Source organism: Microbacterium gorillae, assembly GCF_050990725.1.
Lineage (GTDB): Bacteria > Actinomycetota > Actinomycetes > Actinomycetales > Microbacteriaceae > Microbacterium > Microbacterium gorillae_A.
Map to the genome: position 1 here is coordinate 1,031,624 of NZ_CP158844.1, position 230,686 is coordinate 1,262,309.

General features: G+C 67.9%; 199 protein-coding genes, 1 tRNA gene, 3 pseudogenes and 1 riboswitch (2 of these 204 cut by a window edge). Of the genes and pseudogenes, 110 read left to right on the forward strand and 93 right to left on the reverse strand.

Features of this window, described 5'->3' with window-relative positions:
• The 4 genes in view from ABTV68_RS04510 to ABTV68_RS04525 are tightly spaced (at most 29 nt apart) and all read right to left on the reverse strand, a layout consistent with a single transcriptional unit that may run on beyond the window.
• On the reverse strand, positions 1–296 hold the beginning of the coding sequence (locus ABTV68_RS04510; RefSeq protein WP_433677543.1) for an ABC transporter ATP-binding protein. It extends 415 nt beyond the left edge of the window; the window shows 296 of its 711 coding nt (coding positions 1–296); it begins with the start codon at positions 294–296; its stop codon lies off the left edge, out of view.
• A 29-nt stretch (positions 297–325) separates the two neighbouring features.
• Positions 326–1,336, reverse strand: coding sequence for an ABC transporter ATP-binding protein (locus tag ABTV68_RS04515; RefSeq protein ID WP_433676427.1), 1,011 nt, complete (start codon positions 1,334–1,336; stop codon positions 326–328).
• Positions 1,326–2,315: a branched-chain amino acid ABC transporter permease gene (locus ABTV68_RS04520; protein ID WP_433676428.1), complete on the reverse strand. Its 990-nt coding sequence runs from the start codon at positions 2,313–2,315 to the stop codon at positions 1,326–1,328. The genes ABTV68_RS04515 and ABTV68_RS04520 overlap by 11 nt, the downstream gene beginning before the upstream one ends.
• A 3-nt stretch (positions 2,316–2,318) precedes the next feature.
• Complete coding sequence (locus ABTV68_RS04525; protein ID WP_433677544.1) at positions 2,319–3,623, reverse strand: ABC transporter permease subunit; 1,305 nt, start codon at positions 3,621–3,623, stop codon at positions 2,319–2,321.
• A 319-nt stretch (positions 3,624–3,942) separates the two neighbouring features.
• Here ABTV68_RS04525 and guaB point away from each other — a divergent pair, with 319 nt between their 5' ends.
• The gene (gene guaB, locus ABTV68_RS04530; RefSeq protein WP_433676429.1) at positions 3,943–5,439 is read left to right on the forward strand and encodes an IMP dehydrogenase; all 1,497 of its coding nucleotides are present in this window, start codon (positions 3,943–3,945) and stop codon (positions 5,437–5,439) included.
• A 52-nt stretch (positions 5,440–5,491) separates the two neighbouring features.
• Here the strand turns inward: guaB and ABTV68_RS04535 are convergent, their stop codons facing one another.
• Complete coding sequence (locus tag ABTV68_RS04535; protein WP_433676430.1) at positions 5,492–6,586, reverse strand: FAD-dependent oxidoreductase; 1,095 nt, start codon at positions 6,584–6,586, stop codon at positions 5,492–5,494.
• 109 nt (positions 6,587–6,695) lie between these two features.
• On the opposite strand from ABTV68_RS04535, the gene ABTV68_RS04540 reads away from it, so the two are divergent.
• On the forward strand, positions 6,696–7,280 hold the full coding sequence (locus tag ABTV68_RS04540) for a GNAT family N-acetyltransferase (protein WP_433676431.1): 585 nt from the start codon (positions 6,696–6,698) through the stop codon (positions 7,278–7,280).
• Here ABTV68_RS04540 and ABTV68_RS04545 read toward each other — a convergent pair.
• Positions 7,277–8,773, reverse strand: coding sequence for a SulP family inorganic anion transporter (locus ABTV68_RS04545; RefSeq protein ID WP_433676432.1), 1,497 nt, complete (start codon positions 8,771–8,773; stop codon positions 7,277–7,279). The genes ABTV68_RS04540 and ABTV68_RS04545 overlap by 4 nt on opposite strands.
• A 315-nt stretch (positions 8,774–9,088) precedes the next feature.
• On the opposite strand from ABTV68_RS04545, the gene ABTV68_RS04550 reads away from it, so the two are divergent.
• Positions 9,089–10,597, forward strand: a complete 1,509-nt coding sequence (locus ABTV68_RS04550; protein ID WP_433676433.1) for an MATE family efflux transporter — start codon at positions 9,089–9,091, stop codon at positions 10,595–10,597.
• 319 nt (positions 10,598–10,916) lie between these two features.
• Here the strand turns inward: ABTV68_RS04550 and ABTV68_RS04555 are convergent, their stop codons facing one another.
• Positions 10,917–12,011: an ROK family protein gene (locus ABTV68_RS04555; RefSeq protein WP_433676434.1), complete on the reverse strand. Its 1,095-nt coding sequence runs from the start codon at positions 12,009–12,011 to the stop codon at positions 10,917–10,919.
• Positions 12,012–12,116: 105 nt separating this feature from the next.
• Here ABTV68_RS04555 and xylA point away from each other — a divergent pair, with 105 nt between their 5' ends.
• From xylA to ABTV68_RS04580, 5 genes are all read left to right on the forward strand, one after another.
• Positions 12,117–13,310, forward strand: coding sequence for a xylose isomerase (gene xylA, locus ABTV68_RS04560; protein ID WP_433676435.1), 1,194 nt, complete (start codon positions 12,117–12,119; stop codon positions 13,308–13,310).
• A complete protein-coding gene (gene xylB / locus ABTV68_RS04565; protein WP_433676436.1) occupies positions 13,303–14,646 on the forward strand; it encodes a xylulokinase in 1,344 nt (447 codons plus the stop codon). The genes xylA and xylB overlap by 8 nt, the downstream gene beginning before the upstream one ends.
• A 252-nt stretch (positions 14,647–14,898) precedes the next feature.
• Positions 14,899–15,387 (forward strand): DUF3817 domain-containing protein, encoded by a 489-nt coding sequence (locus ABTV68_RS04570; RefSeq protein ID WP_433676437.1) that lies wholly within the window; start codon positions 14,899–14,901, stop codon positions 15,385–15,387.
• Entirely contained in the window at positions 15,384–16,964 is a 1,581-nt protein-coding gene (gene guaA / locus ABTV68_RS04575; protein ID WP_433676438.1) for a glutamine-hydrolyzing GMP synthase, read from the forward strand. The genes ABTV68_RS04570 and guaA overlap by 4 nt, the downstream gene beginning before the upstream one ends.
• Entirely contained in the window at positions 16,964–18,325 is a 1,362-nt protein-coding gene (locus ABTV68_RS04580) for a glycosyltransferase (RefSeq protein WP_433676439.1), read from the forward strand. Before guaA ends, ABTV68_RS04580 begins: the two co-directional genes overlap by 1 nt.
• A 33-nt stretch (positions 18,326–18,358) precedes the next feature.
• Here ABTV68_RS04580 and ABTV68_RS04585 read toward each other — a convergent pair whose 3' ends face one another.
• Positions 18,359–18,646 (reverse strand): hypothetical protein, encoded by a 288-nt coding sequence (locus tag ABTV68_RS04585; RefSeq protein WP_433676440.1) that lies wholly within the window; start codon positions 18,644–18,646, stop codon positions 18,359–18,361.
• An 80-nt stretch (positions 18,647–18,726) separates the two neighbouring features.
• Positions 18,727–19,728, reverse strand: coding sequence for a Bax inhibitor-1/YccA family protein (locus ABTV68_RS04590; RefSeq protein WP_433676441.1), 1,002 nt, complete (start codon positions 19,726–19,728; stop codon positions 18,727–18,729).
• Between the two features lie 192 nt (positions 19,729–19,920).
• Here ABTV68_RS04590 and ABTV68_RS04595 point away from each other — a divergent pair, with 192 nt between their 5' ends.
• Both ABTV68_RS04595 and ABTV68_RS04600 read left to right on the forward strand, forming a co-directional pair.
• Positions 19,921–20,943: a glycerophosphodiester phosphodiesterase family protein gene (locus ABTV68_RS04595; protein ID WP_433676442.1), complete on the forward strand. Its 1,023-nt coding sequence runs from the start codon at positions 19,921–19,923 to the stop codon at positions 20,941–20,943.
• Between the two features lie 110 nt (positions 20,944–21,053).
• Positions 21,054–23,420 carry an ATP-binding cassette domain-containing protein gene (locus tag ABTV68_RS04600; protein WP_433676443.1) on the forward strand — a complete coding sequence of 789 codons (2,367 nt, stop codon included), beginning with the start codon at positions 21,054–21,056 and terminating at the stop codon, positions 23,418–23,420.
• Positions 23,421–23,441: 21 nt separating this feature from the next.
• On the opposite strand, the gene ABTV68_RS04605 is transcribed toward ABTV68_RS04600, so the two are convergent.
• A complete protein-coding gene (locus tag ABTV68_RS04605; protein WP_433676444.1) occupies positions 23,442–24,176 on the reverse strand; it encodes a hypothetical protein in 735 nt (244 codons plus the stop codon).
• A gap of 223 nt (positions 24,177–24,399) precedes the next feature.
• On the opposite strand from ABTV68_RS04605, the gene ABTV68_RS04610 reads away from it, so the two are divergent.
• The gene (locus ABTV68_RS04610; RefSeq protein WP_433676445.1) at positions 24,400–25,266 is read left to right on the forward strand and encodes an EamA family transporter; all 867 of its coding nucleotides are present in this window, start codon (positions 24,400–24,402) and stop codon (positions 25,264–25,266) included.
• Between the two features lie 159 nt (positions 25,267–25,425).
• Positions 25,426–25,626, forward strand: a complete 201-nt coding sequence (locus tag ABTV68_RS04615) for a hypothetical protein (RefSeq protein ID WP_433676446.1) — start codon at positions 25,426–25,428, stop codon at positions 25,624–25,626.
• 7 nt (positions 25,627–25,633) lie between these two features.
• Here ABTV68_RS04615 and ABTV68_RS04620 read toward each other — a convergent pair whose 3' ends face one another.
• The 4 genes from ABTV68_RS04620 to ABTV68_RS04635 form a co-directional block, all read right to left on the reverse strand.
• Entirely contained in the window at positions 25,634–26,587 is a 954-nt protein-coding gene (locus tag ABTV68_RS04620) for an AraC family transcriptional regulator (RefSeq protein ID WP_433676447.1), read from the reverse strand.
• A 154-nt stretch (positions 26,588–26,741) separates the two neighbouring features.
• A tRNA-Met gene (locus tag ABTV68_RS04625) sits at positions 26,742–26,814 on the reverse strand.
• Between the two features lie 137 nt (positions 26,815–26,951).
• A complete protein-coding gene (locus ABTV68_RS04630) occupies positions 26,952–27,458 on the reverse strand; it encodes a hypothetical protein (protein WP_433676448.1) in 507 nt (168 codons plus the stop codon).
• Entirely contained in the window at positions 27,458–29,671 is a 2,214-nt protein-coding gene (locus ABTV68_RS04635; protein WP_433676449.1) for a PspC domain-containing protein, read from the reverse strand. Before ABTV68_RS04635 ends, ABTV68_RS04630 begins: the two co-directional genes overlap by 1 nt.
• A gap of 116 nt (positions 29,672–29,787) precedes the next feature.
• Between ABTV68_RS04635 and ABTV68_RS04640 the strand changes: the two genes are divergently transcribed.
• Genes ABTV68_RS04640 through ABTV68_RS04650 form a run of 3 tightly spaced genes read left to right on the forward strand, consistent with a single transcriptional unit; the run spans position 29,788 to position 32,797 of the window.
• Positions 29,788–31,155 carry a PspC domain-containing protein gene (locus tag ABTV68_RS04640; RefSeq protein WP_433676450.1) on the forward strand — a complete coding sequence of 456 codons (1,368 nt, stop codon included), beginning with the start codon at positions 29,788–29,790 and terminating at the stop codon, positions 31,153–31,155.
• Positions 31,152–31,814, forward strand: a complete 663-nt coding sequence (locus tag ABTV68_RS04645) for a LuxR C-terminal-related transcriptional regulator (RefSeq protein WP_433676451.1) — start codon at positions 31,152–31,154, stop codon at positions 31,812–31,814. Before ABTV68_RS04640 ends, ABTV68_RS04645 begins: the two co-directional genes overlap by 4 nt.
• A 59-nt stretch (positions 31,815–31,873) precedes the next feature.
• Positions 31,874–32,797: a hypothetical protein gene (locus tag ABTV68_RS04650; protein ID WP_433676452.1), complete on the forward strand. Its 924-nt coding sequence runs from the start codon at positions 31,874–31,876 to the stop codon at positions 32,795–32,797.
• Here ABTV68_RS04650 and ABTV68_RS04655 read toward each other — a convergent pair whose 3' ends face one another.
• Positions 32,798–34,027: an MFS transporter gene (locus ABTV68_RS04655; protein ID WP_433676453.1), complete on the reverse strand. Its 1,230-nt coding sequence runs from the start codon at positions 34,025–34,027 to the stop codon at positions 32,798–32,800. It lies immediately after the preceding gene.
• A gap of 89 nt (positions 34,028–34,116) precedes the next feature.
• Between ABTV68_RS04655 and ABTV68_RS04660 the strand changes: the two genes are divergently transcribed.
• From ABTV68_RS04660 to ABTV68_RS04690, 7 genes are all read left to right on the forward strand, one after another.
• Positions 34,117–36,531: an ATP-dependent helicase gene (locus tag ABTV68_RS04660; protein WP_433676454.1), complete on the forward strand. Its 2,415-nt coding sequence runs from the start codon at positions 34,117–34,119 to the stop codon at positions 36,529–36,531.
• 421 nt (positions 36,532–36,952) lie between these two features.
• The gene (locus tag ABTV68_RS04665; RefSeq protein ID WP_433676455.1) at positions 36,953–38,044 is read left to right on the forward strand and encodes an SseB family protein; all 1,092 of its coding nucleotides are present in this window, start codon (positions 36,953–36,955) and stop codon (positions 38,042–38,044) included.
• A gap of 83 nt (positions 38,045–38,127) precedes the next feature.
• Positions 38,128–38,463: a transposase gene (locus tag ABTV68_RS04670; protein WP_433674139.1), complete on the forward strand. Its 336-nt coding sequence runs from the start codon at positions 38,128–38,130 to the stop codon at positions 38,461–38,463.
• An 8-nt stretch (positions 38,464–38,471) separates the two neighbouring features.
• Positions 38,472–39,317 (forward strand): IS3 family transposase, encoded by an 846-nt coding sequence (locus ABTV68_RS04675; RefSeq protein ID WP_433674138.1) that lies wholly within the window; start codon positions 38,472–38,474, stop codon positions 39,315–39,317.
• Between the two features lie 115 nt (positions 39,318–39,432).
• Entirely contained in the window at positions 39,433–40,455 is a 1,023-nt protein-coding gene (gene ligD, locus ABTV68_RS04680) for a non-homologous end-joining DNA ligase (protein ID WP_433676456.1), read from the forward strand.
• Positions 40,456–40,517: 62 nt separating this feature from the next.
• Positions 40,518–42,122: an amino acid permease gene (locus tag ABTV68_RS04685; RefSeq protein WP_433676457.1), complete on the forward strand. Its 1,605-nt coding sequence runs from the start codon at positions 40,518–40,520 to the stop codon at positions 42,120–42,122.
• Between the two features lie 36 nt (positions 42,123–42,158).
• A complete protein-coding gene (locus tag ABTV68_RS04690) occupies positions 42,159–43,370 on the forward strand; it encodes a saccharopine dehydrogenase family protein (RefSeq protein WP_433676458.1) in 1,212 nt (403 codons plus the stop codon).
• Positions 43,371–43,373: 3 nt separating this feature from the next.
• On the opposite strand, the gene ABTV68_RS04695 is transcribed toward ABTV68_RS04690, so the two are convergent.
• On the reverse strand, positions 43,374–44,420 hold the full coding sequence (locus tag ABTV68_RS04695; protein WP_433676459.1) for an ATP-dependent DNA ligase: 1,047 nt from the start codon (positions 44,418–44,420) through the stop codon (positions 43,374–43,376).
• 162 nt (positions 44,421–44,582) lie between these two features.
• Between ABTV68_RS04695 and ABTV68_RS04700 the strand changes: the two are divergent.
• The 3 genes and pseudogenes from ABTV68_RS04700 to ABTV68_RS04710 all read left to right on the forward strand — a co-directional run.
• Positions 44,583–44,702 (forward strand): annotated as a pseudogene (locus ABTV68_RS04700) (YchJ family metal-binding protein); the annotation flags it as partial.
• A gap of 31 nt (positions 44,703–44,733) precedes the next feature.
• A complete protein-coding gene (locus ABTV68_RS04705; RefSeq protein WP_433676460.1) occupies positions 44,734–44,868 on the forward strand; it encodes a YchJ family metal-binding protein in 135 nt (44 codons plus the stop codon).
• 21 nt (positions 44,869–44,889) lie between these two features.
• A complete protein-coding gene (locus ABTV68_RS04710; RefSeq protein WP_433676461.1) occupies positions 44,890–45,351 on the forward strand; it encodes a hypothetical protein in 462 nt (153 codons plus the stop codon).
• Between the two features lie 12 nt (positions 45,352–45,363).
• Here ABTV68_RS04710 and ABTV68_RS04715 read toward each other — a convergent pair whose 3' ends face one another.
• Positions 45,364–46,233, reverse strand: coding sequence for a MurR/RpiR family transcriptional regulator (locus tag ABTV68_RS04715; RefSeq protein WP_433676462.1), 870 nt, complete (start codon positions 46,231–46,233; stop codon positions 45,364–45,366).
• 157 nt (positions 46,234–46,390) lie between these two features.
• Between ABTV68_RS04715 and murQ the strand changes: the two genes are divergently transcribed.
• From murQ to ABTV68_RS04735, 4 genes are read left to right on the forward strand one after another with little or no spacing between them, the layout of a single operon-like run.
• Complete coding sequence (gene murQ, locus ABTV68_RS04720) at positions 46,391–47,311, forward strand: N-acetylmuramic acid 6-phosphate etherase (RefSeq protein ID WP_433676463.1); 921 nt, start codon at positions 46,391–46,393, stop codon at positions 47,309–47,311.
• A gap of 11 nt (positions 47,312–47,322) precedes the next feature.
• Positions 47,323–48,246 (forward strand): N-acetylglucosamine kinase, encoded by a 924-nt coding sequence (locus tag ABTV68_RS04725; RefSeq protein ID WP_433676464.1) that lies wholly within the window; start codon positions 47,323–47,325, stop codon positions 48,244–48,246.
• A gap of 15 nt (positions 48,247–48,261) precedes the next feature.
• Entirely contained in the window at positions 48,262–49,167 is a 906-nt protein-coding gene (locus ABTV68_RS04730; protein ID WP_433677546.1) for a rhodanese-related sulfurtransferase, read from the forward strand.
• Positions 49,168–49,171: 4 nt separating this feature from the next.
• Positions 49,172–49,606, forward strand: a complete 435-nt coding sequence (locus tag ABTV68_RS04735) for a TY-Chap domain-containing protein (RefSeq protein WP_433676465.1) — start codon at positions 49,172–49,174, stop codon at positions 49,604–49,606.
• A 102-nt stretch (positions 49,607–49,708) separates the two neighbouring features.
• Here the strand turns inward: ABTV68_RS04735 and ABTV68_RS04740 are convergent, their stop codons facing one another.
• Together ABTV68_RS04740 and ABTV68_RS04745 are read right to left on the reverse strand one after the other, a co-directional pair.
• Positions 49,709–51,346, reverse strand: a complete 1,638-nt coding sequence (locus ABTV68_RS04740; RefSeq protein ID WP_433676466.1) for an MDR family MFS transporter — start codon at positions 51,344–51,346, stop codon at positions 49,709–49,711.
• Positions 51,347–51,955, reverse strand: a complete 609-nt coding sequence (locus tag ABTV68_RS04745) for a TetR/AcrR family transcriptional regulator (protein ID WP_433676467.1) — start codon at positions 51,953–51,955, stop codon at positions 51,347–51,349. It abuts the gene before it with no gap.
• An 82-nt stretch (positions 51,956–52,037) separates the two neighbouring features.
• Here ABTV68_RS04745 and ABTV68_RS04750 point away from each other — a divergent pair, with 82 nt between their 5' ends.
• From ABTV68_RS04750 to ABTV68_RS04765, 4 genes are all read left to right on the forward strand, one after another.
• Entirely contained in the window at positions 52,038–53,135 is a 1,098-nt protein-coding gene (locus ABTV68_RS04750) for an NAD(P)-binding domain-containing protein (protein ID WP_433676468.1), read from the forward strand.
• Between the two features lie 14 nt (positions 53,136–53,149).
• Positions 53,150–53,629, forward strand: a complete 480-nt coding sequence (locus ABTV68_RS04755) for a hypothetical protein (RefSeq protein ID WP_433676469.1) — start codon at positions 53,150–53,152, stop codon at positions 53,627–53,629.
• Between the two features lie 100 nt (positions 53,630–53,729).
• On the forward strand, positions 53,730–54,122 hold the full coding sequence (locus tag ABTV68_RS04760; RefSeq protein WP_433676470.1) for a DUF6508 domain-containing protein: 393 nt from the start codon (positions 53,730–53,732) through the stop codon (positions 54,120–54,122).
• A gap of 258 nt (positions 54,123–54,380) precedes the next feature.
• Entirely contained in the window at positions 54,381–56,174 is a 1,794-nt protein-coding gene (locus ABTV68_RS04765) for a DUF222 domain-containing protein (protein WP_433676471.1), read from the forward strand.
• Between the two features lie 408 nt (positions 56,175–56,582).
• On the opposite strand, the gene ABTV68_RS04770 is transcribed toward ABTV68_RS04765, so the two are convergent.
• Both ABTV68_RS04770 and ABTV68_RS04775 read right to left on the reverse strand, forming a co-directional pair.
• Entirely contained in the window at positions 56,583–57,644 is a 1,062-nt protein-coding gene (locus ABTV68_RS04770) for a class I SAM-dependent methyltransferase (protein ID WP_433676472.1), read from the reverse strand.
• 46 nt (positions 57,645–57,690) lie between these two features.
• A complete protein-coding gene (locus tag ABTV68_RS04775; RefSeq protein WP_433676473.1) occupies positions 57,691–58,686 on the reverse strand; it encodes a LacI family DNA-binding transcriptional regulator in 996 nt (331 codons plus the stop codon).
• A gap of 163 nt (positions 58,687–58,849) precedes the next feature.
• Between ABTV68_RS04775 and ABTV68_RS04780 the strand changes: the two genes are divergently transcribed.
• From ABTV68_RS04780 to ABTV68_RS04790, 3 genes are read left to right on the forward strand one after another with little or no spacing between them, the layout of a single operon-like run.
• Positions 58,850–60,139 (forward strand): extracellular solute-binding protein, encoded by a 1,290-nt coding sequence (locus ABTV68_RS04780; protein ID WP_433676474.1) that lies wholly within the window; start codon positions 58,850–58,852, stop codon positions 60,137–60,139.
• Positions 60,133–61,056, forward strand: coding sequence for a carbohydrate ABC transporter permease (locus ABTV68_RS04785; RefSeq protein WP_433676475.1), 924 nt, complete (start codon positions 60,133–60,135; stop codon positions 61,054–61,056). The genes ABTV68_RS04780 and ABTV68_RS04785 overlap by 7 nt, the downstream gene beginning before the upstream one ends.
• A gap of 1 nt (position 61,057) precedes the next feature.
• Positions 61,058–61,951: a carbohydrate ABC transporter permease gene (locus ABTV68_RS04790; protein ID WP_433676476.1), complete on the forward strand. Its 894-nt coding sequence runs from the start codon at positions 61,058–61,060 to the stop codon at positions 61,949–61,951.
• Positions 61,952–62,010: 59 nt separating this feature from the next.
• Here ABTV68_RS04790 and ABTV68_RS04795 read toward each other — a convergent pair whose 3' ends face one another.
• Positions 62,011–62,679 carry a TetR/AcrR family transcriptional regulator gene (locus tag ABTV68_RS04795; RefSeq protein WP_433676477.1) on the reverse strand — a complete coding sequence of 223 codons (669 nt, stop codon included), beginning with the start codon at positions 62,677–62,679 and terminating at the stop codon, positions 62,011–62,013.
• 49 nt (positions 62,680–62,728) lie between these two features.
• Positions 62,729–63,172: a hypothetical protein gene (locus tag ABTV68_RS04800; RefSeq protein WP_433676478.1), complete on the reverse strand. Its 444-nt coding sequence runs from the start codon at positions 63,170–63,172 to the stop codon at positions 62,729–62,731.
• 168 nt (positions 63,173–63,340) lie between these two features.
• Between ABTV68_RS04800 and sucC the strand changes: the two genes are divergently transcribed.
• The 3 genes from sucC to ABTV68_RS04815 all read left to right on the forward strand — a co-directional run bounded on the left by sucC (position 63,341) and on the right by ABTV68_RS04815 (position 66,486).
• Positions 63,341–64,510 (forward strand): ADP-forming succinate--CoA ligase subunit beta, encoded by a 1,170-nt coding sequence (gene sucC / locus ABTV68_RS04805; RefSeq protein WP_433676479.1) that lies wholly within the window; start codon positions 63,341–63,343, stop codon positions 64,508–64,510.
• A gap of 33 nt (positions 64,511–64,543) precedes the next feature.
• Entirely contained in the window at positions 64,544–65,446 is a 903-nt protein-coding gene (gene sucD / locus ABTV68_RS04810) for a succinate--CoA ligase subunit alpha (RefSeq protein WP_433676480.1), read from the forward strand.
• Between the two features lie 71 nt (positions 65,447–65,517).
• Positions 65,518–66,486 (forward strand): squalene cyclase, encoded by a 969-nt coding sequence (locus ABTV68_RS04815; protein ID WP_433676481.1) that lies wholly within the window; start codon positions 65,518–65,520, stop codon positions 66,484–66,486.
• A 4-nt stretch (positions 66,487–66,490) separates the two neighbouring features.
• Here the strand turns inward: ABTV68_RS04815 and ABTV68_RS04820 are convergent, their stop codons facing one another.
• The 3 genes from ABTV68_RS04820 to ABTV68_RS04830 all read right to left on the reverse strand — a co-directional run bounded on the left by ABTV68_RS04820 (position 66,491) and on the right by ABTV68_RS04830 (position 69,158).
• The gene (locus tag ABTV68_RS04820; RefSeq protein ID WP_433676482.1) at positions 66,491–67,450 is read right to left on the reverse strand and encodes an epimerase; all 960 of its coding nucleotides are present in this window, start codon (positions 67,448–67,450) and stop codon (positions 66,491–66,493) included.
• Positions 67,447–68,055 carry a DUF4166 domain-containing protein gene (locus ABTV68_RS04825; RefSeq protein ID WP_433676483.1) on the reverse strand — a complete coding sequence of 203 codons (609 nt, stop codon included), beginning with the start codon at positions 68,053–68,055 and terminating at the stop codon, positions 67,447–67,449. Before ABTV68_RS04825 ends, ABTV68_RS04820 begins: the two co-directional genes overlap by 4 nt.
• Before the next feature lie 68 nt (positions 68,056–68,123).
• The gene (locus ABTV68_RS04830; protein WP_433676484.1) at positions 68,124–69,158 is read right to left on the reverse strand and encodes a LacI family DNA-binding transcriptional regulator; all 1,035 of its coding nucleotides are present in this window, start codon (positions 69,156–69,158) and stop codon (positions 68,124–68,126) included.
• 199 nt (positions 69,159–69,357) lie between these two features.
• Here ABTV68_RS04830 and ABTV68_RS04835 point away from each other — a divergent pair, with 199 nt between their 5' ends.
• The 5 genes from ABTV68_RS04835 to ABTV68_RS04855 are packed head-to-tail and all read left to right on the forward strand — an operon-like array spanning position 69,358 to position 74,310.
• A complete protein-coding gene (locus ABTV68_RS04835; protein ID WP_433676485.1) occupies positions 69,358–70,701 on the forward strand; it encodes an extracellular solute-binding protein in 1,344 nt (447 codons plus the stop codon).
• 46 nt (positions 70,702–70,747) lie between these two features.
• Positions 70,748–71,620, forward strand: a complete 873-nt coding sequence (locus ABTV68_RS04840; RefSeq protein ID WP_433677547.1) for a carbohydrate ABC transporter permease — start codon at positions 70,748–70,750, stop codon at positions 71,618–71,620.
• Position 71,621: 1 nt separating this feature from the next.
• Positions 71,622–72,503: a carbohydrate ABC transporter permease gene (locus ABTV68_RS04845; RefSeq protein ID WP_433676486.1), complete on the forward strand. Its 882-nt coding sequence runs from the start codon at positions 71,622–71,624 to the stop codon at positions 72,501–72,503.
• 41 nt (positions 72,504–72,544) lie between these two features.
• Positions 72,545–73,246, forward strand: a complete 702-nt coding sequence (locus ABTV68_RS04850) for a ThuA domain-containing protein (RefSeq protein WP_433676487.1) — start codon at positions 72,545–72,547, stop codon at positions 73,244–73,246.
• Positions 73,231–74,310, forward strand: a complete 1,080-nt coding sequence (locus ABTV68_RS04855) for a Gfo/Idh/MocA family protein (RefSeq protein ID WP_433676488.1) — start codon at positions 73,231–73,233, stop codon at positions 74,308–74,310. Before ABTV68_RS04850 ends, ABTV68_RS04855 begins: the two co-directional genes overlap by 16 nt.
• 62 nt (positions 74,311–74,372) lie before the next feature.
• Here the strand turns inward: ABTV68_RS04855 and ABTV68_RS04860 are convergent, their stop codons facing one another.
• On the reverse strand, positions 74,373–75,770 hold the full coding sequence (locus tag ABTV68_RS04860; RefSeq protein WP_433676489.1) for an NCS2 family permease: 1,398 nt from the start codon (positions 75,768–75,770) through the stop codon (positions 74,373–74,375).
• Between the two features lie 62 nt (positions 75,771–75,832).
• Between ABTV68_RS04860 and ABTV68_RS04865 the strand changes: the two genes are divergently transcribed.
• The 4 genes from ABTV68_RS04865 to purH all read left to right on the forward strand — a co-directional run bounded on the left by ABTV68_RS04865 (position 75,833) and on the right by purH (position 79,844).
• On the forward strand, positions 75,833–76,276 hold the full coding sequence (locus ABTV68_RS04865; protein WP_433676490.1) for a nitroreductase family deazaflavin-dependent oxidoreductase: 444 nt from the start codon (positions 75,833–75,835) through the stop codon (positions 76,274–76,276).
• A gap of 83 nt (positions 76,277–76,359) precedes the next feature.
• Positions 76,360–77,571: a cell division protein PerM gene (locus tag ABTV68_RS04870; protein ID WP_433676491.1), complete on the forward strand. Its 1,212-nt coding sequence runs from the start codon at positions 76,360–76,362 to the stop codon at positions 77,569–77,571.
• 50 nt (positions 77,572–77,621) lie between these two features.
• The gene (gene purN, locus ABTV68_RS04875; protein ID WP_433676492.1) at positions 77,622–78,215 is read left to right on the forward strand and encodes a phosphoribosylglycinamide formyltransferase; all 594 of its coding nucleotides are present in this window, start codon (positions 77,622–77,624) and stop codon (positions 78,213–78,215) included.
• A 21-nt stretch (positions 78,216–78,236) separates the two neighbouring features.
• Positions 78,237–79,844 (forward strand): bifunctional phosphoribosylaminoimidazolecarboxamide formyltransferase/IMP cyclohydrolase, encoded by a 1,608-nt coding sequence (gene purH / locus ABTV68_RS04880; protein ID WP_433676493.1) that lies wholly within the window; start codon positions 78,237–78,239, stop codon positions 79,842–79,844.
• A 75-nt stretch (positions 79,845–79,919) separates the two neighbouring features.
• Here the strand turns inward: purH and ABTV68_RS04885 are convergent, their stop codons facing one another.
• Positions 79,920–80,684 carry a class I SAM-dependent methyltransferase gene (locus ABTV68_RS04885; RefSeq protein ID WP_433676494.1) on the reverse strand — a complete coding sequence of 255 codons (765 nt, stop codon included), beginning with the start codon at positions 80,682–80,684 and terminating at the stop codon, positions 79,920–79,922.
• Entirely contained in the window at positions 80,681–82,105 is a 1,425-nt protein-coding gene (locus ABTV68_RS04890) for a dihydrolipoyl dehydrogenase family protein (protein WP_433676495.1), read from the reverse strand. Before ABTV68_RS04890 ends, ABTV68_RS04885 begins: the two co-directional genes overlap by 4 nt.
• A gap of 181 nt (positions 82,106–82,286) precedes the next feature.
• Between ABTV68_RS04890 and ABTV68_RS04895 the strand changes: the two genes are divergently transcribed.
• From ABTV68_RS04895 to ABTV68_RS04920, 6 genes are all read left to right on the forward strand, one after another.
• On the forward strand, positions 82,287–83,780 hold the full coding sequence (locus ABTV68_RS04895; RefSeq protein ID WP_433676496.1) for an AlkA N-terminal domain-containing protein: 1,494 nt from the start codon (positions 82,287–82,289) through the stop codon (positions 83,778–83,780).
• Positions 83,777–84,289, forward strand: coding sequence for a methylated-DNA--[protein]-cysteine S-methyltransferase (locus ABTV68_RS04900; RefSeq protein ID WP_433676497.1), 513 nt, complete (start codon positions 83,777–83,779; stop codon positions 84,287–84,289). The genes ABTV68_RS04895 and ABTV68_RS04900 overlap by 4 nt, the downstream gene beginning before the upstream one ends.
• 245 nt (positions 84,290–84,534) lie before the next feature.
• Complete coding sequence (locus ABTV68_RS04905; protein WP_433674139.1) at positions 84,535–84,870, forward strand: transposase; 336 nt, start codon at positions 84,535–84,537, stop codon at positions 84,868–84,870.
• 8 nt (positions 84,871–84,878) lie between these two features.
• Entirely contained in the window at positions 84,879–85,724 is an 846-nt protein-coding gene (locus tag ABTV68_RS04910) for an IS3 family transposase (RefSeq protein ID WP_433674138.1), read from the forward strand.
• 383 nt (positions 85,725–86,107) lie between these two features.
• Positions 86,108–87,973, forward strand: coding sequence for an ABC transporter ATP-binding protein (locus ABTV68_RS04915; RefSeq protein ID WP_433676498.1), 1,866 nt, complete (start codon positions 86,108–86,110; stop codon positions 87,971–87,973).
• The gene (locus ABTV68_RS04920; protein WP_433676499.1) at positions 87,970–89,781 is read left to right on the forward strand and encodes an ABC transporter ATP-binding protein; all 1,812 of its coding nucleotides are present in this window, start codon (positions 87,970–87,972) and stop codon (positions 89,779–89,781) included. The genes ABTV68_RS04915 and ABTV68_RS04920 overlap by 4 nt, the downstream gene beginning before the upstream one ends.
• 60 nt (positions 89,782–89,841) lie before the next feature.
• Here the strand turns inward: ABTV68_RS04920 and ABTV68_RS04925 are convergent, their stop codons facing one another.
• From ABTV68_RS04925 to ABTV68_RS04935, 3 genes are all read right to left on the reverse strand, one after another.
• Positions 89,842–90,294 (reverse strand): GNAT family N-acetyltransferase, encoded by a 453-nt coding sequence (locus tag ABTV68_RS04925; RefSeq protein ID WP_433676500.1) that lies wholly within the window; start codon positions 90,292–90,294, stop codon positions 89,842–89,844.
• Positions 90,295–90,440: 146 nt separating this feature from the next.
• On the reverse strand, positions 90,441–91,994 hold the full coding sequence (locus ABTV68_RS04930) for a L,D-transpeptidase family protein (RefSeq protein ID WP_433676501.1): 1,554 nt from the start codon (positions 91,992–91,994) through the stop codon (positions 90,441–90,443).
• A gap of 166 nt (positions 91,995–92,160) precedes the next feature.
• The gene (locus ABTV68_RS04935; RefSeq protein WP_433676502.1) at positions 92,161–92,568 is read right to left on the reverse strand and encodes a RidA family protein; all 408 of its coding nucleotides are present in this window, start codon (positions 92,566–92,568) and stop codon (positions 92,161–92,163) included.
• 64 nt (positions 92,569–92,632) lie between these two features.
• On the opposite strand from ABTV68_RS04935, the gene ABTV68_RS04940 reads away from it, so the two are divergent.
• From ABTV68_RS04940 to nagB, 8 genes are all read left to right on the forward strand, one after another.
• Positions 92,633–93,838 carry an amino acid deaminase gene (locus ABTV68_RS04940; RefSeq protein ID WP_433677548.1) on the forward strand — a complete coding sequence of 402 codons (1,206 nt, stop codon included), beginning with the start codon at positions 92,633–92,635 and terminating at the stop codon, positions 93,836–93,838.
• A complete protein-coding gene (locus tag ABTV68_RS04945) occupies positions 93,829–97,023 on the forward strand; it encodes a family 20 glycosylhydrolase (RefSeq protein ID WP_433676503.1) in 3,195 nt (1,064 codons plus the stop codon). Before ABTV68_RS04940 ends, ABTV68_RS04945 begins: the two co-directional genes overlap by 10 nt.
• A 272-nt stretch (positions 97,024–97,295) precedes the next feature.
• Positions 97,296–98,480: an ROK family transcriptional regulator gene (locus ABTV68_RS04950; protein WP_433676504.1), complete on the forward strand. Its 1,185-nt coding sequence runs from the start codon at positions 97,296–97,298 to the stop codon at positions 98,478–98,480.
• A gap of 57 nt (positions 98,481–98,537) precedes the next feature.
• Positions 98,538–99,818 (forward strand): extracellular solute-binding protein, encoded by a 1,281-nt coding sequence (locus ABTV68_RS04955; protein ID WP_433676505.1) that lies wholly within the window; start codon positions 98,538–98,540, stop codon positions 99,816–99,818.
• Positions 99,819–99,880: 62 nt separating this feature from the next.
• Positions 99,881–100,849: a carbohydrate ABC transporter permease gene (locus ABTV68_RS04960; RefSeq protein ID WP_433676506.1), complete on the forward strand. Its 969-nt coding sequence runs from the start codon at positions 99,881–99,883 to the stop codon at positions 100,847–100,849.
• Positions 100,850–100,962: 113 nt separating this feature from the next.
• Positions 100,963–101,808: a carbohydrate ABC transporter permease gene (locus tag ABTV68_RS04965; protein ID WP_433677549.1), complete on the forward strand. Its 846-nt coding sequence runs from the start codon at positions 100,963–100,965 to the stop codon at positions 101,806–101,808.
• Between the two features lie 95 nt (positions 101,809–101,903).
• The gene (locus ABTV68_RS04970; RefSeq protein WP_433676507.1) at positions 101,904–102,842 is read left to right on the forward strand and encodes an ROK family protein; all 939 of its coding nucleotides are present in this window, start codon (positions 101,904–101,906) and stop codon (positions 102,840–102,842) included.
• Positions 102,835–103,617: a glucosamine-6-phosphate deaminase gene (gene nagB / locus ABTV68_RS04975; protein WP_433676508.1), complete on the forward strand. Its 783-nt coding sequence runs from the start codon at positions 102,835–102,837 to the stop codon at positions 103,615–103,617. The genes ABTV68_RS04970 and nagB overlap by 8 nt, the downstream gene beginning before the upstream one ends.
• Positions 103,618–103,704: 87 nt before the next feature.
• On the opposite strand, the gene ABTV68_RS04980 is transcribed toward nagB, so the two are convergent.
• From ABTV68_RS04980 to ABTV68_RS04995, 4 genes are all read right to left on the reverse strand, one after another.
• Complete coding sequence (locus ABTV68_RS04980; protein WP_433676509.1) at positions 103,705–104,103, reverse strand: NUDIX hydrolase; 399 nt, start codon at positions 104,101–104,103, stop codon at positions 103,705–103,707.
• Positions 104,100–105,494, reverse strand: coding sequence for an FAD-binding oxidoreductase (locus ABTV68_RS04985; protein WP_433676510.1), 1,395 nt, complete (start codon positions 105,492–105,494; stop codon positions 104,100–104,102). The genes ABTV68_RS04980 and ABTV68_RS04985 overlap by 4 nt, the downstream gene beginning before the upstream one ends.
• Before the next feature lie 53 nt (positions 105,495–105,547).
• The gene (locus ABTV68_RS04990; protein ID WP_433676511.1) at positions 105,548–105,928 is read right to left on the reverse strand and encodes a YrdB family protein; all 381 of its coding nucleotides are present in this window, start codon (positions 105,926–105,928) and stop codon (positions 105,548–105,550) included.
• Between the two features lie 302 nt (positions 105,929–106,230).
• Positions 106,231–106,401: a hypothetical protein gene (locus tag ABTV68_RS04995; protein WP_433676512.1), complete on the reverse strand. Its 171-nt coding sequence runs from the start codon at positions 106,399–106,401 to the stop codon at positions 106,231–106,233.
• Positions 106,402–106,531: 130 nt separating this feature from the next.
• Between ABTV68_RS04995 and ABTV68_RS05000 the strand changes: the two genes are divergently transcribed.
• Both ABTV68_RS05000 and ABTV68_RS05005 read left to right on the forward strand, forming a co-directional pair.
• Entirely contained in the window at positions 106,532–106,933 is a 402-nt protein-coding gene (locus tag ABTV68_RS05000; RefSeq protein WP_433677676.1) for a hypothetical protein, read from the forward strand.
• Positions 106,840–107,775 (forward strand): hypothetical protein, encoded by a 936-nt coding sequence (locus ABTV68_RS05005; protein ID WP_433677677.1) that lies wholly within the window; start codon positions 106,840–106,842, stop codon positions 107,773–107,775. The genes ABTV68_RS05000 and ABTV68_RS05005 overlap by 94 nt, the downstream gene beginning before the upstream one ends.
• A 245-nt stretch (positions 107,776–108,020) precedes the next feature.
• Here the strand turns inward: ABTV68_RS05005 and ABTV68_RS05010 are convergent.
• The 3 genes and pseudogenes from ABTV68_RS05010 to ABTV68_RS05020 form a co-directional block, all read right to left on the reverse strand.
• Positions 108,021–108,536, reverse strand: a pseudogene (locus ABTV68_RS05010) (sigma-70 family RNA polymerase sigma factor); the annotation flags it as partial.
• Between the two features lie 696 nt (positions 108,537–109,232).
• The gene (nagA, locus tag ABTV68_RS05015) at positions 109,233–110,390 is read right to left on the reverse strand and encodes an N-acetylglucosamine-6-phosphate deacetylase (protein WP_433676513.1); all 1,158 of its coding nucleotides are present in this window, start codon (positions 110,388–110,390) and stop codon (positions 109,233–109,235) included.
• Between the two features lie 26 nt (positions 110,391–110,416).
• Positions 110,417–111,949: a family 20 glycosylhydrolase gene (locus ABTV68_RS05020; protein ID WP_433676514.1), complete on the reverse strand. Its 1,533-nt coding sequence runs from the start codon at positions 111,947–111,949 to the stop codon at positions 110,417–110,419.
• Between the two features lie 106 nt (positions 111,950–112,055).
• Positions 112,056–112,138: riboswitch (ZMP/ZTP riboswitch) on the forward strand.
• 35 nt (positions 112,139–112,173) lie between these two features.
• Between ABTV68_RS05020 and glyA the strand changes: the two genes are divergently transcribed.
• The 3 genes from glyA to ABTV68_RS05035 all read left to right on the forward strand — a co-directional run bounded on the left by glyA (position 112,174) and on the right by ABTV68_RS05035 (position 115,613).
• On the forward strand, positions 112,174–113,448 hold the full coding sequence (gene glyA, locus ABTV68_RS05025; protein WP_433676515.1) for a serine hydroxymethyltransferase: 1,275 nt from the start codon (positions 112,174–112,176) through the stop codon (positions 113,446–113,448).
• On the forward strand, positions 113,445–114,326 hold the full coding sequence (locus ABTV68_RS05030) for a bifunctional methylenetetrahydrofolate dehydrogenase/methenyltetrahydrofolate cyclohydrolase (RefSeq protein ID WP_433676516.1): 882 nt from the start codon (positions 113,445–113,447) through the stop codon (positions 114,324–114,326). The genes glyA and ABTV68_RS05030 overlap by 4 nt, the downstream gene beginning before the upstream one ends.
• An 84-nt stretch (positions 114,327–114,410) precedes the next feature.
• Complete coding sequence (locus ABTV68_RS05035; RefSeq protein WP_433676517.1) at positions 114,411–115,613, forward strand: MFS transporter; 1,203 nt, start codon at positions 114,411–114,413, stop codon at positions 115,611–115,613.
• Between the two features lie 12 nt (positions 115,614–115,625).
• Here ABTV68_RS05035 and ABTV68_RS05040 read toward each other — a convergent pair whose 3' ends face one another.
• Together ABTV68_RS05040 and ABTV68_RS05045 are read right to left on the reverse strand one after the other, a co-directional pair.
• A complete protein-coding gene (locus tag ABTV68_RS05040; protein ID WP_433676518.1) occupies positions 115,626–115,760 on the reverse strand; it encodes a methionine/alanine import family NSS transporter small subunit in 135 nt (44 codons plus the stop codon).
• Positions 115,757–117,370: a sodium-dependent transporter gene (locus tag ABTV68_RS05045; protein ID WP_433676519.1), complete on the reverse strand. Its 1,614-nt coding sequence runs from the start codon at positions 117,368–117,370 to the stop codon at positions 115,757–115,759. The genes ABTV68_RS05040 and ABTV68_RS05045 overlap by 4 nt, the downstream gene beginning before the upstream one ends.
• 43 nt (positions 117,371–117,413) lie before the next feature.
• Between ABTV68_RS05045 and ABTV68_RS05050 the strand changes: the two genes are divergently transcribed.
• The 9 genes from ABTV68_RS05050 to ABTV68_RS05090 all read left to right on the forward strand — a co-directional run bounded on the left by ABTV68_RS05050 (position 117,414) and on the right by ABTV68_RS05090 (position 133,654).
• Positions 117,414–118,439, forward strand: a complete 1,026-nt coding sequence (locus tag ABTV68_RS05050; protein WP_433676520.1) for a LacI family DNA-binding transcriptional regulator — start codon at positions 117,414–117,416, stop codon at positions 118,437–118,439.
• Between the two features lie 77 nt (positions 118,440–118,516).
• Positions 118,517–119,122, forward strand: a complete 606-nt coding sequence (locus ABTV68_RS05055) for a DUF4304 domain-containing protein (RefSeq protein WP_433676521.1) — start codon at positions 118,517–118,519, stop codon at positions 119,120–119,122.
• 770 nt (positions 119,123–119,892) lie between these two features.
• On the forward strand, positions 119,893–123,804 hold the full coding sequence (locus ABTV68_RS05060) for a SpaA isopeptide-forming pilin-related protein (protein ID WP_433676522.1): 3,912 nt from the start codon (positions 119,893–119,895) through the stop codon (positions 123,802–123,804).
• A gap of 44 nt (positions 123,805–123,848) precedes the next feature.
• Positions 123,849–125,408 (forward strand): SpaH/EbpB family LPXTG-anchored major pilin, encoded by a 1,560-nt coding sequence (locus ABTV68_RS05065; RefSeq protein ID WP_433676523.1) that lies wholly within the window; start codon positions 123,849–123,851, stop codon positions 125,406–125,408.
• A 93-nt stretch (positions 125,409–125,501) separates the two neighbouring features.
• On the forward strand, positions 125,502–126,425 hold the full coding sequence (locus tag ABTV68_RS05070) for a class C sortase (protein WP_433676524.1): 924 nt from the start codon (positions 125,502–125,504) through the stop codon (positions 126,423–126,425).
• A gap of 272 nt (positions 126,426–126,697) precedes the next feature.
• Positions 126,698–130,192, forward strand: coding sequence for an SdrD B-like domain-containing protein (locus ABTV68_RS05075; protein WP_433676525.1), 3,495 nt, complete (start codon positions 126,698–126,700; stop codon positions 130,190–130,192).
• Positions 130,193–130,286: 94 nt separating this feature from the next.
• Positions 130,287–131,891, forward strand: a complete 1,605-nt coding sequence (locus tag ABTV68_RS05080) for a SpaH/EbpB family LPXTG-anchored major pilin (RefSeq protein ID WP_433676526.1) — start codon at positions 130,287–130,289, stop codon at positions 131,889–131,891.
• 88 nt (positions 131,892–131,979) lie between these two features.
• A complete protein-coding gene (locus ABTV68_RS05085) occupies positions 131,980–132,915 on the forward strand; it encodes a class C sortase (RefSeq protein WP_433676527.1) in 936 nt (311 codons plus the stop codon).
• 28 nt (positions 132,916–132,943) lie between these two features.
• Positions 132,944–133,654: a hypothetical protein gene (locus tag ABTV68_RS05090; RefSeq protein WP_433676528.1), complete on the forward strand. Its 711-nt coding sequence runs from the start codon at positions 132,944–132,946 to the stop codon at positions 133,652–133,654.
• 54 nt (positions 133,655–133,708) lie between these two features.
• On the opposite strand, the gene ABTV68_RS05095 is transcribed toward ABTV68_RS05090, so the two are convergent.
• The 3 genes from ABTV68_RS05095 to ABTV68_RS05105 are packed head-to-tail and all read right to left on the reverse strand — an operon-like array spanning position 133,709 to position 136,933.
• Complete coding sequence (locus tag ABTV68_RS05095) at positions 133,709–134,620, reverse strand: carbohydrate ABC transporter permease (RefSeq protein ID WP_433676529.1); 912 nt, start codon at positions 134,618–134,620, stop codon at positions 133,709–133,711.
• Position 134,621: 1 nt separating this feature from the next.
• Positions 134,622–135,578: a carbohydrate ABC transporter permease gene (locus tag ABTV68_RS05100; protein WP_433676530.1), complete on the reverse strand. Its 957-nt coding sequence runs from the start codon at positions 135,576–135,578 to the stop codon at positions 134,622–134,624.
• A gap of 17 nt (positions 135,579–135,595) precedes the next feature.
• Positions 135,596–136,933 (reverse strand): extracellular solute-binding protein, encoded by a 1,338-nt coding sequence (locus tag ABTV68_RS05105; RefSeq protein ID WP_433676531.1) that lies wholly within the window; start codon positions 136,931–136,933, stop codon positions 135,596–135,598.
• Between the two features lie 283 nt (positions 136,934–137,216).
• Between ABTV68_RS05105 and ABTV68_RS05110 the strand changes: the two genes are divergently transcribed.
• On the forward strand, positions 137,217–138,752 hold the full coding sequence (locus ABTV68_RS05110) for an alpha-N-arabinofuranosidase (RefSeq protein ID WP_433676532.1): 1,536 nt from the start codon (positions 137,217–137,219) through the stop codon (positions 138,750–138,752).
• Between the two features lie 185 nt (positions 138,753–138,937).
• Positions 138,938–140,833, forward strand: a complete 1,896-nt coding sequence (locus ABTV68_RS05115) for a glycoside hydrolase family 127 protein (RefSeq protein WP_433676533.1) — start codon at positions 138,938–138,940, stop codon at positions 140,831–140,833.
• A gap of 91 nt (positions 140,834–140,924) precedes the next feature.
• On the opposite strand, the gene ABTV68_RS05120 is transcribed toward ABTV68_RS05115, so the two are convergent.
• Positions 140,925–141,497, reverse strand: a complete 573-nt coding sequence (locus tag ABTV68_RS05120) for a TetR/AcrR family transcriptional regulator (RefSeq protein WP_433676534.1) — start codon at positions 141,495–141,497, stop codon at positions 140,925–140,927.
• Positions 141,498–141,552: 55 nt separating this feature from the next.
• Here ABTV68_RS05120 and ABTV68_RS05125 point away from each other — a divergent pair, with 55 nt between their 5' ends.
• Positions 141,553–142,059, forward strand: coding sequence for a DUF4188 domain-containing protein (locus ABTV68_RS05125; protein WP_433676536.1), 507 nt, complete (start codon positions 141,553–141,555; stop codon positions 142,057–142,059).
• A 509-nt stretch (positions 142,060–142,568) separates the two neighbouring features.
• On the opposite strand, the gene ABTV68_RS05130 is transcribed toward ABTV68_RS05125, so the two are convergent.
• The 6 genes from ABTV68_RS05130 to ABTV68_RS05155 are packed head-to-tail and all read right to left on the reverse strand — an operon-like array spanning position 142,569 to position 149,077.
• On the reverse strand, positions 142,569–143,339 hold the full coding sequence (locus tag ABTV68_RS05130; RefSeq protein WP_433676538.1) for an HpcH/HpaI aldolase family protein: 771 nt from the start codon (positions 143,337–143,339) through the stop codon (positions 142,569–142,571).
• Between the two features lie 30 nt (positions 143,340–143,369).
• The gene (locus tag ABTV68_RS05135) at positions 143,370–144,155 is read right to left on the reverse strand and encodes a 2-keto-4-pentenoate hydratase (RefSeq protein ID WP_433676539.1); all 786 of its coding nucleotides are present in this window, start codon (positions 144,153–144,155) and stop codon (positions 143,370–143,372) included.
• 27 nt (positions 144,156–144,182) lie between these two features.
• The gene (gene hpaD / locus ABTV68_RS05140) at positions 144,183–145,346 is read right to left on the reverse strand and encodes a 3,4-dihydroxyphenylacetate 2,3-dioxygenase (protein ID WP_433676540.1); all 1,164 of its coding nucleotides are present in this window, start codon (positions 145,344–145,346) and stop codon (positions 144,183–144,185) included.
• Between the two features lie 35 nt (positions 145,347–145,381).
• Complete coding sequence (gene hpaE / locus ABTV68_RS05145; protein WP_433676541.1) at positions 145,382–146,878, reverse strand: 5-carboxymethyl-2-hydroxymuconate semialdehyde dehydrogenase; 1,497 nt, start codon at positions 146,876–146,878, stop codon at positions 145,382–145,384.
• A gap of 32 nt (positions 146,879–146,910) precedes the next feature.
• Positions 146,911–147,612 carry a GntR family transcriptional regulator gene (locus tag ABTV68_RS05150; RefSeq protein WP_433676542.1) on the reverse strand — a complete coding sequence of 234 codons (702 nt, stop codon included), beginning with the start codon at positions 147,610–147,612 and terminating at the stop codon, positions 146,911–146,913.
• Entirely contained in the window at positions 147,605–149,077 is a 1,473-nt protein-coding gene (locus ABTV68_RS05155) for a fumarylacetoacetate hydrolase family protein (protein WP_433676543.1), read from the reverse strand. Before ABTV68_RS05155 ends, ABTV68_RS05150 begins: the two co-directional genes overlap by 8 nt.
• 164 nt (positions 149,078–149,241) lie before the next feature.
• On the opposite strand from ABTV68_RS05155, the gene ABTV68_RS05160 reads away from it, so the two are divergent.
• The gene (locus ABTV68_RS05160; RefSeq protein WP_433676544.1) at positions 149,242–150,624 is read left to right on the forward strand and encodes an MFS transporter; all 1,383 of its coding nucleotides are present in this window, start codon (positions 149,242–149,244) and stop codon (positions 150,622–150,624) included.
• 45 nt (positions 150,625–150,669) lie between these two features.
• Here the strand turns inward: ABTV68_RS05160 and ABTV68_RS05165 are convergent, their stop codons facing one another.
• Complete coding sequence (locus tag ABTV68_RS05165; protein WP_433676545.1) at positions 150,670–152,337, reverse strand: thiamine pyrophosphate-binding protein; 1,668 nt, start codon at positions 152,335–152,337, stop codon at positions 150,670–150,672.
• 218 nt (positions 152,338–152,555) lie between these two features.
• Here ABTV68_RS05165 and ABTV68_RS05170 point away from each other — a divergent pair, with 218 nt between their 5' ends.
• Genes ABTV68_RS05170 through ABTV68_RS05180 form a run of 3 tightly spaced genes read left to right on the forward strand, consistent with a single transcriptional unit; the run spans position 152,556 to position 155,527 of the window.
• Entirely contained in the window at positions 152,556–153,095 is a 540-nt protein-coding gene (locus tag ABTV68_RS05170) for a dihydrofolate reductase family protein (RefSeq protein ID WP_433676546.1), read from the forward strand.
• Between the two features lie 51 nt (positions 153,096–153,146).
• Complete coding sequence (locus ABTV68_RS05175) at positions 153,147–153,737, forward strand: TetR/AcrR family transcriptional regulator (RefSeq protein WP_433676547.1); 591 nt, start codon at positions 153,147–153,149, stop codon at positions 153,735–153,737.
• The gene (locus ABTV68_RS05180) at positions 153,734–155,527 is read left to right on the forward strand and encodes an alpha/beta fold hydrolase (protein ID WP_433676548.1); all 1,794 of its coding nucleotides are present in this window, start codon (positions 153,734–153,736) and stop codon (positions 155,525–155,527) included. The genes ABTV68_RS05175 and ABTV68_RS05180 overlap by 4 nt, the downstream gene beginning before the upstream one ends.
• Positions 155,528–155,602: 75 nt before the next feature.
• Here the strand turns inward: ABTV68_RS05180 and ABTV68_RS05185 are convergent, their stop codons facing one another.
• Both ABTV68_RS05185 and ABTV68_RS05190 read right to left on the reverse strand, forming a co-directional pair.
• Positions 155,603–157,594 carry a DUF5107 domain-containing protein gene (locus ABTV68_RS05185; protein ID WP_433676549.1) on the reverse strand — a complete coding sequence of 664 codons (1,992 nt, stop codon included), beginning with the start codon at positions 157,592–157,594 and terminating at the stop codon, positions 155,603–155,605.
• Positions 157,595–157,633: 39 nt separating this feature from the next.
• Positions 157,634–158,353 (reverse strand): DUF6882 domain-containing protein, encoded by a 720-nt coding sequence (locus tag ABTV68_RS05190; RefSeq protein ID WP_433676550.1) that lies wholly within the window; start codon positions 158,351–158,353, stop codon positions 157,634–157,636.
• A gap of 204 nt (positions 158,354–158,557) precedes the next feature.
• Between ABTV68_RS05190 and ABTV68_RS05195 the strand changes: the two genes are divergently transcribed.
• Positions 158,558–160,009: a glyceraldehyde-3-phosphate dehydrogenase gene (locus tag ABTV68_RS05195; RefSeq protein ID WP_433676551.1), complete on the forward strand. Its 1,452-nt coding sequence runs from the start codon at positions 158,558–158,560 to the stop codon at positions 160,007–160,009.
• A gap of 42 nt (positions 160,010–160,051) precedes the next feature.
• On the opposite strand, the gene ABTV68_RS05200 is transcribed toward ABTV68_RS05195, so the two are convergent.
• Positions 160,052–160,780 (reverse strand): DUF6882 domain-containing protein, encoded by a 729-nt coding sequence (locus tag ABTV68_RS05200; protein WP_433676552.1) that lies wholly within the window; start codon positions 160,778–160,780, stop codon positions 160,052–160,054.
• 275 nt (positions 160,781–161,055) lie between these two features.
• On the opposite strand from ABTV68_RS05200, the gene ABTV68_RS05205 reads away from it, so the two are divergent.
• Together ABTV68_RS05205 and ABTV68_RS05210 are read left to right on the forward strand one after the other, a co-directional pair.
• Complete coding sequence (locus tag ABTV68_RS05205) at positions 161,056–162,123, forward strand: DNA glycosylase AlkZ-like family protein (RefSeq protein ID WP_433676553.1); 1,068 nt, start codon at positions 161,056–161,058, stop codon at positions 162,121–162,123.
• A gap of 74 nt (positions 162,124–162,197) precedes the next feature.
• Positions 162,198–162,371, forward strand: a complete 174-nt coding sequence (locus ABTV68_RS05210) for a hypothetical protein (RefSeq protein WP_433676554.1) — start codon at positions 162,198–162,200, stop codon at positions 162,369–162,371.
• On the opposite strand, the gene ABTV68_RS05215 is transcribed toward ABTV68_RS05210, so the two are convergent.
• Both ABTV68_RS05215 and ABTV68_RS05220 read right to left on the reverse strand, forming a co-directional pair.
• The gene (locus ABTV68_RS05215) at positions 162,361–163,518 is read right to left on the reverse strand and encodes an MFS transporter (protein WP_433676555.1); all 1,158 of its coding nucleotides are present in this window, start codon (positions 163,516–163,518) and stop codon (positions 162,361–162,363) included. The genes ABTV68_RS05210 and ABTV68_RS05215 overlap by 11 nt on opposite strands.
• 52 nt (positions 163,519–163,570) lie before the next feature.
• On the reverse strand, positions 163,571–165,010 hold the full coding sequence (locus tag ABTV68_RS05220) for a helix-turn-helix domain-containing protein (protein ID WP_433676556.1): 1,440 nt from the start codon (positions 165,008–165,010) through the stop codon (positions 163,571–163,573).
• A 112-nt stretch (positions 165,011–165,122) separates the two neighbouring features.
• On the opposite strand from ABTV68_RS05220, the gene ABTV68_RS05225 reads away from it, so the two are divergent.
• The gene (locus ABTV68_RS05225; RefSeq protein ID WP_433676557.1) at positions 165,123–167,024 is read left to right on the forward strand and encodes a phosphoenolpyruvate carboxykinase (GTP); all 1,902 of its coding nucleotides are present in this window, start codon (positions 165,123–165,125) and stop codon (positions 167,022–167,024) included.
• Positions 167,025–167,238: 214 nt separating this feature from the next.
• Entirely contained in the window at positions 167,239–168,105 is an 867-nt protein-coding gene (locus tag ABTV68_RS05230) for a LysM peptidoglycan-binding domain-containing protein (protein WP_433676558.1), read from the forward strand.
• A 42-nt stretch (positions 168,106–168,147) separates the two neighbouring features.
• Here the strand turns inward: ABTV68_RS05230 and ABTV68_RS05235 are convergent, their stop codons facing one another.
• The 5 genes and pseudogenes from ABTV68_RS05235 to ABTV68_RS05255 all read right to left on the reverse strand — a co-directional run bounded on the left by ABTV68_RS05235 (position 168,148) and on the right by ABTV68_RS05255 (position 173,601).
• Positions 168,148–169,530: an MFS transporter gene (locus ABTV68_RS05235; protein WP_433676559.1), complete on the reverse strand. Its 1,383-nt coding sequence runs from the start codon at positions 169,528–169,530 to the stop codon at positions 168,148–168,150.
• Between the two features lie 180 nt (positions 169,531–169,710).
• Positions 169,711–170,343: a GTP cyclohydrolase II gene (gene ribA, locus ABTV68_RS05240; protein WP_433677550.1), complete on the reverse strand. Its 633-nt coding sequence runs from the start codon at positions 170,341–170,343 to the stop codon at positions 169,711–169,713.
• 57 nt (positions 170,344–170,400) lie between these two features.
• A pseudogene (ribD, locus tag ABTV68_RS05245) lies at positions 170,401–171,399 on the reverse strand (bifunctional diaminohydroxyphosphoribosylaminopyrimidine deaminase/5-amino-6-(5-phosphoribosylamino)uracil reductase RibD); the annotation flags it as partial.
• Between the two features lie 200 nt (positions 171,400–171,599).
• Positions 171,600–172,604, reverse strand: coding sequence for an ABC transporter ATP-binding protein (locus tag ABTV68_RS05250; RefSeq protein ID WP_433676560.1), 1,005 nt, complete (start codon positions 172,602–172,604; stop codon positions 171,600–171,602).
• Positions 172,588–173,601 (reverse strand): ABC transporter ATP-binding protein, encoded by a 1,014-nt coding sequence (locus ABTV68_RS05255; RefSeq protein ID WP_433676561.1) that lies wholly within the window; start codon positions 173,599–173,601, stop codon positions 172,588–172,590. The genes ABTV68_RS05250 and ABTV68_RS05255 overlap by 17 nt, the downstream gene beginning before the upstream one ends.
• Before the next feature lie 161 nt (positions 173,602–173,762).
• Between ABTV68_RS05255 and ABTV68_RS05260 the strand changes: the two genes are divergently transcribed.
• The 7 genes from ABTV68_RS05260 to ABTV68_RS05290 are packed head-to-tail and all read left to right on the forward strand — an operon-like array spanning position 173,763 to position 181,752.
• The gene (locus ABTV68_RS05260) at positions 173,763–174,971 is read left to right on the forward strand and encodes a dipeptidase (RefSeq protein ID WP_433676563.1); all 1,209 of its coding nucleotides are present in this window, start codon (positions 173,763–173,765) and stop codon (positions 174,969–174,971) included.
• Positions 174,971–176,614: an ABC transporter substrate-binding protein gene (locus ABTV68_RS05265; protein ID WP_433676564.1), complete on the forward strand. Its 1,644-nt coding sequence runs from the start codon at positions 174,971–174,973 to the stop codon at positions 176,612–176,614. Before ABTV68_RS05260 ends, ABTV68_RS05265 begins: the two co-directional genes overlap by 1 nt.
• 25 nt (positions 176,615–176,639) lie before the next feature.
• Positions 176,640–177,602 carry an ABC transporter permease gene (locus ABTV68_RS05270; RefSeq protein ID WP_433676565.1) on the forward strand — a complete coding sequence of 321 codons (963 nt, stop codon included), beginning with the start codon at positions 176,640–176,642 and terminating at the stop codon, positions 177,600–177,602.
• Positions 177,599–178,552: an ABC transporter permease gene (locus ABTV68_RS05275; RefSeq protein ID WP_433676566.1), complete on the forward strand. Its 954-nt coding sequence runs from the start codon at positions 177,599–177,601 to the stop codon at positions 178,550–178,552. Before ABTV68_RS05270 ends, ABTV68_RS05275 begins: the two co-directional genes overlap by 4 nt.
• 29 nt (positions 178,553–178,581) lie before the next feature.
• The gene (locus tag ABTV68_RS05280) at positions 178,582–179,760 is read left to right on the forward strand and encodes a M24 family metallopeptidase (protein WP_433676567.1); all 1,179 of its coding nucleotides are present in this window, start codon (positions 178,582–178,584) and stop codon (positions 179,758–179,760) included.
• A 22-nt stretch (positions 179,761–179,782) separates the two neighbouring features.
• Positions 179,783–180,676, forward strand: a complete 894-nt coding sequence (locus ABTV68_RS05285) for an alpha/beta fold hydrolase (RefSeq protein WP_433676568.1) — start codon at positions 179,783–179,785, stop codon at positions 180,674–180,676.
• Positions 180,673–181,752, forward strand: coding sequence for an Lrp/AsnC family transcriptional regulator (locus ABTV68_RS05290; protein WP_433676569.1), 1,080 nt, complete (start codon positions 180,673–180,675; stop codon positions 181,750–181,752). The genes ABTV68_RS05285 and ABTV68_RS05290 overlap by 4 nt, the downstream gene beginning before the upstream one ends.
• Before the next feature lie 7 nt (positions 181,753–181,759).
• Here ABTV68_RS05290 and ABTV68_RS05295 read toward each other — a convergent pair whose 3' ends face one another.
• Positions 181,760–182,731 (reverse strand): sugar-binding transcriptional regulator, encoded by a 972-nt coding sequence (locus ABTV68_RS05295; RefSeq protein ID WP_433676570.1) that lies wholly within the window; start codon positions 182,729–182,731, stop codon positions 181,760–181,762.
• Positions 182,732–182,840: 109 nt separating this feature from the next.
• On the opposite strand from ABTV68_RS05295, the gene ABTV68_RS05300 reads away from it, so the two are divergent.
• Both ABTV68_RS05300 and glpK read left to right on the forward strand, forming a co-directional pair.
• Positions 182,841–184,550: a glycerol-3-phosphate dehydrogenase/oxidase gene (locus ABTV68_RS05300; RefSeq protein WP_433676571.1), complete on the forward strand. Its 1,710-nt coding sequence runs from the start codon at positions 182,841–182,843 to the stop codon at positions 184,548–184,550.
• Positions 184,551–184,579: 29 nt separating this feature from the next.
• Positions 184,580–186,097: a glycerol kinase GlpK gene (gene glpK / locus ABTV68_RS05305; protein ID WP_433676572.1), complete on the forward strand. Its 1,518-nt coding sequence runs from the start codon at positions 184,580–184,582 to the stop codon at positions 186,095–186,097.
• 103 nt (positions 186,098–186,200) lie between these two features.
• On the opposite strand, the gene ABTV68_RS05310 is transcribed toward glpK, so the two are convergent.
• From ABTV68_RS05310 to ABTV68_RS05320, 3 genes are read right to left on the reverse strand one after another with little or no spacing between them, the layout of a single operon-like run.
• Complete coding sequence (locus tag ABTV68_RS05310; RefSeq protein ID WP_433676573.1) at positions 186,201–186,692, reverse strand: nuclear transport factor 2 family protein; 492 nt, start codon at positions 186,690–186,692, stop codon at positions 186,201–186,203.
• A gap of 38 nt (positions 186,693–186,730) precedes the next feature.
• A complete protein-coding gene (locus tag ABTV68_RS05315) occupies positions 186,731–188,488 on the reverse strand; it encodes a glycoside hydrolase family 3 protein (RefSeq protein WP_433676574.1) in 1,758 nt (585 codons plus the stop codon).
• A gap of 9 nt (positions 188,489–188,497) precedes the next feature.
• Positions 188,498–189,802 carry an MFS transporter gene (locus tag ABTV68_RS05320; RefSeq protein WP_433676575.1) on the reverse strand — a complete coding sequence of 435 codons (1,305 nt, stop codon included), beginning with the start codon at positions 189,800–189,802 and terminating at the stop codon, positions 188,498–188,500.
• 242 nt (positions 189,803–190,044) lie between these two features.
• Between ABTV68_RS05320 and ABTV68_RS05325 the strand changes: the two genes are divergently transcribed.
• Positions 190,045–190,695, forward strand: coding sequence for a TetR/AcrR family transcriptional regulator (locus ABTV68_RS05325; protein ID WP_433676576.1), 651 nt, complete (start codon positions 190,045–190,047; stop codon positions 190,693–190,695).
• 6 nt (positions 190,696–190,701) lie between these two features.
• On the opposite strand, the gene ABTV68_RS05330 is transcribed toward ABTV68_RS05325, so the two are convergent.
• The 4 genes from ABTV68_RS05330 to trpS form a co-directional block, all read right to left on the reverse strand.
• Positions 190,702–191,577 (reverse strand): Fpg/Nei family DNA glycosylase, encoded by an 876-nt coding sequence (locus ABTV68_RS05330; protein ID WP_433676577.1) that lies wholly within the window; start codon positions 191,575–191,577, stop codon positions 190,702–190,704.
• A 39-nt stretch (positions 191,578–191,616) separates the two neighbouring features.
• Entirely contained in the window at positions 191,617–192,072 is a 456-nt protein-coding gene (locus ABTV68_RS05335; RefSeq protein ID WP_433676578.1) for a hypothetical protein, read from the reverse strand.
• A gap of 41 nt (positions 192,073–192,113) precedes the next feature.
• Positions 192,114–192,692: a GNAT family N-acetyltransferase gene (locus ABTV68_RS05340; RefSeq protein WP_433676579.1), complete on the reverse strand. Its 579-nt coding sequence runs from the start codon at positions 192,690–192,692 to the stop codon at positions 192,114–192,116.
• A gap of 65 nt (positions 192,693–192,757) precedes the next feature.
• Positions 192,758–193,735, reverse strand: coding sequence for a tryptophan--tRNA ligase (trpS, locus tag ABTV68_RS05345; protein ID WP_433677551.1), 978 nt, complete (start codon positions 193,733–193,735; stop codon positions 192,758–192,760).
• Positions 193,736–193,960: 225 nt separating this feature from the next.
• Here trpS and ABTV68_RS05350 point away from each other — a divergent pair, with 225 nt between their 5' ends.
• A complete protein-coding gene (locus ABTV68_RS05350) occupies positions 193,961–194,371 on the forward strand; it encodes a hypothetical protein (RefSeq protein ID WP_433676580.1) in 411 nt (136 codons plus the stop codon).
• Here the strand turns inward: ABTV68_RS05350 and ABTV68_RS05355 are convergent.
• From ABTV68_RS05355 to sdhC, 7 genes are all read right to left on the reverse strand, one after another.
• Complete coding sequence (locus tag ABTV68_RS05355) at positions 194,359–195,201, reverse strand: exodeoxyribonuclease III (protein WP_433676581.1); 843 nt, start codon at positions 195,199–195,201, stop codon at positions 194,359–194,361. The genes ABTV68_RS05350 and ABTV68_RS05355 overlap by 13 nt on opposite strands.
• 41 nt (positions 195,202–195,242) lie before the next feature.
• On the reverse strand, positions 195,243–196,388 hold the full coding sequence (locus tag ABTV68_RS05360) for a YihY/virulence factor BrkB family protein (RefSeq protein ID WP_433676582.1): 1,146 nt from the start codon (positions 196,386–196,388) through the stop codon (positions 195,243–195,245).
• Positions 196,389–196,520: 132 nt separating this feature from the next.
• Complete coding sequence (locus ABTV68_RS05365; RefSeq protein WP_433676583.1) at positions 196,521–197,771, reverse strand: YhjD/YihY/BrkB family envelope integrity protein; 1,251 nt, start codon at positions 197,769–197,771, stop codon at positions 196,521–196,523.
• A gap of 209 nt (positions 197,772–197,980) precedes the next feature.
• Positions 197,981–198,739: a succinate dehydrogenase iron-sulfur subunit gene (locus ABTV68_RS05370; RefSeq protein ID WP_433676584.1), complete on the reverse strand. Its 759-nt coding sequence runs from the start codon at positions 198,737–198,739 to the stop codon at positions 197,981–197,983.
• Complete coding sequence (sdhA, locus tag ABTV68_RS05375) at positions 198,739–200,541, reverse strand: succinate dehydrogenase flavoprotein subunit (RefSeq protein WP_433676585.1); 1,803 nt, start codon at positions 200,539–200,541, stop codon at positions 198,739–198,741. The genes ABTV68_RS05370 and sdhA overlap by 1 nt, the downstream gene beginning before the upstream one ends.
• A 26-nt stretch (positions 200,542–200,567) precedes the next feature.
• Entirely contained in the window at positions 200,568–201,014 is a 447-nt protein-coding gene (locus ABTV68_RS05380) for a succinate dehydrogenase hydrophobic membrane anchor subunit (RefSeq protein ID WP_231092577.1), read from the reverse strand.
• Positions 201,014–201,448: a succinate dehydrogenase, cytochrome b556 subunit gene (gene sdhC / locus ABTV68_RS05385; RefSeq protein ID WP_231092578.1), complete on the reverse strand. Its 435-nt coding sequence runs from the start codon at positions 201,446–201,448 to the stop codon at positions 201,014–201,016. Before sdhC ends, ABTV68_RS05380 begins: the two co-directional genes overlap by 1 nt.
• 215 nt (positions 201,449–201,663) lie before the next feature.
• On the opposite strand from sdhC, the gene ABTV68_RS05390 reads away from it, so the two are divergent.
• From ABTV68_RS05390 to ABTV68_RS05425, 8 genes are all read left to right on the forward strand, one after another.
• Entirely contained in the window at positions 201,664–202,782 is a 1,119-nt protein-coding gene (locus ABTV68_RS05390) for a mannose-1-phosphate guanylyltransferase (RefSeq protein ID WP_433676586.1), read from the forward strand.
• A 207-nt stretch (positions 202,783–202,989) separates the two neighbouring features.
• Entirely contained in the window at positions 202,990–204,123 is a 1,134-nt protein-coding gene (locus tag ABTV68_RS05395; protein WP_433676587.1) for a BMP family lipoprotein, read from the forward strand.
• 129 nt (positions 204,124–204,252) lie between these two features.
• Entirely contained in the window at positions 204,253–205,755 is a 1,503-nt protein-coding gene (locus ABTV68_RS05400; protein ID WP_433676588.1) for an ABC transporter ATP-binding protein, read from the forward strand.
• Positions 205,752–207,140: an ABC transporter permease gene (locus ABTV68_RS05405; RefSeq protein ID WP_433676589.1), complete on the forward strand. Its 1,389-nt coding sequence runs from the start codon at positions 205,752–205,754 to the stop codon at positions 207,138–207,140. The genes ABTV68_RS05400 and ABTV68_RS05405 overlap by 4 nt, the downstream gene beginning before the upstream one ends.
• A complete protein-coding gene (locus ABTV68_RS05410; RefSeq protein WP_433676590.1) occupies positions 207,137–208,438 on the forward strand; it encodes an ABC transporter permease in 1,302 nt (433 codons plus the stop codon). The genes ABTV68_RS05405 and ABTV68_RS05410 overlap by 4 nt, the downstream gene beginning before the upstream one ends.
• 102 nt (positions 208,439–208,540) lie before the next feature.
• On the forward strand, positions 208,541–208,939 hold the full coding sequence (locus ABTV68_RS05415; RefSeq protein WP_231092584.1) for a cytidine deaminase: 399 nt from the start codon (positions 208,541–208,543) through the stop codon (positions 208,937–208,939).
• A complete protein-coding gene (locus tag ABTV68_RS05420) occupies positions 208,936–210,228 on the forward strand; it encodes a thymidine phosphorylase (RefSeq protein ID WP_433676591.1) in 1,293 nt (430 codons plus the stop codon). The genes ABTV68_RS05415 and ABTV68_RS05420 overlap by 4 nt, the downstream gene beginning before the upstream one ends.
• A 264-nt stretch (positions 210,229–210,492) precedes the next feature.
• Positions 210,493–211,608 carry an adenosine deaminase gene (locus ABTV68_RS05425; protein WP_433676592.1) on the forward strand — a complete coding sequence of 372 codons (1,116 nt, stop codon included), beginning with the start codon at positions 210,493–210,495 and terminating at the stop codon, positions 211,606–211,608.
• A gap of 50 nt (positions 211,609–211,658) precedes the next feature.
• On the opposite strand, the gene ABTV68_RS05430 is transcribed toward ABTV68_RS05425, so the two are convergent.
• Positions 211,659–212,615, reverse strand: coding sequence for an alpha/beta fold hydrolase (locus ABTV68_RS05430; protein ID WP_433676593.1), 957 nt, complete (start codon positions 212,613–212,615; stop codon positions 211,659–211,661).
• Positions 212,616–212,677: 62 nt separating this feature from the next.
• Here ABTV68_RS05430 and ABTV68_RS05435 point away from each other — a divergent pair, with 62 nt between their 5' ends.
• A complete protein-coding gene (locus tag ABTV68_RS05435) occupies positions 212,678–213,625 on the forward strand; it encodes a helix-turn-helix transcriptional regulator (RefSeq protein ID WP_433676594.1) in 948 nt (315 codons plus the stop codon).
• A gap of 141 nt (positions 213,626–213,766) precedes the next feature.
• Here ABTV68_RS05435 and ABTV68_RS05440 read toward each other — a convergent pair whose 3' ends face one another.
• The 10 genes from ABTV68_RS05440 to ABTV68_RS05485 all read right to left on the reverse strand — a co-directional run bounded on the left by ABTV68_RS05440 (position 213,767) and on the right by ABTV68_RS05485 (position 223,608).
• The gene (locus ABTV68_RS05440) at positions 213,767–214,729 is read right to left on the reverse strand and encodes an SDR family oxidoreductase (protein ID WP_433676595.1); all 963 of its coding nucleotides are present in this window, start codon (positions 214,727–214,729) and stop codon (positions 213,767–213,769) included.
• A complete protein-coding gene (locus tag ABTV68_RS05445; RefSeq protein WP_433676596.1) occupies positions 214,726–215,682 on the reverse strand; it encodes a bile acid:sodium symporter family protein in 957 nt (318 codons plus the stop codon). The genes ABTV68_RS05440 and ABTV68_RS05445 overlap by 4 nt, the downstream gene beginning before the upstream one ends.
• A gap of 25 nt (positions 215,683–215,707) precedes the next feature.
• On the reverse strand, positions 215,708–217,051 hold the full coding sequence (locus ABTV68_RS05450) for a flavin-containing monooxygenase (RefSeq protein WP_433676598.1): 1,344 nt from the start codon (positions 217,049–217,051) through the stop codon (positions 215,708–215,710).
• Positions 217,052–217,116: 65 nt separating this feature from the next.
• Positions 217,117–217,842, reverse strand: coding sequence for a TSUP family transporter (locus tag ABTV68_RS05455; protein WP_433676600.1), 726 nt, complete (start codon positions 217,840–217,842; stop codon positions 217,117–217,119).
• A 176-nt stretch (positions 217,843–218,018) separates the two neighbouring features.
• Positions 218,019–219,182: a mannitol-1-phosphate 5-dehydrogenase gene (locus ABTV68_RS05460; RefSeq protein WP_433676601.1), complete on the reverse strand. Its 1,164-nt coding sequence runs from the start codon at positions 219,180–219,182 to the stop codon at positions 218,019–218,021.
• Complete coding sequence (locus ABTV68_RS05465; RefSeq protein WP_433677552.1) at positions 219,179–219,619, reverse strand: PTS sugar transporter subunit IIA; 441 nt, start codon at positions 219,617–219,619, stop codon at positions 219,179–219,181. Before ABTV68_RS05465 ends, ABTV68_RS05460 begins: the two co-directional genes overlap by 4 nt.
• An 89-nt stretch (positions 219,620–219,708) precedes the next feature.
• The gene (locus ABTV68_RS05470; RefSeq protein ID WP_433676602.1) at positions 219,709–221,319 is read right to left on the reverse strand and encodes a PTS mannitol transporter subunit IICB; all 1,611 of its coding nucleotides are present in this window, start codon (positions 221,317–221,319) and stop codon (positions 219,709–219,711) included.
• The gene (ptsP, locus tag ABTV68_RS05475) at positions 221,316–222,983 is read right to left on the reverse strand and encodes a phosphoenolpyruvate--protein phosphotransferase (RefSeq protein WP_433676603.1); all 1,668 of its coding nucleotides are present in this window, start codon (positions 222,981–222,983) and stop codon (positions 221,316–221,318) included. Before ptsP ends, ABTV68_RS05470 begins: the two co-directional genes overlap by 4 nt.
• A 2-nt stretch (positions 222,984–222,985) precedes the next feature.
• Positions 222,986–223,267, reverse strand: coding sequence for an HPr family phosphocarrier protein (locus ABTV68_RS05480; protein WP_433676605.1), 282 nt, complete (start codon positions 223,265–223,267; stop codon positions 222,986–222,988).
• Between the two features lie 29 nt (positions 223,268–223,296).
• Complete coding sequence (locus tag ABTV68_RS05485; RefSeq protein WP_433676606.1) at positions 223,297–223,608, reverse strand: PTS sugar transporter subunit IIB; 312 nt, start codon at positions 223,606–223,608, stop codon at positions 223,297–223,299.
• A gap of 190 nt (positions 223,609–223,798) precedes the next feature.
• On the opposite strand from ABTV68_RS05485, the gene ABTV68_RS05490 reads away from it, so the two are divergent.
• Positions 223,799–225,694 carry a BglG family transcription antiterminator gene (locus tag ABTV68_RS05490; protein ID WP_433676607.1) on the forward strand — a complete coding sequence of 632 codons (1,896 nt, stop codon included), beginning with the start codon at positions 223,799–223,801 and terminating at the stop codon, positions 225,692–225,694.
• Positions 225,695–225,697: 3 nt separating this feature from the next.
• Here the strand turns inward: ABTV68_RS05490 and ABTV68_RS05495 are convergent, their stop codons facing one another.
• From ABTV68_RS05495 to ABTV68_RS05515, 5 genes are all read right to left on the reverse strand, one after another.
• Complete coding sequence (locus ABTV68_RS05495) at positions 225,698–225,964, reverse strand: HPr family phosphocarrier protein (protein ID WP_433676609.1); 267 nt, start codon at positions 225,962–225,964, stop codon at positions 225,698–225,700.
• On the reverse strand, positions 225,961–226,545 hold the full coding sequence (locus tag ABTV68_RS05500) for a GNAT family N-acetyltransferase (RefSeq protein WP_433676610.1): 585 nt from the start codon (positions 226,543–226,545) through the stop codon (positions 225,961–225,963). The genes ABTV68_RS05495 and ABTV68_RS05500 overlap by 4 nt, the downstream gene beginning before the upstream one ends.
• 9 nt (positions 226,546–226,554) lie before the next feature.
• Entirely contained in the window at positions 226,555–227,892 is a 1,338-nt protein-coding gene (locus tag ABTV68_RS05505) for an MFS transporter (RefSeq protein ID WP_433676611.1), read from the reverse strand.
• A 123-nt stretch (positions 227,893–228,015) separates the two neighbouring features.
• Entirely contained in the window at positions 228,016–229,683 is a 1,668-nt protein-coding gene (locus ABTV68_RS05510) for a phospho-sugar mutase (RefSeq protein ID WP_433676613.1), read from the reverse strand.
• A complete protein-coding gene (locus ABTV68_RS05515; RefSeq protein ID WP_433676614.1) occupies positions 229,683–230,516 on the reverse strand; it encodes a purine-nucleoside phosphorylase in 834 nt (277 codons plus the stop codon). The genes ABTV68_RS05510 and ABTV68_RS05515 overlap by 1 nt, the downstream gene beginning before the upstream one ends.
• A 160-nt stretch (positions 230,517–230,676) precedes the next feature.
• On the opposite strand from ABTV68_RS05515, the gene ABTV68_RS05520 reads away from it, so the two are divergent.
• On the forward strand, positions 230,677–230,686 hold the 5' end (the start) of the coding sequence (locus ABTV68_RS05520; protein WP_433676615.1) for an NAD(P)H-quinone dehydrogenase. Its footprint extends 1,442 nt past the window's final position; only the first 10 of its 1,452 coding nucleotides appear in the window; its start codon is at positions 230,677–230,679; its stop codon lies off the right edge, out of view.

A 230,686-nucleotide genomic window follows, 5' to 3' on the forward strand; every position in this document is an offset into this window, starting at 1 on the left:
AGCCCCATCTGCAGGTTCTCCTCGATGGTCAGCGAGGGGAACACGTTATTGGTCTGGGGGACGAAGGCGACACCGCGCGACACGAGCTTGTCGGCCTTGAGGCCCACGATGCTCTCCCCGTTCACGGTGATCTCGCCGCCGCGCACCTTGACCATCCCGAAGATGGCCTTCAGCAGGGTCGACTTTCCCGCACCATTGGGGCCGATGATGCCGATCAGCTCGCCCTTGCGGGCCACGAGATTCGCGCCGTTGAGGATGTTGATGCCGGGAAGATATCCGGCGTGGACATCCGTCATCTGCACGACGACATCGGATGCGTTCTCGCTCACTTCTGCTCCTCTTCGTCGCGCCGCTCGGACTCGCCGTCGGCCTCGGTGGCCGCCTCGATCTCGTCCAGCAGCTGGATGGCCGAGGTGTCCAGCTCGCCCGGCACGCGGCCGGTGACCACACCGAGATCCACGTCCTGGTGGGCACCCAGATAGGCGTCGATCACCGCGGGATCATCCATCACGGTCTCGGGTGGACCCTCGGCGACGACGCGCCCCTCGGCCATCACGACTACCCAGTCGGCGATGTGACGGACCATGTGCATATCGTGCTCGACGAACAACACGGTCATCCCGAGCTCCTTGAGATCGAGCACGTGATCCAGCAGCGACTGCGTCAGCGCCGGGTTCACACCGGCCATCGGCTCGTCCAGCATGACGAGATTGGGGTCGCTCATCAGCGCCCGAGCCATGTCCAGGAGCTTGCGCTGACCACCCGAGAGGGAGGCCGCGTAGTCCTGCTCCTTGGCATCGAGCTTGAAGCGGACGAGGAGGTCCTTCGCCTTGGCCTCGATCTCACGCTCCTGCGCTCGCCACAGCCACGGCAGCATGGAGGTCCAGAACTTCTCTCCCCGCTGGCCGGGCGCACCCAGCTTCATGTTCTCCAGCACGGTGAGAAGCGACAGCGCCTTCGTGAGCTGGAATGTGCGCACCTGACCCATCCGGGCCACCTTGAAGGAGGGAACGCCGGCGAGGTTCGTCCCGTCATAGGCCCATCGGCCGGTGTTGGGCTTGTCGAAGCCGCAGAGCAGGTTGAACAGCGTGGTCTTGCCGGCGCCGTTCGGTCCGATCAGCGCGGTGATGGCATGGCGGGGGATCTCGAGGTGATCGACCTCGACGGCGGTCAGGCCGCCGAACTGGCGGGTGACGTTGTCGATCACGAGGATCGGGTCCGCCTTCTTCACGCCGGGTGCAGCGGCACCCTCGAGCCCGATCACGGTCTTCGGCCGCTTGATGCTTCCGGTCACCGGCGCGGGCTCTGCCGCGGCGGGGGTGTTGTCACTTGACAAAGGTCAGCTCCCTCTTGTTGCCGAGGATGCCCTGCGGGCGGAAGATCACGATCAACATCAGCACGAGACCCAGCAGGATCAGCACCAGAACCTTGGCCTGGGAATCGGTGAAGGGGAGCATGCCCGCCTTCGCCATCCCGCTGAGCAAGCCGGACAGGAACGACTGCGCCACCAGGTAGATGACGGCGCCGAGCGCCGGGCCGAAGATGGTGGCCGCGCCGCCGAGGAGCAGCATCGTCCAGATCTGGAATGTAGTGGACGTGGTGTAGAGGCCGGGGCTGGTGGCCGACCCCATCACCCACACGATGCCTCCCACCGCGGCGATGACGCCACCGATGATGAGCGACTGCATCTTGTAGGCGAACACGTTCTTGCCGAGAGAGCGCACGGCGTCCTCGTCTTCGCGGATGCCCTTGATGACGCGGCCCCAGGGGCTGCGCATCAGCGCCCACACCAGCAGGATCGCGATCGCGAGCATCAGCAGACCGAACAGGATGGTGCTCAGCTGACTGGGTGTGTAGCTGAACGGTCCGAAGCCGATCTTCATGTCGCTCGGCAGTGCGGCCAGCGGACTCGCGTCGATGAACGCGCGCGCGTATCCGCTCAGTCCGCCCGAGCCTGCGGTGTACTCGGTGAAGCTCTCCGTGAGGAAGAGGTAGCGCACGATCTCGGCGGCCGCGATCGTCACGATCGCGAGGTAGTCGGCCCGCAACCGCAGTGTCGGGATCCCCAACACCACGGCGAAGACGGCGGCGGCCAGCATGCCCACCAGCATGGCGGTCCACCAGGGCAGACCGAAGCTCACGATGGAGATGGCGTAGCCGTAGGCGCCGAGCGCCATGAAGGCCGCCATTCCGAAGTTCAGCAGGCCGGTGAATCCGAAGTGCACGGCCAGGCCGGTGGCCGCCAGCGCGAACGCCAGGGTGGTCGGCTGCAGCAGGTAGCTCGCCGCATCGTTGAGGATGCTCAGGAAGTTCATGCGTCAGCCCAGCCTTTCCTTGCGGCCCAGCAGACCCTGCGGCCGTACCAGGAGGATGATGATCAGCACGACGAGGGCGCTGGCGTACTTCAGGTCGCTCGGGACGCCGAAGAGGGTGGACACCTCGACCACCAGACCGATGATCAGCGAGCCGACCAGCGCTCCGAACGCGGTACCGAGGCCACCGAGCGTGATGGCCGAGAAGATGAGCAGCAGCATGCCGGTGCCCATGTTCCACGTGATGCCCGGCCGGTAGTACGCCCACAGGATGCCGGCGACAGCGGCGAGCATGCCGGCGATCACCCACACGATGCGGATGACGCGGTCCACGTTGATGCCGGATGCCGCGGCCAGCTGCGGGTTGTCGGAGATGGCGCGCGTGGCCTTTCCGAGTCGGGTGCGCGTCAGGAAGTACGCCACGGCTCCGATGCACACGATGCAGACGATGATGCTGATGATGTCGACCCAGCTCAGCGCGATCGGACCGAACTTCATCGGCGCCATGTTCGCGCCTTCCAGCTGGAAGGTGCCGCCGCCGATGAAGAACTGGATCACGTAGCGCAGCGTGAGCGACAGGCCGATGCTCACGATCATGAGCTGCACGACGCCGAGCCCTCGTCGTCGGAGGGGCCGCCAGAGTCCGGCGTCCAGCGCCAGCCCGAGTGCCGCACCACCGATGACACCGGCGACGAGTCCTGCCCACAGGGGCAGGCTCCAGAAGGAGGTGAACACCAGCGAGACGAACGCCCCCCACGTGACGAGCTCGCCGTGCGCGAAGTTCGACAGACCCGTGGTGCCGTAGATCAGTGCCGCGCCGATGCCGGCCAGCGCCAGCAGCAGGCCGAACTGCAGGCCGTTGGAGATGCGCACGAGCAGCTGATCCGCGAAGGATTCCGTCACCCGCTCACCCTCACCGAGGAACATGTTGATGCGGACGGTGTTGGTGAGCTTGAAGACCACCTCCTTCTCCGCCCCGTCGGCGACGATCACCCCGTCGGGCAGGGTGGATTCGTCCACCGTGAGCGTGTACTCGGCCTTCTCGGGCACATAGAGCGTCCAGGCGCCCTCGGCATCTGTCTCGGTCTCACCGGAGAAGCCGTTGCCGTCGATCGAGAGCTTCACGCCTTCGAGCGGTTTCTCCTCGAACGTGATGAATCCCTTCACGACGAAGTCCGTGACGGTCTGTCCGTCGGGGGATTCGTCAGCGCGAGCGCTGCCGGCTGCGGCGAATACGGATGCGAACACGGCCGCGGCGGCCATGATCACAGCGATGAACAGGACCTGCCATTTGCGGCGGGGCCTGGCCATGGGAGTCGTGGAGCCCACGAACCCTCCTTCGTGTCGGGCGCGAAGCATCGGGATGCATCGACACTGATTGCGATGAGCGTAGACGCCAGTGAGCAATTGATCCAGCATTGTGGCGTTCTGTGGACAAATTGCAATCAAAATGGCTCGTTGCGGAGCGAAAAGCCAAGTGGTCTGGAGGAGTGGCCTGGACCGCGCCACGCCGGGAATTTTTCGCTCCTCGCGGACGCTTAGAATCAACAGAACGGGTCACCAGCCCGTAGCCGTCGCCGTCGACCCCCGCATGATCTGCGCCCATCGGCGCGAGAGGAGCCCCCCGTACATGGAACAGAACGATCCCTTCGGTTTCGTCGGACTGACCTACGACGATGTGCTCCTGTTGCCGGGGCACACCGATGTGATCCCGAGTGAGGCCGACACCTCCTCGCGACTGACCCGTCGTATCACGGTTGCGACGCCCCTGCTCTCGGCGGCGATGGACACCGTCACGGAGGCTCGCATGGCCATCGCCATGGCTCGCCAGGGCGGCATCGGGATTCTGCACCGCAACATGTCCATCGAGGACCAGGCCACGCAGGTCGACCGCGTCAAGCGCTCCGAGTCGGGCATGATCTCGGATCCGATCACCACGACGCCCGACGCCACCATCGCCGACGTGGACGCGCTGTGCGCCAAGTACCGCATCTCCGGGCTGCCCGTCGTCGATGAGACCGGGCACCTCGTGGGCATCGTCACCAACCGTGATATGCGCTTCGTGAGCGACAAGTCGATCACCCGGGTGAAGGACGTCATGACCAGCGAGGGCCTCATCACGGCTCCCGTGGGCATCCCGGCCGACGATGTGCTGGCGATCTTCGCCAAGCACCGTGTGGAGAAGCTCCCGCTGCTGGACGACGAGGGCAAGCTCGCCGGCCTCATCACCACCAAGGACTTCGACAAGAGCGAGAAGTACCCGCTCGCCACCAAGGACGACCAGGGTCGCCTTCGTGTCGGCGCGGCAATCGGCTTCTTCGGAGAGGCCTGGCAGCGTGCCGAAGCCCTCCGCGACGCGGGTGTGGACGTCATCGTGGTCGACACCGCCAACGGTGACTCGGCCGGTGTGGTCGACCTGATCAAGCGTCTCAAGGCGGACTCGACCTTCGATGCGATTGACATCGTCGGTGGCAACGTGGCGACTCGGGAAGGCGCGCAGGCGCTGGTCGACGCCGGTGCGGACGCCGTGAAGGTGGGCGTCGGTCCGGGTTCCATCTGCACCACGCGTGTCGTCGCCGGTGTCGGTGTGCCGCAGGTGACGGCGATCTACGAGGCTGCGAAGGCTGCGAAGCCCGCTGGTGTTCCGGTGATCGCCGACGGCGGTCTGCAGTACTCCGGTGACATCGCCAAGGCGCTCGTGGCTGGTGCCGACACCGTCATGATGGGGTCGCTGTTCGCCGGCACCGACGAGTCGCCCGGAGACGTGGTCTTCGTCAACGGCAAGCAGTTCAAGCAGTACCGCGGCATGGGCTCGCTCGGTGCGATGCAGACGCGTGGCAAGAAGACGTCCTACTCCAAGGACCGCTACTTCCAGGCGGATGTTCCCAGTGACGACAAGCTGATCCCCGAGGGCATCGAGGGCCAGGTCGCGTATCGCGGTCCGGTTGCCGCCGTCGCCTATCAGATGGTCGGTGGCCTGCGTCAGTCGATGTTCTACGTCGGTGCGCGCACCATCGAGGAGCTGCAGGCCAAGGGCAAGTTCGTCCGCATCACGGCCGCAGGCCTCAAGGAGAGCCACCCGCACGACGTGCAGATCGTGGTCGAGGCGCCGAACTACCGCAAGTGATCGTGTCGCGAACGGCCCGGGAGATGATCTCCCGGGCCGTTCGTGCGTTCGCTCACTTCGTGCGCGCCGGCCGTTCGACGCGACGGAAGAGAGCCGCGGCGCGGTAGTCGTCGTCGCGGGCGAGACGCGCGAGGGTCTCGCCGATGGCCGGAGCGAACTTGAAGCCGTGACCGGAGAAGCCTGCGCCCACCACGATCCGGTCATATCGGTCGAGGTGGAAGTCCTCGTCCGTGGTTGACGTGTACGTGCAGCTGACGAGCTCGGCCGAGTCCGGATCGAGGCCCGGAAACCACTCGCGGACGTAGTCGCGCAGCTGCGCGAGCGAGTGAGACTCATGTGGGCGCCGGGCCGGGTCAACCTCGTGCCCCACCAGGTGGAAGCCGACCTTGACGCCTTCGCCCGGTGCGGGCATGCCGTAGACATCGGCGGGCCAGGGCGCGCCGAGGAGGTGGTTGAACGAGGGCCAGACCGCGTCGCGCAGCGGACGGAAGTGCGCCGGATGCTCCTCCGTGACGCGGAGCTCCGGCATCGGGATGTCGCGGGGAACGAGGGAGCGTGTCCAGGCTCCCGCGGTGATGACGACGCGGTCCGCCGCGATCTGTGAACCGTCGGCGAGCGTCACCTGTCCTTCCGGCGAGACAGCGCGTACCGGGGTGTTCCAGCGGACCTCGCCCCCGGCGGCCAGGATGCCCTCCTCGAACTGGCGCAGGGCCGCCGAGGCGCGGATCACGCCGGAGGATTCGGACAGCAGCACCGGGTCGGTGAATCTCATGCCCGTGAAGCGCGCGCTTGCATCGGCTGGCTCCAGCAGGCGGGAGGCGAATCCGCGCGCGGCGTGCGCGCGCTGCACGGGGACGAGGCGATCGATCGGTCCCTGGTTGACCAGTCCGTGCGGGCGCAGCAGGGGTTCATCGAGGCCCGCGGAGAGGTCGTCCCACAGCTCGCGGGCCCGTACCAGCAGGTCGAGATACTCGTCGCGGGAGTACGCGTCGTTGAAGTTGCGCGTGTGACCGTGGGAGGCGCCCTCATGGTGTCCGCGCGCGAAGCGCTCCAGCACGATCGGGTGCGACCCAGCACGGGCGAGTGCCCATCCGGTCGCCAGTCCCATCACGCCGCCGCCGACCACGACGATCACTCCCGTTGCCATGCCGGCCACCTTCCTCGTGTCGCGATGCTAACGCGGCGGGGCGTGAGGCCTGGCTCGGACGTCATCGGGTGCCACGTGGCGACCCAGCGGCGCATGCTAGACAGGTTTCATGACCTCTCCCGGTATCGGCTGGCCGCGTTCGGCGGGAGCGTTGGAACTCCGCCTCCCCACCATCGACTCTCTGGATCGCGTGCTGACGTGGCGCAACGAGCCCGCTGTTACCGCCTGGCTCCTCACGACAGAGGTGGAGCCGGACGCATTCCGCCAGACCTGGTTGGACGCCATCGCAGACCCGAACGACCACTCGGCGATCGCGTTCCTCGGAGACGACGTGGTGGGCACCGCTTCACTGTGGCGGACGGACGCCATGGGACAGAGCCACGTTCCCGACGGCCCGTGGCGCGGAGCCGAGGCCGGGATCGGTTACCTCATCGATCCGGCATACGCGGGACGAGGCTTCGCCACCGACATCGGCCGGGCGCTGCTCGCGCTGGCCTTCGATGACCTCGGCGTGCATCGCGTGACGGCGGGATGCTACGCGGATAACCACGGTTCCTGGCGCGTGATGGAGAAGCTCGGCATGCGTCGCGAGCAGCATGGCGTGCGTGATTCCTGGCATGCCGAGCACGGCTGGGTCGACGGCTACACCTACGCGATCCTCGCTGAGGAGTGGCGGGCGCAGAAGCCGAGCTAGCCCAGCCCTCCGGAGAGGCGGGCGTGGAAGGCGCTGGTGCCGGGGTTCATTCCGATGATCTCCACAGTGGTGCCGTGCTGTGCGTACTTCGTCTCGATGGCATCAAGCGCGGCGACCGACGACGCATCCCAGATGTGCGACCCGCTGAGGTCGATGACGACCCGGTTCGGGTCCGTGGCGTACTCGAACATCGTGGTGAGGTCGTTGCTGGAGGCGAACAGCAGCTGGCCGGTGACGGCGTAGCGGGCGACATCGCCCTCCGCATCGGCCACGACATCGCGGTGCACCTCCACCAGGTGCGCCACCCGGCGGACGAACATCACGCTTGCGGCCAGGACGCCGGCGACGACGCCGACCGCGAGATTGTGCGTCGCCACCACGGCGATCACGGTGATCACCATCACCGCGGTCTCGCTCTTGGGTAGTCGCCGCAGTGTCGCGGGGGTGATCGAGTGCCAGTCGAAGGTCGCCACGCACACCATGATCATCACCGCGACGAGGGCGGCCATCGGAATCATGGCGACGATGCCGCCGAGCGTGACGACGAGGATCAGCAGGAACACCCCGGCGAGGAAGGTCGAGATGCGCGTGCGCGCCCCTGACACCTTCACGTTGATCATTGTCTGTCCGATCATCGCGCAGCCTCCCATGCCGCCGAAGAAGCCGGAGACGATGTTCGCGACCCCTTGACCCCAGGACTCACGCGTCTTGTTCGAGCGCGTGTCGGTGACGTCGTCGACGAGCTTCGCGGTCATCAGGGACTCCATGAGACCGACCAGTGCCATCGCGAGGGCATACGGGCCGATGATCGAGAGAGTCTCGATGGTCAGCGGCACCTGAGGAAGGAACAGCTCGGGAAGGCTGCGGGGGAGCTCACCCTGATCGCCCACGGTCGGCACGTGCAGGTTCAGCAGGATGACCGCACCGGTCACCAACACGATGCACACCAGCGGCGCGGGGACCACCCGCGTGACGCGCGGCAGGAGCACGAGGATCAGCAGTCCGGCCGCCACCAGCGGGTACACGGCCCAGGGCACGTCGATCAGGTGTGGCAGCTGCGCGAGGAACACGAGGATGGCGAGGGCGTTCACGAACCCGACCATGACGCTGCGCGGGATGAAGCGCATGAGGCGGGCGACTCCGAGCAGCGCCAGCACGATCTGCAGCACGCCTGCCAACAGCACGGTGGCGATGAAGTAGTCCATGCCGTGTTCGCGCATCACCGGCGCGATGACGAGCGCGACGGCTCCGGTCGCCGCGCTGATCATCGCCGGCCGACCGCCGACGAAAGCGATCGTGACCGCCATGATGAACGACGAGAACAGGCCCACCTTGGGATCGACGCCCGCGATGATGGAGAACGAGATCGCCTCCGGGATGAGTGCCAGCGCCACGACGAGGCCCGCCAGCACTTCGCGCACCAGCAGACGTGGGGTGCGCAGCGCGGTGAGCACCGTCGGCTCGGCGCGATAGCGCGCGACAGAGGTCGTCATGGCGGGTCTCCAGGTCGGACCGGGCGGGGCCTGCCGCGATCGAGGGTGTGCGCGTCGGAGGGCGCACAGGAACACTAACGCAACGTCCGGGCAGCCATGATCCTCGCGCGCGGAAAATCAGGGATCGAATCGTTTCGTTCTGGGGCCGAATCGTGGGAGCATAGAACCGGTCCCGACGAGCGGCGGTACGCCGTCGCCTGCTCGAGCGGCAACGGACCACCCGCCCCACCGGCCGATTTCCGCCCCCCCGGAATCGGTTCCTTCGGTGACGGCGGACGCCCGCCCCCGATCCGACTCCCTCTCCCAGAAAGTGTCATGTCTCAGTCGCTCACCGCGGGCAGCCCCTGGCGCGTCATCCTCGCATTCACCATCCCCCTCCTCATCGGCAACGCCGTCCAGCAGCTCTACCAGTTCGTCGACACGGTGGTGGTCGGTCGTCACCTCGGTGTCGACTCCCTCGCTGCCGTCGGCGCCACGGGCAGCTTCATCTTCTTTCTCCTCGGGTTCGCCTGGGGAATGACCGCCGGCTTCGCCATTCCCACCGCGCAGGCCTACGGTGCGCAGAACGCCGCGGCGGTGCGTCGGTCCGTGGCCACCGGTGCGATCCTCACCGGTGTCGTCAGCCTGCTCATCACGGCGGCCGCCCCGTTCTTCTCCGAATGGGCGCTGCGCATGCTGAACACGCCGGAGATCCTGATGCCAGAGGCGACGGTCTTCACCGTCATCAGCTTCCTCGGCACCGGTGCCACGATGTTCTTCAACTTCCTCTCCGCGGCCATCCGCGCGATCGGCGACTCCCGCACTCCGCTGGTGTTCCTCGTCCTGGCGTGCCTGCTGAACGTGCTGCTGGTCGTCGTCTTCGTCGCCGTGTTCGACTGGGGCGTGGCAGGTGCCGCGCTCGCCACCGTGATCTCGCAGCTGGTGTCGGTGCTGCTGTGCCTGCTGTATGTCAAGGCGCGTCTGCCCGAACTGCACCTGAAGCGCGAGGATTGGCGGATCACCTCCGACGACGTCCGCGAGCACCTGCGACTCGGTCTGCCGATGGGATTCCAGGCCTCCATCATCTCGATCGGCGCCATCGCCGTGCAGGTCCGACTCAACGGCCTCGGTGCCGACGCGGTGGCGGCGTACACCACGGCGATGCGGGTCGACTCGCTCGCCAGCGCCTTCCTCGCCTCGCTGGGCCTTGCCACGTCGATGTTCGTGGCGCAGAACTTGGGTGCCGGTCGCCCGGATCGCATCCGCCGCGGTGTCGTGCAGGCGGTGTGGATGACCCTCATCGGGTCGGCGGCGCTCGGCGCGGTGATGATCGTCTTCGGTGGCCCGCTCGTGCACCTGTTCATCGGTGACGAGGCCGCTGGTGTCGCCGATCTCGCTGTGATCACCCTCGTGATCAACGGGGTCGCGTACTGGATCCTGGGTGTGCTGTTCGTGCTGCGTGGCGCGCTGCAGGGCCTCGGGAGCGCGATCATCCCGACGATCACCGGCATGATCGAGCTCGGCATGCGCGTGCTCGCCGCCGTCGCCCTCGGTGCCGTCTGGGGCTATGTCGGTGTGGCGTGGTCGAACCCGCTGGCCTGGATCGGTGCCGTCGTCGTCCTGGTGCCGGCGTATCTGCACGCGCGCCGCGCGCTCGCGGCGATGCCGGTGCGGACGGGAGAGCCCGCGACCGACACCACGCCGATCGCCGTGGTGGGGCCGATCGACGGCTCGCGCACGGTGGATGCGGTGGTGACGCAGCCGATCCCCGTCGTGCGCCGTCGATTCTGGGCCCGCCCCCGCGCCGTTGCTCCGTCGCGCCCCCGCTCCCGCGTTCGCGACTGACCCGCGTCCGCGGCTGACGTCACGCGGGGCCGTGTTGCGCGCCCCGGTGTCGTGCTGACGTCGGTCGCGCTGACGTCCGTCGCGCTGACGTGAGTCGCGTTTCCTCGCTGGTGTGGCTGATCCGGGTACAGCTGATCGGTGGGTGGCTGATCCCGCACTTCTGATCCCGCGAGACTTCCGTCTGTGGGCGAGAATCCCCGCAAAGCGTCGATTGTCGCCCACAGACGGAAGTCTCGCGGTGAGGTGACCGGCGTGGGTGACGTGGCGTGAGCGGGTGCGTGGGGTATGCGGGTGTGTGGGGTACGCGGGTGCGCGGGGGTCAGGGGAGGAGGGCGTCGTCGGCGAGCAGGTCGGCGAAAGCGAGCTCGGCGGCACCGATGAAGAGCCGGTCGTCGGCGAGCGCCGCGGGAAGCACCGCGAAGGCTGGATCATTCGGACGGATGCACTGCGCGGCGATCTCGTCGCGCAGCTCCTCCGCGTCACGCCCTTCGCCGAGGAGCGGTGCCAGTGTTCCACCGAGCACCACGACACCCGTGTCAAGAATGGACACCGCGGTAGCGATGGTGGCCGCGAGGATCCGCCGCCGGCGCGCGCGCTCCGTCGCCGCGTCGTCGTGGGCGGGTGCGCGGAGTTCGTCCTCGAATGCTCCCGTGTCCGTTCGGCGATCCTCGGGCACGGTGAACGGCGACACGATGTGCCCGAACTCGCCGGAGAATCCCGAGACTCCACGCAGCAGGCGCCCATCCGTGATGATCCCGCCACCGATACCGGACGGACCGCCGTTGAGGTAGACCATGTCGCTGCGACCTGTGCCGGAGCCGAATCGATGCTCAGCGAGCGCGCCGAGCGACGCATCGTTCCCGATGCGCGCCGCGAGCCCGCTCGTACCGGCGACGAGGTCGGCAAGCGGTTCGTCGACCCAGCCGAGGTGAGGAGCGTTCGCGACCACGCCCGTGTCGCTCACGAGTCCGGGCACGGCGAGTCCGACACCGACGAATCGAGCCGTGGACAGGTCGGCGCTGCGCCACTCGGCGATGGTCGCCGCGACGATGCTGGCGACCTGCTGCGGAGTGGGTGGGGCGTCCAGGTCCACCGTTGCGCGGGCGCGGACCGCGAGGTCCAGGCCGACCGCGGCGAGGCGGACCGCGTCCACCTCCGGGTTGACGGCGATCGCGACAACGTCGGACGACGCGGACACCACGGGGGAGGGGCGGCCCACGCGACGCGTCTGGGCCGGATCGTGCTCAGCGGCGAGCCCCGCCTCCGTCAATGCCGAAACCAGCGAGGCGATGGTGGACCGATTGAGACCGGTGTCCGCGGTGAGCTGGGCCCGCGATCGCGCCCCCTCGCGATGGAGGATCGTCAGCAGCCGAGGCAGATTGTCGCTGCCCGGGGTGGTCGACGCCTGATCCATGTGCCTCCTTCGCGAACACTTCAGTGTGACAGGGGTTGCGCTCACGATCTTCTCGCAATATGTTGTGCATCACAACATATACCGATTTCCCCGAAGGGCGAGACGATGACGACCACCCCCACCCGCGAAGACCGCTTCTCATTCGGTCTCTGGACCATCGGCTACAACGGCGCCGATCCCTTCGGCGGACCGACCCGGCCGGCACTGGACGTCGTGCACGCCGTCGAGAAGCTCTCCGAGCTCGGCGCGTACGGCCTGACGTTCCACGACGACGACCTGTTCGCCTTCGGATCCACGGACGCCGAGCGCCAGACGCAGATCGACCGACTCAAGGGTGCCCTCGCAGACACCGGCCTCGTGGTTCCGATGGTCACCACCAACCTGTTCTCCGCTCCGGTCTTCAAGGACGGCGGCTTCACCTCCAACGACCGCGCGGTTCGTCGCTTCGCGCTGCGCAAGGTGCTGCGCAACCTCGACCTCGCCGCCGAGCTGGGTGCGAAGACGTTCGTGATGTGGGGCGGTCGTGAGGGCGCCGAGTACGACTCCGCGAAGGACGTGCGCGCGGCGCTGGAGCGCTATCGCGAGGCCGTGAACCTGCTCGGCGACTACGTGACCGACAAGGGCTACGACATCCGCTTCGCGATCGAGCCGAAGCCGAACGAGCCCCGCGGCGACATCCTGCTGCCGACGGTGGGTCACGCGCTGGCGTTTATCGACTCGCTGGAGCGTCCGGAGCTGGTGGGCCTGAACCCCGAGGTCGGCCACGAGCAGATGGCCGGGCTGAACTTCGCGGCCGGCATCGCGCAGGCGCTGTACCACGACAAGCTCTTCCACATCGACCTCAACGGTCAGCGCGGCATCAAGTACGACCAGGACCTCGTGTTCGGTCACGGCGACCTGCACAACGCGTTCGCCCTGGTCGACCTGCTGGAGCACGGCGGTGCCGACGGCGGCCCCGCGTACACGGGCCCGCGTCACTTCGACTACAAGCCGAGCCGCACCGAGGACGAGACCGGCGTCTGGGACTCCGCCGCCGCGAACATGCGCATGTACCTGCTGCTGAAGGAGCGCGCGGCCGCCTTCCGCGCGGACCCCGAGGTTCAGGAAGCACTGGCCGCCGCGCGCGTGGACGAACTGCGTCAGAACACCCTGTCCGACGGCGAGACCTACAACGACCTGCTCGCGGACCGGTCCGCTTACGAGGACTTCGACGCGAACGCCTACTTCGGCGGTCGCGGATTCGGCTTCGTTCGCCTGCAGCAGCTCGCCGCCGAGCACCTGATGGGTGCGCGTGGCTGAGCAGACGCTCGTCGCGGGAATCGATTCGTCCACGCAGTCCTGCAAGGTGGTCGTCGTCGATGCCGCCACGGGGGAGGTCGTCCGTCAGGGACGGGCGGCCCACCCCGACGGCACCGAGGTGGATCCCGCGCACTGGTGGCGGGCGCTGATCGAGGCGATCGCCGACGCCGGTGGCGTGTCCGACGTCGCCGCGGTGTCGGTCGGCGGACAGCAGCACGGGATGGTGGTGCTGGACGCCAACTGCGAGGTGATCCGTCCCGCCCTGTTGTGGAACGACACGCGCTCCGCCGGCGCTGCGGAGGAGCTCATCGGCGAGTTCGGTGCTGAGGCTCTTGCGCAGCGCACGGGACTGGTGCCGGTGGCCTCCTTCACCGCGACGAAGCTGCGGTGGCTGCGCGATGCGGAGCCGGAGGCCGCGGCGCGCGTCGCTGCCGTCGCCCTGCCGCACGACTGGCTGACGTGGCGGCTGCGCGGGTACGGGCCACGCGGCACGTCTCCGCTGGGGCCGGTGCTCGACGAGCTGGTCACCGATCGCTCCGATGCCTCCGGCACAGGCTATTGGGATCCCGCGACCGACGGCTACGATCGCGAACTGCTGATCGCGGCGCTGGGTCACGACGCCGTGCTGCCGCGCGTTCTCGGTGCGGACGAATCGGTGCGTGTCGCGGCCGCGACCGACGCCGGATTCGCGGCGGAGACCGTGGTCGCCCCCGGCGCCGGCGATAACGCGGCCGCCGCGCTGGGTGTGGGTGCCGGAATCGGAGACGCCGTGGTGTCGATCGGCACCAGCGGAACGGTGTTCGCGGTGAGCGCCGAGCGTACGGTCGATGCGTCGGGCACCGTCGCCGGCTTCGCGTCGGCGGACGGGGCATTCCTGCCCCTGGTCGCTACCCTCAACGCGGCTCGCGTGCTGACGGTGACCGCCGCACTGCTCGGCGTGGACGTGGACGAGCTGAGCAGTCTCGCTCTGGCGGCCGAGGCGGGGGCGGGCGGGCTCACGCTCGTGCCGTACTTCGAGGGGGAGCGCACCCCGAACCTTCCCGATGCGACCGCCTCGCTCACCGGGATGACGCTCGCATCGACCACCCGTGAAAACCTGGCTCGGGCCGCGGTGGAGGGGATGCTCGGCGGCCTTGCCGCGGGTCTCGACGCGCTTCGTGATCTCGGCGTGCCCCTGCAGCGGGTGCTGCTGATCGGCGGCGGCGCGCGATCGGCCGCCGTGCAGTCGATCGCCCCCGCTGTCCTCGGTCTGCCGGTGGAGGTGCCTGCTCCCGCAGAGTACGTCGCCCTCGGCGCTGCCCGCCAGGCCGCTGCCGCCCTCCAGCGCACTCCTTGACGCTAGACGACAACGGCACCCCATAACCCGCGAGACTTCCGTCTGTGGGCGAGAATCCGCGCAACGCGGCGATTCTCACCCACAGACGGAAGTCTCGCGGGGGTCACGGGGGCCTTGGGGACGACGGAGGTCTCGCGCGCGACGGGGGAGCGACGGGGGAGCGACGGGGGAGCGACGGGGGAGCCGTCACGCCCGGCGGAGGGGAGGCGCGCACCGATCGGGCGGTCAGGAACGAGCGGCTAGACTAGGGGCATGCCCGCACCCAAACTCGCCACCTTCCCGGCGATCCGCGGAGCGCTGAAGTTCTACCAGATCGCCTCGATCATCACGGGTGTCTTCCTGCTGCTGCTCTGCGTCGAGATGGTGCTGAAGTACACCCCGATCCACCTGGAGCTGTTCCTCGGCGATCCGTCCGGCCTGATCGCACTCAAGCCTGTCGTCGAGACGGCGAACGGCCTGGAATCCACCGGTCAGGGCTTCAACGTGTCGCTCGCGATCCTCGTGGTTCACGGCTGGTTCTACGTCGTGTACCTCTTCGCTTGCTTCCGCATCTGGTCCCTGATGCGCTGGCAGTTCCCGCGCTTCATCATGCTCGCCCTCGGCGGTGTCATTCCGCTGCTCTCCTTCTTCATGGAGGCGCGCGTGGCACGCGACGTCAAGGCCTACCTCGCCAAGCGCGAGGCGGACGAGGCGGCATCCGCATCCGTTACCCCCACTCCAGCCACGGAAGGCAGCAAGTGACCGAGACCCCCGAAACCGCGCAGCGGCCGGTTCTGGTCGTCGATTTCGGCGCCCAGTATGCGCAGCTGATCGCACGTCGTGTGCGCGAAGCCGGCGTCTACAGCGAGATCGTGCCGCACACCGCGACCGCGGCGGACATCGCCGCGAAGAACCCGCTCGGACTCATCCTCTCCGGCGGCCCGTCGTCGGTGTACGAGGAGGGTGCCCCGAAGCTCGACCCGGCGGTGTTCGACCTCGAGGTTCCGACGCTTGGCATCTGCTACGGCTTCCAGTACATGGCCCAGGTTCTCGGCGGAGAGGTGGCGGCCACCGGCCTGCGCGAGTACGGCGCGACCGATGCCACCACGAGCACCGACAGCGTCATCCTGCAGGGTGTGCCCGTGGAGCAGAACGTGTGGATGAGTCACGGCGACTCGGTCGCGAAGGCACCCGAGGGCTTCACAGTGAACGCTTCGACCGCGGGCGCTCCCGTGGCCGCGTTCAGCAACGACGAGAAGAAGTTCTACGGCGTGCAGTGGCACCCCGAGGTGAAGCACTCGACCCACGGTCAGGCGATCATCGAGAACTTCCTGCACCGCGCCGCCGGTCTTCCCGCCGACTGGAACAGCGACAACGTCATCGCCGAGCAGGTCGAGCGCATCCGCACCCAGGTGGGTTCGGCTCGCGTGATCTCCGCGCTGTCCGGCGGCGTCGACTCCGCCGTGTCCACCGCGCTGGTGCACAAGGCGGTGGGCGACCAGCTCATCGCGGTGTTCGTGGACCACGGACTTCTGCGCAAGGGCGAGCGCGAGCAGGTGGAGAACGACTACGTCGCCTCCACCGGAGTGCGCCTGGTCACCGTCGATGCCCGCCAGCAGTTCCTCGACGCCCTGGCCGGAGTCACCGACCCGGAGACCAAGCGCAAGATCATCGGCCGCGAGTTCATCCGCTCGTTCGAGGCCGTGCAGCGCCAGCTGGTCGACGAGGCCAAGGAAGCCGGCGAGCCGATCAAGTTCCTGGTCCAGGGCACCCTGTACCCGGACGTGGTCGAGTCCGGCGGCGGCGCTGGCACCGCGAACATCAAGAGCCACCACAACGTGGGCGGCCTCCCGGAGGACATGCAGTTCGAGCTCGTGGAACCCCTGCGCACCCTCTTCAAGGACGAGGTCCGTGCGATCGGTCGTGAGCTGGGCCTGCCCGAGGCGATCGTCTCGCGTCAGCCCTTCCCCGGCCCCGGTCTCGGCATTCGCATCATCGGCGAGGTGACCCAGGATCGACTGGACCTGCTCCGCGACGCCGATGCCATCGCCCGCGAGGAGCTCACCGCCGCTGGTCTCGACAACGAGATCTGGCAGTGCCCGGTGGTGCTGCTCGCCGACGTCCGCTCGGTGGGCGTGCAGGGCGACGGCCGCACCTACGGCCACCCGATCGTGCTTCGTCCGGTCTCCAGCGAGGACGCGATGACCGCCGACTGGTCGCGCCTGCCGTACGACGTGCTGTCCAAGATCTCCAACCGCATCACCAACGAGGTGCGCGATGTCAACCGCGTCGTGCTGGACGTCACGTCCAAGCCGCCGGGGACCATCGAGTGGGAGTGATGTCGTCGAAGCACCTGGCCGCGCCCGCGGTCAGGTGCTTCGTGCTTGCGTCCCGGCTGATCCCGGACCTGGACGGCGGGTTCTGCCGCGCTGTTCTCGGCCGAGCACGCGATCTCCTCGATGCCGGGATCGAGGCCGAGTTGCTGACCGTGGATCCGGGGACCGTTGCGGATCACGACGCACACCGCGCCGAGTTCGTCCGCCGTGGTGAGCTGGATCGGCCGGAGCGGCTCCGGAATCTGTTCGACGAGGCCGTGGCGGATCCGTCGTGGCTTCGGGCGGCCGCTCGACCGGGCGAACCAGATCCGTCGCTGGAGTACCGATCGATTCCCGAGACGGCCCCGATCATCGAACTGCCCGTGATTGTCGGCGACCCGGACTGGCATCTGAGCACGGCACCAGTGGTGGTGCGCGCGGCGGACGGCTCGGTGGCGGGGGTGCTCGACGGCTTCGGAGGCCTGTACCGGGCGTGGCTCGACCACATCCTGGCGACCACGGGCGATGACCGACCGAGCGTGGTGATCATCGAAGCGCGCCAGCTGGGGGAGCTGTTTGTCGAGTGGGATTCGCCCGCGAAACTCGTGCACACCACGCACACTGCTCACATCGGGGAGCCATACACGCCGGACGCTCCAATCCTCCCGCTCTGGCAGCGCTGGCTGGATGTGGCTGGTGCGTTCGACGCGGTGGTCTGGCTGACCGCCGCGCAGCGGGACGACGTGATCGCGCGCTTCGGCGGGGATCGGATCGATGAGGTGCTGCCGTTCGGAGTCACAGCCGTTGCGACGCCGCGCCGCTCGGAACAGCGCGACCGGCACCGTGGGGTGATGGTGAACCGCCTCGCCCCGGGCAAGCGGCTCGATCACGCCGTGCGCACCTGGCGTCGCGTGGTCGACCAGCTGCCCGACGCGGTCCTCGACATCTACGGCGAGGGTCCGTCGCGCCCGGCGATCGAGGCGCTGATCGCCGAGCTTGGTCTGACGGGTCGTGTGATCCTGCACGGCCAGATCTCGGACCCCGATACGGTGCTGGATGATCCGGCGGTGCTGCTGCTCACCACGGCGTTCGAGGGTCAGGGGCTCGCGGTGCTGGAAGCGCTCGCGCACGGTACGCCAGTGGTGAGTTACGACGTCCGGTACGGGCCTGCGGAAGCGCTTGGCGATGGCGGCGGCGTGCTCATCACATCGGGGGACGAGTCGGCGTTCGCTGACGCGGTCCTGCGCGTACTGACGGACGACGAGCTGCACGCGCGGCTGGTCGACGAGGCGCACCGGGCGGCCCAGTCGCGCTCCCGAGCCGCCACCACCGAGGCGCTGGTGCGCCTGCTGGCGGATGTTGCGGAGCGTCCGCGCCGTCGCTGACGTTCCCGGCACGGACGTTCACCGCGCTGAGGCTCAGGCCTCGGCGATCTCCGCGAACAGCTCCTCGACGCGTTGACGCTCCCAGTCGAGCACCGGGTTGTCGGCGTGCGGCGCCATGTTCTCGACGGCTGCGTCGAGGATGTCCTGCGCCGCATCCGGATCCGCGAAGCTCACGAGCTCACCGAGAGCCACCGCCGCCTGGCAGCCGACCACGGTGCTCGGGTCGGCGTCGACCACCTCGCGCAGCAGGGCTTCCGCCTTCTCGAACTGCTTGCGATCGGCGAGCATGAGGGCGCGCTGGAACTTGACCTGCTGATTCACTCTTCCAGTCTCCACCCTCCCGGCAGAAACGACGAACGGGGCCGGAAGAATCCGGCCCCGTTCGCTGCAAGGGGTGAGGGTTACTCGTTGCCTCGCGCGATCGCGATGATGCGCAGGATCTCGACGTACAGCCACACGACCGTCACCATGACGCCGAAGGCGGCGTACCAGGCGAGGTTACGGGGAGCGCCGTTGCGGACGCCCTGCTGGATGCCGTCGAAGTCGAGCACCAGCGAGTAGGCGGCCATGATGACGACGAGCACACCGATGATGAGGCCGAGCGGGACGCCGAAACCGGCGATGTTGAGCGTCGCGCTGTACATGCCGAAGCCCTCCCTCAGCACGCCGGTCCACATGAGGATCAGGTTGAGCAGCGAGAACACCAGGTAACCGACCATGGCGATCAGGAAGATCTTGGTGGCGCGCTTGCTGGCACGGATCTTGCCGCTCGCGAAGAGCGCGAGAGTCACACCGACCACGGCGATCGTGGCGAGCGTGGCCTGCATGACCACACCAGGCCAGAACGCCTCGAACGTGGCGGAGATGGCACCGATGAACAGACCCTCGAGCGCGGCGTAGGCGAAGATCAGAGCGGGACGGACCTTCTTGCGCGAGGTGAAGGTCACCACCATCGCCAGGACGAATCCGCCGAGCGCACCGAGCATCCACGGGACCATGTTGGTCGGCTGCCGGTACGTCACATCGATTCCGCCAGCTGCCCACACCCAGCCGACCACCGCGGTGACCAGCAGCACGCCGAAGAGCGCCGCCGTCTTCCAGATGGTGTCTTCGTAGGTCATGCGGCCGTGGTCGATCGCGCTGGCCGGGGGAGCGGCGTACATGCCCTCCAGGTTGGCCTGCACCGCCGCGTTCTGAGCTGCCTGCTGGGAGGCTGCCCACTGCGCGTTCTGGCCGGCGGCCTGCGGGTTCGGGGCGTACGGCTGTCCGTTCAGGGTGTAGCCGGCCTGCGCGGGCGGCGGCACGAGTCCAGTCGTCTGCGCTCCCGCAGGAGCAACCGGAACGGCGGGAGCATTACGCTCCTGGAACGCCGAGTTGCTGAAGATCGGGTTTCGAAGGGCCATTGCGGCTCACGCTCCAATGCTGTGTGTCAAGGACACGGTGTTCTCTATTCTACGGGCGGGATGTGAGAGGTTTCGCGGATTCTCAGGGGGCGAACAGCATTCCGCTCGTGTGAGCGTGCTTTTCACGCGCGGCCAGACGCGCGCATGACGATGGGTCGGTGCCCGTCCAGACGCGCCGACTACGATGGGCCGGTGCCTCGTCGTCGCCCTCTCGTCATCGGCCACCGTGGAGCGCCCGGGTACCGCCCCGAGCACTCTCCCTCCGCCTACGATCTCGCCCTCGCGATGGGTGCGGATGCCGTCGAGCCGGACGTCGTGGTCTCCCGGGACGGGGTGCTGATCGTCCGGCACGAGAACGAGATCTCGGGAACGACCGATGTGTCGGACCATCCGGAGTTCGCCGATCGCCGCAGAACCAAGCGCGTGGACGGCACGGAGCAGACCGGATGGTTCACCGAGGACTTCACGTGGGAGGAGCTCTCCACCCTGCGGGTGCGCGAGCGGATCCCCGCACTTCGCACCACCAGCGCCACCTATGACGATCGGCAGCCGATGCTGCGCCTGCGCGATGTGCTGGACCTCGTGCGTCACGCGTCCCTGGAACAGGGGCGTGAGATCGGTGTGGTGGTGGAGATCAAGCACGCCACCTACTTCGCCGGGATCGGGCTCGACCACGTGCCCCTGCTGCTGGCAGAACTGGACGCGTGCGGCTGGGGAAGCGGAGAGCATCCGCTGGTGATCGAATCCTTCGAGCAGTCGGTGATCACCCGGCTGCAGCAGGAGGGGCTTCCGGCGACCTACGTGTACCTCCTGGAAGCGGCAGGGACCGCGTATGACCTGCGCGCCTCCCGCGCCGCAGGGGTTCCGTCCTATGCCGATCAGCTCAGTCCGCGCGGCCTGGATGTGCTCGCGGCCCAGGTGGACGGGATCAGCCTCGACAAGAAGAGCATCCTGCGTCCCGATCGCCTCGGCCGCTCGCGGGGGCCGGCCCCCGTCGTCGAGGATGCGCACCAGCGCGGCCTTCAGGTGTTCACCTGGACGGCACGACCGGAGAACGCGTTCCTGCTGAAGCAGTTCCGCACCGGTGCGAAGGCCGAGTTCGGCGACTACGAGGGGGAGTGGGCGATTCTCCGCGACGCTCAGGTGGACGGCGTGTTCGTCGATCATCCGGATCTCGGCGTGGACTTCTTCCGCGCGCCGGTCGTCCGGGACTGAGCCCGGACTTCTTCGTTCCTGCCCGCTTCCCACTTTCGGATGCGCAATGTCGGTGGCATGCGCGATGCTGTTATCCGCCGCATCCGTCGATCCGCACACTGGGGAGCATCATGACCGACGCACACATCGCCGACACCCACGACCTCATCCGTGTGGTGGGAGCACGAGAGAACAATCTCCGGGACGTCAGCGTCGACCTTCCAAAGCGTCGCCTGACCGTGTTCACGGGCGTCTCCGGGTCCGGCAAGAGCTCGCTCGTGTTCGCGACGATCGCGGCGGAGTCGCAGCGCATGATCAACGAGACGTACTCCACGTTCGTGCAGAACTTCATGCCGTCGCTCGCCCGTCCCGATGTCGACGTGCTGGAGGGACTCACCACCGCGATCATCGTGGACCAGGAGCGCATGGGGGCCAACTCCCGCTCCACGGTGGGCACCGCCACCGACGTGAACGCGATGCTACGGATTCTGTTCTCCCGCGTCGGTGTGCCGCACATCGGCTCCCCGCAGGCATTCTCCTTCAACGTGGCGTCCGCGTCCGGTGCCGGAGCGCTCACGGTCGAGAAGGGCGGGCGCACCGTCAAGGAGCGCGCCGAGTTCTCCATTCTGGGCGGTCAGTGCCCGCGGTGTGAGGGCATGGGCACGGTGAACGACATCGACCTGACCGAGGTCTATGACGAGAACCTGTCGCTGCTGGAGGGCGCCATCAAGGTGCCCGGCTACACGCCCGACGGCTGGGCGACGCGCGTGTACGCGGAGTCCGGCTTCTTCGACGGCAGCACGAAGATCCGCGACTTCACGAAGCGGCAGCTCGATGACTTCCTCTACAAGTCACCTGTCAAGGTGAAGATCGACAAGATGAACCTCACCTACGAGGGACTCATCCCGCGCATCCAGAAGTCGATGCTGTCGAAGGATCGCGACGCGATGCAGCCGCACATCCGTGCGTTCGTCGATCGTGCGGTCACCTTCATCGTGTGTCCCGAGTGCGATGGCACCCGCCTCAGCGCGCCGGCGCGCTCGTCGAAGGTGGCGGGTATCTCGATCGCGGATGCCTGCGCCATGCAGATCAGCGACCTCGCGAAGTGGGTGCGCTCGCTGGACGAGCCGTCGGTCGCACCGCTTCTCATCGGACTCCAGGAGACCTTGGACAGCTTCGTCGACATCGGGCTCGGTTACCTGTCTCTGGATCGGCCGGCCGGCACGCTCTCGGGCGGCGAAGCGCAGCGCACCAAGATGATCCGTCACCTCGGCTCCTCGCTCACGGATGTGACCTACGTGTTCGACGAGCCCACGACGGGCCTGCACCCGCACGACATCGAGCGCATGAACCGCCTGTTGCTTGCCCTCCGCGACAAGGGGAACACGGTTCTGGTGGTGGAGCACAAGCCGGAGACCATCGCGATCGCGGACCACGTGGTCGACCTCGGCCCGGGTGCCGGCTCCGCGGGCGGCCAGATCACCTATGAGGGCACGGTGGCCGGACTCCGTGCCAGCGACACGCTCACCGGTCGCCACCTGGATCTGCGGGTAGGCGTGAAGTCGACGGTGCGCGAACCCCGCGGCGCCATCGAGGTGCGCGGCGCGAACCTCCACAACCTCCAAAACGTCGACGTGGACATCCCGCTCGGAGTGCTGGTCGTGTTCACCGGCGTCGCAGGCTCAGGTAAGAGCTCGCTCGTGCACGGATCGCTTCCGAAGGATGCGTCAGTGGTGTCGATCGATCAGGCGCCCATCCGGGGTTCGCGGCGCAGCAACCCCGCCACCTACACCGGCCTCCTGGAGCACATCCGCAGGGCCTTCGCGAAGGCGAACGGCGTCAAGCCGGCCCTCTTCTCCGCCAACTCCGAAGGTGCCTGCCCCAACTGCAACGGAGCCGGCGTCATCTACACGGATCTCGGTGTGATGGCCACGATGGAGACCACCTGTGAGGTGTGTGAGGGCAAGCGGTTCGACCACCAGGTGCTGCAGTACCACTTCGGCGGCAAGGACATCAGCGAAGTGCTGTCACTGCCGGTTGCGGAGGCGTTGACCTTCTTCGCGGATGGCGACGCCAAGCTCCCCGCGGCACACAAGATCCTCGCCCGCCTCGCCGACGTGGGTCTGGGCTACATCAGTCTCGGTCAGTCGCTCACCACCCTGTCCGGTGGCGAGCGCCAGCGGCTGAAGCTCGCCTCGCAGATGGGGGAGGGCGGCGACGTGTACATCCTCGACGAGCCCACCACCGGGCTCCACCTGGCGGACGTGGAGAACCTGCTGGCGCTGCTGGATCGTCTGGTGGACTCCGGGAAGTCCGTGATCGTGGTGGAGCACCATCAGGCAGTCATGGCGCACGCGGATTGGATCATCGACCTCGGCCCCGGTGCGGGAATCGACGGCGGTCGGGTGGTGTTCGAGGGGACTCCCGCTCAGCTCATCGCAGACGGCTCGACGCTCACCGGTCAGCACCTCGGCCAGTACGTCAACGCCGAGCGCTGACGTACTGGCCGAGGCGGTCGATCAGAGGTCGCTGAAGTCGTTACCCACGCTGAGCCTGGTCACCACGCCGCCCACGACGGAGAAGCTGAGGTAGCGCACGCCCTCCTCGCCGGGGTTCGCCAGTGACGAGGTGCCGGGCACCTTCTCGACGTTCAGGCGGTAACCGGTGACATCGTCGTATGTGCCGTAAGGGGTCATCTCTGCGCCGGCGGCCTCCACCTCGGCTACGGTCGAACCCACGCTCAGCCCGCCGGAGGTGAGTGCGATCCCACCCTCGTCTGCAGCGAGGAATGTCACGGACGCGGAGGCGGGAGTGCCGTCGATCCAGTTGAGCGTGAGCCCGGGCCACTGGTACAGGTCGATCGGATAGCGATCGTCAGGGCGCGTTGCTGCGACCTCGCCGAACAGATCGAACAGAGCCTGGCGCACACCGGCAGGATCGGTCGTGATGTTGAGCACCTGTTCGTCGCCGTTGGAGTCTGTGATGACAAGCTCATCCAGACCGAGATCCAGGCTGACGGGCGTTGCGGCCGACTGCTCCGGCGTCGGGGTCGGAGACGATGCCGACGTCGAGCTGGCGGACGGTGTTGGCGCGCTGACCGAACTGCTGGGCGGCGCTGAGGTGCCTCCCGCCGTGGGCTCGGGCGCGCATCCCGCCAGTGCGAGCGTGCCGGCGAGCACGCCGACTCCAAGGAGGACAGTGAAGCGTCGGGCGCCCGCGAGGGTGCGCCGTGTGCTGCGAGATGGTGCCGTCATGCGGCGAGCGTACTGCCGCAGACGTGACACCGCACAGCGACGTGCGAGCCTCGTTATGACATTGACATCGCCTACACTGAAACCGACAGCGCCTAGGGTTCCGGAACCACGTTCGACAGGTCCGAGCGGCGCCACGTCCGACACAGTCGGGCGTCATCTGACAGGACAAAAGCCCGGAGGACCGGTGCTCGTCGATCCATGAATCGACGGGCGAAAGGTTCTCATGTCGCTTCTCGCTCTCGTCCTCGTTCTCGCCGCCGCGTGCGCTCACGCCGCCTGGAACGTGATCGCTCACGGTGCCAGCCGTGCCGGACTCCCGTTCCTGTGGCTCGGTGCGCTGGCGAGTGGCGTCGTCTGGCTGCCCATCGTGCCGCTCACCGGCGGCATCGGCACCGACGACTGGTCGGGCTTCCTTCTCGGGATCACGGTGTCCGCCGTGCTCCACGTGGTCTACATGCTGGTGCTCCAGCGAGGTTACGCGGCGGGGAATCTCTCCACCGTGTACGCCACCGCACGCGGGTCCGGGCCGCTGGTCACGGTGATCGTGGCGGTGCTGGCGCTCGGAGAGCGCCCGTCACCGATCGCGCTCGTCGGGGTGATCGCGGTGATCACCGGCGTCGTCTGGATCGGGCTGCTGGATCGAGGGCGTCGGCCGTCCGAGCGGCGGGGGATGGACCCCGCCATCGTCTTCGGACTGCTCACCGGTCTCGCCATCGCGGCGTACACGCTGTGGGACAGCCAGTCGCTGCGGGTCTGGCACATCTCGCCGGTGGCGTTCATGGTGGGCTGCACACTGATCGAGGTGGTGCTGTTCGGGGCGATTCTGGGGCGGCGCTGGCGCGAGGTCGTCCCGCTCGCCAGACTCCAATGGCGGCGCCTCCTCGCCTTCGGGGTGCTGTCGCCCCTCAGCTACATCCTCGTGCTGGCCGCGACGACGATCGCGCCGGTGTCACTGGTTGCCCCGACGCGGGAAGTGAGCGTTGTTCTAGTGAGTCTCTTCGGCGCTTTCGTGCTTCGGGAGGGGCGCCCGGGGTTGCGGATCGGAGCCTCGATCGTGGTGATGGCGGGCATCGCACTTCTCGCCCTCTGAGCCGGGTAGGCCGGCCGTCCAAGCCGGACCTGGGCGGTGCGGCTGACACATGCTGCGCCACAGACCGGCCTGAATTGCGGCATCATGGGTGGTGCACAGTCGTTTGGTTGTGGCGTCGGCCACGATCCGAGGCGGCGGATGAGGAGCATCATGGGTCCGGTGAGCGACACCTACCGCAAGGACCTCGCAATGCTCCAGACGCGCATCCCGGCCGAGGCGCATGCCCAGCTGGTGACGCTCGCCGAGGACATCCAGGACGCTCGCGAGCGCGGTGCGTCGGACTCCGCCGAGCTGGATCGGCGTATCGCCGTCTATCTCAGTGTGCGTGAAGACGCCCTGGCACGAGTGCTCGGCAGCTGAGCACGGATCACACCCGCCCGCGGCGGCGATACTCCGCCGGCGTCATGCCGTACTCGTCGCGGAAGCCGCGATAGCCGGTGTCAGAGGATCCGAACCCCACACGACGGGCGATCGCCTCGAAGGGTTCGTCGGTGAGGAGCAGCTCACGACCAGCCGCGGTGACGCGCCAGCGGCGGATGCACTGCGAGATCGACAGCGGCTCGGACTCGAACAATCGATGCAGCCGACGCACACTCACCCCGAGCGCGGCGGCGATCACCGACACATGGAGGTTCGGGTCGGCGTAGTTGTGCTCGATGAAATCGTGTACGCGGGCGCGTACCGCATCGTCCGGGCTGTCCGGTTCGCCATCGGGCTGACCGGCAAGCAACGCCCGGGTCAGGTCGAGCAGAGCGTGGGCGGTGAGGTCCGCCTCCACCGTGTTGTCGTCCGGGGCCGACGAGGAGAGCGAGCGCAGCATGCTCTCGAAGGCGGGGCCGATCGCCGTGTCCGCCAGCGGGCGCAGCGCGAGGGCGTCGAGACGTTCTCGAGGTGTGCGGAGCTTGCGGGTGGGGACGAGCACACTCAGCAATCGGGACGAACCGTCGCTGCTCATCACGAACGAGCGTCGCGCGGGGAGAAGAGCCCACTGTCCGGCGAGGATCTCCGACTCCTCTGCGCCGTCCTGCACGGTGACGCCGCCGTGCACGACGAAGATGAGCCGGGCCACGTCCGTCATCGCCGCCGCGGCACTGACCGAGCGCTCGAAGCGGAACGCGGAGCACCGCAGATCTTCGAACGCGGATTCGCCGAGCGGCACCGACACCAGTCGGCCGCGGAAGCCGTCGTGGTCGATGCTCGCGAGCTCGCCGTCTGCGGCCAGCGAGTCCATCCCGCGCCGCCCCGTCAGCGTGTAAACGGTGCGCGACCCGCGCGCCGCGGCGAGGGTGATACCGAAGACAGGCACCACGCCCGAGGTCATGATCGACCCGCCACCGGGGAAAAGCACATGCGCGCCACCATACCTGCATCATGCATGTTCACCGGGCGGGTTGACATGTCCTGCGGTGCGGGTTCGCCCATACTGCGGTGGTCGGGTGCCGGAACTGCGGTGACACTGGTCGCTCGAGCTCTCGACGCGACGGCGGGAGTCGAACCCGCTGCACAACCGGGTATGAGCCGGTGCCCGGAACCACCCGGACCGCCGCGATGTCCCCACGCTAGCTCGCGGTGAGCGCTGAGGAGCGTGAGTGACGAAGGATCACCGACCGTGACGGCACGTGACGGGACCCACGAGGGGAAGTGGGGCGGATGCGGGCCCTGAACCGCATCCGCCCGTGGCCGCGTCAGAAGGGCGACCGTTGCGCGGCGGATCGCCGCTGGAGGTGTCGGGCGAGCGCGACGAGTGCACACAGCAGCGCGATCGCTCCGACGATGAGCACCATCCCCGCCCCCACGGCGAGGGGAGTGATGCGCAACCAGATGTCCGCCAGGAAGTCGGCGGACAGGACGGTGGTCGACCAGAAGCCGACACCGGCGAGGGCGAGGAAGACCAGGCCCCAGATGATCCCGCCCCACCGCGTGCGCGGTGCCTCAGCGACGGCGGGGACGACCGGCTCTCGCGAATCAACGGGTGGAGAGACCGGCGGGACGAACGGTGTGGAGACCGTCGACGAGATCACGCCTTCCGTTGAAGCCGAGGTCGGTGTCGCGGCTTGCGATGGAGCCAACTCGCCCTGCGGCTGTGAACCTGGCGCGTTCTCAACCTGCGGCGCTGCCGCGGCGTTGCCGGCTCTGGCCGCGTCACCGGGCTCCTCTTCGGGGGCTTCGGTGGTGGGATTGTCGGTGGTCATCATCGCTTCCTCTCCGGCATGAGTCCGGCGTTGATCCAGACATCATCCTGCTGGGTGATGGTCACATCGGTCATCACGGAACCACGCGCATGTGAGGTGGGTTCGCCAGTGATCAGCGGCGACTCGGCCAGTGTGTCGAGGGTGAACGTCCAGGTGTACGTTCCGTCGTCGTTGGTCAGGGGCGTCGGTGGGGTGAGGCGCGGCACCTCTGCGACATAGCCGCCGTTCTCGTCGGCCTCGTACCCGCCGATGTCAAGCGACGCAGCCGTGATGGTGAAGGTCACGATCATCCCGGCTTCCAGGTCTATCTGCGTGTCGCCCTCGCCTCCCTTTTCGAGGGTGATCGACCCGCCCCGCGTCGGAGCGATCAGCGACGGCTGCGCAGCGCTCGCAGACGGCTCGGGTGTCGAAGACGGTGCCGGCGCGGTGGTCGCAGTGGGTGTGGGCTCGGGATTCACGAGGGCGTACTGCTCATCGTTGGCCAACCATGGAGTCAGCCAGATGTTGGTGAATCCGAAGGACTGCAGGTAGCTCTGATCCGAGGGATCGGGTCCGCCGATCATCGCGTTGCCGAGCGGCAGCAGGACCTGCCCATCCACCCGTGCCACCTCTGATCCACTCCACGGCCGTCCCACCGAGAGCGCGGGCACGAGCGTTCCGCCGGCGATCACCAGGCTGGTGATCGTCAGGAAGGTGATGAAACCGCTGCGTCGCCGCGCGATGCCCGCCACGATCATCGCGATGGCACCCACCGCGGTTGCCGCCAGGAACGCGAGCGTCGCGGCCATCATCGTGCCCCGGGGAGCGGCCACGAGCGCCACAGCGGCACCGGCCACGGCCATGACACCGAGGGTGAGCGCGACGTACCAGAGCGCGGTGCGCGGTCGGGATGCGCGGCGTCGCGCACGCGCCTCCTGGTACTCGCGGTTGGCCTGTGCGGCCGCGGCCGCGGACTCGGCTCGGGCCTGCTCGCGCGCGATCCGTTCCGCGTCGCGCTGCTGCTGACGCCACGCGTCGTGCTCGGTGCGCCACTGGTCTTGCTGCTGACGCCAGGTGTCATATGGCTCGGTCGCCACCGGCGCTGCGCCGGGCGCCGATGTGTGCTGAGAACCGTGGGCGCCCGGGGCGGACGACGTGCCGGACACGGGTGCCGTCGCGGCGGCGGCCTCATGCCATGCGGGCGGGGTGGGATCGAGAACTGGTGCGCCAGGCTCTCCGGCCGGCTCAACATCATCGGTCGCCGCATCACCGGTCGCAGTGGAGGAGTGGTCGTCAACGACATGTTCACCAGCGGTGGCCGTCTGCTCGCCAGTCTCCGTGCTCGGTGAGATCTCGTCGTCGGAGGCGGCATCGACTGCGGTGTCATCCCGAACCGGTGCCACAGGAATCGAGGCGCCGGCGGGTGCGGAGACCGTGCCATTCGAATCAGAGACGAGTGTTGCAGCGGTGGGCGCCGGGGTGTCCAGGCGGGGCACGGGCCACGCACCATCCATGTGCGTTGCATCTGGCGTTGCGGCCGCGTATGGGGTCGGGTGGGGCGCCGTTCCGGCGTACGGAACCGCGCCACCGGCGGGTGCGGCACCGAAGCCCCGCGGGTCGTATCCCGCCGCACCAGGGCCAGTCGGTCCATAGGGGTCGAACGTGGGCGCACCCTCATGTCCGCGTCGTCGCGGCCGGCGGGCGATGGCCACGATCGCGACGATCACGAGGCCGATCAACGCCAGCACGAGGAGACCACGCCACAGTACGCTCAGCGCTCCGCCGATGTCGTAGATCCCGCCCAACGACCCACCCGACCACAGCAGCAGGTTGCCGAGCCAGGGGGTGACCGGCACGAAGCTGAGCAGGACGATCACCAGCGCGGCGATCATCGGAGGCTCGAGGCGGCCGTGGAACAGATTCTCCAGGTGGATGACACCGTCGCGGTCGGGGAGGACCGCCCACAGGATCGCGTAGGCCAGCACCATGGGCAGACCGAGAACGGCTGCCACGACGAAGATCCCTCGCACGATCAGCGGGTCGATGCCCAGCCGTGCCGCAATCCCGCCGCACACGCCACCGACCCAGGCGTCTCCGCGGACCAGACCCAGCGTCCGAAGCCAGCCGAAGAAGCCGCCGCCTGCGCCGCGCGGTGCGGAACCGTCGCCACTCGCGCCGGGAGCACCCGGGTACGGGGGAGGCGGTGTCGGTGACGAAGCAGGATTGTCGGTCATGCTCTCCACTGTGCCGCCGTCCGCGGCGCACGCGCCATGGGGGATGCCCCTGACGCGTCCCTGATTCGCCCGGTCCGAGCCCGCCAGAACATCTCGCCTTGTGATGTGATGGGCACATGACCGCTGTTCCCTCGGGGCCGGTGCGCCCGGGGAACGCGGCGCGCCCGCCCGCACCCCTGCCGCCGCAGCGCGCCATGCCCACCTCCACCGCGCCTGCCTCCACCCAGCCCGCCTCCGCCGTGCCGGCGGGCGTCGCACCCGCTCGCGCGGCCGCACGCCCGCCGCTGCGTCGCAGCAGGCGGCAGCAGCTCGCGGGCGTCGCCGACGGCCTCGCCGCGCACCTCGGCTGGAACGTCGGCACGGTGCGCATCCTCTTCGTGCTGCTTTCCTTCGTGAGCGGCGCGGGACTCCTCCTCTACGGGTGGCTGTGGGCGCTCGTCCCCCTCGCCGACACCGCGCGCACCGCCACCGGTGAGGTCGCGCAAGACAATCGCGTGACGCGCAGCATGCCCGCAGCGTGGGCGCTCGTCGGCACCGGTGGCATCCTCGCTGCGCTCGCGGCCTGGATGGTCGGCACCACCGGTCCGTATCAGAGCGAATGGTTCTGGTGCTCGATCCTTGCGATGACCGTCACTGTCGGTGGTGCCCTCTGGGCCGGCTTCCTGGACGCCAACGATCCCGACCGTGGGGCGCGCCACGTGACCCTCGTGCGCGGGACCGCGGCTCTCGTCCTGGTGGCCGTTCTGATCACCGACGGCTGGGTGACCATCGGGCAGCGCAGCGTCTCGGCCCTCGTGTGCTCGATGCTCGCCGTGATCGCGCTCGGCGTCATCTATGCGCCGATTCTGGTGACGCGTCTGCGCGAGGCGTCGAACGAGCGGATCACGCGCATCCGCGAGGAGCAGCGCAGCGAGATGGCCGCGCACCTCCACGATTCCGTGCTGCAGACTCTGGCCCTCATACAGAACCGCGCGGGTGCCTCCAGCGAGGCAGCACGACTGGCTCGCGCGCAGGAACGGGAGCTGCGCAGCTGGCTGTATGACGGCGACGAGCCCGCGGACAGCGATCTGCCCACCGACCTGCGCGATTACGCCGCCGCGCTGGAGCTCGACTACCCGGTGCGCATCGACGTGGTTGCGGCCGGCACCAGCACGGAACGTGCGAGCGGCGATCTGGCCGCGGCCGCCCGAGAGGCGATGCTGAACGCCGCTCGCCATGCCGGCGGCGAGGTCTCGGTGTACATCGAGGGCCGGGGGGATGCGGTCGAGGTCTACGTTCGCGATCGCGGACCCGGTTTCTCCCTCGACGGCGTTCCCGCGGACCGGCTCGGCGTGCGGCAGTCCATCATCGGTCGTATGCGGCGCGCCGGCGGATCGGCGCAGGTGCTCCCCGGCGCGGGAGGTGCCGGAACCCAGATCCGTTTGGCGCTGCGGCGCGACAATTCGCATGCCTCGAACGGCATGTCCGAGGGGAGGACCCCATGACCGACGTTCTGCGCGTGGTGATCGTGGATGACCACTCGATCTTCCGCTCGGGCCTGCGGGCCGATCTGGACTCGGGCGTCGAGGTCGTCGGCGAGGCCGGAGACGTCCCCGGCGCCGTCGCGGTGATCGCCGCCACCCGTCCCGATGTGGTGCTGCTGGACGTGCACCTCCCCGGAGCCGTCGGCGATATCACCGGCGGGGAAGCCGTGCTGCAGCAGGCGCTGCCGCTGTCGCCGGAGACGCGATACCTGGCGCTCAGCGTCTCGGACGCTGCGGAGGACGTCGTGCGCGTCATCCGTGCCGGCGCCCGCGGCTACATCACCAAGGGATCGAGCGGCGGTGATGTGAGCGCCGGTGCCCGTGCGGTCGCCTCGGGAGATGCGGTCTTCTCGCCGCGTCTGGCCGGGTTCGTGCTCGACGCCTTCGGCGCGATGAGCGGAGAGACGGCACGCGCGGACGATGAACTCGATCGACTCTCCGGCCGCGAGCAGGAGGTCATGCGACTGATCGCCCGCGGGTACGCCTACAAGGAAGTGGCCGCCGAGCTGTTCATCTCCATCAAGACCGTGGAGACCCACGTGTCCGCCGTGCTGCGCAAGCTGCAGTTGTCCTCGCGCCATGAGCTCACGGCCTGGGCGAGCGCCCGACGGCTGCTCTGACAGCGCCGGCGACCCGGCTCACAGCGAGCGCTGAGAAGGATCCGGAGTAGCATCTCGACATGACAACGGCGAGAACACGAGGCATCCGAGCTCTCGTGATCGTCGCCGGACTCGCTCTGGGATGCGGTGTGGTGGCCGCACTTCTCGACGGAATCGTCACGGTCCACAGTGGCGCGATGCTCGATCCCGCGCGGGCGGAACGCGACGCATCGATGGCGTGGGCAGCGCGCATCCTGTTGATACCCACCGCGGCGTGGCTCATCATCGGCATCCTCGCTACACGCACGGCGCTCGTGCGTCGACCAGGTGCCGCGGCGGCCCGCTCCACGTGGCTGGCGGCAACGCGCCCCTGGCGCGCGCGGGAGTCCCTGCTGGGCCTGCTCCCGTTCGATCGCGCCCTCATGCTGATCGTCCCCGGTGGTCTGCTGATCGCCACCCGTGCCGTCCAGGCCGCCTTCCTCCCCGCGTCGCCGGCGCTTATCCTGTCGCTGTCGTGGATCCTGTTCGCGGCGGTTGCCGCCGTGCTCGTCCTTCCACGTTCACCGTGGGCGGTCATCGCCGCCATCGGAGGCGTCGTGGTGTTCCAGTGCGCTGCGGATCTTCTCGTGATGTCGGTGGCGGGCCCCGGTGCGGCGTGGGTCGCGGCGTGGGCATCGTTCCCGCTGCGCGTCCTCGTGTTCACCGTGAGCTTCGGGCTCATCGGCTGGATGCTGGTGGCGGTGGGAGGCGCCGCCGCCCAGCAGTACGGCGCGCGCCGCGCCACCGGTGTGGTGCTGGCCGCAGCCGGCGCCGCCATCGTGTTCTTCGCCGTGCTCACGCTCGCACTGGGGCCGGAGCGGTTCGGATCGCCCTGGGCCGACAGCATCGTCGAGCTGCGTGCACCGGCCCTGCTGGTGTGGGTTCCCACGATCCTCGGGATCGCGCTGCTCGCAACGGGGCTCGTGCTGCGTCGCGCCCCCTCCCGCGCCGAAGTCGTCGGCTGATCAGGCGGCCGGGGTGGCTGCCGCGTCGCCGTGGATGCGGCCCATGCGCCAGACGCTCGGCACGCAGAGTGTCAGAATCGCGATCACCGCGTAGATGATTCCGGAGATGGTGATCACTGTGGCCGGGTCCCCGGCGGTCAGGAGCCATCCGAACAGCATGGTGCCGAGCGGCATCGCGAGATAGCTGCCCAGCATGTCGTAGCTGGAGACGCGGGAGAGCACATCCCCCGGGACGTTCTCCATCATTGCCACATTCCATCCGGTGTTGAAGATCTCAAGTCCCGCTCCCGCGATGAAGGCGGCGATCATCAGCGGAACCACGGCCGGATGGGTGCCGAGCAGGAGCATCGGAAGGGCCACGGCGACCATGCCGATCATGCCGAGACGCAGCGGTCGAGACAGCGGCAGCCACATCAGCACCAGGGTGGTCACGAGGGTGCCGACGCCGAGGGCTCCCAGCACCCACCCCCAGCCCTGCACGCCCAGCAGCGGATTGTTCTTCGCGATGAACGGACCACCCACCGACCAGGCCCCGATCTCCAGCGCATTCAGGAGGCCGAACGCCACGACGATGACCCAGAGCCACGTGCGGCTGCGGAACTCGCTCCATCCGACGCGCAGATCGGTGAACAGATTCGTGTTCGAGCGCGCGGGCGGAGGCAGCCGCACCATCGCGAGCAGCGGGATGGCCACCACCAGACCGATGCCCTCGATGACGAAAGCCCACGCGGGGCTGGACAGCGCCACCACGAGCCCCGCGATCACCGGCCCGCCGATGGTGACCAGCGATCGCACGAACGACAGCATCGCGTTCGCCTGCTGCAGCGCCTCGTGCGGGACGAGCTGCGGGATGATGCCCTGCATCGAGGGCATCACGAACGCGCTGGTGGCACCGGCAACGACCGCCGTGACCGCGAGGGAGGCAACGGTGGCCGTGCCGGTGAACAGCATGGTGGCCGTGACGCCGACGGTGAGGACGTTCACCACGTAGCAGGTCTGGATCACGAGCGCGCGCGGCAGCCGATCGGCCACCACACCGCCCAGGAGGAGGAACACCACGGTGCTGGCCGTGAGGCAGGTCATCACGATGGACAGCGCGAGCGGCGCGTTGTCCACGGACAGCACGGCGAAGGCGAACGCCACCGAAGACATCGCCGCCGTGATCATCTGCAGGGCGCGCGCCAGGAAGAACCAGCGGAACGCCGGAGCGCGCATCGCGGTCAAGGACATCGCACCAGGGTAGCGGCGGCATCGGACATCCATCGGGCGACGGCGGACGCGGATCCGATGTCCGAGCCCCCGCCTAGACTTGTCAGGCCATGACCGAACAGCAGCCCGTTGTCCTCGGCCGGGATTCCGGCCACGCAGATCCGCTCCTTGATGGGCTGAACCCGCCGCAGCGCGCTGCCGTGGAGTACCGCGGACCCGCTCTCCTGATCATCGCCGGAGCCGGCTCCGGAAAGACGCGCGTGCTCACCCACCGCGTCGCACACCTGCTGCGCTCGCGCGATGCGTATCCCAGCCAGATCCTCGCGATCACCTTCACCAACAAGGCGGCCGCCGAGATGCGCGAGCGCGTCGCGAGCATCCTCGGCGACACGGCGCGCGGCATGTGGATCTCCACCTTCCACTCGGCGTGCGTTCGGATCCTGCGGCGGGAGGCGTCGCAGTTCGGCTTCACCTCGTCGTTCACCATCTACGATTCCGGCGATTCCCGCGCGCTCATCAAGCGGCTCGTAAAAGAACACGAGGCGGACGCGTTCGGTCACACGCCCTCCTCGGTGCAGTCGCGCATCTCCAAGCTCAAGAACGAGCTGCAGGACGCCGAGTCCTACGCCCGTGATGCCAATATGAACGACCCGGCCGAGCGGGTGTTCGTCGAGGTGTTCACCGACTACCAGCGCTCGCTGCAGAAGGCCAACGCGTTCGACTTCGACGATCTCATCGGACAGACCGTCTACCTGTTCCGGGCATTCCCGCACATCGCCGACCAGTACCGTCGCCGCTTCCGGCACATCCTGGTCGACGAGTACCAGGACACCAACCACGCGCAGTACTCCCTGATCCGCGAGCTCACCAAGCCGATCGGTGCGCCCGAGCCGTTCTCCTCGGGCGGGATGATGATCTTCGAGGCACCCGGAGACTCCGCCGATACCGCGCCGTCCTCACTCACCGTCGTGGGTGACTCCGACCAGTCGATCTACGCGTTCCGTGGTGCCGACATCCGCAACATCACGGAGTTCGAGCGCGACTACCCGGGAGCGAAGGTGGTGCTGCTGGAGCAGAACTACCGCTCCACCCAGACCATCCTGTCGGCGGCCAACGCCGTCATCAGCAACAACTTCGACCGTCGCGACAAGAAGCTGTGGACCGACGTCGGCGCGGGGGAGCAGATCCTCGGCTTCACCGGCTATTCGCAGCACGACGAGGCGCAGTTCGTGGCTGATGAGATCGATCGACTGCGTCGTGATGGCATGCCCTACGGCGAGATGGCGGTGTTCTACCGGACCAACTCGCAGTCGCGTGCGCTGGAGGAGATCTTCATCCGCTCCGCCGTGCCGTACAAGATCATGGGCGGCACCAAGTTCTACGAGCGTGCCGAGATCAAGGACGCGCTGGCGTATCTCATCGCCGTCGCGAACCCGGCGGACGAGATGGCTCTGCGCCGCATTCTGAACCGACCCCGTCGAGGGATCGGTGATGTCACCGAGACGGCCATCGCGCGGTTCGCCGCCGAGCACAACATCACCTTCCGGGATGCGCTCGCCAATGCGACACAGTTGGGCGTCGGGCCGAAGATCCAGTCCGCCATCGCGCACCTCGACGCCGTGCTGCTGGAGGCATCGGAGATCCTGATGCCCGCGGACGGCGAAGTGCCGCCGCCCACGTCGGTTGCGGAGGGGCTCACGCTGCTGCTGGAGAAGTCGGGCTACTTCGACATGCTGCGCCTCAGCAAGGACCCGCAGGACGAGGCGCGACTGGAGAACCTCGACGAGTTCGTCGCGGTCGCTCGGGAGTTCGCACGCAACAACCCCGACGGGGCGATCAGCGACTTCCTCGCCGATGTGGCTCTGGTCTCCGACGCGGACGACCTCGACGACGAGTCGGGTGTCGTCTCGCTGATGACCCTGCACACGGCGAAGGGGCTGGAGTACGACGCGGTGTTCCTCACGGGCGTGGAGGAAGACCTCATCCCGCACCGCATCTCCGCGGGCGAGCCGGGCGGGCCGCAGGAGGAGCGTCGACTGTTCTACGTCGGCATCACGCGAGCTCGGAAGCGGCTGTTCATCACTCTGGCGATGACCCGCGCGCAGTTCGGCGAGGTGACGGTGGCGATGCCGAGTCGCTTCCTGCAGGAGATTCCTGCGGAGCTGCTGCACTGGCGCCAGTCGCCGGGTGACGTCAACTCCCGCGGCGGCACGCAGTCGCGTGCGCTGAACGCGCGGCGCAGTTCGGGTGGATTCGGTCCGAAGCCGCTCGGACGCAGCGAAAGCGCGGGCTTCGGCCCGAAGTCCACCAACTTCGACAAGTTCGCCAACCGCGTCACCGCTCGGGTGCGCGACAACGGTGAACTCGAGCTCGCCCCGGGGGACCGCATCCGTCACGATGACTTCGGCGAGGGGCGCGTGGACGCGGTGACCGGTGAGGGCGCCAAGCGCATCGCGCACGTTCGGTTCGACACCGCCGGAGCCAAGAAGCTGCTCATCAAGATCGCCCCGATCGAGAAGCTCTGATACGAACCAAGTGTGCATCGTGCATACTTAATCTTCCCGATGATCAGGGATAAATCATCCGACGCGAGTTATCCTCGAACGGGGGAAGGCTTCGGGGGATGGACAGCAACACAGCAGTGCACACATCGGGGGATTCGTGCGCTCCGCTGTCGTACCCGTTCAACCGATCCTCTTCCTCGGTCGCTCCCGACCCGGCCCTCGGTATCGTCCGCATGAGCGGGCGAAGTGCGGGAGCGGTGTTGCGGTGGCGGACCTTCGCGATCGTGCGGGCAGGGGTGCCTCGCCATCGATCGCCGAGTCGCGTCCGACCGTAGCCGAGGCCCCCGGTGCCCCTCATGAGCGCCGGGGGTCTTGCCCCGATACCGTCGCCCGATGACGAGCGCGGAAGCCGACCCGGTGATGTGCCGGTTAGGCTGGGCGCATGGCTCTCTTCTCGCGCCGAAAGAACACTCCGTCCACGCCCGACGCATCGGTCGCGCCCGAGGAATCGGCGGCGACCGTCGAGGCGGAGGAGCAAGCCGCGCAGACTCCGGCGGAGCCTGTTCCGCACGTCAACATCAGCGTCTCGTCCTTCGGGGGTCTCGGCGCGGGTGCGCCGCAGCCCAAACCGGCCGCACAGCCGGCTCAGCCCGCGGCGGTTCCGGTTGTCGCTCCCGGACACAATGCCGATGGCACGGTGGCGCTGCCGTTCGCGGCGGACGAGCCGCCGACGGACCTGGAGACGGTGCCGGGTCTTCGAGACAATGCCGTGCTGCGCGACGCTCTTGCGCGCCTCGGCGAGGGACCCACGGGCGCCGAGCTTCTCGGTGTGTTCCGCCAGGCGCTGCAGGGTCACCTTTTCCTGCGCGTGAAGGGCGACGCCCGCCAGCAGGTCGAAGCCGGCGAGGATCTCCAGCTGGGCGTGATCCGCAACGGCGACGAGAACTACATGCTCGCCTTCAGCTCGGGTCGTGCGCTGCAGCAGGCCGTCGAGGCGGACGGCGACACCGGCACCAGCGCCATCGGCCAGCCCGCCGCGCTCGTGCTGCGCCACGTGCTCGCGAACGAGTTCGCCGGGCTCGTGATCGACAACTTCTCCGGAACCGCGCGCGCCGTCGTGCCGCGCGATCTCATCGAGCGCGTGATGGGGGAGTGCGACCCGACGTTCTCGGTCAAGTCCCTCATCGCCGGCGAGCGCACGGAGGAGACTTCCGCAGCTGTCGTCGAGGCGCTGCGCGAGGGTCGCGTCTGGGTGGCCGTCGGCCGCGCCGGCGACAACGAGGACGGCACTCCCCGCTTCGGGGTGGCCGAGGCGCACACCTCCGACGGCCGACGCCTGCTCCAACTGTTCACGCACCCGCTCGAGGTGGTGGCGCTCGGACGTGGTGAGCAGGCCGCGCCCTTCGCCGCCGATGCGCTGGTCAAGGCTCTGGCCGACAACTCCGGCGTGTCCGGCGTGATCCTGGACCCCGCGGGCCCCAACCTGCGTCTGACGCGCGAGCAGCTCGCGCCGCTGCTGACCCCCGCGTCCTGACGTCCCGAAACACCCAAGCAAGTCCGAGAAACCTCGCATCTGCGGTGACCCGCGGATGGTGGAGGCTGTGTCTCAGGTGATTTATGGAAGAGCAGGGGAAGCGTCCTGAGCGACGCAAGGGTCAGCAGTGGCATCCGGATCAGCGTGCGGAGGCGGTGCGGATCTATCGGGAGTCGAGGGGGCGCACGATTCGTGCGGTCGCGGATGATCTCGGGGTTCCGTTTCAGACGCTGTATCGGTGGGTGCGGACGGCTCGTGATATCGAGCTGGATCCGTCGGGGACGTTGACGGATGCTGCGCGCAAGCGTGTGCGGAAGTTGGAGGAGGAGAACGCTCGACTGCGCAAGGAACTCGACTTCGAGAAAAAAGCGCGCGCCTTCGTTCAGGAGATCTCTCGCCGGCGGAATGGTTCGCGGTGATCGATCGAATGAAGGCTGATTTCTCCATCCAGTACCTGTGCCGCAAGTTCGGTGTCTCCGAGTCGGGGTACCACGCCTGGAAGACGCGACCGCTGTCGGCGACAGCGCAGTGGCGGGCGGTGTTGCACGCGAAAGTGCTCGGCCTGTTCGTGCGGTCCTTGTATACCGTTGGGCACCGCAAGATCGCCGCTGACCTGAGGATAGATCACGGCTTGCCCGTGAACCCGAAGAGCGTCCTGAAGGCGATGAAGGCGATGAAGCTGATGCCCCGAGCCACCGAGGCGGCGTTCGAGCGGGCCGCGGCCCGGGCCCGGGCGAGCGCCGACCCGGAGGACCTCGTCGACCGTCACTTCTCCGACGTGCTGGAGCCGGGAATGGTGCTCGTCGGCGACATCACCTACGTCCGTACCGATGAAGGATGGCTCTATGTCGCCACTGTCATCGATCTGGCCTCACGTTCGGTGATCGGGTGGGCATCGGGTGCCAGACAGACCGCGGAGCTGGTCGTGACAGCGTTGCGACGAGCGTTGCGCAGCGGGCACGTCAAGGAGAACGCGATCTTCCACTCCGATCACGGCACCCAATACCGGTCGAAGCGATTCGCAGGGTTCTGCCGCAAGCACAGCATCCGAAGGTCGATGGGCAAGAACTTCCAGTGCTGGGATAACGCTGTCGCCGAGTCGTTCTTCTCCAAGCTGAAGCAGGAACGACTCCGCTGGCAGCGCTTCACCACCCGGGCGCAGGCCACGAACGCCGTCGCGGACTACATCCAGTACTTCAACACCGCGCGACGACACCAGAGCCTGGACTACGCCACCCCAGCCGAAAAGCTGACAGAACTCATCGCCGCGTAACCGGCAGAAAGGAAACGAGACACCAACTCCACGAAACGCGGGTCACGCTAAACGCACGGTTTCTCGTCCTTGCTTGGGTGTTTCGCGGGGAGAGGGTGACGCGTAGGGTGCGGGTATGGCCTCCGAGCGCATCACGCTGACCGTTCCCGGACCCGAGGGTGATCGGGAGGTGTCGCTGTCGAGCCCGAATCGGGAGGTGTTCCCCGCGGTCGGAATCACGAAGCACGAGCTCGCCGAGTACGTCATCGCGGTGTCGGGGCCGTTCCTCGCCGCAAACGGGGACCGGCCGGTGTCGCTGGAGCGATTCCCCGGGGCGATCGACGGGGAGAGCTTCTTCTCCAAGAACCCGCCGAAGGGCACCCCCGACTTCGTAGGTGCTGTCTCCGTCCGCTACAACTCGGGGCGGGTGCACCCGCAGCTCGTGCTCACCGAGGCCGCGGCGATCGTCTGGGCGGTCCAGATGAACACCGTGGTCTTCCACCCCTGGGCCTCGCTCGCGGGCAACACCGACAACCCCGTCGAGCTGCGCATCGATCTGGACCCGCAGCCCGGCACCGCCTTCGCCGACGCGGTTCATGCCGCTCACGGCATGCGTTCCGTGCTGAGCGAAGCGGGGCTCGAGTCCTGGATCAAGACCAGCGGAAACCGCGGGATCCACCTGTTCTGTCCGATCGAGCCCACGCACGAGTTCCTCGATGTCCGTCACGCGGTGATCGCGGCGGGACGCGAGCTCGAGCGGCGGATGCCCGACCGCGTCACGACCGCCTGGTGGAAGGAAGAGCGCGGCGAGCGCATCTTCATCGACTTCAACCAGGCCAATCGCGACCGCACGATGGCCGGTGCGTACAGCCCCCGCGCGCTGCCGACCGCCACCGTGTCGACGCCGATCACCTGGGACGAGCTGGATGAGGTCGACCCGACCGCGTTCACGGTGCGCACCGTTCCCGCGCGCATCGCGGAGATCGGCGACCCCTGGGCGCGATTCCACGAGAAGCCGGGCCGGATCGACACGCTCCTGGAGTGGTGGCAGCGCGACCTGGACGCGGGCCTCGGTGAGATGCCCTTCCCTCCCGAGTTCCCGAAGATGCCGGATGAGCCGCCGCGCGTGCAGCCGTCGCGCGCTCGAAAGCAGGACTGATCGCCGCACCCGGGGCGGGCGAACCATTGACGCGGCTGCGCGCGAACCGCTACCGTCGCGCCATGACGTCGCAACCCGATGCGACCGGCGGCAGCGCCGGTCCCGCGCGCTCAGAGAATGGCGCGGTTCCCGGTCCACCCACCGGCAAGGGCCTTGCCGTCGCGAAACTCGGGCTGTGGGGATCCACCGTCATCGGTCTCGCCTCGACGGCACCGGTGTACTCGCTGGTCGCGACGCTCGGGTTCGTGGTGGCGGCGGTCGGCGCGCAGGCACCTATCGCCTTCATCATCGCGTTCGTGCCAATGCTGTTCATCGCCTTCGCCTATCGCGAGCTGAACAACCGCGTACCGGACTGCGGCACCACCTTCACCTGGGCGACGAAGGCGTTCGGCCCGATCCTCGGGTGGATGGGCGGCTGGGGTGTCGCGATCGCGGGCATCATCGTGCTGGCGAACCTCTCACAGGTGGCGGGGATCTACTTCTGGCTGCTCATCGGCGACGGCTCGCTCGCGGACAACACGGTCGTGGTGACCCTCACCGGAGTCGTCTTCATCGCGGCCATGACCTATGTCAGCTACCGCGGTGTGGAGCTCGGCGAGCGGATCCAGAACATCCTGCTCATCGTCCAGTACGTCGCTCTCGCGCTGTTCGTGATCGCGGCGGTCTGGAAGATCTCCACGGGACAGGCCGAGAGCGGGGCCACGCCGGAGCTGAGCTGGTTCAATCCGTTCGGGTTCGAGTCGTACTCGGGCTTCATCGAAGCCGTGCTGCTGTGCCTGTTCATCTACTGGGGATGGGACACCTGCCTGGCCCTCAACGAGGAGACGAAGGACCCCAAGCGTATTCCCGGCCGTGCCGCGGTGCTCACCTGCATCGTCCTGGTCGGCACCTATGTCGCCGTGACCGTTGCAGCCATGGCCTATGCGGGCCTGGGGGAGAGCGGTGTGGGCCTGGGCAACCCCGACAATCAGGACGACATCTTCCTGGTGCTGCGTGATCCGCTGCTCGGCCCGCTCGGTTTCGTGCTGGTGATCGCGGTCCTGGTCTCGGCGGTGTCGTCGACGCAGACCACGATCCTGCCGACCGCACGCGGCACCCTGGCGATGGCGGTCTACAAGGCGCTGCCGAGTCGTTTCGAGAACGTGCACCCGAAGTTCCGGACGCCCTCGTTCTCCACGCTCATGATGGGCATCGCGGCCACGGTTTACTACGTGGGCATGACGCTGATCAGCGACAACATCCTGCAGGATTCGATCCTGTCGCTGGGCCTCGCCATTGCGTTCTACTACGCGATCACGGGCTTCGCCTGCGTCTGGTTCTTCCGCCGCGAGCTGTCCCGCTCCGCGCGCGATCTCTGGTTCAAGGGGATCTTCCCGCTGCTTGGCGCCCTGATGCTCACTTACGCGTTCGTGCAGTCGCTGATCGACATGTGGGACGTGGACTACGGCTACACGACGCTGTTCGGCGTCGGCGGCGCGTTCGTGATCGGTCTGGGTTCCCTGTTGCTGGGCGTACTGCTGATGCTGGTGTGGTCGCGCTTCAGCGAGTCTCGACCCTTCTTCCGCGGCGAGTCGCTGAACGAGGACACCGAGGTTCTCGTTCCGGAGGACGAGTACGGGCTGGAGCGTTCGGTTGACGGCGGTCTCACTTCGGGCGGGGCCTGGTAGGACGAAACGCACGACAGCGTGCGGGAGGGACGACACATGCGAATTTTGATTCTGGGGTCGGGTGGTGTCGGCTCTGCTGCCGCGCGCATCGCGAAACGACGGGACTTCTACGAGGCGATCGTCCTCGCCGACTACGACCCGGCACGACCCGCACAGCTGGTGGCCGAGCTGGGCGATGATCGCTTCAGCGCGGCACGGGTGGACGCCTCGGACGAGGGATCGGTGGCGGATCTCATCCGGGAGCACGACATCACGCACGTGCTGAATGCGGTGGACCCGCGATTCGTCATGCCGATCTTCCGCGGCGCGTTCGCCGCCGGAGCGACCTACCTCGATATGGCGATGAGCCTGTCGCACCCGCACCCGGAGCAGCCGTTCAGCCTGCCCGGCGTGAAGCTGGGCGATGAGCAGTTCGCCCTCGCCGACGACTGGGAGGCCGCGGGGCGGCTCGCGTTGGTGGGCATCGGCGTGGAGCCGGGGCTCGCGGATGTCTTCGCACGCTACGCGGAGGATGAGCTGTTTCAGAGCATCGACGAGATCGGTGTGCGTGACGGTGCCAATCTCACCGTCGACGGGTACGACTTCGCTCCCTCGTTCTCCATCTGGACCACCATCGAGGAGTGCCTCAACCCGCCCGTGGTCTATGAGGACGGTCGCTGGTACACCACTGAGCCCTTCAGCGAGCCGGAGGTGTTCGACTTCCCGGAGGGCATCGGGCCGGTGGAGTGCGTCAATGTGGAGCACGAGGAGGTCCTTCTCATGCCGCGCTGGACCAAGGCGCGCAAGGTCACGTTCAAGTACGGACTGGGGTCGGAGTTCATCGAGGTGCTGCGCACGCTGCACAAGCTGGGCCTGGACAAGACGGAGAAGGTGACGGTGCGGGGCGGGCAGGTGTCGCCGCGCGATGTGGTCGCCGCGAGCCTTCCGGATCCCGCCACCCTGGGCGATCGGATGCACGGCAAGACCTGCGCCGGCATCCATGTCACGGGGATCGGTCGCGACGGCCAGCCCCGGTCGACCTACCTGTATCACGTGGTGGACAACGCCGATTCGATGGCGCGCGACGGCTCCCAGGCCGTGGTGTGGCAGACGGCGGTCAACCCGATCGTCGCGCTGGAGCTGCTCGCGACGGGAGTATGGAGCGGCACCGGCGTGCTCGGGCCCGAGGCGTTCCCGGCCACCCCGTTCCTGGAGCTGCTGGCCGACCCCGCCGCCTACGACTCGCCATGGGGCATCGTGGAGATGTGACGATCAGCCTTCGAGCACGTCGTCCAGATCGAAACGGGGGACGTGCTCGAGCTGTTCGTAGGTGCAGGAACGCGGGTCGCGGTCCGGACGCCAGCGCTCGAACTGCACGGTGTGCCGGAAGCGCAGTCCCTCCAGCTGGTCGTAACGGACCTCGAGGACGCGCTCGGGCCGCAGCGGCACGAAGCTGACGTCCTTGCTGCCGCTGAACCGGCTGCGCTCGCCTTCGGCCCGCACCAGCTGCCCCTCGGCGTCGCGCTCCACGAGCGGCTCGAGCTCGTCCACCAGCTCCTGGCGTCGTGCGTTGGTGAAGGCGGATACCCCGCCCACCTGACGGAGCACGCCGTCGTCACCGTAGAGTCCGACCAGGATCGAGCCGACGCCCGAACCCGACGAGTGGACGCGGTATCCGAGAGCGACGACATCGGCCGTGCGCGCATGCTTGATCTTCAGCATCGCTCGCTTGCCGGGGTGGTAGGCGTCGTCGAGGGGTTTGGCCACCACGCCGTCCAGTCCTGCGCCCTCGAATCGGCTGAGCCAGTCCGCGGCCGCGTCGGCGTCCGTGGTGGCTCGCGTCACGTGCAGCGGATCGGACGCCGTAGCGAGCAGCGCGAGGAGGCGCTCACGCCGCTCGCGGAAGGGCAGCGCGGTGAGGTCGTCATCGCCGTCGCGCAGCAGATCGAAGGCCACGATCATCGCCGGAGTCTGTTCGGACAGCAGCGCCACGCGGGAGGCGGCCGGGTGGATGCGCTGGGACAGCGCCTCCCAGTCCAGCCGGCGCGAACCCGCGGGGCCGGTGGCCACGACGATCTCGCCGTCGATGATCGCGGGGCGCGGGAGCAGCCGCGGCAGCGCCTCGACCAGCTCCGGGAAGTAACGGGTCAAGGGCTTGGCACCGCGGGAGCCGAGCTCCACGTCGGTGCCGTCCCACGCCGCGAGCACCCGGAAGCCGTCCCACTTCGGCTCGAACAGCAGGCCGCCGGGGTGTCGGGCAGGGTCCGGAATGGCGCCGACGGCTTTGGCGAGCATCGGTGCGGGCAGATCGAAGAGCATGCGTTCATGCTCCCGCCTGGCTCCGTGGTTGTCGAGGCCCCGGCGTCACGCGACGAGAATAGGGGAATGAGCATGTGCCCCTGTGGATCCGGTGTCGCGGCGGACGTCTGCTGCCTGCCCTTCCTGAACCGAGACGCGGTGCCCGCGTCGCCGGAGCAGCTCATGCGCTCGCGCTACACGGCCTTCGCACGCGGCGACGCGGAGTACCTGCTGAGCACGTGGCATCCGGGCACGGCGCCGGAGGAGCTCTCGCTCGACGACGGCACCCGCTGGCTCGGGCTGGAGATCCTCGACGCGCCACCCGTGACCGACGATGTCAAGCGGGGCGTCGTGGAGTTCGTCGCGCGCTACCGCGAGGCTTCGGGCGAAACTCGGACGGGTCCACGAGCGCAGCCGCTTCGTCCGCCAGAGCGGGCGCTGGTGGTACCTCGACGGCGTGCACACCTGAGTCGACCGATACGATCGAGACGTGTTCACTCCGCCGCTCGCACCCGTCGTGATCCGAGGCGGATTCTGGGGGCCGCTCACCTCCTACGCTCTGCTCTGGGCCGGCGGGCTGGTGATCGTCTGGGGCGTCTCACGCAGCAATCCGATCGCCTCCGTGGTCGTTGTGGTCGCCCTGCTCGCGATCTTCGGCGTGATGACGCTCATCGCGACCGGAACCACGATCTCGCTGGATGACCGAGAGGTGGTGCTGACGCGGCGATTCCGGCCGACGTGGCGGGCACCGCTGACCGACTTCACGCACGTCGTGGAGAACATCCCGTCCCGCCCGCGGATGCCGGCGCTGGCGGGCTGGAGCTTCCGCACACGATCCGGCAGTACGGCGGCCGTGGAGCTCAGCTGGTTCTCGCCCGCTGATCGTCGCGCGCTGCACCGCCTGTTCGGCGACGTCATCGTGGACGCGGATGCGGGGCTGCGGCGTCGCTGAAGTCGGTCGCGCTCAGCGGCGCGGGAGCTTGTGCGCGCGCACCGCGTCGTGGCTGGCCACCAGCAGCCGCTCCGCCGTCGTGAAGTTGCGCTGCACCACCCGCACCACGAGGAAGTCGACGATCACCATCTGGGCGAGCCGGCTCGACATCGCCGCGGTGCGGAAGGCGGCCTCGCGCGCCACGGTCGTGAGCACGATGTCGGCGGCGAGGGCGACGGGGGAGGACGCATCGTTGGTGATCGCGATGGTGGTGGCACCGCGCTCTCGGGCGAGGGCGAGCACCTGCTGCGTCTCGAGCGTGTAACCGGAATGTGAGATCCCGAGCACAACGCTGCGCTCATCCGTGCTGGCCACGGACGTGAGCGCGAGGTGGGTGTCGCTCCAACAGAAGGTGGGCGTGCCGATGCGATGCAGCTTCAGCTGCAGATCCTGGGCGGTGAGGCTGGAGGATCCGACACCGAACGCCTCGACGCGGGACGCAGCGCGCAGGGCGGTGGCGGCAGCATCGAGAGCCGTGAGATCCAGGGCGCGCGCGGTGTCCTCGATCGCCCGGACCTCCTGGTAGGCGACCTTCGAGACCAGGTCTGCCACGGAATCCTCGGTGGAGATGTCCGCGTCCGCCACCTGGAAGTGCTCGCGTGAAGCCTCCTCACGGCTGTATGCGGAGGCGAAGGCGAGCCGGAAGTCCTTGTAGCCGGCGAAACCCGCGGCGCGACACATGCGGGTGACCGAAGCGGTGGATACGCCGACCGACTCGGCGAGCTCGGTGATGGTCGAGTGCAGCACGAGGTTCGGATCGTGCAGCACCGCGTCGGTGACGAGACGCTCCGTGCGGCTCATCGATCCGAGCTTCTGCCGCAGGCTCGTGAGCACATCGCTCATGGCCGCTCCTTCGTGCTGAGTGGTGCCACCGGGCTCACGCACCGGTGCCACCTGAGAATACCCGTCAGTGTGGCAAAAATGTTCAAGGCGCGATTGAACTCTGAATATTTTTCACCATACTGGACTGAGAACATTCTTCCGAGTGAGGCACCACAGCATGAACGCAACCCCCGACGCCGCAGCCGCGCGGCCGCTTCCGCCCACCGAGCAGCGACTCGAGGCATCGGCTGATCTGGACGCCCTGCCCGCGGCGGACGTGCTGCAACTCCTCAACGATCAGGACCGCGTCGCCGTCGATGCGGTGCAGCGGATCATCCCGCAGCTGGCTCAGCTGGTGGACCTGGCAGCGGAGTCCTTCCGCGCCGGCGGCAACGTGCACTACTTCGGTGCCGGGACGTCGGGACGACTCGGCGTGCTGGACGCCGCCGAGCTGCGGCCGACGTTCAACTTGGAGCGCGGCCGTGTCGTCGCGCATATCGCCGGGGGCGAGACGGCGTTGCTGGACGCGGTGGAGAACGCCGAGGACTCCGAGGAGGACGGCGCGGCCGCCGCAGCCGACCTGCGCCCCGGTGATGTCGCGGTCGGACTCGCAGCCAGCGGCAACACCCCGTACGTCGGAGGCGCGCTGCGTGCCGCACGGGCTGCCGGTGCCCACACCGTGCTGATCTCGTCGAACCCGCACGCGTCGCTGGCACCACTGGCCGACTTCGACATCGTGCTGGAGACCGGAGCCGAGGTTCTCACGGGATCCACTCGTCTGAAGGCAGCCACCGCCGAGAAGCTCGTGCTGAACGGCTTCTCCACGGCGCTCATGGTGGCTGTCGGTCGCACCTGGGGCAACCTGATGGTCTCGGTCGTGGCGACCAACGCCAAGTTGCGCGAGCGCACGGTGAGGATCCTGCGTGAGGCCACGGGAATCGAAGACGCGGAGGCCCGCACTCGCCTGGAGGAGTCCGGCGGCGACCTCAAGACCGCCATCGTCATGACCGTCGCTGCGGTCACAGCAGCGGAGGCATCGGCGGCGCTCGCGGCCGGAAGCGGCTCGGTGCGCGCCGCGCTCGCGCACCTCTCGGCCTGAGGTTCACCCCGGTGACGACGGCATTCCTCGGCATCGACATCGGCGGCACCGGATCGCGGTCGCGACTGGTGTCCGCCGACGGGACGGTGCTCGCCGAGGGCAGCGGTCCGCGCGGCGCGGTGACGGCAGTCGGCAGTGCGGGACCCGACCTCGCGCTCGCCCTGATCGAGCAGGCGCTGCGTGATTCTCCGGATTCTGCGATCGTCGGGATCGGAATCGGTGCCACCGGGATTGCGACGCTCGTGGCAGATCCGAACGACCTCGTGCGTCGCGTGCGCGAGCGCGTTCCGCGTGCCTCAGTCGCCGCCAGCATCGACGCCGTCACCGGACACTTGGGCGCGCTTAGTGGTGCGAGCGGTGCCGTGATCGCGGTCGGCACCGGAGCGATCGCCCTCGGCGCGGATTTCCGCGGCGTGTGGAACCGCGTCGACGGCTGGGGGCACCTGCTCGGGGATCGAGGGTCCGGTTCCTGGATCGGAATGCGGGCGCTGCAGGCGGCGATGCGCCAGCGTGACGGTGTCGTCGCCGACGCGGGCGCGCTGCTGGACGCGGCGCAGGAACGGTTCGGTGAACCGATGACGTGGCCCGGGCAGCTGTACACGCGCGATGATCGTGCCGGTGTGCTCGCGTCGTTCGCGGCCGATGTCGCCGGACTGGATGATCCGTCCGCGCGCCAGATCATTCGCGAGGCCGCGACCGAGGCCGCGCACTCCGCCGTCGCCGCGCTGCGAGGCCTGCCGCCGCGCATCTCCGCGACCGGTGGTCTGCTGCGCTCGGACGAGTATGCGGCCACGTTCCGCGCGGTGGTCCGCGAGCTGCGGCCAGACGCCGAACTCGTCGCGCCGGCGGGTGGACCGCTGGATGGAGCCGTGCAGCTGGCGCGGCTCGTCGTGTCGGCACCACCGGCCCCGGCTGCCGGGTTCCTCTGGGCCTGATCCGCGTAACCTGGAATCGTGCCCGCCAAGATCATCCTGTACTACGTGTTCGCGCCCATCACCGACCCGGATGCGGTGCGGCTGTGGCAGCGCGACCTCTGCGAGGGGCTGGGCCTGCGCGGTCGCATCCTCATCTCCCGGGACGGGATCAACGGCACACTCGGCGGCGACATGGCCGCGCTGAAGAAGTACGTCCGCAAGACGAAGGAGTATCCCGCGTTCGCGGGGGTCGACGTCAAGTGGTCCAATGGCACCGGTCTCGACGAGGAGGGACTGAGTCTCGACTTCCCGCGGCTGAGTGTGCGCGTGCGGGACGAGATCGTCTCCTTCGGGGCACCCGGAGAGCTACGCGTGGACGAGAACGGTGTGGTCGGCGGTGGCGTGCATCTGAGTCCCGGGGCGCTGCACGATCTGGTGGCCGAGCGGGGCGACGACGTCGTCTTCTTCGACGGGCGCAACGCGTTCGAGGCCGAGATCGGTCGGTTCCGTGGCGCGATCGTGCCGGATGTGGAGACGACACACGACTTCATCGCCGAGCTCGACTCCGGCAAGTACGACCATCTCAAGGGCAAGCCCGTGGTCACCTACTGCACCGGTGGAATCCGCTGCGAGGTGCTGTCGAGCCTCATGACCTCCCGTGGCTTCGGCGAGGTGTACCAGCTGGACGGCGGCATCGTCCGCTACGGCGAGAGCTTCGGCAGCACCGGCCTCTGGGAGGGCTCGCTCTACGTCTTCGACGGCCGGGAATCGGTCCCGGTCGGGCGGGATCCGAAGGTGATCGGTCGGTGCGCGGTCTGCGAGACGCCCACCACCCGCATGGTCAACTGTGCCGATGACGCCTGCCGCAACCGCGTAGTGCTGTGCGCAGGGTGCGGAGACACCGTGGCGTGCGCCCGACACTCGGAGGCCGTGGCAGGATGAGCGCATGACCGACGAGACGTCCCCCGTGCGCGAGGCGCTGGCCAACCTGTTCGAGCACCTGATCCGCGAGGACGACCCGTGGGTGGTCGAGGTGGTGCGCGACGCCGTGCAGCCGCCCTATGTCCAGGGCACGCGTGACGACGACGGCTCGATCATCATCGAGGTCTCGTCCAACGAGATCAACGATCCGCAGTTGTCGGGCCTGCAGGTTGCGGCACTACGTGGCTGGGGCTTCAGCGCGGGCAGCGATGATGTCTCCCCGAACCATGCCCGTACCTTCCCCGAGGGTGCGGATCGCGAGGCTGCCGAGTTGCTCGCGGATGCCCTCGTGACTGTGTTGCGCTTCTCCGGTGACGACGCCGTGTACATCGAGCTGTTCGAGTCCGATCTGACTGCGGTGCTGGAGGCGAACCCCGCTCTTCCGCTCGCCGACCTCTAGGTCAACCACGCGAGAAACCCAAACAAGTCCGAGAAACCCTGCGTTGCGGGGTTTCTCGGACTTGTCTGGGTTTCTCGGGGGCGGCGCCGCGCCCGCGGCGGATCAGCCGCGCGGGGGTGCGTCCGACGCGGGAGCGGCAGTGCCAGCGCGCTGCTCGGCCTCCAGTCGCTCGGCTTCCTCGCCGCTGATCGCTTCGCCGCGAGCGACGAGGCCGGCCTGATCCGACAGCGGGATCTGCTTCAGGAAGAGCGAGAGGATCAGAGCGACCACCACGAACGGGATCAGGTACCAGAACACCGGTGCGAGCGCGTCGGCGTAGGCCGTGACGATGCCGTCGCGCACCTCGTCCGGAAGCGTGCTGAGCGTTGCCGGGTCGATGGTCGACGCCGCGGCCGACGCGTCGTCGGGTGAGGCGCCCGCACCGGCGAACACGCCCAGCAGGTTCTCCGTGAGTCGGGTCGTGAAGATCGTCCCGAACACCGCGGTGCCGAGCGAGGCGCCCACCTCGCGGAAGTAGTTGTTCGTGCTGGTGGCCGTGCCGATCTCGCTCGCCGGAACGGCGTTCTGTACGACGAGCACCACCACCTGCATGATCAGACCGAGGCCAGCGCCGAAGACGAACAGGAACACGCAGATCAGCCAGATGGGCGTGGTGGCGGACAGCGTCGTGAACGCCGCCATGGCCGCACCCGTGATGATCGTGCCGAGGATCGGGTAGATCCGGTACTTGCCGGTCTTGGAGATCGCGATTCCGGAGAAGATCGACGTTCCCATCAGACCCACCATCATCGGGATCATGAGCAGGCCCGACGCCGCTGCCGAGGTGCCCGAGGACATCTGCAGGAAGGTCGGCACGAAGCCGATCGCGGCGAACATGCCGATTCCCAGCACCAGACCGATCGCGGTGGCGTTGATGAAGATCGGGTTGCGGAACAGGCTGAGCGGGATGATGGGATCCGCCGCGCGTGCCTCGGTGAGGATGAAAGCCGCCGCGGCCGCGACCAGACCCGCACCCCACGCCCAGGTGGCGGGGGAGGACCAGCCGAACTCCTTATCGCCACCGAAGTCGGTGAAGAAGATGAGGCAGGTGGTGGCGATCGACAGCAGGATCACGCCGAGGATGTCGATCGGCCTCTGGGCCTTCTTGCTGGGCAGCTGGAGGGCCACCAGCGCGATGATGAATGCCGCGATCCCGACCGGGATGTTGATGTAGAAGGCCCACTGCCAGGTGAGGTGGTCCACGAAGAAGCCGCCGAGAAGCGGACCGGCGACGGCGGAGAGGCCGAAGACGGCGCCGAGGGGGCCCATGAACTTGCCGCGCTCGTTGGCGGGCACGATGTCGGCGATGATCGCCTGCGACAGGATCATCAGACCGCCGCCGCCGAGGCCTTGGAGGGCGCGGAAGACCACGAAGGTCCAGAAGTCGCCGGCGAAGGCACAGCCCACCGAGGCGAGCGTGAACAGTGCGATGGCGATGAGGAACAGGTTCCGCCGTCCCAGCACGTCACCGAACTTGCCGTAGATGGGCATCACGATGGTGGTGGCGAGCAGGTAGGCGGTGGTGATCCAGACCTGGTGATCCACGCCGCCGAGCTGGCCGACGATCGTCGGCATGGCGGTGGACACGATGGTCTGGTCGAGGCTGGAGAGCAGCATTCCGGCGATCAGCGCGCTGAAGATGATCCAGACGCGGCGCCGGGTGAGCAGGAACGGTGCATCCTGCGTTACGGGTGCGGACATTCAATCGACTTTCTGTGTGGGCACGAGGAGGGAGCGCGCGACGCGGAGGCGCTGGGCGATGAGGTCGCGGAAGCTCTCGGGCGAGCTCTGGTGGAGGGTCTGGTCCATGCACATGCGCACCAGCGCGCCGACGGAGTGCACGAGGACTTCGGCCCGAAGCTCGACGTCGTCCCCGGTCATGCGCCGAGCGACCAGCTCCCGATCACGGCGCTCGTTCTCGCCGAGCTGGTCGAACAGGCTCTTCAGCAGTCGCGGCTCCTGGTCGATGAGTGCGAACAGTCCACGGGCGCCGTCGATCGGGTTGAACACCTCGAAGCGGCGCACACTAAGTTCGACGAAGTCGCTCAGCAGATCGCCGTCGCGGGCGAGGAACTCGGCATCCAGCGCTTCGCTGCGCGGATCGTTCGCGGTGAATCCGAAGACCGCGTGCTCCTTGCTGGCGAAGTAGTTGAAGAAGGTGCGGCGCGAGACGCCGACCTCGGCGCACAGCTCATCGACGGTGAAGCCGGTGAAGCCCTGTTCGGTGGTGAGGCGGCGTGCTGTCGCGGTGAGCGCGTCGGCGGTCTCGCGACGACGGCGCTCGCGCAAGGATTCTGCACTTGTCTCCATAGAATGCAATTTTTGCACTACCAAGCTGAAAGTGCACCTTGAGTGATGGAATGCCCCGCCGGGGGTGAACGTTGAGGGAGGCATGAGCAGCGCCCCCGAAACCGTCGATGTGGTCGTGATCGGTGCCGGGCAGGCCGGGCTGTCGGCCGGTCATCATCTGCGTCGACGTGGCTTTGTGCCCGCTGGAGAAGATGGCGAACGCACTTTCGTGATCCTCGACGCCGACGACCGTCCGGGCGGCGCGTGGCAGCACCGCTGGGAATCGCTGCGCATGGGGACGGTGAACGGCATCTACGAGCTGCCGGGCTTCCCGGTTCCCCCGGCGGATGCCGCGATGCCCGCACGTGATGCTCTGCCGCCGTACTTTGCGGCCTACGAGGAGCGATTCGATCTCCGCGTGCAGCGCCCGGTGCGCGTGCGCGCGGTGCGTCGAGCGGACGCGGATCCGCGTGGACGTCTCATCGTCGAGACGGACGAGGGTTCCTGGGCGGCGCGGTACGTGATCAACTCGACGGGCACCTGGACGCAGCCGTACTGGCCCTACGTGCCGGGCCGCGAGACCTTCCGCGGCATCCAGCTTCACACCGCGAACTATGTGTCGCGGGAGGCGTTCCTCGGCAAGCGGGTCGTGATCGTCGGTGGTGGTGTGTCGGCCCTCCAGCTGCTGGACGAGATCTCCGATGTCACGGAGACCTTCTGGGTGGCGCGCCGCCAGCCGGACTGGAAGCGGGGCGAGTGGACCACCGCTTCTCGGATCGAGGCTCTCGACGGTGTTGAGCAGCGCGTGCGCGCGGGGCTTCCGCCCGGAAGCGTCATCTCGGTGACCGGCGACATCTGGACGCCGTGGGTGCAGCGCGCGCATGACAAGGGTGTGCTGGTGCGTCACCCGATGTTCACGAGGGTGGAGCCGGACGGCGTCCGCATGCCCGACGGCACTCTCGAGCACGCCGACGTCATCCTCTGGGCGACAGGGTTCCGTCCGGCGATCGCGCATCTCGCCCCGCTCGGTCTGCGCACTCCGGAAGGCGGCATTCGGGTCGCCGACGGGCGCTCGATCGACGAGCCGCGCCTGTTTCTCATCGGCTACGGCCCGAGTCAGTCGACGATCGGCGCGAATCGTGCCGGGCGGGACGCGGTGCGCGCGATCGTGCGGGAGGAGTCGGGCGCCCTGGTGGGCTGACTATCGTTGTGCGTGTGACGAGCATCGACTCACCCCTCGGCATGGTTCTGGTCGAGAACAGCGAGCACCCGCCCCCGCCAGGTCTCGATCGAGATGCTGTCGTGATCGGTCACGTCCATGACGGGGAGTTCCTCGTCGTGGAGTTCGTGGCGGATGCGACGACGGCGGTCTTCGACGTCGCGGGCCGTCACACCGTCGCGCTGAATCGGGATCGGGCGGCGACGGCCGGCTTCCTGCAGGCATTCGCCGACTATCTGCGTTCGGCAGGGCCATCGCCCGGCCCCCGGGTGCTGACCGCGGATCAGGCCGCCGAACGTCTCGCCGCCTTCCGAGCGGGGAAGATCAGCCCGCCTCCGACGTCCGCCGCTCTCCCGCACTCCGTGCGAGTGAGAAATCTGCTGCGGACGCTGCGCCGGATCGATCCACAGGCTGCGAAGAGCCCCGCCTCCTGGTGGAGCGGGGCGATCGAGCAGGCGAAGGATGACCTGATCTGATCGAGCGCACCCGGTGCGTGACTATCGTGGAGTGCGCGCCGCTGCGGACGATCCTCTCCGAGCCGGCGTGCATCGGGGCGAAGCGAGAGGGAGCGGACCCATGGACGATCAGTGGGAGCAGGTACAGCGGGGGCGGGAGCTGCTGATCGGTGGCCACCAGGTGCAGTGGACGCCGAGCCGGATGACATCTTCGGGTGCGTGGACGATGCCGTACCCCGAATACGACGACGTGCTGATGAAAGCACTGTGGGCAGCGCAGGACATCGTCGGCGCGGACTACGACTACCTCGACTCGTATGAGCGCGTCCGCGCGGTGCCGCTCGGTTCCGTCTCGGGAGCGGAGCTGTCGACCTGGTTCACCTACATCCTGCGGGGAGAGCGGTTCTCAGACGGGCACATCGCCCACTACGTCGAATCGGGGGAACTGCTCATCCTGTTGGAGCGATTGTTCGTGCTTCGGGATTCGCTGCCGACGGCGACCGGGGAGGAGTGATCGCGTCGGCACGCGTGAAGCCTGACCGGTCGGGTACCCCAACGCGACCGTCGTTGGCGCGTTTCGATCCGCCGACAGGCGAGGACGGGTCCAGGAACGGGTGAGGTCGTGGCCTCGGCCCGAGTACCCGCCCGGTGGCCGCGACGCCTGTGGACACCGCCGCCTGGGGAGCAACGAAACGATCTTTGAATATATCCACTGAGCTGGGGAAAACACCGGTCGAATGTCGGTGGCCCCGAGTTGAATGGAGCTATGTTCATGAACGGTTCCGAGGCACTCGACCAGGTCACTGGCGCGGGTCTGGAACTGGCGCAGGCGCTCGCGGAACTGCCCGCGAGCCAGGGCGCAGCAACCGACGAGGAGCTCGTTGCCAGGCTGCGAGTGCTCGGTGGGGTCCTGCGTCTCGTCGAGGGTGCGTTGCTGAACACGGTGGGCGAGGTCCAGCAGCGTTCATCATCGGCGGATCGCGGAGCACGGATGACCACCCGGATCGGATGCCGCACGGTGGCGGAGGTGATCGAGCGCGCGGCGGGTGTGAGCGATCGCTCAGCGCGCCAGTGGGTGCGGGCTGCGGGGCTGATCACACAGTCCACAGATCTGTCCGGAGCGGTCTTGCCTGGCCTGTTTCCGGCGGTCGCTGAGGCAGCTCGGTGCGGAGTTCTGGGGACGGACGGGGTTCTCGCGATCGCTGGCGTCCTGAACGATGCCGCTCCACGCATCGGTGTGGTGGCGATTCAGGAGGCCGAGCAATTCCTCGTCGACCTCGCGCGTGGCGTGCACGCAGTGCCCAACGGCGAGCCGGACGCGAATCCTGACGACCCAGCCGAGGGAATCGACCGGGGTGCGGCATGGAACGTGTCCTGCCCAGCTTCGGACCTCCGTGCGATGTCTCAGGCGGTGCTCGCGCGCATCGACCCCGACGGAGTCGAACCGGCCGAGCGCATCGCGCTGCTGAAGCGCGGCATAACGCTCGGCGCTCCCGTCGGTGGTCTTGTGCCGATTCGTGGTGCACTGCTTCCTGAGACAGCTGTGCAACTTCAGCTGCTTCTCGACGCCTACAACAACCCCTCGGCGCCCCCGATCCCGGAGCCTTTCGCGGCGACGAACGGCGACCCGGCCGTCGCCGGCGGGATCACCAGCGGCGCAATCCCAGCGCCGAGTGGTGTTCGCTTCCACGATTCGTCGCAGGCTCCCGCGTCCTCTGAAGGCGACGTCGATGCACATTCGTGCGTCTGCGGTGCGCAAGACGCGAACGGGGCACTCGCCAGCGCCTTGCCCGAGGACGGGGCTCCCGTGGGGGATTGGGGCACCGAATCGGGATCCGCGATGACATGCGTATGCCTACCGTCGCGCGCGGACGACCGCCGCACGCCGGCCCAGAAGCGTCATGACGCGCTGTCTGCCATGCTGCGCATCGCCGCCGAGTCCGGACGCGCCCCCTCGCTCCAGGGTCATGCACCCACGCTGCTGGTGCGTCTCACCAGCGGCGCACTCACGCAGCACGCCGATGCCCATCAGCCCTCCGATGCAGAAGACACCGGTGCGGAGCTCGGTCCGGAACCTCGGATAGGAACCGTCCGCAGCAGCGGCGGCACCGCGCACCGTCCCGACTCCGTGGCGCAGGCGGAACTCCCCGGGCTCGAGATCCCGATCAGTGTCGCCACGGCACTGCGCATCACCTGCACCGGCGGCATCCAGCACCTGCACTACGACGTGAACCAGGCAATCACGGCGATCAGCAGCGAGGCGCGCATCTTCACGCCCACGCAGCGTCGAGCGATCAACGATCGGGACCGGGAGTGCATCATTCCTGGCTGTCATGTCCCGGCCTCCTGGTGCGAGCATCACCACGTCACCGAATGGGCGAACGGCGGGGCCACCCACACAAGCAATGGTGTTGCGCTCTGCTTTCATCACCACCGCACCCTCGAACAATCCGGGTGGCGGATTCGCATCCGCGACGGCGTGCCAGAAGTGCAAGCCCCGCTCCTCTGGGATCCCCATCAACGCTGGATCCGCAAGCCACATCACCGGGAGCTCTCACGGGAGTGACCCGCGGCCCGTGCCTCTCACTTCCCGTAGGACGCGCGAGGCTGTGCTTACACTCGTCCGCCGAGAGCAGGCGTCAGCGTGCGCATCGAGCCAGCGGGGAGCTTCAGGTCCGCCCGAGCTACGGTGGCGCCGAGGCCCAGGCTCCGGTGGTCTCGGTGGCACGCTGAGCGACCACGGGTTCGCGCGGTCCTTGCGCAGAAGCCCATCGACGGCAGCAGCGACGGCTACGCCCGCTGTGACGCTTTCGCGGCGAGCTTGCTCTCCGTGTCGGGGTCGAGCACGAGGCGGTGCCACGCTCCACACCACAGAATCCACGGTCGCTGATGGCGAGTTCCTTCGACATCACACCGAAACGGTGCCACCGCCGACGAGAACGGGGCCAGCGCGGGGCGCCCGCCTATCCCATCTTTACCGGGCGATCGAGCGCGTGACGGTGAACTTCGGCGTGCGCGATACCTGGGACGTGGGTCCTACGATGCGCTCCAGTGCGCCGCGGTGGCGGAGATGTGAGTTGTACACGGTGAGCAGCGTGCCCCCGGAACGAAGCATCCGCCCCGCCGCACGGAACAGCGGCTGCGCCATGTCGTCGATCACGGCACGACCGTCATGGAACGGCGGATTGAGCAGCACGACGTCAACGCTGCGATCCGGAATCCCGTCGCCGGCGTCGGCGTGGACGGTGTCGACGCGGCCCGCGACGCCGGCGAGCTCAGCGGTGCGGGAGGCCGATGACACGGCCGACCACGACCGATCCGTCGCGATGACCCGCGCATCCGGCAGGTGCCGCGCCGCCCACACCGCCAGGATCCCCGTCCCGCATCCGAGATCCACCACGGTGGGCCGCTCCGGAAGGGCAGCAGCGTCGAGTTCATCGCCCAGCTGATCCAGCAGCGCCCGCGTCCCGATGTCCAGTCGCGTTCCTGCGAACACCGCACCATGGGCGGCGATGGGAAACTCCAGACCGCTGACCAGCTCGGACCGCGGGTATGACGGAGAGGGGGCCGGTCGCGGTACCGACGCGATCAGCGCGCGAGCTTTGTCGCGGCCCCGGCTCGCGGACACCTCGGAGAACGACGCGCGGAGGCGGTCGTTCATCCCGCGCTCGAGGTCCTTCTCGCGTGCGGCGAGGACGACGAGCACGTCGGCATCGGCGAACCGCGCGACGAGGCCGGCGATCTCATCGACCCCGGCGAGTGTCTGAGGAAGCTCGCCCACGACGAGAATCACCCCGTCGACGAGCTCCGGGGCCAAACCATGGCGCTCGCAGCCCGCCGGAGCTGCGACATGAACCGGGGTGTGCTCATCGAACACACGGACCGAGGCACGGAAACGCTCGCGCACGGCAGCAGCGAGAGCATCGCTTCCGATCACCGTGATCGTGCCGCCCTGTGCGAAACCGCCGCGGTTCGCGTCGCGCTCGAACGCCTCGTCCAGGGCGAGGCGGGAGGCAGGGGACAGGGCGTCAGTCACACTCCATGCTCCCACGGGTCTCCGCCCATAACCTCAGCTCCGCGCTTCAGTCCGCGGCGGGCGCCGTGGACGAAGACCGCACCACGAGGGTCGTCGAAAGCTCCGTATGCGCGGCGAGACGCTGACCCGCGCGGGACCGGATGAGCGCGTCCACTGCCGCGCTTCCCATCTGCGCCAGCGGTTGACGGATGGTCGTGAGCGGCGGGTCGGTCCACTGCGAGTGCGGGATGTCATCGAAGCCCACCACCGAGATGTCGTCCGGGATGCGCAGTCCGTGCTCGCGCAGCGCGCGGATCGAACCGAGTGCGCTGTCGTCACTGGCGGCAAAGATCGCTGTGGGCCGTTCGGTGAGAGCGAGGAGTCGTCGCGTGGCGGCGTAACCCTGATCGACGCCGTAGTGCGTCCGGATCACGAGCTCGTCATCCACTGGCACGCCCGACTGCAGCATCGCGGCCTGAAACCCCGCGAGGCGCGCGATGCCGTTCGCCTGATCCAGGGGACCGGTGATGGTTGCGATCCGACGGTGCCCCAACGAGATGAGGTGCTGGGCGGCATCGAACGCACCCTGGAAGTTCGTCGCCGCGACCGAATACGTTCCCTCCGGAACCCGACGCAGCGGGTCGACGATGACCAGCGGAATTCCGGCTTCGGCCAGCAGCTCGCGGGCCTCATCGCTAGGCACGCCGACCACGCTCAGCAGGCCGTCTGATCCACGTTCCACCGCATGGTGGACCCAGTCGTCGCAGTTCTCCGGATCGGGATCGACGGTGAGCACCAGATCCTTGTCGTGCCGTTTCGACGCTTCCGCGGCACCCCGCACCACGGCCTCGGACCACGCGCGATCGAGATCGACGATGCGGACGTCGAGGAAGCCGGTGGTGACGCGGGCGCGGGAGCGAACGGTGTATCCGTGCCGGGTGAGCACCTCGGCCACGCGCTTGCGGGTGGCGCTGGCCACGTCCGGGCGGGAGTTGAGCACTTTCGAGACCGTGGGGACGGAGACGCCCGCCTCTTCGGCGATCTGGGCGAGCTGGACTGCCATAGTTCCCTTTCGCAGACTTTCCGAAAAACCTTATCGTGATCGTGATCAAAACGCAGACTCTTTCTGAGAAGTTCTGCTGGACCAATCGGTGCGAACGGATCTATAGTTCCACGAGAGGGTTCGAAATTTCGAGAACCCGTTTCGAAATCACGAAGGAGTGAGCATGCGCAGGACACGAGTCACCGCGACGGCTGCCATGGTGCTGGGTGCCGCACTGCTGCTGAGCGGCTGTGGCCGCGGCGCCGACGGCGAAGCCGGGGGCGCGGACAGCGGCGCGGGTGTCGCAGCCGAGGGCAAGGCTCAGGGGACCATCGAGGTCTGGACGGCGGGAGGACATGCCGACAACCTGCAGAAGCTCGCGAAGACCTGGCTCGCCGAGAACCCGGATGCCACGCTCAAGGTCACCGACATCCCCTGGGATCAGGTGATCACGAAGATCCAGACCGCAACCGCAGCGGGCACCGGGCCGGACATCATCATGACGGGTTCCGATCAAACCGCGACGGTCATCGGCATGGGCGGATTCGACAAGGTACCGGATGGTGTTTACAAGTCGGACGACTTCTACTCGGCGGCCATCGACTCGGTGACCGGCCCGGACGGCACTTACGCCATGCCCTGGTACGTCGAGACGCGCTTCCTCTTCTACCGCAAGGATCTCGCCGAGCAGCTGGGTCTGTCGGCACCCACGACGTGGGAGGAGATGGAGGCGATGGCCGCGGCCTTCAAGAGCCGCCCGGGCGGAACCTACGGTCTCAGCCTGCCCAAGCCCACCGAGTCGCCGGCGCAGGTGATCGTGCCGTTCGTTGCGCAGGCGGGTGGCAGCATGACCGACGGCGACAAGTGGACCATCGACACCCCGGAGTTCATTCAGGCGCTGGACTTCTATGCCGGCTTCTACACGCGCGGTGAGGCACCGGCCGAGACCACGGATGCCACGTTCGAGAACGGCGGCACGCCGATGCTCATCTCGGGTCCGTGGATGCTCGACGTGTACCAGGAGCTCATCGACAAGGGCACCGCGCCCGAAGGCTTCACGATGGATTCCGTGGGCTACGCGGTGTCGCCCGCCGGCCCCGGTGACAACAACGACCAGTACATCGGCGGCGGCAACCTCGGTGTCTTCTCCGCGTCGAAGAACAAGGAAGCGGCGTGGTCGCTCCTGTCGTGGATGGGGGAGGCGGAGCAGCAGCAGGCCTGGTACGGGCTCCAGAAGGAACTGCCCGCGAACATCGCAGCAGGTGACGACTCCGCCATCCAGGAGAACCCCGTCACGAAGACGCTGATGGAGCAGATGCAGGACACCGTGGCTCCGCCGAACTACCCGGCATGGTCGCAGATCTCCGATCTGATCAGCAAGTACTCCGAGCAGGTCGCCCGTGGGGAGATCTCCAGCGCTGATGCGGCGAAGGAGATCCAGTCGCAGGCCGAGACGATCGGCTTCGGATGGTGACATCCACCGCGCGGCGGCCGGGGAAGACTTCTTCCCTGGCCGCCCAGCGCCGCCGCTCCGCGCTCATCGCCTGGGTGTTCGTCTCGCCGTTCGTGCTCACGTTCGGTGTGTTCAGCCTCATTCCGCTGGTGAGTTCGCTCGCGATGTCGTTCACGGACCTCCGCGCTCGTGACATCCGCAACCCGTTCAACGTGAACTTCGTGGGATTCGAGAACTTCGTCTCCGTCCTCACGAACGAGTCGTTCCTGCGGGCTCTGCGCAACACGCTGATGTTCGTCGTGATCGGAGTGCCGACCACCCTGTTCATCGCGCTGGTCTTGGCCGTGCTCCTGAACTCGCTGAGCCGGCGCGTCGCCACCTTCTTCCGGGTGGGGTACTACACCCCGGTCATCACGACCATCGTGGCGGTCGCCGTGGTCTGGCGCATCATGTACCAGGACACCGGCGTGATCAACACCATGCTGGGCTGGATCGGAATCGACGGGCCCAACTGGCTGAGCGATCCGAACACGGCGCTGCTGGCGATCACGATCATGGCGATCTGGCGCAACATCGGATCCTCGATGGTGATCTTCCTGGCGGGGCTCCAGAGCATCCCCTCCGACATCAACGAGGCGGCCTCGATCGACGGGGCGAACGCGGTTCAGAAGTTCTTCCGCGTGACCATCCCGATGATGATGCCGACCATCCTGCTCAACACCATCCTGGTGACCACGGGTTACATGCAGTTCTTCGACGAGCCGTTCGTGATGACCAACGGCGGTCCGCTGGAGTCGACCACCTCCATCGCGCTGCAGGTCTACAACCAGTTCAAGTACGGCAACTACTCCGTGGGAGCCGCGGGGGCTTACATCCTCTTCGTGCTCGTTGGGATCCTTGCCCTCATCCAGTTCCGCTTCTTCCGGCAGAGGACCTGACATGGCTGCTCTCGATACGGCCGCGCGCGTCGCGGTGACTCCTCCGGCGGACGACCGCCCTCGGCACAAGCCGTTCCGCTGGGGAAACCTCGTGGTGATGGTGATCCTGTCGATCGGGTTGGCCGCCACCGTCCTCCCGTTCGTCTGGATGGTGCTCGGTGCCTTCAAGACCAAGGCCGAGATCATGTCGCGCCCGGTGACCTGGTGGCCGAAGAGTCCGACCCTGGACAACTTCGCCGCCTGGTTCTTCCAGTTCGACATTCTGCGTCCGTTCCTCAACTCGGTGCTGCTGGCCGCTGCCACCGTCGCCACCACGCTCCTGTTCTCCTCGATGGTGGGCTGGGCGTTGGCGAAGATGCGCTTCCCGGGAAAGAACGTGATCATCGTTGTGGTGCTGTCGACGATGTTCGTTCCGGGCATCGTCACGCTGATCCCGCAGTTCGTGCTGGTGGCCAACCTGGGGATGGTCAACACCTACTGGGGCCTCATCCTGCCCGGCATGGTGGGCGCGTTCGGGGTCTTCCTGATGCGCCAGTTCATGCTGGAGATTCCGGACTCGCTGCTGGATGCCGCCCGCATCGACGGAGCGGGGGAGTTCCGCACGTTTTTCCAGATCGTGCTGCCGCTGTGCAAGGCACCGCTGGCGACGCTGGCCATCTTCACCTTCATGGGGTCGTGGAACAGCTTCCTGTGGCCGCTGATCATCTCCCAGGACGACTCGATGTACACGCTGCCCGTCTCACTCGCGCTGTTCTCGGCGGAAGCAGGCGGTCACGGAGCGGACTACGGCCTGCAGATGGCCGGGTCGTTCCTCATCGTGATCCCGGTGCTGGTGCTGTTCATCGCCATGCAGAAGCACTTCATCCAGGGCATCGCGATGACCGGTATCAAGTGATCACGACAAGACGGGCACCCGCGATCCGCGGGTGCCCGTCTTGTTTGTAGGCTCGCGTATCAGCCGATCTGCGCCTGCACCCGACGCGTGACCTCGGCCATCGGCATGGAGCGCGGGAACACCGCGACCACGACGTCGTCCTCCGCGGCGCGGGCACCGTCCGGGTGCACGCCGAAGCGGTGCAGTGCGTCGTCCAGGGCCGCCCGCAGCGTCGAGGCGGGCACCTTCCGTCCGCGCAGCATCTGGCGCAGCACGTGGTTGTGCACGGCGGCCACCACCGCGGCGAACCCCACCGCGTCAACGGGGTCGAGGCCGGGGAGCGCGCCCCGCAGATACTCGTCGAACAGGCGCTCGTAGCGGAACACCGTCACGATCTCACGCTCGCGCAGAGCGGGGATCCGCCGCACCAGCTCGTATCGCTTGCGCGCCACATCGATGTCTGCGGTGAAGTGCTTGAACACCAGCATGGCGCCGTCGGTCACGGCCACCCACGGGTTCTCGTGCCGATCATCGAGGAACGCGCGAGCCTCGGCCAGGACATACTCGTGGTCGGCGAACACCACATCGTCCTTGCCGCCGAACTGGCGGAAGAAGGTGGAGCGGGAGACGCCGGCGGCCTTCGCGATCTGATCGACGGAGGTCTGCTCGAATCCCTGTTCCTCGAAGAGCGTGAGGGCAGCAGCCACCACCGACGAGACGTCGGGGGTGCTCTGGCGTGGAGTGCTCATGGGACGAGGGTACTGCGATACGCGGTGTCGTGAAAGGTGAAACTCAGTATCAGCCGAGCGGGTTCTGCGATCGGATCTCGTCGAGCATCGCCTTCGGCATCGCGAAGGCGCCGAAGGAGAGGTTGATCATGAGCGCCAGCTCCGGGTTCATGCCGGTGACCACGTTGCGTCCGCTCATCGGAACGCCGAACTTGGCCACGTCGCCGGTGTGCTCGAGCGCCCCGGTGGTGCTGGCGACCACCATGTAGTCCACCTCGTCCACGCGGGAGATGACGGGGTCGATCGTGCCACCCTCCGGATCGGTCACCGACGGAACGTAGACGGTCGCCGCAAGAAACGCCTCCACCAGCTCGATGTGGGTGGCCTCGCCCGCCTCGGCGCGCGATGCCAGCTCCGCGAGGAGGTCGGACGGATCGGCGACCTGCGGGATCGCGTCCGCGGCGGGTCCGAAGGCGGAGGCGGACTCGGGCGAGGGGGTGGCGCTGTCGTTCATCCTTCTGATTCTCCCAGATGTGCGGCGGGTTCCGCCGCCCCACCTGCCCGCGCACAGATCAGCGCCCGCGGCCACGGGCGCTCAGGCGGAGGTAGTAGGCTGTGATACCGGTCGTTATCTCGATATCGAGAGACTTTTTCCAGATCGCAGCCCACCGGAGGAACAACAGTGGATCTGTACGAGTACCAGGCACGTGACCTTTTCGAAAAGTACGGGGTGCCGGTTCTCGCCGGTATCGTCGCCGAGACTCCTGAGGAGGCGAAGGCGGCCGCCGAGAAGATCGGAACCGGTGTCGTCGTCGTCAAGGCTCAGGTGAAGACCGGCGGCCGCGGCAAGGCCGGCGGCGTCAAGGTCGCGAAGTCGCCGCAGGAGGCCTACGAAGCCGCCGAGGCGATTCTCGGAATGGACATCAAGGGCCACACGGTCCACAAGGTCATGGTCGCCGCGGGCGCCGACATCAAGCAGGAGTTCTACTTCTCCGTGCTGCTGGACCGCGCCAACCGCTCCTACCTGAGCCTGTGCTCGGTCGAGGGCGGCATGGAGATCGAGGTCCTCGCGGTCGAGAAGCCCGAGGCTCTCGCCCGCGTCGAGGTGAACCCGCTCACGGGCATCGACAAGGACAAGGCGCTGGAGATCGCCAAGCAGGCGAACTTCCCCGAGGAGCTCATCGACGCCGTCTCCGACGTGTTCGTCAAGCTGTTCGACGTGTACAAGGGCGAGGACGCCACGCTCGTCGAGGTGAACCCGCTCGTGCTCACCGGCTCGGGCGAGGTCGTCGCCCTGGACGGCAAGGTCTCGCTGGACGACAACGCCTCCGAGATCCGCCACCCCGAGCACGAGGATCTGGTCGACGAGGCCACCGAGAACCCGCTCGAGGCGAAGGCGAAGGCGGCCGGTCTCAACTACGTCAAGCTCGACGGTCAGGTCGGCATCATCGGCAACGGCGCGGGTCTGGTCATGTCGACCCTCGACGTGGTCGCGTACGCCGGTGAGAACCACGGCAGTGTGAAGCCCGCCAACTTCCTCGACATCGGTGGCGGTGCGTCCGCGGACGTCATGGCCGCGGGCCTGGACGTCATCCTCGGCGACGAGCAGGTCAAGAGCGTCTTCGTGAACGTCTTCGGCGGCATCACCGCCTGCGACGCGGTCGCCAACGGAATCAAGGGCGCCCTCGAGAAGCTGGGCTCCGCTGCCACCAAGCCGCTGGTCGTCCGCCTCGACGGCAACAAGGTCGACGAGGGTCGCGCGATCCTCGCCGAGTACGCGCACCCGCTGGTCACCCTCGCCGCCACCATGGACGAGGGCGCCGACAAGGCCGCCGAGCTGGCCAACGCCTGATCGCCTCGGACTCGGATTCAAAGGACTAGAGATATGTCGATCTACATCAACAAGGACTCCAAGGTCATCGTCCAGGGCATCACCGGTGGCGAGGGAACCAAGCACACCGCGCTCATGCTCAAGGCCGGCACCAACATCGTCGGTGGCGTGAACGCGCGCAAGGCCGGCACCACGGTCTCGCACGTGGACAAGGACGGCAATGCCGTCGAGCTTCCCGTGTTCGCCTCGGTCGAGGAGGCCATGACGGCCACCGGCGCCGACGTCTCCATCGCCTTCGTGCCGGGTGCGCACACCCGCTCCGCGATGATCGAGGCCATCGACGCCGAGATCCCGCTGCTGGTCGTCATCACCGAGGGCGTCCCGGTCGGCGACTCCGCCGAGGCCTGGGCGTACGCGACGGAGAAGGGCAACAAGACCCGCATCATCGGGCCGAACTGCCCCGGCATCATCACCCCCGGTGAGTCGCTGGTGGGCATCACCCCCGCCAACATCGCCGGCAAGGGCCCGATCGGCCTCGTCTCCAAGTCGGGCACGCTCACCTACCAGATGATGTTCGAGCTGCGCGACTACGGCTTCTCCACCGCCATCGGCATCGGTGGCGACCCGGTCATCGGCACCACGCACATCGACGCGCTGGCCGCGTTCGAGGCGGACCCGGAGACCAAGGCCATCGTCATGATCGGTGAGATCGGTGGTGACGCGGAGGAGCGCGCTGCCGAGTTCATCAAGGCGAACGTCACCAAGCCGGTCGTCGGCTACGTCGCGGGCTTCACCGCTCCCGAGGGCAAGACCATGGGTCACGCCGGCGCGATCGTCTCCGGCTCGGCCGGAACCGCGCAGGCGAAGAAGGAGGCCCTCGAGGCCGCCGGTGTGAAGGTCGGCAAGACGCCGTCCGAGACCGCCGCCCTGATGCGCGAGATCATCGCAGCCCTGTAAACGGGTCCATCGACGGCCCTCGGGAGAGATTCCGGGGGCCGTCGGCGTTCGTCGCGGAGTATCCTGCGACGATGGCGATCGATGACGCGGTGACCGACTGGCTGCTGGACTCCGACCCTGCGCTGCGCTGGCAGGTCGAACGTGATCTGCTGCGCCTGCCCGAAGAGCAATGGCGCGCGACGCGGGCGCGAGTGGCCTCCGAGGGATTCGGTGCGGCGCTGCTTGCCCGTCAGGATCCCGACGGACAGTGGGCGGGCGGATCGTACTTTCCCGCCGGCTTCTTCACGAGTCCGGAGCGGGAGCAGCCCGGCCAGCCGTGGGTCGCGACCACGTGGTCGTTGAAGGACCTGCGCGAGTGGGGCGTGGAGGCCGCCGAGCTCGGCGACACCGCAGATCGCATCGCCGCCAACAGCCGCTGGGACTACGACGATTTGCCGTATTGGGGCGGCGAGGTCGACGTGTGCATCAATTCGTTCACGCTGGCATCGGGGGCGTGGCTCGGAGCGGACGTGTCGGTGTTGGTGACCTGGTTCGCCGAGCATCAGCTCGCGGACGGCGGCTGGAACTGCGAGGCCGAGGAGGGGGACTCCGTCCGCTCCTCTTTCCACTCCACGCTGAATGCGCTGCGGGGCATGTTGGCGTACGAGCAGTACACCGGCGATGACACGCTGCGCGAGGTGCGCCATCGCGGCGAGGAGTACCTGCTGGAGCGGCGGCTGTTGTATCGAGCCTCGACGGGCGAGCGGGTCGGCGACTTCGTCGGACAGTTCATCAGTCCGAGCCGGTGGCGATACAGCGCGCTGGCAGCGCTGGACTACTTCCGTGAGGCGTCGCTCCACGATGGTCGGGAGCCGGATCCGCGTCTGGCCGACGCGATCGCGCTGGTGCGTGCCGCTCGCCAAGACGACGGGCGCTGGCTGCAGGGCGGGCACCTGGAGGGCCGCGTCTGGTTCGATGTCGACGTGACTCCCGGGGCGCCGTCGCGCTGGCTCACCCTCATCGGCACGCGCGTGCTGGATTGGTGGGACAGCGTGCGCTGAGCGGTCAGCGCGCCGTGACGATCGAGCGCAGCGCCTCGGGGAGATCCGGGTGCTGGAAGGCGAATCCGGCGTTCGTGAGCACTTCGGGCAGCACCCAGCGGGACTTCAGGATGAGCTCGGATTCCGTGCGGATCAGCATCGCACCGACCTCGCTCACCCAGCGCGGCATCGGCGGACCGATCACGACTCCGCACACCCGGCGCACTTCGCGCATCAGCTCGCGGTTGGTGACGGGGTCCGGCGCGGAGGCGTTGACCGCTCCGGACAGGTCGTCGCGCTCTTCGATCAGATCGATGGCCCGCGCGAGATCGTCGATGTGAATCCAGCTGAAGTGCTGCTCGCCGCGACGCGATCCGGGAACGTGTGCCGTACCGGCGGCTCGGCGCGCCCGGCTCACGGGCCACCAGCCATCCCAGTTGGACCCACCGAGGCCGCGGCGCGCCAGGGTGCGCAGCGTGGCGAGCACCCCGCCGTCGCCGAGCACGATGGCGGTGCGCAGCGCGACTCGTCGGGTCGCGGGAAGGACGTCCGCCATCAGCGCGCGCTCCCAGGCCTGCGCCACGGAAACCGAGAAGCCGCTGCCGATCTCTCCCGTCGACTCGGTCTGCGGGCGATCCATCGCGTGCCGGTAGATCGTGGCTGTGGAGGAGTTGATCCATACCGGCGGGGGAGTGATCGATGCGGCGATCGCCTGCGAGAGCGCGGCGGTCGTGTCCAGTCGCGAGCGAAAGATCTCGGCGCGATTCGACGCGTTGTAGCGACAGTTCACGCTCTTGCCGGCGAGACCGATCACGAGGTCCGCTCCGTCCACAGCGCGAAGGATACCCGCCGAGTCAGCCCAGGTGACATCGCAGCCGTGGCGTCCGATGGTGACCACCTCTCGCCCTGCCTCGCGGTAGCGGCGAACCAGGTGGGCGCCGACGAAACCGTTCGCGCCGCCGATGGCCACGCGTCCGTCGCTCACGCTTCCTCCTCGATGCGGTACCAGTGGAACGAACCCCGGTACTCGTACACGCGCCCCACGAGCGGGAGATCCAGCGTGAACGACATCCCCTGCGTGTCTCCCTCGGGGTACTCGACGATGCAGATGCGGGCGCGCAACCACGGCGGGGTGCCCAGCCGCAGGCGGCCGATGCGGAGCCCGATGCGACGACTCGTGATCGTCAGCATCCCATCGACGACGTCCAGATCGAACCGCGCCGCCACGCGGGTGGGCAGGCCGATGGCGTCTGCGGTTCCGCTGCCGCTGCGGGCGACGATATCGGTGGTCGTGAAGTCTCCGGTGGGCAGGTGGAAGGTGCGCACGCCGATCCCGCGATCGCCGATCGTGCGGTTCACCACGGTGAAGGGAACATCACGCCACCAGCCCGCCGGCACGACGCCGCTGCGCTCCAGGGGTCGAAGCAGCGGCCAGAGCCAGCGGCGCGGGGTGCCCACGACATGGAACACTCCCTCGCCCCGACCGACATGCCCGGCGGGGACGGTGTCGAAGTACCGCTGCAGCGCGGGCGCGAGCTGAGTTCGACGCGCGCCGAGCGCTGCCGCATACGGTGAGGTCGGTTGTGTCATCGTGCCCCCAGACGCTGATATTGAACACGTTCAGTTTCGCGTCTTGGGCGAGTCCTGTCAACTCGCGTTCAGCCGCGCGGCGGCGCCGTGGAGCCGCGGACCACGAGCTCCGTGGCCAGCTCCATGCGCGGCACATCGGCGCTGCCGCCCGCGATGAGCTGTAGCAGCGTGCGCACCGCCGTGCGACCGATGTCATGCAGCGGCTGCGCAACCGACGTGAGCTGCGGCAACGTCTGCTCTGCCAGGGGCGTGCCGTCGAAGCCGACGATGCTGAGGTCGCGCGGGACATCCAGCCCCCGCCGTCGCGCCTCATCCAGGATGCCCAGGGCGATCGTGTCGCTCGCCGCGAAGATGGCCGTCGGGGGATCCTCGAGATCGAGCACGGTTCGTGCGTTCGCGAGCCCGCCGGCCGGAGTGAATCCCGGGCCGTCGTAGAGATAGTCGGGACGCATGGGGATGCCGGCGGCCATCAGCGCCGCAAGGTAGCCGTGCATCCGCGCCTGATTGCATTCCGCGTTGGCAGGGCCGCCGAGGTAGGCGATGCGGCGATGGCCGAGGGCGAGGAGGTGCTCGGTGGCGGCCCGACCGCCGGCCCAGTTGGTCGAGCCGACGCTCGGAAGATCCGCCGCCGGGGTGTTCAGCGGATCGATCACCACGATGGGAAGTCCGCGCGAGGCGAATGCGGCGTGCTGGGCGGACGTCAGATCCGAGGTGACGGCGATCAACCCCTGCCGACCCGTGTCGATCATGCGGTCGGCCCACTCGTCGGCGTCGGTCAGATGCATGCTGCCCGGGTTGACGGAGGAGATGACGACATCCGCATCGACCTCGCGCGCGTGTTCCAGGATGCCGTTGAGTACGCCGACGGAGTATCCGTTGCGCACCTCGCCGATGACCAGGTCCACCATCGTCCGATTGCTGGTTCGCAGCCGTCTGCTGCGCGGTGAGCGATACCCGGCCTCGGCGATCAGCGACTGGATGCGCTCGCGAGTCTCATCGGAGACACCGCCGCGACCGTTGACCACCTTGGACACCGTCGGGACGGAAACTCCGGCGGCTTCGGCGATGCTGGCCAGATTCGGGCCCGGCAGCTCTCGGGTCATGTTTCCCTCCGAAGGAAAATTTTCGTTGGTTACATCCTGTCCTGTGCGGCGCTGCCTGGCAACAGAACACCGGTATTCCGGCTCAGGTTCGACCATTGACACCCGGGACTATCCCGACTACGGTCAGGGAAGCGAAAGTAGGCGCGAAACTTGCGCAAACTTTCGCACAACCTATCCCTCGTTTCAATGGAGAACTGAGATGGCACACAGCAGTCACCGTCTGTCACGTCGAATCCGCCTCGCCGCCGCAGTCGCGGCCTCCGCGATGGCGCTCTCGCTCGCCGCCTGCGGCACATCCGGGCCCACCGGCTCGGGCGGGGGGTCCGCTACCGGAGCCGCCACCATGTGGGCGCTGTCCGGTCAGCCGAAGGAGGGTCTGCGTCAGGACACCGTCGATGCGTTCAACAAGGCCAACCCCGACGAGAAGCTCGAGGTCACGTTCTTCCAGAACGACGCCTACAAGACCAAGATCCGTACCGCGATCGGTGCCGGCCAAGCTCCCACGCTCATCTACGGGTGGGGTGGCGGCACGCTCAAGGCCTACGCGGATGCCGGGCAGGTGGAAGATCTCACCTCGTTCTTCGCCGACAACCCCGAGGCGAAGGATCGACTGTTCGCGGGCTCGTTCGGCGCCGCCACGATCGACGACAAGATCTATGCGATGCCGATCCAGGACGTGCAGCCGATCGTGCTCTTCTACAACAAGAAGGTGTTCGCCGATGCCGGCGTCGAGCCGCCGAAGACCTGGGATGACCTGATGAGCCTGGTCACCACGTTCAATGAGAAGGGCATCGCCCCCATCTCGCTCGCCGGCCAGTCGCGCTGGACGTCGATGATGTGGCTGGAGTACCTGTTCGACCGCATCGGCGGCCCCGAAGTGTTCAACGACATCTTCCTCGGCAAGCCCGACGCCTGGTCGAATCCCGCGGCACTCGAGGCGCTGGAGAAGGCGCAGGACCTGGTCGCCGCGGACGGCTTCATCAAGGGCTTCAACACGATCACCGCCGACTCCAACGCTGACCAGGCACTGCTGTACACCGGCAAGGCCGCCATGATGCTGCACGGCGGATGGACCTACGGCTCGATGAAGGCGGACGGCCAGAACTTCGTCCAGGACGGCGACCTCGGCTTCGTCGCCTTCCCGACCATCGAGGGCGGCGTCGGAGACGCGGAGAACGTCGTCGGCAACCCGGCCAACTACCTGTCGATCTCCTCCTCCGCCTCTGACGAGCAGAAGAAGATCGCCGAGGACTACCTCAAGACCGGCCTGTTCACCGACGCCGAGATCGACGGCCTCATCGAGAACGGCGCCGTGCCGGTCGTCAACGGCGTGGACGACAAGCTCGCCGCCACGGACGACGCCGACTACCTGACCTTCGTCTACCAGCTCGCGGGCAACGCACCGAGCTTCCAGCAGTCGTGGGACCAGGCGCTGAGCCCCACCGCGGCCGAGGCCCTGCTCAACAACATCGATCAGCTGTTCTCGCGCTCCATCACCCCGGAGGAGTTCGCGGCGAACATGAACAAGACGATCGGGGAGTGACGTGAGCGCGAACACCGCGCGACCGCTCGTTCCCGCCTCCCGTCGCGTGGGCGCGACGGGAGGCCTGAGCTGGCTCGCAGCCCCCGCGCTGGTCTACTTCGTGATCTTCGCGATCGTCCCGCTGGTCGGCGTGCTCGCACTGAGCTTCACCGCCTGGGACGGCATCGGGGCCATCACGTTCTCCGGCATCGAGAACTGGGGCGTCGTCTTCGCCGATCCCGGAACCTGGCGCGCGTTCGGTCTCACGATCGTCGTGATGGTGCTGTCGTGGCTGGTGCAGACCCCGATCAGCCTGCTGCTGGGGGTCTTCACCGCCGGAACGCAGCGGTACCGGGCCGTGCTCGCGGTCCTGTACTTCCTGCCGCTGCTGCTCTCCTCGGCCGCCATCGCCGTCGCGTACAAAGCGCTGTTGGATCCGAACTTCGGGCTGGCTGCCGGTCTCGGCCTTCCCTTCCTCGCACAGGACTGGCTGGGGGACCCGGCGCTGGCGATGGGGGTCGTGATCTTCGTGATCGCGTGGCAGTTCGTTCCCTTCCACACCCTCATCTACCAGGGCGGCGTGCGGCAGATCCCGCAGTCGATGTACGAGGCGGCGCAGCTGGACGGTGCCGGACGCATCGCGCAGTTCTTCCACATCACGCTGCCGCAGCTGAAGTACACGATCATCACGTCCTCGACGCTGATGACCGTGGGCTCACTCACCTATTTCGATCTGATCTTCGTGCTCACCGGGGGAGGGCCGGCGAACTCCACCCGCATCCTTCCCCTGGACATGTACCTCACCGGCTTCAAGGCCAACCAGATGGGGCTGGCCAGCGTGATCGCGGTGATCCTGGTGCTGCTCGGCCTCGGCCTCGCGCTGTTCCTGCAGCGCCTGGGCGGCACGGACAAGTCGGCCAGCCAGTTGGACGGAGCCTGAGATGACGACCACGACCACCCTTGTCGTCCCGCGCGAGGCCGACCGCCGACGCGCACGACGCAGCAGCACGGGGCGCCCGAACCTGTTCGGCGGGCTCGCCGGCTGGATCTGGCTCGCCATCATCATCGTGCCCGTGTACTACGTCGTCATTACGAGCCTGAAGCATCAGGCGGACTACTTCGGCCAGAACCCGCTGGCGCTGCCGATGAACCCGACGCTGGACAACTACACCGCTGTGATCGAGGCCGATTTCGTGCGGTACTTCATCAACAGCGTCCTCATCACGGTGGGCGCGGTGGTGCCGACCCTCGCGCTGTCGTTCATGGCGGCCTACGCGATCGTTCGCGGTCGCAGCCGCTTCCTGCGGATCGCGAACAGCACGTTCCTCATGGGACTTGCGATTCCGCTGCAGGCGACGATCATCCCGGTGTATCTGATGATCATCCGACTCAACCTCTACGACAGCCTGCTGGCGATCGTGCTGCCTTCGGTGGCATTCGCGATTCCGCTCAGCGTGCTGCTGCTGTCGAACTTCATCCGCGACGTTCCGAACGAGCTGTTCGAGTCCATGCGCCTCGACGGCTGCAGCGAATGGCAGACCCTGTGGCGGCTCGCGCTGCCGCTGACGAAGCCGGCGATCGTCACGGTGGCCATCTACAACGCGCTGGGCGTGTGGAACGGATTCCTCCTTCCGCTCGTGCTCACGCAGAGCCCCGACCTGCGCGTGCTGCCGCTGGCGCTGTGGAGCTTCCAGGGCGAGTTCAGCGTGAACATCCCGGCCGTGCTGGCGTGCGTCGTGCTGACCACGCTGCCGCTGGTGGTGGTGTATATCTTTGGTCGTCGCCAGCTGGTGAGCGGCCTGACCGCGGGCTTCAGCAAGTGAGCGCCGCCCGCGACAACGATTCGACAGATGAAAGGCAGAACATGACGAACACGGAGAAATCGGCGCTCATCGTCCGTGGCGGCTGGGACGGGCACGCACCCGTCGAGGCGACGGAGCTCTTCATCCCGTTCCTCCAGGACAACGGCTATGCGGTGCGCATCGAGGAGAGCCCGGCGATCTACGCGGACGCCGAGGCCATGCCCGGATTCGACCTCATCGTGCAGTGCAACACGATGAACACCATCCAGCGCGAGGAGCAGCAGGGGCTGCGGGCGGCGATCGAGGCGGGCGCCGGTATGGCGGGCTGGCACGGCGGGATCGCCGACTCCTACCGCAATGACTCCGACTACCTGCAGCTCATCGGTGGTCAGTTCGCCACGCACCCCGGCAAGCATCCGGACGAGCGGCACGGGGAGCAGTCCGACAACTACCTCCCGTACACGGTGGAGATCACCGACCTGGGTCGCACACACGAGATCATGGCGGGGCTGGAGGACTTCGAGCTCACCACCGAGCAGTACTGGGTGCTGCACGACGATCTGATCGACGTGCTCGCCACCACCACCCACCCGGTCCAGCCGTACCACCCGTGGCATCGACCGATCACATCGCCCGCGGTGTGGACGAGGGACTGGGGCAAGGGGCGGATCTTCGTGGCCACGCCGGGTCACTCCGTGGACGTGCTGCAGGACGCGAACGTTCGCACGATCATCGAGAGGGGCATGCTGTGGGCCAGCCGCTGAATGTCGGCATCATCGGGTGCGGGAGCATCGTCGCGCAGTACCTGGCGACCTTTGCGCGGCTGGAGACTGTGCGCCTGGTCGCGGTCGCCGACCTCATGGCCGAGCGTGCGGAGGCGGTGGCCGCTCAGGTCCCGGGCGTGCGGGCGCTCAGCATCGATGAGCTGCTCGCGGACCCGGAGATCGCTCTCGTGGTGAATCTGACCATCCCGCTCGCGCACGCCGAGGTGTCGGAGCGGATCATCGCCGCGGGCAAGGACGTGTACAGCGAGAAGCCGCTCGCGGCCGATGGCGCCGCGGGCGCGGGAGTGCTGCGCGTCGCCGCGGACGCCGGTCGATGGGTGGGCTGTGCTCCGGACACGGTGCTCGGCACGGGCACGCAGACTGCTCGGCGGGTGATCGAAGACGGCGGCATCGGGCGACCCATCGCCGCCACGGCGACGATGGTCACCCCTGGACACGAGCGCTGGCACCCGAACCCCGACTTCTACTACCTACCCGGCGGCGGCCCGCTGCTGGACATGGGTCCATACTACGTGAGCGCGCTGATTCACCTGCTCGGCCCCGTGGTGAGTGTGATCGGATCCGCGAGCCGACTGCGTGAGGAGCGCGTCATCGGCTCAGGGGATCGCGTGGGGGAGCGGGTTCCCGTGGAGATCGACACGCACATCACGGGGGTGCTGGAGCATGCCTCCGGAGCGCTGTCGACGCTGGTGATGTCGTTCGACGCCGTGGCCACACGCTCCGCCAACATCGAGGTGCACGGCGAGACCGGATCCATGGTGGTCCCGGATCCCAACACCTTCGACGGCGACGTGCTGGTGCGGACGCTGGGCGACGCGGACTGGGTGGTGCAGGAGCCATCGGCCGGGTACATCGATGCCGGTCGCGGTGTCGGAATCCACGACCGCGCGCTGGTCGGCGATGCCGCACGCGCCTCGGGGGAGGTGGGCTACCACGCCCTCGACATCATGGAGTCCGTGCTGCGTGCCGCCGCGACGCGGACGTCGGTCACCGTGGCGTCGACGTGCACCGTTCCGCCCCGGGTGGAGCTGCAGGCGCTCTGACTTCATGACGCGCAAAAGGGCTGCAATCCCGTGGCGGATTGCAGCCCTTTTGCGAGATCGGATCAGGCGATGCCGAAGGCCGCCTCGATCGGACCGCGAGCGAAGTAGATCACGAAGCCGATGGCCACCACCCACAGCAGCGGGTGGATGATCTTGGCCTTCTTCGACAGCGCGTTCACGACGACCCAGCTGACGAAGCCGGCGCCGATGCCGTTGGCGATCGAGTACGTCATCGGCATGACGGTGACCGTGAGGAACACGGGCAGCAGCACGCGGAAGTCCGCGAAGTCGATGTTCTTGATCTGCGACAGCATCATCGCGCCGACCAGCACCAGAGCGGCCGAGGCCACGGCACCCGGCACGAGGGAGGTCAGCGGGGTGAAGAACATCGCCAGCAGGAACAGCACACCCGTGACGGATGTCGCCAGGCCCGTGCGAGCGCCCTCGCCGATGCCGGCGCTGGACTCGACGAACACCGTGGCGGAGGAGGACGAAGTGCCACCACCGACGATGGCGCCGACACCCTCGACGACGAGCGCCGACTTGATACGCGGGAAGTCGCCCTTCTCGTCCGCCAGGTTCGCCTCGCGGGCGAGACCGGTCATGGTCCCCATGGCGTCGAAGAAGTTCGAGAACACGAGCGTGAAGACGATCATCACGAGCGCGACGACGCTGACCTTGCCGAGGTCGAAGCCGAAGTCCACCTGGCCGACGAGGCTGAGGTCGGGCAGGCTCACGATGCTGCCGTCGAACGTGAACAGATCCTGCGGCCAGATCAGGTTGACGATCGCGGCGACGACGGTGCCGCCGACGAGAGCGATCAGGATGGCACCCTTGACCTTCAGAGCGATGAGGACGCCGCCCACCAGCACGGTGATGACGAACAGCAGGGTGGCGACAGAGGCGACCGAGCCGCCGATGCCCAGGTCGACCGGCGGAGACGGGTTGAGGGTGGAGGTCACGAACCCGGCGTTGACGAAGCCGATGAACGCGATGAACAGGCCGATGCCGACCGTGATGGCGAGCTTGAGCTGCACCGGAACCGCATCGAAGATCATCTTCCGCAGGCCCGTGGCCGCGAGCAGCACGATCACCACACCGTTGATGACCACCAGCGCCATCGCCTCGGGCCAGGTGACCTGACCGACGACGGAGAATGCCAGGAAGGCGTTGATGCCGAGACCGGCGGCGAAGGCGAACGGCAGGCGGGTGACGATGCCGAACAGCAGCGTCATCACACCGGCGGTCAGGGCGGTGGCCGCGGCGACAGCCGGGCCGGCGAGCGTGTTGCCGTCGACGTCGGGCGTCCCGAGGATGATGGGGTTCAGGATCACGATGTACGCCATCGTCACGAAGGTGACGAGACCGCCGCGGAGCTCTGCTCCAACGGTGGATCCGCGTTCGGTGATATGGAAGAAGCGATCGAGTGCGGTGGTGGGCTGGGCTGGCGCCGTGGCCATGAGGCTCCTCATACGTGTCAGGGTGGGGGTGAGGCGCGTATCCTCCGAGGTGGAGGTACGATATGCCGCTCTCAGGAATTTACCAGCCAGGACGATACGAGTGGTCCCGCAAGCAGGCCGAGGAGTACGAAGCCTCGAACGGTGCCGAGGCCGCCGACCTGCAGGGCAGGCCCATCATCGTGCTGACCACGCTCGGGGCTCGCTCGGGAGCGCTGCGCAAGACGGCGCTGATGCGCGTCGAACATGACGGACGTTACGTGGTGGTGGCGTCCAAGGGCGGTGCGCCCGAGCACCCGGCCTGGTATTGGAACGTCCGGAAGAATCCGCACGTCGAATTGCAGGATGGTCCGGACAAGCGCGACTACATCGCACGGGAACTCGCAGGACCGGAGCGCGAGGAATGGTGGGCGCGGGCCTGCGAGGCGTGGCCGCCGTACGCCGACTACCAGACCAAGACCGATCGACTCATTCCGCTCTTCGTGCTGGAGCCCGTCACCGCGGAGTGACCTCCCGGCATCGCTGAGAACTGGCGGGACGGCGGCGCGGGAGCGTGGGCGTTGCACGCGCGCCCGGGTAGGGTCGGAACGCCATGCACCGCCTCACCGTCGCCCTTCTCGCCGCCTTCGACGCGCTCGTCGCCGCAGCCGTGGGGCTCGCCGTCATCGGGGCACCGCTCGCGCTGTTCTGGGCGACCGCTGCCGACGCCTCGTGGGCGGGGCTGTGGCCCCTGATCGCGAAGATCTGGCAGCTCGGGGGACTGGCACCCGTCACGCTCACGCTGCCCGAGTCGCTGCTCACCGCCCTCGGCGTCGCCCCGGACGCGGGCGGATTCATCTTCTCGCTCGCACCGCTGGCCCTCACGGCGTTCGTCGCGATCTTCGCCGCTCGCTCTGGCGTGCGCGCGATGCGAGCGGGCGCGGGGACCGCCGGAGTGCTCTCCGGAGCCGTCGTCTACACGGCCATCGCCGTCATCGTGCAGCTCACGTCTGCGGCGCCGCTTGCCCACACGATTACGTGGCAGGCGATCCTGCACCCGGCCCTGGTGTACGCGGTGCCCGCGGTTGTCGGCGCGCTGGTTGTCGCCTGGCGTGACGGTGATCGTGGGCTCGTCGACTGGGTGCATGACCGCGTCGACGAGACGTCCGTGCAGTGGAGTGAGCTGCCGGCGCTCGCCGCGCGCGGGATCGCGATCACGTGTGTGTCGCTCGTTGGCGCGGGTGCGCTCGCGGTCCTCGTGGCGGTCGTGCTGCGCGGTGGCGAGGTGATCTCGCTGTTCCAGTCCGCACGCGTCGACGTGTGGGGGGCGGTCTTGATCTCTCTCGCTTCCTTCGCCTACCTCCCCACACTCGTCGTCTGGGCACTCGCCTGGATCAGCGGCGCCGGGATCACGGTCGGCGTCGGCTCCACGCTGACTCCCGCGGCCGTGCATCTCGGGGTGGTTCCCGCGCTGCCGCCCCTCGGCCTTCTGCCCAGTGGAGGGACGCCGCTGATGCTGGCCGTCGTGATCGTGCCGGTCGCCATCGGTGCTCTGGCGGGATGGGTGCTGCGTTCCGAGTTCGTCGCCGTGCTGGGGGAGGACGAACCGCTCCTGCCGCGCATCGTGCTGAGCCTCAGCGTCGCGGCCGGCGCAGCAGGATTCGTCGCGATCCTCGGTGCACTGGCGCGGGGTGGCATCGGCCCCGGACGACTCGTCGAGCTCGGCCCGCACCCGGGCTTCGTCGCGCTCGCGGTCGGGGTCGAGGTTCTGGTGGGAGTGGCCATCCTGCTGCTGTCGCCGCGCCGTCACCGCGACGAGTTCTGAGCGGCTGTCCCGCGTACGGGCGCTCTTCCGAGCGCCGGTAGACTGAGGGCGTGCTGTCGGCTGTCGTGCTCATCTCGGGAACCGGATCGAACCTGCGTGCGCTGCTGGAGGCAGCGAGCGTCGCGGACTATCCGGTGCGTGTCGTCGCGGTCGGCGCGGATCGTGAGGCCGAGGGGCTCGCACACGCGGAGGCCTTCGGGATTCCGACTTTCGTGGTCCCGTGGCGCGGCAAGGACGAGCGAGTCGCGTGGGGTGACGAGCTGCTGCACCAGCTCGAGGTGTGGAACCCCGACATCGTCGTGCTGTCCGGGTTGATGAAGCTGCTGCCGCCGGCCGTGGTCGCTCGCTTCTCGCCGCGCATCATCAACACCCACCCCGCCTATCTGCCCGAGTTCCCCGGTGCCCACGGTGTGCGCGATGCGCTCGCGGCCGGCGTCACCGAGACCGGTGCCAGCGTGATCGTGGTCGACGATGGCGTCGACGCGGGACCGATCCTCGCGCAGCGCCGGGTGCCGGTGCTGCCCGGCGATGACGAGGCCACCCTCCACGACCGCATCAAGCCCGTCGAACGAGAGCTGCTCATCGACGTCGTCCGCCGTATCGCGACGGGGGACATCGACCTCACGGCGCCCACGCACTCCTGACCCCCATCTGAAAGAGGAACCATGGCCGGCCACAGCCACGACCCCGCCGACTACCGGGAGCGCGACGTCGTCCCCGTCCGCCGCGCGCTCATCTCCGTGAGCGACAAGTCCGGACTGCTGGAGCTGGCCGCGGCCCTCTCCGCCGCCGGCGTGGAGATCGTCTCCACCGGCTCGACCGCAGCCACCATCCGCGACGCGGGGCACACCGTCACAGATGTGGCGAGCATCACCGGCTTCCCGGAGATGCTCGATGGCCGCGTCAAGACGCTGCACCCGAGCGTGCACGGCGGGTTGCTGGCCGATCTTCGCCTGGAGGACCACGAGCGCCAGCTCGCCGACTTCGACATCCGTCCGTTCGAGCTGGTCGTGGTCAACCTCTACCCCTTCGTGGAGACCGTGGCTTCAGGCGCGCAGGGCGATGCTGTCGTCGAGCAGATCGACATCGGCGGTCCCGCGATGGTTCGTGCGTCGGCGAAGAACTACGCCAACGTGGCGATCGTCGTCTCGCCGTCGTCGTACCCGTCGATCATCGATGCGGTGGCGGCGGGCGGCACGTCGCTCACGCAGCGTCGCGAACTGGCGGCGCGCGCGTTCTCGCACACCGCTTCATACGATGCCGCCGTGGCCGCGTGGTTCTCCGGCGAGACCCTCGGCGAGGGCATTGAGCTCCCCGAGCATCTCACCATTCAGGCCGAGCGCCTGAACACGCTGCGCTACGGCGAGAACTCGCACCAGCGCGCTGCGATCTACACCCGCCAGGGTGGGCGTGGCATCGCGCAGGCCACGCAGCTGCAGGGCAAGGAGATGTCGTACAACAACTACGTTGACGCCGATGCTGCCCTCCGCGCCGCGTACGACATGGTGAAGCCCGCTGTCGCCATCATCAAGCACGCGAACCCCTGCGGTATCGCGGTTGCCGCACCCAACGCGCTCGACCCGATCGCGTCGGCACACCTGCGCGCCCACGAGTGCGACCCGGTGTCGGCCTACGGCGGTGTGATCGCCGCCAACGGCACCGTGACGCTGAAGATGGCGGAGAACCTCGCCGACATCTTCACCGAGGTCATCGTCGCTCCCTCGTACGAGCCCGCCGCGCTGGAGGCCTTCAGTCGCAAGAAGAACCTGCGGGTGCTGCAGCTTCCGGCGGACTGGCAGCAGGAGGAGATGGACGTTCGGCTGGTCTCCGGCGGCCTGCTGCTGCAGGACGCTGACCGGTTCCCGTCCGACATCCTGTCGGTCGCCGAGAACTGGGAGCTGGTCTCGGGCGAGCGCCCCGCCGAGGAGGAGATGGAGAATCTCATCTTCGCGTGGAAGACGTGTCGTGCCGTCAAGAGCAACGCGATCGTGCTGGCTAAGAACCTCGCCACCGTCGGCGTGGGTATGGGCCAGGTCAACCGTGTCGACTCCTGCCGCCTGGCCGTGGAGCGCGCGGGAGACCGCGCCGCCGGTTCGGTGGCCGCGTCCGACGCCTTCTTCCCCTTTGCCGACGGCGCGCAGGTGCTGATCGACGCCGGCGTCTCCGCCATCATCCAGCCCGGCGGCTCGGTCCGCGACCCCGAGGTCATCGCCGCGGCTCAGGCCGCGAACGTGACGATGTTCTTCACGGGAGAGCGCCACTTCTTCCACTGAGCGAGTGACTGATACGACGGCCGCGATGCGCTTGCGTCGCGGCCGTCGTCAGCCTCTCGGAGCGCTGCCGTGCTGTCAGAGCCTCGTCGCGATGATCCGGAACCGACGTTGCGGAATCTCGATCGGGCGCATCGCGGCGAGGGCGTGCAGCTGCTCCTCATGCTCATGCACGTCGAAGTCGGGGACGTCCCACGGGACCATCGCGAGGTACTCCACGAGGGTCCCGATGTCGCGGAAACGCATCGCGCCGATCCAGTCGTCGGCACGATCGATGCGGAACCCGGCGTCGGCGATCTCGGCGGTGAGGTTCTCCATCGTGACGTGGTCGTACAGACCTGCGCCGCCGAACCACTCGCGCAGGCGCTCGCCGTCGCGCCCGTCGACCTGCTGGGTGAACAGTCGTCCGCCCGGGCGAAGAACGCGCGCGATCTCTGCGGCGTCCACAGCCTCATGACGATTCAGCACGAGATCCTGTGAGGCGTCCGGCAGCGGCAGCCGTTCGCGCAGTTCGGGGTCGTAGGCGAGGACGTCGATCCCGTGGGGTGTCAGCGCAGCGCGGGCGATCGGCTGGTTGTCCTCCCAGCCCTCGGTCGCGGTGACAACGCCGTGCTGGTCTCCGATCGCGGCCAGGTGCGTGAGCAGGCGCTCGCCGCCACCGGTGCCGATGTCGACGGCATGCTCGCTGGCACGCAGCGCGTCCCGAACCTCGTCGTCGAAATCCCACGGCGGATCCTCGGACTCGAGCCGCCCGTCGAGCGCCGCGAAGTCCCATCCGGACATGACTGATCGGCGATGCAGCTCTGCCAGCCAGGGGATGAGCTGCGGATCGCGAGCGGTCACGGGCGGCCGTAGCCCTCGAGGAGGCGGAGCCAGACCTCGCTGATGGTGGGGTAGGAGGGCACAGCGTGCCACAACCGCGTCAGGGGCACTTCGCCCACGATGGCGACGGTCGCGGCGTGCACCATCTCCTCAACACCGGGGCCCATGAGCGTTGCGCCGACGATGACACCGCGGTCCTCGTCCACCACCATTCGGGCGTGGCCGGCGTAGCCGTCTGCGAACGTGGCGGCACCGGCGACGGAGCCGAGGTCGTAGTCGACCACCCGCGTGCGCATGCCGGCGCGCTCCGCCTCGTCGGCGGTCAGACCCACCGAACCCACCGGCGGGTGACTGAACACCACCTGCGGCACGGCAGCGTGGTCGGCTGTGGCGACATGTGTGCCCCACGCGGCGTCATCCACCGGTCGTCCGTGAGCGCGCGCTGCGATGACATCACCGGCTGCGCGTGCCTGGTACTTGCCCTGGTGCGTGAGGAGCACGCGATGGTTGACGTCGCCGACGGCGTAGAGCCAGTCCGTGTCGGCGACGCGCAGGGTGTCGTCCACCGGGATCCAGTCGTCATCACTGACGCCGGACAGCCCGAGCGCCGTGAGACCGAGATCCGACGTACGCGGGCGACGCCCGGTGGCGACCAAAATCTCTTCGGACGTGATCTCGGTGCCGTCGGCGAGCACCACGGTGCGCCCCTCCACCCCGAGGTGCGCCGACGCGGGGCGCGAGTTCGCGAACACCACGCCGGCCTCCCGCAGCGCATCGCTGAGGCGCTCGCCCACGAACGACTCCATGCGCGGCAGGATCCCGGACGGAGCGATCATCGTGACCTGCGAACCCAGCGCCGCGTACAGGGTCGCCATCTCCACGCCCACCACGCCGCCGCCGATCACGGTGAGCGAAGCGGGGACGTGGTCGGCGGATGTGGCCTCGCGGCTGGTCCACGGCGAGATCTCGGCAAGTCCGGGCACGTCCGGGATGAGGGCGCTCGTGCCGGTGCAGACCGCGACCGCGTGGCGTGCCGTCAGCACCGTGACGGTGCCGTCGTCGGACGTGACGGTGACCTCTTTCGGAGCGCTGATGCGGCCGTGGCCCCGCACGAGATCGATGCCGGCCGAGTCCAGCCAGCCCACCTGCCCCGCGTCGTCCCAGTTGTGCGTGAACTCGGTGCGACGACGCAGCACCGCGGCGACGTCGAGCTCCCCGGTGATCGCCTCGGCCGATCCTGCGACGGCGCGGGCGGCGGCGAGCGCCTCCGAGGGCCGCAGCAGCGCCTTGGACGGCATGCACGCCCAGTATGAGCACTCGCCGCCCACCAGCTCTGCTTCGACGATGACGGTGGTAAGACCGCCCTGTACGGCTCGGTCGGCCACGTTCTCGCCGACGGGCCCTGCCCCGATCACAATGACGTCGTACTCTTGCGCGCTCATGGATACACGCTATGCCGCGCCACCGACACTGCGATACCCGATGCTCACAAGTTCGTTCGCTGGGCGCGATCGACGATGTTCTCTCGTGCTGTCGGGAGTGCCGTCCGTGCGATCAGAACCCGCCCACAGCGATGTCCGATTTCCGCGAGCCAATGTCGGATGCCGGTGTCAGGATGGACCCATGAGCCCGAACCTGACATTCGATGAGAGGTACCGCGCCATCAGCTCGCGCGACGCCCGATTCGACGGGCAGTTCGTCACCGTGGTGCATTCCACGGGTATCTACTGCCGTCCCTCGTGTCCCGCGCGCACGCCGAAGCCGGAGAACGTGTCGTTCCTGCCGACGTCGGCCGCCGCGCACGAGGCCGGATTCCGTGCCTGTAAGCGGTGTCTCCCTGAGGCTGCACCCGGTTCGCCCGAGTGGGACCTGCGCGGTGACGTCACGGGTCGCGCCATGCGACTGATCGCGGATGGCGTCGTCGAACGGGAGGGCGTGGCTGGGCTCGCGTCCCGCCTCGGTTACTCCTCGCGGCACCTGACGCGGGTGCTGACCGAGCAGCTCGGTGCTGGGCCGCTCGCCCTGGCGCGCGCGCATCGCGCGCACACCGCGCGCATGCTTCTCGTCGGCACTGATCTGTCCGCCGCGGACGTCGCCTTCTCGGCGGGTTTCGCGAGCGTCCGCCAGTTCAATGACACGATTCGCGAAGTCTTCGACCTGACGCCCACGGCGTTGCGCGCTCGGCGACGCACGCACGAGAGCACCGAAGGCGGTCGAATCGACCTGGTGCTGCCGTATCGCGCCCCGTTCGACCCGGACGGTGTGTTCGCGTGGATGGCCGCTCGCGTGCTGCCGGGGACAGAGGCCGGCGATGCGCAGGGGTTCGAACGAACGCTCCGCCTCCCGGGCGGGCCGGCATGGTTCCGTGTGGCTCGCGCCGACCAATCACGCCTGCGGCTGTCAGCGCGCCTGACTACCCTGGGTGACCTCAGCAGTGTGGTGGCTCGCGCGCGGAGGCTGTTCGACCTGGACGCGGATCCCGCGGCGATCGACGATGCCCTGGGATCGATTCCCGAACTCGCCCCACTGGTCGCCGCCGTTCCAGGAATCCGGGTGCCGGGCACGGCTGATCCGCACGAGATGCTGATCCGGGCGATGATCGGCCAGCAGATCTCGGTTCCCGCTGCGCGCACGCACCTCACTCGGCTGGTCGACGCGTTGGGCGAGGAGACGGACATCGCGGGGGAGGGCGGCCCACGCCGGCTCTTTCCCACGATGTCCGCGATCGCCGAGCACGGTGCCGAGGTGCTGCGCGGGCCGGCTGCGCGGATCCGTGCCATCACCGGGGCCGCGGCAGCCCTCGCGACGGGAGAGCTGCAGCTCACCAGCGGCGATGACTCGGAAGACCAGCGGCGGCGTCTGTTGGCCCTACCGGGCATCGGGCCCTGGACCGCGGACTACGTCCGCATGCGGGTCGTCGGCGATCCCGATGTCTTCCTCCCCGGCGACGTCGCCGTGCGCCAGGGCGGTGCTCGCGCCGGTCTTCCCGCGGATGCCGCGGGCCTGGACGACTGGGCGCGGCGTGCCTCGCCGTGGCGCTCCTACCTCACCGCGCACCTGTGGCGCGTCCTCTCCACCCCCATTGACACTCCGCTCCCGTCGGAAGGACGATCATGACCACCACGACCACTAGCACCGCCATCGTTCAGTTCATCGACACGGCAGACGGTCCGTTCGGCATCCTCGCTGACGAGGGCGGCGCCGTCATCGCGTCCGGGTGGACCGATGACCCGGTGTCTCTCGTCGAGCGCCTGCGCCCGCGGGATCGCCCCGCCGAGATCCGCGAGGGCGAGACCGCAGCGGGGGACGCCGTGCGCGCGTTCTACGACGGGGACGTCGAGCCGATCATGACCGTGCCCGTGCGTCAGCGGGGCACCGAGATGCAGCGCGCCGGATGGGAGGCGCTACGACGCATCACTCCGGGATCGCCACTGTCGTACGCCGAGTTCGCGGCGGCGTTGGGGAGCCCGACCGCCGTCCGTGCCGTGGCATCGATCTGCGCCCGCAATGCGGTCGCGTTGTTCGTGCCGTGCCACCGTGTGCTCCGCACCGACGGCACCCTTGGCGGCTTCGCCTGGGGCACCGACGTGAAGCGCTCCCTTCTCGCTCGTGAGGCCGCCGCGTAACCACCCCACGTCTTCCGCCACGTCGCCCCCGAAGCAACCGCACCGGGGGCGTCGCCACGCGCGCACTGTCCCGCGTGCGCCGCTCCCGGCACGGTCGTCCGCCGCCGTCGTCCCGCAGCCCCGCGTCGTCGTCTCGCGTGGTCGTCCCCCCCGCGTTTCAGAGCCCGCGAGACTTCCGTCTGTGGGTGAGAATCCGCGCGTTTGCGGTGACCCGCGGATGGTGGAGGCTGTGTCTCAGGTGATTTATGGAAGAGCAGGGGAAGCGTCCTGAGCGGCGCAAGGGTCAGCAGTGGCATCCGGATCAGCGTGCGGAGGCGGTGCGGATCTATCGGGAGTCGAGGGGGCGCACGATTCGTGCGGTCGCGGATGATCTCGGGGTTCCGTTTCAGACGCTGTATCGGTGGGTGCGGACGGCTCGTGATATCGAGCTGGATCCGTCGGGGACGTTGACGGATGCTGCGCGCAAGCGTGTGCGGAAGTTGGAGGAGGAGAACGCTCGACTGCGCAAGGAACTCGACTTCGAGAAAAAAGCGCGCGCCTTCGTTCAGGAGATCTCTCGCCGGCGGAATGGTTCGCGGTGATCGATCGAATGAAGGCTGATTTCTCCATCCAGTACCTGTGCCGCAAGTTCGGTGTCTCCGAGTCGGGGTACCACGCCTGGAAGACGCGACCGCTGTCGGCGACAGCGCAGTGGCGGGCGGTGTTGCACGCGAAAGTGCTCGGCCTGTTCGTGCGGTCCTTGTATACCGTTGGGCACCGCAAGATCGCCGCTGACCTGAGGATAGATCACGGCTTGCCCGTGAACCCGAAGAGCGTCCTGAAGGCGATGAAGGCGATGAAGCTGATGCCCCGAGCCACCGAGGCGGCGTTCGAGCGGGCCGCGGCCCGGGCCCGGGCGAGCGCCGACCCGGAGGACCTCGTCGACCGTCACTTCTCCGACGTGCTGGAGCCGGGAATGGTGCTCGTCGGCGACATCACCTACGTCCGTACCGATGAAGGATGGCTCTATGTCGCCACTGTCATCGATCTGGCCTCACGTTCGGTGATCGGGTGGGCATCGGGTGCCAGACAGACCGCGGAGCTGGTCGTGACAGCGTTGCGACGAGCGTTGCGCAGCGGGCACGTCAAGGAGAACGCGATCTTCCACTCCGATCACGGCACCCAATACCGGTCGAAGCGATTCGCAGGGTTCTGCCGCAAGCACAGCATCCGAAGGTCGATGGGCAAGAACTTCCAGTGCTGGGATAACGCTGTCGCCGAGTCGTTCTTCTCCAAGCTGAAGCAGGAACGACTCCGCTGGCAGCGCTTCACCACCCGGGCGCAGGCCACGAACGCCGTCGCGGACTACATCCAGTACTTCAACACCGCGCGACGACACCAGAGCCTGGACTACGCCACCCCAGCCGAAAAGCTGACAGAACTCATCGCCGCGTAACCGGCAGAAAGGAAACGAGACACCAACTCCACGAAACGCGGGTCACGCTAAACGCGGCGATTCTCGCCCACAGACGGAAGTCTCGCGGATGAGGCCAGCGGAAGTTCCGCGGGATGAGGGTTGCGGTCAGGGAACTCACAGCATAGTCTGGAGGGCTGTCGCGTCGACCGGCGTGACATCCCGTGAGCTCCAGGAGGCCGCAATGAACGAGACCGCTCTCACCACGCTTGTTGCCGCCTTTGTGCCCGCGGGGATCGCGACGCCTACGTTCGGGTAGAACAGCGTCGCCGCATCTCCGTCGCGGCCCCCTGCATCACCGGTAGCACCGGTCATTCGCGCGCTCGCGCGCATTCATCACTCGATCTCGATGTCCCTCAAGGATCATGTCTTCTTCCGCGCACTCTGCAGAACGTTTGTCCACCCCGCGCGCACTCGCGCGCCTGATTCCCTATGTCAAGCCGGTCGCCGGCCGTCTGGCGGGAGGCGCCATCAGCGCCCTCGTCGGCGCCGTGATCGCGCTGCTCATCCCCATCGCCCTGGAGAGCATCGTGCAGGGCCCCGTCGCCGGCGGCGACACCGTCGGCATCATCGTGGGTGCCATCGTCGTGCTCGTGCTGGGCCTGGGCGAAGCCGCCATGGTGTGGCTGCGTCGCTGGTTCGTGCTGGACCCCTCCATGGGGGTCGAGTACACGATGCGAACCGATTTCTACTCGAAGCTGCAGCGCCTGCCGGTCGCGTTCCACGACCGGTGGCAGTCCGGTCAGCTGCTCAGCCGGATGATGCAGGACATCGGCCTCATCCGCCGGTGGCTGGCCTTCGGTCTGATCCTGCTCGTCGTCAACATGCTGACGATCGTGATCGGCACCGTGCTGCTGTTCCGCTGGCACTGGATGCTCGGCGTCATCTTCCTCGTGTGTTCGCTTCCGCTCTGGGTGCAGGGCTACCTGTTCGACCGCAAGTACGGCGAGCTGTCCCGCCTCAGCCAGGACCAGGCAGGAGACCTCGCCACCAGCGTCGAGGAGAGCGTCCATGGCATTCGCGTGCTGAAGGCGTTCGGCCGTGGCAAGCACGCGCTCGGAAAGTTCGCCGGCCAGGCCGAGACGCTTCGCCAGACCGAACTGCGCAAGGCCAAGGCCGACGGCAACATCTGGTTCTGGCTGGTGCTGATGCCCAACGTCGCCTTCGGCCTCAGCCTGCTGGCCGGCATCTGGCTGTGCAGCCAGGGAGCCATCACCGTGCCGGAGCTGTTCGCGTTCTTCGCGATGGCGGCGGTGCTGCGTTGGCCCATCGAGTCGATCGGATTCCTGTTCTCCTTCCTGCTGGACGCGCGCACCGCCACGGACCGCGTGTTCGAGGTCTATGACGAGCTCGACACGATCACCGACCCGGCGAACCCGGTCGAGATGCCCACCTCGCGCGGCGAGCTGGTGTTCGAGGGCGCGCGCTTCCGCTACCAGGACGCGGGTGCTCACGAGCGGGATCTGCTCGATGGCATCGACCTGCGTCTGGAGCCGGGCGAGACCATGGCACTCGTCGGTCTGACCGGCTCCGGCAAGACGACCCTCACGACGCTGCCCACCCGTCTGTACGACGTCACCGGCGGTCGTGTCACGCTCGACGGCGTCGACGTGCGCGACCTGCGTCTGCGGGACCTGCGTCGTCACATCGCCATGGCATTCGAGGACGCGACGCTGTTCTCGGCCTCCGTGCGCACCAACGTGCTGCTCGGGCGTCCGGAACTGGATCCGAACTCGGAGGAGGGCGAGCGCGTCATGCGTGAGGCTCTCGCCATCGCCCAGGCGTCGTTCGTCGACGACCTGCCCGACGGCGTCGAGACCGTGATCGGTGAGGAGGGCATGAGCCTGTCCGGTGGACAGCGTCAGCGCCTCGCTCTTGCCCGCGCGGTCGCCGCTGCACCGGCCGTGCTGGTGCTCGACGACCCGCTGTCCGCACTCGATGTGGACACGGAAGCGCTCGTGGAGGCGGCGCTGCGTGAGGTGCTCGCCCACACCACGGCGCTCATCGTCGCGCACCGGCCGTCCACCGTGGCGCTCGCAGACCGCGTCGCACTGCTGGAGAGCGGCCGGATCACGGCGGTGGGAACCCACTCGCACCTGCTCGCGACCAGCGAGCACTACCGACATGTCATCTCGAGCCTTGAGGAAGCCGAGGCGGAGAAGACGGAGATCATGAAAGCGCAGACCGGGATCATCGAGATCGTGGCTCAGGAAGCGGAGGTGGAGCTGTGAGTTCTGTCACCGGAACCCAGGGCGAAGAACGCATCGACTACAACAAGGCGGAGAGCAAGGCGATCCGTCGCCGGTCGCTGCGCCTGCTGGGCTCGCTCATCAAACCCACGCGCGGGCTCATCGTGCTCACCGCGATCGTGGTGGTGGTCTCCACCATCCTGCAGGTGATCGCGCCGCGCCTGATCGCGTGGGGGATCGATGACGCCCTGCCGCTCGCGGTGGAGAAGGGGGACTGGAGCCTGGCGTTCTTCGTCGTCGCCATCTACATCGTGGTTGGGCTCGGCGGTGCCGCGCTGATCGGCTGGTACGCGGTGCTCGCGGCCAAGCTGACCCAGGGCATCATGCTGGACCTGCGCAAGCGGATCTTCCTGCACACCCAGCGACTCAGCCTGGAATTCCACGAGTCGTACACGTCGGGACGCATCATCTCGCGCCAGACCAGCGACCTCGACTCCATCCGCGAGCTCCTCGACGGCGGTCTGAACCAGCTGGTCTCCGGTCTGCTGTACGCGGTGTTCACCCTGGTGATGCTCGTGACGCTCGACTGGCAGTCCGGCGTCGTGCTGGTGCTGGCGGGTATCCCGCTGTATCTCCTGATGCGCTGGTTCTATGCGCGGTCGCAGGTGATCTTCCGTGAGTCGCGCGTGATCAGCGCTCGCGTGATCGTGAAGTTCGTCGAAACGATGACCGGTATCCGTGCGGTGAAGGCGTTCCGCACCGAGCCGCGCAACGACACGGAGTTCAGCGGGCTGTCCGCCGACTACCGCAACGTCAACATGCGCTCGATGAAGCTGTACGGCACGTTCGACCCCGGGATGATGGCCATCGCGGCCGTCACGCTCGCCGTCGTCGTGCTGTGGGGCGCGCTGCGCGTGCCGGATGGAACGATGTCGGCCGGTGTGCTGCTGGCCGCCGTGCTGTACGTCCGGCAGTTCTTCGGCCCGCTGCAGGACGTCGCGATGTTCCTGAACTCCTACCAGTCGGCCACGGCCGCGCTGGAGAAGGTCTCGGGCGTGCTCGAGGAGACACCCACGGTTCCGGACCCGGCCAAGCCGGTGGACCTGTGGGACGCGCGGGGCGAGCTCGAGTTCGACGACGTGACGTTCGGCTACTCGGACGCGCGAACGATCCTGCCGGACTTCTCGCTGAAGATCCCGGCGGGGGAGACGGTCGCACTCGTGGGTACGACCGGCGCGGGGAAGTCGACCCTCGCGAAGCTCGTGTCGCGCTTCTACGACCCCACGAAGGGCGCCGTGCGCCTGGACGGTGTGGATCTGCGTGATCTGCACCCGAAGGACCTCCGCCGCGCGATCGTGATGGTCACGCAGGAGGCGTACCTCTTCAGCGGGACGATCGCGGACAACATCGCGCTCGGCAAGCCCGACGCGACGCTGGATCAGGTCGTCGCTGCGGCGCGCGCCGTCGGTGCGGACGGATTCATCCAGGCGCTCCCGGACGGATACGACACGGACGTCAACAAGCGTGGTGGCCGGGTGTCGGCGGGTCAGCGTCAGTTGATCTCGTTCGCCCGCGCCTTCCTCGCGGACCCCGCCGTGCTGATCCTTGACGAGGCGACGGCGTCGCTCGACATGCCGAGCGAGCGGCAGATCCAAGACGCCCTGGAGACGCTGCTGGCCGACCGCACGGCGATCATCATCGCCCACCGGCTGTCCACGGTGGCGATCGCGGACCGCGTCCTCGTGATGGAGCACGGCAAGATCATCGAGGATGACACCCCGGAGGCGCTCATCGCCGGTACGGGCAAGTTCGCCCAGCTGCACGCCGCCTGGCGTGAGACGCTGGTCTGATCCCGCTCACGACGATGGCCCCGAACCGCTGGTTCGGGGCCATCGTCGTCTCACGTGTGATCAGATCTTGATGGTGGCGATGACCTCGCCGTACTCGGTCTCGCCGACGGGGGTGAAGCCGACCGCGGTGAAGAAGCGCTCCGGACCGTCTTCGCCGGCCTCGTAGATGACGTCCACGTGGTCGAAGCCGCGCTCGGCGGCGACGCGGCGGAGCTCGTCCACAGCGAAGCGGCCGATGCCGCCGCGCTGGGCTTCGGCGTCGACGTTGATGCGCCAGAGCACGGACTGGAAGTGCGGCTCGGTGGCGTCGTGATCGAAGTTGGCGCTCACGAAGCCGACCACGCGGTCGCCGTCCAACACGACGCGCTGCCAGGTGGTCTGGGGATTCACCACGGTGGTGGCCAGGTCATACGAGACCGGCGCAAGGAACTGCTGCTGCCCTGGCTTCAGGGACAGGTTGTTGACCGCCACGATGGTCTTGGCGCCGAGTTCTTCCAGTCGCAGTTCGCTCATAGCCACAGGGTAGCCGCTCACGCCGACACTTGGGGCCGCGTTGTTTCTGTGAAAGTCATCGTGTGGATGAGCGATGCGTGAACGTGGGGTGGTGCAACGCAGAACGGGCGCCGTCCGGTGAGGACGACGCCCGTTGCGTTGTGGACTCAGTAGTGAACGCTGACGCTCACGCCGTCGGCAGCCCAGTTGTACAGCCACAGCGCCTCGTCCTCGCGCATGTTGATGCAGCCGTGGCTCATCGGCGTGCCGAAGTTGTTGTGCCAGTACGTGCCGTGGAACGCCTCGTCGCCGTTGAAGTACATCACTGTCGGGACGTCCTTCGTGCAGTAGTCGTAGCCGTCGACGCAGCCCATGTCCTGCATGGGAACGTGGGCGAAGATCGTGAACTCACCCGTGTGCGTCTCGTGCCCGGATGCGCCGGAGGAGATCGTGAACGTGCGGATCGTCTTGCCGTTCTCGTACACGTAGGTGCGCTGCTCGCTGAGGTTCACGTCGATGTGCCGCTCGATCTTCGCGATCTCCGGCTGAGTCTCCTCGACCGGAAGCACGAGCTTGCCGTCGCCGGCGGCGATCTGCTGGGCGAACGCCGCTGCGAGCTTCGACGTGTCGCCGAGCTTGCGGCCCGTCTGCGACTTCTCACCCTCTTCGACGAGGTCGCCCCACTTGTTGACGATCTCCGTGCCGTTGACGGCTGGGCGGTCGATCTTCTCGGCGAGAGTCGGGATCACCTTGGCCAGCGCGGCCTCATCGACCTCGATCGTGAGGGCGCCGGACTCGTCAAGGGTCGGCGTCACCCACGAGGCGATGGTGGCAGGGTTGACCGGAACGGTGCGCTCGTCACCGACGTAGAAGCCGATCGTGGAGACCAGGCCGTTGAGCTTGTCAGCCGCGGCCTGGGCGGACTCGGTCGAGATGGCCGGGGTCAGCGCCTCGGGCTCGGCGGACGCCTGAGCAACGGTCTTGCCGTTCTCCAGGGCGCTCTGCAGCGCGACGCGCAGGCTGTCGACGTTCAGACCGGAACCGTCTGCGGCGGGCTTCACGTGATACGAGCCGTCGGCGAAGGTCACCTCGGCGTCGGTAGCGGGGACGAAGGCGTCCGGCAGCGCCTCGCGCAGCGCTGCCTCGGCCTTGTCCGCATCGATGGTCACTGCGCCGGTGTCGGCGGCGGAGTTCCACGCGTCCAGCTTCCACAGCGGAGCGTCGCGGTGTGCGGCATCGGCCAGCGCGCTCGCGTCGATCGACGCGCCGAGGTCGGCGGCGCTGAGGGTGACCTTCTCGCCGTTGCCGGTGAGTTCGATCGTGGTGGACGCCAGGCGATCGGCGATCGCGTTCGCCGCGGCAGTCGGGGTCAGGCCGCCGATCGGTACACCCGAGGCGCTCACGCCCGGTGCGATCAGCGTGGTCGAGGCGATCACGAGGCCGGCAGCGATTCCGGCGGCAGGCAGGAACACCCACGGCCAGCGCTTACGACGCTTCTTCGGCTCAGCCTCGGCCCAGACGGCGACCGGGGTCTCGGTGGCATGCGGCAGTGCGGTCAGCGTGGGCTCGGCGGGTGCGACGGGCGCAGCCACGGTTTCCGCAGCCATCGTCTCTGCGGTCGCGGCCTCGGTGGCAACAGTGTTGTCAGCCACGGAGTCGGCAGCAGCAGTGGTCGCGTCGTCCCCCGAAGCAGTGTGCTCGGGCTGATCGTGATCGGTCATGGCGGAACCCCCTGGTCAGTCGTCGCCACGCCTATCGTAAGTTCGCGCCGGCCCGCAACGGCGCTTGCGCGTATCACGATTTCGCCACGTCTTATCCCACACGTCCCGGGAACGCGCGAATGCCCCGGAACGGAGGGGTTCCGAGGCATTCGTGACAGGGACGATTTCAGTCGGAGACGACGGCGATCCCGTCGATCTCCACGAGCATCTCCTCGCGGGGCAGGCCCGTGAACACGGTGGTGCGGCTGGGCAGCACGCCACCCGTCGTGTGCTTGCTGACGAACTCGCCGTAGGCGTCGTTCATGATCGAGAAGTCCTCGCGCTTGGTGAGATAGACGCGCAGCATGATGACGTCGTCGAACGTGGCGCCGGACGCCTCGACGATGGCCTTGACGTTCTCCAGCGTCCGGGTGGTCTGCGCGGCCACATCCCCGGGGAAGAGGTACTCGTTCGTCACGGGGTCGACCGGTCCCTGGCCGGAGACCTGGACGATCGGACCCTTGCGGACACCCTGCGAGAAGGTGTGTGCGGGGGCGGGGGCGTTGTCCGTGCGGACCTCGATCTTGGTGCTCATGACAGTAAGAATACGGTGCGCCGAGGAATTTGTTCGGCGTACTGCCTAAACTGATCCCGTGACGATGACTGTCCCCGATCCCGTTCTCGGTCCCTGGGCGAAAGCATTCCCCCCTCGCCTCTGGGGCTCCGCCCTCTCCGACGTCCACACCGCCCGCGCGCGTCTCAGCGAGTTCATCACTCCCGTGCTCGTGCTGGGTACTGAGGCGCTCGGCCACAATGAGCGCACGGTGGCGGGGTGGGCGCGCGATGCCAGTGTGCTGCTGGCCCCGCATGGCAAGACGACGATGTCGCCGGCGCTCTGGCAGCGGCTGCTGGCCGAGGGCACATGGGGCATCACCCTCGCCACCCCGTGGCAGGTGGAACTGGCCGTCTCCGTCGGTGTTCAGCGGATTCTGCTGGCGAACGACCTCACCGACATCGCCGCCGCTACCCGGTTCTCCGAGCACGCGGCACGGGGCGTGCGCATTGTGGTGTGGGCGGATTCGTTGGCCACGGTCGCGCGACTTGCACGACACACTGGTCCTGTGCCGCTCGAGGTGATGGTGGACGTCGGGGGATCTGACGGGCGTACCGGTGCGCGCGGGTTCGACGCGGCCGTCGCCGTCGCCGAGGCCATCGCCGCGGAACCGAATCTCACTTTCGCCGGTGTCGCCGGCTACGAGGGTCCGTTCGGTGCCACCCGCGAGGATGTCGCCGAGGTGGACGTCTTCCTGCGTGAGCTCCTCGCCGTTCATGAGCGTGTGGCACACCTCGTTCCGGGGCGTCCGATCCTCTCCGCCGGCGGCAGCGAATGGCCCGATCGGGTTGCTGCGATTCTCGGCGGTCGCACGGACGCCGACGTCATCGTCCGCTCCGGTGCGTACCAGGTGCACGATGACGGCCTCTATCGGCGCGAGAGCCCGTTCGGCACCGCCGTCGGCGACGAGCGACTGCAGTCGGCGATGCACGTCTTCAGCCGCGTGGTCTCGCAACCGGAGCCCGGGCTCGCGCTGCTGGATGCCGGTCGACGAGACGTCTCCTTCGACATCGATCTGCCCGAGGTCCAGCTGCTCGTGGGGCGCGGCCCGATCGAGGCGCGCATCACCGGACTCAACGACCAGCACGCGTTCCTCCGCACCGACGGCGAGGCGCCCGCGGTGGGCGAGGTCGTACGCCTCGGGCTCTCGCACCCGTGCACGGCGCTCGACAAGTGGCGGGTGATCCCGCTCGTGGACGATCCCGACGCGGCTGACCCGCTCGTCATCGGGGCGGTGGCGACGTGCTTCTGAACGAGGAGATCGTGCTCAGCGCGGAGAAGAGCGTCCGCGTGTATCGCGGTGCCACCGTTGTCGACGGCACCGGGGCCGCGCGCTACGTGGCGGACGTCGCCGTCGAAGGCGCGCGGGTCGTCGCGATCGGTCAGCCCGTGCGGCTGTCGGAGAACGCCGTCGAGATCGACGCGACCGGCCTCGTGCTGGCCCCGGGATTCATCGACATGCACGCGCACAGCGATCTCGCCGTGCTGCGCGGCGTGGATCACACCGCCAAGCTGCTGCAGGGTGTGACCACGGAGGTGCTCGGCCAGGATGGGCTCGGCTATGCCCCGGTGGACGACGCGGTCGCGGCAGCCGTCGCGGCGCAGATCACCGGCTGGAACGGTCCGATCGACACCGCGACCATGCCGTGGCGGTCCGTGGCGGGCTTCCGTGCGGCGATCGATGCCGCCACGGTCGGCAACGCCGCGGTGCTCGTGCCGCAGGGGAACCTCCGGATGCTCGTCATCGGGCACGATCCGCGTCCCGCGACGGAGCCGGAGATCGCGGAGATGTGCCGGATCCTCGGGGAGGCGATGGACGAGGGCGCGTTCGGCATGTCGAGCGGGCTCACCTACACGCCCGGGATGTACGCCTCGACCGATGAGCTCATCGCGCTGTGCCGCGTGGTGGCGGAGCGCGGCGGATACTGGGCGCCGCACACGCGCAGTTACGGCGGCGCGGCGCTGGACGCCTTCCGTGAGGCGCTGGACATCGGCCGTGTGACCGGATGCCCCATTCACCTCACGCACGCGACGATGAACTTCGCCCCTAACCGCGGTCGGGCGGGGGAGCTGCTCGCGCTCGTCGACGCGGCGATCGCGGATGGTGTCGACGTCACCCTTGACACATACCCCTACCTTCCCGGTGCCACCACGCTCGCTGCGCTCCTGCCGAGCGCGCTGTCCGCGGGTGGCGATCTGCTGGCGCGGCTGCGCGCGTTCACCGACGAGGACCGCGAGTGGCTGCGGGTACAGCTGGACGAGGTCGGCTGCGACGGGTTCCACGGCGAGGTCGCCGACTGGTCCGTGATCGAGATCTCTGGCGTGGGCGATCCGGCGAACGCGGCAGTGGTCGGTCGGACGATCGCCGACATCGCGGCGACGTCCGGTGAGCGCGCCGTGGACGTGGTCGTGGACCTTCTGGTGCGCGACGAACTCGCCACCGGAGTGCTCATGCACATCGGCGACGAAGACAACGTGCGAGCGATCATGACGCACCCGGCTCATTGCGGAGGCTCCGACGGCATCCTCGTTGGCGGGAAGCCCCACCCGCGCGGCTTCGGGGCGTTCGCTCGCTACCTCGGTCACTACGTGCGTGAGCTGGGCGTCCTGTCGCTGGAGGAGGCGGTACGACACCTGTCCGCCACACCGGCTCGTCGGCTGGGGCTAGACCGGGGTGATGCTCCGCGCGGCGTGATCCGCGTGGGGGCGACCGCGGATCTGGTGCTCTTCGACCCGGAAGAAGTCCGCGACGGTGCCACGTTCGAGGCGCCCCGCACCGCGCCCGTCGGCATCCGCGAGGTGCTGGTGGCGGGCGAGGTCGTGGTGTCAGCGGGCGAGCTCACCGGTGCCACGCCCGGGCGCGCGCTGGCGCATCAGGCCGCCGCACATCGCGCCATCGTCCCGCGCGTGGACGCGACGATCGATCCGAGCGGATCGGTGTCGCTTGCTAGAGCACGGGTGATCGCGGGGGAGGGGCTCGATGCGGCGGTGCTGCAGAGCTTCCTGGATCGTGATGAGCCCGCGGGCGATCCCGTGGACGTCCACGTCACTGTCGGGAGCCTCGCGCCCGGAGCCTTCTCCGTGACGATCGATGCCGACGGCGTTCGCGTCGTCGGTGGCGACGCAGCCGGTGCTCTTTACGGCGTTGTGGTTCTGGACCAGCTGCGCGAGCCCGAGGACGCCGCGCATCCGGCACCGTATGGAACATGGACCTCATCGCCGGCGTACCAGTGGCGCGGGCTCATGCTCGATGTCGCTCGGCATTTCCGTCCCGTCGAGGACGTGCTGCGCATCATCGACCTGCTCGCGCGTCACCGCATGAACAGGTTCCACCTGCACCTCACCGATGACCAGGGCTGGCGCTTCGAGGTGCCGGGCTGGCCCCTGCTGACCACGCGCGGTGGCGTGCGCTCGGGGACGAAGCACGGTCACGGCCCGCTCGCCCAGGTGGTGATGGGGGAGCACCGCGGCTGGTACACCGCCGCGGATCTGCGCCACATCGACGACTACGCCGCGGCGCGCGGCATCACCGTGGTGCCGGAGGCGGAGTTTCCCGGACATGTGCAGGCCGCGCTCGCGGCGTACCCCGATCTGGGGAACCTGGACGCGGCACCGGCGGAAGCCGAACCGTGGCACAGCTTCGGCCTCAACCCGCACACGCTGAACCTGGAGGATCGCACGCTGGCGTTCGCGCGCGACGCGCTGGACGTGCTGATCGACAGCTTCCGCTCAGAGCTGATCGGCATCGGGGGCGACGAGGTGCCGACCGCGCAGTGGGCGGCCTCGCCCCGTATCGCGGAGCGGATGACGCAGCTCGGGATCGACGACATCCACGGCGTGCAGCCGTGGTACACCGCCCAGCTCGCTGCCCATCTGGCTTCCCGTGGTCGTCGTGCCTATGCCTGGGATGAGGTGCTCGCCGGCCCGACGCCCGACGGTGTCGTCATTGCGGCGTGGCGCGGTCCGGTGGCCGCGGAGGTGGCGCGGGAGCGCGGTTTCGACTGCGTCGCCTGCCCCGACCTGACCTTCTACCTGGACTATCGCCAGAGCGAGAGCCTGGAGGAGCCGATTCCGGTGGGGCCGCCCCTGACGCTGGCCGGTGCCTGGCAGGCGCGCGTTCCGGACGGGTGCCTGGGGGGCCAGGCGAACCTGTGGAGCGAGCACATCGACTCGCGCGACCGCGCCGATTTCGCGCTCTTCCCCCGTCTGTCCGCGATCGCCGAGCGGCTGTGGGTCGGTGGGGAGCCGGGCGATCTGGACGAATTCGAATCGCGCTTGCCGGTGCAGCTGCGCCGACTCGCATCGTGGGGGGTCGCGTACCGTCCGCTCGATGGTCCGCGTCCCGAGCAGCGCCTCCCGGGCGTACCCGGGAGCCCGCGCACGCTCGCCGAACGTGAGGCCGTCGTCGCCGAGCTCGTCGCCGACCTCCGCCCCTAGCCCGGCACAACCCGCCGCGCCCCCGAACCCTGGGCGCCCGCCGCTCCTCACGCAACACATGACCCGCGAGACTTCCGTCTGTGGGCGACAATCACCGCAACGCGCCGATTGTCGCCCACAGATGGAATTCTCGCGGGATATGGGGTGACGTCGGGGGAGGACGACGTGAGGAGTGCGGGACCCACGCGCGGGTAACGAATGGGTAACAGAGGGGGGAAACGTCGGGACGGGGTTGCGCGGATGAATGTTCGTAAGGTGTACTAACAAACATCATGACTGCATCGGAAGCGCAGGGTCGCTCTTCTCAGGAGAAGGGCACACCCACTCGGATCCCCCGCCTCGGCGGTGGGTCGCTGCGTGCCACGGGCAAGGTCCTCCCGGAGCACGCTCGCGGACACAACCGAGCCCTCGTGCTGCAGACACTGTTCCACGACGGGGCGATGAGCCGCGCCGATGTCTCGCGCAGCACCGGGCTCACCCGCGTGACCATCTCCGACCTCGTCGGCGAGCTCATCAACGACGGGTTCGTTGAGGAGAAGGGCGTCCGCGAAGCCGTCGGACCCGGCAAGCCCGCGATGCTCATCGACCTCGCCCGGGATGCTCACCAGATCATCGGGCTGGACCTCTCCGGTCCCACACCCCTCGCCGGTGCCGTGATCAGCCTCGACGGCCAGATCGTCGAGCGACGCGAGATCCCCGCTCCGGCCCAGGGCGACGGAGCCACCGCCCTCGCCGCTGTCATCGGCCTCGCCCGCGAACTCGTCGCCGCGGCCACGGCCCCCGTGCTGGGTGTCGGGGTCGGCACCCCCGGTATCGTCGACCAGGCCGGAGTGGTCCGCTCCGCCCCGAACTACGGGTGGACCGACCTCGCGCTGCAGCAGATCCTGGAAACCGAGCTCGGGCTTCCCGTCGTCGTCCTGAACGACGCCAACGCCGCTGTGCTCGCCGAGCACACCTTCGGCCACGCCACCGCCGACACGTTGCTCGTGAAGGTTGGCCTCGGCGTCGGCTCCGGGCTCCTCGCCGGGGGAGAACCGCTGCGCGGCAGCCACTTCGCCGCGGGCGAGATCGGCCACGTCACCGTCGGCACCGACGGTGGACCCCAGTGCGCCTGCGGGAAGATCGGCTGCCTCGAGGCCTGGCTCGCCGCCCCCTCCCTGCGCCGTCGGATGGCCGAATCCGACGACCCGGAATCCGTGCTGCGCGACGCAGGGGAGCGACTGGGCATCGCCCTCGCCCCCATCGTCGGCGCACTCGACCTGTCGGAGATCGTTCTCTCCGGCCCCACAGACCTGCTCGATGGACCCCTCAGCGATGAGGCCGCGAGCACACTCCGTAACAGGACGATGGCGCTGTTCCACGACAACGTCGTGTTGCGGATGACCGAGCAAGGATCCGACATCGTGCTGCGCGGCACGGCTGTCATGGTCCTTTCCTCGCGTCTCGGGGTGTCTTAGTTCGGACACCCTCGGCGGAGCGATCCGTCACACCCCACCACCAAGTAAGGAATACAGATGAACCGCAAGATCGGAGCGGTCGCCCTCACGGGAGCGGCCGCACTCGTCCTGGCCGGTTGCGCCGGCGGAGCTGCCGACGCTGGCAGCTCCGCCGGTACCGGCGACGCAGCGAAGGGCGGCGAGCTGACCGTCTGGCTCGTCGGCACCGACACCCCCGATGAGGCCCGCACCTACCTGAAGGACACCTTCGAGAAGGAGAACGAGGGGTGGAAGCTCACGATCGTCGAGAAGACGTGGGCGGACACCAACGAGGCCTACATCGCAGCACTCAGCTCGAACGATGCCCCCGACGTTGTCGAGGTCGGCAACACGCAGGCTCAGGGCTTCATCGACAAGGGCATGTTCCTCGACATCACCGACCAGGTTCCGGCGCTCGGCGGCGACAACCTGCTGAAGTCGTTCGTCGACCTGGGCTCGGCCGATGGCAGCACCTATGCGGTGCCGTACTACGCCGGCTCGCGCATCGTGTTCTACTCGCCGGAGATCTACACCGGCACGGTTCCCGCCACCCTCACCGACTACGTCGCCGCGGGCAAGGCGATGAAGACCGACACCCGCTCGGGCATCTGGGCACCGGGTAAGGACTGGTACAACGCCCTCGCGTACGTCTGGGCCAACGGCGGCGAGATCGCCGTGCAGGACGGCGACACCTGGGACGCCCAGTTCGCCAGCGACAAGTCGGTCGCGGGCCTCACCATGCTGCAGGACGTCTACCAGAACGCCAACGTCGCGCCCGCGGACGTCGACGAGACGGGCCCGCAGGTCGGATTCTGCGCCGGCGAGACCGGGTTCCTCTCGGCACCGTCGTGGGTGCAGTGGTCGATCAAGGCCGCTGCTGACAGCGACAACCCGGGTTGCCCCGACACGTACGGCAAGGACCTGCAGGCCTTCGCGCTTCCCGGCATGAAGGCGGGCGAGGCCGCTCCGGTGTTCGCCGGTGGCTCCTCGCTGGCTGTCGCCACCAAGTCGGACGCTCAGGAGCAGGCGAAGAAGGCGCTCGCCATCCTGCTCTCGGACGGCTACCAGAAGATCATGGCCGGCAACGGTCTGATCCCCGCCCTGACCTCGCAGGCCCAGTTCCTGCCCGAGGACCAGATCACGCAGGAAGCAGCCAAGGCCACGGCCGCCTCGCGTGCCGTTCCCGCTTCGCCCAACTGGGCCGAGGTGGAGAAGTCCCTCGTCATCCCCGACGCGCTCGTGAAGATCGCCAAGGGTGAGGACGTCAAGACTGTTGCGGAGAAGCTCGACAAGGACATCGAAGCGATCCTCAACAAGTAAGCCGGAAAGGGCCCTGGGACCACACACCCGGGGCCCTTTCTGTCTGGAAGGGACTTACTCGCATGAGCGTGGCTGAGATGACAGCGAAGCGCCCCCGGCGCCGCTCCGCCCCCGAGCTCGACCCTCGCACCCGTGCGCGCAGGCGCCGCGAGGCTCGCAACGCCTGGGCACTGCTGGCACCCGCGATCGTCCTCCTCGGGGTGATGGTCGGCTATCCGGGTGTGACGATGGTGACGAACTCGTTCACCGACTTCAGCATCAAGAACAAGATGCTGGACACCCCGGCGAACTTCGTCGGGCTCGACAACTACATCAAGGTCCTCACCGCCAGCGATTTCCCGATCGTGCTGGTGCGGAGCCTTCTGCTGATGGCCGTGATGACGGGGCTCATCATGGTGATGGGCACGCTGATCGCCGTGCTGATGACGCGACTCTCGCGCGGGTTCCGGACGCTGGTCGCCGTGGGGCTGCTGCTGGCCTGGGCCATGCCGCCGCTGTCGTCGACCGTGGTGTTCAGCTGGATCTTCGACACCCAGTACGGCGTGATCAACGCCGCGCTGAACGCGATCACCGGATCCACCGCGTTCACGAACCACTCGTGGCTGATGAACCCGTTCTCCTTCTTCACCGTGCTGACGTTCATCGTGGTGTGGATGGGCATCCCGTTCGTCGCCTTCACCGTGTACGCGGCGCTCGGCCAGGTTCCCGGTGAGGTGCTGGAGGCCGCCGCCCTCGACGGTGCGAGCGGGCTCAACCGCTTCCGCCTGGTGGTCTTTCCGTACCTGCGGTCCGTGATGATGGTGGTCTTCATCCTCCAGGTCATCTGGAACCTCCGCATCTTCACGCAGGTGTTCGCCCTGCAGGGACGCGGCGGCACCCCGAGCGAGACGAACGTTCTCGGCACCTACATGTTTCGCCTCGGAGCGGACGACTTCGGCATGACGGGAGCCATCGGCGTGCTGATGGTCATCATCCTGATGGCGATCTCGTTCGGCTACATCCGCAGCACCCTGAAGGAGGAGGAGAAGTGAGCGCCGCCACCCTCGCCCCCGAGCAGAACGACACGCGTGTCGCCGTCACCACACCGTCACCGGCACGTCGCACCAAAGCGGTCAAGGCCGCGAAGGAGCACCAGAACACGAACCTGCCGCGCCGACGCAGCGTCCGCGTGGTGCTGAACATCATCGCGATCGTGGTGTTCCTGTTCAGCGTGTTCCCGGTCTACTGGATGGTCAACATGTCGTTGACGCCGTCCAACCAGATCGTCAGCCGCACGCCGAGCTGGATCCCGCTGGAGGCCACTTTCCGCAACTACATCGCGGCATGGTCGAAGCCCGCGGCGGCCGGTCAGACCGACTTCCCGCACGCACTGCTGTCCTCGCTCACCGTGACCATCCCGGTCGTGATCGTGACGCTCCTGATCGCCTTCCTCGCGTCGATCGCGCTGTCCCGGTTCCACTTCAAGGGACGCTGGGGATTCATCGTCACGGTGCTCATCGTGCAGATGATCCCGGGTGAGGCGATGATGTTCACCATCTACGCGATGATGGACGACGCTCACCTGAAGAACCTGCTGGGTCTGTCGATCGTCAACGTCGCCGCCGTGGTGCCGTTCACGATCTGGACGCTGCGTGGCTTCGTGGCCGGCGTCCCCGCCGACCTGGAGGAGGCGGCCATGATCGACGGCTGCACCCGCACGCAGGCGTTCTGGAAGATCACGTTCCCGCTGCTGGCACCGGGGCTCGTGTCCACGGGCATCTTCGCGTTCATCCAGTCGTGGAACGAGTTCACCATGGCGATGCTGTTCCTCGAGGGCTACAACCTCACGCTGCCGCCGTGGCTCAACTCGTTCCAGTCCGCCACCGAGGCGACCAACTGGGGAGCGGTGATGGCGTCGTCGACGCTGATCGCGCTGCCCGTGGCCATCTTCTTCCTGCTGGTGCAGGGGCGCATGGCCAGCGGCATGGTCTCGGGAGCAGTGAAGGGATGACGGCCCTCGTGGCGCGGATGCGCGCACGGGGAGCGGTGACGAAGTGACGGAAGTCAGCAATGACGTGTCAGGAGCAGTGAAGGGATGACGCGATCGTGAGAGTCGGACTTGACGTCGGTGGGACCAAGATCGAGGCGGTCGCCCTCGGCGATGACCGGGCGGACAACGCCTCGGTCATCGGCCGAGAGCGACTGGCCACCACGCCGGGAGAGGCGGGAGTGGTCGCCTCGATCACACAGGCGCTGTCGCAGCTGACGGCACAGCTCGGGACCGGGCTCGAGGCGATCACCTCGGTGGGCATCGGCATCCCGGGGATGATCGAGCCGGGGACCACGATCGTGCGGCACTCGGTGAACCTGGGCGTCGACGAGCTGGATCTCGGCGCGGCCCTGCGCCCGGTGCTGCCGGCGCGCGTACGTGCGGACAACGACGTGAAGGCCGCCGCGGTGGGCGCATACGCCCTCCGCGGCGGCACCGGATCGATGGCGTATTTGAACCTCGGCACCGGCGTGGCTGCGGGGATCATCCTCGACGGCGAGCTCCTGGGTGGCGCTCGCGGTGGCGCGGGTGAAGTCGGGCACTTGAGCGTGGATCCGCAGGGGCCGCTGTGCCGCTGCGGTCAGGTCGGCTGCGTGGAGGCCTACGTCGGAGGTGCGGCGCTCGCCGAGCGCTGGGGCGTGCCGGACGCCTACCCCGTGCGCCACCTCTTCGACGCGGCCGATGCCGGCGATCCGCGGGCGATCGCCCTGCGCGACGGCGCCGCATTCGGTGCCGCCGCCGCCGTGCGGTCTCTGATGCTGTCCGTCGACGTGGAGACCGTCGTGATCGGGGGAGGGCTGTCCGCGTTGGGCGAGCGGCTGCTGGACCCGATCCGGGAGCGGCTGCGCGTCGAAGGCGAAACGTCTCCGTTCCTGCGCTCCCTCGAGCTGGGTGCCAGGATGGAACTGCTGCCCGTCGGATCCCCGGCGGCTGCCCTGGGTGCGGCGCTCATCGGCGCCCACGACATGAGAGAAGGAGCGCTCACGCATGGCTGAAGTCGTGATCGTCGCTGATAAGGAAGCTGCGGGGACCCTGGTCGCCGCCGAGATCGTGCGGCAGATCGCCGCGACGCCCGGCTACGTGCTGGGTCTCGCGACCGGATCCACCCCGCTTCCGGTGTACGAGGCACTGAAGACGGCTGCTGCCGGCGTCGACCTGTCGCAGGTGCGCGGGTTCGCGCTGGACGAGTACGTGGGCATCGACCCGGCGCACCCGGAGAGCTACCGCAGCGTCATCACACGCGAGGTGGTGGAGCCGCTGGGACTGAACCCGGAACTGATTCACACGCCCAACGGCGCGCTGGACGGCATCGAGCACGCCGGTGCCGACTACGAGGCCGCGATCGCGGCTGCCGGCGGCGTGGACCTGCAGATCCTCGGGATCGGCACCACGGGTCACATCGGCTTCAACGAGCCGGGCTCGTCGTTCGCGTCGAGCACGCGCGTGAAGACGCTGACCGAGCAGACGCGCATCGACAACGCACGCTTCTTCGACGGTGACATCTCGCAGGTTCCGATGCACTGCATCACGCAGGGGCTCGGAACGATCCAGCGGGCGAAGCACCTCGTGCTGCTCGCGTTCGGCGAGGGCAAGGCCGAGGCGATTGCCGGGGCGATCGAGGGTCCGGTGTCCTCCGCATGCCCCGGTTCGGCTATCCAGCTGCACCCGCACGTGACGGTCGTGGTCGACGAGGCTGCCGCGTCGCGCCTGGAGCACGCGGACTACTACCGCTACGCCTACGCCAACAAGCCGGCGTGGCAGGGCCTGTGATCCGTCGCCCCTGATCCCGAAACACCCAAGCACGTCCGAGAAACCCTGCAACGCGGGGTTTCTCAGACGTGCTTGGGTTTCCCGGCGTCAGGCGCGGGGCCAGGCGAGGGGGAGCAGCACCTCCGTCGACAGCGGCGCAAGCGGCACGTCGGTGTCGGGAGTGATCCACAAAGCCTCGGCGATCTCTGCGCGCGGGGCGATTCCGGCGGGATCGATCGTGAGAGCGAACGCGTCGGCGACGACGGTGTGACCAGGCTCGTTGGCTGCGGCGGCGCGATGACGGCCCAGGGGGCGGAGCTGGTCGACGCTGATCTCGATTCCCAGCTCCTCGTTCAGCTCGCGCACCGCGGCTTCGGCAGCGCTCTCGCCGGGCTCCGGCTTTCCGCCGGGCTGCATGAACGTGGTCGTGCCGTTCTTGCGCACGACGAGCGCGCGTCCGTCCGCGTCGGTGATGAGCACGGCACTCACCAGGATCTCGGGGGTCATCTCTCTCCTTCGTCCGTTGTCGTGTCGTCGAACACCGCGCCCGGGGCGAGGATCCCCAGCGGATCGAACACGCGTTTGATCTCACGCTGAAGGCGCCATTGCCGATCACCCAGCTCTTCGCGCAGCCAGCGAGCCTTGAGGATGCCGACACCATGCTCACCGGTGAGCGTCCCGCCCAGCCGCAGCGCGCTGCGGAACAGGTCGCTCGCCGCGTCCCAGACCCGGGCCGGCACATCGGGTCCGTCGAAGATGAAGTTCGGATGCAGGTTGCCGTCCCCGGCATGAGCGACGACGGGGATCAGGAGGTCGTAGTCGCGCTCGATCCGCGCGATCTCATCGAACATATCGGCCAGGCGGGATCGTGGTACCGAGACGTCTTCGATCAGCGTGGTGCCGAGCGCCGCCATCGCGGGATGCATGCTGCGGCGGATCCGCAGCAGCTCCGCACCGCGCATCGGGTCGGCGGAGACCTCCACCATGGCGCCGTGCGCGCGAAGGATCTTCGCTATCGCGTCGGCCTCAGCAACAGCGGACGGTCCGTCGGTCTGGGCAGTGACGTGCACGGTTCCGGCGGGCGGCTGCGGAAGGCCCAGCAGGTCGTGGACGGCTCGGACGCTGTGCGCGTCCATGAGTTCGAGAATGGCCGGCTGGATGCCCGCGGCGGTGACGGCGGACGTCGCGGCCGCTGCGGCGCGCAGATCGGTGAACACCGCCGCCACGGTGGATGTCGCACCTGGCACGAGCGGACGAAGCTTGAGGGTCGCACCGACCACGACGCCCAGGGTTCCCTCGGAGCCGATCATCAGCGCCGTCAGGTCGTAGCCCGTGACGCCCTTCACCGTGCGATGACCGAAGCGCACGAGCTCACCGTCGGCGAGCACCACGTCGACGCCGAGGACGGCATCGCGCACGACACCGTACTTCGCGCACAGGAGGCCGCCGGCTCCGGTGGCGATGTTGCCGCCCACGGTCGAGATCTCCCGACTGGCGGGGTCCGGTGCCCACCAGAGTCCGTGTTCGGCGAGCGCGGCGTTCAGGTCGGCGTTGATGATTCCGGGCTCGACGACGGCGAGCTGGTCGTCGGGTCGGATCTCGACGATGCGGTTCATCCGGGTCAGCGACAGGCAGATGGTGCCCGCTCCGGCGAGGCCCGCGCCCGCCAGTCCGGTGCCGGCGCCGCGGATGACGACGGGCGTGCGGGTGTGCGTGGCGATTCGCATCACGGACTGCACATCGGCCACGGTGCGAGCGTGGACGACGGCCAGCGGCGCTGCGGGGGAGCGGTGACCGGATCTGTCCGCGCGCGCAGCCTCCAGCGCTTCCGGGCGCAGATCCACGGCCAAGCCGAGGGCGTGCTGCAGCCGGCTCACGACATCGTTCGTCGCACTCATGCGCCGCGCTCCGATGACGCGCTTCCGCGCTCGGCCGCCCGCATCATTGGTGGTCAGGCGAACGCGCGACGACCAGCCACCACACCGGAGGCGACCGCTACGACCGCATAGGCGATGCCGATGATCGACTGTCCCATGTCCCACCACGCGAGCGTTCCGGCCGCGAAGATGAGCAGCTCGATCAGCACCCGCACGAACGGGTGAACACGGATGACCGCACGCGGTGAGACGAACAGCGCCCACACGAGCAGCGCGACCACCGGCGCCGCAATCGCGACCACGAGGTTCCACGGGAACGTCCACATCAGCGCGCCCCACAGCACGAAGGTCGCGAGCGTGGCGATGATCACGACAACGCGGATCAGATCCAGCGGAGTGAGCGGCGCACGCGTCCCGGGCGCGGGTTCGGCTGCGGACTGCGGGGAGTTGGCCATACCCCCATTCTACGAGCCCGGGGTTGCGTGGTTCCCTTCTCGCGCTCGGTTCCATTCGCATAGCGAGGCGTGGTGAGGGCTTGCGGAGCTCTGATCTGGACACAGAAATCGAACCCCCGTACGCCGACGAATCGACTTCTTCGGTTCCTGAGGAGGCATCGAGGCACCCTGTCGACTCCCGCAGGATGAGCAACCGGGTCCCGACCCGCGCTGTCGCGTGATCGACGAAGACGATGCGACGCATCATCGGCGATTAACGGCCGGGAAACAGAGGGGGTCTCGTGACGTCCTCGAGCGATGCTTCAATTGGCGAGGTATCGCGCGTTCCATTCCGCGGCCGTCAGTTCCACCGTGGCGGCGATCACCTCGTCGTCGCCGCTCACAACGACGAACGAGATGAGCGTCGTATCGATGTCGGTGGTGGGGAGGTAGACCGAGACCACCGTAAAACCCAACAGGCTCGGAAGAGTCAATGGCTGACGGACTCCATCGACGACGGCCGCAAGCTGTCCGTCCTGAGGAGTACGGAACAAGGTGGTGAGTACGCTCTCACCCAGCGAATCGGAGCCAAGCCAGGCATCCTGCGGCTCGATGGTGTCGACGGTGGGCGATGGACTTGACGTGGGCGTTGGTGTCGGCGTGGGCGAAGGCTCGACGGTCTGTGTCGGCGTCGGCGTCGGGGTGGGCGTCGATGTCGGGGTGGGCGTTGCCGTGGGTGTTGCCGTCTGCGTGGGGGTAACCGTCGGTGTTGCTGTGGGCGTTGCCGTCGGTGTTGCTGTGGGCGTTGCCGTGGGCGTGGGCGTGGGCGTGGGCGTGGGTGTGGGCGTTGCCGTGGGCGTGGGTGTGGGTGTGGGTGTGGGCGTTGCCGTGGGCGTGGGCGTGGGTGTGGGCGAGGGCGAGGGTGGGTGTGGGTGGGTGTGGGGGTCGCCGTGGGGGTGGGCGTCGCCGTGGGCGTGGGCGTTGCCGTGGAGGTGGGCGTTGCCGTCGGCATCGGCGTTGAGGTAGGCGTCGGAGACGGCGACAGGGTCGGAGTCGGCGAGACCGTTGCCGTCGGAGTCGGCTCCGGCGTCTTCGTTGGCTCCGGTGTCGCGGTCGGCTCCGGTGTCGCGGTCGGCTCCGGTGTCGCGGTTGGCTCCGGCGTCATCGTCGGTTCGATCGTGGCGGAGGGTTCCGGCGTAACCGGGGGCTCCGCGGTCGTCGTGGGCTCGGGATCAACGGTGGGCTCGGGAACCGCGGGCACGGACGGAATCGGGGCCGGCGAGGCAACAGAAGTCGACGTGGGCGTGGGAGTCGGCGTCGCCGATGGGCTCGGCGGCACCGTCGTCGGCAGGTCGCTGGGGGTCGGTGAAGACGTCGCTGCAAGAACCGGGGAGGCGGACGAATCGTCCACGCTCACATCGAGTCCGCCGCCGTCCTGGCCGCTTCCCGCCGCCTCCTGCTGCGATGCCGGAGGCTGTGACGACAGCACCGTTCCGGCCACCGCTGCACCCGCGATGAGCACGCCGGCCGCTGCGATGCCGACGATGGTCGCGATGCCCGTGGCGGACGAAGCGCCGCCCGCCGCACCAGCACCACCCGCGCCGGCTCCGCCTCCGGAACCACTGCCGCCGGACGCGCCGCCGGAGCCGGCTGCACCCGCCGCACCGCTACCCGAGGCGGCACCGCCCGAGGCAGCACCGCCGCTCGCGCTGGGAGCGCTGCTGATCGGAACGACATTCGCTCCCTGCGATCCGCTGGCCGAAGCGACCGCAGCCGACGCATCCGCCGCGGGAACCGGCTGGAACCCCGCGGCAGCGGAACCGCCACTGGACGCACCCGCCGCCACACCGCCGTGGGCAGAACCGTGAATCACGGCTGCGGGCATCGCCGGAGCGATGGCGGCCGGCATCGCGGGCGTGGCTCCCGCGGCAAGAGCCGCGACTGCCGTTCCGCCGCCCTGCAGCGTGGCGAGGTACGCGGTGGCGCCGGTCGCGCCGATCGTGAGCGGAAGCAGCACGAATGCGAGACGGTGAGAGACGTTCTGTGCCTCTTCAGCGACGATCGTGCATCGCGCGCAGTCGGCCAGGTGCTCCTGGACCTTGGTGCGATCGCGGTTGCTGATCGTGCCGCGAGCATAGGTGCCGAGGCGTTCGATGACCCACTGGCAGGGGGATCCGTCGTCCAGGCTCGCCAGGTGAGCGGTGATCCATGCCTCGCGCAGGCCCTCGCGAGCGCGCGCCGCGAGCTGGGCGACCGCCATGGGCTTCATTCCCAGCAGGGGTGCGACCGTCGCCGGCTTCATCTGCTCGATCTCGGTGTACCAGAGCACCTCCTGCCACCGGGTCGGCAGACTCCGGAACGCACGATGCGTCAGTCCGCGATCGAGCGCCTCCTCGGCGGCCTGCTCCGTGGTATCGGGATCGGCGACGGCGTCGAGATCCTCGATCGGGGAGTCGTTCTTGGCGCGGCCCCAGCTGGCCGCGGCGTTGCGGATGCTGGAGAACAGGTACGCGCGGAAGGCACCGGTGGGTCCGCCACCGCGGCGGATCGCCTGGAAGATGCGGGTGTATGCCTCCTGCACAAGATCGTCGGCATCGATCTTCGTCGTGATGGAGCGAGCGACGTGCATGCCGGCGGTGTAGTGCCGCTGCCACAGCTCCGCGTAGGCCTCCGTGTCGCCCTCGCGGGTGCGTTCAACCAGCGTCGTATCGGGTACGGCGTCAGGGGTCACGGAATCTTCGGCGTGCACAGCGGCTTTCGTTCGGGGCGAAAAAGGCCGGCTACCACACGGCCATTGGGATATTCTCGCGCGAAATCACCGGCGCGTCCAGTCTGTGGGAGCGTTTTCGTGCCACTTCACGGTCGGCTGCGCACTTCGCCCCGCTTCGCTCGCTCGGTGATCGCGCGAGCGAGACGAAGCCCGCTGGGCGAGTGCCAGCGAGACGACGAGGTCATACCCGCAACACGGATCACAGCCGGCGTGGTCCTGACCGCGCGTGATGTCGCTTCGCACGCTGCAACGACTCACGAGACGGGTGCAGGTGTGCATCTGGCACACCATTGTGACGCCAGATGACGGAGAAAAAGCCCGGTCGTTTTGGTAGTCTGGCGGCCGCGGCATCGTCCCCAGCGGCCGCGGTTCGGCAGGGGGAGCCGAGGCCATTATTCGTCCCCAGCGAGAGCCCGTTCCCGCCGGACGGAGGGGCGGCACGTCACTCTGACGGCCGCCCCTTTTTCGTTCGCCAGCACCCGCGCGGTCGCCGGAAGCTGGAAAACGCCGCCCGGTGGTTCACCAGGGCGACGTTTTCCAGCTCTCAGCGCGACGTCAGACGCGAGCACCCTCCGCCCACACGGCGCGGACGTGCAGATCGCGATCCAGCAGCACGGCGTCGGCGGCGTAACCCTGACGCAGTCGTCCCAGATCCTCGCCACGACCGATCAGTTCGGCCGGGGTGCGCGTGAGGGCGTCGACAGCCTGCTCGAGCGGAACACCCGCCTGCACCACATTGCGCAGCGCCACATCCTGCGTCAGCGTCGATCCCGCGATCGATCCGCCCTCGGCGAGCCGCGCGACCCCGTTTCGCACCTCGACATCCAGCGCGCCGAGGATGTAGTCGCCATCGCCCACGCCGGCCGCCGCCATCGCGTCCGTCACCAGCACGATGCGTCCCGGAGCCGACGCGAACATCATCCGGATGAGGTCCAGGTCCACGTGCGTGCCGTCGGCGATGATCTCCAGCCGCACGCGGGGGTCTGACGCGGCCGCGACCACGGGGCCCGGCTTGCGGTGGTGGATGCCCGGCATCGCGTTGAACGCGTGCGTGATCAGCGTGGCACCGGCATCGAACGCCTCGCCGGCGATGTCGGCGTCCGCATCGGTGTGGCCCACGGCCGCGATGGCGCCGGAGGTGACCACGGCACGAACCGCGTCCAGGCCGCCGCTCAGCTCCGGCGCGAGCGTCACCTGTCGCACCGTGCCCTCACCGGCATCGAGGAGACGCTGCACGAGATCCACCTCGGGATCACGCAGCAGCTCCGAATCATGCGCTCCCTTGTGCCCCGGATCCAGGAACGGGCCCTCCAAGTGGGAGCCGAGGATGTCCCGATCGGTGCGGGTGAGGTCGGCGATGCGAGCGACGTTGGCGGCGAGATCGTCGATCGTCGCGGTCACCAGCGAGATCACCGCACGCGTGGTGCCGTGAGCACGGTGTACGGCGCGGGCGGCGCGGATCGCCTCGACACCGTCGTCATAGGCGTGCCCCGCCCCGCCGTGCCCGTGCACATCGATGAATCCCGGTGTGAGGAGCGCGCCCTCACCGGCCACTTCGATCGCGTCGATCACGACGTCGGCCTCGGTCGTGACATCCTGCCAGGGCGTGGTCTGCCCGGTGGCCAGGATCCCGTCCTCGTCGAGCAGCGCCCAGGCGCCGGGAAGGCGCTGGCCCGACTCGATGATGTCGACCGAATGGATGAGGGTACGCATGGATGCTCCTGTCAGGGGCCGGGCGGTCACGCCTGCGGCCAGTCGATCTCCGGGCTGCGGTAGTAGCCGATTCCGTCAGCCTGCCACGCCGGTGCCTGCTGGGCGACGCGCTCGCGCAGCGACGCCCAGGTCCGCTCCGGACCGTCCGCCGCGCTCCAGCCGATTTCGGCGAGACCGGGCAGACGCGGGTAGGTCATGTAGTCGATGTCCGCGGGCGTGCGGATGCTCTCCGCCCACAGCGGAGCCTCGATGCCGAGGATCTGCGACTCATCGACGCCCGGCACCACGGCGGCGGGATCCCACGCGTAGGACTCCTCCACGCTCGTGGGGCCGTCCGCCCATGCGAGTCCGAGCTCGGTGGAGTCGTCGTACTTCATGTCGAGATACGCCGCATCGGCGGGGGAGATGATGAGCGCGCCGCCCCCCTCGACGAACGTGCGAGCGGCGTCGGCGACGCCCGGCTGCGGCGTGCGGAATCCCCAGTACTGACCGACGGTTCCCGGGGCCAGAGCGCCGGATCGACCCGCCTCGTGCCAGGCGACCGGCGTCTTGCCGGTGGCCGCGATGGCGGCGCTGGCCATTCCCACGAACGTCGCGAAGTCGGCCGGGTCCGTGCCCAGGCACTCGTCGCCGCCGAGGTGCACCCACGGACCGGGCGTCATCGCCGCCACCTGGGTGAACACATCGGTGATGAAGGCGTCGGTGGCGGGGTCGCCCACCTTCACCGACGAGAAGCCCACGCCCCAGCTGAGATAGGGCTCGCCGAACACGGGCAGCGCCTGGTTCAGGCGCGCCGCATCGGCCTCGAGGTGTTCGTTCATCACCGGCTGCTCGGTGAACTCCGGGTACGCCACCGTGATGGCGTGCGTGTGACCGGGGGTGTCGATCTCCGGTACCACCGTCATGTGTCGTGCAGCGGCGTACGCGATGATCTCCGCGTAGTCCTCGGCGGTGTAGTAGCCGCCCTCGTCGCCGAGCGCCGCGGTGCGACCGCCGAGCTCCGTGAGCTTCGGCCACCCGTCGATCTCGATGCGCCAACCCTGGTCATCCGTGAGGTGCAGGTGCAGCACGTTGATCTTGTAGGCGCTGATGCCGTCGATGAAGCGGCAGACCTCCGCGACCGAGAAGAAGTGGCGCGCGACATCCAGCATCACGCCGCGATAGGCGAAGCGCGGGCTGTCGGTGATGTCCGCTCCGCGCACGAACCAGCCGTCCGCGTCGCGGGCGATGAGTTGGCGCAGCGTCTGCGTTCCCCAGAACGCGCCGCGCGGCGTGGCCGCCTGGATCAGCACGCCGTCGCCGGTGCGCAGCGAGTAGCCCTCGTCGGAGCCGCCCTCTCCCAGCGCGAGCACGATGTCGCCCGGTTCGGGGGAGACGCCGATCACCAGCTCCATGCCCAGCCCGGTGCGTTCGGCGACCGCTGCGGCCAGCAGGAAGGCCTCGCCGCGCGTCACCTCGCCCGTGACGACACGAGTGGCTTCGGTCAGGCGCACCGGGGGTGCGGCAGAGACGGAAGTCGGATAAGGAATCAGGGGGAGTGGAGCGACGCCGATCGACATGTAAGGAAACCTAACAAACGCGGCAGCCGGAAGCCACGACGGCATCGATAATTCCTCGGCGGGCAGGTCTCCGCGGCGACGAGGGTCCCGCCGGTTCCGCTACACTCGCTGGTGTCGCGACTGGCGTAAAAAGGTGGGTCACCACCGGGAAGCGATTCACATCTTCGACCGCGCGCCTGGGTCGATTCGGAAACACGCAGAACACCCTCGTGGAGGCATCCGCCATGACCGATTCCTACTTCAACGCCCCGCTCGCCGAGGTCGATCCTGAGATCGCCGAGGTACTCGAGCGCGAGCTGACCCGTCAGCGCGACTACCTCGAGATGATCGCATCCGAGAACATCGTGCCGGTGTCCGTGCTGCAGTCGCAGGGCTCCGTGCTCACCAACAAGTACGCCGAGGGCTACCCGGGCAAGCGCTACTACGGCGGTTGCGAGGAGGTCGACGTCGCCGAGGAACTGGCGATCGCTCGCGCCAAGAGCCTGTTCGGCGCCGAGTTCGCCAACGTCCAGCCGCACTCCGGCGCCACCGCGAACGCTGCCGTGCTGCACGCCATCGCGCGTCCTGGCGACACCATCCTGGGTCTTTCGCTCGACCAGGGCGGACACCTCACGCACGGCATGAAGATCAACTTCTCGGGCCGGCTGTTCAACATCGTCGCGTACGGCGTGGACCCGGAGACCTCGCTCGTCGACATGGAGGAGGTGCGTCGCCTGGCCGTCGAGCACCAGCCGAAGGTCATCATCGCCGGCTGGTCGGCCTACCCGCGTCAGCTCGACTTCGCGAAGTTCCGCGAGATCGCCGACGAGGTGGGCGCGTACCTGTGGGTGGACATGGCGCACTTCGCCGGTCTGGTCGCGGCGGGCGTGCACCCGAACCCGGTGCCGCACGCTCACGTGGTCTCCTCGACGGTGCACAAGACCATCGGTGGTCCGCGCTCGGGCTTCATCCTGACCAACGACGCCGAGATCGCCAAGAAGATCAACTCGGCTGTGTTCCCGGGGCAGCAGGGTGGCCCGCTCATGCACGTGATCGCCGCCAAGGCCACCGCGTTCAAGCTCGCGGCCACGCCGGAGTTCAAGGACCGTCAGGAGCGCACGCTGCGCGGTGCGAAGCTCATCGCCGAGCGCCTGCTCCAGGACGACGTGAAGAACGCCGGCATCGCCGTGCGCTCGGGCGGCACCGACGTCCACCTCGTGCTGGTGGATCTGCGTGACGCCGAGATCGACGGCAAGCAGGCCGAGGACCTCCTGCACGAGATCCACATCACGGTGAACCGCAACGCCGTTCCCAACGACCCGCGTCCGCCGATGGTCACCTCCGGTCTGCGCATCGGAACGCCGGCCCTCGCCACGCGCGGCTTCGACGACGCCGACTTCGCCGAGGTCGCCGACATCATCGCTCTCGCGCTGCTGCCGGGTGCCGACGTCGAGGCGCTGAAGGCACGTGTCCAGGTACTGGCCGACAAGTTCCCGCTCTACCCGGGGCTGGCCCAGTGACCGCTGTCGTTCTCGACGGCAAGGCCACCGCTGCGGCGATCAAGGACGAACTGACCGAACGGGTCGCCGCCCTCAAGGCGCAGGGGATCACGCCCGGCATCGCCACGGTGCTGGTGGGTGCCGACCCCGCGTCACAGCTGTACGTGGGCATGAAGCACCGTCAGTCCGAGGCCATCGGCATGAACTCCATTCAGGTGGAGCTGCCCGGCGATGCCACGCAGGCCGACGTCGAGGAGGTCATCGACCGCCTCAACGCCGACCCGTCGTGCCACGGCTACATCGTTCAGCTGCCGCTGCCGAAGCACATCGACACGGACGCGATCCTGGAGCGCATCGACCCGGCGAAGGACGCGGACGGCCTGCACCCGACCAACCTGGGCCGGCTCGTGCTGAATGTGAACGCCCCCATCGAGACGCCGCTGCCGTGCACGCCGCGTGCGGTGATCGAGCTGCTGCTGCGCAACGACTACGACCTCACCGGCAAGCACGTGGTGGTCGTGGGGCGCGGCGTCACGATCGGCCGCTCGATCGGGCTGCTGCTCACCCGCCGCGCGATCAACGCCACCGTCACCCTCACCCACACCGGGACGCAGGATCTGCCGTTCTACCTGCGTCAGGCCGACGTCATCGTCGGCGCCGCGGGTGTGAAGCACCTCGTGAAGCCCGACGACGTCAAGCCCGGCGCCGCCGTGCTCGACGTGGGTGTCACGCGAGAGGACGACCCGGAGACGGGCAAGAGCAAGGTCTATGGTGACATCGCCCCGGGCGTCGAGGAGGTGGCGGGATTCCTCTCGCCGAATCCCGGCGGCGTGGGCCCGATGACCGTGGCTCTGCTCATGACAAATGTGGTGGAAGCGGCCGAGCGCAGTCTCGCCTGACGCCACTCACCGGGGCGGGCTCTTCTTCGGAGGAGCCCGCCCCGGTGTCGCACGCGGTACTTGATCGATGAGGATTCGAGCAGGATGAACGACAGAAGCGGGTTCCGCATCGGCGCGCTGGTGTGGCTGGCCGTCGCGAACTTCTCGATGGGCATCGACGGCTATGTGCTCGCCGGGCTGCTGCCGCAGATCGCCAGGGATCTGGAAGTCGATGCGGCGGCTGCGGGTCAGCTGATGAGTGTGTTCGCGGCGACCAGCGCCATCAGCGGCCCAGTGCTCGGCGCCCTCACCGGTCGCTGGGAGCGCAAGTTCACGATCCTGCTCTCGCTGGGCGTCTTCGTCCTCGGCAACCTCCTCGTGGGTCTGGCACCCACGTACTTCTGGGCGATGGCGGGACGCGTCGTCTCCGCGCTGGGCGGCGCGCTGCTGAGCGCGGCAGTGGGCTCCTACGTGGTCGCGGCAACTCCCGAGCAGTTCCGCGGACGTGCGCTGTCCTGGGTGATGGGCGGGTTCCTGTTCGCGACGGCGCTCGGCGTGCCGGTGGGGCTCGTGATCGGGCAGGCGGACTGGCGCATCCCGATCTTCCTCGTCGTGGGTGTCGGGGCGGTGGCGATGATCGGCATCTTCCGCGGTGTCACCCCGCTGCACTTGCCCGCGACCACCGTGCGTGAGGCGCTCAGCCCGCTCACCCAGCCGCGGATCCTGGTGGCGCTTGTCGTGCCGACGGGGCTGATGTGCGCCAGCTACCTCTGCTTCACCTACGCCACGCTGATCCTCGGCCCGCGCATCGGCGAGGGGTATCCGATGATCGCGGCGCTGTTCGGCTACGGCGTGGTGAGTCTCGTCGGAAACCTCGTCTCGGGTCGCGTGATCGATCGGCGCGGCCCGGTCGCCGTGCTCACCGTGACCCTGGCTGCGGTGGTGGCGGCCGCCGTCCTCGGCTGGCTCGGACTGATGCTCCCGGGCATCCTCGGCGCTGCCGCGGGCGTGGCGTGGTTCCTGGTGTGCGCCTTCTTCAACGGCGGCTCCGGCGTCGCGGGTCAGGCGCGTCTGGCGAGCATGGTCTCGCCGACGGTGGCCGCCCTCGTGCTCGCGGTGAACACGAGCGCGATGATGCTCGGCAGCGGACTGGGCAGCGCCCTCGGCGGCGTCGCGCTGGTCGCAGGCTCGAGTGCGGATCAGCTGCTGCTCATCTCCGGCGGCATCCTCGCGGTGACGCTGCTCGTGCACCTGCTGACGCTGTCGTGGATGCGCCGCGGCGCGTCCACCCCAGCCACGCTCGGCTGAGCCGGCCGTCTCCTAGAGCTCCACCGGAGGCACCGGCTCGGCGCCCTCCTCCTCGGGATGGCGGGCCAGGTTGACGATGCCGGCAACCAGCCCACCCCACACCGTCACCATCGCGATGATCATCATCACCACAGCCGTCGTGGTCATCGCGCACCTCCTTCCGTTGCGACGCGGATGCTCCCGGTCTCGGGGTCGGGATCGTAGGCCTCATCCAACAGGAACTCGTCGTAGTCCGGGTCGTCCTTGGCATGGGATGTGCGGCTCCACGGCACGAACGACAGGACCACTCCGCCCACGATGAGCGCGATCGCCATACCCCAGCCGAAGATCGACAAGAACCATCCCGGGTAATCGCCATACGGGGCCGAGATCTTCGCAATCAGCTCGTTGACCAGCAGGTAGCCCAGCACGACCGGCGCCAGCACGCCGACCAGCAGCTTCCAGATCGTTCCGACACGGAAGCTGGAGCGCCGGTTCAGGTGCTCCTGCAGCGCCGGCAGCTTGTGCAGGAACCAGGCGACCACGATCACGGCCACCAGCGCCACGGCCATGATGCCGAACGCGTTCACGAACGCATCGGCGGTGTCGAGCACGGCCAGCGCCGTCGTCGTCGAGAACAGCACCATCGAGATCACCGTGAGGGGGATCGCCACCACGAGCGTGGTGGGGATCCGCCGCCAACCCAGCTTGTCCTGCAGCGCGGCGACGATCACCTCCAGAATCGAGATCAGCGACGTGACTCCGGCGAACACGAGGGCACCGAAGAACAGCACCCCGATGATCGAGCCGCCGGTCGCGTTCGAGACGATGGTGGGGAAGGCGATGAACGCCAAGCCGATGCCCGAGCTTGCGACACCCGAGACATCCGTGCCCTGGGCAGCCGCCATGAAGCCGAGGGCCGCGAAGACGCCGATGCCGGCGAGGATCTCGAACGAGGAGTTCGCGAACGCCACGACCAGCCCTGAGCCGGTGAGATCGGTGCGGCGCTTCAGATACGACGAGTAGGTCACCATGATGCCGAAGGCCACCGACAGCGAGAAGAAGATGTGGCCGTACGCGGACGCCCACACGGCCGGATTCGCGAGGGCCTCCCAGTCCGGTGTGAAGAACGCGTTCAAGCCGTCGAGCGCGCCCGGAAGAAACAGGGACTGCACCACGAGCACCAGGAACATCAGCGTCAGCAGGGGCATCAGGACCATGTTCGCCGCACCGATGCCGCGCTTCACTCCCAGGCACATGATGACGATGACCACCAGCCAGACGAGCAGGAGCGGGACGCCGACCTGAGGCACGAACTCCGCGGAGACACCGACCTTCTTCACGTTGGCCATCTGCAGGAAATCGGTGAAGAAGAAGTCCTGCTCGTTGCCCTTGCCCCAGGTGAGCTGGGCGGAGAACCACGTGTACATCGCCGACCACGCGATGATGACGGCGTAGTACGTGGCGATCACCACGCAGATCAGCACCTGCCACCAGCCGAGTGGTTCGGCCGCGCGATGCATGCGCCGGAAGGCGAGGGGTGCAGATCCGCGGAAGCGATGACCGATCGCGTAATCGAAGAACAGCAGCGGGATCCCGGCGGTGAGCAGCGCGCACAGATAGGGGATGAGGAAGGCGCCACCGCCGCCCTCATACGCCACGTACGGGAATCGCCAGATGTTGCCGAGACCCACGGCAGAGCCGATCGCGGACAGGATGAAGACGTTTCTCGAGCCGAAAGCCTCGCGGCGGGCTGGCTGCTTCGTTGCGGTCGCCATGCTGAGCACCCTACTAGGCTGATCGGCGGGGAGAAGGGCAGGCATGCGCGCAACCGTCAAAGACGTCGCCGCTCGCGCCGGCGTGTCCGCGAAGACCGTCTCCAACGTGATCAACGGCATCGTCTTCGTCCGCCCGGAGACGAAGGAACGCGTCGAGGCGGCGCTTCGCGAGCTGGACTACGTTCCGAACCTCTCCGCCCGTGGGCTCCGCAATGGGCGATCCGGCGTGATCGCGCTCGCGCTTCCTGATCTCGCCACCCCGTACTCCGCCGAGATGGCGCACCACTTCGTCGAGGCGGCTCACGCGCGCGGATGGGGCGTGCAGATCGAGGAGACCGGCGGCCGACCGGACCGGGAGGCCCAACTCCTGCTGCGGGCACGCGCCCGCCTTGTCGACGGGCTCATCCTCAATCCCACGGTCATCGACGAGCTGGACCTCCCGGACGACTCCGATCTTCCGCCCGCGGTTGTCATCGGTGAGGTCGAGCAACCCTCGTTGGATCAGGTGCGCGTCGATCCGGATCAGGCCGCGTACGACATGACACGCTTCCTCATCCAGTGTGGCCACCGCCAGATCGCCGTGGTCGGCTCTGACCAGGGCAGTGGTACCTCGACCGCGGTGCTGCGAACGCGCGGATATCGTCGCGCGCTCGCGGACAGCGGGATCGAAGCGGCGGCGCACCTCGAGATCTCCTGCGACGACTGGACGCCGCGCGGTGGTGCGTCCGCCATCAACCGATACCTCGACGACTATCCGGTTCCCGAGGCCATATTCTGTTTCACCGACTCGCTCGCGATCGGGGTGCTCAACGAGCTGTGGAGACGACACATCGTCGTGCCCGATGACGTGTCGGTTGCAGGCTTCGATGACGTGGCGGACGGTGAGTTCGCCACGCCGCCGCTGACCACGGTGTCTTTCGACAAGACCGCGTTCGCGAATGCCGCGCTGGACCGGCTGGCCACGCGCATCTCCGATCGCACCGCCGCGCAGACGGTCACTACAGTCGGCCACGTGATCGTGGAGCGCGCCAGCACCGCCGCCCGAACCTCGAACCTCCCGGCTCCCTAGCGCGCGGGTCGCCGCTCAGCGACCGCCGGAGGACCCTATTGCCACGATGAAATGAGCGTCACGACGAAGGGGCTGATGTGGACAGAACCACCATCAATCGCGAACTGCGGACGCAGTTCTGGCCGTTGCTGACGGCAGCGGGTTTTGAGCGGAAGGGTGACATCGCGCGCCGGCGTCTCGACGGCGGCGTCGTGCACGTGGTGGAAGTCCAGCACCGACCTCGCAGCTCCGTGTTCCAGGTCCATCTGGGCGTTCACCTGCTCTCCCTGGGCGGCGTGGCCGGCGGTGTGCCACCGGAGCCGGATGCGCTGCGGGAGTACGACTGCGCGTGGCGCGGCTCGATCATCGCCGGCTTCCGCAACGCTTCAGACGCTGAGTTCGCGTACGGGCGTACGGCGGAGGAGGCGACCGAGTCGGTGGCGTTCCTTGCGTCGGAGTGGGAACGACAGTCCGCAGCGTTCTTCGGGCCGCTGACCGCGTTTCCCGATGACTTCGATACCCGTGCCCGCCAGGTGATCGCCGAGGCACCGCACCCCGCGCATATGCGGACGTGGGCGCGGGTCGCGTTGCTGCTGGCCGACGAAGAGCTGGCACGAGAGATCGCGGCCGCCGCACTTCCGCGCGTTGCCGAGCGGGCCACCGCGCTGCGTGAGGATCTCGCCGCGATCGCCGACGGCGTCTGAGCCGAGGACGCCCGCGCCTGACAGAGTGATGCGCAGTGCTCACGCCCAGGGGGAGGGCGCGAGCACTGCGCATCGTCGGCGCACATGAGATGAGGATCCCCCCGGAACGTCACGCGTGTGCGCCTGGCAGCAGACCTCCGACAGTGCCGCTGCGAACGCCAGAATATGAACTTCTCGTGCCCGCGTCACACGGCTCGCCGAGGTTGACCCCCGTATTGGGGTCACGCCGGGGAGCGTGCATCACGCACAGCCGTGGGTGTGCTGGCGCGAGGTGGCCGCGGCTCTGAGCACTCGGCCACCTCGCGGGGCACCGCTCGTACCCAGGGGAGGAAGCGGGAGCGTGGTGCCACCAACGATGCGATGTGGACGGCTTCCCCCCGGGTCGTTTCGCACGCGTCGCCTCCGCAGGAGAACCCCGACGGAACTCCTGCGCGCGCAGACTATGAGGTCACGATTGCGCAGTCGAGTAGGCAGGAATCTTTGACCCCAACAGTGGGGTCAAAGAACGCATGGAGATGGCATCGACCGGTCACACCTGCCACGCTGAACGCCGACGTCCCCGCGTTCGCTCTCGGTTCCCGCCGAGCGCTTCCGCGAGGACTGGGGGGGATCCTTCCGGGAGCAGGGGGCTGCGCTTGGAAGGCAACGGTGTTTGTGTTTGCCATTTGGGGAAGTGCATGTCTTTCAACACGTTTCGTCGTGGACGGAAGCGATCAATTCGTATCGCTCTCGCGTCTGTGCTGTGCGCAGGAGTTCTGTTCAGCGCAGGAGTGAGCACGGCGTCCGGCGTCTCCGCGGTCACGCTTCCCGTCGCGTCCCCGTCGCTGTCGTCCTCGACCGTGAGCGAGTCGCCCGAGTCCTCCACTTCGACGGACACCGCGGCTGCGGAGGACGCGACCGCCCCGGTCGCGACGGCATCCGAGAGCCCGGCTTCGACGGAGACTGAGCCTTCTACCCCCGTCAGCACCGAGGCTTCCGCGTCGACTGACCCCGAGTCCTCGGCCCCGACGGAGCCCGAGGCTCCTGCTCCCGCGGACACCGAGGCTCCTGCTCCCGCGGACACCGAGGCTCCTGCTCCCGCGGTCACCGAGGCTCCTGCTCCCGCGGACACCGAGGCTCCCGCTCCCGCGGACACCGAGGCTCCCGCTCCTGCGGACACCGAGTCGTCGGCACCCTCCGAGCCGTCGGCGCCCGCGTCGGAATCGCCCGCGAAGAACGCAGCGAAGACCGAGACCGATCTGGTCGCCCCGCTTGCCCTGGGACCGCTCGCCGTCTGCGGCGCAGACTACGCGTACATCCTCCAGAGCAACGGCACGGTGAGCCAGTACTCACCGACCGGATCTCCCACGGTCACCACCTTCGGTAGCTGGAACACTTCGGGCACCGCGAACGGCCTCTCGATCTCTGCCGACGGTTCTACGATGTACGCCTTCGTGCAGGGCTCCGGTACCAATGCGGGCGGTGTCGCCTCGATCCTGCGATACAGCGCAGATACCGGTACCTGGGAGACGATTGCCGGTAGCGCATACGCGCGCGCCAGCAGCACTCCGCTGATCTCTGGCGCGATCAACCCGGTCAACGGCCGCTATGTGCTCGGCGGCTACAGCGGGTCGACCTACCAGCTCTACGAGTACGATCCGGTCGCCAACACATTCCGCACGCTTGGTTCGTTCGCAGCCGTAGGCACGTTTGGCGACATGGTGTTTGACGGGGCCGGGAACCTCCTTGTCGCAGGTATGACATCGAGCAACTTCAGGTGGTACACCGTTCCCGCGAGCGTTGTGGCAGCGGGGAACGCCACGTCGACGAACGTGAGCGTCTTCACCCAGCGAACGTTCAACCCGTCGGCGGGGAGTCCGAACGGCATCGGGTTCCACAGCGACGGCACCATGTACGTCACCAACAGCTCCGGCCTGCTCACCACGTACGACCCCGCCTCAGGCTCGCGCCCTGGTCCGCAGGTGACGATTGATACAGCGGCAACCGACATGGCCACGTGTGACGCGCCGGTGACGATGACGCTGCAGAAGTCGATCACGAGTCGATTCTCGAGCGGCGACCAGTTCACCGTGAGCCTGCGGACTTCCGGGGCTGTTGTGCTGTCCACGAGCTCCGCGACCACCGGTAGTACAACCGGACTCCAGTCCATTCAGGCCGGCCCGATCCCGGTTGTGCGCAGCCAGGTCTACCAGGTCATGGAGACGGCGAGCTCCGGTTCGCTGAGCAACTACGCGACGAACTACTCCTGCACCACGGGCGGAGCCGCCTTTGCTAATGGAACAACCGCGCCCGGTAACGTCACGATCCCCGCGACTGGGGGCGCCGTCAGCTGTCTGTACACGAACACCCCGCTGACCGCGTCCGTCAAGGTGCACAAGACTGTTACCGACTTCTCGGGCCAGAACCCGCTGCCCGGCACGGGATGGACTCTCGGCGCCTCGTTCGCGGCGAGCTCCGGCAGCGTGACGCTGACGCCGGCCGCCACGCCCACGCAGGTGTCGAACGCCTCGGGCGACGCGACGTGGGCCGTGAGGTTCTCCACTGGCACGGCGCGAGTGACCGCGACCGTGTCTGAGACACAGCGCGCCGGGTACGTGTTCGCGAGTGGAAGCTGTGTCGTCACCTCCGCGAACGGAGCAACACGCACGGTGGCGCTTCCGAATGCGCAGGGTGCCGCCGTCCCCGGCATTGCGCCGGGAGATGCGGTGACATGCAACATCGTCAACAAGCCGGTATCGGCCACCTGCGACGCAAGCGCGATCTACGGGCTCGATCGATCGTCTCCCGCGACGATCTGGTCAATCGATCCTGCGACCGGCCAGATGCTCCCGGTGGTGACCACGTCAGGCATCACGACGCAGGTGAACGCCCTCGCCGTGGGCGCCGGATTCCACGAATTCTGGTTTGCCGAGCAGGTGTCCATCGGCTCTCCGCAGTCCACGGCAAAGGTGTATCACGTCAAGGACGGCGTAACCACGCTTGCCGGGACGATGACTGGGCTGCCGCTGCCGTACAACGGAGCCCCGATCATGGGGGCCTTCAACCCGACAACCGGGATCTACTACTTCGGTTTGTTCCCGAATTCAGACGTGCCGTACGTGCGTGATCCCACGCTCCACATCTACGGATTCGACACCATCGCCAATCAGCCTCTAGGGCTCGTCGGAACGGCGGAGCTTCCTGATGGGTCATACAACGGTGACTTCTCATTCGACTCTGCAGGCCGACTCCTCGTGGTCACCGATGGTGCGCTGGTTGCGATCACCGACCCGATTCCGACCACAGCGTCGGCCACGCCGCCGGTTCTGCAGACCCGTGTGATTTCAGAGCTGTCGAATAGCAACGCGCCGAATGCGGTTGCATTCGGTCCGGATGGGTACCTCTATGTGGGCAGCGCGCCCTCGTCGTCGGCAGAACAGCTGGTCAAGTACAACCCTTCTTCGGGGGCACCAGCCACGACGGGTACCGCGCTGTCTCCCACGAACACGGTTCGCGATTTCGCATCCTGTGCACTCCCGCAGACACTCCGACTGCAGAAGAACCTGCCGGACGGTCGTATTGCCGCGAGCGATCAGTTCGCTCTCGCGATCACCGGTGGAGGACTGTCCGTCGGCAACACCGGTCTGACGGCGGGCACCGAAATCGGCATCCAGAACCAGACGGCCTCCGAGATCGCGGGCCCCGTGGTCGGGCTTCCAAACACGACCTACACCATCACGGAGACTGCGAGTGGAACCACCAACCTCGGCTCTTACTCCTCTAGCTGGGTGTGTGTCGACGAACGTACTGGCACACAGCTCGCGAGTGGGACCGGCTCGACCGGTCAGTTCACTTCGCCGGCGGCGTCGCCGAACGGGGCTGATGTTCTCTGCACCTTCACCAACCGACCACCAGCGCCTGAGATCGAGCTGATCAAGGTAGATGCCGCTTCGTCGAGTACCACACTGGCTGGGGCGAAGTTCCAGCTCTGGAAGGACGTGAACGGAAACGGCACGCTGGAGCCAGGGACCGACACGATGGTCGGCGGTGAGCAGACCACATCCTCCACGGGAGTGATCCTCTGGACCACCGGTCTCACCCCGGGCAACTACCTCCTGCAGGAGACCGCTGCCCCGGCCGGGTACGACATCGTCGCCCCCGCGGTACACCCGGTCACCCTCACCAACACTCGCGTCACGGTGACCATCACCAACGCGAAGCAGTTGGGAACGGTGACTTGGTCCAAGACTGATGCGTCCGGCACGGCACTGGCTGGATCTGAGTGGTCGCTGGAGGGGCCAACGGGTAGTTCTTCGGTCACCACGACCGTTGTCGACTGTGTTGGTGCGAACGCCGCAGCGTGCGCATCGGCAACGGACAAGGACCAGCGGGCAGGCTTCTTCTCGGTGTCTGGCCTGGCATGGGGTGACTACGTCCTCCGCGAGACGAAGGCACCCGCCGGATTCGTCCTCGATTCCACTCCGCACGTGTTCTCGATTGGTGCCACCGCTCCTGCTCAGATTCAGGTGGGCCTGGGTGCCTACGTGAACCAGCAGCAGCCGCCCCTCACGATTCCGCTCACCGGCGGTCTCGGGGCCGACGGCTTCCTGCTCGGAGGTGGCGGCGCGCTCTTCGCGCTCCTCGCCGTCGCGCTTCTCCGCCATCGGCGTGGGCAACGCCTCCTCCGTACCTCAGACCTCTGATTCATCAACTAACCCGACAATCTGCAGCACCCGAAAGGAACACCATGTCTGCATCCATCTCGCGCAGGACCGGCCGCGTCGCCGCCACCCTGCTCGGCATCGCGGCCCTCGGCGCCACTACCATGCTCGGCGCGACCGCCGCGTCGGCAGCGCCCGGCAACATCGACACCACCACACCTGGGTCGATCACGATTCACAAGCACTTGGAGACGGGTGCCACTACGGGGGCGAACCCCAACGGCACCGGCACCGTTGCTGGTGCCGCGATCCAGGGCGTTGAGTTCACGGTTTACCAGTTGAACTACAACGGCAACCCCATCAACCTTGCGAACTTCGCGGACTGGAACGGGCTTTCTGCGGTCACGCTTGACGCGAACTGCAACGTGACGGCCCCGGCCGGGTACACGCGAGGCACCGTGGTGACCACGGGTGTCACGGATGTGAACGGTGCTCTGCTCGTCAATACGAACCTCGACCGTAAGGCGTACGCCGTCTGCGAGACGAACACGGCCGGTGCGATGGTGGGTGGCGTGCCGACCACCATCGTGCAGAAGGCCAGCCCGTTCGTGATCTCGGTGCCGATGCCGTACAACAACGAGTGGATCTACAACGTCCACGCCTACCCGAAGAACAGCAATGCGGGCATCGTGAAGGACATCGTGAGCCAGCCCGCGGACCAGCTGGGTCTCGGGTCGACGGTCACCTTCCCGGTGACCACGGACATCCCGGTGCTCGCTGCCGGCGACCAGCTCACGTCCTACGTCGTGCGTGACGTTCTCGACACCCGTCTCACGCCCGTGGCCGTTGCTTCGGTCACGGTCGGTGGCGTCGCGGTGGACCCGTCGTACTACACCGTGAAGGTGAACCCGACCAACCCGCAGGATATCCGTGTGGTGTTCACCGCGACCGGTCTGGACTGGCTGGAAACGCAGGGCGGCAAGAAGGTCGTCACGAACTTTACGGGCGTTGTCGCATCGCTTGGCACCGACGGCATCATCCCCAACAAGGCGACGCTCTTCGTGAACGATCCCTCGGGCGACAGCGACAACAACCCGGGCCCGGGTGTTCCCTCCAACGAGGTGACCACCAACTGGGGCAACCTGGTGATCCAGAAGAGCGATGCGGGCAACAGCAAGCTGCTCTCCGGGGCCACGTTCCAGGTGTTCGCGGCTGACCCGGCTTACGTCGCCGCCGGCCAGTCCTGCACGTCGAAGGTGACCACGGGTTCCGCGATCAGCGTGAACGGCGTCACCGACTTCACCACCGACGCCAACGGTGTTGTGACCGTTGCCGGTCTGTTCGTGTCTGACTCGAAGAACGCGCCGATCAACGCCACGCAGCGCTGCTACGTGATCATCGAGACCGCGGCTCCCGCCGGCTACATCCTGCCCACTGGCGACGCGGCGAAGACCGCCGTCGCCGTGACGACCGGATCGGCCACGACGGTCGACATCGACGTCAAGAACACCAAGCAGTCCGTTCCGAGCCTGCCGCTGACTGGTGCCGCCGGCCAGGTGCTGATGCTCGGTGGTGGCGCCGCGGTGCTCGTGGTCGGCTTCCTGCTGATCGTGGCGCGTCGTCGTCGCCAGGCAGCTCAGCTGTAAGTAGTAACTGATATGCCGAGCCGGGGTCGAGAGTCCGCAGCGTCCACGCTGCTGTCTCGACCCCGGTCTCGTCATTCCTCCGGAGGCGCGCACGTGCTGCGGAGGTCGTGGCGACCCAGCGTCGTCACCTGGCTGCTCGCCGTCCTGATCCTGGGCGGCAGCGGCCTGTTCCTCTACCCGTCCACCGCGCAGTGGTTCACCTCCTATAACCAGTCGCAGGTGATCGGCAATGTGGCCGAGCTGGTGGAGGACTCCAACCCGAGCGCGGCGGAGCAGCTCCGGCAGGCTGCGGCGTACAACGCCGCGCTCACCGCCGGCGTGCAGGTGAAGGCGAACAGCAACGTCCCGGTCGGCAACGGAACGCTCACGGACGGCAGCTTCGACTACCCGAGCATCCTGAGCATGAACGCACAGGGCCTCATGGCCCGTGTCAAGATCCCGGCCATCGATGTGGACCTGCCGATCTATCACGGCACCAGCGACGCGGTTCTTCTGGAGGGTGTCGGGCATCTGGAGGGATCCAGCCTTCCCATCGGCGGACCGGACACCCACGCGGTGCTCACCGCGCATCGTGGACTCGCGGACGCGGCGATGTTCACGAACCTCGACCGCGTCAAGGTGGGGGACACTTTCACCATCGAGGTCTTCGGGGAGGTGCTCACGTATCGGGTGCGCGAGACCAAGGTGGTCGCCCCCGAAGACACCGATGCTCTGCGGGCGGTTCCGGGCGAGGACCTCGTCACCCTGGTGACCTGCACCCCGCTCGGCATCAACACGCACCGCATCCTGGTGACCGGGGAGCGCATCACGCCGACCCCCATCGAAGACATCGCTGCCGCCGGGCAGGCACCGGACATCCCCGGATTCCCCTGGTGGGCCGTCGGCGTTCTTGCGGCGATTCTCGTGGCGGCGGGCTATGTGTGGTGGTCCGGATTCAATGACGCGCGTGTACGGATGCGGCAGGCGGCTGCGTGGTCGCGGCGTCGCCGGGCTCCGGCCGAATCAGTGGCGGCGTGAGCACCGAGCTCGTTGTGTGACCATCGTTGCGACGGCCTCCGTCTGCGGCAGCGACGATACTGTCCCCCGCGGTGGGGTCAAAAGCGATCGTCGCTATGGACATTGCATGTGCGGCGTGCAATTATCACCGTGAAACGTCCCCCGCAGCTGGTACTTGATCTCCCGAATATGTCGAGTGTCCGAGCGTGGGACACCGGGGATCTCGTCGATGCACATGGGGATGCGTGTCGGCGAGAAGCAGCATTTGTGCTGCGCAAGATGAGAGAAGTGGCATGACGATCACTCATTCACGCGCGCGGGGAAGAGCGGTGGCATCGGTGGTGCGCCGGTCCGCCTTGGTCGCGGGACTTGTCGCGATCACGGCAGGACTCTTGTCTCCGTTTGCGCAGCCTGCTGCGGCCGCGCCAGGAGATGGGACGTTGACCGTCACCGTGATTCGCGACGTCAACGGTGACGGCGCGCGGACCGCGACATTGGAGCCGGGGCTTGCGGGTGTGCAGGTGCTGGTGACCGACAACACCGGTGCGTCGGTGACTCTCACGACCAATGCGAGCGGTGTGGCGACATTTGCCGGCGCGACGTCGTCACTCGTCGGAGGCAAGTACCGGGTCGAGGTTGTCAACCCGAACCCCGGCGTCCTGTACTCAGCGACCGCGGCGACGTCGGGGACACCGAGCGCGACGGCGATGTCCTCCAACGAGGAGTTCGTGGATATCTCTGCGGGTAAGACTGTGTCGATGCTGACGGGCTTCTGGAACCCGACCGACTACTGCCAGAACAATCCGATGATCGTGAATGCCTGCCAGCCCGGCCTCAATACCTCCGGAACTGCGTGGCTGACAAATCAGCGGACTATCTTTACGTCAAGCTATGACTTGACCGCGACTCCGGTGACGGTGACAACGAACAACGTGACGGGCGGGGGAATTTATGGTCAGGGCGTTCGCCGGCCGGTGGCGACAAGCGCAGGATTCCGTGTGTTCACGGGGGCGTACGCAAAGCGCGCTTCCAACTACAGCTCGTACGGGAGCGGAGCCATTTTCGTCTCGCCGGCAGCGACCGCATCAACTACTCCCGGTGTGCCGACACTGTTCGCGACAGTGCCGAACACGGGCCCGACGCTTCACTCGTTGAACAACGAGGATCTCGCCTTCCGCACAGCAGTCGGCAAGGAGAGTCTTGGCGACATTGACGTGAGCGATGACGGCCGGTATCTGTTCGCAGTGAATATGTACGACAAGCAACTCTATGTATTCAACGCGTCGGATACCTCCGGGGCGGCTCCCGTGTTGAAGGCTATTCCTATTCCGGTGCCTGCCGAGTGCACAGTAGCTGGCGAATGGCGACCGATGGGACTTGGTGAGCGGGACGGAGTCCTCTACGTCGGCGGCGTGTGTGATACGTCCCTCGTGGCGGTCGTGAAGTCCCTGACGATCGGAACTGCTGGGAACTTGTCTGACATGGCGTTCACCGGGCAGACCGTGCTCGCTCAGCCTCTGAATTACGCTCGTGAAGTGGGCTACGTCGCGCGTCAGCCCTGCGATCTCGCGACGTGGCATCCCTGGAACGATGACATCGTGCAGGTGTGTTCCCCCGTGGTTTTTGATGGCGGATATACATACGCACAACCAATGCTGGGCGATATCGAGTTCCGCAACGACGGTGCCATGATGGTGAGCTTCCGCGATCGTACTCCTGACCAGTACGGCCATGAACTCCAATTCTCGGTGCCCGCGCAGCCTGCCTTCGACGAGCCGTCCTCGGGGGGCGACTTGCTGCTGGCATGCTCCCCAACAGGGAACTATCAAGGCTATATCTTTGATGTGAATGGTGGTTGCCCGGGTGTGCCGAAGAACGCATATGGGGAGTTCTTTAAGAACGACAACGTGCTTGATGGGATCCACAACGAGGGCTACTTCAGCGGCATCGTCTACGTGCCGACCGAGCTCGGAGTGGTCACCAGCACGATCGATCCTAACCAGCAGGCGTTCAGAAACGGGATGTCACTCGATAATGCGTACACGTCTGCCGCTATCCGGGATCAGAATATATCCGGTCTCTTCGGCAAGGGTCAGGGCCTCGCGGATATCGAGGCGCTGTGCAATAACGCCCCCTTGCAGATCGGAAATCGGGTCTGGTTCGATGCGAACAACGACGGCATCCAAGGGGCGGATGAGGTTCCGCTTGCTGGTGTGACGGTGCAGCTGATCAAGAACGGCACCGTGATCGGCACGCGCACCACGAACGCCAGAGGCGAGTACTACTTCTCCACGGCGGACACGAATCTGGGTGGACAGTTCATCCCGTACGGCGGGAACTACACGATCAAATTCGTTGCTCCGACGACGGGAACGGTGAACCTGGGCGGTACGACCGGCACTCGTCCCTGGACGGATCTGACCTTCACTTCGCAGGGCGTCGGCTCGAACCCGCGGATCGACTCCAACCCGAATCCGGCGGACGGAACGTTCGTGTACACCGCTGGTGGCCCGGGGCAGAATGATCACACGATCGACGCGGGCTACATCATTCCGCTGCCGGTGACGCCGACGTTCGGCAAGACATCGGACCCCGTGCCGGGCACCGCGTTGAAGCCGGGAGACTCGGTCACCTACACCGTGACCGCTGTGAACCCGAGTGCGACACAGTCGATCACGACGGGCACGTTGACCGACAACATGGCTGCGGTGCTGGATAAAGCGACGCTGGCTCCCGCGGGTGCGGTTCCGGTGCTCACCTGTGTGGGCGGCGCACCCGGTGCTACGTGTGGGCAGATCGTCTTCGATGCGACGGCGAAGACGGTGGTGTGGACCGCGACTGCCGGCAGTCCGCTGTCTCCCGGTACCACCGCCCGGATCACCTACACGGTGACCATCAACGCCGGTGCGACCGGAACTGTGGGCAACGTGCTGGTGGAGCCGAACATCAAGACCGAGCACCCGATCATCACGTGGGACAAGGTTGCCCTTCCCGGTGACGGTACGCTCGTGAACCCTGGTGATGTGGTCACCTACACGATCTCTGTGAGGAACACCGGGACGGTGGCGTCGAACGCCTTCTCCGTCACCGACGATCTCACGAACGTCGTGAACAACGCCGATCTTGACCCGGCATCGATCACGATCGATCCCGCAGGCCTCGGAGCCGCCTCCTATGACCCAGCGACGAAGCTCCTCACGTGGACGGGGGCACTGCAGCCGGGACAAGAAGCCAAGGTCTCCTATGCGGTGACGGTGAAGCCCGGCGCTTTCGGTGAGCTACGCAACCACTACTTCGACAAGGTCGTGACGAATCCGATCTCGACGTCGCTGGTGTGGAAGAAGGTCGACGGCGCGGGCGGCGAGCTGCTGAAGGGCTCGGAGTGGACGCTGACCCCGGTCGACGCGGCAGGTGCTCCCACCGGCCTGGCCGTGGTGGTCGTCGACTGCGTCGCCGCAGCGGCCACGGACTGCACGGGGGCGGACACCGATCCGGATGCCGGCGAGTTCCTGGTGATCGGGCTGGTTCCGGGCACATATTCCCTGGTGGAGACGAAGGCTCCGGTCGGCTACGTGCTGCTGACGAACCCGATCGCGGTGACCGTGCTCGCGAACGCCGCGATCACGACGCATCCGGACATCGAGAACCAGCAGCAGGGCGTGCCGTCGATTCCCCTGACCGGTGGCTGGGGGAGCGACTACTTCCTCGCCAGCGGTGGCGTTCTGATGGTGCTCGCCGCCGGAGTCTTCGTCCTCGTCTGGCGCCGCCGCGCCCGTGCGGAGGTGTGACCACGATCTTTTCTTCACTATCGTCCTGGCAATCACATTCATCTTCAGTTTCACCATCTGTTTCCCCGACAACCCGAAAGATAAGGAATCCCGAATGACGAACTCACGCAAGCAGCGCTGGCTGCGGAGGGTCGCGTTGGGCTCTGTGCTGGCACTCGCCGGTGCAGGTTTCGCGACCGCCGCGCACGCTGCCGACATCGACCTGGGCGAGACCGGGTCGATCATCATCCACAAGCACGAGAACCCCGCTGACGGCGACCAGAACCCGGGCGGCACGGGCACCGACCCGACGACACCCGGTATCGCGGGCGTCGTGTTCGAGTACTGCCGCATCGATGGCATCAACCTGTTCGACGGCACGAACACCGGGTGGGACGCTGTGAACGCGATCACCCCGGCGCAGATGGCAGCGGCCGCAGCACAGGGTGTCACCACGCTCGGCGGCTACACCCTGTCTGGCTGCACGTCAGCAACTGAGACGGACTCCGACGGTCTCTCGACGGTGTCGGGACTCCCGCTCGGCCCGTACTTCGTGCGCGAGATCGACGCGCCGGCCAACGTCGTCGAACCGGCCGCGCCGTTCATCGTGACCCTGCCGACGCCGGAGGACCCGGAGACCCTCGACGGCGAGTGGGTGTACAACGTCAACGTGTACCCCAAGAACACCATCGCGGAGGGCCCGCGCAAGAACATCGTCCACCAGGACACGAACGGTGCGGTGCTGGGTGCGCCGATCGACTATGAGGTCACCACCAAGATTCCGGCGCTGCCGGCGGGTGAGGACTACACCAAGTTCGTCGTCACGGACACGCTGGATGACCGCCTGACCCCGGACCTCACGCCCGCCAAGGTCACCGTCAAGATCTTCGGCGGTGCAACGCTCGTGCAGGGAACGGACTACGACTTCACCTGGACGCCGGCGGGCGCCGAGCAGACTCTCACCGTCACGCTGCTTCAGCCGGGTCTCGACCAGCTCGCTGCCGGACAGTACGTCGTCGTGGGCTTCACCGCCACCGCCGACGAGATCGGCACCATCGATAACGTCGCCAACGTCAACATCAACGACTTCGATGTCGATGGAGACGGCACGCCGGGCACCCCCACCAACGTCGTGCAGACGCGCTGGGGTGCGCTGGAACTGAAGAAGGTCAACTTCGACAACCAGACCCAGGGCCTGACGGGCGCGGAGTTCACGGTGTGGATCAGCGACCTCAACGCCACGGGCTGCAAGGCTCAGTTCGGTACGAGCAACGTCACGCAGGTCACGGTTCCCGGCACCACGACTCCGTACGTCGTCACGGCGGGCGCGAATGGTGTCGTCAGCATCCCGGGCCTCTGGGTCGGCGACACCGAGCTGAACATCGGGCCGGATGGTGAGGTCCTCACCACGACCCCGGCGGGCCACGACCTGGCGCAGCGTTGCTACGTGATCCAGGAGATCAAGGCACCGGCCGGCTTCGTCCTGCCCACGGGTGATGCCGCTCTGACCGAGATCGTCGTCAAGCCCGGTGAGGTCGGAACGATCAACCCGATCGTCACCATCACCAATAAGCAGCAGGCCGTTCCCGGTCTTCCGCTGACGGGTTCGGACGGACAGCTGATCCTCACCATCGGTGGCATCGCCCTGATCGTGGTGGCTGCCGGCGTGATCGTGTTCGCGCGTCGTCGCCGTCACGCAGGACCGACCGACGAGTCCTGATCACTGATCGGTAACTGAGTGCGGGGGCGCTGCGCGCCCCCGCACTTCTGCGCTCTCCAGGGCGCACAGTTGTCTGGGAGAGAAGCGGATGACAACACGGCAACAGCTGCGCCGAGCGCGCAAGAACACCCGCGGGTCGCGGGCATCCATCATCGTGGCCAGCGTTCTCGCCTGGCTCGGGATGACACTCGTGATGTACCCGACGGCTGCCGCCTGGGTGAGCGCCTACAATCAGTCCCTCGCGCTCGAGAGCTACGAGCAGCAGGTGGTGGAGGCCTCTCCGCCGCCCGAGGACCAGATCACGAACGCCGAGGAGTACAACTCGAAGCTCTCGTCCGGCGCGATCCTCGCGGCCAACACCAACGTGCCGACCGGCTCTGGCAGCCTCGCGGACGATGAACTGAATTACTGGAAGCTGCTCGATGCCGGGCACGGTCTCATGGGCCGGATCCAGATTCCGTCGATCAACGTCGATCTTCCGATCTATCACGGCACCAGTGATGAGGCGCTTCTTGAGGGCGCGGGGCACCTGCAGGGCACGTCGCTCCCGGTGGGAGGCGTCGACACGCACTCGGTGATCACCGCGCACCGCGGACTCGCGAACGCCCGGATGTTCACCGATCTCGACAGGGTCCAGAAGGGCGATACGTTCTCCATCACGACGTTCGGTCACACCGTCAGTTACCAGGTGATCGACACGAAGGTGGTGGAACCGGAGGACAATGCGAGTCTTCGTCAAGAGGCGGGGAAGGACCTCGTCACACTGGTCACCTGTACGCCGCTCGGCATCAACACGCATCGCATTCTTGTCACCGGCGCGCGCATTACTCCCACCCCATCCGAGGACCTCGCGCGAGCGGAGGCGCCAGCCGCGGTAGCCTTCCCGTGGTGGTTCGTCATCTATGCGGGTACCACTCTCGCTGGGGTTATCGTCGTGTGGTGGCTGGTGCGGCGGATGGGACGACCCGCGATAAGGCGCGTGCGGGTTGACGACGAAAGGACAACCGGTGAGCCGACGCTCTGATCCTGCGTTCACGCGCCGGAGCTTTCTGATGACGACCGGCGCACTGGCGCTCGCCGCGCTCACGGCCTGCACCCCGGGATCGTCGACGCAGGCGCCCACAGCCCTGACCGCAGAACAGGCGGAACTGCTGGCCTCGTTCCGGCTGAAGAACTATCTCGCGGAGACGGTGTCGTACACGGTAGCGGGTCCCGAGACGCTGCCGATCTCCGGGTCCGTGATGATCGACACGCAGGCTCACACGGGGCAGGGCCTCATCGCCACCGGCGAGGATCCGGCATCCCTCGTCGTGTGGGGGGAGAGGTCCGTGTTCACGGGCGTGGATCCGGCGAAGTGGGACGACCTCTCCACCTGGTCCGGCCGTGATCTCGGCCAGGGCGATGTCGATTCGTTCCTGCGCCTGCTGCTGCTTTTGGCCAGCGACCGGCCCGAGAACGCGCAGCTGCTTCAGCAGAGTGGTGCCGCTTGGCTGGGAACCGAAACGGTCAATGGCGTGGTCTGCGACGTCTTCACCGGTCCTGGTGCGCAGGGACAGACGTCCGCACCCGACCCGACGCAGAGTCCGGTTCGTTACATGCTCGACAAGGACGGCGTACTGCAGTTCTTCTCCGCCCGCATCGCGGGCAACGAGGAGAAGCCCTGGTCGGCGACGCGCACCGACACCCCTCCTGAGCTGCAGATTCCGCCCGAAGTCTGGACGGCGATGGATCAGGCGGCTGCCGCCGCCAGTCCGAGTCCATGATGTGCACATGGCTCCTCTCCGCGTGGGAGAGGAGCCATGCGCATCAGGGGAGGCTCAGCCCTTGAGGCCCGAGCCTGTCACACCTTCCACGATCTGACGCTGGAAGATCAGGTACAGGATCACCAGCGGGAGCGCGGCGAGGATCGCGCCGGCCTGGATGTCGGCGTAGCGCTGACCGAAGCTGCCCTGGACAGTCGCGAGTCCCACCGGGATCGTCATGAGATCCGGGTTGGAGAGCACGTACAGCGGCAGCAGCAGGTTGTTCCAGACGCCGACGAAGGTGAGGATCGTCACCGCGGCGATCACCGGACGGCTGAGCGGCATGATCAGCGACCAGTAGATGCGCCAGGTGCCGGCTCCGTCGATGACGGCGGCTTCCTCGAGCTCGCGCGGAATCGAGTCGAAGAACTGCTTGAAGATGAACACCGCGATCACCGCGGGAACCTGCGGGAAGATCACCGACCAGTAGGTGTTCAGCAGGCCGAGGGCGTTCAGCTCCTGGAAGATCGGCACGATGAGCACCTGGCCGGGGATCATGATCCCGAGCACGATGAGCAGCATCACGAGGTTCGATCCGCGGAACTTCAGCCGTGACAGGGCGTAGGCGGCCATCGAGGCCAGCAGCACGGTGAGGGCCGAGGTGACCACCGAGGTGATCGCACTGGACAGGTACCAGTTCCAGATGTCGCCCGATCCCAGCAGCGTGGAGAACGAGTACAGCGTCGGGTTCCAGTCGCTGAGGATCGCGGACGCGCCGATCGCAGCCGTGCCGTTGTCGGTGAGTGCGGTCTTCAGTGCGAACAGGCTGGGGATGAGCCAGATCACGGAGAAGATGACGAGCACGACGGCTGCGACCCGGTTGAAGGTGCGGCCGTTGACGGGCTTGCGCACCCGCGCGCTCGGTGCGGCGGCGGAGATGCCGTCGCGACGCTTGCGGGGAACGGTGATGTTGATGGTGTCGGTCATCTCAGCTCTCCTTCTGGGCGGCGGCGCGCTCGAACAGCTGCCGGATGATCGCGACCACGACGATGACGATGAACAGCAGCACGCTCGCCGCCGATGCCGCCCCGAGCCGGTTGTCGGTGAAGGCCGTGTTGGTGATCACGCCGAGCGTGACCTGTGTGGAGATGCCCGGCCCGCCGGCGGTCATCAGGTACACCTGGTCGAAGATCTTCAGGCTGGCGATGATCTGCAGCAGCACCACGAGCGTCGTGGTCTTGCTGATCATCGGGATGGTGATGTAGCGGATCTGCTGCCAGGGGGTCGCACCGTCGACGGCCGCGGCCTCGTACAGCTCGCGCGGAATCTCCTGCAGACCCGCGAGATACAGCACGTAGTTGAAGCCGATCGTCCACCACAGGGTGGCGATCGCGATGCCGATCATCGCGGTGTTGGGGTCGGAGAGCACACCCGACCCCGGCGTCATGCCGAACAGCGACTCCACCCAGGCCCAGAGGCCGGTGGTCGGGGTGAAGATGAACACCCAGATCAGCGAGATCGTCGCCGACGGGAGGATGTAGGGCAGGAAGAACGCCAGGCGGTAGAACCACTGGAAGCGGCGCATCCGGTTGGTGAGCACGGCGAACACGAACGCCAGGATCACCAGCGGCGGCGTGGTGTAGAGCGTGAACTGCAGCGTGTGCCACAGCGAGCTCCAGAAGTCCGCGCGGGTGAGCATCTCGGCGTAGTTCGCGAAGCCGGCGAACGAGCCGAGGCCGGTGCGCACCGTCGAGGTGTTGAAGAAGCTCATGACGAGCATATAGATGGTCGGCCCCAGCAGGAACGCCAGGTAGAAGATCCCGAACGGCGCGATGAACAGCCAGGCGCTGCGCGCGGTGCCGGTGGTGGCGCCGGCGTAGCCGGAGCGCGCCGTGCGGTGTCTGCCGCGCGCGGCGCGCGGGACGGTGAGGGTTGCGGTGGTCACGTCGTCGTACCTCCGGGTCAGAGCGGGCTCGGCGTGTTGAGATACACGGCGAGTTGATCTTTGATGGCCGACAGCGCTTGCGTCGGCGAGATGGACAGCTGCTGCACCAGACCCAGCTGGGCGCCGACGATGGCCTCGAACGTGGATCCGGATCCGCCGTACCAGGCGGGGTCGTCGTACACGGCAGAGTCGGCTGCAGAGGCGTAGTCGGACTGCGGCACGAGGTTGCGGAACTCCGTGCTGTTCGCCGTGGGCAGGTAGGACGGAACGTGACCGCCCTGAGCCCAGGTCATCGACTGATCAAGCATCGACTTGATGAACAGCATCGCCTGTTGACGCTGCTCCGGTGTGCGATTCTTGCGCGGCAGGATCAGCGCATGCGAGTCGGCCTGGGACGCGGCCTTGTCGAACAGGGTGGGCACCGGCACCATGCCGAACTTCAGGTCCTTCACCGACATCGCGGTGGAGATCTCCCACTCACCCTGCAGGTACAGGCCGGCCTTCTCGGTGAACATGTACGACTGTGCGGTGGCATAGTCGAGGCCCTTGTTGGTCCAGCCGTTCTTCACCCAGGTCTGAACGCGATCCATCACCGACAGGAAGATGTCCTCGTTGACCGTGAGCTTCGCACCGTTGTCGGAGAGGAAGGGCGTCGCGCCCTCGTGCTGGTTGTAGAGCGTCCAGAACACGCGCCACGGGGTTGCAGTCTCACCGCCGACGTTGGCGATCGTGATCGCCTCACCGCCGGTGACATCGTGGATCGCGGCGAGCGCCTGCTCGAAGGTGTCGATGCCGTCGAGCTTCTGCAGCTTGCCTCCGGAGATGAGCCCAGCCTTCTCGCAGACCGACTGGTTGAAGAACATCACCAGCGGGTGGGTGTCGATCGGGATCGCGATGTTCTGACCGTCGGTGATCTGCGCGTTCCACGGACGCTCGGAGAAGTCGGCCGCGGACAGGCCGACGCCGGCGAGGTCCTCCTCGGTGATCGGATCGATCAGTCCGCCCTGCCACAGGGGCTTCGCGCGGGTGAGGTGGGAGACGGCGACATCCGGTGGCTTGTTGCCGACCGTCGCCAGCGTGACCTTCGTGTAGTACGGGTTGCCCCAGGCGAACGTCGTGGCCTGGAGCGAATCCGGACCGTTCTGCGAGCGATAGACGTCCAGCATCTCCTGGAGTCGGACGCCGTCACCGCCGCCGAACAGGTTCCAGAACACGAGCGTCTCGGGCTTCAGGCTGCTGCCGAACAGACCCGCGGAGACGGGGGAGGAGCAGCCCGCGAGCAGCGGGACGGCCGCGGCCCCGAGAGCCGCAGCGAGAAACCCCCGGCGGGTCAGCCGGAGAGAGGTGTCAGGCATTCGTACGTGACCTCCTTGTCGACGAGATCCGAGAAGCGGATTCTCGGGCGTTGAGATGAGTTGGTCTCATTTCAACGTGGTAACGGTAGCGCGAGTGGAGCGGTATCGCAATGGCAGGTTGTTGATTTTTCGCGGAAGGGACCGGTCACGTGCGGTGATGGAGAGGGGTGGAACATGGTGCTCGACAGTTCAGTTCCAACGATGTAATGTCGTCATCCAACGGGCACCGTCGCCGCATGGCGGGGAGGCCGTCATCGATACGACAGCGACAATGAGGAGTCACATGTCCCGCGCGACCATCACCGTCGATCGCGACTTCACCGTCGGCCCGGTGCCCCGGAGGATCTTCGGATCGTTCGTCGAGCACATGGGTCGGTGCGTCTACACCGGCATCTACGAGCCCGGCCATGCCGCCGCGGACGAGGAGGGCTTCCGCACCGATGTGCTGGAGCTCACTCGCGAGATGGGCGTCAGCGTCGTCCGCTACCCGGGCGGCAACTTCGTCTCCGGCTATCGCTGGGAGGACGGCGTAGGTCCGGTCGCCGAGCGGCCCCGCCGGCTGGACGGCGCATGGCACACGGTGGAGACGAACGCCTTCGGCCTGCACGAGTTCGCCAGCTGGGCGCGCAAGGCCGACGTCGAGATCATGGAGGCCATCAACCTCGGCACCCGGGGCGTGGAAGCTGCACGCGCACTCGTCGAGTACGCCAACCACCCGGGCGGCACGGCGCTGAGCGACCTTCGTCGTCGCAACGGCGCGGCAGATCCGTTCAACATCAAGCTCTGGTGCCTGGGCAACGAGATGGACGGCCCCTGGCAGATCGGCCACAAGACGGCCGACGAGTACGGTCGTCTGGCGCAGGAGGCTGGGAAGGCGATGCGTCTGGTGGACCCGTCGATCGAACTGGTCGCCTGCGGAAGCTCGTCCAGCGGGATGCCCACGTTCGGGGAGTGGGAGCGCATCGTCCTCGGCCACACCTACGACGTGGCCGACTACGTGTCGCTGCACGCGTACTACGAGGAGAAGGAAGGCGATGCCGCCAGCTTCCTGGCCTCCGCCGTCGACATGGACTACTTCATCGAGTCGGTCGTCTCCACCGCCGACGCGGTGCGCGCGGCAGGCAAGCACAAGAAGTTCATCAACCTCTCGTTCGACGAGTGGAACGTCTGGTACCAGAGCCGTCCCGGTGTCGACTCCCCGGGCGAGATCGAGGCAGCGGGCGTGTGGAAGGAGCACCCGCGCATCATCGAGGACGAGTACAACGTCACCGATGCCGTCGTGGTCGGCACGCTGCTGAACTCCCTGCTGCGTCACGGTGACCGCGTGTCGATCGCGAACCAGGCCCAGCTGGCCAACGTCATCGCCCCGATCCGCAGCGAGGCCGGTGGGCCGGCGTGGCGTCAGTCGATCTTCTGGCCCTTCGCGCGCATGTCGGAACTCGCTCGTGGCGAGATCCTCCGCCTCGCGGTGTCCAGCGACAAGTACGACACCGCGCGCTTCGGCGATGCCGACCTCGTCGACGCCAGCGCCACCTGGGACGAGGAGACGGGCCGTGTCGCCATCTTCCTCGCCAACCGCGGGCTGGATGAGCAGGCCGAGGTGTCGGTGTCGCTGCGTGGTTTCACCGGCTCGCGCGTCACCCGCGCTGAGGTGCTCACCGTTCCCGAGGGCGGCGACCGATTCACCTCCAACGTTGTGGACGCGCAGGAGCGCGTGGGACTGCAGCCGCTGTCCGCCGCGGTTGATGGTGGTTCGCTGACCACCACGCTTCCGGCGCTGTCGTGGGCCGTCATCGAGGTCGAGGTCGCGAAGGCCTGACCCGTGAGCCCCGTCCCGCCGTGGTGTGCGGGGCGGGGCTCCGTCGGTTGCTGAGCGCCCTTCGCGTCGTCCCTCCATCGGGTGCTGAGCGAGCGAAGCGAGACGAAGCGCAGTGGCGACATGCCTCTCTTCTGATGCATCCGGTCGCCGAAGAACCTTCCTCCACACCGCAGCGAAAGGCAGACATGACCACTCCTGACACCATTGCGCCGGTCGTCCCCGCACGCTCCGCCGTCCGTCCACTGGGGCTGGATGCCGTCCGCCTCACCGGCGGGTTCTGGGGCGAGCGGGAGCGCCTCGCGCGCGACGCGATCATCCCGCATGCCGAGCACTGGGAGGAGCGGACCGGCTGGCTCGCGAACTTCGACGCGGTCGCGGCGGGCACGGTCGCCCAGACGTGCCAGGGGCGTGAGTTCTCCGACTCCGAGATCTACAAGCTGCTGGAGGCGATGGCCTGGCAGCTGGGCCGCGAGCCCGACGCGGGGCTGGAATCGCGATTCGCCGCCATCGTCGCGCGCGTGTCCGCGGCGCAGCAGCCCGACGGCTATCTCAGCACGATGTTCGGCAACCCGGGACAGGATCCGCGATGGTCGCAGCTGGAGTGGGGGCACGAGCTGTACTGTCTCGGCCACCTGTTTCAGGCCGCCGTCGCCCGGGTGCGATCGGGGCATCGCGACGAGCTCGTCGCCGTGGCCGTGCGCGCGGCGGATCACGTGTGCGAGGTCTTCGCGCCGGGCGCGCATCCTGGCATCTGCGGGCATCCGGAGATCGAGGTCGGGCTCGCGGAACTCGGTCGTGCGCTGGGGGAGCGGCGCTATCTCGACCAGGCGCGCGAGTTCGTGGAGCGTCGAGGGCATCAGGTGCTGCCTGACATCGAGTTCGGTCGCGAGTACTACCAGGACGACATCCCCGTCCGCGACGCCACGGTGCTGCGCGGTCACGCCGTGCGGGCACTGTACCTCTCGGCCGGTGCGCTCGACGTGGCTGACGAGTTCGCCGACACGGAGCTCGCGGATGCCGTCCGCCGCGCCTACGATCGCACGCTGGAGCGGCGCACGTATCTGACCGGCGGCATGGGATCTCATCATCAGGATGAGGCGTTCGGCGAGGATTTCGAGCTCCCGGCCGACCGGGCGTACTGCGAGACCTGCGCCGGGATCGGCTCGGTGATGACCGCGTGGCGCCTGCTGCTCGGGACCGGCGACCTTCGCTACGGCGACATCATCGAGCGCACGCTGTACAACGTCGTGGCGGTGTCGCCGCGGGCGGACGGACGGGCGTTCTTCTACACGAATCCGCTACAGCAGCGGGTGGCGGGTGAGCCGGTCGGCGCGGATGACATCAGCCGGCGCGCTCGAGCGCAGCTTCGGGCGCCCTGGTTCGAGGTGTCGTGCTGCCCGACCAACGTGGCGCGGACACTGTCGCAGCTCGCGGCGTATGTCGCGGTGATGGACGAGCACGGGGTGAGCATCGTCCAGTACGCCGACGCGGACATTCGTGCGTTCCTTCCGGAGGGGCCGATGGTGCTGCAGACGCGCACCGCGTACCCGCACGATGGGCGAGTGACGATCACGGTGGTGGATGCCCCCGCCGAAGCCGAACTGCGGCTGCGGCTGCCGGCGTGGGCGAGCGGCGCCACCGTCCTCCGAGATGGGGCGGAATCGGAGGTGTCTGTTGATGCGATTCGCGATGGCATGCTGCGTCTGTCGCACCTCGCGGTGGGGGAGGCGGTTGTCCTCACGCTTCCGATCGCACCGCGACTGACTCACCCCGATCCCCGGATCGACGCCGTACGCGGGTCGGTTGCGGTGGAGGCGGGTCCGCTCGTGCTGTGCGCTGAATCGGTGGACATCGGCGGTGCTGATGTCGCCGACCTGGTGATCGACGTGACCGCTCCGCTGGAGCACACGGAGGGTGGTGTCCGCGCTCGCGGACGACTGCGTCCCGCGGCGTCGAACGGCTGGCCGTACCGTGGGGATGTCGATGCAGTTGCGGAGGCGGTGAAGATCCCGCTGGTGCCGTACTACACGTGGGCGCGGCGCGGTCCCGGCACCATGCGCATCTGGCTCCCGACGAGCTGATTCAGCCGGGGGCGCACTTCGTCTCGCTTCGCGGGTCCTGAGCGCCCTTCGCCTCGCTGACACGCGCAGGACCCGATGGTCGACGTGGGTGTCAGGGTGTCGGGTGAGTGATATCGCGGGCGATCGTGGCCACGACCGCCTCGAAGACGACGCGCCAGTCGGTGCCATCGGGCATGACGCCGGCGAGCTGCAGACTCACGGCACCGTGCACCTGAGCCCAGATGGCGAGCACGCGCGTGCGAACGTCGGCCTCGTTTGCCTGCGGCAGCAGGGCGGTCACCGTTCGAACCAGGGGCGCGATCGCCCGATCCGATGACGGCACGTCCTCGGGCGCGCAGGCCAAGAGGGCGCCGCCGAACATCAGGCGATACCGCACGGGGTTCGCGAGAGCCCAGTCTCGGTACGCCCGCCCCAGGGCCGTGAGCCCGTCGGCTTCCGCGCGGAGCTGTGCCGCGCCGAACGACGCGAACGCATCGTCGATGACGGCGGCGACCAGGCCGTCGCGGCTGCCGAAGAGGGCGTACACCGCGCTGGTCGACGTATCGGCGGCGGACGTCACCGCACGCAGCGAGAAGCCGTCGACGCCATGCGTGTCAATGGCTTCGACGGTCTCACTGAGGAGGCGTTCGCGGAGAGCATCGTCGTAAACGGGAGGTCTTGCCATGCCGTCAACCGTATCGTAACGTTGTTGCATAACATCGTTACGGAATGGGGATCGCATGAATGAGGTATTTCCCGGCAGGTACACCGCGCGGCCGGAACTGGAGAGCGTGACCGTGTTTCTCATCGGCATGCGCGCGAACCGCTGGTGGAAGCTGCGACGCGTCGCCTCCGTCGCGCGGGAGATGCCGCGCATGCTCGGTCACCTCGCGGAACATCCGGATGCCGGGATGCTCGGCTGTCACTCCTGGTTCGGTCGGACGACCCTGCTGCTGTCGTACTGGCAGAGTCCGGAGCATCTGCAGCGGTTCGCTGCCGATCGCGATGCTCCGCATCTGCAGCCGTGGCGCGACTACATGCGCAAGCTGCAGGGTAGTGGGGACGTCGGCGTGTGGCACGAGACGTACCAGGTGCCGGTCGCCGACCAGGAAGCGGTCTATGTCGACATGCCGGCCTTCGGGCTCGCGCGCGCGACCCGGCATGTGCCGGTCGGTGCCGGCATGCAGACCGCTCGGCAGCGTCTCGGGCGTTCCGGCGGGCGGAAATCTCCGCAAGAAAGTTCCTGATCACGCAACTGTTTGACAATCCCGCAAAAAGTTCTTCAAAAGAGTTCTGGGTTTCGCGTCATAGATCGTGTGGGTTGCCGTCTGTATGGGTGAGACACCGTATGCGATTCCGGGGGGAGTCGCAGCAGTCGGTGCGAGAGGGGATGGCGATTCGTCGCCATTCGGTGGGGCTGGACCCGATGAGGTCCCACCGTTCCTCGTCTCGTGTGTGGAGCACTGGGGGGTGTTTCCGGAGGGCGCGGGATTGAGGAGAAGTTGAGGCGGGGTGGTTGGCGAGGGGCCACCACCCCGCCTTCTTCTTACACCCACCCCTCTCGCGCGTTGTTCCCGGGCCCACCCCTGTCCCGCGTTGTTCCCGGGCCCACCCATGTCCCGTGAGACTTCCGTCTGTGGGTGAGAATCCGTGCGACGCGGCGATTGTCGCCCACAGACGGAAGTCTCGCGGGCAATGCGGTGCGCGTCTCGGGGGCTCACGGGTGTTTCGCCCGCGTCTCGCGGACGTCGCGGGGTCAGGGGCGGAAGCGCGAGAGGGCGGATTCGGAGGCGCGGGCGAGGAGCGAGACGTCGGCGGCGACGGCGACGAACGACGCACCGGCCGCGAGGTAAGCCTCTGCGGCCTCGGGAGCGAACGCATTCACGCCGACCGGCTTGCCCGCGGCGGTGACCGCGTCGAACACCCGATGCACGGCAGCAACCACCTCGGGGTGTGCCTGCTGGCCGATCACGCCCAACGAAGCGGCGAGGTCAGCCGGACCCACGAACACCCCGGCGACGCCGTCCACCGCGGCGATCTCGGCCGCGTGCTCCACGGCGTCAGCCGACTCGATCTGAACGAAGAGCGCGACGTGATCGTCGGCATGGGCAAGGTAGCCGTCGACCCGGTTCCACCGGGCCGAACGCGACAGAGCCGAGCCGACGCCGCGGCGACCCGCGGGCGGATAACGCACGGCCGACACCAGCTCACGCGCCTGCTCGGCGGTGCCCACCATCGGAACCAGCACGGTCTGCGCGCCGAGGTCCAGCACGCGCTTGAGCGTCACGTCGTCGCCGATCGGCACCCGCACGACGGGGCTCACTCCGGGATATCCAGCGAGCACCTGGAGCTGCAGTTGCACCGACTCCAGCGAGTTGGCTGAATGCTCCATGTCGATGAGCACCCAGTCGGGGCCTGCCCCGGCGATGATCTCGGTGATCAGGGCGGATCCTGCGACCGACCACAGGCCGATCAGCGGTCGATCGGCGCCGGCGAGCGCCTCCCGAAACGTCGGTTGGAGTGTCATGCGTGCTCCCTCATGCGATGTCCTGCGATGTCATGCGATGCGGCATTCGATGGTCCCGAAATCGCCGTAGTCGGCGAGCACGGTATCACCGGCCTCCACCCACACGGGTCGCGTGAACGACCCCGCGAGGATGATCTCGCCGGCTTCCAGACGGTCGCCGTGCTGGTGCAGCTTGTCGGCCAGCCAGGCGACGCCGCGGGCGGGATGACCGAGCACACCCGCCGCCACTCCGGTCTCCTCGATCTGCCCGTTCTTGAACAGCAGGCCGGGGACCCAGCGCAGGTCGACGTCGTCGGGACGCCGATGCACCGTGCCGAGCACCATAGCCCCATAGGCGGCGTTGTCGCTGATGGTGTCCACGATCGTGCGGCCCTCCAACTCGATGTGCGAGTTCAGAACCTCGAGAGCGGGAACGACGTAATCCGTCGCTGCGATCACGGCTTCGAGCGTGCAGCCGGGGCCGGTCAGCGGTTCCTTCAGCACGAAGGCGAGTTCGACCTCGATGCGCACGTTCGAGAACTCGGCGGCGGGGATCACCGCACCCGAGTCATGCACCGTGTCGTCGAACATCACACCGTAGTCCGGCTCGGTGATCCCCGTGGCCAGCTGCATCGCGCGGGAGGTCAGACCGATCTTACGCCCCACCAGACGACGCCCGGCGGCGATCTGCCGATCCCGCCAGACCCCTTGGATCGCGTACGAATCCTCCACCGTGGCTCCGGGGTGTCTCGCGGTGATGCGCGGAATCACCGTATGCTCGCGGTCCGCGACGGCGAGTTCGTCGGCCAACCGTGTGATCGTCTCGGGGGTCAACATGGGGATGGATCCTCTCGTCGTCGGGGATCAGAGCTGGTGGCCGAGCTTGTACTCGCCCTGCTTCCACTCCGGCATGGCGTCGTCGTCCGACGGGCGGGTGTACGAGAACCCGTCGGCCCCGATCGTGACCGCCATCTCGCTGGAGTCCGTCCGAGCGACCACCGGCTGCGGGTTTCCGTCCAGATCCAGCACGAGCGAGGCATCGGTGTACCAGCTCGGCACCACAGGATTGCCCCACCAGTCGCGGCGCTGGTTGTCGTGCACATCCCACGTGATCACGGGGTTGTCCGGATCGCCGGTGTAGTAATCCTGCGTGTAGACCTCCACGCGGTGACCGTCCGGGTCGCGCAGATAGAGGTAGAACGCGTTCGAGACGCCGTGACGGCCGGGGCCTCGCTCGATCGCATCGGAGCGACGCAGCGCCCCGAGCTTGTCGCAGATCGCGAGGATGTTGTGCTTCTCATGGGTGGCGAAGCAGACGTGGTGCATACGGGGGCCGTCACCACCGGTCATGGCGGTGTCGTGCACGGTGGGCTTGCGGCGCATCCACGCGGCGTACACGGTGCCCTCCTCGTCCTGGATGTCCTCCGTGACGCGGAAGCCGAGATCCTGCATGTACTTCACCGCCCGCGGCACGTCGGGCGTCACCTGGTTGAAGTGGTCGAGCCGCACCAGCTCGCCCGGGATGTGCAGGTCGTAGCGCCACGACATCCGCTCGACGTGATCGGTCTGGTGGAAGAACTCGTAGGGGAATCCGAGCGGGTCGACTACGCGTACGGAGTCTCCGATGCCTTTCACGAAGCCGTCGGGGTTGCGTCGTACGTCGCACCCCAGCTCCGTGTAGAACTCGACCGCGCGGTCGAGGTCTTCGGGGGTGCGCACGCGATAGGAGAACGCGGCGACCGCGGCGATGGGGCCTTTGCGCAGCACCAGGTTGTGGTGGATGAACTCCTCCGTGGAGCGGAGGTAGATGGCCTCGTCGTCCTCCTCGGTCACGTACAGACCGAGCACGTCGACATAGAACACGCGCGAGGCGGCGAGGTCGGTGACGACGAGCTCCATGTAAGCGCAGCGCAGCACATCCGGCGCAGTGGCGGCGGGCGTGGCGATCGGGTTGTCGGTGACGATGGGTGCCTCCTGGCTCACGAAGAAGCCGGAGGAGGTGAGCGTCATGTCTTCACGGTTGGTCATGTCTGGTCCTTGCGTCGTTGCGGGGCCGTGGCGGCTCAGTGCTTGCCGAACGTGGGGTTGTGCGGCTCGCCCAGGGTGATGTGAACCGCCTGCTGGTCGGTGTAGAAGTCGATGGAACGATAGCCGCCCTCGTGCCCGAGGCCGGAGGCCTTCACCCCGCCGAAGGGGGTCCGCAGGTCACGGACGTTGTTGCTGTTCAGCCACACCATGCCCGCCTCGATCGCCTGGGCGAAGTTGTGGGCGCGGCGCAAGTCGTTGGTCCACACGTATGCCGCGAGGCCGTACTTCGTGTTGTTGGCGAGGGCGAGGGCATCTTCGTCGGAGTCGAAGGGTGTGATCGCGACAACCGGCCCGAAGATCTCCTCCTGGAAGATGCGGGCGTCGGGGGAGACGTCGGCGAACACCGTGGGGGCGACATAGTTCCCGGTCGGGAAGCCCTCCGGGCGGCCACCGCCCGCGACCAGACGACCCTCGGTCTTGCCGATCTCGACGTAGCTCATCACCTTCTCGTAGTGCTCCGGATGCACGAGCGCGCCAACCTCGGTGGCGGGATCCTGCGGGTCTCCCACCTTCACCCGCCGGGCCTGGGCGGCGTACCGCTCGACGAACTCGTCATAGATCGAGCGTTCGACCAGGATGCGGGAGCCCGCGGTGCAGCGCTCGCCGTTCAGCGAGAAGACGCCGAAGATGCAGGCGTCGATGGCGGTCTCGAGGTCAGCATCGGCGAAGACCACGGCCGGGCTCTTGCCGCCGAGCTCCATCGAGAGACCCTTGAGGTAGGGAGCGGCGTTGCCGAAGATGATCTGTCCGGTGCGGCTCTCGCCGGTGAAGGAGATGAGCGGGACATCGGGGTGCTTCACGAGCGCGTCGCCCGCGTCTTCGCCGAGTCCGTTGACGAGGTTGAACACGCCCTGCGGGAGGCCGGCCTCCTCGAAGATCCCGGCCCACAGCGACGCCGACAGCGGCGTGAACTCGGCCGGCTTGAGCACCACGGTGTTTCCGGTGGCGAGGGCGGGGCCCAGCTTCCAGGACTCCAGCATGAAGGGCGTGTTCCACGGCGTGATCAGTCCAGCGACGCCGATCGGCTTGCGGTTCACGTAGTTCATCTGCCGGCCCGGAACCTTGAAGGCGTTGTCGTGCTCGGCGACGATCAGGTCGGCGAAGAAACGGAAGTTCTCCGCCGCACGACGTGCCTGTCCCAGAGCCTGGGTGATGGGCAGGCCCGAGTCGAAGCTCTCCAGCTCGGCGAGGCGGGCATCACGCGATTCGACGATGTCGGCAATGCGGTGCAGGATGCGCGAGCGCTCGCGGGCGGCCATCCGCGGCCACGGCCCCTCGGTGAACGCGCGGCGAGCGGCCGCGACGGCGCGGTCGATATCGGCCTTCTTGCCTGCGGCGGCCTGCACGTAGGTCTCGTTGGTGACGGGGTCGAGCACGTCGAAGGTGTCGCCATCGATGGAATCGACGAAGGATCCGTCGATGTAGTGCCGGATGCGGTCCGGCAGCTCCGCCGGGATGTGACGATCGGACATCGGTCCTCCTGGGTGTCAGCGCGAGGATGCGCTCAGTTGGCTGAGGGAAGGCTCCGCGATGCGCGGTAGGCCTGGAGAGTGTGGTCGCGGTGTTCGCGGGCGGCGATCTCGATGCGCAGCCCGTCGGCGCCGTCGCGGATGAGTCGGATCAGCGCGGCGTGCTCCTGCACGGAGTGTGCCGCGCGATCGGGAACGAAGGAGAACGTGGAGTCGCGCAGGCCCGCGAGGCGGGCCCAATCGCGCTCGACGAGTTCGACGAGGTGCTTGTTGGGGCACGCCTCGAACAGCGTGGCGTGGAACTGCTGGTTGAGGATCGTGAACGTGTGCGGGTCGAAGTTGGCGAGCAGCGTGTCCATCCGGGCGTTGATCGCCTCGGCTCGGGAGAGCAGTTCTTCGGTGAGCAGCGGGGCGGCCAGCGCGGTGGCGGCACCCTCGATGATGCCGAGCGACTGCATCGTGTCGGTGTAGCGGTCGGCGTCCACCAGCGCGACGCGAGCGCCGACGTTGCGCTCGAAGGTGACGAGACCCTCCGCTTCGAGCCGGCGGATGGCCTCGCGTACCGGCACCACGCTCATGTCGAGCTCATCGGCGAGCGATGCCAGTACCAGCCGATAGCCGGGTCCGAACTGGTGGCGGTCGATGTGGCCGCGGATCCAGGTGTAGGCGTATTCCGACTTGCTCGTCGACGCCTGGATCTCGGGCGTGTGGATGTCGATGGGGCCGAAGTCAGCCACGGGCGTCCTCCTCGGCGCGCCAGGCGTCGTAGCGTTCGCGCCACGCGGCGTTCATCGGAAACAGGCCGTCCACCTTTGCTCCGGCGGCCACCTGCGCGGCGATCCACGCGTCTTCGTCCTCCTGCGCGAGAGCGGCATCGACCACCTCTTCCGCTAGCGCGGGCGGGATCACGATGACGCCGTCCCGATCCGCCACCACGATGTCGCCCGGCTGCACGGTGGTGCCACCGCAGGCGATGGTCACGTCGGAATCCCACGGCACGTGGCGGCGTCCGAGCACGGCGGGGTGCGCGCCGCGACTGTACACCGGGATGCCCACGGCCGCGACGGCGTCGTAGTCGCGCACACCGCCGTCGGTGATGATCCCCGCGGCGTGCTGGGCGTGGGCGCGGATGGCGAGGACATCGCCGAGCGTGCCTGATCCGGCCTCGCCGCGAGCCTCGATGACGATGACTTCGCCGTCCTGGACGGCGTCGAAGGTGCGCTTCTGCGCGTTGTAGCCGCCACCGTGCGATGCGAACAGATCCTCACGATTCGGCACGAAGCGCAGCGTGCGGGCCACGCCCACGATCTTCTGCTCCGGGTGCATCGGGGTGACGCCGTCGATGGTGGTGTTGTTGAGCCCGCGCTTGCGCAGCTGCTGCGAGAGCCCGGCGACGGGTGCGCGGTGCAGGCGATCGGCGAGATCCTGATCCAGCCCGGAGCGCACTGGGGGGAGTCCTGCCGCCGCCCGCGAGCCCCACGCCTCCTCGCGCTGCAGGTCGTCGGTGGTCGGTGTCGATCCGACCGACGCGTCGAAAGCGCCGGAGCCGGCGATCACCGTGGTGCGCAGCCGTCCGGTGCTGGCGTCGGGTGTGAACACCTCGACCTCCACCACGTCATTCGGCTGAACAACCGTCGAACCGGCGGGCGTGCCGGTGAGGATCACATCGCCGCGCTCCAGCGTGAAGTGCTGTGACAGGTCTGCGACGAAGCGGGGGAGGGAGAAGAACATCCCGGCCGAAGAATCGTCTTGCCTCAGCTCGCCGTTGACCCAGGTCCGGATGCCGATGTCCTGCGGGTCCACGCCGGAGGCATCGATGAGCGCCGGGCCGAGCGGGGTGAACCCGTCGCCTCCCTTGGAGCGGACGTTGGATCCTTTGTCCGCCGCGCGCAGGTCGTACAGGCCGAAGTCGTTGCCGGCCGTGATCCAGCCGACGTGAGACCACGCGCGCTCCAGCGGAACCCGGCGTGCGGGGGAGCCGATCACCAGCGCGATCTCCCCCTCGAACGCCAGCAGCTCGGTGCCCTCGGGGCGCTCGATGATTCCACCGGATGCCGCGACCGAGCTGGACGGCTTGAAGAAGTACGAGGGCTGTGCCGGCTTGCGACCACGCTGCGCTGCGCGGGATTCGTAGCTCAGGTGCACGGCGATGATCTTGCCGGGGCGCAGCGGCAGAGCGGCGAAGCGCGGATCCGTATCCATCGTCTCTCCTTCACGTCGGTGGGAATGAGTCACGGCGACCCTACCGGAAGAACCTGTTGAGTCGTATCTCAAATCGTATATGATCATGTTCACTCGGACAATGGCGATTCCACAACCTCCGCTGACCGTTGTCCGAGTCCGCACAGATCGACGAGGGAGTCATCATGAGTTCGCATGCAGCACCCGGGGGGCTCACCCCCACCGGCACCATCAGCTCGGCGGGCGACCGTCGCCGAGTCGTCTTCGCCACGGTCATCGGAACCACGATCGAGTGGTACGACTTCTTCACCTATGCCACGATGGCGGGCCTCGTCTTCGGCACGCTGTTCTTCCAGCCGGCTGGGGCGGGCGTCGCCACCCTGCTCTCCTTCGTGACCGTGGGCCTCAGTTTCCTCTTCCGCCCACTCGGCGCCTTCCTGGCTGGCCACTTCGGCGACCGCATCGGTCGTCGTCAGGTGCTGGTGGTGACGCTGTTCGGTATGGGAGTCGCCACCGCGCTGATCGGCGTGCTGCCCACCTTCGCGGCCGCCGGTATCATCGCCCCGATCCTGCTGATCCTGCTGCGCGTGCTGCAGGGAATCTCTGCCGGTGGCGAGTGGGGAGGAGCCGTGCTGATGGCCGTCGAGCACGCTCCACGCGAGAGGCGCGGTGCGTTCGGTGCCGCGCCGCAGGTGGGTGTTCCGCTCGGCTTGTTGCTCTCCAGCGCCGTCATCGCCATCGTCTCCGCGATCGCCCCCGGTGACGCGTTCCTGGAGTGGGGCTGGCGCGTCCCGTTCCTGCTCTCAGTCGTGCTGATCCTCGTCGGCTACTGGATCCGTCGCAGCGTCGAGGAGAGTCCGGTGTTCACGGAGATCGCCGAGCGCTCGGCACAGACCAAGACCCCCATCGTGGTGCTGTTCCGCAACTACGGTGTTGTCGTCGTGCTTGCGGCGCTCGTCTTCGCGGGCAACAACGCGGTCGGCTACATGACCACCGGTGGGTGGATCCAGGGATACGGCGCGAACGCGCTCGGTCTCACGCGCCCGGAGGTGCTGTGGTCGGTTGCGGTCGGAGCGGTGATCTGGCTGGTGCTGACGTGGTTCGGCGGCACCATCTCGGACCGCATCGGACGTCGACGCACGTATGTCATCGGGTGGCTGCTGCAGGCGGTCGGCGTGCTGTCGCTGTTCCCGCTCGTCAACACCGGCAACGTCGTGCTGTTCGCGCTCGGACTGTCGATCCTGTCGGTCGGCCTCGGGCTCACGTACGGCCCGCAGTCGTCGTTCTACGCCGAGATGTTCCCGGCATCGGTGCGCTTCTCGGGTGTCTCGATCTCCTACGCGATCGGCGCGATCTGCGGTGGTGCGTTCGCTCCGCTGGTGGCTGAGGCGCTGTTCCAGGCGACCGGTGGCACCACCGCCGTGATGTGGTACCTGCTCGCGATGACCGCCGTGGGTCTGCTGGCCACCCTCGCCTTCCGCAATCGCGCGGGCATCCCGCTGGGCATCGATCACGAGGCCGAGCAGGCGAAGACCCCGCTGTGCGGCGTGGGCGTCACGGACGCCTGATCAGACGACGAAGCGCCGGCATCTCGCCGGCGCTTCGTCGTTGCATCAGGAGTTCACGCGGATGATCTCCTGCTGGTACGGGGCGATCACCCCGGTGGAGATGCGGCAGTCCAGGAGCAGGAAACGGCGCTCGTCGACCGACTCCTCGGCCCAGCTGTCCAGTCGATCGAGCTGGTCGAGTGAGGTGACGACGACGCCTTCGGCGCCGACGGCCTCCGCCAGGGCGGCGAAGCTCACGCCCGGGATCATCATGGGGCCGGTGGCGAGGCCTTTGAGCCCGTAGAGGTTGACCTCGGCGCCGTACGCGCCGTCGTTCCAGATCACGCCGATGCCCCGCCCGCCGGCCGCCCGAACGGCGGATTCCAGATCGGCGAGGGCCATCAGCCCGCCGCCGTCTCCGGAGGAGAGGACGATGGTGGACTGGGGGCGTGCGGCGGCGGCACCGACCACACTCGGAAAGCCTAGCCCGATCGACTGGTAGGCCGTGCCGACCATCATGAACCGATCGGGCGACGTGATCGGCCAGTACATGTTGGCCCAGCCCAGGAAGTGTCCGCCGTCGGTGACGACGACGCGGTCCTCGGGAAGGCTCCGTGCGATGCGGATCGCCACGGACCGAGGATCCAGGCGCCCGTCGGGTGCGAGGTCATCACCCGCATCGCGTGCGAGCAGCGCATCGCGATCGATGCTCTCGCGCCACGCCGGAAGAGTGCGCTCAGGGAGAGCGGCGAGGATGTCCTCGGCGGCGACGCGGGCGTCGGCTCGGACATAGCCGGACACCACAGCGTGGGTTGCGGCCGCGGAGATGTCCACCTGGAACACCCGGGTGCCCGGGGCGAACAACTCACCGAAGCGCATCGTGAACTGGTTGAGTCCGGCGCCGAACACCACCGCGACGTCGGCCTCGCGGATCAGCTCCATCGCGCCGTCCGCGCCGAACCCGCCGGTGACCCCCAGGTCGTAGCGGGTGTCCGGGAAGAGTCCTCGTCCGAGTGCGGTTGAGGCGGTCACGGCGCCGGTGGCTTCCGCGAGTCGCCCCAGCGCGTCGCCGGCGTCGGCGAGGTGCGCGCCGCGACCGGCGAGCAGGAACGGGCGTTTCGCGGTGGCCAGGGCTTCGGCGATCTCACGGATCCGGTCGACACCCACCTCGCCTCTGGGCTGCACCGGTGACGGCAGCGACAGGGCGGGCACCTCGCCCGGCTCGCCCGCCTCGAGCGTGGCGACGTCGTACGGGATCGCGAGGACCACCGGCACCTTGTAGCTGAGCGCGTGCTCGATCGCGATCGCGGTGGTCGCCACGGCGTCGGCACGCCCCACGGTGTAGGTGCGTGCTCCGACCGCGGATGCCAGGGCGATCTGATCCACATCCCAGGGGCGCGGGCCCGACGTGGGCTCATCGCCGACCACCAGCACGAGAGGGACATGGGCCTGCGCGGCCTCGGCGAGAGGAGTCAGCGTGTTCGTGAATCCGGCCCCATACGTCGCGGTGGCGATCGCGATGCGGCCCGACGCGCGGAAGTGCGCGTCGGCTGCCACGACGCCGCCGGCCTCATGGCGCACGGCGGTGAACGTGACGCTGCGGGAACGTTCCAGCGCGTCGAGCAGGTACGCGTTGCCGTTGCCCATCACACCAAACACCTGGTCGGTGAAGGCGGCAAGGGCGTGGGCGACGTGCGCGGAGACGGTGGTGTCGGTGGGAACGGGAGTGGGCATGACGGTGCTCCTGTCGAAACGGAAACCGCGATGCGTGGGTCGAAGACGAGTGAACACGGATCGCGGACGGGGATCCGTATGTGTCTCACTCGGGCCACCGTCATCGGTGGCTCGGCTTCGTGCCCTTTTTTCGAGCACCGGGCCGGGCCCGGACTCGCTCAGTATACGGCCGGGGACCGCGCCGACTGAATGTCGGTGGTCCGCGCGATGATGTCCGCATGACGGCCTATCACTTCTACACCGCGTCCAGCCTCGACGGCTTTCTCGCCGACCCCGATGACAACCTCGGCTGGCTGCTGAGTCGGCACTTCGATGAGAAGGGGCCGATGAACATCCCCGATTTCCAGGCGACCACCGGCGCCAACGTGATGGGTGCCACCACGTATGAGTGGTTGCTGGCCAACGGCGGGGATGCGCCCTGGCCCTACGAGGTTCCCACGTTCGTCTTCACTCATCGTGAGCTGCCACTGGTGGACGGCGACATCCGCTTCGTCTCCGGCGCTCCCGCGGAGCATCGCGGCGTCATCGAGTCCGCAGCAGGGGATCGCGACGTCTGGGTGCTGGGCGGGGGAGCGCTGGCGGCGGCCTTCGCGGACGACGGCATGCTCGACGAGCTCACGGTGACCTTCGCTCCGGTGCTTCTCGGTGCGGGGCGGCCTCTGTTCGGCGGAGCGCGCGAGCTTCGCCTGATCGAGCACGCGGTGAACGGCGAGTTCCTGGCGGGGCGATACGCGGTGCTCGGGCCTCGGGAGGCCTGACCGAGAACGGGTCGCTTGCGGAAAATATATAGACCGGTCTATTCTGTGGATATGGCATCCAAAGGAGACCTCACAAAGGCACGGCTCGCGACATCCATGCTCGAGCTCATTCAGACCAGTGGCTACAGCGGGACGGGCTTGAACGCTGTCATCGACCACGCCGGCGCGCCGAAGGGATCGGTGTATTTCCACTTCCCCGACGGGAAGGAGGGACTGGGCGTTGCGGCAGTGGATCTCGCGGCGCAGCAGTTTCAAGCGCTGATCGCCGAGGCTGCTGCCAACTCCGGTGGGGCCGCGGAGGCCGCTCGCGCGGCGATCGAGGCGCTGGCCGCACTGGTCGGCGACAGCGAGTTCCGACTCGGCTGCCCGGTATCCGTCGTGACTCTGGAGATGGGCGCGGAGAACGAGCGGCTCCGTGAAGCGTGCGCTAAGGCGTTCGAGTCCTGGATCACTCCGACCACCGCCTTGCTCGAGGCTGAGGGAATCGATCACGGCCGCGCGCGATCATTGGCGACCGTGATCGTGTCCACGATCGAGGGGTCCGTGATCGTCTCACGCGCCACGCGCAGCACGGCACCGCTTCGTGCCGCAGCCGATGTGGTGGCAGACCTCATCGCGCAGCAGGCGGGAGCGGTGCGATGACCGCCGGTGCGCAGCAGCGCCGCGCCCTGATCTTCGGTGCCTCGGGCCTGATCGGGCGCTACCTCATCCTGGCGCTGGCCGAGTCCGGCGCGAAGGTCACGGCGGCCGTGCGCAGCACGCGCTCGGCGACCTCCATGCAGCGCTGGCTGAGCGAGCACGGCCTGACGACCCCGGTGAACACGGTGACGGTCGACTTCGACGCGACCGAGATCATCGCGAACGGCTCGGCCGCACTCGCGGATGTGACCGAGATCCACAACTGCGCCGCCTCCTTCCGCTTCGGAATGAGTGCCGAGGAAGCGCGTCAGGCCAACGTCGGCATCGTGGAGAAGCTGATGGATTTCGCCGTCGGGCTTCCTGAGCTGCAGCGCGTCGTCCACATCTCGGGATACCGCGTCGGCGGCCAGGATCCGAACCTCGTTCCGTGGTCGCCCGAGCGTCGCGCCACGATCTACCGGGAGCACGGCGCCTACGAGGCATCCAAGGAGGAATCCGACGCGATCTTCCAGGCCCGGGCGCGTGAGCTCGGCATACCGTGGACCATCGTCAACCCGGCCAGCGTGATCGGGGACAGCGTGACAGGGGAGTCCGAGCAGCTGGTGGGCCTCGCCACCACCGTCCGCCAGGTGTGGGATGGCACGCTCACGGCACTGCCCGGCGGTCAGGAGATCTTCCTGCCCGTGATCACGGTGGACTACCTGGCGTCGTTCATGGCTGCGGCTGCCATCGACCCGGCGGCCGCCGGGATGTCGTACTGGCTCGTCGACGACGACACTCCGCCGCTCGCCGACCTCCTCACGCAGACCGGCGAGTACCTGGGCGCGAAGGTCCCGCGGCTGCGCATCCCGGTCAGCGTGATCAAACGCCTGCCGAGCTGGATCACACACGCGGACCCCGAGACCCTCACCTTCATGTCCAGCGACCGGTATCCGACCCGGTCGGCGCTCGCTCTCGCCGCGAAGCACGGGATCGTGATGCCGGATGTGCGAGTGTCGCTGGAGCGATGGGCCGACTACGTCGCTGCGCACCGGTTCAGCACCGCGAACGAGTCGAATCGTCGGTTCATCGATGCCGCCGACGTGCGCACCTTCGAGCTGGGCGCCGCCGGGTCCGAGCGTCTCATCTTCCCCGGGCTTCCTGTGAACGCGGACACCTGGGCGACGGTGGCCGAGGGAATCGGCGCTCGCGCCGTTGACCTTCCGGGCCTCGGGTTGAGCGGTGGCGACGGCATCGAGGACTGGGAGCGGTGGCTGCCCGCGGTGCTCGGCGACGGGTCGACGGATCTCATCGGTCATTCCATCGGCGCGGCGGCCGCGGTGCTGGCAGCGGACCGTCATCCCGCACGAGTGCGCTCGCTCACGCTGGTGGCTCCGTTCTTCCTTCAGCCCTCGTCCGCAACGGTGACCCGGCTGCGGCCGCTCGTGAGCATGGCATTGCGCCGCACCGGAGCGGCCGGCCTGTCACGACGCCTGACGGGTTCGGGACGGAGCGCTGCCGCGCTGCGATCCAGCGCCGACGACCTGCGGCGTCACAGCGCGCCACACGTGGCGGCCTACCTGGCGCGCGCCGGGTCAGCGTCCTGGCGCGACGAACTGCGTGAGAAGCTGCGGCGATTCACCGGTCCGGTCCGGATCGTCACGGGCAGCGCCGATCCGCTCGCACCCGAGTGGGCGGCTGAGCTCGCGACGCGGTCCAACGTCGAGGTGATCTCGATCGCCGGGGCAGGCCATCATCCCCAGCTGACGCACGGTGAGGAGCTGACGCAGCTGTTCGCCGGCGCACGGGTCTGACGTCGCATCACGCCGGTTGCGGGCAACACCTCGCAACCGGCGTGAGGGCGGCCGCACACGCGTCCGCCGGGGGACTCACGCGTCCAGCGACATCCGGAAGTCATAGCGTGCCGGCAGCGGATCGACCGCCGCGGCGCGTTCGGCGAGCACCTCCGCTGATGCCGTCGGGTCGGCGGCCCGCTGAATCCCAACGGCGGCGCTGCGCCAGAGCTCGGTGAGCGCGTTGTCGCCTTCGGCCAGGTCCGCCACCTCGATCCCGTCGGCCAGGAGATCGCGCGCCTCGGCGTAGCGCTCCAACGCGACCAGCGCCTGAGCGCGCAGCAGCCGCGCCCGTCCGCCCGGATGCTCTTCATCCACGGTGGTGGCGGCCTGCAGCGCCTCAGTCGGCGCGCCGAGGCGCAGCAGGAGCTCGCCGAGATCAACGCTGGCCACGGTGAGGTCTGACAGCTCCAGCGCGCGCAGCGCGTGCGCTCGTGCCGCGGACTCATCACCGCGTTCCTGTGCGATCTCCGCGAGAGCGCGCCGGGCGTACCACGTGTCCTGAGCCTGCACGGCGGCCGTCAACGCTGCCACCGCCTCATCGAGCCGGCCCTGCGCGGCGTGCAGAACACCCAGCGCGAAGGCGGCATCCGGGGTCGTCTCGCTCTCCAGGAACGGAACCCAGGCGTCGTCGCGCTGGTAGCTGAGCGGAAGTCCATCGGGGAACGGCCCACCTCGCAGCAGCTGGAGCCAACCCTCCTGCTCGGCACCGAGATGGTTTGGTCGGAACGGCGTGCGTGAATCCTCGAACGGGCCCGAGCGCGTGTGAATGCGACGACGCTGTTCCAGCGCGCCCCATCCCGAGCCGATGCTGAGCACCTCTCCGACCCGGTCGTCCGCGGTGGATCGGGTGCTCTCCGCCTCGATCGCATCCCGGAGCCGCCCTGCGGCGGAGGAGGAGGCGACTTCGTCGATGGCCGCATCCCACGAATCACCCAGCGCCACGGTGCCGTCGACCTCCACCAGACCGTACGCCTCGGTCCAGCTCCAGGTGGCACCCGCGGGCATCGGAACATGCTCCAGCTGGGTGCGGGCGATCCCGGCCTGGATCTCGAGGTAGGTCCCTGTCCCATGCGACAACCACGACTGCCACCGTCGCCCGCCATCGGACTCGCCCCAGACGAAGAGCTTCCGTCCGCGCAGCAGTGCGTCGGACATCTGGAGGAGTCCACGACCATCGGCCTCCACGGCTGCGATCCACGGATGCGCCTTCTCATCCAGATCGAAGAAGTAGTCCGCCGCCTGCGGTGCCAGCGCCGGCCGCGTGATGTCGGGTCGTGGCGCGTCATCGCCCACCGGGATGAGGTGCACATTCTCTCGATACGCGAACTTCCACGCGCCGTGCGCGGGAGCGATGACGCGGGTGTCTGCGGTCTGATCGACGGCGATGTTGGACCACCAGTACATCGGCACCGCCTCGGTCGACTCGCGCACGTCCACGATGGTGCCTCGCACCAGCAGCTCGCGGGCGTCCGCGCCCAGCACGAACTCGACGCTGTAGACCACGCCCCGCAGCCGCTCGTACTCGTACAGTCGCACCGCGGCCGCTCCGTCCGGCCGTTCGATCTCCACCGCGTGCAGGGTCGAGGCGGTGAGCGGCGTGTGCCCGATCGTGCCGATGTTCCACTCCACACCGCCGGAGAACCATGCGTTTCGCAGCGCCAGGTTTCCGGGCTGGAAGACGGCGTTCACGTGCAGCAGCTCACGACCCGCGCTCTTGTCATAGAGCCGCCGCAATCGCCCGCCGAGGTCAGGAAGGACCTCCGCGCGCACGTGATCGTTCTCCAGCACGATCACGCGGTGATCGCGATCCACGAGCGTCCGGTCGTAATCCTGCTGCGGCAGATAGGGAGCGACGTTGCGCACGTGACCGTAGGTCAGCCCCGCTCGCAGTTCCTCATCGATCTGCACTCCGTCATCGACGGCATGCAGATCCTGCGTGCGACGTACCGGCACGAGGTTCACCGGATCACCGAGGGCGGCGCTGGGCAGGGACACGGTTTCCAGGCGCAGAGAAGCGGAGGCCACATCGACTCCTTGTCGGGGGGAAGGGGAGGAGGGGAGAGGTCAGGCAGCGTGTGAGTTGACCGCGACGATCCGACCCTGCGGGTCGAATCCGAACTGCGCGACGGTGGTTCCGTCGCTCAGTGTGGCGCCGCTGAACGCATCGTCGTTCCAACGGAACGACCAGCGCTGTGCGGTGGCGAGACCCCACACCGCCGTGCGCGGGTCGCGGAACAGGCCGGTGCTCAGCAGGCGCGGGAGCTTCGCGACGACGGCGGCCAGCGTCAGGGGCGGCAGCGCGGCGTCGAGGAGGAAGATGAAGCGGGTCCCGCCGTCAACGGGAGCCGAGTAGTACGGGCCGCGACCCAGGATCCCCACGGCGGCCTGGCCGATCTCGTGCGCCAGCTGCGCCATGGCATCGCGGTCCTGGGCGTCGAAGTCCGCGGGGAACGGCACCTCTCCGATGCTGAGTTCGCGCACGCCGTCCCGCTCTCCGGCTGCTCGCAGTGCGGCGGACGCCCCCTGCCGCGAGCCCTGCGGGTGGGCCCAGTCCCACAGCACCGAGCGCGGGCCGGGTGCGATCGAGGCGATGAGGTGCGCCCGGGTGGCGAAGCGGCGCGACGGATCCTTCTCCGATGTGAAGGTCAGCGTCCCCTGCTGCATGTCCACGTCCCAGCGGTGCTGACCGAGCGCGTCCGTCGCCTCCACGAGCGCGTCCTGCTGAAGCAGGGACAGCAGCAGACCGCGATCAATGTAGGTCTGCAGAGCGGGGAACGTCGTCATCGTTGTCCTTTCCGGAGGGCGCAGAGTGCGCAATCTGAAGTCTGCCACCCGAGTCGATGAGTCCGCTCAAGATCCGCGGAAGTTTCCGCTTCCACAAGACGGGTTCACTTCGCTTCGGCGCTGGGCCCGGTCACGGCCGTGCCGGGCTCTAGCGTGGAAGGCGGGGACAGAAACGGATCCACCACACTGAACGCAAGGACGCGCATGGACGATTTCGCCGCACACCGCACAGCTTGGAACAGCCAGGAGGAGCTCGCCGAGCGGATGATCCCGCACATCGGGGCGCTGCACCGGGATCGCGGGGTGGTGACGTCGATCCACGGGCACCGGCTCGTGGGACTGAGTGCGACAGGGATCCTCGCGGCGCACCAGCGCGCACAGAGCGTGGGACACGAGCGCATTGACGTGGCCGACAGCCTCGCGGTGATCGAGGCGCTGCGCGCGATCGCCCCGGCGCCGGCATCGATCGACGTCGCGCGGCTGATCTCCTCTCGTCCCACGGACACGGATCTGGAGTCTCATCTGCGTGACCAGCTCGCGCCGGTGCTCGGCGGCCCGCATGACGACGTCGAGGACCGCGATGTCGTGCTGTACGGGTTCGGTCGCATCGGACGCCTGCTGGCGCGCATCCTGATCTCGCACGCGGGTGGTGGCTCCGGCCTTCGCCTGCGTGCCATCGTGGTGCGACGGGGGTCCGACGCCGACCTCGCCAAGCGGGCGTCGCTGTTGGCGCGCGACTCCGTCCACGGACCCTTCGAAGGCACGGTCACGGTGGACGCGGATCGCGACCAGATCATCGCGAACGGCACGCGTGTGCAGGTGATCTACGCAGACGACCCGGCCGCGATCGACTACACCGCCTATGGCATCGACAACGCCATCGTGGTCGACAACACCGGTCGGTGGCGGGACGAGGAAGGGCTGTCGCAGCACCTGCGCTCCAGCGGAGTGTCGCGGGTGCTGCTCACCGCACCGGGCAAGAGCCCGCTGAAGAACATCGTGCACGGCATCAACCACGACACCATCACCGATGAGGACCTGATCCTCTCGGCGGCGTCGTGCACCACCAACGCCATCACACCGGTGCTTGCAGCGATGGACGAGGCATACGGCATCGTGCACGGCCACGTCGAGACCGTGCACTCGTTCACCAACGACCAGAACCTCATCGACAACTTCCACAAGGGCGATCGGCGTGGGCGCTCCGCAGTGCTGAACATGGTCATCACGGAGACCGGCGCGGCGAAGGCGGTTTCCAAGGCTCTCCCACAGCTGGAGGGCAAGCTCACCGGCTCCGCCATCCGCGTCCCGACGCCGGACGTCTCTCTCGCGGTGCTGAACCTCACCCTGGAGCGCCCCGCCACCAAGGACCAGGTCAACGACTACCTGCGTCGGGTGTCGCTGCACTCGAAGCTGCGCCAGCAGATCGACTATGTGGAAAGCGCCGAGGTGGTCTCCACGGACTTCGTCGGATCGCACCGCGCGGGAATTGTCGACGGTCTGGCGACGATCGCCGACGACACCACCGCGATCCTCTACGTCTGGTACGACAACGAGTACGGATATTCGCGTCAGGTGGTGCGCGTGCTGGAGGCGATGGCGGGATCGCACCCGCTGGTGCTTCCGCCGCGCCGCGAGGTGACGCTGAACGCCTGAGCCGTGACGGGGCCGCCGCCGAATCCGGCGGCGGCCTCCGCTTCAGGCGGCGGCGTTGGTGTGTGATCGGACGAGGTCCGTCTCGAGGCCGATCACGCGTCCTTGAGCGTCGAACCGGAAGGTCGCCGCGCCCGTCGGGTCGGAGATGGCAGCGGCGGCGAACTCCGGCCGCGTCCATTCGAACGCCCAGCCCAGGCGCGTGGCGGCGAACCACAGCGCGGTGCGGGCATCCAGCGGGGGAGTGGAGCTCATCATCGGGATGAAGGTGCTCATCAGATCCGTCACCGCCGGAGCCGCGAGTCCGGGCACCTCGAGGGCGAACACCGCGCGGGATCCTCCGCCCATCGGCGCCGAGTAGTAGGGGCCCCGACCCCGCGCCACCACCGAGGCCACACCGATCTCGTGCGAGGTCTGGGTGATGTAGTCGTCCGCGTCGGACACCTCGTCGGGAAACGGGAACTCGGCGACGTCCAGCCCGGGGTGCCCGGAGTCGCGAATCAGCGCAGCCACACCGTTCGGACGTCCCTGCGGATGGCCCCAGCCCCACAGGGTGGACCGCGGTCCGGGGGCGATGGAGGCGACGAGGTCGATTCCCGCGTCGATGCGGCGGGTGTCGTCGGCCCGATTGACGAAGGAGAGCCGGCCCTCCGCGAGGTCCACCTCCCAGCGGGTGTCGCCGAGTTTCTCGGTCATCGCGCCGAGCGCACCCTGCCACAGCCAGGACAGCATCTGTCCTTGTGCCACCAGGGGGATGAGCGCGTTGTTCTGCATGCCACCAGTGTCGGGGGCGCGGCCGGTGGGTCGCATCTCGGCAAGGCCTTTATGAGCAAGGTCTCATCTGAACAGCGGGATTCGTGGTGGTCTCATTTGCCGCTGGTTCGTCGTAGGCGTTCGACATTTGGTGAGACCGGCGATCGGGGCGGTCTCAGAAGATGTCTCGACTCGCGTCGGCGTCGACAGTTTCTGAGACCGTCGAGCGCGATGTGTAGCCGATGTCGGAGGCGTCCGGCATGCTGAGTGCGCGACGATCGACAGGAGACGGCAGCATGGGAACACCACGCACGGTATCGGACGCCGACGACGCCGGGCTCGATGCGCTCCGCGCTGCGCGGCTGGCGTCGCATCTCCTGACGGATCCGGAGGCGAGCCCGCTCGCGGCGGCGGAGCGCCTCGCGGCCACACAGGCGCAGGAGTTCTGGGGCGGCCGGTTCGCGCTGTCGGCGCGCACGACGGGGGCACCGACGGCTCGCGAGATCGACGCGGTCTTCGACAGGGGTGAGCTCATCCGCACGTGGCCGATGCGCGGCACCCTGCACGTGATCTCGGCGGTCGACGCGGCGTGGATGGTGCCCATCACGGCCGAGCGGATCCACCGATCCGCTGCCGCGCGGCATCGCGAGTTGGGATTGGCCGCAGACGACTTCGCGCGCTCCGAACAGATCCTGCGGAAGGTGCTGGGCAGCGGTGGTCTGCGTCGCGCCGACGTCTTCGCGGCGCTGGAAGCCGATGGCGTCGCCACCACGGGCCAGCGGGGTTCGCATATCCTGCTGTCCCTCGCGCTGCGCGGTGTCGTCGTCTGGGGAGCCACGGTGCCTCGCCCGGATCAGCCGGCCACCGAACAGCTGCTGACCCTCAGCGACCACCTTCCGCCACAGCGGCCTACACCGACAGACCCCGCGGCGGAACTCTTCCGTCGTTACCTTGTGGGCCACGCTCCCGCGTCGATCGCTGATTTCGCCTGGTGGGCCGGAACCACGATCACGGCGGCACGGGCGGCGGCGGCCGCCGTGCGAGACGATGACGAGCCCATCACCGACACCACGCTGCTGGTGCTTGCGGATGGTCGCGCCGTGCCCTGGGAACCGAGAACCCTCACCCCTCCGACGGACACCGGCGACCGGCTGCTCGGATCCTTCGAGGAGTACTACATCTCCTATGCGGATCGATCGGTGGCCGCCGAGGCGGGCATGCGCGCAGAGATCGGTCCCGGAAAGAACGGCATGGTCAAACCGCTGATTCTGCGCGCGGGTCGAGCCGTGGCGACCTGGTCCCGCGGTGCCGCGGACCAGCTGGCACCGAGTCTCGCCGAGACGTGGCGGCACCATATCGCCTGAGACGCACATGTAATGGTTGTCATGCATAACTCCCTTACGTCACGATCGTCCTGACGTGATCGAACGGAGCGCACATGGAGCCGCTGGTGTCGTGGACGACGATGGGAGCGATGGCGCTCGCCGCGCTGGTCCTGGTGCTGACGCCGGGGCCCAACATGATCTATCTGATCTGCCGTGATCGTGCTGACGGCCGGTGGCATCGCGCGTTCCTCACCGCCCGGTATGAGGTGATCAGGTTCAGCGGGTGAAGCCGGAGCCGAGAGAGCGACGCAACGCGAACGTCACCGCCGTGCTCACGGCGAGGATTCCGGCACCGACGAAACCCGCCGCCGGGTAGCCGGGGCCGATCACCAACGAGCCGCCGAGGGCAGCCCCACCCGCGATGCCGAGGTTGCAGGTCACGTTGATCCACGCTCCCGCCATGTCGGGATTGGCAGCGCCGAAGCGCACCAGCGCGTTCTGATAGGTGGTGTTCACCGGGCCGAACGACGCCGTCCACAGCGCGGTGAGGATGAGCACGGGCAGCAGCATCGGATACACCAGACCGACGAGAATCTGCATCGCCGTGATCGTCAGCGGCACGAACATGAGCCAGCGCAGCGGCGCGCGATCAATGTAGCGGGCGGCGAGCTGTATGGCCAGGAGGCCCGTGATGCCGAGGATCGCGAGCACGGCACCCAGCCAGATCTCGGGCAGTCCCGACGTGAGCAGCATCGGCGAGACGTAGGTGTAGAGCGTGTAGTAGCCGAGGAAGGCGGCACCGGCGAGCGCGGCCACGAGCAGCATGCGCGGGCCTCCCGGGACGAGGGATTTCGCGGCGGCGCGGTCGTGGCTCACCGCGGGCAGCAGCGGTATCGCCGCCACGATGGCGATCGCGCCGATGACCGCGAGCGCGCCGAAGGCGGATCGCCATCCGAGGGCGGTGGCGACCACCGCGCCGGCGGGCACCCCCACGATGAGCCCGGCGCTGGTGCCCGTCGCGACCAGCGCCAGCGCCCGACCGGTGAGACCGGGAGGGGCGATGCGGGCGGCATAGCCGAGCGCGACAGCGCAGAACAGCGCGTGGGCGATCCCGGCGATCCCACGTGCGATCGCGAGCGTGAGGAAGTCCGGGGCGAAGGCGGCGAGCGTGTTCGAGGCCGTGAAGATCGCCAGCGTCACCAGCACCAGTGTTTTGCGCTGCACGTGGCTGGTCAGGCGCGTGAGCGGAACGGCGGTGATTGCCACGATCATCGCGTAGAGCGTCACGAGCATCCCGGCCCGTGCTTCGTCCACGCCGAACGACAGCACGATTTCCGGGACCAGTCCGATCGGCACCACCTCGGTGGTGATCGTGGCGAAGCACGCGAGCGTGAGGATCCACAGCCCCAGCCAGGGGCGCTGCTGATGAGACACGGAACTCCGATTCCTGCGGTGATTCCGCCCCACCATTCTCCCCGCTAGCGGGTTACTCGGCGGCGTGGCGCTCCAGGAAGCCGTACACCTCACTGTCGTCGACCCCGGGGAAGGCGCCGCGGGGGAGCGGGGAGAACATGTGCGTGTGCACGCGCGCGCTCGGCCACGCCTTGCCCTTCCACTTGCCGGTGAGCTCGGCGGGGGCGCGGCGGCAGCAGGACTCATCGGGGCAGGTCGACACCGCGCGCACCTGTGTCTCGCGACCGCGGAACCAGCGGGCGTCGTCGAACGGGACGCCCACCGTAATGGAGAACTCGCCGTCCGCGGTGGAGCCGGTCTGCGTGGAGCACCAGAACGTGCCGGCCGGAGTATCGGTGTACTGGTAGTGCTCGGTGGTGCGGTTCTGCTGCTCGAAGGCCGCGCGGGCGGAGAACTTCCGGCACGCCGGCTGCCCCTCGATCGATCCGGTGATGTCCTCGGGCAGGGGGAGATCATCGTTCTCGAACACCCGGCTCAGCGCTCCGGAGCCGTCCACTCGCAGGAAGTGCAGCTTGATGTCGAGGTGGCGGGTGGCGAGGTTCGTCAGGCGCATGCCCGCCGCTTCGTGGGTGACACCGAACGCGTCACGGAAGTCCTCCACGGCGAGGTTGCGGTCCTTCTTGGCTTGCGCGAGGAAGTTCACCGCCGCCCCCTGCGGCATGAGAGCGCAGGCGGCGTAGTAGTTGATCTCCAGCCGCTGCTGCAAGAAGTCCGCGTAGTCGGTCGGCGGCGTGTGTCCGAGGAGGCGATGGGCCATGGCCTGCAGCGCCATGGAGCGCAGGCCGTGGCCGCCGGGGATGGACGACGGCGGGAGGTAGATCCGCCCGTTCTCCAGATCCGTGACCGAACGCGCCGAGTGCGGAAGGTCATTCACGTAGATGAGCTCGAAGCCGAGCTGCTCCGCCATGATGCTCACGGTGCGGTGCGACAGAGCGCCCGTCGTGTGGCCTGCGGCCTTCAGCTGCTTTTCCGCGAGCGCCTCGATCTCGGGGAGGTAGTTGTCGAGCGCGCGCATCTTCAGCCGCAGCTCGGTGTTCGCGCGTCGCGCTTCCTCGGGCGTCGCGATCGCCTCGCGCTCGCGACGCTGCAGCTCGTGATGCAGGCCGAGGATCGCCTCGATGGTCTCGTCGGTCATCGCCTTGTTCACCCGAACCGACGGGATGCCCAGCTGCCGGAACACCGCCGAGGTCTGCGCGCGCTCCAGTTCGATCTCCAGCGCGGCCCGGCGGTTCGGCGGCTCGCCGGAGATGAGGTCGGTGACCTCGGTGCCAGTGGCCTGGGCGATCGCCTGCAGCAGAGACAGCTTCGGCTCGCGCTTGCCGTTCTCGATCAGGCTCAGCTGTGAGCCGGCGACGCCCACGATCGCGCCGAGTTCGTCGAGAGTGAGGCCGCGGTCCTGTCGGTGATGACGGATGCGGTGGCCGAGGGTGGCCAGTTCGATACCGGATGCCATGTCTTGATGATACGTAAAGATCACCAGTTCTTTCGACCTGAATTGGCGATAAGTGTCGGAAAAGGCAACAGAAGATGGATCTAGATCATCGATCACCATCGAAGGAGATGACATGGCACTCGCCGAATCCCTCGCCGTTCGCACCCACCGCCCGACGCCCCTCAGCGCCGCACGGTCTTTCGGGGCGCGCCCGGAATATGAGGGAGCATCGATGGCGGCACTGGTGGCCTGGGTCGATGAGATCGCCGCGCTCACCCAGCCCGAGCGGATCCACTGGGTCGACGGCTCCGTCGCGGAGAACGACGCGCTGCTGCGCGAGATGGTCGACGAGGGTCGGCTCATCAAGCTCAACCCGCAGTGGCGTCCGGACTCGTACCTCGCCCGCTCCCACCCGAGCGATGTCGCCCGTACCGAGGGACGCACCTTCATCGCCTCCGAGCGGAAGATCGACGCCGGGCCCACAAACAACTGGGCAGATCCCGCCGAGATGCGCGACAAGCTCACCGGACTGTTCGCCGGCTCGATGCGTGGGCGCACCATGTACGTCGTGCCGTTCTCCATGGGAGCCATCGGCGGCCCGCTCAGCCACATCGGCGTGCAGATCACCGACAGCGCCTACGCTGTCACGTCGATCAGCATCATGACTCGCGTCGGCGACGCCGTCACGAAGCAGATCGCCGCCGGGGCGGACTGGGTCAAGACCGTGCACTCCGTGGGAGCACCGCTGGAGCCGGGACAGGCCGACGTGCCCTGGCCCTGCAACGACGACAAGTACATCGTCCACTTCCCGGAGACGCTGGAGGTCTACTCCTTCGGTTCGGGATACGGCGGAAACGCGATCCTGGCCAAGAAGTGCTTCGCGCTGCGGATCGCCTCGGTGATCGGTCGCGATCAGGGGTGGCTGGCCGAGCACATGCTGCTGATCCGCGTGATCGACCCGCAGGGTCGGCGCTACCACATCGCGGCGGCGTTCCCCTCCGCGTGCGGAAAGACGAATCTCGCGATGCTTCGCCCGACCATCCCCGGATGGCGCGTGGAGACCCTCGGTGACGACATCGCGTGGCTGCGACCGGGCGAGGACGGACGCCTCTGGGCGATCAACCCTGAGGCCGGGTTCTTCGGCGTCGCGCCGGGCACCGGCGAATCGACCAATGTCACCGCGGTGGAGACGCTGTGGGGCAACACCATCTTCACCAACGTGGCACTGCGTCCCGACGGCGACGTGTGGTGGGAGGGACTCACCGATGAGGCGCCCGCGGAGCTCACCGACTGGGAGGGCAACCCCTGGACGCCCGCGGATGATCGACCTGCCGCACACCCGAACTCGCGCTTCACCGTCTCCGCGGCCCAGTGCCCGCAGATCGCCGACGACTGGGAAGAGGCGGTTCCGCTGGATGCCATCCTCTTCGGCGGGCGTCGCGCGACCAACGTCCCACTGGTGGTGGAGGCGACCGATTGGACCCACGGCGTGTTCATGGGGGCGAACATCTCCTCGGAGCGCACCGCCGCGGCCGAGGGCACGGTCGGCGAGCTGCGTCGCGACCCCTTCGCGATGCTGCCCTTCTGCGGCTACAACATGGCCGACTACTTCGCGCACTGGCTGAAGGTGGGTACCGACCTGCGGTTCGATCGCGCGCCGCGCATCTTCCAGGTCAACTGGTTCCGCCGCGGCAGCGACGGGCGCTTCCTGTGGCCCGGGTTCGGCGACAACTCCCGCGTCATCGAGTGGATCGTCCGCCGCGTGAACGGCGAGGTGGGTGCCGAGTCGAGCCCCATCGGACGCCTGCCGAAGACCGAAGACCTGAACCTTGACGGTCTGGACGTGTCCGACGCCGACCTGGCCGAGCTGTTCGCCGTCGATCCCACGCTGTGGGCGGCCGAGGCCGATCTGACCGAAGAGTTCTTCGCCACGTTCGACGGCCGCATCCCGGCCGCGCTCGGTGCAGAACTCGCCGCGCTGCGCTACCGCCTGGCTCAGGTGCAGCGCACCCCCGACCCTCGGAGCGACGCATGAGCGTCGTGATCGCCGGAGACGTCCGGCTCACCTCCGAGACCCGCGGAGGGATGTCCCCCTTGCTCCGGTGAGGATGTTCCCCTGCGTGCACCCGGTGCGATCCGCGTTGGCCCTGAGAGAGCTGCGGTGAGCGCCCGGATCCGGCCCCGTGTCTGTCGTGAGACACGGGGCCGCAGCATGTTCGCGAACGAGTGGTGTGGGTTAGGTTCGGAGCGTGACGCGACGACGCCTGACTCTGCTGCTGACCGGAGTGCTGCTCCTCACCGCCACCGCGTGCGCGCCCGAGGGGCCCGACGGGCTGCCCCTCGCGGAGACCACGACGGCCGTCCCGTCACCGACGCGCACGCCGACGCCGACGCCCACGCCGACTCCGACCCCCACGCCGACCGTGGATCCGAACCGCTACGCGAAGTCGAACCAGCTGCCGCCGGAGGGCGTCGCCGCCACCGCGGAGTTCACGGGATCGGCGAGCGGAACCGTGGTGGTGACGGTGAATGGCGCGGCCGACGCGACGCTCACCGTGCAGGATCTCAGCACCTCGGTCGGCACCTACGACGTCCGGCTCTCGCAGTGGTCGCGTGATGACGACGCCTGCGTGGACGAGGGGAGCCTTCCCATCGACCCCGCGGGTGATGGCACGAGGCAGCGATATCTCGGCAACGCGAGCACCGAAGACTGGACCTACTACCGCGAGGTGGATATCACGGTGCCGGCGGATCCTGCCAAACCCGTCTACGACCAGCACGGACTCGCCTGCGACAACGTCATCATCGCGCGCGCGGTGCTGAGCTGGTTCATGAGCCCGATGCGCCCGTGGCAGGCCGAGGACGTGATCGACCTCGGCCCGCACGCGGGCGCCACCGGCGAGGTGAAGACGAACGCCGACGGGCGTCCCGTGACCTACGTGGTGGCCTGGGACGACAAGATCGCCGACATCGCGGATCGCTTCGGCATCACCCGCAGCGAGCTGGAGTACCTCAATCCCACCCGCGCCGCGACGGGAACCGATCTGGGCGAGGGTCAGTACCTGAACCTCGACGTCGCCAACCGCGGGCGGCCTCTCGATCCCAGCCTGTTGTGATCGCAGCCGGTCCGGAGTCAATGAGGGGGCCGAGACGAACCGCTACGTCAGGTTCTCCTCGTAGGCGGTGTCCTTCGTCTCGCGCGACACCAGCAGAGCGATCAGCGTCAGCACACTCATCACCGACAGGTACACGCCCACCAGCCACGGGTTGCCCCCGCCGGTCTGCCACAGCGCCACCGCGATGAACGGCGCCACCGCGGCACCGAGGATCGACGACACGTTGTACGCGACGGCGGAGCCGGTGTAGCGGACGTTGGTGGGGAACAGCTCAGGCAGCAGCGCACCCATCGGACCGAACGTTGCGCCCATGAGCGTGAAGCCGAAGATCAGGAAGCCCTGCATGAGCGCCCCGGTGAACTTCGGGTCGCCCTGGGGCAGCAGGAAGACGGTGAACAGGGCACCGAACACGATGATCGCCGAGGTCACCCAGATCAGGAGCTTGCGCCGGCCGATCGCGTCGGCGACGGGACCGGACAGCAGCGTGAAGATCCCGAAGAAGACCACGCCCACGATCTGCATGATGACGAAGTCGACATAGGTGAAGCCGAGCCCGGGCGTCGGGGCGTCGGTCGCGGCGGTGCCGTAGGAGAGCGTCCACACGGTCATCAGATAGAAGAGCACGTAGGTGGCCAGCATGAAGAAGGTGCCGAGGATCAGCTGCTTCCCGTAGCGGCGGAACACCTGGCCCAGCGGGAACTTCTTGATGGCTCCCGCCTTCTCCGCCGTCGAGAAGGTCTTCGACTCGACGAGCTTGAGCCGGACCCAGAGTCCGATGATCACCATGACCGCGCTGAACCAGAACGGCACGCGCCAGCCCCACGCCAGGAACTCCGGGGAGCGCTGGGCGGTGCCCTCCGCGTGCGGCAGCAGGAAATTGATGATCAGGAAGAGGGAGTTGGCGATGATGAAGCCGAGCGGCGCGCCCAGCTGTGGGAACGTGCCGTACCAGGCGCGCTTGCCCTGCGGTGCGTTCTCGGTGGCCACCAGCGCGGCTCCAGACCATTCGCCGCCGAGCGCGAAGCCCTGCGCGAGACGCAGCACCAGCAGGAGCAGGGCGGCGACCCAGCCGATGTTCTCGAAGGTGGGCAGGCAGCCGATCAGGAACGTCGCGATTCCCATGGTGAGCAGGGACGCGACGAGGGTGGCCTTCCGTCCGAACCTGTCACCGAAGTGACCGAAGACGATGGCGCCGATGGGGCGAGCGACCATGGCGGCACCGAACACGGCGAAGCTGGACAGCAGGCTGGCCGTGGCATCGGTACCGGGGAAGAACAGGGTGGGGAAGACGAGGACGGCCGCCGTCGCATACGCGTAGAAGTCGTAGAACTCGATCGTGGTGCCGATCAGGCTCGCGGTGATGACCCGCGCACGGGAGTTGACGGGAGCGGCGGTCGCCGGGGTGGAAGTGGTGGACTGTGACATGTCTCTCGCAATGGGGAGCCGCGTGAGCATCATCCATCACCGAGTCGCAGGGTTGACGCTCCCCGGCGGCTCGACGATGCGTCACCTCAACGACAGGTGTGGTTCCCCGTCGTACTGTCAGCGTACGCCTGTTCTCAGGCTCTCATCAGGCATCGCTTCATGAAACGACACTCTGCCGCCTCAGCCCTGCGGGTGCAGGAGCGCGTCGTCGATGATGTGACCCATGCGCGCACGCTTGGTCTCCAGGTAGCCCTCGTTGTTGGGGCCGACGCCCACCACGAGGGGCACCTGCTCGGCCACCGTGACGCCCAGGCTCTCCAGCTGGTGCACCTTGTCGGTGTTGTTGGTGAGCAGGCGCACCTCGCGCACGCCGAGGTCGTTGAGGATGGCCGCGGCGGCGCGGTAGTCGCGCGCATCGGCCGGCAGACCCAGGGCCAGGTTGGCGTCCAGGGTGTCGAGTCCCTGCTCCTGCAGAGCGTAGGCGCGCAGTTTGTTGAGCAGGCCGATCCCGCGCCCCTCCTGGCCGCGCATGTAGATGACGACGCCGCCGTGCTCGTTGATGAGATCCAGCGCAGCATCCAGCTGCGGACCGCACTCGCACTTCTCCGAGCCGAAAGCCTCTCCGGTCAGGCACTCCGAGTGAACGCGAACCAGTGCGCGCTCACCGAGCTCTCCCGCCACGATCGCGAGGTGATCGGTGCCGGCCTCGGCATCGTGGTAGGCGAGGAAGCGGAAGGTGCCGTGCACGGTGGGAACGGTGGCCTCGGCGCTGCGGATCGTGGTGGACGCAGCGGTGGTGGAGTTGTCGATCATGCGGGGCTCTTCCGTGAGGGTGCGCGCTTCCGGCGCGTCTGAGATGAGGGGCGTCACGCGAGCGTGAAGGAGCTGGTCGGAACCGAGGGTGGTGATGGTCGGCTCGAGGAGTCGGATCGCCTCCGGCATCGACGGTACGCCGATCTCGCCGAGAGCGAGGCGTGAGCCGCCGAGCAGAACCGGGGCCGTGTACACGAGGATGTCGTCCACCAGGCCGGCGGCGAAGAACGCCGAGGCCAATGAGGGTCCGCCCTCGACGAACACCGATTGCACGCCGCGTTCGGCGAGATCCGCCAGCACCGCCGCGAGGTCGTGCGTGCGGGCATGGATGAGTTCACGCGGGTGCGCGTGCAGCCGAGCGTCCGCCGGAATCTCGCGCTCGCCGATCACCACGGGGATCGGCTGGCGGTCGTACAGCTCCTCGCCATGGCGGGCCGTGAGGGAGGGGTCATCGGCGAGCACCGTCCCGGTGCCGACCACGATGGCGTCGTGCTCCGAGCGGCGCCGGTGCACGTCGGCACGAGCCTCGGGACCGGTGATCCACTGGCTCGTGCCGTCATCGGCGGCCGCGCGGCCGTCCAGGCTTTGCGCCCATTTCACCGTCACGCGCGGCCGACCGAGGCGGACGAACTCCAGCCAGGATTCGATGAGCTGCGCAGCCTCCACGCTCAGCAGCCCCGACACCACCTCAACACCGGCGGACGCCAGCCGGCCCGCGCCGCCACCGGAGACGGCACCCGGGTCGGGCAGCGCGTAGACGACGCGCGCCACACCGGCATCGATCAGCGCCTGGGCGCAGGGCCCCGTCCGACCGGTGTGGTTGCACGGCTCAAGAGTGACCACGGCAGTCGTGCCGCGCGCTGCGCCGGCGGGCACGTGCGACAGGGCGTCGACCTCGGCGTGCGCTGTTCCGGCGCCGCGGTGCCAGCCCTCGGCCAGCACATCCCCGTCGGGGGAGAGGATGACGGCGCCGACCTGCGGATTGACGCCGCGGGGTCCGCGCGCTGCGAGCACCAGGGCCCGCGCCATCGCGCGGCGTTCGGCATCGCTGAACATGGAGTCCTGACTGTCGGGAAACATGACATGGCACGCCTCAGAGGCTGCGCATGAGTGTATTCAACGCCACCGACACTCGTTCATTCCCGCCCGGCGAAATCCGCGGTCACCTCCGCGAACCCGGTCCCCTCCCGCGAGTGCCGGCACCACCGACCGTCGCCGTCGGCGCCCCTGCACAGTGGGGCGCCGCCGGCGACGAATCAGCCCGCCGAGAGGGCAAGGACCTGATCGGCGTGGAAGCACGCGGTCTCGCGTCCTCCACCGATCGGTCCCAGCGGCGGAACCCCCGTCGCGCACGCCTCCGTGGCGAAGGAGCAGCGGGGGTGGAACCGGCAACCCGACGGGGGATTCACGGGGGACGGGGGCTCGCCGGTCAGTCGGGTGCGCTCGGACAGCTTGCCGCGCTCGGCACGGGTGTGCGGCGGGATCGCCGATAGCAGCGCACGCGTGTAGGGGTGGGCGGGCCGGGTGAACACGTCCTCAGTGTCGCCGAGCTCCACCACCTTCCCCAGGTACATCACCGCGACCCGGTCGGCAACATGGCGCACCACCGACAGGTCGTGCGCGATGAAGACCACGGAGACGCCGAGGCGGCGACGCACGTCGTCGAGCAGGTTGATCACCTGCGCCTGCACCGACACGTCCAGCGCGGAGACGGGTTCGTCGCAGATGAGCACTTCGGGATCCAGCGCGAGCGCGCGGGCGATGCCGATTCGCTGGCGCTGACCGCCGGAGAACTGGTGCGGGAAGCGGGAGGCCATCTCGGGGGCGAGGCCGACCAGTTCCAGCAACTCCGCCACGCGCTCGCGACGGGTGGCTGCCGTTCCCGTGTGCGTGGCCGCCAGCGGCTCCGCGATGATCTCGTTCACCGTCATCCGCGGGTTCAGCGACATGTACGGATCCTGGAAGATCATCTGGATCCCGCGTCGCATCAGGGCGCGCTGACGCATGCTCCCGGTCGAGACATCGGTCCCGTCGTAGATGAGGGAGCCGGCATCCGGGGTCTCCAGGCCCACCAGCATGCGCGCCAGGGTGGACTTGCCGCAGCCGGATTCGCCCACCACTCCGAGCACTTCGCCGCGTCGCAGGGAGAGATCCACACCCGCCACCGCGGAGACGCGCGTGGGACGGAATCCCCGACCGGTGGTGAAGGTGCGCGTCAGGCCTTCAGCCTGCAGGATCACGTCGTCAGTGGACGTCGACACGGAGAACCTCCTCGGTGCGGAAGCAGGCGGCGACGCGGTCGATGCCGATCGTCTCCAGCTCGGGTCTGGCCTCGCGGCAGCGCTCGATCGCGAGCGGACAGCGCGGATGGAACGCACAGCCGGACGGGGTCTGCGCGGGGGTGGGAGGGCTGCCGGGGATGGCGTACATGCGCTCTGTGCGTGTGGCGGCGGGCATGGAGCGCAGGAGGGCTGCGGTGTAGGGATGGGCGGGGTGCTCCAGCACCGTGTCGCCGTCGCCCGCTTCGACAATTCTTCCGGCGTACATCACAGCCAGGCGGTCGGCGACCTCCATCACCACACCCAGGTCGTGGGTGATCAGCAGGATGCCCATGCCGAGCCGGTCCCGCAGCGACGCGAACAGGTCGAGGATCTGCGCCTGCACCGTCACATCCAGCGCGGTGGTCGGCTCATCCGCGATCAGCAGCACCGGATCCAGCGCGATGGCCATCGCGATGAGGATGCGCTGGCGCATGCCACCCGAGAACTGGTGCGGATAGTCCGCGACGCGTCGGGCAGGGGAGGGAATGCCGACGAGCCCCAGCAGCTCGACGGCACGGGCGTGGGCGTCCTTGCGGCTGATGGTGCGGTGGGCCCGCAGCAGGTCGATGATCTGATCGCCGATGCTGAGCACGGGGTTGAGCGCCGACAGCGCGTCCTGCAGCACGAGGCTCACGCGGTCGCCGCGCATGCGCCGGCGCTCCTCGTCCGAGCAGGTCAGCAGGTCCACGCCGCCGGCGACGAGACGCCCGGCGGTCACGGTGCCCTCGTCGATGAGGCCCATCACCGCGCGGGCGGTGACGGACTTGCCGGATCCGGATTCGCCGAGCAGCGCGACGAACTCGCCACGGCGCACGGTGAGGTCGATGCCGTGCACGATCTCGACGGCACGGTCACCCGATCCCACGCTCACCCGCAGGTCGGCAACCTCCAGCACCGGGCCGGAAGCCGCGGAGTCGTTGTCCAGGGAAGACGTCATGGAGACCACTATGCCGCGGATTTGTTTCGTGTGCATTAATTGTTCACCGAAATCTCTCAAACATGTTGACAAGTGCGCCGAATTGTCGAGATAGTCATCATCACCCCGCGTCTGATCGCGGCCAACCCCCAACCCCAACCGATCCTGAGCAAGGGAGCAGCATGCTCGAACCTGCCGCGCGGTACACCGGCTATACCGCATACGACTATCTGGAACCCGGCGTCGACTTCCGCGAGTTCCGCTACGCGAAGCAGATCGGCCGGGTGCCCGAGTACCAGGGCCTCCAGCTGACCGAGGAGCAGAAGCAGCGCACCACGCGCCTGCTCACCGACGAGGTGGTCATCTCGCTGCACGATCACGTCCAGGTGTTCCCCGAGGACATGGGGGAGCTGCGGGACCACATCCGCCAGGGTCGTGAACCCACCGGGTACGAGGGCCTCAGCCGCTCGGGGATCACGGCGGTGTTCGACAACGGCATGGATGGCACGTGCTGCATCTCCTCCGACGCGGGCTGGAAGTACCAGGACGTGCTGTTTGATCTCGGCGTCCGCATGGCAGACCTCGCGCACCAGGACTTCGTGATCAAGGCCGAGTCGCTGAAGGACATCCGCTACGCCGCGGAGACCGGACGCGTCGCGCACGTGTTCGCACTTGAGGCCGCGACCATGATCGAGAACGAGGTGGACCGCCTCGACGTGCTCTACGGGTTCGGCGTCCGCCAGATGGGCATCGCCTACTCCGAGGCCAACATGCTCGGCTCGGGGCTCAAGGAGCGCGGCGACGGTGGCCTCACCTACTTCGGTGAGCGCGCGGTCGAGCGCATGAACAAGCTCGGCATCGCCATCGACATCTCCCACTCCGGCGACCGCACCTGCGTTGACGTGATCAAGCACTCGAAGGTACCGGTGTTCATCACGCACGCCGGCGCTCGCGGACTGTGGCCGACCAACCGGATGAAGACGGACGAGACCATCATCGAGTGCGCGAAGCGCGGTGGCGTCATCGGCATCGAGGCCGCACCGCACACCACCATCTCCCCGCAGCACCCGAAGCACTCGCTGGATTCGGTGATGGATCACTTCGAGTACTGCGTGAACTTGGTCGGCATCGACCATGTCACCTTCGGTCCGGACACCCTGTTCGGCGACCACGTCGGCCTGCACGACGCGTTCTCCTCGAACCTGTCGATCGGTCAGGCGCACGGTCACGTGGACTACGAGAAGCAGCCCTACATCGACGGGATCGAGAACCCCGCCGAGGAGTTCTACAACATCATCGGTTGGCTCGTGAAGCACGGCTACTCCGACGACGAGATCCGCAAGGTCGTCGGCGGCAACACCATGCGTGTGCTCGAGGAGGTGTGGGTCTGATGCGCGGTCGGCTTCTGGCACTCGGGGCGGCGATCGCCCTCACGGTGAGTCTCGCGGCGTGCGCGCCGCAGGCTCCGACTTCTCCCGCCTCCACGGATGCCGGTGCCACCGGCGGGGCATCGGCGGGAACGGGACCGAGCGACAAGACCCTGTCGATCGGCACCACCACCGACGTCGTCAACTTCAACCCGGTGCTCGGCAACAGCCGCACCGACTCGTGGGTGACGAACCTGATGTACCCGCACCTGCTCTCCATCAGCGACACCGGAGCCAAGGAGCCGAACGTCGCCACGAAGTGGGGCTACGTCGACGACACCACCGGGTTCTACGAGATCCGCGACGACCTGACGTGGAGCGACGGCACCCCGCTGACCGCGAAAGACGTCGCCTGGACGCTGAACGCGGTGAAGAAGGATGAGGCGCCGGGAACGTTCTTCGGTCAGCTCGGCAACCTCGACACCGCCACAGCGGTCTCGGACACCCGCGTGGAGCTGAAGCTCTCGCAGCCGGACTCGTCCATCATCGAGGAGATCGGCTTCTGGGGCGTCGTCGTGCCGCAGCACGTGTTCGAGCCGAAGGGCTCGATCGCGACGTTCGCGAACGACGGCAAGGACGGCGGATGGGTGGGTCTCGGCCCGTTCATCATGTCCGACTTCCAGGTGGGTCAGCACTACACCCTCAAGCGCGTGGACTCCTACCCGCTGGTCGACGGCGGCGTGCCGGGGCCGGCCGAGGTGGTCTATCGCGTGTACCCCGATGTGAACACCGAGATCCTGGCGCTGCAGAGCGGCGAGATCGACGTGATCGCCAACGCGCTGCCGCCCACGCAGGTCGAGAAGCTGCGCTCCACCGCGGGGCTGCAGGTGATCGAGGCCGCCGGACTCGGCTACGCGCACATGGTCTACAACATGGACAACCCCGACCTCGCCAAGACGGAGGTGCGTCAGGCTCTCGCTCACGCGGCCGACTACGAGGCCATCCGCACCGTGGTGCTGCAGGGGCAGGCGGTCTCCACCGGCTCCAGCGCCCTGATGCCGGTGCTCAAGGACTACTACGACGACTCCATCACGGAGTACGAGTACGACCCGGAGCTGGCGCGATCGCTGATGGAGAAGGCCGGCTACACGGCGGGATCGGACGGGACCTTCCCGGTGGAGTTCCGGCTCATCTACTCGCTGCAGGACGCCGTCACCAGCCAGTGGGCGCAGATGGTGAAGGACAGCGCGGCCGAGGCCGGCATCACGATCACGCTGCAGGGTTCCGAGCGCAACACCTACCTCGCGCAGACGAACGAGGGCGACTACGACATCTATGCGGGCAACTTCGCCATCATGGACGACCCGGTCACCAACTTCTCGCTGTCGTACCTGCCGGGTGGAGCGATCAACTACACCCACGTGGACGATCCGGAGCTCAACGCGCTGATCGAGAAGGGCATGGTCACCTTCGATACGGACGACAAGATCGCCATCATGCGCGACGCCAACAAGATCGTCCATGAGCAGGTCTACGACAACATCATGTACACGCAGAACCTGTTCTTCGCCGCCAGTGACAAGTGGACCGGCTTCATCTCGAAGCCGAGCGAGCTGCTGTCCATCGTCAACCCGCTCTCGCTCGCGAGCGCGACGCCGGTCGAGTGACCGGCCGCTGAAAGGGGTCGCCCGGGTGTCTCGTCTCTCATTCCTGCTGGGCCGCGTCGGTCGCGGACTGCTCACGATCTGGTTCGCCGTGACCGTGACCTTCCTGCTGCTGCGCATCCTGCCGGGAGATCCAGCGCTCGCACTCGCGAGCCCGAACATGACCGACGACATCCGGGCGACCATCCTTCAGCAGTACGGGCTCGATCAGCCCCTCATCGTCCAGTACGGGCTGTACATGTGGCAGCTCCTGCAGGGCAATCTCGGGATCTCCTTCACCCAGTCGGTGCCCGTGGTGGACGTGATCATGCAGCGCCTGCCCTGGACGCTGCTGCTGACCCTCACCGCACTCGCGCTGACGATCATCATCGGCATCCCGCTCGGTGTCGCGGCCGCCGCCCAGAAGGGCCGCGCCACCGACCGGGTGGTGCAGATCCTCGGCGTCACCGGACAGTCGCTGTTCGTTCCAAGCGTGGGCATCCTGCTGCTGTTCGTGTTCGGGCTCTTCCTCGGCTGGTTCCCGATCGGCGGCGCGTTCGACAACGGCGTGTACGGCATGGACTGGTACCTCAGCGTCGCCCGCCACCTCGTCCTTCCCGCGGTCTCCCTGATGCTCGTCCAGGTCGGCTCCTACGTGCTGACGATGCGCTCCACGCTGATCGACGCGCTGGGGGAGGACTACGTGACCCTCGCACGCGCGAACGGCCTGCCCTATCGCCAGATCCTCTGGAAGCACGCGCTGCGAAACGCGCTGCTTCCCACCACCACCCTGATCGGACTGCAGCTGGGATTCCTGGTGGGAGGAGCCGTGCTCACCGAGACCGTGTTCGCCTATCCGGGCATCGGCCGCGGCATCTACGACGCGGTCACGCAGCTGGACTTCCCCGTGCTGCAGGGCGCGTTCCTCATGCTGGCGCTGACCGTCGTGGTCGCCAACATGATCACCGACATCGTCTACGGCTACCTCGACCCCCGGGTGAAGACCTCATGAGCGAGAACCTGCATAACTCCGCCGAACCGCTGGCCCCGAAGCCGGCCGTCGAGGCCGCCGTCGCCGGCGCCGTCATCGACGCCGCCGCGCACGAGCCGGTCGCCACCGAGAATGTCCGCGCCTCGGTGCACACATGGCGCCAGTTCCGCCGCGACCCGCTCGGCATGATCTCGCTCGGTGTGCTGCTCGCGCTCGCGGTGATCTCCGTGGCGGCGGCCCTGCTGGCCGCCTACCCCGCCAGCTACGGACCGGATGTGTTGCAGCCGCCCTCGGGTGCGCACTGGTTCGGCACCGATGCCCTCGGTCGTGACGTGTACTCGCAGGTGATCTGGGGCACCCAGCAGAGTGTGCTGGTGGCCGTGGCTGCCTCGATCATCGCGATCGCCTTCGGCACGTTCGTCGCCGTGATCGGCGCGTACTTCCGCCGTGCGGACGGATTCATCAGCGTGATCGTCGACATGACGCTGTCCCTGCCGGTGCTGCCGCTGATGATCCTGGTCGCCGCCCTCGTCGGACCGAGCACCACCACGATCATCCTGGTGGTGGCCGCCTTCTCCTGGCCCGAGGTCACCCGTCTCGTGCGTTCCCAGGCGCTGACGGTCGTGGGTCTGCCGTACGTGGACGCCGCACGACTGATGACCACCTCGCCCTGGTGGATCATCACCCGCCACGTGCTGCCGGCCGTCACCCCGGTGATCGTCGTCTCGGTCGTGGTGACCGCCTCCCGCGCCGTGCTTTCCGCCGCCGGCCTCGCCTTCCTCGGGTTGGGCGATCCGACCACCTGGTCGTGGGGTCGCATCCTCTACGAAGCGCAGCAGGCCGGCGCCATGTCCAGCGCGTGGTGGCTGACGCTGTTCCCCTCGCTCGCGATCCTCGCCCTGGTGCTCTCGGCCACGCTGCTGTCGATCGCGTACAACGACGCCCGCAACCCCCGCAACCGCGCGCGCTGATGCGTGCCACGTCCCCAGGAAGCAACGACATGGTGTTCTCCCAGCGGCTCTCGCCCGACTTCTTCCCCCGCGTCCATGAGCGCGTCCGTGCCGCCATGTCGGACGCGGGAGTGGATGCGATCCTCACGGACGACCCGGAGGACATCGCCTACCTGACCGGGTTCTTCCATCACCCGTCGGAACGTCCAGTCGCGGTATGGCTCGACCTCACCGGCGAGGTGGTCATGCTCGTGCCGGCGCTGGAGTGGGAGTACGCGCAGGCGCAGAACGCCACCGCCGAGCTGGTGACTTTCCCGGAGTACCCCGGTGTCGTCCCCCCGTTCGAGTTCCTCGCCCGCCGGGTGGGAGCCGCCGGGCGGCGCATCGGATTCACCGCGACGATGTCGACCTCCCGTCTGCTCGCTGCGCAGGCGGCCTTCGGCGGATCGGTCCTGGAGCCGTCAGACATCGTGCTGCAGAGCCGCTATCTCAAGTTCCCCGAGGAGATTGCGCTGCATCGCGAGGCCGCGCGCATCACCGACCTGATGCTGCTCGCGGGAGTCGAGCTGGTGCGCGACGCCGTCGCGGCCGGCGGGCGGCTCCCGAGTGAGGCGGAACTGGAGCGTCACGTCACCTCGGTGGGCGTCTCCACCATGTATGCCGAGCACGAGAACGTCGTGGTGGCCTCGCTCCTCGCGGGTGGTCTGGTGTACTCGGGTGCCAACTCCGCCTTCCCACACGGACTGCCCTCGGCGGAGCGACTGCAGCCGGGGGACACGTTCATGCTCTCGCTCGGGTGCGCGGTCGGAGGCCGCTTCGTCGAGGGCGAGCGCACCTTCGTGCTCGGCGAACCCACCGCCGATCAGATCCGCTACCACGACACGATCCGCGAGGCTCAGGAGGTCGGCGCTCAAGCGATCGCTCCCGGGGTCGAGTGCCGCGAGGCGAATCGGATCTGCCTCGACGTGATCCGCGCCGCGGGCCTCGGCGAGCATCTGCGGCACCGGCAGGGGCACGGCATCGGGTTGGGCATGCACGAGGCGCCGTGGCTGGAAGACGGAGATGCCACGGTGCTCGCCGCCGGCATGGTCGTCTCCAATGAGCCGGGCATCTACATCCCCGGTCACGCTGGGTATCGCATCAGCGACAGCATGCTCGTCACCGACAGCGGCGCCGAGCGTCTCACTTCCTTCCCGCGGGATCTCGCCTCCTGCACCATCGCCCTCTGAATCTCATCGAAAGGGAGTCTCCATGACCGACAAGCAGGTATCGCCGGAGTTCGCGGCCGCCACCACCGAGGCGCAATGGGTGCAGATCAACGGCAATCACCTGGCCGTGGAGGTGCTCGGCCCCGAGGATGCGCCGGTCATCATCACCCACCACGGCGCGCCCGGACTCGGATCGCGCGCGGAACCGCGCGCCAGCTTCGGTCGCCTCGCCGATGAGTACCGTGTCGTGGTGTTCGATGCGCGCGGTAGCGGGCAGAGCGAGGGCAACGGCACCTTCAGCCACGAGCAGTGGGCAGCCGACATCGATGGCCTGCGCGAGTGGATTGGCGCCGAGCGGATCGTCATGGCCGGCGGCTCCTACGGCGGCTTCATGGCCATGGAGTACGCGCTGCGCTATCCGGATCGCGTCGCGGCCGTCGTCCTGCGCGACACCAGCCCCGACAACGGCAATGCCCACCTCGCGCGGGAGAACGCGCTGGCGAGTGACCGTGTGAACATCGACATGGAGAAGTTCGACCGCATCGATCTCGGCCAGGTCCGCGACAACGAGGACCTCAAGGACTGCTGGCGCGAGATCCTGCCGCTGTACGACTTCGTCTACGACCCGGAGGCCGTGGAACGAAAGGTGGCGGCGACCCCGTACCGCTACGAGGCGCACAACTACGCGTTCTCCGTGAACCTCGTCAGCTATGACCTGAAGCCGCGCCTGCACGAGATCGCGGTGCCGACACTGATCACCGTTGGCCGGACCGACTGGATCACCCCAGTATCGTGTAGCGAGACGATCGCCGAGCTGGTACCCAACTCCGAGCTGGTCGTCTTCGAGAAGTCGGGGCACTCCCCGCAGATCGAACAGGCGGAGGAGTGGACCCAGACCGTGCGGGAGTTCCTGCACCGGGTCTACCCGCCGAAGTGACCACGGCAGTGGCAGGGGGGACAGGGGGACGCAGTATCGACGAGCTGGACAAGCAGATTGTCGTCGCCCTGCAACAGGACGGACGCGCCAGCTGGCGCGCGATCGCAGACCAGGTGGGCGCCGCGGTGTCGACCGTCGCGCGCCGCGGGCAGCAACTGCTGAACGACGGCATCGTGCGGGTGGGCGTCATCCCCACGCTCGGGAACTCCGGTCGCGTGGAGTCGTTCCTGGTGCGCGTGAACTGCGCTCCGGGCACGCAGATGGACGTGGCCGAGCAGCTCGTGAAATCGCCCTACGTCCGGTTCGTGACGCTGGTGACCGGTCGGTTCGACCTGTACGCCGAGGTGGTCATCACGGGCGGTCCCGCACAGCAGACGCGGGTGCTCACCGGTCTGCAGTCGATTCCGGGCATCGAGCGCTGGCGCAGCGATCTGCTGACCTTCAACTACAAGGTCAGCTTCGACTGGGGTCGTCAACTCTTCGAACCGGACGCCACCGAGAGCGGTTCGGAGGCACTGATGCCGCCGCCGAACTCGTGCGAGCCCGATCACTTCGACGACGCCGATCGGCGCATCGTGGGCGAGCTGTCGGTCGATGGTCGGGCGTCCTTCCCCTCGATCGCGACGAAGCTCGGGATGAACGAGAGCAGTGTCCGTCGTCGGTACGAACGCCTCAAGGCGAACGGATGCATCACGACGGCTACGTCCGTGGCCGCGGCATCGCTCGGCATGAGCGCCGAGACGCTGATCATCCTGCGGGTGGCGCCCTCGCACCTGGAGCGGGTGGCGCAGGCGCTGCGTCCCCACCTCGCCGTGCGCTTCATGGCCGCGGCGCTGGATGAGAGCTCCCTCTACTGCGAGGTGATCCTGCCCTCCACCGATGACCTGCACCGCTTCCAGACCCAGACCCTCGGCAAGCTCGAGGGCGTGAAGGGATGGACCGCATGCATGGAGCTGGTCTTCATGAAGCGTGGCTTCGTGGAGACTCCCGGCTGGCGTGATCAGGTGATGTACGACCAGGGGGAGATGCCCGCCAACCCGTGGCTGCAAATCCCGCCGGGCACAGCGTTCACCTGATCCGCGCTCAGACCTCCGCCAGCGCGAGCGCCGTCGGCTCATCGACGATGAGATCGGTGATGAGTCCGGCGGCCAGCGCGCCGCGGATGCTCGGCGCCTTCGCGCGCCCCGCCGCCACGCACACGCGTCGCGGGGTGCGTCGGAGCACGCGGAAGTCGGGGCCGGTGGCTCGTTCATTCACCACGATGCCGTCGGTGGATCCGTCGGCGCGGAAGAAGACCGTCGCGACGTCCCCGACCACCCCGGCCTCCGAGAGAGCCCGGTAGTCCGCCTTCTCCAGGTACGAGTCGTGATAGACGTGGCTCGGCACCTCGGAGATCGGCGATCCCACACCGAAGAGTGCGACATCCAGGCGCGACTGCAGTGCCAGGATCCGGCGGATCGAGCGCTCGCGCCAGAAGGCCTCCCGCGTGTGCGGGTCATCGAAGAACGCGGGAACGGGGAACTGCTCCACGGCGGCACCATACGCGTCGCCGAACCGGCGCAGCAGCTCGCTCGCGTACAGCACTCCGGTGGACGCGAGATTGCCGGAGCCGTTGAGCTGGATGATCACGGAGTCGTGTGTCTGCTTGGGCACCAGGAAGCGACTGACCGCACTGATCGTCGATCCCCAGGCCACGCCGATGCGCTGGTTCGAGTCGATGAAGCCGGTGAGAATCCGTGCAGCGGTGAGGGCCACCCGATCGAGTCGTTCGATGTCGCTGACCGTGTCAGGCACCGGGACGACATGAGCGGTCACGCCGAAACGCGAGCGCAGCTCTTTCGCGATGGCGGCGGCATCGTCCTGCTCCGGGCGCACGCGGATCTCCACCAGGCCGGTATCACGGGCGAAACTGAGCAGCCGCGAAACCGATGAGCGGGAGGTGTGCAGTTCTCTCGCGATGGCATCCATCGTGAGGTCCTGCAGGTAGTACAGGTGTGCAGCGCGCAGGGCGTCGCGCATGCGGGTGGGATCCGCGTCCCAGGAGTGGTCGGGCATGTGCCCAGCGTAGTCGCCCGCTGCACATCCGTTCACGATGGTTGAAAGGATGTTCTCGCCACGAGAGGATCGGGGGGACGGCGTGAGGTCCGCGCCGACGGGAAGGATCATGATGCCTGCCTCCACTTCGCCCACCGCTCCCACCGGGATCGCGCGTCTCGCGGATCGGCCGTATGCGGATGTGCTGATCATCGGCGGCGGCATCAACGGCATCGCCACCTTCCGCGACCTGGCTCTCCAGGGGGTCGATGTCGCCCTCGTCGATCGCAGCGACGTGATCACCGGCGCGTCCGCGGCCTCCAGCCACATGGTCCACGGTGGCGTGCGCTACCTGGAGAACGGCGAGTTCCGCCTCGTGCACGAGGCGGTCACCGAGCGCAACGATCTGCTCGGCACGGCGCCGCACTACGTGCGTCCGCTGCAGACCACCATCCCGATCTACTCCACCTTCTCCGGCATCCTCAACGCGCCGCTGCGCTTCCTGCGCCACGGTGCGGGTAAGCCGCAGGAGCGCGGCGCCGCTCTCATCAAGATCGGCCTGGTCATCTACGACTCCTTCTCGCGCGGCGGAGGACGCGTGCCGCGGCACGAGTTCCACGGCCGCAAGCGCTCGCTTCGGACACTGCCGCGACTGAACCCCGGGGTGAAGTACACGGCCACCTACTGGGACGCGTCGATGCACGACCCGGAGCGGTTGGCCATCGACGTGGCACGCGACGGTGTGACGGCCGGCGGGGACAAGGCCCGGATCGCCACCTACGCGGCCGCCGTCGGCGCTCGTGACGGGAAGGTCATCCTGCGCGACGCGGACACCGGTGAGGAGCTCGCCTTCTCCGCCGGTGTGGTGGTCAACGCCTCCGGCCCGTGGACCGACCTGACCAACGAGGCCCTCGGGCGGCCGACGCGCTACATGGGCGGCACGAAGGGCTCGCACATCGTGGTGGACAACCCGGAGCTGCTGGAGGCCACCGGCGGGCGCGAGATCTTCTTCGAGCACAACGACGGTCGCATCGTGCTGATCTATCCCCTCAAGGGCAAGGTGCTCATCGGCACGACCGACCTCGAGCACGACATGTCGGAGCCGGCCGTGTGCACCCCGGAGGAGGTCGCGTACTTCGTGGAGCTGGCCGCGCACGTCTTCCCGTCCATCCCCGTGGACCCCGACACGATCGTGTACCGGTTCTCCGGTGTACGTCCGCTGCCGGGACACGGCGACGAGGCCCCCGGCTTCGTGTCGCGCGACTACCGCATCGAGACCGCCACGCTGCCCACGGGCGATGCCACCGTGTTCAGTCTCGTGGGCGGCAAGTGGACCACGTTCCGCGCCTCCGCCGAACGCCTGACCGACCACGTGCTGGAGGCGCTGGCACGACCCCGGCGCAGCTCCACCCGAGGTCTCGCCATCGGCGGTGGCAAGGACTACCCCCGCACCGAGCGGGCGCGACAGGCCTGGCTGGACGACAACGCCGGCTCACTGCCGCGCGAGCGCGCCGCCCAGCTGCTGGATCGCTACGGCACGGTGGCGACCGGGGTGATCGCCGCCATCGCCGCCGACGACTCCGACGCGCCGCTTCCGGGCGCACCGGGCTACTCCACCGCCGAGCTTCGCCACCTCGCCCGCACGGAGCACGTGCGTCACCTGGAGGACATGCTCATGCGTCGCACCAGCATGGCGTTCACGGGTCTCGCGTCCGAGGAGAACGCGCGTGCGGTCGCCGAGGCGATCGCCGATACGCTCGGATGGGATGCGGCCACGGTCGACGCCGAGGTCGTACGCGGCCTGGCTCACGTCAACTACGCCGTTCCCGAGTACGCCTGATCCGTTCTGCAGCGCCAATAGGAGGCAGTGTGGCCGTCCACGTGATCGCCCTCGACCAGGGCACCACCTCGACCCGTGCGATCGTCTTCGATCACGCGGGGGAGATCGTCGCGACCAGTCAGCGCGAGCACGAGCAGATCCTGCCGCGTGCCGGGTGGGTCGAGCACGATGCCACGGAGATCCGCGACAACACGCTGTGGGTGCTGCAGCATGCGCTGGACGAGGCTGCGATCGACGTGTCCGACGTCGCCGCACTGGGCATCACCAACCAGCGTGAGACGGTCATCGTCTGGGATCGCGCCACCGGTGAGCCGATCCACAACGCCATCGTGTGGCAGGACACACGCACGCAGGCGAAGGTGGACGAACTCGCCCGCGACGGCGGCACCGACCGCTTCGCCGCGCAGACCGGGCTGCCGCTGTCCACGTACTCGTCGGCCTCGAAGATCGCTTGGATCCTGGATCGCGTGCCCGGCGCCCGCGAGCGGGCGGGTCGCGGCGAGCTGCTGTTCGGCACGCCCGACACCTGGCTGGTGTGGAATCTCACCGGCGGGAGCGTTCATGTGACCGACGTCACCAACGCGTCACGCACGCTGCTGATGGATCTGCGCACGCTGGACTGGGATGACGAGCTGTGCCGCATCTGGGACATCCCGCGCGCCATGCTTCCCGAGGTGCGCTCCTCGTCGGAGGTGTTCGGCAGCATCGCCGAAGGGCTGCCCGCGGCCGGGGTCCCCATCGCGGGAATCCTCGGTGACCAGCAGGCGGCCACCTTCGGTCAGACGGCGTTCGAGGCGGGGGAGTCGAAGAACACTTACGGCACCGGCAACTTCCTCATCGTCGGGACGGGAACCGACATCGTCCGCTCGCAGAACGGCCTCATCACCACGGTCGCGTATCGCATCGGCGACGAGCCCGCCCGCTACGCGCTGGAGGGCTCGATCGCCGTCACCGGCTCCCTCGTGCAGTGGCTGCGCGACAATCTCGGTCTCATCGCCGAATCCAGCGATGTCGAGCGGCTGGCCGCCACGGTGGAGGACAACGGCGGCGCCTACTTCGTGCCCGCTTTCTCGGGTCTGTTCGCGCCGTATTGGCGTCCCGATGCGCGCGGCGCGCTGGTCGGGCTCACGCGCTTCGTGAACAAGGGCCACATCGCGCGCGCCGCGCTGGAGTCGACGGCGTTCCAGACGCGCGACGTGATCGACGCCGTCGTGGAGGACACGGGAACGACCCTGCCCGAGCTCCGCGTAGACGGCGGCATGACCCGCAACGACACCCTGATGCAGTTCCAGGCCGACGTGCTCGGCGTGACCGTCATCCGACCGCGCATCACCGAGACGACGGCCCTGGGGGCGGCGTTCGCGGCGGGACTCGCCACGGGCGTCTGGGCGGACCTCGACGAGCTGCGCGGACTGTGGCAGGAGGATCGCCGGTGGACGCCGACGATGGATGAGGAGCAGCGCGAGCGCCGCTACCGCGTCTGGCGGAAGGCGGTGTCGAAGTCCCTGGACTGGACCGACGCCGACACCGAGGCCCTCGACGCCTGACCCCGCCCCGCCGTCCCCTGCGTTCCCGCACCGCAAAACACCCAAGCAAGTCCGAGAAACCCCGCGTTGCAGGGTTTCTCGGACTTGCCTGGGTTTCTCGACGTCAGTGTGTGGGTGCCGCGAGCGGGATGAAGCGGCGGTCGCCGGTGGCGGCGATGTTGTCGAGGAAGGCGCCGGCGAACCGCAGCGTCCGAGCGGCGCGCGGGTTGCCCTGACGTCGGGCGAGGATCGGACCCAGTTCACGGGCGAAAGCGGTGATCGCGGGGAGCGGCCGCATCGCGATCGTGATGCGGAGGATGCGACCGTCGTCATCCAGCTCCAGCTGCTGGAACTCCTCCAACGCGACGCTACGGACCGTCGCGCGCCCCACGACGACCACCGTGTCGCCGTCGCGGATCGTGGACACCGGTCGGTAGTCGGCGACGGCCTCGAAGACGGCCGACAGCAGTTCGCGGATCTCATCCGGACCGGAGAACACGAACCCGTCGGTCAGCGGTGACACCATCTCGACGTTCGTGGCGAGTGCGCTCGCCGCGAGCGCCGCATCGTGCTCTCGTCCCGCCGTGATCCAGTCATCCAGGTACGTCGTCGTCATGCCAGCACCGTACTCCCCGTCACGTCGCATCCTCGGCGTCAGTACCGCAGACCGTGACCGAACCGGAACGTGGGGTTCTCGGTGTCGAAGGCGACGTCTGATCGGCTCGCGGCGACGGCGGCGTCCGACCGCGGGAGATCGAATGGCAGCGATCCAAGCGGGGACCGATCACCGAACAGCACGCGCAGCACGGCGAGGTCGGAGGCGCCGTAGTTCGCGATGACGGCACCGGCCGACTCCTCGAGACCACCGAGCACAGCGGGGCGATCCAGATAGATGTCGATCACGGTGGGCACCGTCTCGGCGATCGCGGTGAGGCGAGCGTGCTCCTCGGCGGGGAACTCCAGCGATCCCTCGTGGAACATGGCGGAGAAGCCGCCGCGATCGCGGACCTCGAACGGCGCCTTGATGCGCAAGATCGCGACATCGGCCTCGTCGGGGGAGTCCACCACCGTGGCGAAATCCGCGAGCACCTCCGCGTTGACACCCTCCGCGTAGACCTTCACACCGCGAGACAGCGGGAGCAGCTCGTCGGTGTTCGTGAGCAGCGTGAGGGAGTCGCTCTGGGCGGCCAGGCCCTCCTCCACCCACTCGCTCTGACCCACCACGATCGCGGCGCGATCCTCGTCGACGAACGGGTTGTCGAACAGACCGAGTCGGAACTTCTCCGTCAGCAGGCGACGGATCGAGACGTCCAGTCGCTCCTCGGACACCGCGCCCTGACCCATCAGATCCAGCAGCACGTCGGTGCACAGCTCGCCGCCGAACTGGTCGACGCCGGCCTCCAGCGCCTTGACCATGCGCTCTGGGCGCGTCAGCTGCTCGACCCCCCAGGCGCGAGCCGGCATCTGGCTGCCGAGCACCTCCGCGTCGGTGAGCAGACCCCAGTCGGTGCAGACGATGCCCTCGAAGCCGAGCCGATCACGCAGCAGATCGGTGAGCACGTCCTTGTTGAAGCCGAAGCCGACCTCCTCCCAGTCCGTGCCGACCGGCATGCCGTAGTACGGCATCATCTGAGTGGCGCCGGCGTTGATCGCCGCGATGAAGGGGCGCAGGTGGTACTCCTGCTCGCCGCCCGGATAGACCTGCTCACGGCCCCACGGGAAGTGCGGGTCCTCGCCGTCCTTCTGCGGGCCGCCACCGGGGAAGTGCTTCACCATGGCCGCCACCGACTCGGTGCCGAACGTCTCACCCTGGAAGCCGCGGATGTAGGCGACCGCGAGCTCGGAGGTGAGGTCGGCGCTCTCCCCGAACGTGCCGCTGATGCGCGACCAGCGCGGCTCGGTGGCGAGGTCGATCTGCGGGTGGAGGGCGACGCGCAGCCCGACCGCGAGGTACTCCTGGCGGGCGATATCGCCGAAGCGCTCCAGCCGCTGGGGCGATGCCAGCGCGGCGAAGCCAAGAGTCTCCGGCCACTGCGAGAACGGTCCCGCGAGGATCGAGGTGAGGGGGTTGTCGCTGAACGCGTGGCGCGGATCGGTGGAGAACGTGATCGGGATGCCGAGTCCGCTCTCCAGCGCCGTGCGCTGCAGGTCGTTGTGCCAGGCGGCGAACTCTCGACCATCACCGGCCGCGCCGATGATGTTGAAGTGCGTCATCCGGCGCTTGCGCACCATCGATACCGCGGACGGGATGCCGAACGTGGGGTTTGATTCGGTCGGGTCGCCGTACGCGATCATCGTGTGGAAGAACATGCCGGCCTTGTCGGCGGCGTCCATGCGGCTGAGGAGATCCTCGACACGCTGGGCGACGGGCAGCGATGCGTCCTGATACGGGAAACGGGCGGATTCGGTCATGATCTCTTCCTACTTGGCGGACTTGATGAACCAGACGCACACGGCGCCGAGAATGCTGAGCACGATGCCGATCGGGAACAGCCCTTCGTAGCCGAACACCAGGACGACCGCACCGGCGAAACCCGGAGCGAAGGTCTGCGGCAGCGTGGCGGCGATGTTCACGACACCCAGGTCCTTGGCGAACGACTTCGCCGACGGCAGCACCTGACTCATGAGGGCGGTGTCCACGGCCTGGAACATGCCGAAGCCGAAGCCGATGACGGCGGTCATGATGAGCCACGACTCGTAGGTGGGCCACAGCCACGGCAGCGCGAGCGCCAGCCCCATCACCACGGAGGAGCCGAACACGAAGGGCTTGCGTCGACCCACCCGGTCCGACAGTGGTCCCGAGATGACAGTGGCGATGATCGTGCCGACGAGACCCACGATGCCGAGCAGCGCGATGACGGTCTGGGGCTTCTCGATGCCGATGTAGTCGCCGAGGATGTACAGCTGGTACCCGGTGACACCGAAGTAACCGGTGTAGAGGAGCAGGCGTCCGGTGAAGGCCCAGAAGAAGTCGGGGTGCTTGATCGGGTTGACCCAGAACGTGCTGATGAAGTCGCGGAAGCTGAACGGATCGCGCTCGAAGTTGGTGCTGGGACGATCCGGGTTGAGGATCACAAACAGCCCGATCACGGCGAACGCGAAGACCGCGAAGAAGATGTAGCCGACGGTGAGGCTGTCGAACAGCATCGAGCCGATGACCTGCCCGCCCAGGGCGCCGGCCATCAGGCCGATCCCGGACAGCGCGGCGAAGGTGCCGCGGCGGGCGATCGGCACGCGGTCGGGCAGGACAGCGGAGAGCGGACCCTGCGCGAAGTTGTAGGCGATCTGCACGAGGCACCAGGCGATCAGGATTCCCACGAAGGAATTGGCGAACGCGAGGCCGACGAGCGCCAGCCCGCCGCCGAGCACACCCAGCATCATCCACGGTGCGCGGCGGCCGTACTTCGACCGGGTGCGGTCGGACAGCTGACCGGCCACCGGCTGGGCCACGAGGGCGCAGAGGGCGCCCACCGTGGCGATCACCGCGAAGGTGGCGATCTTGCTCTCGGGGAAGAGCAGCTCGATCTGGTGCGGCAGGAGCACGCCGGGCACGGCGCCCCAGACGAGGAAGATCGCGAAGTTGGCCGGGATGATCGAGCCGAGGAGGCGACCCAGGCCCTTCAGCGGCGGGGGCGGGTCGTCCTCGCCGGAGGCCGTGCGGACATAGGTGGTCTGCGTGAGCGGCGGTTGCACCGTTTCCGGCGCGTCGGGTGAAGTCGACGACATTGTCAATCCTTGCCAGGTCAGGGGTATCGAGTGGGGCGTGGTGCCGGTCGGACGGGGACCGAGGCGGTCCGCCGTGACCGATGCGCTGACGCTAGCATTAAAACCGACACCCGTGTAGGTGTTTGTGAAAAGGGCTGATCAACGAGCTGTTTTGGGGCCCTTCGTGCGTCGCGGATCACCCGGAGCTCGGTCAATCCCTACACATGTGTTGGTTTTGGCTCGATGAGTGCTACCGTGTCAGCATGACTCCGACCGAGGACGCCGAAGCACGCGGCTACGCCAACGGTCGCGCGCGCCGTGACGTGATCATCCGCACCGCGTCGGAGCACTTCGCCGAGCGCGGTTTCATGTCGGCGACGATTCTGGAGATCGCTGCAGCATGCGGCATCTCCCGCGCCGGACTGCTGCACCACTTCACCGATAAGGAAGCCCTCCTGCATGCGGTGCTCGAGGCGCGGGACGAAGAGGACCAGGAGCGGTTCGCGCCGTACGTCCAGACGCACGGCGCGATGGGAGTGCTCCGCGGCATGGTCGAGCTCGCAGACCACAACCGGCTGGTACCCGGCCTGATCGAGCTCTTCGTGCGGCTGTCCGCCGAGGCGGCCGCTACCGATCATCCCGCTCACGACTACTTCGCGCGGCGCAACGAACGTATTCGCGGGGGAACGGCGCGAGCGCTTCGCGCCCTCCAAGCGCGCGGTCTGGTGCGAGCGGACCTCGAGGCGGCAAATGCCGCGCTGCTCCTCACCTCTCTGATGGACGGACTCCAGTTGCAGTGGCTCTTCGATGCCGAGGTGGATCTGGCACAGGAGATTCGCGGCGTTGTGGGCGAGTGGCTCACTCCCGCGGGGCGTCAGGCGTTCGACGCCGCACTGCCCGTGCTCGCCGCGTGAGCGCGCCTACTTCAGCAGTCGGCTGAGCCGGCGATCCGCGAGCGGCTTGCCGCCGGTCTGGCAGGTGGGGCAGTACTCGAGCGAGCGATCCGCGAAGAACACGCTGCGTACCGTGTCGCCGCAGACCGGACAGGGTTTGCCCGCCTGGGCATGCACGCTCATGCCGGCCCGCTTCGCATCCTTCAGCTCCGCGGGTGGTTTGCCCGAGGCGACGGAGATCGCCGTGGTGAGCGTTTCGATCATGGCCTGGTGCAGCCGCGCGGTGTCGTCGTCGCCGAGCGTTGCGGCGATCGCGTACGGCGACAGCTTCGCGGCGTGCAGGATCTCATCCGAATAGGCGTTGCCGATGCCGCCGATGATCGACTGGTCGCGCAGCAGCCCCTTGATCTGCGTCCGGCGGCCGGCGAGCAGCGCGCGAAAGTCCTCGAGACTCATCGGCGGGTACAGGGGGTCGGGTCCGAGTCGTGCGATCCCCGGTACGGTCTGGGGGTCGCGGGTGACGTACACCGCGAGGGACTTCTTGGTGCCCGCTTCGGTGAGGTCGAAGCCGGCACCGTCATCGAAGGCGATGCGCAGGGCGATGGGCGTGCGGCCCGGTTTGATGACCGTGGCGGGCAGCGCGTCGTACCAGCGCAGCCACCCGGCCTTTGCGAGATGAAACACGAGATGAAGCTCGTCCCCGTCTCCCGTGACCGTGATGATGTCGATGAACTTGCCGTGCCGCGCGACCCCGCGCACGGTGCTGTTCACGAGCCGGTCGATGGGCGGATCGAAGGTCTTCAGCGCAGCGATCGAGGCGACGGTCGCCTTCGTGATCGTGCGTGACGTCAGACGGTCGTCGAGATAGTCGACGAGTCCCTGCACCTCCGGCATCTCAGGCATGCGCCTATCCTGCCACCCGGCACCGACACCGGCGACCCGTCAGCCTTCGGGATAGAGCCAGACGACCGCCGCCCACCGTGTGTCAGGGTCCGCCGTCACCTCGAGCCCTCCGTCCTCGGCGGAGAGGTTCGAATCATGCTGGATGCGGTAGGTCTTCCCATCGCAGGGGACCTCGGCGGAGCTGCCGGAGAGCACCCCGAACGTCAGCGGGGCGCCACCCGTACACGTCAGGTCGGCACCCATCGTCCCGACGAACTCACGCGTTGTCGTTCTCGGGAGCGGACCCTGGGTGGGGGCGTACTCGGCGATCATGATCGCGTTCTCCGGCAGCGCGGGTGTGACCACCTCGGCGGAAGGTGGAGGCTGCGTGGGAATCGGCGTGGCGACGGCGGATTCCTCCGGGACAGCGAGCTCCACGATCGGCTCCGGAGCGCACCCGCAGAGCGCCAGCACCAGCCCCAGCGCGACGGTTCCGGTGGCAACGATCGTCCGCATGCCGCGACCCTACCTCGCGGGTCGGTATGCGTCCAGGCGACTCAGCCCAGGACGGTCCATGCGACCGGGGCGGGGGAGTCGGTGAACAGCCGCCCCGCGCTCCATCCGTCGGTGCGTCCGCCGCTCGTCGTGACGAACGCTCCGCGGCGCACGCCCTCGAAGCGGAATCCGAGGGCGCGTGCCGCGCGAGCGGAGGCGATGTTGCCGACCGCCGCGTTCCATTCCAGACGGTCCAGACCGAGTCCCGACGGCTCGAATCCGTGATCGATCACCGCACGGGCGGCCTCGGTGAGGTAGCCGTTCCCCCGCTGGTCGCCGCGTATCCAGAAGCCGATCTCCGCAGTGCCCGGGCCCCGGCGGGTGAGGCTGATCATTCCGACCAGAGGTGCGGTCTCATCGTCGGGTGCGGTTCTGATCGCCCACTCATAGCCGGTGTCCGCCGCCGCCCGCGCTTGCGCCTCATCGATGAACGCCGCCGCATGCTCGGCCGTGTACGGCGATGGCAGCGGCGTCCAGCGGGGGATCTCCGGATCCTGGCAGGCGTCGGTGATCGCCGGAGCGTCCCCGGCGGTCGGCGCGGACAGGGTCAGGCGCGGTGTGCGAAGAATCGGGGTGTTCATCAGGGTCCTGCGAAAAGGACGGAGGGAGCGGACGACTGCCGCTCCCTCCGTCGAACGTGTGGTGCTCAGCGTCGGCGCAGCAGGCCGACCTTGTCGTACACGTCGCCGAGCGTCTGATCGGCCACGGCCTCCGCCTTGCCCGCGTTCACGGACAGGACGCGGTCGAGTTCAGCGGGGTCCGCCATGAGCTCGAGCGCCTTCGCGCGTACCGGCTCGAACTCGTTGACGATGGCTTCGGCCACGGCCTTCTTGAAGTCGCCGTAGCCCTTGCCCGCGAACTCGTCCTCGATCGCCGGGACCTGACGGCCGGTGAGAGCGGACATGATAACGAGCAGGTTCGAGACACCGGGCTTGTTCTGCCGGTCGTAGCGCACGGTGCCGTCGTTGTCGGTGACGGCACGCATGATCTTCTTCGCGTTGACGCTGGGCTCGTCGAGCAGGTACAGCACACCCGACTGGTTCTCCGCCGACTTCGACATCTTCGACGTCGGGTTCTGGAGGTCGTAGATGCGTGCGGTCTCCTGCTGGATCACCGGGTTGGGTACGCGGAAGGTCTCCCCGAAACGCGAGTTGAACCGCTCCGCCAGGTCGCGGGTGAGCTCCACGTGCTGCTTCTGGTCCTCGCCCACGGGGACGACATCCGTCTGGTACAGCAGAATGTCCGCGGCCATCAGCACCGGGTAGGTGAACAGTCCCACGCTGGTGGTGTCCGCGCCGTAGCGCGCCGACTTGTCCTTGAACTGGGTCATGCGTCCGGCTTCACCGAAACCGGTGAGCGTCGAAAGGATCCATGCCAGCTCCGGGTGGGCGGGCACGTGCGACTGCACGTAGAGCGTGGAACGCGTCGGTTCGATCCCAGCCGCGATGTACTGCGCCGCGGTGCGGCGTGTCTTCTCCCGCAGCTGTTCGGGATCCTGCGGCACGGTGAGGGCGTGGAGGTCGACGACGGAGAAGAACGCGTCGTAGGAGTCCTGCAGGCCGCGCCACTGCATCAGCGCACCGATGTAGTTGCCGATCTGCAGGGAGTCGGCGGAGGGCTGCATTCCAGAGTAGAGGCGCGCTTTTCCAGTCACCCCTCGATCCTACGCGTGCTCCGCGATCACTCCGGCGCGCACCCGATCTGCGGCCCTGACATACTGACGGCATGGGCCAGGCGATCACCGTGACCGAAGCGGACATCCGCGGCATTCGTCGCGACTTCACCCGTCACGCGATGACGCGTCCGGCGACTCTGGTGCCGCTGGTTGTCTTCGCCCTGGGGGGCTCTGGTGTTCGTGATCGTCGCGCTCGCAGCGGAGCCGTGGTGCTGGCTCGCTGCGGCGGTCGCGGTGCTGACCATCGCGCTGATGCCCTTCACGCTGGGGCGTCGGGTCACGCGCGCGTCGCGCTCGGGGATGCCGGTCGGTTCGGAGCTTCACGTGCACCTCGAGGACGGCTCTGTGAAGACGGCGGGACCCGCCGGATCTGCGTCCACGCTCCTGCCGGTCTTCCGGCGAGCGATCATCTACCCCGACACCGTGCTCATGCAGCGGACGGGCACGAACGTGGCGTTGGTGTTCCCGCGGCGCTGCTTCACCGACGAAGAGATCGCCGTACTGCGCCGCGTCGATTCCGCACGCGGGCGCGGTGTGCAGATCGCACCGTCCGCGCCCACGGCGTCGTCGTCTCAGATCTCGTAGTCGACGATCACGGGAGCGTGGTCGCTCCAGCGGGTGTCGTAGCTGGGTGCGCGGAACACCGAGTAGTTCGACGCCACCGCGGCGAGCGCGGGAGACGCGAGGTGGTAGTCGATCCGCCATCCCGAGTCGTTGTCGAACGCCTTGCCGCGGGCCGACCACCAGGTGTAGGGGCCCGGGACCTCGCCCGCGTGCGCACGCCCCACGTCGATCCAGCCGAGGCCGACGCCGACCGATCCGTCCACTCCGGTGATCTCGGTCCCGGCTGCGCCGAGGAATCGGTCGAAGTACGCGCGCTCGCGGGGAAGGAACCCCGCCTTCTTGACGTTGCCCTTCCAGTTCTTGATGTCCAGCTCGCGGTGGCCCACATTGAGGTCGCCCGTGACCAGGGCGAGCGCATCGTCGGCGCTGAGTTCGGGAAGGCGCAGCGTCATGGCGTCGAGCATGGCCCACTTCGGATCCTGCTTGGCCGGAGTCTCCGCCTCACCGGTGAAGACGTACGCGGACACGACCGTGACGGTGCGGCCGTTGACCAGGAAGTCGGACTCGATCCAGCGTCCGGCGGTGTCATGTTCCGCAGCCGTGATTCCGATGCGGACCGCGTCGGCCTCGGTGCGACTCGCGATGGCGACGCCCGCACGACCCTTCGCCGTTGCCTCCTCGTCGACGATGGTCCAGCCGGGCAGGGCCTTCTCGAGTTCGGCGCGCGGCGCACGGACCTCCTGGAGCGTGAGGACGTCGACGTCCGCGGTCTCCAGCCAGTCGTGCATGCCGTTGCGCACCGCCGCTCGAATGCCGTTGACGTTCACGGATGCGATGCGAAGACGTGTCATGAGTACAGGCTATCGACCCCCGCGGACATTGATCCGCGGCGTCAACGCCGGCCGCGATGCGGGCGTTGCGCTTCCAGCGTGGCTAACCGATCGCGCGCCTCTTCCAGCTCTTCGCGCGCCCGCGTCACGGTGCGGATGGCGCGGCCGCGCGCCGCCCACGCGGCGTCTCGGCGCGCCAGCCTCGCCTCCCGAAGTCGCACCTCCGCGGCACGGACCATGAGGTCGGCTTCATCGATGCGGCGCTCGTGCTCACTGCGCTCGACGATCGGGGTGTCGGTCTCATCGGCGCGCTCGGTGATCCACGCTGCGGCCAGCAGGACGACGATCATCGCCACCCGGAACCACAGGAACAGTCCGAGCAGGATGGCGAAGGTCGCGATGAGCGGGTTCGCCGGCGGCCGTCCGAGCAGCCAGCCGGCGGAGAACTGGAGGATGACCAGCGCGACCGATCCCGCGACGGATGCAGGAAGAACCTGTCGAAGGCTCAGGTCCGTGCCGCTCAACCAGGTGAACAGCGTGACGAGCACCACGAAGTCCACGAGCAGCGTGACCACGACCGTGGCTGATCGGCCGAGCACCACGACGGCCGGCACCGAGTCGGTCCAGCCCAGGGCGTCGAACACACCGCCGAGGGCGGACGTCCCGATCGCGCTCATCGCGCCACCGGTGAGCAGCAGGATGGCGTAGCCCAGCGCCGCGACCGCGTCCCAGACTTTCACCACCGCGAAGTGCGCGTCGACGGCGGGGAGCCCGAACATGTCGCGGACAGCGCTGCGGAGGAACGTGACCCACCCCACCGCAGTCCACGCGAACACGACGAATGCCACGATGCCGGTGACCGACCAGACCGGGCGTGCACCGGCGGCGAGCTCGCTGATCTGAGCGTCGGAGATCAGTCCCGGTCCGCCGTCAAGGGAGATCAGCCCGGGTGCGAGCCCACTGACGAGGCCCAGCAGCGGGTCGACGGCCTGCTCGGAAGAACCCAGCCAGATCCCGAGCACCGCCACCGCGATGTACAGCGCCGCGAAGACGGCGAACACGGCCTGGTCGCTCGTTCCGGACGCGAGCAGGAGTCCGTTGCGTCGGTTGAAGCGCACCCACACGCGCAGCGGAAAGGAGTTCGTGAGGGCGTGTGCGAGCGGTCGGGTCCGGGCTTCCCGGCCCGGCTGCGTACTCTCGGCGCTCACCCCTTCAGCCTACGGGTGCCTTCCCGCCAGCCCACGTCGTGAAGGCAGGAGCATGCGCCGAAAGCAGGAGGGATTCACGCGATCCGTCATGATCTCGGCGCGCCATCATGCGTTCGCGGCACGCGGAGGGGCTCAGTCGGGCGATGAGCCCTCGCGCTGGCGTTTCAGTTCGCGCTCACGCAGCAGGGTCTGCTCGATGCGCTGGCGTGCGGTGATGCGCTCGGCGGGTGTGGCCTCCAGCTGTTCCAGCTCCCGCTGACGCAGGTCGAGCTTCTTCTGGGCCTCGGTCACGTCGCGGCGTGCGCGACGCCGATGCCAGAATCCGGCCTCCGCAACGGCGCCGCGAGCCTCGGTGAGTTCCAACTGCGCGGCGTCCACCAGCACGAGCGCGTCCTGGATCCGCTGCTCGCGGGCACCGACGCGTTCGATCACGACGTCGTTGTCATCCGCGGACTCGGCGACCCATGCTGCCGCCAGAAGAATCGCCATCATCACGAAGCGGATCCAGAGCAGCAGACCGATCAACACCGCGAACGTGACGAGCAGTGGGTTGCTGGGCGTCTTGCCGATCAGGAAGCCGAACGCGAGCTGCAGCACCGCGACCGCCCCACCGCCGAGAAGCGCGCCCGGAAGGACATGACGGTTGCTCAGCGAGGTGGCCGTGAGGAAGCGGAACAGCACGACGAGCGTCACCGTGTTCACGGCGAACAGCACGGCGATCGACACGACCCGACTCACGAAGGCGAGCCAGCCGTCATCCGTCCACTGCAGGAAGGAGAAGAGCCAGCTGAACGCCGACGTGGTTCCCCAACCGAGGACCGCGCCGATCAGCAGCAGGACGGCGAAGCCGATGGCCGCGAGAAGATCGCGCACCTTGAGCAGGACCGCGTTTCCCGTCTCGTTGGGAAGACCGAAGATGTCGCGCACGGTGGCGCGGATGGCCCCGATCCACCCGACAGCGGTGAACAGCACGACGAGGAGGGCGACGATACCGGTGACACCGAGGGTGGTCGCGCTCTGCGACGCGACGTCATGGACCGCGTCGGGGGAGATGATCCCCCCGCTCTCCTTGATCGCACCCGGCAGGTACTGATTGATGACGTCGATCAGTCCGTCGATGGCGGCGGCGCTGCTGCCCAACCACAGACCGGTGACGGCGAATGCCAGGTAGAGCGCGGCGAAGATGGCAAACAGAGCCTGATAGCTGACCCCGGCCGCCAGCGTCTGGCCGTTGCGCCGCGAGAAACGCTGGAAGACTCGCACCGGAAACCACTGCAGGACCTTCTCGGCCGTCTCCTGCGCGTGCTGCACCACCGCGGCCGGTCCCGAGGGCTCGTTCGCGCCCTCGGTCCCTGCGTCGCCGCGCCGCTCTGCCTCGCTCACCGCGCCACCGCCTTCCCGAACTCTGCCGATGGATCCGGGCATCCCTCTCGAACGGGCAGGCCGACGGCGATGACTCGGATAGCGCTCACCCGCCCACGCTAACCGATCGGCTCCGAATGAGCCCGACGGGTTGACGGGGACGACGGCCTGGCGCTAACGCAGAACGAGAGGGGCGCCGTCAATGACGGCGCCCCTCTCGTTCGTGAAGGTCAGCGGCGGCCCGAAAGCACCGCCTGCTTGACCTCGGCGATGGCCTTGGTGACCTCGATGCCGCGGGGGCATGCCTCGGTGCAGTTGAAGGTGGTGCGGCAGCGCCACACGCCTTCCTTGTCGTTGAGGATGTCCAGACGGACGTCCGCGGCGTCGTCACGCGAGTCGAAGATGAAGCGGTGCGCGTTGACGATGGCGGCCGGGCCGAAGTACTGGCCGTCGGTCCAGAAGACGGGGCAGGACGACGTGCACGCGGCGCAGAGGATGCACTTGGTGGTGTCGTCGAAGCGCTCACGCTCAGCGATGGACTGCGTGCGCTCCTTGCCAGGCTCGGCTACCTTCGCGGGCTGCAGGAAGGGCTGCACCTCGCGGTAGGAGGCGAAGAACGGCTCCATGTCGACGATGAGGTCCTTCTCCAGCGGCAGACCCTTGATCGCCTCAACGTAGATCGGCTTGGAGATGTCCAGGTCCTTGATCAGCGTCTTGCAGGCGAGGCGGTTGCGGCCGTTGATGCGCATCGCGTCCGAGCCGCAGATGCCGTGCGCACACGAGCGGCGGAACGACAGCGAGCCGTCGACCTCCCATTTGATCTTGTGCAGTGCGTCCAGCACGCGGTCGGTGGCGTACAGCTCAACGTCATAGTCCACCCAGCGCGGCTCAGCGTCCTGCTCCGGGTCGAAGCGACGGATGATGAACGTGACCGTGTAGGCCTGCACACCGGAGTCGTTGGTGGGCGCCTCGGCGAGATCAGTCGACATCAGTACTTCCTCTCCATCGGCTGGTAGCGGGTGACGACGACGGGCTTCCAGTCCAGCTTGATGTGGTCGGTGGCGTCATCGGAGTGGGGGTCTCCGGTGAGGTAGGCCATCGTGTGCTTCATGTAGTTCTCGTCGTCGCGCTTGGGGAAGTCGTCGCGCATGTGACCGCCACGACTCTCCTCACGGTTGCGGGCCGCGTACACGACCACCTCGGCGAGGTCGAGCAGGAAGCCCAGCTCGATCGCCTCGAGGAGGTCGGTGTTGAAGCGGCGACCCTTGTCGTCGACGTAGATGTTCTTGTAGCGCTCGCGCAGTTCCTCGATGGTGCCCAGCACGCTGGTGAGGGACTCCTCGGTGCGGAACACCTGAGCCTTCATGTCCATCTCGTCCTGCAGTCGCTTACGCAGCGTCGCGATGCGCTCGGTGCCCTTCGCGTTGCGCACGCCCTCGACCATGTCGATGACGGCCTGCGCGGGGTTCTCCGGAAGCGGGACGAACTCGGCAGAGTTCGCGTACTTCACCGCGTTGCGACCGGCGCGCTTGCCGAACACGTTGATGTCCAGCAGCGAGTTGGTGCCGAGCCGGTTGGAGCCGTGCACCGACACGCAGGCGCACTCGCCGGCGGCGTATAGGCCCGGAACCACCGTGTTGTTGTCCGCGAGCACCTCGGCGTCGTTGTTGGTGGGGATCCCACCCATCGCGTAGTGCGCGGTCGGCATCACCGGAACCGGCTCGACCACCGGGTCCACGCCCAGATAGGTGCGGGCGAACTCGGTGATGTCGGGGAGCTTGGTCTCCAGCACCTCGGCGCCCAGGTGCGTGCAGTCCAGCAGCACGTAGTCCTTGTGGGGACCCGCACCGCGACCGTCCAGCACCTCCTGGACCATCGACCGCGCGACGATGTCACGCGGCGCGAGGTCCTTGATGGTGGGGGCGTAGCGCTCCATGAAGCGCTCACCCGAGGCGTTGCGGAGGATGGCGCCCTCACCACGAGCACCCTCGGTGAGGAGAATGCCGAGGCCCGCGAGGCCGGTGGGGTGGAACTGGAAGAACTCCATGTCCTCCAGCGGCAGCTTCTTGCGCCAGATGATGCCGACGCCGTCGCCGGTGAGGGTGTGGGCGTTGGAGGTGGTCTTGAACATCTTGCCGAAGCCGCCGGTGGCGAAGACGACCGCCTTCGAGTGGAACACGTGGATGTCGCCGGTGGCCAGCTCGTAGGCGACGACGCCGGCGATCTTCGTGTCCTTGCCCTCGCCCACGGTGATGAGATCGAGAGCGTAGAACTCGTTGAAGAAGTTGATGCCCAGGCGCACGCAGTTCTGGAACAGCGTCTGCAGGATCATGTGGCCGGTGCGGTCCGCCGCGTAGCAGGCGCGGCGCACGGGCGCCTTGCCGTGATCGCGGGTGTGGCCTCCGAACCGGCGCTGGTCGATCTTGCCCTCGGGCGTGCGGTTGAACGGAAGGCCCATGTTCTCGAGGTCGATGACCGCGTCGATGGCCTCCTTCGCGAGGATCTCCGCCGCGTCCTGGTCGACGAGGTAGTCGCCGCCCTTGACGGTGTCGAAGGTGTGCCACTCCCAGCTGTCCTCTTCGACGTTGCCGAGCGCGGCGGCCATACCGCCCTGCGCTGCGCCCGTGTGGGAACGCGTCGGGTAGAGCTTGGAGATGACCGCGGTCTTCGCGCCGGGTCCGGCCTCGATCGCCGCGCGCATGCCCGCGCCACCGGCGCCGACGATGACGACGTCGAACTGGTGGTAGTGCACGCCGTCCTTGACGTAGGAGTCTGCTGTCTCAGTAGCCACGCTGTGATGCCTCTCGGAGTTCCCGCTCAACTGCACGTCACGCCGGCGACCACGTCACCGGCGGTGGCGCCGATGCACGGATCGAAGGCGATCACGACGTAGGTGCCGAGGATGATCAGGACGGCCGCGGCGATCCAGATCAGGCTGACGAGCACCGTGCGAACGGTCTTGTGGGTCACGTAGTCGTTGGTGACGGTGGTCATGCCGTTCGCGCCGTGGATCAGCGCGAGCCAGAGCATGAGTCCATCCCAGACCTGCCAGAAACCGCCGGCATACTTGCCCGCGACGAATCCGAACGTAATCTGGTGGATGCCCTCACCCGTGAGGAGGTTGACGAACAGGTGTCCGAAGATCAGCACGATCAGCAGCACGCCGCTGATGCGCATGTAGAGCCAGCCCCACTTCTGGAGGTTGAAGCCGCCGTTGCGCTTGACGTGCGGCGTGCGCGGCATCGCGAGCATCTCCGCGGTCATCAGTGACCACCTCCCACAGAGCTGAACACGCGCACCAGGTGCGCGGGGGCGAAGCCTGCCATCACGACGACCCAGACCGCGATGACGCCCCAGAAGAGCTGACGCTGGTACTTGGCGCCCTTCGACCAGAAGTCGACGAGGATGATGCGCAGACCGTTGAAGGCGTGGAAGGCGATGGCGGCGACGAGCACCGTCTCACCCAGGCCCATGACCGGGTTCTTGTACGTGCCGATCACGGCGTCGTACGCCTCCGGCGACACAGTCAGCAATGCCGAGTCCAGCACGTGGACCAGCAGGAAGAAGAAGATCGCGACACCGGTGATGCGGTGCAGAACCCAGGACCACATGCCTTCGTTACCCCGATACAGGGTTCCGCGCGGCGTCTTCGATGTGGTCTCGGATACCGACGGTGTCAAGCGAGCGCTTGTGGACACGTCGTCCTCCCTGATCGATGAGAAGCGCGGGCGTGAACGGCACGCGAGCGCATCCACATCCTATGCCCGCAGTGCAGACGGGTCGAGAAAGGACACCCTTACTCTCGGGGGTAGTGGGCCGTTCCCCGGGCGCGCCGTCAGCATGGGACGCTCGCATCGGCCCCGCTGTGCGAGCCGCCAGGAAGCCGTCGCAGCGGACCGGTACGGTGAGGGGCATGACTGCGCCCCTGGACGACTTCTATGTTGTGATCCCGGCCGGAGGCATCGGCAGCCGTCTGTGGCCGCTGTCTCGCGCCGATGCGCCGAAGTTCCTGCACGATCTGACGGGTTCAGGTCACTCTCTGCTCCGCGACACCTGGGAGCGACTGCTCCCTCTCGCTGGATCCGATCGCATCGCCGTCGTCACCGGCCGTGCGCACCGAGCTGCGGTGGAGGAGCACCTGCCCGACCTCGCAGACAGGAACGTGTTCCTGGAGTCCGAGCCGCGCGAGTCATCTGCGGCGATCGGCCTCGCTGCCGCGATCCTGCATCGCCGCAATCCGGACGTCATCATCGGATCCTTCGCCGCGGACCATGTGATTCGCGGGGAGCGGGTGTTCGAGTGGGCCGTGCAGCAGGCTGTTGCTGTGGCCCGCGCCGGGTACATCTGCACCATCGGCATCACGCCCACCGAGCCGTCGGTCGGTTTCGGCTACATCAAGCGCGCCGACGATGAGCTTGCGGTGGACGGCGCCCCCGAGGCGGCGCTGGTGGAGCGCTTCGTCGAGAAGCCTGACCTCGCCACGGCGAAGCAATACCTCGAGGAGCGCACCTATCTCTGGAACGCGGGGATGTTCATCTCGCGCGCCGATGTGCTGCTGGAGGAGCTGCGCCGCACCAAGCCGGCGCTGCACGCCGGCCTCATCGAGTTGGCCGAGGCGTGGGACGACAAGGACCTGCGTGGCCCGGCGGTCGATCGCATCTGGCCTCGGCTCGAAAAGATCGCCATCGACTACTCCGTGGCCGAGCCGGCGGCGGATGCCGGACGCCTCGCGGTGATCCCCGGCCACTTCGACTGGGATGACGTGGGTGACTTCGCGAGCCTGGCGAAGCTGCAGAACCGCGGTCGACCGAGCGATCTGGCCATCATCGGCGCGGAGGCCCGCGTGCTCGCCGACGCGTCCAGTGGCATCGTCGTCAGCCAGACCAAGCGGGTGATCTCGCTCATCGGCGTGCGCGACATCGTGGTGGTCGACACCCCGGATGCGCTCCTGGTGACCACGAGCGAGCACGCCCAGCGCGTGAAGGGCGTGGTGGACGCCCTGAAGCTCACCGGCCGCGGCGACGTCCTGTAGTTCGCGCACGGTTCGTCGTGATCATCTGCGCAGGTCAGCGCGCATTATCGCGGGCGAAATCGCAACGTCATGCTCATATGAGCACGACGTTGAGGATCTGTTGCATCTCGATAACCATTGGATCTGCACCCGTCGAAGCGCGCATGTTTCCGGGTAGTTTTCGAATGCTCCCGTGAAGTCCGCGGGGCCTATCCCGTGGAGGCCTGAGTGACCATCTCAACCACCAAGAAGATCGCGGGCGTCGCAGCAGCAGCCGGCCTGCTCTTCGCGCTCGCCGGCTGTGGTGCCGCACCCGAAGACACCACGTCCACGTCGGGCGCCGGCGCCACCAGCGGTGCCGAGAAGCCCGCCGACAGCAACTTCAAGCCCTGCATCGTCTCCGACGACGGCGGTTGGAACGACAAGTCGTTCAACCAGTCCGCCAAGGAGGGCCTCGACAAGATCGCCGCCGAGCTCGGCGTCGAGACCGTCGAGCTGCAGTCCGATGGTGACAGCGACTACGCACCTAACCTGGAGCAGCTGGTCAGCCAGAACTGCACCTACATCGTCACGGTTGGTTACAAGTTGGCCGCGGCCACGGTGGACTCGGCGAAGGCCAATCCCGACATCAACTACGCCATCATCGACGACTCCGCAGACGTCGACCAGGACGGCAAGACGGACGCTCCGAACATCAAGCCGCTGCTGTTCGACACCGTCCAGGCGGCCTACCTCGGCGGCTACGCTGCGGCCGCGTGGTCCGACGCGAGCGGTGTCAACAAGGTCGGCACCTTCGGCGGCATCCAGATCCCGCCGGTCACCATCTTCATGGATGGCTTCGTCGACGGTGTGAAGAAGTTCAACGAGGACAACAGCAAGAACGTCGAGGCCATCGGCTGGGACGTCGCCGCGCAGAACGGTCAGATGACGGGTGGCTTCGCGGCCAACGACACCGCCAAGCAGACCGCTCAGTCGCTGCTTGACCAGGGCGCCGACGTGCTGCTCCCGGTCGGCGGACCCATCTACCAGTCGGCCGCTGCCGCCATGACAGAGGGCGACGTCATGCTCGGCGTCGACTCCGACGTGGCCGTGTCCGACCCGTCGGTCGCCGACAAGGTGCTGGTCTCGATCATGAAGCGCATCGACGAGGCCGTCTACACGTCGGTCAAGGAAGCCGCTGCTGGCAACGTGGACGTGACCCCGTACCTGGGCACGCTCGAGAACGACGGTGTCGGCCTCTCCAGCTTCCACGACTTCGAGTCGAAGCTGCCTGCGGGTCTCACCGACAAGCTGGATGCCCTGAAGCAGGACATCATCGACGGCAAGATCACGGTCACCTCGGTCTCTTCGCCGAAGGCCTGACCCACTCCGGGATGCGGCCGGGCGGAGTCCTCCGCCCGGCCGCATCTGCTGTCATCACCCCGGAGAGAGCGTGCTGTTACCTCGAATGCGCTCTGTCCTCTGAACCCGTGTCCTCGATAAGGTGCACCCATGAAGCTTGAGCTCCGCGGAATCACGAAGCGGTTCGGCAACCTCGTCGCCAACGACCACATCTCCCTGACCGTCCAGCCCGGTGAGATCCACGCGCTGCTCGGGGAGAACGGTGCCGGAAAGTCCACCCTGATGAACGTCCTCTACGGCCTGTACCAGGCTGACGAGGGCGAGATCCTGCTGGACGACGTCGTCCAGAACTTCGCCGGCCCCGGTGATGCCATGTCGGCCGGCATCGGCATGGTGCACCAGCACTTCATGCTGATTCCGGTGTTCACCGTGGCGGAGAACGTGATGCTCGGTCACGAGCAGACGCACGGCCCCGGCATCCTCGACATCGACGCGGCTCGCGAGCACGTGCGCACGGTCGCCGCGCGCTTCGGATTCGAGATCGACCCCGACGCGATCGTCGAAGACCTCCCGGTCGGTGTGCAGCAGCGCGTCGAGATCATCAAGGCACTGGCACGTGACGCCCGTGTGCTGGTGTTCGACGAGCCCACCGCGGTGCTCACCCCGCAGGAGACGGACGAGCTGATGGCGATCATGCGCCAGCTGCGCGAAGAGGGCACGGCGATCGTCTTCATCACCCACAAGCTGCGCGAGGTGCGCGAGGTGGCGGATCGCATCACCATCATCCGCCTCGGCCGTGTGGTGGGGGAGGCCTCGCCGACCGCCAGCAACACCGAGCTGGCGTCCCTCATGGTGGGGCGCGCGGTCGAGCTGACCGTTCACAAGGACGCACCGAACATCCGGCCCGGCGGTCTGGTCGTCAGCGACCTGAGCGTCCAGCTCCCGTCGGGGCAGCTCGCCGTCGACCACATCAGCTTCGAGGTGCGCCCGGGCGAGGTGCTCGCCATCGCGGGTGTGCAGGGCAACGGACAGACCGAGCTGGTCGAGGCGCTCGTGGGCATGCAGAACCGCGTCACCGGCTCCGCTCGCCTGGGAGATGTCGAACTGGTGGGCAAGAACGTGCGCGCGGTGCTGGATGCCGGTGTCGGCTTCGTCCCCGAGGACCGCAACGAAGACGGCCTGGTCGGCTCCTTCTCCGTGGCGGAGAACCTCATCCTGGACCGTTCCTCGGATCCACAGTTCGCCTCCGTCGGCACCATCCGGCGCGGAGCTCTCGATGAGTTCGCCCGCGACCGCATCGCGGAATACGACATCCGCACGCAGGGACCGCAGACTCCGGCGGCGGCCCTGTCCGGCGGAAACCAGCAGAAGGTCGTGATCGCGCGCGAGCTGAGTCGCGACCTCACGCTGTTCATCGCATCGCAACCCACGCGCGGCGTCGACGTGGGCTCGATCGAGTTCATTCACAAACGCGTCGTCGAGACGCGTGATTCCGGGGTTCCGGTGATCGTCGTCTCCACAGAGCTCGACGAGGTCACGGCGCTGGCGGACAAGATCGCGGTGATGTACCGCGGACAGATCATGGGCATCGTCCCCGCGGACACCCCGCGCGACGTCCTCGGCCTCCTGATGGCGGGAGAGAAGGCAGCATGAACGAGAAGAACACCGGATCGGACGATCCGCTCGCCGCAGCCGGCCCGACGGCTGCCCCCGAGGCGGTCGCCGCCGAGAAGACCATCACCACCGAGGTCGCGAACACCGCCGGCGCCGCCGCCGCTCAGGGCGAGCCGAGCCGGAACATCCAGAACATCCCGGTGCCGCGCGGCAACGCCGTCATGCGAGAGATCCTGCGCGGCAGCGTCGTGACGACGCTGTTCGCGATCGTCGCGGCGTTCATCATCGGGGGCATCCTGATCGCCGCCACCGATCCCGACGTGCAGAAGGCCTCCGGCTACTTCTTCAGCCGGCCGATGGATACGATCTCCGCCATCTGGCAGGCCGTCTCCAACGGATACTGGGCCCTGTTCCGAGGCTCGATCTTCGATCCCGAGGCGGCCAACTTCGTCCGGATGATCCGGCCGCTGACCAACACGCTCGGCTTCGCGGTCCCGCTGATCCTTGCCGGTCTCGGCGTCGGTCTCGCGTTCCGCGTCGGCCTGTTCAACATCGGTGCGCAGGGCCAGATGCTCATCGCGGGTGTGTTCGCGGGCTTCCTGTCGTTCCAGATGTCGATGCCGCTGTGGCTGCACATCCCCTTCACCATCCTGGTCGCGGCTCTCGGCGGTGCGGCCTGGGCCGGCATCGCCGGATTCCTGAAGGCGCGCACCGGCGCGCACGAGGTGATCCTCACGATCATGCTCAACTGGATCGCCCTCAACCTCGTGGGCTTCCTGGTGCGCACGCCCGGTCTGCAGAAGCCCGGCTCGAACCAGTCCCAGTCGGTGGCGACCCCCGAGACCGCGCAGCTGCCGCAGCTGGCAGGTCCCCAGTTCCCCGGCCTGAATCTCGGTCTGATCGTGGTGATCATCCTCACGGTGGTCGTCTGGTGGCTGATGGAGCGCTCGAGCCTCGGGTTCCGCATGCGCGCCGTGGGCGAGAACCCGCACGCGGCTCGTGCCGCCGGCATCAGCGTCGACCGCATGTACGTCTACGCGATGATGTTCGCCGGTGCTCTTGCGGGCATCGCCGGTGCGTACCAGGTGACCGCCGTCACGACCTCCGGCTTCGACAACCGCTTTGACGCGGGAGTCGGCTTCGACGCGATCACCGTGGCGCTGCTCGGACGCAGCCGCGCCGGTGGCGTGTTCGCCGCCGGACTCCTGTTCGGCGCACTGAAGGCCGGATCCTTCGCGATGAGCGGACAGGGAATCCCGTCCGAGATCGTTGTGGTGGTCCAGTCGATCATCGTGCTGTTCATCGCGGCCCCGCCGCTGGTGCGCACGATCTTCTTCCTCCCCAAGAGCGACGCGGAGATCGCGGCGAAGCTCAAGGCCAAGGCAGCCAAGAAGGCGGCCAAGACGAAGGCGGTGGCGGCATGACCGTGGCTGACATCCAGACGCCCGCGCCCGCAGCGGCGACGGCGGACATCAAGACGCCGCTGAAGCTGAAGGTGCCGGTCTCCTTGACCGCTGCGTTCGCGCTGCTCGGACTGCTGCTCCTGCTCGCGCCGCGTCACGGCGATGCGATCTTCAACCTGGACCCGAACTCGTCGCAGAAGATCCCGGTCGTCCTGGGCGACCTTCCGATTCCCGCGGATGCCACGATCGTCGTCTGCATGGTGGTGCTCGCGCTGCTGGCAGCGTGGTCGTGGGTGGCAACGGTGCTCCGCCGCAAGGCGGGAGCGTGGGTCCCCGTGCTGTTCGGCGTGCTGGGCGTCTTCGTCTTCGTGACGTGGGCCGCCGCCGGTGCCAGCGGTAAGGTTCCCGTCGTCGGTCTGCTCTCGGGCGCGCTCTCGCTGGCCGTCCCGCTCGTGTTCGGTGCCCTCGGCGGCATCATCGGCGAGCGCGTGGGTGTGGTCAACGTCGCCATCGAGGCGCAGTTCCTGCTCGGCGCGTTCATGGCCGCGATCACCGCATCCATCACGCACAACCCCTATGTCGGACTCATCGGCGCGATGATCGGCGGCATGCTGGTGGCGTTCGTGCTGGCTGCGTTCGCGATCAAGTACCTCGTCGAACAGGTCATCATCGGTGTCGTGCTCAACGGTCTGGTGCTGGGTCTCACGAGCTTCCTGTACCAGATCGTGCTGGTGCCGAACGCCCCGGCCCTGAACACTCCCGCGCAGTTCGGCAACCTGAAGATCCCGCTGCTCGGGGACATCCCCGTCATCGGTCCGGTGCTGTTCAACCAGCCCTTCATCGTGTACCTGATGTACATCGTGGTGCCGTTCGTGGCCTTCAGCCTCTACCGCACCCGCTGGGGCCTGCGTGTCCGCGCCGTGGGCGAGTACCCGCGTGCCGCCGACACCGTGGGCATCAACGTCAACCGGGTGCGCTTCACCAACGTGGTGCTCGCGGGTGCGATCGCCGGTGTGGGCGGCGCGTACTTCACGCTCGCATCGGTGCCGCTGTTTACGCAGAACATGACGAACGGCCTCGGCTTCATCGCCCTCGCCGCGGTCATCTTCGGTCGCTGGGACCCGATGCGCGCCACGTTCGCCGCGCTGCTGTTCGGCTTCGCGCAGAACCTGCAGAACACCTTCAGCGCGCTGCAGTCGCCCGTGCCGAAGGAGTTCCTGCTGATGCTGCCGTATGTGGTGACGCTGATTGCGGTCGCCGGATTCGTCGGCCGCATCAAGGGCCCGGCGGCGTCCGGCAAGCCCTACATCAAGGGCTGACACACTTTCCAGCTCATGAATGGGCCCAATTCGACCCGGATTGGGCCCATTCGTGCACACAGAACATCGTCGACGCGGCCACGAGCCGCAGGAGAGGAACACATGGACATCGCCTGGGACGAGCTGCGCACCGCGGCCGTTGAAGCCATGCAGAAGGCCTACGTGCCGTACTCGCGATTCAAGGTGGGGGCCGCGGCCCTCGTCACCGACGGGCGCATCGTGTCGGGCTGCAACGTGGAGAACGCCTCCTACGGCGTGACCCTCTGCGCCGAGTGCGGCCTGGTGTCGGCGCTGCACATGTCCGGCGGCGGCCAGCTGGTGGCGTTCGTGTGCGTGGATGGCGAGGGACGCACCTTGATGCCGTGCGGTCGCTGCCGTCAGCTGCTGTTCGAGCACGCTGTTCCCGGCATGCTGCTGGAGACCGTCTCCGGTATCCGCACCATCGATGAGGTGCTGCCGGACGCCTTCGGTCCGCGCAACCTCGAGGAGGCGGCACGATGAGCCTGGAGCCGTTTGCCGCCGTCGACGTCATCGCCGCCAAGCGCGATCGCCATGCCGTTTCCGAAGACGCGCTGCGCTGGATGATCGACGCCTACACCCGCGGATACGTGTCCGATGCCCAGATGTCCGCGTTCGCGATGGCGATCTTCCTCAACGGCATGAGCCGCGACGAGATCCGCGTGATGACGGACGCGATGATCGCCTCCGGGGAGCGGATGAGCTTCGACGGACTCGGCAAGACCACCGTCGACAAGCACTCCACGGGTGGTGTCGGCGACAAGATCACCCTGCCGCTGGCTCCGCTGGTGGCCGCTTTCGGTGTAGCCGTGCCGCAGCTGTCCGGTCGGGGGCTCGGTCACACCGGTGGCACGCTCGACAAGCTCGAGTCGATTCCGGGCTGGCGTGCCGCGCTGTCGAACGAGGAGATCTTCGCCCAGCTCCGCGGCGATGCGGGTGCCGTGATCTGTGCCGCCGGCACGGGTTTGGCTCCCGCCGACAAGAAGCTGTACGCCCTGCGTGACGTCACGGGCACCGTGCAGGCCATCCCGCTGATCGCCTCGTCGATCATGTCGAAGAAGATCGCCGAGGGCACGAGTGCCCTGGTGCTGGACGTGAAGTTCGGCTCCGGTGCGTTCATGCAGGACATCGATCGCGCGCGGGAACTGGCCGAGACGATGGTGGCGCTGGGAACAGATTCCGGCGTCTCCACCACGGCGCTGCTCACCGATATGAACGTGCCGCTGGGACTTGCGATCGGCAACGCCAACGAGGTTCGCGAGTCGGTGGAGGTGCTTGCCGGCGGTGGCCCCGCGGACGTCGTGGAACTCACCCTCGCACTCGCCCGCGAGATGCTGGCGCTCGCCGGACAGCCGGACGCGGACGTCGAAGCGGCGCTGTCCGACGGACGCGCCATGGATCACTGGCGCACCATGATCATCGCGCAGGGCGGCGACCCGGATGCAGCGCTTCCGGTGGCGCGGGAGACGCACACGGTCACCGCGCCGCGCGACGGATTCATCACGCGCATGGAGGCGCTGCCGTTCGGCGTGGGCGCGTGGCGACTCGGTGCGGGTCGCGCTCGCGCCGAAGACGCGGTCGTGCACGCCGCGGGAATCGACCTGCACGTGAAGCCGGGCGATGCCGTCCGCGCGGGGGACCCGATCTTCACGCTCTCCGCGGAGGACGAGGCCCGCTTCGCCGGTGCCCTGGCGTCCGTCGAAGGTGCGTGGGAGATCGGTGACACCGCTCTCGAGCGCACGCCGATCGTGCGCGAGCGCATCACGGCCTGATCTGAGGTCTCGCGCGTCCGAGGATCGGGCGCGCGAGACCCGGCCCGCTTGCGTTCACCCATGTCCCGCGAGACTTCCGCCTGTGGGTGAGAATCCGTGCAACGCGGTGATTGTCGCCCACAGACGGAAGTCTCGCGGGTGATAGCGGGGGATGATGGTGGGCGTGTCCGCGGCGCGCCCGCGATGACTCGCCCGCTCGTATCCCGCGGCCGCACCGCGTAGTCTGCGAGTGCCTCTCATTCGCCCCGTCCCATCGGAGGAAACATGTCCATCGACGCCCATGGCGACGTCCGCATCGACGGTGTCTCGCTGCGCAGCCTGCCCAAGGTCTCGCTTCACGATCACCTGGACGGCGCGATTCGCCCCGAGACCGTGGTGGAGCTGGCAGCAGAGGCCGGCATCGAGCTGCCCGCCGCGGACGCCGATGGCCTGGTGGCCTGGATGTTGCAGCGCACGCAGTCCGGATCGCTGGAGGAGTACCTCACGGCGTTCGAACCGGTGCTGGCCGTGCTGCAGACGCGCGAGGCGCTCACCCGCGTCGCGCGCGAGTACGTCGAAGACCTCGTCGCCGACGGTGTGGTGTACGGCGAGGTGCGATGGGCACCGGAGCTGCACATCGCCGGCGGACTGTCGATGGCCGAGGCCGTCGACGCGGTTCAGGACGGACTGGAGCAGGGCGAGGACGACGCCGACGACAACGACGCGGAGATCCGGGTCTCCCAGATCCTGTCCGCGATCCGCGGCGGAGCGTACGTGCGCGAGGTCGCCGAGCTCGCCGTCGCCTCGCGCGATTCCGGCGTCGTGGCCTTCGACATCGCGGGTGCCGAGGACGGCAACCCCGCATCGGAGTATGCCGACGTGTTCACCTACCTGGCGGGGGAGTTCCTCCCGGTGACGGTGCACGCGGGCGAGGGCGCGGGAGTGGACTCCATCCGCTCGGCGCTGATCGACGGTCGGGCGCTGCGCCTGGGCCACGGCACCCGGATCGCCGAGGACCTGAGCATCGTGGGACGTGCCGAAGACGAAGTGCGCGTGCAGTTCGGCAACGTGGCGCGCTGGGTGCGCGACCGCGAGATCCCGCTGGAGCTGTCGCCGTCGTCCAACCTGCAGACCGGTGCCATTGAGGCGTGGGGCGACCAGATCGCCGACCACCCGTTCGACCTGCTGTTCCAGCTCGGCTTCGCGGTCACCGTGAACGCCGATAACCGCACCATGAGCCGCACCTCCCTCACGCGCGAGCTGGCGCTGCTCGCCGAGGCGTTCGGCTACGGCCTCGAGGACATCGAGTCCTTCCAGCTCAACGCCGCTGCCGCCGCCTTCCTGTCGGTAGAGGAGCGCGAGGAGCTCATCGAGCTCATCGGCGAGGGCTTCGCCCGCTGAGAGCCGGGAGCCGAGTGACCGCATCTCTGCGCGGTCACTCGGCTGTCCCGTCAGGACGCGCTGGCGTCGTGGCTCGCCAACCACTCCAAGATCTTCTGGTTCGCCTCGACGGGGCGCTCCTGGTGAACCCAGTGGCCGGTGTCGAGGCTGGTCTCGGTGACGTTGGGCACAAGCGACGCGAGACTCTCGGCGCGCATGACGGTGTCGCGGTCGCCGTAGATCATCAGCGCGGGCTGGCGGATGATCGGATCGGCTGCCCCGAGCTGGTGCCAGTCGCGATTGAGGTTTCGATACCAGTTGATCCCGCCGGTGAATCCGGAGGTCGCGAACGCTGCCGTGTAGACGGCGAGGTCACCCTCGGTCAGCAGCGGCTCACCGAGCGGCGCGTCGGTGCGAGCGATCCTGATCAGCTCCATCCCGGGCTCCGGCGGCAGCAGAGGCGTGTTCCGGCGATACAGGTTGGTGAGGAATCGGCCGGGGTCCGCATCGAACACGGCGGCGGCGACGCCGGGCTGCTTGTTGAAGTGAACGAAGTAGTACTCGCTGCCGAGGACCGCCTCCATGAAGTCCAGCCACGGCATCTCGCCGCGCGCGAGGTACGGCATGCTGAACGCGATCACACGGTTGACCCGGTCCGGGTGTAGCACCGTGAGACTCCACACCACGAATGCGCCCCAGTCGTGACCGATGAAGGTGGCGTCGGCGTATCCGTAATGATCGAGGAGGGCCACCAGATCGCCGGTGAGGTGCTCGATGTCGTAGGCCTCGACGCCTTCCGGGCGGGCGGAGTTGCCGTAGCCGCGCTGGTTGGGGACGATCACGTGATAGCCCGCGGCCACGAGTGCAGGCACCTGATGACGCCAGGTGTAGGCGAGATCAGGGAAGCCGTGGCACAGCACGATGGGCCGCCCCGCATTGTGGGCGCCCGCCTCGAACACCTCCAGTTCGACGCCGTTGACGGCGATGATCGTGGGCTCAGGAAAGGACATCAGTGATTCAGAGTTCATAGTTCCACGCTAGGGAGCTAAATAGGCCACAGCATGACCGGTTAAAACGCGAGAATGAAGATATGCGATCCGATCGGCTGGTGGCCATCCTCCTCATGCTGCAGCGGCGCGAGCGGGTCACCGCCGCAGAGGTCGCCGCGGAGCTGGAGATCTCCGAGCGCACGGCGCGGCGGGATCTCGACGCGCTCGGCATGGCGGGGCTCCCGGTGTATTCCGTGCAGGGCCGCGGCGGCGGGTGGCGACTGCTCGGCGGGGCTCGCATCGATCTGTCAGGCCTCACCGCGCAGGAGGCGCAGGCGCTGTTCGTCGTGGCGGGCCCGGCCGCGGCGGCGACGCCCGAGGTCAGGGCGGCGCTTCGTAAGCTGGTCCGTGCCCTGCCGGAGAGCTTTCGCGATCACGCCGAAGCGGCTGCATCGTCGCTGGTCGTGGACTCCTGGCGTCGTGGTTCGGAGCGCGTCGACACCCGCCCGCCGCGCTTCGTCGAGGTCCTGCAGAACGCCGTGATCCAGCGCGTGCAGGTGGCGCTCGGGTATATCGACGCGGCGGGGCGGGAGACCGAGCGTCTCGTGCATCCGCTGGGGATCGTGTCGACCGGCGCATCGTGGTACCTCATTGCGGGCACCGATGCGGGGCAGCGGACTTTCCGCATCGACCGGGTCAGCGCGGTCACGGTGACCGACGACGCCGCGATCCGCCCGGCGGACTTCGACCTCGCGGACAGCTGGCGCCGCATCGCCGAGGACGCTGCGCATCGTGCGGTGGTGGAGGTATGCGGGACGTGTGCGCCGGAGGGGATTGATTTCCTGCGCACAGCGCTCGGGGACAACCTCAGTCTCGGCGAGATCGGTGCCGATGGTCGCGTGGACGTCACCATTCACGGACCCAGCGAGTACGGTCTCGCGGGGCATCTCGCCGGGCTCGTCGAATGGCTCGACATCTCCAGCCCGCCGGGCGTGAGGGAACACCTCGCGAGGATCGGTGCAGCACTGGTGCAGCGCTACGGTGCGTGAGGGGCTTCTCGTGAGGAGCGCTGGGAGCGGCACTTCGTCTGGCTTCGCTCGCTCAGCAACCGGAGGATGGCTCAGCGATCTGCCTGGGCACCAGCGGGACGAAGTGCGCTCAGCAACCGCGAAGCGATAGGGTTCCTGAGCTCAGGACTCGCGGGCGACGCCGGGGTGGGTGGCGAGGTACGCGTCGAACGCCTCGGACGACGTCTTCGCCGGAACGTAGCCGAACTCCCGCTTCAGGGCATCGTTCGCGAGGACCGGACGATATCGCAGGAAGCGCACCTGTTCCGGCCCCCAGGGCACCAGCTTCAGCGCGCGCCCAATGCGCAGGCCGAGTGCGAGGACCGGCGCGGGAATCGTGAGGAGCGGCTTACCGAGGCGCCGGGCGAGCTCGGCAACGGTGAGAGCTCCGTCGCCGGCGACGTTGAAGATTCCGGCTGGGCCGTCCGTGGCTGCCCGGGCCATCGCTCCGGCGACGTCATCGACCCAGACGAATACGAAGGGGGAGTCGGAGCCAGCGATGCGCAGGATGCGCTTTCCGTCCCACATCGCGGTGATCTGGTTGCGCACCGTCGGTCCGAGGATCGTTCCGATGCGGAAGATCACCTGCTCCAGTTCCGGATGATCCCTGCGCGCGCTCGCCAGCATCTCCTCGACGAGACGCTTGTGGCGCGAGTAACTGAACTCGTCGTTGCCGCGGATGGCGTCGCTCTCGCGCAGCCAGGCGGGATTGTCGGCGTGATATCCGTAGGCGGCCCCGGAGCTGGAGACGACCAGGCGCCGCACTCCCGCCGCGACACACGCGCCCAGCACGTTGCGAGAACCGTCCACATCCACCCGGTACTCGATGGCGACATCGCCACCGGGGTTCACGATCGCCGCGAGGTGCACCACGACGTCGATCCGGTGTTCGCGCAGGAGGGGTTCGAGGGCGTGCGGGTCGGTGACATCGCAGATGGCCTCGATGACCCCGTCCCGCGCGGGGATGCGGGCCGCAACATCGGCCGACACAACGAGGGATACATCCTCGCGCGCCACCAGCGCCGACACCACGTGCGAGCCGAGGAACCCGCTGCCGCCCGTGACCAGCACACGTGTTCCGGTCACGATGCCGGCTCCGCGATGCTGCGTCCGGACGCGTCTCCGCGCGGCGAACCCGTGCGCACCTTCGTCCGCCACGCCCAGAGCGATGAGACGATGAGTCCCGCGATGATGTCCCAGATGCCCCACCATCCGGCCACGATCGCCATGCCGCCGAGTCCGCCGAAGAACGTGAACACCAGCCCGAGTCCGAGGCCCGCGTTACGGATGCCGACCTCGAACGTCATCGCCTTGCGCTCGCGCGTGCCGAGCCCGCCGAGCACGGCGGTGCCGTATCCGATTCCCAGGGCCACCGCATCGTGCACGGTCACAACGATCACCAGCAGCCCGAGCACGGACACGAAGATCGCCCAGTTGCCGACGAGCGCCACGGCGATGAAGGCGACGAGTGCGATGAGGCTGAACCAGTGCACGATCGGGTGCGCCCGCTTGGCGAAGCCGGGGAGCTTGGCGCGCAGCAGCAGGCCGAGCCCGAACGGCAGGCCGACGATCAGCAGGATCTCCAGCAGCATCTGCCACGGGTTCAGCGTGATGGCCTCGAGGATGTCGCGGGTGCGCGGGTTCAGCGAGCCCCAGAACGCGATCGAGAGCGGCATCGCGAAGATGTAGAGCACGTTGCCGACGGCGGTCATCGACACCGACAGGGCGACGTTGCCGCCCGAGCGATGCGTCAGCACCTGCGAGATGTTCCCCGGCGGGCAGCAGGCCACGAGAATCATGCCGAGCGCCATCGAGTTCGTCACCGGGAGCACGAAGGTCAGCCCGAAGGTCACCAGGGGCAGCAGCAGAAGCTGGGCGAGGATCGCGATGATGAACGGCTTGGGGTGCTTCAGCACCACCCGGAAGTCGCTCGGGGCGGTGTCCAGCGCGATGCCGAGCATGATGAGGCCCAACACGATGTTGAGGGCGAGCAGCGATCCGGGGGTCACCTGGATCGCGTCGATGACGTCGGGATTCATGCGTCTGCCGCCTTCCGCGGGATGCTCATCGCGTGACCGCCTTCCTGCGGCGCGGGAGGTGCCTGCCGGGAGCGTGGGCCACGACGAGTGAGTCCAGCGCGTCGCGCATGGCGGCCCGGTAGGCGTCCTTGTTGACGTAGTACGACATGCGTTCCAGACCCAGGTACTTGTAGCCGCCGGTGGTGTCGGGCCACCGCTCTTCGTTCACCCGGCGGCGGAACTCGGCGGCGCGGGCGGGATGTACCTGTGTCGCGCGCAGGTACGCGGCGATCAGCTCCGCCTGCTCATAGCGGCCCTGCCAGCCGATGCCGGACGCCTCGATCATGCCCATGACGTAGAGGCCCGAGAAGTCGGACGGGAAGATGTTGAGGAACAGATCGGGGGAGGCGCCGCGCCAGTGCAGTGCCGCGCGATCCACGAACGGGTAGTCCAGCGTGTATCCGGTGGCGAGTAGAACGAGGTCGTACTCATCCGATGAGCCATCGCGGAAACGCACCGTGGTGCCGTCGAACCGATCGATATCGGGACGGATGCGCAGGTCGCCCTGACCCAGGTGGTTCAGGATCAGCGTGTTGACGATCGGGTGGGACTCGTAGATCTTGTAGTCCGGCTTGGGGAATCCGAAGCGCACGGGGTCGCCCGTGAAGGCCTGCAGCACGCGCTTGTCGATGAACTGCTTGATCGGCGCCGGCAGCGGGCGGCCCTGATTCAGGGTGTCGGACGGGCGTCCGAACAGGTAGCGCGGGACGAAGTAGTAACCGCGTCGAACGCTCATGTCGACGGCGGCGGCATGGTGCACCGCGTCCACCGCGATATCGCATCCGGAGTTTCCGGCACCGATGATCAGCACGCGCTTCCCGTCCAGCTGGGTGGCGCTCTTGTACTGGCTGGTGTGCATCAGCTCACCGGTGAACTCGCCGGGGAAGGTCGGGACGTTGGGGTGCGCGAGCGTGCCGTTTGCGAGAATCACCCCCGCGTGACGTCGTTCGACCGTGCCGTCCGGTCCCTCCGAGACCACCAGCCAGCCCGAGGCGTCCTTCCGCACCGATACGACCGTGGTGTCGAAGTGGAACTGCGGCGTCAGCTCGAACCTGTCCGCGTAGTCGCGGAAGTACTGTCGCATCACCCGATGGCCGGGGTAGTCCGCGGTGTCGGGCAGCGGGAACTCGCGGAACTGGGTGGTGGTGCGCGAGGAGATGAGATGCGCGGATTCGTACATCGTCGATCGCGGATTGTCGATGTCCCAGAGCCCGCCCACTCCGGTGGAGGATTCGTAGCCCTCGAACGGAAGGCCGGCGACCTGCAGTGCCCGCGCGGCGGCCAAGCCGCTGGGACCGGCGCCGATGATGGCATACGTGGATCGTTCCACGGGTACTCCGTACGTCTTCGTTGCGGATGTGACCGGGTGGTCTGTTTCGGGTGTGTCGCGCTCGCTCAGGAAACGAGGGCGACGATGCCTCGCACGAACACGACGATTGTGCCGAGCCAGGCGAAGCCGAGCATACCCTGTCGTCCGATCCGCGCAGGGACGAATCGCACCAATAGCGATCCCACCGCGATGCCGGCGGCGGTGGCGACACCGCCCCACACCAGGTCAGCGACCGGCACCGGAGGCACGCCGCGGAACACCACGGCCAGCGCGCTCAGCCCCACGAACACCGCCTGGACGCTTGCGGCGAAGGAGCGCTGCTCCCATCCGGTCGCGACGGCGTACGCGCCGAGGACCGGTCCGGACATCCCGCTGGCGACGTGCAGCGCTCCGGCCGAGGCTCCGGCGGTGATGGTGCCGGAGCGACCGTGATAGAGCCGAGACAGGCCCGGAATGCGGCTCGCCGTGAGTGCGAAAGCGGCAAGTGCGGCGATCAGAAGCAGCATCGCCGGCTCCGGCAGCAGCCGCACCGCCCAGGTTGCCAGCGGCGCGATGATCGCGGCGGGCAGCAGCAGCCAGAGCACCCGCCGCCACACGATCTGCTTCCACACCAGCGGGAGAGCGGCCAGCGAGGCGACGAGGGCGAGGAACACGCTCATCGCCGTTCCGGTGTATGCGCCGTAGAGCAGGATGACGGGCGCGGTGAGCACGAGCACGAATCCGAGCCCCGTGATCCGCTGGATGACGGCGGCGATGATCGCGGCACACGCGAGCAGGAGCGGTGTCAGCACGTCCGCCACTCTAGGCGACCCCGATGAACCCCCCTCATCCGCGCGCCGCCCAGGGCGCCCCATGACCCGCGAGAATTCCGCGTGTGGGTGAGAATCACCGCAACGCGGCAATTGTCGCCCACAGACGGAAGTCTCGCGGTCAGTGGGTTGCGGGGTGAGGACGGGCGGGGTGAGAGTCAGCGGAGGGCGGTGACGCGGGCGGCGATCACGGCGGTGACGTCGTCGAAGAGCGGGTGCTCGGGGTCCAGACCCGTGATCTCGCGGGTGAGGGTGGGAGCGTCCGCGGGGCCGCGGAGCAGGGCCTGCAGCTGCACCGACTGCTCATCGGCGGCGTCGGAGAACTCCAGCGCGGCACCGACCGCCCGCAGCAGCGCCGCGGTGGACAGGCCGCGCTCGGCGGCTTCGGCGGCGGGACCGATGAAGCGCTCGTGACGGCTGAGCTTGCGCAGCGGCTGACGACCCACGCGCCACACGGTGTCGGGTAGCTCGGGATTGCGGAAGCGGTTCAGGATCGTGGCGCGATACTCCGCGAGACTCGCGGCGGACAGACCGTGCTTGGCCTCCAGCACGGCGGAGGTCTCCTCAAGAGCACGCGCCACGCCCTCCTCGACCGTCGCGATCGCGAGAGCATCGGCGATGCTCTCCGCTCCCGCGACGGCCCCGAGGTACGCAGTGGCGGCATGACCCGTGTTCACAGTGAACAGCTTGCGCTCGATGTACGGCGCAAGATCATCCACGAAGTGCGCACCTGGGATGTTCGGCAGATCGTCACCGAACGGACGGCGCTCGATGGCCCATTCGAAGAACGGCTCGACCGTCACGTCGATGCCCTCGCCCGGAGCCTGGGCGGGCACGATCCGATCCACGGCGGTGTTCGCGAACACCGCGCGATGCGACAGCTCGCGCCACTCCGCCCCCGCGCGCTCGACGATCGCCTCGCGCAGGGTGTCGGTGGCGCCGATCGCGTTCTCGCAGGCCATGACCTGCAGCGGTGCGGCGTTCTCGTCGCGGCGGCGGAGGCCGTCCAGGATGTTGGCCGCGACGAACTTCAACACCGTCGGACCAACGGCGGTGGTGACAACCGCCGCCGCAGCGATCTCGCGCGCAAGCTCGTCCGGGTGGGCCGCGCTGTCGATGGCCCGGAACCCGGTGACCACCCGGTCGACGCCGCCGGGCCCCGCCTCATGCACGGTGTACTCGTCGGCGGCGTTGATCGCGTCGACGAGGGCGGTGGCGACGTCGCTGAAGACCAGTTCGTAGCCACCGTCGTGCAGGAGCCACCCGACGAAGCCGCGTCCGATGTTGCCAGCGCCGAAGTGGACGGCGGTGGGCGCGCTCATGCCTCGTTCACCGTGGCGACCAGCTCGAACAGCTCCTCGGGCGTCGCTGCGGCCTTCAGCCGTGCCAGATCGTCCTCGTCCGAGAACAGGATGGCGATGCGACCCAGGATCTCGAGGTGCTCGTCGCCCTTTCCCGCGATGCCGACGACGAAGCTGACGGGCTCGCCGCCCCAGTCCACGCCGCCGTCGTAGCGCACCAGCGAGAGACCGGACTCCAGGATGGTGTCCTTGGTCTCGTTGGTGCCGTGCGGGATGGCGAGTTCGTTGCCCATGTAGGTGGACACGGTGGCCTCGCGCTGCTGCATCGCGGCGAAGTAGCCGTTGGTGACGGCACCCGCGGCGACGAGGATGTCGGCGGCCTCCTTCATCGCGGCTTCCTGGGTGGTGCCGGAGGGGTGGATGCGGACGGATTCGAGACGGAGGATCGAGTGGGACATTGTGTTCCCTTCCACGGGGTGTTTCTACCTGAGTTCTGATGCGGGGAGGGAGCGGCCCGATCGTCTCGGACCGCTCCCGGAGATGACGCTTAGGAAGCATCCTCCTGCTGTTTGCGCACGCGGTCCACGACCTCGTCGTATCTCGGCGAGTTCATGAAGTTGTCGACCGAGACGTGCACGGCGTTCGGGTTCTTGTCCGTGGCGCGCTGCGTGAGCTGCGCCTGCGTGACGATGAGATCCTCGGTGCCGTCGAGGTTCGCGATGGCCTTGTTGGTCACCGTCACCCCCTCGATGCCCGCCTTCTTGAACTTGTTGCGCAGCACGCTCGCGCCCATGGCGGAGGAGCCCATGCCGGCATCGCATGCGAAGACGATGTTCTTCAGTTCGCGCTCGTCCACGGCACCGGTGGCCGTGGCCGCCTGCGTCTGCGCGACCTCGCCGGCCGCGTTGGAGGCCGCGAGGCCGCCGAGCACGGACGAGCCCTTGCCCTTGTTCGCCTCGGTCTGCGCGACCGCTGCGGACAGGTCACCGGCGTTCTCGGAGGCGAGGTCCTTCTTGCGGCTGGCACGCAGGATGATCGCCGCGATGAGGAACGAGACGGTGGCCGCGAGCAGCACCGAGAGGATCACGCCCAGGTAGCTGTCCTTCGAGGTCGCCGCGAGGACGGCGAAGATCGACCCCGGAGCGGCGGGAGCCACCAGACCCGAGTTGAACAGCACGTTCGTTGCGACACCCGTGGCGCCACCGGCGATCGCGGCGAGGATCACCATGGGCTTCATGAGCACGTACGGGAAGTAGATCTCGTGGATGCCGCCGAAGAACTGGATGATGATCGCGCCGGGAGCAGATGCCTTCGCGGCGCCGATGCCGAAGAAGGTGAACGCCAGCAGGATGCCGAGGCCGGGGCCCGGGTTCGCCTCGATCAGGTACAGGTACGACTTGCCCTGCTCGATGACCTGCTGGGTGGCGAGCGGCGTGAACACGCCGTGGTTGATGGCGTTGTTGAGGAACAGCACCTTGGCCGGCTCCACGATGATCGACAGCAGCGGCAGGATGCCGAGCTCGACCATCCACTTGACCACGGCACCCAGCGTGTTGCTGACGAGCTGCATGATCGGACCGAAGCCGAAGAAGCCGAGGATCGCGAGCAGGAAGCCGAGGATTCCGGCCGAGTAGTTGTTGACGAGCATCTCGAAGCCGGGCCGGATCTTGCCGTCCCAGAGCCGGTCCATCCGCTTGGTGAGCCAGCCCGCGAACGGGCCCATCACCATCGCACCGAGGAACATCGGGATGTCGGTGCCCACGATGACACCCATGGTGGCGATGGTGGCCACCACGCCGCCGCGCTCGCCGTAGACCATGCGGCCCGCGGTGTTCGCGATGAGCAGCGGGAGCAGGTAGGTGATCATCGGGCCGACGAGGCCCACGTACTGCTGGAACGTGTTGCCGTCCGCGTCCGCCGCGAGCTGGGTGCGCGAGCCCATCCAGCCGATCAGCGACTGATCGCCGAAGCCGCCGAAGATGTCGGCGACGGGATGCCAGCCGCCGAGCCAGCCGGTGGCGATGAACAGGGTCGTGATCAGGCCCCACGCGATGAACGCCGCGATGTTGGGCATGATCATGCCGGAGAGGAACGTGCCGAATCGCTGAACAGCGACGCGGGCTCCTCCTCGGCTCTGGGTCGGTGACGCCGTCGTCATGACTGGTTCTCCTTTTCTGCCGCGGCGCGCGCCGCTGCTCGTGCGCCGGCCGCGTCGGATGCGGCCAGTGCTGCTGCGGCGATGCGACGGGCATCGTCCAGCGTGTGTCGGGTGAGGGCGGCGCGGACGTCGGCGAGTGCCGACGGCGCCATCGAGAGGCTGGTGGCTCCGAGGCCCACCAGGACCACGGCCAGCAGCGGGTCGGCGGCAGCCTCGCCGCAGATGCCCACGGGTTTCGCGAGCTGCGCACCGGCGGAGCCCACCGAGCCGATGAGGCTCAGCACCGCGGGATGCCACGGGCTCTGCAGATCCGCGACCGCTCCGAGCAGTCGGTCGGCCGCCATCGTGTACTGCGTCAGGTCGTTGGTGCCGATGGACGCGAACTCGGTGTGGGCGAGCACCCGATCGGCGATGAGGGCCGCGGCCGGAGTCTCGATCATCACGCCGGCCGTCTTCAAGCCGTGTTCGTGCACGATCGCGGTGAAGTACTCCGTCTCCTCGACGGTGGCCACCATCGGAGCCATGACCCAGAGGTCGGCTTCCGTCACCGCGTCCGCCGCGGCGAGAGCGGTGAGCTGATCGCGGAGGATCTGCTCGCTCGCGCGGAGTGCGCGGATGCCGCGGACACCGAGAGCCGGATTCTCCTCCTCGCTGTCGTTGAGGAAGGAGAGCGGCTTGTCGGCGCCGGCGTCCAGTGCCCGCACGACGACCTTCCGACCCGGGAACGCCTCCAGTAGCTGCGTGTACGCGGCCTGCTGCTCGGCGACGGAGGGAGCGGTGTCGGCGGAGAGGAACAGGAACTCGGTGCGGAACAGGCCCACACCCTCCGCACCCTTCGCCACGGCCTCGGCCGCGCCGGCGGGGGAGCCGAGGTTCGCCAGCAGCGGCACCGGGGTGCCGTCGGCGAGGGCGCCGGGGCTGAGCGGTGCCGTCGCGGCGGCGCGACGAGCCTCGGCCTTCGCGGCCGCGGCCTCCAGCTCGGCATCCGTCGGAGACGCGGTGACGGTCCCGGCCTCGGCGTCGACGATCACCGTCTCGCCGTCGACCAGCGAGGCGGCACCAGCGACGCCGACGATGGCGGTGATGCCCTTCTCGCGGGCCAGGATCGCGGTGTGGGAGGTGGGGCCACCATCGCTGGTGACGACGGCGAGGACGAGATCCAGGTCCAGCAGCGCCGTATCGGCGGGAGCCAGGTCGCGGGCCACGAGCACGTACGGGTGACCGGGTTCCGGCAGCCCGGGAGCTGGCACACCGCGCAGCTGCGCGAGGACACGCTGGGCGACATCGTCGAGATCCGCCGCGCGCTCGCCCAGATAGCCGCCGGCCTCGGTGAGCAGGTCGCGGAAGGCCGCAAACGCGTCCACCACGGACCATTCGGCAGTGTTTCCGGCGTCGATCCGCTCGTCCACCTGGTCGGCGAGCTCCGGGTCTTCGGCCATCATGGCCTGTGCTTCCAGCACGTCCTGTGCGGTGCCGCCGGCGCGTGCGCCGCGGCTCTCCAGCTCTCGAGCGACCACGTCCACGGCGGTCCGGAATCGGGCCTTCTCTGCATCGGGAGCCTGCGTCGAGGGCACCTTGTCGGGTGCCGGCAACGCGTCGGCGATGCGGGCGACCGGTCCCTGGGCGACGCCCAGACCGATGCCCACTCCGGTCAGCTCAGCCACGATCACTCCGCGTCGATGTCGCTGGCCAGCAGCGCGGCGAGGGAGTCGATCGCCTCGGCAGCACCCGGTGCCTCGGCGTCGACGGAGAGGACGACCTCGTCGCCGTGCTCCGCGCCCAACGAGATGACCCCGAGGATGCTGGCGGCGTTCGTGGGCTTGCCCTCGCCCTTCTGAATGGTGATCGGCAGTCCCAGCTCCTTGGCGGCCTGCGCGAACAGCTTCGCGGGACGTGCGTGCAGCCCGTGCGACGAGCCGACGGTGACGGTGCGCGTGATGGTGGTCATGTGATCCTCCGTTGTCGTTCGAATGGAAATCAGGTCAGGTCGCGCACGAGCGCAAGAGTCTTCGTGCCCGTGAGATCTCGGAGGCACTCCTCCGGCAGCATCTCGACACGGGCCGGTGCGAGCTGTGTTCTCGCTTCCTCCAGGAGGTGCGAGAGGTGTGGGCCGATGAGGACCAGATCCGCATCCGCGGCGACGGCACGATCGGAATCGTTCGCGATGGAAGCCCCCCAGCTCCCGGCCCGAGCGGACAGCGGGAATCCGCCCTCCCGGGCTGCTCTTTCCACGCGCTTCGCGACGAAGGTGCTGGAAGCACCCGCGCCGCACACGATCAGGATCCTCATCGACCCACCTCCTGATCTCATGGTCGTCCTCGCATGCACCGGCCACAACCAGGGTGCTTTCCGCCCCCGAGGAAAATACTTTCCGCCCGACGGGGGCCGCTGGACAGGTCGCGCGGGCTAGCATCGGGCAGGAGCGAGGACGCCCGGTGCGGGTGCTCGTTCACCCCCGACGCGAGGCTCAGGAGGTGCGATGACCAGGCAGCGACAGGATCGGCTGGTCGACCTGCTCGTGCGCTCCGGATCCTGGCGCACGGCGGCGGATCTGGCGGACCGACTCGGAGTGACCACCCGCAGCATCCGCTCCTACGTGGCCGCCGTCAACGAACGAGTCGGTGGGACCGATGCCATCGAATCCGGTGCGATGGGCTACCGCGTCCGCCCCGATCGACTCGCCGCCATCCGCGACACCGCGGACGAGAACGTTCCGGATGTGCGACGCCATGCCATCGGCCGCACGATCGTGCTGGCCGATGACGGCGTGGACGTCTACGCGCTCGCGGACGAGCACTTCGTCAGCGAGGGGACGATCGAGGCCGATCTGGCCTGGGTGCGAGCGCGCGGTGTCGAGCGGGGCCTCCGCTGGGAGCGGCGCGGCCCGATCGTCGGGTTCGTGGGCGAGGAGAGCGCGCGTCGGGCGACACTGCGCTCGCTGCTGCTGGCGGATACTCCGGGCGGCTATGACGAGTCGGTGGTGGAGGGCCTGCTGGGCGTCGGCAGCGTCGATCGCTCTCGTGTGCTGCGCGCGCGGTTGAGCGCGCAGCTCACCGCGAGCGGATACTTCGTCAACGAGTTCGCGCTGGGTGGCGTGGCTTTCGCGGTGCTGCTCGCGGCGTGGCGATCCGCGGCCGGTGCGGTGATCGAGTCCGTGGGCGATGCGGTGGTCGACCCTGCCGCACGCGGCGTCGTGGACGAGGTCACTCGTGAGGTGCTCGGCGCAGCCCTGCCCGCCGCCGAGGTCGATGCACTGACCGTGCTGCTGCGAGTGCGTGGTGCGGTGGCATCCGGCTCGCCTTCCGACGACACCGATGACGATACGGCGATCGCGGCCGAGCTGCGGCGCATCGTGGATGCCGTCACCGAGCGGTTCGCCGTTCCCGCCCTCGAGGACGATGTACTCACCCGCCTCGTGGCCCACGTGCAGAACCTGCGTCGCCGCTCCAGTGGCGGCGAATGGAGTCGCAACCCGCTCACCCGCACGCTGAAGGCGTCGTATCCGCTGCTGTTCGACGTGGCGGTGGCGCTGGCGAGCGCGCTCTACGAACGCTTCGGGATCCCGGTCCACGATGACGAAGTCGCGTATCTCGCGATGCATATCGGCGGTCAGTGGGAGCGGCGACGCTCGCTGGAGAACCGGCTGACAGCGACGCTCGTCTGTCCCGGCTACTACGAGATGCACGAGCTGCTGCGTACCGGGATCGAGCAGTCGCTCGGCTCGGTGCTGATGATCACCGATGTGCACACCGACGCCGAGCCGTCCGGCGGCTTCGACACCGACCTCGTGCTGACCACCCTGGAAGCCGGCCAGAACGCCGACAACGTGGTGCAGATCTCGCCGTTCTTCACCGACGTCGATGCCGAACGCGTGATGGCGGCCGTCGCGCGGATACGTCGCTCGCGCCGACTCTCGCAGTTCCGTGCCGAGCTGTCGCGCTATTTCGTGCCGTCGGCCTTCGTCCGCGGGATCGAGGCCGGCGCCGACGAGGAGAGCGTCATCCGACGGCTCGGTGCGCTGCTGGTGGCGGACGGCGTGATCGACGAGGATTACGTCGAGAGCACAGTAGCCCGCGAGCGGACCTCGTCCACGGCCTTCACCGAGACTCTCGCCGTCCCGCACGCGATCGGGATGACGGCCACGCGGACCGCGATCGCCATCGGGATCGCGGAATCCACGCTGCCGTGGGGCGACGCCCGCGTGCAGGTGGTGGCCATGGTCGCGTTCAGTGAGACGGATCGCGAGGCGTTCCAGACCGTGTTCGAGCAGTTCGTTGAGGTGTTCTCCGACGCCTCCTCCGTGCAGCGTCTGGTGCGCCGCGGCACCGATTTTCCCGCGTTCCTGGAGCAACTGGCCGCCCTCATCGACGGCTGACGGTCACGCCGTCGCGGTCAGCTCCGCGGCGATATCTGCGACGATGTCGGCCGCACCCGCGCCCCGCGCCCGCACCGTCACGTTCGTTCCGGCGCGCAGATCTGCGGCCATGAGCGTGAGAACACTCGCCGCGTTGAGCTCGGGACCGGATCCCGGCCGGAGCGTGACAGACCCGCGAAAGTCCGTGGCGCGTGCGGCGATCGCGGCCGCCGGACGAGCGTGCAGGTCCTGACCCAGCACCACTTCGGAGGCGGCCTCGATCTCGGTCACAGCTCGCCGAGACGGGCCAGGAGTCCGGTGCGCACGGTCGGCCACTCGTGCGGGAGGATCGAGTACACCACCGTGTCGCGGAGCGTGCCATCGGGACCGAAGCGATGGTTGCGGAAGACCCCGTCCTGCTTGGCTCCGAGACGCTCGATCGCCCGTCGCGAGGCGAAGTTGTGGAAGTGCGTACGCAGCTCCACGGCGATCACCCCGCACGTGTCGAAAGCGTGGCCGAGAAGGAGAAGCTTCGCCTCCGCATTGACGCCCGTGCCGCGTGCGTCCGCGGCCAGCCACGTGTAGCCGATCTCCGTGCGCGGAAGCTCGGGCTGCAGGTTGCAGAACGTGGTCTCACCGATGATCGCGTCGTCGGCGAGACGGCGGATGGCGAAGGGGTTCATGGCGCCGGCGTCGCGCTGGGCGAGCCGGCTGGCGATGTCCTCGTCGATGCCCTCCGGTCGCGGCGCGACCGTGTACCAGAGCGCGTCGGTGTTTCCCTTCGCGGCGGCGCGCAACCCGTCGGCGTGGGCCTCACTGAGCGGCTCGAGGCGGACGCGGTTTCCGGTGAGGGTCACGGGGGCGGCGATCATGCGCCCAGTCTAGGCATCCTTCGCGGCATCTCCGTTCTCGCCGGCCACCCGGCTCATGGCCCGGGCGGACGCCACCGCGCGCCGACCCGCGGGGATCAGCATCGCGATCGCGACCACGACGATCGTGGCGATTCCCGCCGCGACCAGCAGCACCTCCACCGGCATGATGTCCGCGAGCGGTCCGAAGCCCAACATGCCCACGGGCATGGCGAGGGCCATCACGATGCCGACGAAGCCGAACACGCGCCCTTGACGCTCCGGCTCGACGGTCTCCTGCAGCAGCGTCATCGCTGTGGTTCCGAAGAACGGCACGACGAGGCCGGTGAGGAACATGGCGCCGAAGAAGATCCAGACGTTGGGGGAGAGGCCCAGCACGATGGACAGCACGGCGAAGGCGAGCGACGCCGCCGTGATCAGCGTGATGCGGTCGCGCTGGGCCGCCCACACCGCCACCAGGATGCCGCCGAGGGCCATCCCGATGCTGAAGGCCAGCTCCAGGATCGTGAGGTTGATGACGTCACCCGCTTCATCGCCGGCGGGGAAGGTGCGCACCACCATCAGCGGCGTGAGGTTCGACGGCGCCACGGTGAAGAGGAACACCACCGCATAGAGCACCAGCAGCCAGCGCACGAAGGCATGGCCGAATACGTAGCGCACTCCGGCGGCGAGGTCGGCGAAGTAGCCGACGGGCTCTTCCGCCGAACGATCGACCTTGCGCACGCGCACCAGCGCCAGCAGGGCGATGCCGAGGACAGCCGTGACGACGTCGATCGCGAAGATCGGCAGCAGCGCCTGCAGCCCGGACCCGGTGCGCAGGGTCGCCCACGCGAAGATCGCGCCCGCTGCGGCCGGAGCGATGAGCATCATGATCGAGTTGATGGTCTGCATGATGCCGTTGACGCGCATGAGGTGACGTTGCGGGCTGATCTGGGGGATCATCGCGGACACCGCGGGGGTCTGGATGCCCGCTCCGGCAGAACGGATCGCGAGGGTGAGGAAGATCAGCCACAGCGGCGCATAACCCACCAGCAGCAGCATGGCGAGTACTGCGGTGGTGATCGCGATGGATCCATCGGCCGCGATGATCAGGAACTTGCGGTTGTGGCGGTCCGCCCACACGCCGCCGAAGATCGACACGATCGCCTGCGGGAGGAAGCCGAACAGCCCGGCCAGCATCATGATCGACCCGGAGCGGAACTCCATCGTGAGGTACCAGAAGATGGCGTACTGCACGAGCATCGAGCCGAGCAGGCTCACAGTCTGACCGCTGAAGAACAGCAGCAGACTGCGCATCCAGTGCGGCGGATCTGCGGGCGGTGTCGAGGCGTCGTCGGTGGCGTCTGTCATCATGCTCTCTTCGCGATATATCGCGAGAAGTCTACGTTGTCCGCGCGCGGGTGTCGAGGCATCGGAGACGCGAAACGGGTGGGACGGTCTTGCCGTCCCACCCGTTGCTGGAGATGTCGTGCTTCAGGAGAACGTGCTGAGCAAGTCCCGAACCGCGGCGTCCATCGCTGCGATACGCGCGTGCGAGGCTTCAGCAGAGTCCGCCTTCGCGTCCAGGTACACCTTGAGCTTCGGCTCGGTGCCGCTCGGGCGCACCACGATCCGCGACCCGGAGGCGAGCCGATACCGCAGCACGTCGCCGGACGGCGTGCCCTCAGGGGCCTGGAGCAGGTCCTCCGCTGACGCGACCGCGTCGTCGCCGAACGCGATCGGAGGCTGGGCGCGCAGCCCGGCCATAATGCGTCCGATCAGCGACAGGTCCTCCACGCGGATCGACACCTGACCGCTGGCGAAGTGCCCGAACGTCTCGCCGAACTCGTCGAGCAGATCAGCGACGGTACGGCCCTCGGCACGCGCGTTGGAGACCAGCTTGAGGAAAGCGATCGCGGCGGAGATGCCGTCCTTGTCGCGCACGGTCGTCGGGTTGACCAGGTAGCCCAGTGCCTCTTCGAAGCCGAACACCATACCGGGCGCGCGGGAGATCCACTTGAAGCCGGTGAGGGTCTCGTGGAAGTCCAAGCCGTAGTGGGTTGCGACCGCCCCGAGGCCGGGGGAGGAGACCAGCGAGCAGGCGAGAGAGGCACCCGGGGTGCCGGCGGCGGCCCGGGCGTTCTGCCAGCCGAGCAGCAGGCCCACCTCGTTGCCGCTGAGTCGACGCCAGCCACCCTCGACATCCGCCGGAATGGCCACGGCCAGCCGATCCGCGTCGGGGTCGTTGGCGATGATGAGGTCGGCCCCCGCCTCGCGCGCCGCTGCGAACGACAGGTCCATCGCGCCCGGCTCCTCCGGGTTCGGGAACGCCACCGTGGGGAACCGGCCGTCGGGCTGGATCTGCTCGGTGACGAGGATCGGCGCGGCGTAGCCCGCCTCGGCGATGATGCGGGACATCGTCTCGTACCCGACGCCGTGCATAGCGGTGTAGACCCAGCGCAGGTCGGTGCCCGCTGCCGGCGCCGGGCCCACCGCGGCGGTCGCCGTGACGTAGGCGTCCAGCACGGATTCGTCAGCCACCGTGTAGTCGTTCGAGCGGGGAAGGGCCGGCACGGCGAGGGTGTCGGCGACCCGCTGGATGTGTGCGGCGATCTGCTTGTCCGCGGGCGACACGATCTGCGATCCGTCGTCCGCGCCGCCGAGGTACACCTTGTAGCCGTTGTCGTCGGGCGGGTTGTGGCTGGCCGTGACCATGACCCCGGCGTCCGCCTTCAGTAGACGCACGGCGAACGCCAGCACGGGGGTGGGCAGCAGGCGCGGCAGCAGGATGGCGCGGAGACCGGCTCCGGCGAAGATCTCGGCCGAATCGGTGGCGAACACCTGCGAGTTGTGGCGACCGTCGTAGCCGATGACCACGGTCGGGACGCCGTCGACGTGCTCCTGCAGGTAGGCGGCGAACCCCGCGGCGGCCTGAGACACCAGGACGCGGTTCATGCGGTTCGACCCGGCCTCCAGCCGGCCGCGCAGACCCGCGGTACCGAACTCCAGGCGCGTGGCGAAGCGGTCGACGAGATCCGCGGCGGCACTCTCGTCGCCGTCGGCGACGCGGGCCAACAGCTGCGTGAGCTCATCGCGCGTGGTCTGATCGGGATCCTGCGCCAGCCAGGCCTCCGCCCGGGCGACGGCGTCCGCGACGCTCATCAGAGGCGTCCGATCACGCGGGCGAGCAGGTCGGAGATCACCGGCTCGGCTTCGCGTCCGGCTTCGATGACCTCGGCGTGGCTCAGCGGGGTCTTCTGGATGCCGGCGGCGAGGTTGGTAATCAGCGAGAAACCGAGCACCTCCATTCCGGACTGACGTGCGGCGATCGCCTCCAGTGCGGTCGACATGCCGCAGATGTGGCCGCCGATGGCCTTCGCCATCTGGACCTCGGCGGGGGTCTCGTAATGCGGCCCGCGGAACTGGCAGTAGACGCCTTCGTCGAGCGTGGCATCCACCTCGCGGGCGATGCCGCGCAGACGTGCGCTGTACAGGTCGGTGAGATCGACGAAGTTGGCGCCCTCGATGGGGGAATCAGCCGTGAGGTTGATGTGGTCGCTGATCAGGACGGGCTGACCCGGCTTCCAGGTCTCCTTGATGCCGCCGGCACCGTTGGTGAGCACCATGATCCCAGCGCCAGTGGCTGCGGCCGTTCGCACGGAGTGGACGACACGGCGCACACCGTGGCCCTCGTAGTAGTGGGTGCGGGCACCGATGATGAGCACGTTCTTGCCGCTGTCCGTGCGCAGACTGCGGATGGTGCCGACGTGGCCCTCGAGCGCCGGCTTCGAGAATCCGGTGACCTCGGTGGCGGGGATCGTGGCGACCGTCTCGCCGATGAGGTCCGCGGCCTTGCCCCAGCCGCTGCCGAGCGTGAGCGCGATGTCATGGCGCTCCACACCCGTGAGGCGTGCGATGTCGGCGGCTGCGGTGCGTGCGACGTCGAACGGATCGGTGGTCGCGTCGTCCAGCGGGTTGTCGTGGTTCTCAGGCATCCCTCCACTCTAGGAACCCTGCTCGCCCCTCACCAGAGCACCCCGCTGCTCATTCGCGCACGAGGCTCGCAGCTGAACAGATCGTGACGCACTCCCGTCGCGGGTGGGCAGCGGCCGCGTGCGCGCAATGAAGGGCCCGCCGTTGGGGGAGAATAGGAGCATGGCATCCC

Coding starts and splice junctions, on each gene's coding strand:
- ABTV68_RS04520 (WP_433676428.1), bottom strand. CDS start 2,315: ATGAACTTCCTGAGCATCCTCAACGATGCGGCGAGCTACCTGCTGCAG.
- ABTV68_RS04525 (WP_433677544.1), bottom strand. CDS start 3,623: ATGGCCAGGCCCCGCCGCAAATGGCAGGTCCTGTTCATCGCTGTGATC.
- guaB (WP_433676429.1), top strand. CDS start 3,943: ATGGAACAGAACGATCCCTTCGGTTTCGTCGGACTGACCTACGACGAT.
- ABTV68_RS04535 (WP_433676430.1), bottom strand. CDS start 6,586: ATGGCAACGGGAGTGATCGTCGTGGTCGGCGGCGGCGTGATGGGACTG.
- ABTV68_RS04540 (WP_433676431.1), top strand. CDS start 6,696: ATGACCTCTCCCGGTATCGGCTGGCCGCGTTCGGCGGGAGCGTTGGAA.
- ABTV68_RS04545 (WP_433676432.1), bottom strand. CDS start 8,773: ATGACGACCTCTGTCGCGCGCTATCGCGCCGAGCCGACGGTGCTCACC.
- ABTV68_RS04550 (WP_433676433.1), top strand. CDS start 9,089: ATGTCTCAGTCGCTCACCGCGGGCAGCCCCTGGCGCGTCATCCTCGCA.
- ABTV68_RS04555 (WP_433676434.1), bottom strand. CDS start 12,011: ATGGATCAGGCGTCGACCACCCCGGGCAGCGACAATCTGCCTCGGCTG.
- xylA (WP_433676435.1), top strand. CDS start 12,117: ATGACGACCACCCCCACCCGCGAAGACCGCTTCTCATTCGGTCTCTGG.
- ABTV68_RS04570 (WP_433676437.1), top strand. CDS start 14,899: ATGCCCGCACCCAAACTCGCCACCTTCCCGGCGATCCGCGGAGCGCTG.
- ABTV68_RS04580 (WP_433676439.1), top strand. CDS start 16,964: ATGTCGTCGAAGCACCTGGCCGCGCCCGCGGTCAGGTGCTTCGTGCTT.
- ABTV68_RS04590 (WP_433676441.1), bottom strand. CDS start 19,728: ATGGCCCTTCGAAACCCGATCTTCAGCAACTCGGCGTTCCAGGAGCGT.
- ABTV68_RS04600 (WP_433676443.1), top strand. CDS start 21,054: ATGACCGACGCACACATCGCCGACACCCACGACCTCATCCGTGTGGTG.
- ABTV68_RS04605 (WP_433676444.1), bottom strand. CDS start 24,176: ATGACGGCACCATCTCGCAGCACACGGCGCACCCTCGCGGGCGCCCGA.
- ABTV68_RS04610 (WP_433676445.1), top strand. CDS start 24,400: ATGTCGCTTCTCGCTCTCGTCCTCGTTCTCGCCGCCGCGTGCGCTCAC.
- ABTV68_RS04620 (WP_433676447.1), bottom strand. CDS start 26,587: ATGACCTCGGGCGTGGTGCCTGTCTTCGGTATCACCCTCGCCGCGGCG.
- ABTV68_RS04630 (WP_433676448.1), bottom strand. CDS start 27,458: ATGACCACCGACAATCCCACCACCGAAGCCCCCGAAGAGGAGCCCGGT.
- ABTV68_RS04635 (WP_433676449.1), bottom strand. CDS start 29,671: ATGACCGACAATCCTGCTTCGTCACCGACACCGCCTCCCCCGTACCCG.
- ABTV68_RS04640 (WP_433676450.1), top strand. CDS start 29,788: ATGACCGCTGTTCCCTCGGGGCCGGTGCGCCCGGGGAACGCGGCGCGC.
- ABTV68_RS04645 (WP_433676451.1), top strand. CDS start 31,152: ATGACCGACGTTCTGCGCGTGGTGATCGTGGATGACCACTCGATCTTC.
- ABTV68_RS04650 (WP_433676452.1), top strand. CDS start 31,874: ATGACAACGGCGAGAACACGAGGCATCCGAGCTCTCGTGATCGTCGCC.
- ABTV68_RS04655 (WP_433676453.1), bottom strand. CDS start 34,027: ATGTCCTTGACCGCGATGCGCGCTCCGGCGTTCCGCTGGTTCTTCCTG.
- ABTV68_RS04660 (WP_433676454.1), top strand. CDS start 34,117: ATGACCGAACAGCAGCCCGTTGTCCTCGGCCGGGATTCCGGCCACGCA.
- ABTV68_RS04665 (WP_433676455.1), top strand. CDS start 36,953: ATGGCTCTCTTCTCGCGCCGAAAGAACACTCCGTCCACGCCCGACGCA.
- ABTV68_RS04670 (WP_433674139.1), top strand. CDS start 38,128: ATGGAAGAGCAGGGGAAGCGTCCTGAGCGACGCAAGGGTCAGCAGTGG.
- ABTV68_RS04675 (WP_433674138.1), top strand. CDS start 38,472: ATGAAGGCTGATTTCTCCATCCAGTACCTGTGCCGCAAGTTCGGTGTC.
- ligD (WP_433676456.1), top strand. CDS start 39,433: ATGGCCTCCGAGCGCATCACGCTGACCGTTCCCGGACCCGAGGGTGAT.
- ABTV68_RS04685 (WP_433676457.1), top strand. CDS start 40,518: ATGACGTCGCAACCCGATGCGACCGGCGGCAGCGCCGGTCCCGCGCGC.
- ABTV68_RS04690 (WP_433676458.1), top strand. CDS start 42,159: ATGCGAATTTTGATTCTGGGGTCGGGTGGTGTCGGCTCTGCTGCCGCG.
- ABTV68_RS04695 (WP_433676459.1), bottom strand. CDS start 44,420: ATGCTCTTCGATCTGCCCGCACCGATGCTCGCCAAAGCCGTCGGCGCC.
- ABTV68_RS04705 (WP_433676460.1), top strand. CDS start 44,734: ATGTCAAGCGGGGCGTCGTGGAGTTCGTCGCGCGCTACCGCGAGGCTT.
- ABTV68_RS04715 (WP_433676462.1), bottom strand. CDS start 46,233: ATGAGCGATGTGCTCACGAGCCTGCGGCAGAAGCTCGGATCGATGAGC.
- murQ (WP_433676463.1), top strand. CDS start 46,391: ATGAACGCAACCCCCGACGCCGCAGCCGCGCGGCCGCTTCCGCCCACC.
- ABTV68_RS04735 (WP_433676465.1), top strand. CDS start 49,172: ATGACCGACGAGACGTCCCCCGTGCGCGAGGCGCTGGCCAACCTGTTC.
- ABTV68_RS04740 (WP_433676466.1), bottom strand. CDS start 51,346: ATGTCCGCACCCGTAACGCAGGATGCACCGTTCCTGCTCACCCGGCGC.
- ABTV68_RS04745 (WP_433676467.1), bottom strand. CDS start 51,955: ATGGAGACAAGTGCAGAATCCTTGCGCGAGCGCCGTCGTCGCGAGACC.
- ABTV68_RS04750 (WP_433676468.1), top strand. CDS start 52,038: ATGAGCAGCGCCCCCGAAACCGTCGATGTGGTCGTGATCGGTGCCGGG.
- ABTV68_RS04760 (WP_433676470.1), top strand. CDS start 53,730: ATGGACGATCAGTGGGAGCAGGTACAGCGGGGGCGGGAGCTGCTGATC.
- ABTV68_RS04765 (WP_433676471.1), top strand. CDS start 54,381: ATGAACGGTTCCGAGGCACTCGACCAGGTCACTGGCGCGGGTCTGGAA.
- ABTV68_RS04775 (WP_433676473.1), bottom strand. CDS start 58,686: ATGGCAGTCCAGCTCGCCCAGATCGCCGAAGAGGCGGGCGTCTCCGTC.
- ABTV68_RS04780 (WP_433676474.1), top strand. CDS start 58,850: ATGCGCAGGACACGAGTCACCGCGACGGCTGCCATGGTGCTGGGTGCC.
- ABTV68_RS04785 (WP_433676475.1), top strand. CDS start 60,133: ATGGTGACATCCACCGCGCGGCGGCCGGGGAAGACTTCTTCCCTGGCC.
- ABTV68_RS04790 (WP_433676476.1), top strand. CDS start 61,058: ATGGCTGCTCTCGATACGGCCGCGCGCGTCGCGGTGACTCCTCCGGCG.
- ABTV68_RS04795 (WP_433676477.1), bottom strand. CDS start 62,679: ATGAGCACTCCACGCCAGAGCACCCCCGACGTCTCGTCGGTGGTGGCT.
- ABTV68_RS04800 (WP_433676478.1), bottom strand. CDS start 63,172: ATGAACGACAGCGCCACCCCCTCGCCCGAGTCCGCCTCCGCCTTCGGA.
- sucD (WP_433676480.1), top strand. CDS start 64,544: ATGTCGATCTACATCAACAAGGACTCCAAGGTCATCGTCCAGGGCATC.
- ABTV68_RS04815 (WP_433676481.1), top strand. CDS start 65,518: ATGGCGATCGATGACGCGGTGACCGACTGGCTGCTGGACTCCGACCCT.
- ABTV68_RS04825 (WP_433676483.1), bottom strand. CDS start 68,055: ATGACACAACCGACCTCACCGTATGCGGCAGCGCTCGGCGCGCGTCGA.
- ABTV68_RS04830 (WP_433676484.1), bottom strand. CDS start 69,158: ATGACCCGAGAGCTGCCGGGCCCGAATCTGGCCAGCATCGCCGAAGCC.
- ABTV68_RS04835 (WP_433676485.1), top strand. CDS start 69,358: ATGGCACACAGCAGTCACCGTCTGTCACGTCGAATCCGCCTCGCCGCC.
- ABTV68_RS04845 (WP_433676486.1), top strand. CDS start 71,622: ATGACGACCACGACCACCCTTGTCGTCCCGCGCGAGGCCGACCGCCGA.
- ABTV68_RS04850 (WP_433676487.1), top strand. CDS start 72,545: ATGACGAACACGGAGAAATCGGCGCTCATCGTCCGTGGCGGCTGGGAC.
- ABTV68_RS04860 (WP_433676489.1), bottom strand. CDS start 75,770: ATGGCCACGGCGCCAGCCCAGCCCACCACCGCACTCGATCGCTTCTTC.
- ABTV68_RS04865 (WP_433676490.1), top strand. CDS start 75,833: ATGCCGCTCTCAGGAATTTACCAGCCAGGACGATACGAGTGGTCCCGC.
- ABTV68_RS04870 (WP_433676491.1), top strand. CDS start 76,360: ATGCACCGCCTCACCGTCGCCCTTCTCGCCGCCTTCGACGCGCTCGTC.
- purH (WP_433676493.1), top strand. CDS start 78,237: ATGGCCGGCCACAGCCACGACCCCGCCGACTACCGGGAGCGCGACGTC.
- ABTV68_RS04890 (WP_433676495.1), bottom strand. CDS start 82,105: ATGAGCGCGCAAGAGTACGACGTCATTGTGATCGGGGCAGGGCCCGTC.
- ABTV68_RS04895 (WP_433676496.1), top strand. CDS start 82,287: ATGAGCCCGAACCTGACATTCGATGAGAGGTACCGCGCCATCAGCTCG.
- ABTV68_RS04900 (WP_433676497.1), top strand. CDS start 83,777: ATGACCACCACGACCACTAGCACCGCCATCGTTCAGTTCATCGACACG.
- ABTV68_RS04905 (WP_433674139.1), top strand. CDS start 84,535: ATGGAAGAGCAGGGGAAGCGTCCTGAGCGGCGCAAGGGTCAGCAGTGG.
- ABTV68_RS04910 (WP_433674138.1), top strand. CDS start 84,879: ATGAAGGCTGATTTCTCCATCCAGTACCTGTGCCGCAAGTTCGGTGTC.
- ABTV68_RS04915 (WP_433676498.1), top strand. CDS start 86,108: ATGTCTTCTTCCGCGCACTCTGCAGAACGTTTGTCCACCCCGCGCGCA.
- ABTV68_RS04925 (WP_433676500.1), bottom strand. CDS start 90,294: ATGAGCGAACTGCGACTGGAAGAACTCGGCGCCAAGACCATCGTGGCG.
- ABTV68_RS04930 (WP_433676501.1), bottom strand. CDS start 91,994: ATGACCGATCACGATCAGCCCGAGCACACTGCTTCGGGGGACGACGCG.
- ABTV68_RS04935 (WP_433676502.1), bottom strand. CDS start 92,568: ATGAGCACCAAGATCGAGGTCCGCACGGACAACGCCCCCGCCCCCGCA.
- ABTV68_RS04940 (WP_433677548.1), top strand. CDS start 92,633: ATGACTGTCCCCGATCCCGTTCTCGGTCCCTGGGCGAAAGCATTCCCC.
- ABTV68_RS04950 (WP_433676504.1), top strand. CDS start 97,296: ATGACTGCATCGGAAGCGCAGGGTCGCTCTTCTCAGGAGAAGGGCACA.
- ABTV68_RS04955 (WP_433676505.1), top strand. CDS start 98,538: ATGAACCGCAAGATCGGAGCGGTCGCCCTCACGGGAGCGGCCGCACTC.
- ABTV68_RS04960 (WP_433676506.1), top strand. CDS start 99,881: ATGAGCGTGGCTGAGATGACAGCGAAGCGCCCCCGGCGCCGCTCCGCC.
- nagB (WP_433676508.1), top strand. CDS start 102,835: ATGGCTGAAGTCGTGATCGTCGCTGATAAGGAAGCTGCGGGGACCCTG.
- ABTV68_RS04980 (WP_433676509.1), bottom strand. CDS start 104,103: ATGACCCCCGAGATCCTGGTGAGTGCCGTGCTCATCACCGACGCGGAC.
- ABTV68_RS04985 (WP_433676510.1), bottom strand. CDS start 105,494: ATGAGTGCGACGAACGATGTCGTGAGCCGGCTGCAGCACGCCCTCGGC.
- ABTV68_RS04990 (WP_433676511.1), bottom strand. CDS start 105,928: ATGGCCAACTCCCCGCAGTCCGCAGCCGAACCCGCGCCCGGGACGCGT.
- nagA (WP_433676513.1), bottom strand. CDS start 110,390: ATGCGTACCCTCATCCATTCGGTCGACATCATCGAGTCGGGCCAGCGC.
- ABTV68_RS05020 (WP_433676514.1), bottom strand. CDS start 111,949: ATGTCGATCGGCGTCGCTCCACTCCCCCTGATTCCTTATCCGACTTCC.
- glyA (WP_433676515.1), top strand. CDS start 112,174: ATGACCGATTCCTACTTCAACGCCCCGCTCGCCGAGGTCGATCCTGAG.
- ABTV68_RS05035 (WP_433676517.1), top strand. CDS start 114,411: ATGAACGACAGAAGCGGGTTCCGCATCGGCGCGCTGGTGTGGCTGGCC.
- ABTV68_RS05040 (WP_433676518.1), bottom strand. CDS start 115,760: ATGACCACGACGGCTGTGGTGATGATGATCATCGCGATGGTGACGGTG.
- ABTV68_RS05045 (WP_433676519.1), bottom strand. CDS start 117,370: ATGGCGACCGCAACGAAGCAGCCAGCCCGCCGCGAGGCTTTCGGCTCG.
- ABTV68_RS05050 (WP_433676520.1), top strand. CDS start 117,414: ATGCGCGCAACCGTCAAAGACGTCGCCGCTCGCGCCGGCGTGTCCGCG.
- ABTV68_RS05065 (WP_433676523.1), top strand. CDS start 123,849: ATGTCTGCATCCATCTCGCGCAGGACCGGCCGCGTCGCCGCCACCCTG.
- ABTV68_RS05075 (WP_433676525.1), top strand. CDS start 126,698: ATGACGATCACTCATTCACGCGCGCGGGGAAGAGCGGTGGCATCGGTG.
- ABTV68_RS05080 (WP_433676526.1), top strand. CDS start 130,287: ATGACGAACTCACGCAAGCAGCGCTGGCTGCGGAGGGTCGCGTTGGGC.
- ABTV68_RS05085 (WP_433676527.1), top strand. CDS start 131,980: ATGACAACACGGCAACAGCTGCGCCGAGCGCGCAAGAACACCCGCGGG.
- ABTV68_RS05090 (WP_433676528.1), top strand. CDS start 132,944: ATGACGACCGGCGCACTGGCGCTCGCCGCGCTCACGGCCTGCACCCCG.
- ABTV68_RS05095 (WP_433676529.1), bottom strand. CDS start 134,620: ATGACCGACACCATCAACATCACCGTTCCCCGCAAGCGTCGCGACGGC.
- ABTV68_RS05105 (WP_433676531.1), bottom strand. CDS start 136,933: ATGCCTGACACCTCTCTCCGGCTGACCCGCCGGGGGTTTCTCGCTGCG.
- ABTV68_RS05110 (WP_433676532.1), top strand. CDS start 137,217: ATGTCCCGCGCGACCATCACCGTCGATCGCGACTTCACCGTCGGCCCG.
- ABTV68_RS05115 (WP_433676533.1), top strand. CDS start 138,938: ATGACCACTCCTGACACCATTGCGCCGGTCGTCCCCGCACGCTCCGCC.
- ABTV68_RS05120 (WP_433676534.1), bottom strand. CDS start 141,497: ATGGCAAGACCTCCCGTTTACGACGATGCTCTCCGCGAACGCCTCCTC.
- ABTV68_RS05125 (WP_433676536.1), top strand. CDS start 141,553: ATGAATGAGGTATTTCCCGGCAGGTACACCGCGCGGCCGGAACTGGAG.
- ABTV68_RS05130 (WP_433676538.1), bottom strand. CDS start 143,339: ATGACACTCCAACCGACGTTTCGGGAGGCGCTCGCCGGCGCCGATCGA.
- ABTV68_RS05135 (WP_433676539.1), bottom strand. CDS start 144,155: ATGTTGACCCCCGAGACGATCACACGGTTGGCCGACGAACTCGCCGTC.
- hpaD (WP_433676540.1), bottom strand. CDS start 145,346: ATGACCAACCGTGAAGACATGACGCTCACCTCCTCCGGCTTCTTCGTG.
- hpaE (WP_433676541.1), bottom strand. CDS start 146,878: ATGTCCGATCGTCACATCCCGGCGGAGCTGCCGGACCGCATCCGGCAC.
- ABTV68_RS05155 (WP_433676543.1), bottom strand. CDS start 149,077: ATGGATACGGATCCGCGCTTCGCCGCTCTGCCGCTGCGCCCCGGCAAG.
- ABTV68_RS05160 (WP_433676544.1), top strand. CDS start 149,242: ATGAGTTCGCATGCAGCACCCGGGGGGCTCACCCCCACCGGCACCATC.
- ABTV68_RS05165 (WP_433676545.1), bottom strand. CDS start 152,337: ATGCCCACTCCCGTTCCCACCGACACCACCGTCTCCGCGCACGTCGCC.
- ABTV68_RS05170 (WP_433676546.1), top strand. CDS start 152,556: ATGACGGCCTATCACTTCTACACCGCGTCCAGCCTCGACGGCTTTCTC.
- ABTV68_RS05175 (WP_433676547.1), top strand. CDS start 153,147: ATGGCATCCAAAGGAGACCTCACAAAGGCACGGCTCGCGACATCCATG.
- ABTV68_RS05180 (WP_433676548.1), top strand. CDS start 153,734: ATGACCGCCGGTGCGCAGCAGCGCCGCGCCCTGATCTTCGGTGCCTCG.
- ABTV68_RS05190 (WP_433676550.1), bottom strand. CDS start 158,353: ATGACGACGTTCCCCGCTCTGCAGACCTACATTGATCGCGGTCTGCTG.
- ABTV68_RS05195 (WP_433676551.1), top strand. CDS start 158,558: ATGGACGATTTCGCCGCACACCGCACAGCTTGGAACAGCCAGGAGGAG.
- ABTV68_RS05200 (WP_433676552.1), bottom strand. CDS start 160,780: ATGCAGAACAACGCGCTCATCCCCCTGGTGGCACAAGGACAGATGCTG.
- ABTV68_RS05205 (WP_433676553.1), top strand. CDS start 161,056: ATGGGAACACCACGCACGGTATCGGACGCCGACGACGCCGGGCTCGAT.
- ABTV68_RS05210 (WP_433676554.1), top strand. CDS start 162,198: ATGGAGCCGCTGGTGTCGTGGACGACGATGGGAGCGATGGCGCTCGCC.
- ABTV68_RS05220 (WP_433676556.1), bottom strand. CDS start 165,010: ATGGCATCCGGTATCGAACTGGCCACCCTCGGCCACCGCATCCGTCAT.
- ABTV68_RS05225 (WP_433676557.1), top strand. CDS start 165,123: ATGGCACTCGCCGAATCCCTCGCCGTTCGCACCCACCGCCCGACGCCC.
- ABTV68_RS05235 (WP_433676559.1), bottom strand. CDS start 169,530: ATGTCACAGTCCACCACTTCCACCCCGGCGACCGCCGCTCCCGTCAAC.
- ribA (WP_433677550.1), bottom strand. CDS start 170,343: ATGATCGACAACTCCACCACCGCTGCGTCCACCACGATCCGCAGCGCC.
- ABTV68_RS05255 (WP_433676561.1), bottom strand. CDS start 173,601: ATGACGTCTTCCCTGGACAACGACTCCGCGGCTTCCGGCCCGGTGCTG.
- ABTV68_RS05260 (WP_433676563.1), top strand. CDS start 173,763: ATGCTCGAACCTGCCGCGCGGTACACCGGCTATACCGCATACGACTAT.
- ABTV68_RS05265 (WP_433676564.1), top strand. CDS start 174,971: ATGCGCGGTCGGCTTCTGGCACTCGGGGCGGCGATCGCCCTCACGGTG.
- ABTV68_RS05275 (WP_433676566.1), top strand. CDS start 177,599: ATGAGCGAGAACCTGCATAACTCCGCCGAACCGCTGGCCCCGAAGCCG.
- ABTV68_RS05280 (WP_433676567.1), top strand. CDS start 178,582: ATGGTGTTCTCCCAGCGGCTCTCGCCCGACTTCTTCCCCCGCGTCCAT.
- ABTV68_RS05285 (WP_433676568.1), top strand. CDS start 179,783: ATGACCGACAAGCAGGTATCGCCGGAGTTCGCGGCCGCCACCACCGAG.
- ABTV68_RS05295 (WP_433676570.1), bottom strand. CDS start 182,731: ATGCCCGACCACTCCTGGGACGCGGATCCCACCCGCATGCGCGACGCC.
- ABTV68_RS05300 (WP_433676571.1), top strand. CDS start 182,841: ATGATGCCTGCCTCCACTTCGCCCACCGCTCCCACCGGGATCGCGCGT.
- ABTV68_RS05310 (WP_433676573.1), bottom strand. CDS start 186,692: ATGACGACGACGTACCTGGATGACTGGATCACGGCGGGACGAGAGCAC.
- ABTV68_RS05315 (WP_433676574.1), bottom strand. CDS start 188,488: ATGACCGAATCCGCCCGTTTCCCGTATCAGGACGCATCGCTGCCCGTC.
- ABTV68_RS05320 (WP_433676575.1), bottom strand. CDS start 189,802: ATGTCGTCGACTTCACCCGACGCGCCGGAAACGGTGCAACCGCCGCTC.
- ABTV68_RS05325 (WP_433676576.1), top strand. CDS start 190,045: ATGACTCCGACCGAGGACGCCGAAGCACGCGGCTACGCCAACGGTCGC.
- ABTV68_RS05330 (WP_433676577.1), bottom strand. CDS start 191,577: ATGCCTGAGATGCCGGAGGTGCAGGGACTCGTCGACTATCTCGACGAC.
- ABTV68_RS05335 (WP_433676578.1), bottom strand. CDS start 192,072: ATGCGGACGATCGTTGCCACCGGAACCGTCGCGCTGGGGCTGGTGCTG.
- ABTV68_RS05340 (WP_433676579.1), bottom strand. CDS start 192,692: ATGAACACCCCGATTCTTCGCACACCGCGCCTGACCCTGTCCGCGCCG.
- trpS (WP_433677551.1), bottom strand. CDS start 193,735: ATGCAGCCCTCCGCCGACTCCCTGCAGATCGGCAACTACATCGGTGCG.
- ABTV68_RS05355 (WP_433676581.1), bottom strand. CDS start 195,201: ATGACACGTCTTCGCATCGCATCCGTGAACGTCAACGGCATTCGAGCG.
- ABTV68_RS05370 (WP_433676584.1), bottom strand. CDS start 198,739: ATGTCGACTGATCTCGCCGAGGCGCCCACCAACGACTCCGGTGTGCAG.
- ABTV68_RS05380 (WP_231092577.1), bottom strand. CDS start 201,014: ATGACCGCGGAGATGCTCGCGATGCCGCGCACGCCGCACGTCAAGCGC.
- ABTV68_RS05390 (WP_433676586.1), top strand. CDS start 201,664: ATGACTGCGCCCCTGGACGACTTCTATGTTGTGATCCCGGCCGGAGGC.
- ABTV68_RS05400 (WP_433676588.1), top strand. CDS start 204,253: ATGAAGCTTGAGCTCCGCGGAATCACGAAGCGGTTCGGCAACCTCGTC.
- ABTV68_RS05405 (WP_433676589.1), top strand. CDS start 205,752: ATGAACGAGAAGAACACCGGATCGGACGATCCGCTCGCCGCAGCCGGC.
- ABTV68_RS05410 (WP_433676590.1), top strand. CDS start 207,137: ATGACCGTGGCTGACATCCAGACGCCCGCGCCCGCAGCGGCGACGGCG.
- ABTV68_RS05415 (WP_231092584.1), top strand. CDS start 208,541: ATGGACATCGCCTGGGACGAGCTGCGCACCGCGGCCGTTGAAGCCATG.
- ABTV68_RS05420 (WP_433676591.1), top strand. CDS start 208,936: ATGAGCCTGGAGCCGTTTGCCGCCGTCGACGTCATCGCCGCCAAGCGC.
- ABTV68_RS05425 (WP_433676592.1), top strand. CDS start 210,493: ATGTCCATCGACGCCCATGGCGACGTCCGCATCGACGGTGTCTCGCTG.
- ABTV68_RS05430 (WP_433676593.1), bottom strand. CDS start 212,615: ATGAACTCTGAATCACTGATGTCCTTTCCTGAGCCCACGATCATCGCC.
- ABTV68_RS05435 (WP_433676594.1), top strand. CDS start 212,678: ATGCGATCCGATCGGCTGGTGGCCATCCTCCTCATGCTGCAGCGGCGC.
- ABTV68_RS05445 (WP_433676596.1), bottom strand. CDS start 215,682: ATGAATCCCGACGTCATCGACGCGATCCAGGTGACCCCCGGATCGCTG.
- ABTV68_RS05460 (WP_433676601.1), bottom strand. CDS start 219,182: ATGAGCGCGCCCACCGCCGTCCACTTCGGCGCTGGCAACATCGGACGC.
- ABTV68_RS05465 (WP_433677552.1), bottom strand. CDS start 219,619: ATGTCCCACTCGATCCTCCGTCTCGAATCCGTCCGCATCCACCCCTCC.
- ABTV68_RS05470 (WP_433676602.1), bottom strand. CDS start 221,319: ATGACGACGGCGTCACCGACCCAGAGCCGAGGAGGAGCCCGCGTCGCT.
- ABTV68_RS05480 (WP_433676605.1), bottom strand. CDS start 223,267: ATGACCACCATCACGCGCACCGTCACCGTCGGCTCGTCGCACGGGCTG.
- ABTV68_RS05485 (WP_433676606.1), bottom strand. CDS start 223,608: ATGAGGATCCTGATCGTGTGCGGCGCGGGTGCTTCCAGCACCTTCGTC.
- ABTV68_RS05490 (WP_433676607.1), top strand. CDS start 223,799: ATGACCAGGCAGCGACAGGATCGGCTGGTCGACCTGCTCGTGCGCTCC.
- ABTV68_RS05500 (WP_433676610.1), bottom strand. CDS start 226,545: ATGATCGCCGCCCCCGTGACCCTCACCGGAAACCGCGTCCGCCTCGAG.
- ABTV68_RS05505 (WP_433676611.1), bottom strand. CDS start 227,892: ATGACAGACGCCACCGACGACGCCTCGACACCGCCCGCAGATCCGCCG.
- ABTV68_RS05510 (WP_433676613.1), bottom strand. CDS start 229,683: ATGAGCGTCGCGGACGCCGTCGCCCGGGCGGAGGCCTGGCTGGCGCAG.
- ABTV68_RS05515 (WP_433676614.1), bottom strand. CDS start 230,516: ATGCCTGAGAACCACGACAACCCGCTGGACGACGCGACCACCGATCCG.